Annotated in this window: 217 protein-coding genes, 1 tRNA gene, 2 rRNA genes, 2 pseudogenes and 1 riboswitch (2 of these 223 running past the window's edge); of the genes and pseudogenes, 132 read left to right on the top strand and 90 right to left on the bottom strand. The window is 63.3% G+C overall.

The features are described 5' to 3' along the window. From ACSQ3O_RS08655 to ntrC, 12 genes are all read left to right on the top strand, one after another. Positions 1-2,624 (top strand): 23S ribosomal RNA (locus tag ACSQ3O_RS08655); it begins 255 nt to the left of the window's first position. 145 nt (positions 2,625-2,769) lie between these two features. Continuing rightward, a 5S ribosomal RNA gene (gene rrf, locus ACSQ3O_RS08660) occupies positions 2,770-2,882 on the top strand. 114 nt (positions 2,883-2,996) lie between these two features. Further along, entirely contained in the window at positions 2,997-3,755 is a 759-nt protein-coding gene (locus ACSQ3O_RS08665; RefSeq protein WP_436138538.1) for a 16S rRNA pseudouridine(516) synthase, read from the top strand. A 335-nt stretch (positions 3,756-4,090) separates the two neighbouring features. Continuing rightward, the gene (locus ACSQ3O_RS08670; RefSeq protein WP_436138539.1) at positions 4,091-5,074 is read left to right on the top strand and encodes a beta-propeller fold lactonase family protein; all 984 of its coding nucleotides are present in this window, start codon (positions 4,091-4,093) and stop codon (positions 5,072-5,074) included. Between the two features lie 38 nt (positions 5,075-5,112). After that, on the top strand, positions 5,113-5,901 hold the full coding sequence (locus ACSQ3O_RS08675; RefSeq protein WP_436138540.1) for a polysaccharide deacetylase family protein: 789 nt from the start codon (positions 5,113-5,115) through the stop codon (positions 5,899-5,901). 87 nt (positions 5,902-5,988) lie between these two features. After that, on the top strand, positions 5,989-6,987 hold the full coding sequence (locus ACSQ3O_RS08680) for a sterol desaturase family protein (protein WP_436141098.1): 999 nt from the start codon (positions 5,989-5,991) through the stop codon (positions 6,985-6,987). A gap of 41 nt (positions 6,988-7,028) precedes the next feature. Then, the gene (locus tag ACSQ3O_RS08685; protein WP_436138541.1) at positions 7,029-7,973 is read left to right on the top strand and encodes an EI24 domain-containing protein; all 945 of its coding nucleotides are present in this window, start codon (positions 7,029-7,031) and stop codon (positions 7,971-7,973) included. Then, complete coding sequence (locus tag ACSQ3O_RS08690) at positions 7,970-8,791, top strand: competence/damage-inducible protein A (protein WP_436138542.1); 822 nt, start codon at positions 7,970-7,972, stop codon at positions 8,789-8,791. The genes ACSQ3O_RS08685 and ACSQ3O_RS08690 overlap by 4 nt, the downstream gene beginning before the upstream one ends. 172 nt (positions 8,792-8,963) lie before the next feature. Next, on the top strand, positions 8,964-10,379 hold the full coding sequence (glnA, locus tag ACSQ3O_RS08695; protein WP_063459400.1) for a type I glutamate--ammonia ligase: 1,416 nt from the start codon (positions 8,964-8,966) through the stop codon (positions 10,377-10,379). 212 nt (positions 10,380-10,591) lie between these two features. Continuing rightward, positions 10,592-11,101, top strand: a complete 510-nt coding sequence (locus tag ACSQ3O_RS08700; RefSeq protein WP_137745193.1) for a hypothetical protein — start codon at positions 10,592-10,594, stop codon at positions 11,099-11,101. Between the two features lie 85 nt (positions 11,102-11,186). Further along, positions 11,187-12,209: a nitrogen regulation protein NR(II) gene (gene glnL, locus ACSQ3O_RS08705; protein WP_137745198.1), complete on the top strand. Its 1,023-nt coding sequence runs from the start codon at positions 11,187-11,189 to the stop codon at positions 12,207-12,209. A 51-nt stretch (positions 12,210-12,260) separates the two neighbouring features. Further along, the gene (gene ntrC / locus ACSQ3O_RS08710) at positions 12,261-13,907 is read left to right on the top strand and encodes a nitrogen regulation protein NR(I) (protein ID WP_436138543.1); all 1,647 of its coding nucleotides are present in this window, start codon (positions 12,261-12,263) and stop codon (positions 13,905-13,907) included. Positions 13,908-14,055: 148 nt separating this feature from the next. Here the strand turns inward: ntrC and xth are convergent, their stop codons facing one another. The 4 genes from xth to ACSQ3O_RS08730 form a co-directional block, all read right to left on the bottom strand. Next, positions 14,056-14,832 (bottom strand): exodeoxyribonuclease III, encoded by a 777-nt coding sequence (xth, locus tag ACSQ3O_RS08715; RefSeq protein WP_137745191.1) that lies wholly within the window; start codon positions 14,830-14,832, stop codon positions 14,056-14,058. Between the two features lie 75 nt (positions 14,833-14,907). Then, complete coding sequence (locus ACSQ3O_RS08720; protein ID WP_436138544.1) at positions 14,908-15,396, bottom strand: dihydrofolate reductase; 489 nt, start codon at positions 15,394-15,396, stop codon at positions 14,908-14,910. Between the two features lie 31 nt (positions 15,397-15,427). Continuing rightward, positions 15,428-16,042, bottom strand: coding sequence for a DUF4337 domain-containing protein (locus tag ACSQ3O_RS08725; RefSeq protein ID WP_436138545.1), 615 nt, complete (start codon positions 16,040-16,042; stop codon positions 15,428-15,430). A 115-nt stretch (positions 16,043-16,157) separates the two neighbouring features. After that, complete coding sequence (locus tag ACSQ3O_RS08730; RefSeq protein WP_137745188.1) at positions 16,158-17,027, bottom strand: thymidylate synthase; 870 nt, start codon at positions 17,025-17,027, stop codon at positions 16,158-16,160. 112 nt (positions 17,028-17,139) lie between these two features. Here ACSQ3O_RS08730 and ACSQ3O_RS08735 point away from each other — a divergent pair, with 112 nt between their 5' ends. Then, positions 17,140-17,652, top strand: coding sequence for an N-acetyltransferase family protein (locus ACSQ3O_RS08735; protein ID WP_436138546.1), 513 nt, complete (start codon positions 17,140-17,142; stop codon positions 17,650-17,652). A gap of 136 nt (positions 17,653-17,788) precedes the next feature. Here ACSQ3O_RS08735 and ACSQ3O_RS08740 read toward each other — a convergent pair whose 3' ends face one another. Both ACSQ3O_RS08740 and ACSQ3O_RS08745 read right to left on the bottom strand, forming a co-directional pair. Beyond that, positions 17,789-18,082: a DUF4148 domain-containing protein gene (locus ACSQ3O_RS08740; protein ID WP_137745186.1), complete on the bottom strand. Its 294-nt coding sequence runs from the start codon at positions 18,080-18,082 to the stop codon at positions 17,789-17,791. Positions 18,083-18,174: 92 nt separating this feature from the next. After that, positions 18,175-18,462 carry a DUF4148 domain-containing protein gene (locus tag ACSQ3O_RS08745; RefSeq protein ID WP_298450385.1) on the bottom strand — a complete coding sequence of 96 codons (288 nt, stop codon included), beginning with the start codon at positions 18,460-18,462 and terminating at the stop codon, positions 18,175-18,177. 438 nt (positions 18,463-18,900) lie between these two features. Here ACSQ3O_RS08745 and ACSQ3O_RS08750 point away from each other — a divergent pair, with 438 nt between their 5' ends. From ACSQ3O_RS08750 to ACSQ3O_RS08800, 11 genes are all read left to right on the top strand, one after another. Continuing rightward, complete coding sequence (locus ACSQ3O_RS08750) at positions 18,901-20,232, top strand: ABC transporter substrate-binding protein (protein ID WP_436138547.1); 1,332 nt, start codon at positions 18,901-18,903, stop codon at positions 20,230-20,232. A gap of 174 nt (positions 20,233-20,406) precedes the next feature. Next, complete coding sequence (locus ACSQ3O_RS08755) at positions 20,407-21,270, top strand: carbohydrate ABC transporter permease (RefSeq protein ID WP_137745771.1); 864 nt, start codon at positions 20,407-20,409, stop codon at positions 21,268-21,270. 18 nt (positions 21,271-21,288) lie between these two features. Further along, positions 21,289-22,134 (top strand): carbohydrate ABC transporter permease, encoded by an 846-nt coding sequence (locus tag ACSQ3O_RS08760; RefSeq protein WP_137745770.1) that lies wholly within the window; start codon positions 21,289-21,291, stop codon positions 22,132-22,134. Between the two features lie 48 nt (positions 22,135-22,182). Beyond that, positions 22,183-23,226, top strand: coding sequence for an ABC transporter ATP-binding protein (locus ACSQ3O_RS08765; RefSeq protein ID WP_436138548.1), 1,044 nt, complete (start codon positions 22,183-22,185; stop codon positions 23,224-23,226). Beyond that, positions 23,223-23,957 carry an SDR family oxidoreductase gene (locus ACSQ3O_RS08770; RefSeq protein ID WP_436138549.1) on the top strand — a complete coding sequence of 245 codons (735 nt, stop codon included), beginning with the start codon at positions 23,223-23,225 and terminating at the stop codon, positions 23,955-23,957. Before ACSQ3O_RS08765 ends, ACSQ3O_RS08770 begins: the two co-directional genes overlap by 4 nt. 22 nt (positions 23,958-23,979) lie before the next feature. Further along, positions 23,980-25,380, top strand: a complete 1,401-nt coding sequence (gene dalD, locus ACSQ3O_RS08775; protein ID WP_436138550.1) for a D-arabinitol 4-dehydrogenase — start codon at positions 23,980-23,982, stop codon at positions 25,378-25,380. 30 nt (positions 25,381-25,410) lie between these two features. Then, complete coding sequence (locus ACSQ3O_RS08780) at positions 25,411-26,343, top strand: AraC family transcriptional regulator (RefSeq protein ID WP_436138551.1); 933 nt, start codon at positions 25,411-25,413, stop codon at positions 26,341-26,343. 160 nt (positions 26,344-26,503) lie between these two features. After that, complete coding sequence (xylB, locus tag ACSQ3O_RS08785) at positions 26,504-27,988, top strand: xylulokinase (RefSeq protein WP_436138552.1); 1,485 nt, start codon at positions 26,504-26,506, stop codon at positions 27,986-27,988. Between the two features lie 28 nt (positions 27,989-28,016). Continuing rightward, positions 28,017-29,051 (top strand): PfkB family carbohydrate kinase, encoded by a 1,035-nt coding sequence (locus tag ACSQ3O_RS08790; RefSeq protein ID WP_436138553.1) that lies wholly within the window; start codon positions 28,017-28,019, stop codon positions 29,049-29,051. A 75-nt stretch (positions 29,052-29,126) separates the two neighbouring features. Further along, positions 29,127-29,402: a hypothetical protein gene (locus ACSQ3O_RS08795; protein ID WP_137745763.1), complete on the top strand. Its 276-nt coding sequence runs from the start codon at positions 29,127-29,129 to the stop codon at positions 29,400-29,402. 14 nt (positions 29,403-29,416) lie between these two features. Then, positions 29,417-29,887 carry a GNAT family N-acetyltransferase gene (locus ACSQ3O_RS08800; protein WP_249367912.1) on the top strand — a complete coding sequence of 157 codons (471 nt, stop codon included), beginning with the start codon at positions 29,417-29,419 and terminating at the stop codon, positions 29,885-29,887. A 141-nt stretch (positions 29,888-30,028) separates the two neighbouring features. On the opposite strand, the gene ACSQ3O_RS08805 is transcribed toward ACSQ3O_RS08800, so the two are convergent. The 4 genes from ACSQ3O_RS08805 to ACSQ3O_RS08820 all read right to left on the bottom strand — a co-directional run bounded on the left by ACSQ3O_RS08805 (position 30,029) and on the right by ACSQ3O_RS08820 (position 33,194). Then, a complete protein-coding gene (locus ACSQ3O_RS08805) occupies positions 30,029-30,649 on the bottom strand; it encodes a hypothetical protein (RefSeq protein WP_436138554.1) in 621 nt (206 codons plus the stop codon). 38 nt (positions 30,650-30,687) lie between these two features. Then, a complete protein-coding gene (locus tag ACSQ3O_RS08810; protein WP_436138555.1) occupies positions 30,688-31,155 on the bottom strand; it encodes an N-acetyltransferase family protein in 468 nt (155 codons plus the stop codon). A gap of 134 nt (positions 31,156-31,289) precedes the next feature. Then, positions 31,290-32,705 carry an FAD-binding oxidoreductase gene (locus tag ACSQ3O_RS08815; RefSeq protein ID WP_436138556.1) on the bottom strand — a complete coding sequence of 472 codons (1,416 nt, stop codon included), beginning with the start codon at positions 32,703-32,705 and terminating at the stop codon, positions 31,290-31,292. A gap of 57 nt (positions 32,706-32,762) precedes the next feature. After that, the gene (locus ACSQ3O_RS08820; protein ID WP_436138557.1) at positions 32,763-33,194 is read right to left on the bottom strand and encodes a DUF2069 domain-containing protein; all 432 of its coding nucleotides are present in this window, start codon (positions 33,192-33,194) and stop codon (positions 32,763-32,765) included. A 283-nt stretch (positions 33,195-33,477) separates the two neighbouring features. Between ACSQ3O_RS08820 and ACSQ3O_RS08825 the strand changes: the two genes are divergently transcribed. Then, positions 33,478-34,740, top strand: coding sequence for a YihY family inner membrane protein (locus ACSQ3O_RS08825; RefSeq protein ID WP_436138558.1), 1,263 nt, complete (start codon positions 33,478-33,480; stop codon positions 34,738-34,740). An 89-nt stretch (positions 34,741-34,829) separates the two neighbouring features. On the opposite strand, the gene ACSQ3O_RS08830 is transcribed toward ACSQ3O_RS08825, so the two are convergent. Then, on the bottom strand, positions 34,830-35,165 hold the full coding sequence (locus tag ACSQ3O_RS08830; RefSeq protein WP_436138559.1) for an Mpo1-like protein: 336 nt from the start codon (positions 35,163-35,165) through the stop codon (positions 34,830-34,832). A gap of 194 nt (positions 35,166-35,359) precedes the next feature. On the opposite strand from ACSQ3O_RS08830, the gene ACSQ3O_RS08835 reads away from it, so the two are divergent. Further along, the gene (locus ACSQ3O_RS08835) at positions 35,360-36,604 is read left to right on the top strand and encodes a DUF418 domain-containing protein (RefSeq protein WP_436138560.1); all 1,245 of its coding nucleotides are present in this window, start codon (positions 35,360-35,362) and stop codon (positions 36,602-36,604) included. A gap of 43 nt (positions 36,605-36,647) precedes the next feature. Here the strand turns inward: ACSQ3O_RS08835 and ACSQ3O_RS08840 are convergent, their stop codons facing one another. Continuing rightward, the gene (locus ACSQ3O_RS08840; protein WP_436138561.1) at positions 36,648-37,466 is read right to left on the bottom strand and encodes an alpha/beta fold hydrolase; all 819 of its coding nucleotides are present in this window, start codon (positions 37,464-37,466) and stop codon (positions 36,648-36,650) included. Between the two features lie 2 nt (positions 37,467-37,468). After that, positions 37,469-38,779, bottom strand: a complete 1,311-nt coding sequence (locus ACSQ3O_RS08845) for an O-acetylhomoserine aminocarboxypropyltransferase (protein ID WP_436138562.1) — start codon at positions 38,777-38,779, stop codon at positions 37,469-37,471. Positions 38,780-38,888: 109 nt separating this feature from the next. Here ACSQ3O_RS08845 and ACSQ3O_RS08850 point away from each other — a divergent pair, with 109 nt between their 5' ends. Beyond that, entirely contained in the window at positions 38,889-39,359 is a 471-nt protein-coding gene (locus ACSQ3O_RS08850) for a CBS domain-containing protein (protein WP_137745752.1), read from the top strand. 69 nt (positions 39,360-39,428) lie between these two features. On the opposite strand, the gene ACSQ3O_RS08855 is transcribed toward ACSQ3O_RS08850, so the two are convergent. Continuing rightward, positions 39,429-41,000 carry a caspase family protein gene (locus ACSQ3O_RS08855; RefSeq protein WP_436138563.1) on the bottom strand — a complete coding sequence of 524 codons (1,572 nt, stop codon included), beginning with the start codon at positions 40,998-41,000 and terminating at the stop codon, positions 39,429-39,431. 118 nt (positions 41,001-41,118) lie between these two features. Here ACSQ3O_RS08855 and aroC point away from each other — a divergent pair, with 118 nt between their 5' ends. Both aroC and ACSQ3O_RS08865 read left to right on the top strand, forming a co-directional pair. Further along, positions 41,119-42,216 carry a chorismate synthase gene (gene aroC / locus ACSQ3O_RS08860; RefSeq protein WP_436138564.1) on the top strand — a complete coding sequence of 366 codons (1,098 nt, stop codon included), beginning with the start codon at positions 41,119-41,121 and terminating at the stop codon, positions 42,214-42,216. Between the two features lie 36 nt (positions 42,217-42,252). Next, on the top strand, positions 42,253-44,049 hold the full coding sequence (locus ACSQ3O_RS08865; protein ID WP_436138565.1) for a bifunctional metallophosphatase/5'-nucleotidase: 1,797 nt from the start codon (positions 42,253-42,255) through the stop codon (positions 44,047-44,049). A 49-nt stretch (positions 44,050-44,098) separates the two neighbouring features. On the opposite strand, the gene ACSQ3O_RS08870 is transcribed toward ACSQ3O_RS08865, so the two are convergent. The 4 genes from ACSQ3O_RS08870 to ACSQ3O_RS08885 form a co-directional block, all read right to left on the bottom strand. Beyond that, positions 44,099-44,998, bottom strand: coding sequence for a DMT family transporter (locus ACSQ3O_RS08870; RefSeq protein ID WP_436141099.1), 900 nt, complete (start codon positions 44,996-44,998; stop codon positions 44,099-44,101). Between the two features lie 274 nt (positions 44,999-45,272). Beyond that, positions 45,273-45,722 carry a transcriptional regulator NrdR gene (gene nrdR / locus ACSQ3O_RS08875; RefSeq protein ID WP_137745747.1) on the bottom strand — a complete coding sequence of 150 codons (450 nt, stop codon included), beginning with the start codon at positions 45,720-45,722 and terminating at the stop codon, positions 45,273-45,275. Positions 45,723-45,743: 21 nt separating this feature from the next. Next, a complete protein-coding gene (glyA, locus tag ACSQ3O_RS08880; RefSeq protein ID WP_137745746.1) occupies positions 45,744-46,988 on the bottom strand; it encodes a serine hydroxymethyltransferase in 1,245 nt (414 codons plus the stop codon). Between the two features lie 36 nt (positions 46,989-47,024). Beyond that, positions 47,025-47,177, bottom strand: a riboswitch (ZMP/ZTP riboswitch). A 27-nt stretch (positions 47,178-47,204) separates the two neighbouring features. After that, complete coding sequence (locus tag ACSQ3O_RS08885; RefSeq protein WP_436138566.1) at positions 47,205-48,044, bottom strand: transglycosylase SLT domain-containing protein; 840 nt, start codon at positions 48,042-48,044, stop codon at positions 47,205-47,207. A gap of 1,101 nt (positions 48,045-49,145) precedes the next feature. On the opposite strand from ACSQ3O_RS08885, the gene ACSQ3O_RS08890 reads away from it, so the two are divergent. Further along, positions 49,146-51,908, top strand: coding sequence for a DUF349 domain-containing protein (locus ACSQ3O_RS08890; RefSeq protein WP_436138567.1), 2,763 nt, complete (start codon positions 49,146-49,148; stop codon positions 51,906-51,908). 375 nt (positions 51,909-52,283) lie between these two features. Next, complete coding sequence (locus ACSQ3O_RS08895; protein ID WP_252661606.1) at positions 52,284-53,495, top strand: tyrosine-type recombinase/integrase; 1,212 nt, start codon at positions 52,284-52,286, stop codon at positions 53,493-53,495. A 369-nt stretch (positions 53,496-53,864) separates the two neighbouring features. Here ACSQ3O_RS08895 and ACSQ3O_RS08900 read toward each other — a convergent pair whose 3' ends face one another. Together ACSQ3O_RS08900 and ACSQ3O_RS08905 are read right to left on the bottom strand one after the other, a co-directional pair. Next, positions 53,865-54,479, bottom strand: coding sequence for a cation transporter (locus tag ACSQ3O_RS08900; protein ID WP_252661608.1), 615 nt, complete (start codon positions 54,477-54,479; stop codon positions 53,865-53,867). A 42-nt stretch (positions 54,480-54,521) separates the two neighbouring features. Then, complete coding sequence (locus ACSQ3O_RS08905; RefSeq protein ID WP_436138568.1) at positions 54,522-54,818, bottom strand: hypothetical protein; 297 nt, start codon at positions 54,816-54,818, stop codon at positions 54,522-54,524. Between the two features lie 266 nt (positions 54,819-55,084). Here ACSQ3O_RS08905 and ACSQ3O_RS08910 point away from each other — a divergent pair, with 266 nt between their 5' ends. After that, positions 55,085-56,335: a sterol desaturase family protein gene (locus ACSQ3O_RS08910; protein ID WP_252662248.1), complete on the top strand. Its 1,251-nt coding sequence runs from the start codon at positions 55,085-55,087 to the stop codon at positions 56,333-56,335. 67 nt (positions 56,336-56,402) lie between these two features. On the opposite strand, the gene cadR is transcribed toward ACSQ3O_RS08910, so the two are convergent. Further along, positions 56,403-56,858 carry a Cd(II)/Pb(II)-responsive transcriptional regulator gene (gene cadR / locus ACSQ3O_RS08915; RefSeq protein WP_252662246.1) on the bottom strand — a complete coding sequence of 152 codons (456 nt, stop codon included), beginning with the start codon at positions 56,856-56,858 and terminating at the stop codon, positions 56,403-56,405. Positions 56,859-56,953: 95 nt separating this feature from the next. Between cadR and ACSQ3O_RS08920 the strand changes: the two genes are divergently transcribed. The 4 genes from ACSQ3O_RS08920 (at position 56,954) to ACSQ3O_RS08935 (ending at position 62,468) form a co-directional block, all read left to right on the top strand. Further along, positions 56,954-59,866, top strand: coding sequence for a heavy metal translocating P-type ATPase (locus ACSQ3O_RS08920; RefSeq protein ID WP_252662244.1), 2,913 nt, complete (start codon positions 56,954-56,956; stop codon positions 59,864-59,866). A gap of 5 nt (positions 59,867-59,871) precedes the next feature. Continuing rightward, on the top strand, positions 59,872-60,495 hold the full coding sequence (locus ACSQ3O_RS08925; protein WP_436138569.1) for a phosphatase PAP2 family protein: 624 nt from the start codon (positions 59,872-59,874) through the stop codon (positions 60,493-60,495). A 181-nt stretch (positions 60,496-60,676) separates the two neighbouring features. Continuing rightward, complete coding sequence (gene lspA / locus ACSQ3O_RS08930; protein WP_252662252.1) at positions 60,677-61,174, top strand: signal peptidase II; 498 nt, start codon at positions 60,677-60,679, stop codon at positions 61,172-61,174. 232 nt (positions 61,175-61,406) lie between these two features. Beyond that, complete coding sequence (locus tag ACSQ3O_RS08935; protein ID WP_436138570.1) at positions 61,407-62,468, top strand: EamA family transporter; 1,062 nt, start codon at positions 61,407-61,409, stop codon at positions 62,466-62,468. Between the two features lie 72 nt (positions 62,469-62,540). Here ACSQ3O_RS08935 and ACSQ3O_RS08940 read toward each other — a convergent pair whose 3' ends face one another. Continuing rightward, on the bottom strand, positions 62,541-64,949 hold the full coding sequence (locus ACSQ3O_RS08940) for a heavy metal translocating P-type ATPase (RefSeq protein ID WP_436138571.1): 2,409 nt from the start codon (positions 64,947-64,949) through the stop codon (positions 62,541-62,543). A gap of 183 nt (positions 64,950-65,132) precedes the next feature. On the opposite strand from ACSQ3O_RS08940, the gene ACSQ3O_RS08945 reads away from it, so the two are divergent. After that, positions 65,133-65,324, top strand: a complete 192-nt coding sequence (locus ACSQ3O_RS08945; protein ID WP_056419638.1) for a heavy-metal-associated domain-containing protein — start codon at positions 65,133-65,135, stop codon at positions 65,322-65,324. A 101-nt stretch (positions 65,325-65,425) separates the two neighbouring features. Further along, the gene (gene cueR / locus ACSQ3O_RS08950; protein WP_436138572.1) at positions 65,426-65,986 is read left to right on the top strand and encodes a Cu(I)-responsive transcriptional regulator; all 561 of its coding nucleotides are present in this window, start codon (positions 65,426-65,428) and stop codon (positions 65,984-65,986) included. Positions 65,987-66,084: 98 nt separating this feature from the next. Here the strand turns inward: cueR and ACSQ3O_RS08955 are convergent, their stop codons facing one another. The 6 genes from ACSQ3O_RS08955 to ACSQ3O_RS08980 form a co-directional block, all read right to left on the bottom strand. Beyond that, complete coding sequence (locus ACSQ3O_RS08955) at positions 66,085-66,378, bottom strand: hypothetical protein (protein WP_436138573.1); 294 nt, start codon at positions 66,376-66,378, stop codon at positions 66,085-66,087. A 79-nt stretch (positions 66,379-66,457) separates the two neighbouring features. Beyond that, on the bottom strand, positions 66,458-66,799 hold the full coding sequence (locus tag ACSQ3O_RS08960; RefSeq protein WP_436138574.1) for a copper-binding protein: 342 nt from the start codon (positions 66,797-66,799) through the stop codon (positions 66,458-66,460). Positions 66,800-66,837: 38 nt separating this feature from the next. Then, the gene (locus tag ACSQ3O_RS08965; RefSeq protein ID WP_252662054.1) at positions 66,838-67,341 is read right to left on the bottom strand and encodes a cupredoxin domain-containing protein; all 504 of its coding nucleotides are present in this window, start codon (positions 67,339-67,341) and stop codon (positions 66,838-66,840) included. A 35-nt stretch (positions 67,342-67,376) separates the two neighbouring features. Further along, positions 67,377-68,789 carry a multicopper oxidase family protein gene (locus tag ACSQ3O_RS08970; protein WP_063459184.1) on the bottom strand — a complete coding sequence of 471 codons (1,413 nt, stop codon included), beginning with the start codon at positions 68,787-68,789 and terminating at the stop codon, positions 67,377-67,379. Positions 68,790-68,808: 19 nt separating this feature from the next. After that, complete coding sequence (locus ACSQ3O_RS08975) at positions 68,809-70,242, bottom strand: TolC family protein (protein ID WP_436138575.1); 1,434 nt, start codon at positions 70,240-70,242, stop codon at positions 68,809-68,811. Continuing rightward, positions 70,239-70,472: a hypothetical protein gene (locus ACSQ3O_RS08980; RefSeq protein WP_436138576.1), complete on the bottom strand. Its 234-nt coding sequence runs from the start codon at positions 70,470-70,472 to the stop codon at positions 70,239-70,241. Before ACSQ3O_RS08980 ends, ACSQ3O_RS08975 begins: the two co-directional genes overlap by 4 nt. A gap of 228 nt (positions 70,473-70,700) precedes the next feature. Here ACSQ3O_RS08980 and ACSQ3O_RS08985 point away from each other — a divergent pair, with 228 nt between their 5' ends. The 4 genes from ACSQ3O_RS08985 to fliE all read left to right on the top strand — a co-directional run bounded on the left by ACSQ3O_RS08985 (position 70,701) and on the right by fliE (position 74,593). Then, entirely contained in the window at positions 70,701-71,387 is a 687-nt protein-coding gene (locus ACSQ3O_RS08985) for a heavy metal response regulator transcription factor (protein ID WP_436138577.1), read from the top strand. Next, complete coding sequence (locus ACSQ3O_RS08990; protein WP_436138578.1) at positions 71,384-72,790, top strand: heavy metal sensor histidine kinase; 1,407 nt, start codon at positions 71,384-71,386, stop codon at positions 72,788-72,790. Before ACSQ3O_RS08985 ends, ACSQ3O_RS08990 begins: the two co-directional genes overlap by 4 nt. Continuing rightward, positions 72,783-74,045, top strand: coding sequence for a type II restriction endonuclease (locus tag ACSQ3O_RS08995; protein ID WP_252662281.1), 1,263 nt, complete (start codon positions 72,783-72,785; stop codon positions 74,043-74,045). Before ACSQ3O_RS08990 ends, ACSQ3O_RS08995 begins: the two co-directional genes overlap by 8 nt. Positions 74,046-74,284: 239 nt before the next feature. Continuing rightward, positions 74,285-74,593: a flagellar hook-basal body complex protein FliE gene (gene fliE, locus ACSQ3O_RS09000; protein ID WP_015012923.1), complete on the top strand. Its 309-nt coding sequence runs from the start codon at positions 74,285-74,287 to the stop codon at positions 74,591-74,593. 142 nt (positions 74,594-74,735) lie between these two features. On the opposite strand, the gene ACSQ3O_RS09005 is transcribed toward fliE, so the two are convergent. The 3 genes from ACSQ3O_RS09005 to merR all read right to left on the bottom strand — a co-directional run bounded on the left by ACSQ3O_RS09005 (position 74,736) and on the right by merR (position 76,353). Beyond that, positions 74,736-75,260: a DUF4148 domain-containing protein gene (locus tag ACSQ3O_RS09005; protein ID WP_436138579.1), complete on the bottom strand. Its 525-nt coding sequence runs from the start codon at positions 75,258-75,260 to the stop codon at positions 74,736-74,738. A 95-nt stretch (positions 75,261-75,355) separates the two neighbouring features. Beyond that, entirely contained in the window at positions 75,356-75,727 is a 372-nt protein-coding gene (locus ACSQ3O_RS09010; protein ID WP_436138580.1) for a hypothetical protein, read from the bottom strand. Positions 75,728-75,924: 197 nt separating this feature from the next. Then, a complete protein-coding gene (merR, locus tag ACSQ3O_RS09015) occupies positions 75,925-76,353 on the bottom strand; it encodes an Hg(II)-responsive transcriptional regulator (RefSeq protein ID WP_015012926.1) in 429 nt (142 codons plus the stop codon). A gap of 70 nt (positions 76,354-76,423) precedes the next feature. Between merR and merT the strand changes: the two genes are divergently transcribed. The 12 genes from merT to ACSQ3O_RS09075 all read left to right on the top strand — a co-directional run bounded on the left by merT (position 76,424) and on the right by ACSQ3O_RS09075 (position 90,777). Further along, a complete protein-coding gene (gene merT, locus ACSQ3O_RS09020) occupies positions 76,424-76,774 on the top strand; it encodes a mercuric ion transporter MerT (RefSeq protein ID WP_108625377.1) in 351 nt (116 codons plus the stop codon). Between the two features lie 15 nt (positions 76,775-76,789). Then, a complete protein-coding gene (merP, locus tag ACSQ3O_RS09025) occupies positions 76,790-77,065 on the top strand; it encodes a mercury resistance system periplasmic binding protein MerP (RefSeq protein WP_008905582.1) in 276 nt (91 codons plus the stop codon). A gap of 71 nt (positions 77,066-77,136) precedes the next feature. After that, positions 77,137-78,819 carry a mercury(II) reductase gene (gene merA, locus ACSQ3O_RS09030; RefSeq protein ID WP_436138581.1) on the top strand — a complete coding sequence of 561 codons (1,683 nt, stop codon included), beginning with the start codon at positions 77,137-77,139 and terminating at the stop codon, positions 78,817-78,819. Between the two features lie 321 nt (positions 78,820-79,140). Next, positions 79,141-79,413, top strand: coding sequence for a hypothetical protein (locus ACSQ3O_RS09035; RefSeq protein ID WP_015012929.1), 273 nt, complete (start codon positions 79,141-79,143; stop codon positions 79,411-79,413). 213 nt (positions 79,414-79,626) lie between these two features. Continuing rightward, positions 79,627-79,866 carry a DUF2933 domain-containing protein gene (locus tag ACSQ3O_RS09040; RefSeq protein ID WP_015012930.1) on the top strand — a complete coding sequence of 80 codons (240 nt, stop codon included), beginning with the start codon at positions 79,627-79,629 and terminating at the stop codon, positions 79,864-79,866. Between the two features lie 119 nt (positions 79,867-79,985). Further along, the gene (locus tag ACSQ3O_RS09045) at positions 79,986-82,274 is read left to right on the top strand and encodes a heavy metal translocating P-type ATPase (RefSeq protein WP_436138582.1); all 2,289 of its coding nucleotides are present in this window, start codon (positions 79,986-79,988) and stop codon (positions 82,272-82,274) included. Between the two features lie 69 nt (positions 82,275-82,343). Then, a complete protein-coding gene (locus tag ACSQ3O_RS09050; protein WP_015012946.1) occupies positions 82,344-82,799 on the top strand; it encodes a hypothetical protein in 456 nt (151 codons plus the stop codon). 75 nt (positions 82,800-82,874) lie between these two features. Beyond that, the gene (locus tag ACSQ3O_RS09055; RefSeq protein WP_436138583.1) at positions 82,875-84,200 is read left to right on the top strand and encodes a TolC family protein; all 1,326 of its coding nucleotides are present in this window, start codon (positions 82,875-82,877) and stop codon (positions 84,198-84,200) included. A gap of 12 nt (positions 84,201-84,212) precedes the next feature. After that, entirely contained in the window at positions 84,213-85,730 is a 1,518-nt protein-coding gene (locus tag ACSQ3O_RS09060) for an efflux RND transporter periplasmic adaptor subunit (RefSeq protein ID WP_436138584.1), read from the top strand. Beyond that, positions 85,727-88,873, top strand: a complete 3,147-nt coding sequence (locus ACSQ3O_RS09065) for an efflux RND transporter permease subunit (RefSeq protein ID WP_436138585.1) — start codon at positions 85,727-85,729, stop codon at positions 88,871-88,873. The genes ACSQ3O_RS09060 and ACSQ3O_RS09065 overlap by 4 nt, the downstream gene beginning before the upstream one ends. Before the next feature lie 8 nt (positions 88,874-88,881). Continuing rightward, a complete protein-coding gene (locus ACSQ3O_RS09070; RefSeq protein WP_436138586.1) occupies positions 88,882-89,826 on the top strand; it encodes an alpha/beta fold hydrolase in 945 nt (314 codons plus the stop codon). Between the two features lie 21 nt (positions 89,827-89,847). After that, complete coding sequence (locus ACSQ3O_RS09075; RefSeq protein ID WP_436138587.1) at positions 89,848-90,777, top strand: sensor domain-containing diguanylate cyclase; 930 nt, start codon at positions 89,848-89,850, stop codon at positions 90,775-90,777. A gap of 76 nt (positions 90,778-90,853) precedes the next feature. On the opposite strand, the gene ACSQ3O_RS09080 is transcribed toward ACSQ3O_RS09075, so the two are convergent. From ACSQ3O_RS09080 to ACSQ3O_RS09090, 3 genes are read right to left on the bottom strand one after another with little or no spacing between them, the layout of a single operon-like run. Further along, entirely contained in the window at positions 90,854-91,360 is a 507-nt protein-coding gene (locus ACSQ3O_RS09080; protein ID WP_436138588.1) for a hypothetical protein, read from the bottom strand. A gap of 18 nt (positions 91,361-91,378) precedes the next feature. Continuing rightward, positions 91,379-91,702, bottom strand: coding sequence for a heavy-metal-associated domain-containing protein (locus ACSQ3O_RS09085; RefSeq protein ID WP_289814564.1), 324 nt, complete (start codon positions 91,700-91,702; stop codon positions 91,379-91,381). Positions 91,703-91,722: 20 nt separating this feature from the next. After that, positions 91,723-91,860 carry a hypothetical protein gene (locus tag ACSQ3O_RS09090; RefSeq protein ID WP_436138589.1) on the bottom strand — a complete coding sequence of 46 codons (138 nt, stop codon included), beginning with the start codon at positions 91,858-91,860 and terminating at the stop codon, positions 91,723-91,725. Positions 91,861-92,428: 568 nt separating this feature from the next. Between ACSQ3O_RS09090 and ACSQ3O_RS09095 the strand changes: the two genes are divergently transcribed. Both ACSQ3O_RS09095 and ACSQ3O_RS09100 read left to right on the top strand, forming a co-directional pair. After that, positions 92,429-93,625, top strand: a complete 1,197-nt coding sequence (locus ACSQ3O_RS09095; RefSeq protein WP_436138590.1) for a hypothetical protein — start codon at positions 92,429-92,431, stop codon at positions 93,623-93,625. Positions 93,626-94,189: 564 nt separating this feature from the next. Continuing rightward, positions 94,190-95,299, top strand: a complete 1,110-nt coding sequence (locus tag ACSQ3O_RS09100) for an IS5 family transposase (RefSeq protein ID WP_436138591.1) — start codon at positions 94,190-94,192, stop codon at positions 95,297-95,299. 411 nt (positions 95,300-95,710) lie between these two features. Here the strand turns inward: ACSQ3O_RS09100 and ACSQ3O_RS09105 are convergent. Next, positions 95,711-95,965, bottom strand: a pseudogene (locus ACSQ3O_RS09105) (DDE-type integrase/transposase/recombinase); the annotation flags it as partial. Between the two features lie 608 nt (positions 95,966-96,573). Between ACSQ3O_RS09105 and ACSQ3O_RS09110 the strand changes: the two are divergent. Together ACSQ3O_RS09110 and ACSQ3O_RS09115 are read left to right on the top strand one after the other, a co-directional pair. Next, positions 96,574-96,807 (top strand): helix-turn-helix transcriptional regulator, encoded by a 234-nt coding sequence (locus ACSQ3O_RS09110; protein WP_436138592.1) that lies wholly within the window; start codon positions 96,574-96,576, stop codon positions 96,805-96,807. Positions 96,808-96,994: 187 nt separating this feature from the next. Further along, positions 96,995-98,188 (top strand): hypothetical protein, encoded by a 1,194-nt coding sequence (locus ACSQ3O_RS09115; RefSeq protein WP_436138593.1) that lies wholly within the window; start codon positions 96,995-96,997, stop codon positions 98,186-98,188. Here the strand turns inward: ACSQ3O_RS09115 and ACSQ3O_RS09120 are convergent. After that, positions 98,162-98,938, bottom strand: a complete 777-nt coding sequence (locus ACSQ3O_RS09120) for a hypothetical protein (protein ID WP_436138594.1) — start codon at positions 98,936-98,938, stop codon at positions 98,162-98,164. The two genes, ACSQ3O_RS09115 and ACSQ3O_RS09120, sit on opposite strands and share 27 nt — an antisense overlap. A 50-nt stretch (positions 98,939-98,988) precedes the next feature. Here ACSQ3O_RS09120 and ACSQ3O_RS09125 point away from each other — a divergent pair, with 50 nt between their 5' ends. From ACSQ3O_RS09125 to ACSQ3O_RS09135, 3 genes are all read left to right on the top strand, one after another. Beyond that, positions 98,989-100,083 carry a hypothetical protein gene (locus tag ACSQ3O_RS09125; RefSeq protein ID WP_436138595.1) on the top strand — a complete coding sequence of 365 codons (1,095 nt, stop codon included), beginning with the start codon at positions 98,989-98,991 and terminating at the stop codon, positions 100,081-100,083. 267 nt (positions 100,084-100,350) lie between these two features. Beyond that, positions 100,351-101,460 carry an IS5 family transposase gene (locus ACSQ3O_RS09130; protein WP_436138591.1) on the top strand — a complete coding sequence of 370 codons (1,110 nt, stop codon included), beginning with the start codon at positions 100,351-100,353 and terminating at the stop codon, positions 101,458-101,460. A 482-nt stretch (positions 101,461-101,942) separates the two neighbouring features. Continuing rightward, entirely contained in the window at positions 101,943-103,004 is a 1,062-nt protein-coding gene (locus tag ACSQ3O_RS09135) for an endonuclease/exonuclease/phosphatase family protein (RefSeq protein WP_436138596.1), read from the top strand. A 276-nt stretch (positions 103,005-103,280) separates the two neighbouring features. Here ACSQ3O_RS09135 and ACSQ3O_RS09140 read toward each other — a convergent pair whose 3' ends face one another. Both ACSQ3O_RS09140 and ACSQ3O_RS09145 read right to left on the bottom strand, forming a co-directional pair. After that, on the bottom strand, positions 103,281-104,054 hold the full coding sequence (locus ACSQ3O_RS09140; RefSeq protein WP_436141100.1) for a DNA/RNA non-specific endonuclease: 774 nt from the start codon (positions 104,052-104,054) through the stop codon (positions 103,281-103,283). A gap of 306 nt (positions 104,055-104,360) precedes the next feature. Further along, entirely contained in the window at positions 104,361-104,654 is a 294-nt protein-coding gene (locus ACSQ3O_RS09145) for a DUF4148 domain-containing protein (RefSeq protein ID WP_137747165.1), read from the bottom strand. Positions 104,655-105,071: 417 nt separating this feature from the next. Here ACSQ3O_RS09145 and ACSQ3O_RS09150 point away from each other — a divergent pair, with 417 nt between their 5' ends. Then, complete coding sequence (locus ACSQ3O_RS09150) at positions 105,072-105,380, top strand: hypothetical protein (RefSeq protein WP_436138597.1); 309 nt, start codon at positions 105,072-105,074, stop codon at positions 105,378-105,380. A 204-nt stretch (positions 105,381-105,584) separates the two neighbouring features. Here the strand turns inward: ACSQ3O_RS09150 and ACSQ3O_RS09155 are convergent, their stop codons facing one another. The 3 genes from ACSQ3O_RS09155 to ACSQ3O_RS09165 form a co-directional block, all read right to left on the bottom strand. After that, positions 105,585-105,920, bottom strand: coding sequence for a hypothetical protein (locus ACSQ3O_RS09155; protein WP_436138598.1), 336 nt, complete (start codon positions 105,918-105,920; stop codon positions 105,585-105,587). Between the two features lie 169 nt (positions 105,921-106,089). Beyond that, positions 106,090-106,506: a hypothetical protein gene (locus ACSQ3O_RS09160; protein WP_436138599.1), complete on the bottom strand. Its 417-nt coding sequence runs from the start codon at positions 106,504-106,506 to the stop codon at positions 106,090-106,092. Positions 106,507-106,598: 92 nt separating this feature from the next. Further along, entirely contained in the window at positions 106,599-107,615 is a 1,017-nt protein-coding gene (locus ACSQ3O_RS09165; protein WP_436138600.1) for a hypothetical protein, read from the bottom strand. Positions 107,616-107,782: 167 nt separating this feature from the next. Between ACSQ3O_RS09165 and ACSQ3O_RS09170 the strand changes: the two genes are divergently transcribed. Next, positions 107,783-108,091: a helix-turn-helix domain-containing protein gene (locus ACSQ3O_RS09170; protein ID WP_436138601.1), complete on the top strand. Its 309-nt coding sequence runs from the start codon at positions 107,783-107,785 to the stop codon at positions 108,089-108,091. Here the strand turns inward: ACSQ3O_RS09170 and ACSQ3O_RS09175 are convergent. Further along, positions 108,071-108,985 (bottom strand): hypothetical protein, encoded by a 915-nt coding sequence (locus tag ACSQ3O_RS09175; RefSeq protein ID WP_436138602.1) that lies wholly within the window; start codon positions 108,983-108,985, stop codon positions 108,071-108,073. The two genes, ACSQ3O_RS09170 and ACSQ3O_RS09175, sit on opposite strands and share 21 nt — an antisense overlap. Positions 108,986-109,726: 741 nt before the next feature. Between ACSQ3O_RS09175 and ACSQ3O_RS09180 the strand changes: the two genes are divergently transcribed. Together ACSQ3O_RS09180 and ACSQ3O_RS09185 are read left to right on the top strand one after the other, a co-directional pair. Next, complete coding sequence (locus tag ACSQ3O_RS09180) at positions 109,727-109,999, top strand: hypothetical protein (protein ID WP_436138603.1); 273 nt, start codon at positions 109,727-109,729, stop codon at positions 109,997-109,999. Positions 110,000-110,243: 244 nt separating this feature from the next. Beyond that, on the top strand, positions 110,244-110,558 hold the full coding sequence (locus tag ACSQ3O_RS09185; RefSeq protein WP_436138604.1) for a hypothetical protein: 315 nt from the start codon (positions 110,244-110,246) through the stop codon (positions 110,556-110,558). Between the two features lie 111 nt (positions 110,559-110,669). Here the strand turns inward: ACSQ3O_RS09185 and ACSQ3O_RS09190 are convergent, their stop codons facing one another. Next, complete coding sequence (locus ACSQ3O_RS09190) at positions 110,670-111,581, bottom strand: LysR family transcriptional regulator (RefSeq protein ID WP_436138605.1); 912 nt, start codon at positions 111,579-111,581, stop codon at positions 110,670-110,672. A 159-nt stretch (positions 111,582-111,740) separates the two neighbouring features. On the opposite strand from ACSQ3O_RS09190, the gene ACSQ3O_RS09195 reads away from it, so the two are divergent. From ACSQ3O_RS09195 to istB, 9 genes are all read left to right on the top strand, one after another. Then, entirely contained in the window at positions 111,741-112,625 is an 885-nt protein-coding gene (locus ACSQ3O_RS09195; RefSeq protein ID WP_436138606.1) for an NmrA/HSCARG family protein, read from the top strand. 14 nt (positions 112,626-112,639) lie between these two features. Beyond that, positions 112,640-113,212 (top strand): flavodoxin family protein, encoded by a 573-nt coding sequence (locus ACSQ3O_RS09200; protein WP_436138607.1) that lies wholly within the window; start codon positions 112,640-112,642, stop codon positions 113,210-113,212. Positions 113,213-113,381: 169 nt separating this feature from the next. Further along, positions 113,382-114,122, top strand: coding sequence for an SDR family NAD(P)-dependent oxidoreductase (locus ACSQ3O_RS09205; protein WP_436138608.1), 741 nt, complete (start codon positions 113,382-113,384; stop codon positions 114,120-114,122). 122 nt (positions 114,123-114,244) lie between these two features. After that, positions 114,245-114,682, top strand: coding sequence for a hypothetical protein (locus ACSQ3O_RS09210; protein ID WP_436138609.1), 438 nt, complete (start codon positions 114,245-114,247; stop codon positions 114,680-114,682). Between the two features lie 171 nt (positions 114,683-114,853). Continuing rightward, entirely contained in the window at positions 114,854-115,204 is a 351-nt protein-coding gene (locus ACSQ3O_RS09215) for a hypothetical protein (RefSeq protein ID WP_436138610.1), read from the top strand. A 386-nt stretch (positions 115,205-115,590) separates the two neighbouring features. Further along, the gene (locus tag ACSQ3O_RS09220; protein WP_436138611.1) at positions 115,591-115,872 is read left to right on the top strand and encodes an H-NS histone family protein; all 282 of its coding nucleotides are present in this window, start codon (positions 115,591-115,593) and stop codon (positions 115,870-115,872) included. A 60-nt stretch (positions 115,873-115,932) separates the two neighbouring features. After that, positions 115,933-116,889, top strand: a complete 957-nt coding sequence (locus tag ACSQ3O_RS09225; RefSeq protein WP_436138612.1) for an OST-HTH/LOTUS domain-containing protein — start codon at positions 115,933-115,935, stop codon at positions 116,887-116,889. A 935-nt stretch (positions 116,890-117,824) separates the two neighbouring features. Continuing rightward, positions 117,825-119,471, top strand: coding sequence for an IS21 family transposase (gene istA, locus ACSQ3O_RS09230; protein WP_374258795.1), 1,647 nt, complete (start codon positions 117,825-117,827; stop codon positions 119,469-119,471). 5 nt (positions 119,472-119,476) lie between these two features. Then, complete coding sequence (gene istB / locus ACSQ3O_RS09235) at positions 119,477-120,241, top strand: IS21-like element helper ATPase IstB (protein ID WP_374258801.1); 765 nt, start codon at positions 119,477-119,479, stop codon at positions 120,239-120,241. Here the strand turns inward: istB and ACSQ3O_RS09240 are convergent. From ACSQ3O_RS09240 to ACSQ3O_RS09250, 3 genes are all read right to left on the bottom strand, one after another. Beyond that, on the bottom strand, positions 120,222-121,235 hold the full coding sequence (locus tag ACSQ3O_RS09240) for a recombination directionality factor (protein WP_436138613.1): 1,014 nt from the start codon (positions 121,233-121,235) through the stop codon (positions 120,222-120,224). The genes istB and ACSQ3O_RS09240 overlap by 20 nt on opposite strands. A 133-nt stretch (positions 121,236-121,368) precedes the next feature. Then, positions 121,369-122,382: a YqaJ viral recombinase family protein gene (locus ACSQ3O_RS09245; protein ID WP_436138614.1), complete on the bottom strand. Its 1,014-nt coding sequence runs from the start codon at positions 122,380-122,382 to the stop codon at positions 121,369-121,371. Positions 122,383-122,506: 124 nt separating this feature from the next. Continuing rightward, complete coding sequence (locus ACSQ3O_RS09250; RefSeq protein WP_436138615.1) at positions 122,507-123,496, bottom strand: DUF932 domain-containing protein; 990 nt, start codon at positions 123,494-123,496, stop codon at positions 122,507-122,509. Between the two features lie 225 nt (positions 123,497-123,721). On the opposite strand from ACSQ3O_RS09250, the gene ACSQ3O_RS09255 reads away from it, so the two are divergent. Continuing rightward, a complete protein-coding gene (locus tag ACSQ3O_RS09255) occupies positions 123,722-123,988 on the top strand; it encodes a hypothetical protein (protein WP_436138616.1) in 267 nt (88 codons plus the stop codon). A 213-nt stretch (positions 123,989-124,201) separates the two neighbouring features. Here ACSQ3O_RS09255 and ACSQ3O_RS09260 read toward each other — a convergent pair whose 3' ends face one another. The 5 genes from ACSQ3O_RS09260 to ACSQ3O_RS09280 all read right to left on the bottom strand — a co-directional run bounded on the left by ACSQ3O_RS09260 (position 124,202) and on the right by ACSQ3O_RS09280 (position 126,599). Further along, positions 124,202-124,369, bottom strand: coding sequence for a hypothetical protein (locus tag ACSQ3O_RS09260; protein WP_436138617.1), 168 nt, complete (start codon positions 124,367-124,369; stop codon positions 124,202-124,204). Between the two features lie 249 nt (positions 124,370-124,618). Next, a complete protein-coding gene (locus ACSQ3O_RS09265; RefSeq protein WP_252658603.1) occupies positions 124,619-124,867 on the bottom strand; it encodes a hypothetical protein in 249 nt (82 codons plus the stop codon). A gap of 163 nt (positions 124,868-125,030) precedes the next feature. Continuing rightward, a tRNA-Ser gene (locus ACSQ3O_RS09270) sits at positions 125,031-125,120 on the bottom strand. An 84-nt stretch (positions 125,121-125,204) separates the two neighbouring features. Beyond that, the gene (locus tag ACSQ3O_RS09275; protein WP_436138618.1) at positions 125,205-126,122 is read right to left on the bottom strand and encodes an SPFH domain-containing protein; all 918 of its coding nucleotides are present in this window, start codon (positions 126,120-126,122) and stop codon (positions 125,205-125,207) included. Between the two features lie 51 nt (positions 126,123-126,173). Further along, complete coding sequence (locus ACSQ3O_RS09280; protein ID WP_298450250.1) at positions 126,174-126,599, bottom strand: NfeD family protein; 426 nt, start codon at positions 126,597-126,599, stop codon at positions 126,174-126,176. 147 nt (positions 126,600-126,746) lie between these two features. Here ACSQ3O_RS09280 and ACSQ3O_RS09285 point away from each other — a divergent pair. Both ACSQ3O_RS09285 and ACSQ3O_RS09290 read left to right on the top strand, forming a co-directional pair. Next, positions 126,747-129,116 (top strand): annotated as a pseudogene (locus ACSQ3O_RS09285) (Orn/Lys/Arg decarboxylase N-terminal domain-containing protein). Between the two features lie 181 nt (positions 129,117-129,297). Continuing rightward, a complete protein-coding gene (locus ACSQ3O_RS09290; protein ID WP_137746364.1) occupies positions 129,298-129,858 on the top strand; it encodes a fasciclin domain-containing protein in 561 nt (186 codons plus the stop codon). A gap of 50 nt (positions 129,859-129,908) precedes the next feature. Here ACSQ3O_RS09290 and ACSQ3O_RS09295 read toward each other — a convergent pair whose 3' ends face one another. Beyond that, positions 129,909-130,736, bottom strand: a complete 828-nt coding sequence (locus ACSQ3O_RS09295) for a DNA ligase (RefSeq protein WP_436138619.1) — start codon at positions 130,734-130,736, stop codon at positions 129,909-129,911. Positions 130,737-130,859: 123 nt separating this feature from the next. Beyond that, entirely contained in the window at positions 130,860-131,660 is an 801-nt protein-coding gene (fabI, locus tag ACSQ3O_RS09300) for an enoyl-ACP reductase FabI (RefSeq protein ID WP_436138620.1), read from the bottom strand. A 104-nt stretch (positions 131,661-131,764) separates the two neighbouring features. Here fabI and ACSQ3O_RS09305 point away from each other — a divergent pair, with 104 nt between their 5' ends. From ACSQ3O_RS09305 to ACSQ3O_RS09325, 5 genes are all read left to right on the top strand, one after another. Next, a complete protein-coding gene (locus tag ACSQ3O_RS09305; RefSeq protein WP_436138621.1) occupies positions 131,765-133,594 on the top strand; it encodes an extracellular solute-binding protein in 1,830 nt (609 codons plus the stop codon). A gap of 11 nt (positions 133,595-133,605) precedes the next feature. Beyond that, positions 133,606-134,649 carry a microcin C ABC transporter permease YejB gene (locus ACSQ3O_RS09310; protein WP_436138622.1) on the top strand — a complete coding sequence of 348 codons (1,044 nt, stop codon included), beginning with the start codon at positions 133,606-133,608 and terminating at the stop codon, positions 134,647-134,649. Positions 134,650-134,662: 13 nt separating this feature from the next. Beyond that, positions 134,663-135,718 carry an ABC transporter permease gene (locus tag ACSQ3O_RS09315; RefSeq protein WP_436138623.1) on the top strand — a complete coding sequence of 352 codons (1,056 nt, stop codon included), beginning with the start codon at positions 134,663-134,665 and terminating at the stop codon, positions 135,716-135,718. Positions 135,719-135,735: 17 nt separating this feature from the next. Next, the gene (locus ACSQ3O_RS09320; protein WP_436138624.1) at positions 135,736-137,361 is read left to right on the top strand and encodes an ABC transporter ATP-binding protein; all 1,626 of its coding nucleotides are present in this window, start codon (positions 135,736-135,738) and stop codon (positions 137,359-137,361) included. 147 nt (positions 137,362-137,508) lie between these two features. Then, complete coding sequence (locus ACSQ3O_RS09325) at positions 137,509-138,102, top strand: hypothetical protein (protein WP_436138625.1); 594 nt, start codon at positions 137,509-137,511, stop codon at positions 138,100-138,102. 74 nt (positions 138,103-138,176) lie between these two features. On the opposite strand, the gene ACSQ3O_RS09330 is transcribed toward ACSQ3O_RS09325, so the two are convergent. Beyond that, entirely contained in the window at positions 138,177-138,539 is a 363-nt protein-coding gene (locus tag ACSQ3O_RS09330) for a FlxA-like family protein (protein WP_436138626.1), read from the bottom strand. 88 nt (positions 138,540-138,627) lie between these two features. Beyond that, the gene (locus ACSQ3O_RS09335; RefSeq protein WP_436138627.1) at positions 138,628-139,527 is read right to left on the bottom strand and encodes a LysR family transcriptional regulator; all 900 of its coding nucleotides are present in this window, start codon (positions 139,525-139,527) and stop codon (positions 138,628-138,630) included. 113 nt (positions 139,528-139,640) lie between these two features. On the opposite strand from ACSQ3O_RS09335, the gene ACSQ3O_RS09340 reads away from it, so the two are divergent. From ACSQ3O_RS09340 to leuD, 4 genes are read left to right on the top strand one after another with little or no spacing between them, the layout of a single operon-like run. Next, positions 139,641-140,648, top strand: a complete 1,008-nt coding sequence (locus ACSQ3O_RS09340; protein WP_436138628.1) for a tripartite tricarboxylate transporter substrate binding protein — start codon at positions 139,641-139,643, stop codon at positions 140,646-140,648. A 17-nt stretch (positions 140,649-140,665) separates the two neighbouring features. Beyond that, the gene (locus tag ACSQ3O_RS09345) at positions 140,666-141,568 is read left to right on the top strand and encodes an alpha/beta fold hydrolase (protein ID WP_436138629.1); all 903 of its coding nucleotides are present in this window, start codon (positions 140,666-140,668) and stop codon (positions 141,566-141,568) included. Between the two features lie 30 nt (positions 141,569-141,598). After that, on the top strand, positions 141,599-143,017 hold the full coding sequence (gene leuC / locus ACSQ3O_RS09350) for a 3-isopropylmalate dehydratase large subunit (RefSeq protein ID WP_436138630.1): 1,419 nt from the start codon (positions 141,599-141,601) through the stop codon (positions 143,015-143,017). Further along, a complete protein-coding gene (gene leuD / locus ACSQ3O_RS09355) occupies positions 143,014-143,679 on the top strand; it encodes a 3-isopropylmalate dehydratase small subunit (RefSeq protein ID WP_436138631.1) in 666 nt (221 codons plus the stop codon). The genes leuC and leuD overlap by 4 nt, the downstream gene beginning before the upstream one ends. A gap of 54 nt (positions 143,680-143,733) precedes the next feature. On the opposite strand, the gene ACSQ3O_RS09360 is transcribed toward leuD, so the two are convergent. Further along, positions 143,734-144,738, bottom strand: coding sequence for a PhnD/SsuA/transferrin family substrate-binding protein (locus ACSQ3O_RS09360; RefSeq protein WP_436138632.1), 1,005 nt, complete (start codon positions 144,736-144,738; stop codon positions 143,734-143,736). A 365-nt stretch (positions 144,739-145,103) separates the two neighbouring features. Between ACSQ3O_RS09360 and ACSQ3O_RS09365 the strand changes: the two genes are divergently transcribed. From ACSQ3O_RS09365 to ACSQ3O_RS09380, 4 genes are all read left to right on the top strand, one after another. Continuing rightward, positions 145,104-145,988, top strand: a complete 885-nt coding sequence (locus ACSQ3O_RS09365; RefSeq protein WP_436138633.1) for a hypothetical protein — start codon at positions 145,104-145,106, stop codon at positions 145,986-145,988. Positions 145,989-146,045: 57 nt separating this feature from the next. Further along, on the top strand, positions 146,046-146,489 hold the full coding sequence (locus ACSQ3O_RS09370) for a hypothetical protein (protein ID WP_436138634.1): 444 nt from the start codon (positions 146,046-146,048) through the stop codon (positions 146,487-146,489). Positions 146,490-146,617: 128 nt separating this feature from the next. Continuing rightward, a complete protein-coding gene (locus tag ACSQ3O_RS09375) occupies positions 146,618-147,862 on the top strand; it encodes a hypothetical protein (protein WP_436138635.1) in 1,245 nt (414 codons plus the stop codon). Then, positions 147,847-150,063, top strand: a complete 2,217-nt coding sequence (locus ACSQ3O_RS09380; RefSeq protein WP_436138636.1) for an ATP-binding protein — start codon at positions 147,847-147,849, stop codon at positions 150,061-150,063. The genes ACSQ3O_RS09375 and ACSQ3O_RS09380 overlap by 16 nt, the downstream gene beginning before the upstream one ends. Positions 150,064-150,142: 79 nt before the next feature. Here ACSQ3O_RS09380 and ACSQ3O_RS09385 read toward each other — a convergent pair whose 3' ends face one another. Beyond that, the gene (locus ACSQ3O_RS09385; protein WP_436138637.1) at positions 150,143-151,135 is read right to left on the bottom strand and encodes an NAD(P)-dependent alcohol dehydrogenase; all 993 of its coding nucleotides are present in this window, start codon (positions 151,133-151,135) and stop codon (positions 150,143-150,145) included. A gap of 165 nt (positions 151,136-151,300) precedes the next feature. Here ACSQ3O_RS09385 and ACSQ3O_RS09390 point away from each other — a divergent pair, with 165 nt between their 5' ends. Continuing rightward, positions 151,301-151,870, top strand: a complete 570-nt coding sequence (locus ACSQ3O_RS09390) for a 2'-5' RNA ligase family protein (RefSeq protein WP_436138638.1) — start codon at positions 151,301-151,303, stop codon at positions 151,868-151,870. A gap of 82 nt (positions 151,871-151,952) precedes the next feature. On the opposite strand, the gene ACSQ3O_RS09395 is transcribed toward ACSQ3O_RS09390, so the two are convergent. Next, complete coding sequence (locus ACSQ3O_RS09395; protein ID WP_436138639.1) at positions 151,953-152,846, bottom strand: LysR family transcriptional regulator; 894 nt, start codon at positions 152,844-152,846, stop codon at positions 151,953-151,955. Positions 152,847-152,951: 105 nt separating this feature from the next. On the opposite strand from ACSQ3O_RS09395, the gene ACSQ3O_RS09400 reads away from it, so the two are divergent. From ACSQ3O_RS09400 to ACSQ3O_RS09410, 3 genes are read left to right on the top strand one after another with little or no spacing between them, the layout of a single operon-like run. After that, a complete protein-coding gene (locus tag ACSQ3O_RS09400; RefSeq protein WP_436138640.1) occupies positions 152,952-154,322 on the top strand; it encodes an acyclic terpene utilization AtuA family protein in 1,371 nt (456 codons plus the stop codon). Positions 154,323-154,333: 11 nt separating this feature from the next. Then, the gene (locus tag ACSQ3O_RS09405) at positions 154,334-154,705 is read left to right on the top strand and encodes an AtuA-related protein (protein WP_436138641.1); all 372 of its coding nucleotides are present in this window, start codon (positions 154,334-154,336) and stop codon (positions 154,703-154,705) included. A gap of 45 nt (positions 154,706-154,750) precedes the next feature. Then, the gene (locus ACSQ3O_RS09410) at positions 154,751-155,743 is read left to right on the top strand and encodes a Bug family tripartite tricarboxylate transporter substrate binding protein (protein WP_436138642.1); all 993 of its coding nucleotides are present in this window, start codon (positions 154,751-154,753) and stop codon (positions 155,741-155,743) included. 270 nt (positions 155,744-156,013) lie between these two features. On the opposite strand, the gene ACSQ3O_RS09415 is transcribed toward ACSQ3O_RS09410, so the two are convergent. Then, entirely contained in the window at positions 156,014-156,907 is an 894-nt protein-coding gene (locus ACSQ3O_RS09415) for a LysR family transcriptional regulator (protein WP_436138643.1), read from the bottom strand. A gap of 125 nt (positions 156,908-157,032) precedes the next feature. Between ACSQ3O_RS09415 and ACSQ3O_RS09420 the strand changes: the two genes are divergently transcribed. From ACSQ3O_RS09420 to ACSQ3O_RS09430, 3 genes are read left to right on the top strand one after another with little or no spacing between them, the layout of a single operon-like run. After that, positions 157,033-157,899 carry an MBL fold metallo-hydrolase gene (locus ACSQ3O_RS09420; RefSeq protein ID WP_436138644.1) on the top strand — a complete coding sequence of 289 codons (867 nt, stop codon included), beginning with the start codon at positions 157,033-157,035 and terminating at the stop codon, positions 157,897-157,899. Positions 157,900-157,941: 42 nt separating this feature from the next. Continuing rightward, on the top strand, positions 157,942-158,208 hold the full coding sequence (locus ACSQ3O_RS09425; protein WP_436138645.1) for a hypothetical protein: 267 nt from the start codon (positions 157,942-157,944) through the stop codon (positions 158,206-158,208). A gap of 3 nt (positions 158,209-158,211) precedes the next feature. Next, positions 158,212-158,874 carry a DsbA family protein gene (locus ACSQ3O_RS09430; RefSeq protein WP_436138646.1) on the top strand — a complete coding sequence of 221 codons (663 nt, stop codon included), beginning with the start codon at positions 158,212-158,214 and terminating at the stop codon, positions 158,872-158,874. A gap of 271 nt (positions 158,875-159,145) precedes the next feature. On the opposite strand, the gene ACSQ3O_RS09435 is transcribed toward ACSQ3O_RS09430, so the two are convergent. Beyond that, a complete protein-coding gene (locus ACSQ3O_RS09435; protein WP_436138647.1) occupies positions 159,146-160,294 on the bottom strand; it encodes a zinc-binding dehydrogenase in 1,149 nt (382 codons plus the stop codon). A 151-nt stretch (positions 160,295-160,445) separates the two neighbouring features. Then, on the bottom strand, positions 160,446-161,312 hold the full coding sequence (locus tag ACSQ3O_RS09440; protein ID WP_436138648.1) for a LysR family transcriptional regulator: 867 nt from the start codon (positions 161,310-161,312) through the stop codon (positions 160,446-160,448). Between the two features lie 89 nt (positions 161,313-161,401). Between ACSQ3O_RS09440 and ACSQ3O_RS09445 the strand changes: the two genes are divergently transcribed. Continuing rightward, positions 161,402-162,373 (top strand): DMT family transporter, encoded by a 972-nt coding sequence (locus tag ACSQ3O_RS09445; RefSeq protein WP_436138649.1) that lies wholly within the window; start codon positions 161,402-161,404, stop codon positions 162,371-162,373. A 15-nt stretch (positions 162,374-162,388) separates the two neighbouring features. Here ACSQ3O_RS09445 and ACSQ3O_RS09450 read toward each other — a convergent pair whose 3' ends face one another. The 5 genes from ACSQ3O_RS09450 to ACSQ3O_RS09470 form a co-directional block, all read right to left on the bottom strand. After that, entirely contained in the window at positions 162,389-162,961 is a 573-nt protein-coding gene (locus ACSQ3O_RS09450; protein WP_436138650.1) for an AAA family ATPase, read from the bottom strand. 207 nt (positions 162,962-163,168) lie between these two features. After that, complete coding sequence (locus tag ACSQ3O_RS09455) at positions 163,169-164,182, bottom strand: alpha/beta hydrolase family protein (protein ID WP_436138651.1); 1,014 nt, start codon at positions 164,180-164,182, stop codon at positions 163,169-163,171. Positions 164,183-164,328: 146 nt separating this feature from the next. Further along, positions 164,329-165,339, bottom strand: coding sequence for an endonuclease/exonuclease/phosphatase family protein (locus tag ACSQ3O_RS09460; protein ID WP_436138652.1), 1,011 nt, complete (start codon positions 165,337-165,339; stop codon positions 164,329-164,331). Between the two features lie 68 nt (positions 165,340-165,407). Then, entirely contained in the window at positions 165,408-166,379 is a 972-nt protein-coding gene (locus tag ACSQ3O_RS09465) for an NAD(P)/FAD-dependent oxidoreductase (protein WP_436138653.1), read from the bottom strand. Then, the gene (locus ACSQ3O_RS09470; protein WP_436138654.1) at positions 166,330-166,830 is read right to left on the bottom strand and encodes an Rrf2 family transcriptional regulator; all 501 of its coding nucleotides are present in this window, start codon (positions 166,828-166,830) and stop codon (positions 166,330-166,332) included. Before ACSQ3O_RS09470 ends, ACSQ3O_RS09465 begins: the two co-directional genes overlap by 50 nt. Positions 166,831-167,084: 254 nt before the next feature. On the opposite strand from ACSQ3O_RS09470, the gene ACSQ3O_RS09475 reads away from it, so the two are divergent. The 8 genes from ACSQ3O_RS09475 (at position 167,085) to ACSQ3O_RS09510 (ending at position 177,340) form a co-directional block, all read left to right on the top strand. Beyond that, the gene (locus ACSQ3O_RS09475) at positions 167,085-167,807 is read left to right on the top strand and encodes a class I SAM-dependent methyltransferase (protein WP_436138655.1); all 723 of its coding nucleotides are present in this window, start codon (positions 167,085-167,087) and stop codon (positions 167,805-167,807) included. Positions 167,808-167,929: 122 nt separating this feature from the next. Beyond that, complete coding sequence (locus ACSQ3O_RS09480) at positions 167,930-169,651, top strand: hypothetical protein (RefSeq protein WP_436138656.1); 1,722 nt, start codon at positions 167,930-167,932, stop codon at positions 169,649-169,651. Between the two features lie 272 nt (positions 169,652-169,923). Beyond that, complete coding sequence (locus ACSQ3O_RS09485) at positions 169,924-171,168, top strand: ROK family protein (protein WP_436138657.1); 1,245 nt, start codon at positions 169,924-169,926, stop codon at positions 171,166-171,168. After that, positions 171,165-172,655 (top strand): sugar ABC transporter ATP-binding protein, encoded by a 1,491-nt coding sequence (locus ACSQ3O_RS09490; protein WP_436138658.1) that lies wholly within the window; start codon positions 171,165-171,167, stop codon positions 172,653-172,655. Before ACSQ3O_RS09485 ends, ACSQ3O_RS09490 begins: the two co-directional genes overlap by 4 nt. Further along, positions 172,636-173,697 carry an ABC transporter permease gene (locus ACSQ3O_RS09495; RefSeq protein WP_171012153.1) on the top strand — a complete coding sequence of 354 codons (1,062 nt, stop codon included), beginning with the start codon at positions 172,636-172,638 and terminating at the stop codon, positions 173,695-173,697. The genes ACSQ3O_RS09490 and ACSQ3O_RS09495 overlap by 20 nt, the downstream gene beginning before the upstream one ends. A gap of 103 nt (positions 173,698-173,800) precedes the next feature. Beyond that, positions 173,801-174,781 carry a substrate-binding domain-containing protein gene (locus ACSQ3O_RS09500; RefSeq protein WP_436138659.1) on the top strand — a complete coding sequence of 327 codons (981 nt, stop codon included), beginning with the start codon at positions 173,801-173,803 and terminating at the stop codon, positions 174,779-174,781. 327 nt (positions 174,782-175,108) lie between these two features. Next, complete coding sequence (locus ACSQ3O_RS09505; RefSeq protein WP_436138660.1) at positions 175,109-176,119, top strand: sugar phosphate isomerase/epimerase family protein; 1,011 nt, start codon at positions 175,109-175,111, stop codon at positions 176,117-176,119. A 57-nt stretch (positions 176,120-176,176) separates the two neighbouring features. Further along, the gene (locus tag ACSQ3O_RS09510; protein WP_436138661.1) at positions 176,177-177,340 is read left to right on the top strand and encodes a Gfo/Idh/MocA family protein; all 1,164 of its coding nucleotides are present in this window, start codon (positions 176,177-176,179) and stop codon (positions 177,338-177,340) included. Between the two features lie 22 nt (positions 177,341-177,362). On the opposite strand, the gene ACSQ3O_RS09515 is transcribed toward ACSQ3O_RS09510, so the two are convergent. Continuing rightward, on the bottom strand, positions 177,363-177,719 hold the full coding sequence (locus ACSQ3O_RS09515; RefSeq protein ID WP_298450177.1) for a hypothetical protein: 357 nt from the start codon (positions 177,717-177,719) through the stop codon (positions 177,363-177,365). A 286-nt stretch (positions 177,720-178,005) separates the two neighbouring features. Next, complete coding sequence (locus ACSQ3O_RS09520) at positions 178,006-179,502, bottom strand: PLP-dependent aminotransferase family protein (protein WP_436138662.1); 1,497 nt, start codon at positions 179,500-179,502, stop codon at positions 178,006-178,008. A 151-nt stretch (positions 179,503-179,653) separates the two neighbouring features. Between ACSQ3O_RS09520 and ACSQ3O_RS09525 the strand changes: the two genes are divergently transcribed. The 12 genes from ACSQ3O_RS09525 (at position 179,654) to ACSQ3O_RS09580 (ending at position 196,347) form a co-directional block, all read left to right on the top strand. Next, positions 179,654-180,406, top strand: coding sequence for a c-type cytochrome (locus tag ACSQ3O_RS09525; protein ID WP_436138663.1), 753 nt, complete (start codon positions 179,654-179,656; stop codon positions 180,404-180,406). Positions 180,407-180,418: 12 nt separating this feature from the next. Beyond that, positions 180,419-181,699 (top strand): c-type cytochrome, encoded by a 1,281-nt coding sequence (locus ACSQ3O_RS09530; protein WP_436138664.1) that lies wholly within the window; start codon positions 180,419-180,421, stop codon positions 181,697-181,699. 68 nt (positions 181,700-181,767) lie between these two features. After that, complete coding sequence (locus ACSQ3O_RS09535; protein WP_436138665.1) at positions 181,768-182,172, top strand: thioredoxin family protein; 405 nt, start codon at positions 181,768-181,770, stop codon at positions 182,170-182,172. A 171-nt stretch (positions 182,173-182,343) separates the two neighbouring features. Then, on the top strand, positions 182,344-185,757 hold the full coding sequence (locus ACSQ3O_RS09540; protein WP_436141101.1) for an SNF2-related protein: 3,414 nt from the start codon (positions 182,344-182,346) through the stop codon (positions 185,755-185,757). Between the two features lie 262 nt (positions 185,758-186,019). Next, positions 186,020-186,613: a ribosome maturation factor RimP gene (gene rimP, locus ACSQ3O_RS09545; RefSeq protein ID WP_436138666.1), complete on the top strand. Its 594-nt coding sequence runs from the start codon at positions 186,020-186,022 to the stop codon at positions 186,611-186,613. Between the two features lie 78 nt (positions 186,614-186,691). Beyond that, positions 186,692-188,179 (top strand): transcription termination factor NusA, encoded by a 1,488-nt coding sequence (gene nusA / locus ACSQ3O_RS09550; RefSeq protein ID WP_137746407.1) that lies wholly within the window; start codon positions 186,692-186,694, stop codon positions 188,177-188,179. Positions 188,180-188,203: 24 nt separating this feature from the next. Continuing rightward, positions 188,204-191,071: a translation initiation factor IF-2 gene (gene infB / locus ACSQ3O_RS09555; RefSeq protein ID WP_137746408.1), complete on the top strand. Its 2,868-nt coding sequence runs from the start codon at positions 188,204-188,206 to the stop codon at positions 191,069-191,071. Positions 191,072-191,103: 32 nt separating this feature from the next. Further along, entirely contained in the window at positions 191,104-191,484 is a 381-nt protein-coding gene (rbfA, locus tag ACSQ3O_RS09560; RefSeq protein WP_137746409.1) for a 30S ribosome-binding factor RbfA, read from the top strand. Continuing rightward, positions 191,481-192,449, top strand: coding sequence for a tRNA pseudouridine(55) synthase TruB (gene truB, locus ACSQ3O_RS09565; RefSeq protein WP_436138667.1), 969 nt, complete (start codon positions 191,481-191,483; stop codon positions 192,447-192,449). Before rbfA ends, truB begins: the two co-directional genes overlap by 4 nt. 27 nt (positions 192,450-192,476) lie before the next feature. Further along, on the top strand, positions 192,477-194,300 hold the full coding sequence (typA, locus tag ACSQ3O_RS09570) for a translational GTPase TypA (RefSeq protein ID WP_436138668.1): 1,824 nt from the start codon (positions 192,477-192,479) through the stop codon (positions 194,298-194,300). A 68-nt stretch (positions 194,301-194,368) separates the two neighbouring features. After that, positions 194,369-195,244 (top strand): DMT family transporter, encoded by an 876-nt coding sequence (locus ACSQ3O_RS09575; RefSeq protein WP_436138669.1) that lies wholly within the window; start codon positions 194,369-194,371, stop codon positions 195,242-195,244. Further along, a complete protein-coding gene (locus tag ACSQ3O_RS09580) occupies positions 195,241-196,347 on the top strand; it encodes an enoyl-CoA hydratase/isomerase family protein (RefSeq protein WP_436138670.1) in 1,107 nt (368 codons plus the stop codon). The genes ACSQ3O_RS09575 and ACSQ3O_RS09580 overlap by 4 nt, the downstream gene beginning before the upstream one ends. A 106-nt stretch (positions 196,348-196,453) precedes the next feature. Here the strand turns inward: ACSQ3O_RS09580 and ACSQ3O_RS09585 are convergent, their stop codons facing one another. From ACSQ3O_RS09585 to smpB, 4 genes are all read right to left on the bottom strand, one after another. Continuing rightward, positions 196,454-197,362, bottom strand: coding sequence for an anti-sigma factor family protein (locus ACSQ3O_RS09585; protein WP_436138671.1), 909 nt, complete (start codon positions 197,360-197,362; stop codon positions 196,454-196,456). Between the two features lie 5 nt (positions 197,363-197,367). Beyond that, entirely contained in the window at positions 197,368-197,898 is a 531-nt protein-coding gene (locus ACSQ3O_RS09590; RefSeq protein ID WP_436138672.1) for an RNA polymerase sigma factor, read from the bottom strand. Positions 197,899-197,976: 78 nt separating this feature from the next. Continuing rightward, positions 197,977-198,342 (bottom strand): COG4315 family predicted lipoprotein, encoded by a 366-nt coding sequence (locus ACSQ3O_RS09595; RefSeq protein WP_436138673.1) that lies wholly within the window; start codon positions 198,340-198,342, stop codon positions 197,977-197,979. A gap of 260 nt (positions 198,343-198,602) precedes the next feature. Next, positions 198,603-199,076 (bottom strand): SsrA-binding protein SmpB, encoded by a 474-nt coding sequence (gene smpB / locus ACSQ3O_RS09600; protein ID WP_298450143.1) that lies wholly within the window; start codon positions 199,074-199,076, stop codon positions 198,603-198,605. 132 nt (positions 199,077-199,208) lie between these two features. Between smpB and ACSQ3O_RS09605 the strand changes: the two genes are divergently transcribed. Both ACSQ3O_RS09605 and ACSQ3O_RS09610 read left to right on the top strand, forming a co-directional pair. Further along, on the top strand, positions 199,209-199,649 hold the full coding sequence (locus ACSQ3O_RS09605; protein WP_137746415.1) for a type II toxin-antitoxin system RatA family toxin: 441 nt from the start codon (positions 199,209-199,211) through the stop codon (positions 199,647-199,649). Positions 199,650-199,668: 19 nt separating this feature from the next. Continuing rightward, a complete protein-coding gene (locus ACSQ3O_RS09610; RefSeq protein ID WP_137746576.1) occupies positions 199,669-200,034 on the top strand; it encodes an RnfH family protein in 366 nt (121 codons plus the stop codon). Between the two features lie 81 nt (positions 200,035-200,115). Here the strand turns inward: ACSQ3O_RS09610 and ACSQ3O_RS09615 are convergent, their stop codons facing one another. Further along, positions 200,116-200,658 (bottom strand): DUF4124 domain-containing protein, encoded by a 543-nt coding sequence (locus ACSQ3O_RS09615; RefSeq protein WP_137746416.1) that lies wholly within the window; start codon positions 200,656-200,658, stop codon positions 200,116-200,118. Between the two features lie 234 nt (positions 200,659-200,892). Between ACSQ3O_RS09615 and guaB the strand changes: the two genes are divergently transcribed. The 5 genes from guaB to ACSQ3O_RS09640 all read left to right on the top strand — a co-directional run bounded on the left by guaB (position 200,893) and on the right by ACSQ3O_RS09640 (position 206,347). After that, positions 200,893-202,368, top strand: a complete 1,476-nt coding sequence (gene guaB / locus ACSQ3O_RS09620) for an IMP dehydrogenase (RefSeq protein WP_094290859.1) — start codon at positions 200,893-200,895, stop codon at positions 202,366-202,368. Between the two features lie 109 nt (positions 202,369-202,477). Next, entirely contained in the window at positions 202,478-202,768 is a 291-nt protein-coding gene (locus ACSQ3O_RS09625; RefSeq protein WP_056645636.1) for a type II toxin-antitoxin system Phd/YefM family antitoxin, read from the top strand. Then, positions 202,765-203,199: a type II toxin-antitoxin system VapC family toxin gene (locus ACSQ3O_RS09630; RefSeq protein WP_436138674.1), complete on the top strand. Its 435-nt coding sequence runs from the start codon at positions 202,765-202,767 to the stop codon at positions 203,197-203,199. Before ACSQ3O_RS09625 ends, ACSQ3O_RS09630 begins: the two co-directional genes overlap by 4 nt. Before the next feature lie 12 nt (positions 203,200-203,211). Then, positions 203,212-204,828 (top strand): glutamine-hydrolyzing GMP synthase, encoded by a 1,617-nt coding sequence (guaA, locus tag ACSQ3O_RS09635; RefSeq protein WP_436138675.1) that lies wholly within the window; start codon positions 203,212-203,214, stop codon positions 204,826-204,828. Positions 204,829-205,135: 307 nt separating this feature from the next. Then, a complete protein-coding gene (locus ACSQ3O_RS09640; RefSeq protein WP_436138676.1) occupies positions 205,136-206,347 on the top strand; it encodes a tyrosine-type recombinase/integrase in 1,212 nt (403 codons plus the stop codon). On the opposite strand, the gene ACSQ3O_RS09645 is transcribed toward ACSQ3O_RS09640, so the two are convergent. The 6 genes from ACSQ3O_RS09645 to ACSQ3O_RS09670 are packed head-to-tail and all read right to left on the bottom strand — an operon-like array spanning position 206,319 to position 209,739. After that, positions 206,319-206,549: a helix-turn-helix transcriptional regulator gene (locus ACSQ3O_RS09645; protein WP_436138677.1), complete on the bottom strand. Its 231-nt coding sequence runs from the start codon at positions 206,547-206,549 to the stop codon at positions 206,319-206,321. The two genes, ACSQ3O_RS09640 and ACSQ3O_RS09645, sit on opposite strands and share 29 nt — an antisense overlap. Further along, entirely contained in the window at positions 206,546-207,061 is a 516-nt protein-coding gene (locus ACSQ3O_RS09650; RefSeq protein ID WP_436138678.1) for a hypothetical protein, read from the bottom strand. Before ACSQ3O_RS09650 ends, ACSQ3O_RS09645 begins: the two co-directional genes overlap by 4 nt. Continuing rightward, positions 207,058-208,089: a hypothetical protein gene (locus ACSQ3O_RS09655; protein WP_436138679.1), complete on the bottom strand. Its 1,032-nt coding sequence runs from the start codon at positions 208,087-208,089 to the stop codon at positions 207,058-207,060. Before ACSQ3O_RS09655 ends, ACSQ3O_RS09650 begins: the two co-directional genes overlap by 4 nt. Beyond that, entirely contained in the window at positions 208,086-208,445 is a 360-nt protein-coding gene (locus tag ACSQ3O_RS09660) for a hypothetical protein (protein WP_436138680.1), read from the bottom strand. The genes ACSQ3O_RS09655 and ACSQ3O_RS09660 overlap by 4 nt, the downstream gene beginning before the upstream one ends. A 56-nt stretch (positions 208,446-208,501) precedes the next feature. Then, complete coding sequence (locus tag ACSQ3O_RS09665; protein WP_436138681.1) at positions 208,502-209,152, bottom strand: hypothetical protein; 651 nt, start codon at positions 209,150-209,152, stop codon at positions 208,502-208,504. A 35-nt stretch (positions 209,153-209,187) separates the two neighbouring features. After that, positions 209,188-209,739: a hypothetical protein gene (locus ACSQ3O_RS09670; RefSeq protein ID WP_436138682.1), complete on the bottom strand. Its 552-nt coding sequence runs from the start codon at positions 209,737-209,739 to the stop codon at positions 209,188-209,190. Positions 209,740-209,943: 204 nt separating this feature from the next. Between ACSQ3O_RS09670 and ACSQ3O_RS09675 the strand changes: the two genes are divergently transcribed. Then, positions 209,944-210,516 (top strand): hypothetical protein, encoded by a 573-nt coding sequence (locus ACSQ3O_RS09675; protein ID WP_436138683.1) that lies wholly within the window; start codon positions 209,944-209,946, stop codon positions 210,514-210,516. Here ACSQ3O_RS09675 and ACSQ3O_RS09680 read toward each other — a convergent pair. From ACSQ3O_RS09680 to ACSQ3O_RS09730, 11 genes are all read right to left on the bottom strand, one after another. Further along, positions 210,513-211,466 carry a recombination-associated protein RdgC gene (locus ACSQ3O_RS09680; RefSeq protein WP_436138684.1) on the bottom strand — a complete coding sequence of 318 codons (954 nt, stop codon included), beginning with the start codon at positions 211,464-211,466 and terminating at the stop codon, positions 210,513-210,515. The two genes, ACSQ3O_RS09675 and ACSQ3O_RS09680, sit on opposite strands and share 4 nt — an antisense overlap. A 54-nt stretch (positions 211,467-211,520) precedes the next feature. Further along, positions 211,521-211,817, bottom strand: coding sequence for a KTSC domain-containing protein (locus ACSQ3O_RS09685; RefSeq protein WP_436138685.1), 297 nt, complete (start codon positions 211,815-211,817; stop codon positions 211,521-211,523). A gap of 72 nt (positions 211,818-211,889) precedes the next feature. Then, the gene (locus tag ACSQ3O_RS09690) at positions 211,890-212,609 is read right to left on the bottom strand and encodes a hypothetical protein (RefSeq protein WP_436138686.1); all 720 of its coding nucleotides are present in this window, start codon (positions 212,607-212,609) and stop codon (positions 211,890-211,892) included. Positions 212,610-212,695: 86 nt separating this feature from the next. After that, positions 212,696-213,139 (bottom strand): hypothetical protein, encoded by a 444-nt coding sequence (locus tag ACSQ3O_RS09695; protein ID WP_436138687.1) that lies wholly within the window; start codon positions 213,137-213,139, stop codon positions 212,696-212,698. Positions 213,140-213,154: 15 nt separating this feature from the next. Further along, positions 213,155-214,831, bottom strand: a complete 1,677-nt coding sequence (locus tag ACSQ3O_RS09700) for a YqaJ viral recombinase family protein (RefSeq protein ID WP_436138688.1) — start codon at positions 214,829-214,831, stop codon at positions 213,155-213,157. Positions 214,832-214,911: 80 nt separating this feature from the next. Further along, positions 214,912-215,886 (bottom strand): recombinase RecT, encoded by a 975-nt coding sequence (locus ACSQ3O_RS09705; RefSeq protein ID WP_436138689.1) that lies wholly within the window; start codon positions 215,884-215,886, stop codon positions 214,912-214,914. Between the two features lie 102 nt (positions 215,887-215,988). Beyond that, complete coding sequence (locus ACSQ3O_RS09710; protein ID WP_436138690.1) at positions 215,989-216,717, bottom strand: hypothetical protein; 729 nt, start codon at positions 216,715-216,717, stop codon at positions 215,989-215,991. Next, positions 216,714-217,049 (bottom strand): hypothetical protein, encoded by a 336-nt coding sequence (locus ACSQ3O_RS09715; RefSeq protein WP_436138691.1) that lies wholly within the window; start codon positions 217,047-217,049, stop codon positions 216,714-216,716. Before ACSQ3O_RS09715 ends, ACSQ3O_RS09710 begins: the two co-directional genes overlap by 4 nt. Further along, the gene (locus tag ACSQ3O_RS09720) at positions 217,046-217,225 is read right to left on the bottom strand and encodes a hypothetical protein (protein WP_436138692.1); all 180 of its coding nucleotides are present in this window, start codon (positions 217,223-217,225) and stop codon (positions 217,046-217,048) included. The genes ACSQ3O_RS09715 and ACSQ3O_RS09720 overlap by 4 nt, the downstream gene beginning before the upstream one ends. 534 nt (positions 217,226-217,759) lie before the next feature. After that, complete coding sequence (locus tag ACSQ3O_RS09725; protein WP_436138693.1) at positions 217,760-217,882, bottom strand: YHYH domain-containing protein; 123 nt, start codon at positions 217,880-217,882, stop codon at positions 217,760-217,762. Between the two features lie 255 nt (positions 217,883-218,137). Continuing rightward, on the bottom strand, positions 218,138-218,863 hold the full coding sequence (locus ACSQ3O_RS09730; protein WP_436138694.1) for a S24 family peptidase: 726 nt from the start codon (positions 218,861-218,863) through the stop codon (positions 218,138-218,140). Positions 218,864-218,933: 70 nt separating this feature from the next. On the opposite strand from ACSQ3O_RS09730, the gene ACSQ3O_RS09735 reads away from it, so the two are divergent. The 6 genes in view from ACSQ3O_RS09735 to ACSQ3O_RS09760 are tightly spaced (at most 56 nt apart) and all read left to right on the top strand, a layout consistent with a single transcriptional unit that may run on beyond the window. Beyond that, positions 218,934-219,188 carry a transcriptional regulator gene (locus ACSQ3O_RS09735; RefSeq protein WP_436138695.1) on the top strand — a complete coding sequence of 85 codons (255 nt, stop codon included), beginning with the start codon at positions 218,934-218,936 and terminating at the stop codon, positions 219,186-219,188. Then, positions 219,185-219,913: a phage antirepressor KilAC domain-containing protein gene (locus ACSQ3O_RS09740; protein ID WP_436138696.1), complete on the top strand. Its 729-nt coding sequence runs from the start codon at positions 219,185-219,187 to the stop codon at positions 219,911-219,913. Before ACSQ3O_RS09735 ends, ACSQ3O_RS09740 begins: the two co-directional genes overlap by 4 nt. Continuing rightward, the gene (locus ACSQ3O_RS09745) at positions 219,906-220,166 is read left to right on the top strand and encodes a hypothetical protein (protein ID WP_436138697.1); all 261 of its coding nucleotides are present in this window, start codon (positions 219,906-219,908) and stop codon (positions 220,164-220,166) included. The genes ACSQ3O_RS09740 and ACSQ3O_RS09745 overlap by 8 nt, the downstream gene beginning before the upstream one ends. 56 nt (positions 220,167-220,222) lie before the next feature. Further along, a complete protein-coding gene (locus ACSQ3O_RS09750) occupies positions 220,223-220,489 on the top strand; it encodes a hypothetical protein (RefSeq protein WP_436138698.1) in 267 nt (88 codons plus the stop codon). A 2-nt stretch (positions 220,490-220,491) separates the two neighbouring features. Next, entirely contained in the window at positions 220,492-221,274 is a 783-nt protein-coding gene (locus ACSQ3O_RS09755; RefSeq protein ID WP_436138699.1) for a YdaU family protein, read from the top strand. Continuing rightward, positions 221,264-221,760, top strand: the 5' portion of a protein-coding gene (locus tag ACSQ3O_RS09760; RefSeq protein ID WP_436138700.1) for a hypothetical protein. The gene runs 70 nt beyond the window's last position; 497 of the gene's 567 nt are visible here — the first part of the coding sequence; its start codon is at positions 221,264-221,266; its stop codon lies beyond the right edge, outside the window. The genes ACSQ3O_RS09755 and ACSQ3O_RS09760 overlap by 11 nt, the downstream gene beginning before the upstream one ends.

Here is a 221,760-nt window from a genome sequence, read left to right on the forward strand (position 1 = left end):
GGAAGAGCCTTCTAGTGATAGCACGACTGTTAGCAAAACGGGATGGAAAGCCCGGCCATAGCAGGTGATAGCCCTGTATGCGAAAACAGACGTGTGGTACTAAGTTAGAGAAAAGTAGGGCGGGACACGAGAAATCCTGTCTGAATATGGGGGGACCATCCTCCAAGGCTAAATACTCGTAATCGACCGATAGTGAACCAGTACCGTGAGGGAAAGGCGAAAAGAACCCCGGGAGGGGAGTGAAATAGATCCTGAAACCGCATGCTTACAAAAAGTAGGAGCCCGCAAGGGTGACTGCGTACCTTTTGTATAATGGGTCAGCGACTTACATTCAGTGGCAAGGTTAACCGAATAGGGAAGCCGTAGAGAAATCGAGTCCGAATAGGGCGAATCAGTCGCTGGGTGTAGACCCGAAACCAAGTGATCTATCCATGGCCAGGATGAAGGTGCCGTAACAGGTACTGGAGGTCCGAACCCACTAGTGTTGCAAAACTAGGGGATGAGCTGTGGATAGGGGTGAAAGGCTAAACAAACTTGGAAATAGCTGGTTCTCTCCGAAAACTATTTAGGTAGTGCCTCAAGTATTACCTGCGGGGGTAGAGCACTGTTTAGGCTAGGGGGTCATGGCGACTTACCAAACCTATGCAAACTCCGAATACCGCAGAGTACAGCTTGGGAGACAGAGCACCGGGTGCTAACGTCCGGACTCAAGAGGGAAACAACCCAGACCGCCAGCTAAGGTCCCTAAAATTGGCTAAGTGGGAAACGAAGTGGGAAGGCTAAAACAGTCAGGATGTTGGCTTAGAAGCAGCCATCATTTAAAGAAAGCGTAATAGCTCACTGATCGAGTCGTCCTGCGCGGAAGATGTAACGGGGCTAAGCCAGTTACCGAAGCTGCGGATTTGCAATTTATTGCAAGTGGTAGGAGAGCGTTCTGTAGGCCTGTGAAGGTGTCTGGTAACGGATGCTGGAGGTATCAGAAGTGCGAATGCTGACATGAGTAGCGTTAAAGGGGGTGAAAAGCCCCCTCGCCGTAAGCGCAAGGTTTTCTACGCAACGTTCATCGGCGTAGAGTGAGTCGGCCCCTAAGGCGAGGCAGAGATGCGTAGCTGATGGGAAACAGGTCAATATTCCTGTACCGATCAATAGTGCGATGTGGGGACGGAGAAGGTTAGCTCAGCCAACTGTTGGATATGTTGGTTCAAGCCTGTAGTCGTGCCTGGTAGGCAAATCCGCCGGGCTTAGATGAGGGGTGATAACGAGTCTGCTTGCAGACGAAGTGAGTGATACCCTGCTTCCAGGAAAAGCCACTAAGCTTCAGCTATTGACGACCGTACCGCAAACCGACACTGGTGCGCGAGATGAGTATTCTAAGGCGCTTGAGAGAACTCAGGAGAAGGAACTCGGCAAATTGATACCGTAACTTCGGGAGAAGGTATGCCCCAAGTAGGTGAACTCGTACAGAGGGAGCCCAACGGGGTTGCAAAAAATCGGTGGCTGCGACTGTTTAATAAAAACACAGCACTCTGCAAACACGAAAGTGGACGTATAGGGTGTGACGCCTGCCCGGTGCTGGAAGATTAAATGATGGGGTGCAAGCTCTTGATTGAAGTCCCAGTAAACGGCGGCCGTAACTATAACGGTCCTAAGGTAGCGAAATTCCTTGTCGGGTAAGTTCCGACCTGCACGAATGGCGTAACGATGGCCACACTGTCTCCTCCTGAGACTCAGCGAAGTTGAAATGTTTGTGATGATGCAATCTCCCCGCGGAAAGACGGAAAGACCCCATGAACCTTTACTGTAGCTTTGTATTGGACTTTGAACAGATCTGTGTAGGATAGGTGGGAGGCTTTGAAGTGAGGTCGCTAGATCTCATGGAGCCAACGTTGAAATACCACCCTGGTGTGTTTGAGGTTCTAACCTAGGTCCATTATCTGGATCGGGGACAGTGCATGGTAGGCAGTTTGACTGGGGCGGTCTCCTCCCAAAGCGTAACGGAGGAGTTCGAAGGTACGCTAGTTACGGTCGGACATCGTGACGATAGTGCAATGGCATAAGCGTGCTTAACTGCGAGACTGACAAGTCGAGCAGATGCGAAAGCAGGACATAGTGATCCGGTGGTTCTGTATGGAAGGGCCATCGCTCAACGGATAAAAGGTACTCTGGGGATAACAGGCTGATACCGCCCAAGAGTTCATATCGACGGCGGTGTTTGGCACCTCGATGTCGGCTCATCTCATCCTGGGGCTGTAGCCGGTCCCAAGGGTATGGCTGTTCGCCATTTAAAGAGGTACGTGAGCTGGGTTTAAAACGTCGTGAGACAGTTTGGTCCCTATCTTCCGTGGGCGCTGCAGATTTGAGGAAGCCTGCTCCTAGTACGAGAGGACCGGAGTGGACACACCTCTGGTGTATCGGTTGTCACGCCAGTGGCATTGCCGAGTAGCTAAGTGTGGAAGAGATAACCGCTGAAAGCATCTAAGCGGGAAACTCGTTTCAAGATGAGATCTGCCGGGGCCTTGAGCCCCCTAAAGAGTCGTTCAAGACCAGGACGTTGATAGGTCAGGTGTGGAAGCGCAGTAATGCGTTAAGCTAACTGATACTAATTGCTCGTGCGGCTTGACCCTATAACTTTGATAGCCAACACGCTCTCCAGCGTGAAGCTCAAAGTCTGTTATGCCAAGTTAGACGCAGTCAAAAGACACAAAATCTGATTCCAGACTCTATGAATTCGCCAGGCTGTTCACACGAACAGCCCAGCACCAAGTTATGCCTGATGACCATAGCAAGTTGGTACCACTCCTTCCCATCCCGAACAGGACAGTGAAACGACTTTGCGCCGATGATAGTGCGGGTTCCCGTGTGAAAGTAGGTCATCGTCAGGCTCTTACAGCCCAAACCGCCCTTCTACTCGACCGAGTAGAAGGGCGGTTTGCTTTGGGGATGCGGAGTTATAGGACTACTTTAATAATGCTCCGCTGATTCACTTTGCTTTTGCCATGCAACTACAAGAGATTTTGTATTCCCAAGGGTTTGGCACACGCCGTGTCTGCGTTGGATTGGTGCAGCAAGGCTGGGTGTCCGTGCGTGAGCCGGCAGTGAATGCGGGCGGTTACGAGTACCGCACCTGCACCGATGCGACGGCCGACTATGACCCCGAAGGGCTGCTCTTGCGGGTCCAGGGCATTGACTGGCCCTACCATGCCAAGGCCTACGTGTTGTTGCACAAGCCAGCTGGTACAGAGTGCTCCCAGAAGCCATCCACCTATCCCAGCATCTACACCTTGTTGCCCGCGCCCTTGCGCCAGCGGCCAACAAAGAGTGCGGTGCAAGGAGTTCAGGCCGTGGGCCGGTTAGACCAGGACACAACGGGCATGTTGTTGCTGAGCGACGACGGGCAGTTCATTCACCGAATGAGTTCGCCCAAGAAGCATGTCCCCAAGGTGTACCAAGTCACAACGAAGCACCCGGTGGATGAGACTCAGGTATCCCGATTGCTCGCAGGGGTCGTGCTGGACGACGACCCCAAGCCGGTTCGCGCGGCGGACTGTGTGGTGGAGGGTAGTCACCGGCTGGATCTGACCTTGACGGAAGGCAAATACCACCAAGTCAAGCGCATGTTGGCTGCGGTGGGCAATCGGGTCGAAGGACTGCACCGTGCCCGAATTGGGGGCATGGATTTGCCTCTTGACCTGGCTCCCGGTGACTGGCGCTGGCTGGATGCAGACGAGCTGCGGTTGCTGACGCAGAGCGACTGAAGGCAGCGTGGCCGACGGTGCTCAAGGTTGAGCCCTTCACGAATCAACTCAGCAAGGACACCAGTGGCTCTGGTTTGCGGTTTCGCAAGCAAATTAATGCTCGTAACAGTCATGGCCATTCGTCACTGAGGCCTATTCAGATTCGCCCCATATTCTCTCGGCTCGGTTCGGAAGATTATTCTCGGCGCTCGGCCGCGTCAGCGCTGCTGCACCTGTCTCCGGGTAGGCGCATGACCTGGATCAATGTTTCTGCCCCATCCACGATGTTCGTTCAGCAATAACCAGGGGCGGGCGGGTAGAGCGCTACACTCAGCGGCTGTGTTGAAAGTGGTTCTGTGAAGATTTTTTCGATTGCACGTACATGTGTTGCCCTTTGCGGGCTATGGCTGTCCATTGGTGCTGCGGGGGCTGCTGAGCCACCCCTGTTTGTTCTGAATTCGCTGGAGGCCAATGTCAGTGTCATTGACCCTGCGACCTGGACGGAAACGACCCGGATTCCTACGGGCAAAGAGCCGCACCATCTGTACCTGACGCCCGACGAAAAATCGGTCATCGTGGCCAATGCGCTGGGCGATACGCTGACGTTCATCGATCCTCGCACGGCGCAGGTACAGCGCACGGTGCGGGGCATTGTGGACCCCTACCACCTGCGCTTCAGTCCCGATATGAAGTGGTTCGTCACCGCTGCCAACCGGCTGAACCACGTGGATTTCTACCGCTGGGATGGCAAGGACTTGACGCTTGTGCAACGTGTTGCTACGTCACGCACGCCCAGCCACCTGTGGATCGACAGCCGCAGCACCACGGTGTATTCCACCATGCAGGACAGTGATGAGCTGGTGGCCATGGACCTTGCCACGCAGACCATCAAATGGCGCATCAAGACAGGCGCCATGCCTGCGGATGTGTATGGCAGCCCAGACGACAAACGCCTGTTTGTGGGGTTGACTGGGAGTGACAGTGTTGAAGTGTTTGACGTCTCGGGGCGCGAGCCGGTGAGCATCAATAAGATCAAAACTGGTAACGGCGCCCATGCATTCCGTGCCGCAGGGGATGGACGCCACCTCTATGTGAGCAATCGGGTGGCCAACTCCATCAGCAAGATCGATATGACGACTTACCAGGTGGTGGAGTCCTATCCTGTGCCGGGCGGGCCGGACTGCATGGACGTGTCCGCCGACGGGCGGTTCATTTATGTCAGTTCGCGCTGGGCCCGCAAGCTGTCCGTGGTCGATACAGAGACCAAGAAGGTCGTGCGGCAGGTGACGGTGGGCAAATCGCCCCACGGCGTCTGGACACTGCACCACGCGCCGCGCTGAAGGGGCGGGTGAGGGCAATGGGCGCCAAGCTGTGTTGCATGCCCAGGCCCTGGCGGCCTATTGCTATACTATTTATAGCTATTTGCGCCCACCCAGCAGGCGCAAACGCCCCAAATGATTGCAAAAAACCCCTCTACCTGACATTCGATACCGGGCACATGGAGGTCGCCCCGCTGGTGGCCGACGTGCTGAACCGGCACCAGGTGCGCGTGACTTTTTTTGCTGCCAACGAGCGGACCAAGGAAGGCGATGGCAGCCTGGGTAAGCACTGGGCTCCCTGGTGGCGTGCCCGTGCGGCAGAAGGCCACGAGTTCGCCTCGCATACCTGGGACCACACCTACTGGCGTGCCGATGTGGGCACTCCGCAGGCCCCCGTGTTCCGTGTGCGTCCTTCTGCAGGTCCCAGGGAAGGGCAGAACTTTCAGCTGTCGGCTGCCGAATACTGCGCAGAGATTCGCCGCTCTGCCGATCGCCTGAAGGTGGTGACGGGTAGGACGCCACTGCCCCTGTTCCGCGCCCCGGGGGGCAAAACATCTCCGCAGCTCCTTGCCAGCGCACAGGCCTGCGGCTTTGCGCATGTTGGCTGGTCGCCTGCAGGTTTCCTCGGCGATGAGTTGCCCAGCGAGAGCGCCAGCAATGTGGCCCTGCTGCGCAAGGCCCTGCGCGACGTACGCAGCGGCGATATTTTGCTGGCTCACTTGGGAATTTGGTCGCGCAAAGACCCCTGGGCACCGGCCGTGCTGGAGCCGTTGATTGTGGGTCTCAAGGAGCAGGGCTTTTGCTTTCGCACCCTGCGGGAGCACCCCGTGTATGGGGTGGGGCGCTGATGGACAAGACGGTGGTTGGCTGCACAGGGGGCGGGGCAGGGTTCTGCCTGGTGGCCCGCCAAGCCGCAGGCAAGGGAGCGTGATGTGATGGGATCGCTGGGCAGTTGGTTCGATGGTGTGCAGCAGTGGCTGTTCGAGAGCGTGCTGCAGCCGCTGATGTTCTGGCTGGGCCTGAGCAGCGTGCTGGAGACGGGCTATGAGGCCGCAGGCTGGCTGCTGGTGGGGCTGCTGCAGCTGCTGGTGATCGTGGCGGTGATCGGCCCCATGCAGCGCCTGTGGCCGGTGGAGCCCGTGACCAACCGTGCCACCATCCGCACCGACATCCTCTACACGCTGATCCACCGGCTGGGTGTGTTTCGTCTGGCGCTGTTCTTCACGGTGGACCCGCTGGCCGATTCCCTGTTTGGCGCCTTGCGCGTGGCTGGGGTGAGTACCTTCCAGCTCGATGGCCTCTGGCCGGGCATCACCGACATCCCCTGGGTGAGCTTGCTGCTGTACCTGGTGGTGTTCGATTTTGTGGACTACTGGATCCACCGGGGCCAGCACCACTTTGAATGGTGGTGGCGCCTGCACTCCCTGCACCACGCGCAGCAGCAGATGACCATGTGGAGCGACAACCGTAACCACCTGCTCGATGACCTGCTACGGGACACGATTCTGGTGGTCGTTGCCCAGGCGATCGGTGTGGCCCCCGGGCAGTTCATTGCCATCGTGGCCATCACGCAGCTCAGCGAGAGTTTTCAGCACGCCAATGTGCGCCTGTGGTTTGGTCGCTGGGGGGAGCGCCTGTGGATCAGCCCGCGTTTTCACCGCCTGCACCACAGCATTGGCATTGGCCATGAGACGATCAAACCCGCCGATGCCTCCGCTGGGACGCACCGCGTGGTGCTGGGTGGGCACAACTTCGGCGTGTTGCTGCCCTGGTGGGACATGCTGATGCGCACGGCCAACTTCGAGTGGCGCTTTGACCCTACCGGTGTGCGAGACCAGGTCGAACCCGATGCCCAGGGTCAGCTGCGCGACTACGGCCAGGGATTCTGGTCCCAGCAGTGGCGGGGCGTGCTGAGGTTGTTCGGCAAAGCCTGATTCGTCTTCCTGTCATAGGCACCCAAGGTATGCTTGCCGACATGGGACTTCTGCTTGATTCTTTCTGGCGCGCGGCCGCCTACTGCCTGCGGCCACGTGTGGTGGCCCTGTCGGTTCTGCCCCTGCTGCTGATGGTGGCCCTGGCACTGGGGTTGGGCTATTTCTATTGGGATGCAGCAGTTCAGGGTATGCGCGCGATGCTGGATGCCTCCACGCTGCTGGCCAGCGTCTGGAGCTGGCTGCAGGGCTGGGGGTTGGGGGATGTCACCGCCGTGATGGCCCCTCTGATGGTAGTGCTGGCCGTGGCGCCCGTGCTGGTGGTGGTGTCGCTGCTCGCCGTGGCGGTGCTCATGACGCCTGCCTTGGTGGCCTTGGTGGCAGAGCGGCGGTTCCCCGATCTGGAGCGCAAGAAGGGCGGCTCCTTCATCGCCAGCGTGGCTTGGTCGGTGGGCTCGACCCTGCTGGCGCTGGTTGCCTTGGTGGTGTCTGTTCCGCTGTGGCTTGTGCCGCCGCTGGTGCTCATCCTGCCGCCTCTGATCTGGGGCTGGCTGACCTACCGGGTGATGGTGTTTGACGCGCTGGCCGACCACGCCAGTAAGGAAGAGCGGCAGGAGATCTTCCGCCGCCACCGCAGCAGCCTGCTGGGCATTGGCATCGTCACGGGCTACCTGGGAGCGGCGCCCAGCATTGTGTGGGCCTCCGGGGTGGTGTTTGCGGCTGCGTTTTTCATCCTGGTGCCACTGGCCATCTGGATCTACACCCTGGTGTTCGCGTTTTCGTCGCTCTGGTTCACCCACTATGGCCTGGCGGCGCTACAGCGCTTGCGGGCCGAATCTGCCGGGCAGGCACCGGTCTCCGCCCCCGCCGGGGTGGTGGATGCCGCCGGGCCTCCCGCTGCGGCGGCAGCACCGGCCCTGCCAGCAGCGCCCGCTGCAGCGTCCTTGCCTGCTCCATCTTCCCCGTCCAACGAAAACCCAGCACCATGACACCCACCTTCGGCCTCATCATCGTGGGCGACGAAATCCTCTCGGGCAAGCGCGCCGACAAGCACATGCCCAAGGTGATCGAGCTTTTGTCGGCGCGGGGCCTGTCGCTGGCCTATGCGGACTATGTGGGCGACAGCCCCGACCGCATCACGGCGACTCTGCAGCGCGCCTTTGCATCGGGCGACGTGGTGTTCTCGTGTGGCGGCATTGGCGCCACGCCCGACGACCACACACGCCAGTGTGCCGCCCGCGCCCTGGAGCGTGAACTGGTGCTGCGCCCCGAGGCCGAGGCACTGATTCGCGAACGCATGCAGGACGTTGCACGCGAGCAAGGCGTGCCCTACGAGGCTGACCGGCCCGACAACATCCACAGGCTCAACATGGGGGTGTTTCCGGCAGGGGCCCGCATCATTTCCAACCCCTACAACAAGATTCCGGGCTTCAGCTGCGATGGGGCCGGGGGCGGGGCGGTGCATTTTGTGCCGGGCTTTCCCGTCATGGCCTGGCCCATGATCGAAGGGGTGCTGGACCAGCACTATGCGGCGCACTTCAATCGCACCCCCCAGACCGAGCAGTCAGTCGTGGTGTATGGCGCCATGGAGGCTGCGTTGACGCCTCTCATGGAACGCATCGAAAAAATGCACCCGCAGGTGCGGGTGTTCAGTCTGCCCAGTGTGGATCATCCACAATACGGGCGGCACATCGAGCTGGGCGTCAAAGGGCCCGCACCATTGGTTCCTGCCGCATGGCAGGAGCTGAAAAAAGGTTTGCACGATTTTGGTGCAAATTGCGGCCCCGAATTGGTGCGCAACCTGTGACGCTCAGGCTTGATCTATGGATTGCACTGTTTTGGTGCTTTTTGGCGGATGCCGTGCCAACCCGTAGTCTGCGGCGCTCCTTCATAGTGCGGTAGTGCACTCGGCTGGCACGCAAACTGCTTTTATTTCGGCAAAATCTTTTTTCAACAAGCGCTTTACCCAGGAGAACCTGATGGCCAAGACCGTTGCAGACGTGATGAAGATGGTGAAGGAAAACGAAGTCAAGTTCATTGACTTTCGTTTCACCGACACCCGTGGCAAACAACAGCACACCACGGTGCCCGTCTCTCACTTCGACGAAGACAAGTTCATTTCGGGCCACGCCTTCGACGGTTCGTCGATTGCCGGCTGGAAGGGCATTGAAGCCTCCGACATGCAGCTGATCCCCGATCCCAGCACGGCCAACATCGATCCTTTCTTTGAAGAAACGACGCTGATCCTGACCTGCGACGTGATCGAGCCCACCGACGGCAAGGCCTATGACCGCGACCCCCGCTCCATCGCCAAGCGCGCTGAAGCCTACCTGAAGGCCTCCGGCCTGGGCGACACCGCCTACTTCGGTCCCGAGCCAGAATTCTTCATCTTCGACGGCGTGCGCTGGAGCACCGAACCCAACCACACCTTCTACGAAATCGAAGAGTACGAAGCTCCCTGGAACACGGGCGCCAAGCTCGAAGGTGGCAACCGTGGCCACCGCCCCACCGTCAAGGGCGGCTACTTCCCCGTGCCTCCGGTTGATAGCACGCAAGACATGCGCGCCGAGATGTCCCTGATCCTCGAATCTCTGGGCATCCCTGTCGAAGTGTTCCACCACGAAGTGGCGGGCGCTGGCCAGAACGAAATCGGCACCCGTTTCAGCACGCTGGTCGAGCGCGCTGACTGGACCATCCTGCAAAAGTACGTGATCCACAACGTGGCCAACGCCTACGGCAAGACCGCCACGTTCATGCCCAAGCCTTACCATGGCGACAACGGCTCCGGCATGCACGTGCACCAGTCCGTCTGGAAGGACGGCAAGAACCTGTTCGCAGGCGACGGCTATGCCGGTCTGTCGGACTTCGCGCTGTACTACATCGGCGGCATCATCAAGCACGCCCGTGCTCTGAATGCCATCACCAACCCCGGTACCAACAGCTACAAGCGCCTGGTGCCTCACTTCGAAGCCCCGGTGAAGCTGGCCTACTCGGCCAAGAACCGTTCTGCATCGATCCGCATCCCCTACGTGGCCAACCCCAAGGGCCGTCGCGTGGAAGCCCGCTTCCCCGATCCACTGATGAACCCCTACCTGGGCTTTGCTGCCCTGCTGATGGCGGGTCTGGACGGCGTGGAAAACAAGATCCATCCCGGCGAAGCCGCCACGAAGGACCTGTACCACCTGCCCCCAGAAGAAGACAAGCTGGTGCCTACCGTGTGCCACAGCCTGGACCAGGCCCTGGAGCACTTGGACAAGGACCGCGCGTTCCTGACCAAGGGTGGCGTGTTCACCGACAGCATGATCGACGCCTACATCGATCTGAAGATGAACGAAGTGACCCGCTTCCGCATGGCCGTGCACCCTGTCGAGTACGACATGTACTACTCGCTGTAATCGTCTGCCTGCAGACCATTGCTCAGAAAAAGGCGGCGCAAGCCGCCTTTTTTCATGGGCGGAAGGCATGTTTACATGCCGTGATGGAACCCCGTGTGCATGTGTTGCATCTTTAGTCAAAGCCCTTCCCAGGTCTGCCCTTGCTCGATTGGCGATGTGTGGCGATTGGTGGATACTCCTTTCTCTCCTGCATGTCCGTGCGAGGATCCTGAATGAAAAAAACGCTCTTCACCCTGCTCCTCATTGCCTCCACGCCTTTTGCCGCCTGGGCCCAAGACCGCATCTACCGCTGCGGCAACGAATACACGAACAACGCCACCCAGGCCAAGGAGCGCGGCTGCAGGCTGGTAGAAGGGGGCAATGTCACCGTGGTGCAGGGCAGCCGGCCTGCGGCAGGGCCAGCGCCAGCGTCTTCTTCCTCTGGCGGCGGGGCGGCCACGTCGCCCCCATCGGCCCCCAAGGTCAGCAGCAACGACCAGAAGGCCCGTGATTCCGACGCCCGCGCCATCCTGGAGTCCGAGCTGCGCAAGGCCGAAACACGCCACGCCGACCTCGTCAAGGAATACAACAACGGGGCCCCCGAGCGCAACGCGCTCGACCTGCGCAACCCCCAGCGCTACACGGAGCGCACGGCCGAACTCAAGGCCAGCGTGGCCCGCAGCGAAAGTGACATCGCAGGCATCAAGCGCGAGATCGCCCGCCTGCCAGCGCCCGCCAACTAACCAACAACCACCCCTGCGTGTGAGTGTCCCTTCATCCCCTGAACTGCCCGGCACCGACACCGGGCGTTTTCATTCGCTGGACCTGATGTCCACCCTGGTGGCGGTGCTGCGTGCCGATGGCGCCGTGCAGTTTGCCAACGCCGCCCTCGAAAACACCCTGGGCCTGTCGCGCCGCACCCTGGAGGGCGCGGACTTCTCCACCTTCTTCACCGACCCTGCCTTGCTGCAGACCGCCCTGGCAGGCGCCCGGGGCAAGGACTTTGCCGCGCTGCGCTACGAGGCCAGCCTGAAGCGCCTGCACCAGGAGCCCGTGCCTGTGCATGTCAACGTGGCCGATGCCGAGCAGGTGGGCGAAATCCTGGTAGAGCTGTGGCCGCTGGAGCAGCAGGCCCGCCAGGACCGCGAAGAGCGCCTGCGCGACCAGGCCCAGGCCAACAAGGAACTGATCCGCAACCTGGCCCACGAGATCAAGAACCCGCTGGGCGGCATCCGAGGCGCGGCGCAGCTGCTGGAGATGGAGCTGGACAACCGCGAACTGACGGAATACACCCAGGTCATCATCCACGAGGCCGACCGCCTGCAGAGCCTGGTGGACCGGCTGCTGGCGCCGCACCGCCACCCGCACTTGGTGGGCGACGTGAACATCCACGAGGTGTGCGAGCGTGTGCGTTCGCTCGTGCTGGTTGAATACCCGCAGGGCCTCAAGGTCCAGCGCGACTACGACACCTCCATCCCCGAGTTCCGGGGCGACCGCGCGCAGCTTATCCAGGCGCTGCTGAACATCGTGCAAAACGGCGCCCAGGCGCTCACCGACCGCATTGCGGCGGGCGATGCGGTGATCACGCTGCGCACCCGTGTGGCCCGCCAGGTCACGTTCGGTCGCCAGCGCTACCGGCTGGCACTGGAATTGCATGTCATCGACAACGGACCGGGCGTACCCGACGCCATCAAGGAACGGATTTTTTATCCACTGGTGTCGGGGCGGGACGGCGGATCAGGGCTGGGGCTGACGTTGGCGCAAACCTTCGTGCAGCGCCACCACGGGTTGATCGAATGCGACAGCGTACCGGGTCGCACCGACTTCCGCATCCTGATCCCCTTGCCTTGACAGCGCACGACGGTCCCTGACACGCAACCACAGGGAAGGTTAGAAAAACATATGAAGCCGATCTGGATAGTAGATGACGACCCCTCGATCCGCTTCGTCCTGGAAAAGGCGCTGGCCCGCGAGAACCTGCCCACGCGCAGCTTCACGCACCCCCGCGAAGTGCTGGACGCGCTGGCCGACATCACGGCAGGCGACCCCGCCCGCCAGGGCCCCCAGGTCCTGGTGAGCGACATCCGCATGCCCGGGGGCTCGGGCCTGCAACTGCTGGAGAAGGTGCGCGAGCTGCAGCCCGGCCTGCCCGTCATCATCATGACGGCGTACTCCGACCTCGACAGCGCGGTGTCGGCCTTTCAGCGCGGCGCGTTCGAATACCTGCCCAAGCCGTTTGACCTGCCCAAGGCGGTGGAGCTGATCCGCCGGGCGGTCGAAGAAAGCCAGCGCGAAGAAGTCACCGAAGAGCGCCAGACGGCAACCCCCGAAATGCTGGGCCAGGCGCCCGCCATGCAGGACGTGTTCCGCGCCATCGGGCGGCTGTCGCAAAGCCAGGTCACGGTGCTCATCACCGGCGAGTCGGGCTCGGGCAAGGAGCTGGTGGCGCGCGCGCTGCACAAGCACTCGCCCGTGGCAGACGGCCCCTTTGTGGCCATCAACACCGCAGCCATCCCCAAGGACCTGCTGGAGAGCGAACTCTTTGGGCACGAGCGCGGGGCCTTCACCGGCGCACAGACCCAGCGGCGCGGCCGTTTCGAGCAGGCCGAGGGCGGCACGCTGTTCCTCGACGAAATTGGCGATATGCCGTTTGACCTGCAGACGCGCCTGCTGCGCGTGCTGTCGGACGGCCAGTTCTACCGCGTGGGCGGTCACGCGGCCGTCAAGGCCCATGTGCGCGTGATTGCCGCCACGCACCAGAACCTGGAGCAGCGCGTCAAGGAAGGCGGTTTCCGCGAGGACTTGTTCCACCGCCTCAATGTGATCCGCCTGCGCCTGCCCGCGCTGCGCGAGCGGCACGAGGACGTGCCCATGCTCACGCGCCACTTCCTGCAGCAAAGCGCGCGGCAGCTGGGCGTGGAGCCCAAGCGCATTGCCGACTCGGCGCTGGCGCGGCTGGAGCAGTTCGCCTTCCCTGGCAACGTGCGCCAGCTGGAGAACATCTGCCACTGGCTCACGGTGATGGCGCCTGCACAGGTGATCTCGCTGCAAGACCTGCCGCCCGAGGTGCTGGAAGCCCCGGTCTACCAGCCGCCCGTGCGTGCCACGCCGGGCGCAGAACCTGCGGCGGCCACGGTCACCTCCATGCCCGTGGCGCCGCTGGCCGCTGTGGTGCCTGTGGCGCAGGCCCCCGCCGCGCCGCAGCCCCCGGCCGACATGGTGGGAGGGCTGCACCCCGCGGCCCCCGTGCCGGCGCCAATGCCTGCCGCCGTGCCGTCCTGGTCCGCCGACACCGCTGCGGCGGCTCCGGTTGCCACTGCCTTCAGCTGGGAACAGGCCCTGGAAACTGAGGCGCAAAAACTGCTCGCAGGCGGCCAGCCCGAAGTGTGGGATGCGCTCACCCGGCGCTTTGAGTCGCGTCTGATCCGCACCGCCTTGGTGGCCACCCACGGGCGCCGCATGGAGGCCGCGCAGCGCCTGGGCATCGGGCGCAACACCATCACGCGCAAGATCCAGGAGCTGGGGCTGGACGCACCCGACGAGGCCTGAGCGTGTAGCCTAGCAGCTAGATACGAAAGGGCCCCTGGCAGCGGCAAGCTGCCAGGGGCCCTTGGGCTTTGGTACTACAAAAAATCAAGGAAAAAAGGCCGTTTGCGCGCGACCCTATTGCCTTATTTGCTATTGATTCAGTAGCAAATCAACCCAGGGTCACGACCACGGGGGTGTGGTCGCTGGGCTGCGGGTTCTTGCGCGGGGCGCGGTCCACCACGCAGGCGGTCACCGTGGGCTTGAGGGCATCGCTGACCAGGATGTGGTCGATGCGCAGGCCCCGGTTCTTCTGGAAGCCCAGCATGCGGTAGTCCCACCATGAGAAGCTCTTTTCGGGCTGGTCGAACATACGGAACGCATCCGTCAGCCCCAGCGCCAGCAGGGCCTGGAAATGGTTGCGCTCTTCGGTGGTGTGGTGGATGGTTTCGCGCAGGCCGTCAGGGTCGTAAGAGTCGCGATCTTCCGGCGCCACGTTGAAGTCGCCTACCAGCACCAGGCGCGGGTGCGCGGCCATCTCGGCGCGCACCATGTCCTGCAGCGCCTGCAGCCAGCGCATCTTGTAGGCAAACTTTTCTGAGCCCGGCTCCTGGCCGTTGACGAAATAGCCATTGAGCAGGCGCAGCGGGCCCGCAGGCGTGTCCAGCGTGGCCGCGATGACGCGGGCCTGCTCGTCGCCAAACCCGGGGATGTTGCGCACCACGTCGCGCAGCGGGTGGCGGCTCAGGATGGCCACGCCGTTGTAGGTCTTCTGGCCAAAGGCGGCGGCTTCGTAGCCCGCCTCTTTCAGCGCCTCGTGCGGAAACTTGTCGTCGGTGAGCTTGAGCTCCTGCAGGCACAGCGCATCGACCGGGTTGGCGGCCAGCCAGGCCAGCACCTGGGGCAGGCGCACCGACAGGGAGTTCACGTTCCAAGTGGCTATTTGCATGGGTTTTTTGGCCTTCTGCGCCCGTCCATCAAGCGCTATCAGCTATCAATAAGTGAGTAAAAAGGGTGGCAGCGCTCAGGCCGCACGCACGTAGGTCACAAAGCTGAAGGGCAAGCCGTTGCTGCCCACATGGCGGCTGCGGGCCGATTCTGCCCACTCCGGGCCCAGCGTGGGGGCATAGGCATCGCCATCGAACGGCTGCTCGATCTCGGTCACTTCCAGGCGGTCAGCCAGGGGCAGGGCTTCGGCGTAGATCTGTGCGCCGCCAATCACCCACACCGTCTGGCCTGCGTCGCACTGTGCCAGGGCCTCGGCCAGGCTGCCCGCGCGGTGCGCGCCCTCGGCCTGCCAGCCCGCCTGGCGCGTCACCACGATGTTGGTGCGGCCGGGCAGGGGGCGAAAACGCGGGGGCAGCGAGTCCCAGGTCTTGCGGCCCATGACTACCGGGCAGCCCTGGGTGAGCTGCTTGAAATGCGCCATGTCTTCGGCCAGGTGCCAGGGGAGCTGGTTGTCCCGGCCGATGACGCCATTGGCGGCGCGGGCGTAGATGAGGTGCAGGGGCATGGGGCGCAGTGCTTTGGGGGGGGTGATCCGGTCAGATGTGCAGGGCGGCGAGTGCACCCACGCCCAGGCCCACGGCGGCCACGCCGTACATGCCGTATTCCAGCCACTTCTTCTTGGTCAGCAGCGCAATCGCGGCCAGCGCAATCGCCACCTGCAGCGCGGTGGTGGCCTGGGCCCAACGGTGGTGCTGGTGCATCTGGGCTTCGCTTTTCTGGTCGAAGGCGTGGGCATCGGCCTCCAGCTTTTCGGCTACGGCCTTGATCTCGTTCTTTTCTTTTTCGTAGCGGTCGATCTTGCCCTGGTACTTGGCCTTTTCGGTCTCGGCCGGGGTCAGGTCACGCGCCAGCTCGGCCAGGCTTTGTTTGGTGCTCTTGGACTGGAAGTAATTCCACTGGTTGGAGGCCTCGGTCTTCTTGATGGCCGCGTCGTTCTTCATCAGGCCTGCATTGGCCTGCGTGGCGCCGCCCATGTAGGAAAAGATGGCGCCCACCGTGGCCACGATGGCCGTGAACATCGCGATCTTGTTCATGGACGAGCCATTGCTCTCCTGGCCGTGGCTGCTGGAGTGGTCGTCATGTTGGCCATGGGTGGCATGCTCGACTGCGTGGTCGTGGGGGCCGTGTACGTGAAATCCGCCGGAAGACATGGGTAAGCGTGGGGTGGTTGTGGTGGATGGATGGACGCCGGGCCAGCGCTCTGGCGCGGGCCTGCGGCAACAGGTTGTTGCCAGTGGCTGCGGTTGGGGCGGGTGCGGGTCGAGGCTACACCGCCACGGGGGCCTTGATGGCGGGGTGGCACTGGTAGTCCACCACTTCAAAGTCTTCGAACTGGTAGTCGAAGATGCTGTCTGGCTTGCGCTTGATGTTCAGCACAGGGTAGGGATAGGGCGTGCGCGCCAGCTGCGTCTGCACCTGTTCGTGGTGGTTGCTGTAAATATGACAATCGCCGCCGGTCCAGATGAAGTCGCCCACATCCAAGTCGCACTGCTGCGCCACCATGTGGGTCAGCAGCGCGTAGCTGGCGATGTTGAAGGGCACACCCAGGAAGATGTCGGCGCTGCGCTGGTACAGCTGGCAGCTCAGCGTGCCGCGTCCGCCAGGCTCTTGCGCTGGGGCCACGTAGAACTGAAAAAACGCGTGGCAGGGCATCAGCGCCATCTTGTGCAGCTCGGCCACGTTCCAGGCGCTCACGATGATGCGGCGCGAGTCGGGGTTGGTCTTGAGGGTTTGGATGACGTCGCTGATCTGGTCGATGTGCCCGCCATCCGGCGTGGGCCAGCTGCGCCACTGCACGCCATACACGGGGCCCAGGTCGCCGTCCTCGCGCGCCCATTCGTCCCAGATGGTCACACCGCGCTCTTTCAGCCAGTTGTTGTTGCTGGAGCCAGTCAGGAACCACAGCAGCTCCTGGATGATGGATTTGAGGTGCACCTTCTTGGTCGTGACCAGCGGAAAACCTTCCTTCAGGTCAAACCGCATCTGGTGGCCGAACACGCTCTTGGTGCCGGTGCCGGTGCGGTCTGACTTGTCCACGCCGTGGGTGAACACATGGCGCATGAAGTCTTCGTACTGGGAGCGCACGGGGCGGGCGGGCAGGGCAGAGGCTGCCGGGGCGGCAGAAGGCTGGGTCATGGGATGGATCACTCAGAGTGGGGCGCCGCCATCAAGGGGTGGCCGTTGCCGACGGCGGATTTTATGCGGAGCGGGAGAATGCGGGACCTGCCTTCCCTCTCTTGCACCTGCCATGACAACTTCTGCTACTCCCTTCACCATCCGGCCTTTCGAAGCCGCCGACTGGCCCGCCGTATGGCCCATCCTGCGCACCACCTTCCAGGCGGGCGACACGTATGCCTTTGCCCCTGACAGCAGCGAGGCCGAGATCCACAAAACTTGGGTAGAGCTGCCTGCGGCTACCTTTGTCGCCGTGGGCGCAGGTGAGGAAATTTTTGGCACGTACTTCATCAAGCCCAACCAGGTGGGGCTGGGCGCCCATGTGTGCAACTGTGGCTATGTGGTGGCGCCGGCCGCGCAGGGGCAGGGCGTGGCCTCGTTGATGTGCAATCACTCCCAGCAACAGGCCGTGGCCATGGGCTTTCGGGCCATGCAATTCAACCTGGTGGTGGCCAGCAACGTGCGCGCCGTGCGGCTGTGGCAGCACCTGGGCTTTGCGGTCGTGGGCACGCTGCCCGGGGCTTTCAGGCACCACACACTGGGCTATGTCGATGCCCACGTGATGTTCAAGACGCTGGTGGCCTGAGCTTTTTCAAATGTGAAAAGGGCTCCCACACAGGAGCCCTTTCAGGGAGTCAGGGGAAAAACACTCCCCATGGCAGCAACACCCCGCCAACGCGGCGTGCCACCACCATGGGAAGGCCCGCAACTGCGTCAACCGATTACATGGCGCTGAATTCGCCCGAAGGGATCTGACCCGTGCGCAGGGCTTCAGCAGCCTGGGCACGCACCGCAGCGCGGTCGGCCGTGGACTTGTAGGTCACCACACGCGAACCTGCGGGTTCGATGGAGCGGGTCTGGGCCACAGTAGCGGCTTCAGCAGCCACTTCAGCACGGGTGCGGTTGGTGTCGAACTTCAGAGCGAACTGCGAGCCATCGGCTTCGTCAGCGTGGGCGCCGAAAGCAGAGAAAGCAGCCACAGCAGCGATGGAGATGATGCGAGCGGTCTTGTTCATGGTGAAACTCCGATGAAATTCAAAAAAGAGGGATGTACTAGGCAATACGAAACAGGAAGAGCGGTGGATTCAGCGAATCAAGCGCTGATCAATCAACCACGCTCGCCGTAAGAGATCTGGCCAGTGCGCACAGCTTCAGCAGCCTGGGCACGCACAGCAGCGCGATCAGCGGTGCTCTTGTAGGTCACGACGCGGGAACCAGCAGGCTCAATGCTGCGGGTCTGGGCCACAGTGGCGGCTTCGGCAGCCACTTCAGCGCGGGTGCGGTTCGTTTCGAACTTGGTGGCGAATTGCGAAGCATCGGCTTCGTCAGCGTGGGCGCCGAAAGAGGCGAAAGCAGCGACAGCGGCAATGGAGAGGAAACGTGCGGTGTTGTTCATGATGAAAATCCTTGAAGTTAAAAAGCGTCTCAAAAAAGCCGGGCCAAAAAACCATTCCTGAACCGGGTTCGGTGAGTCGCCTTGCGGGTTCGGCTCATCGATGGGTTGAACTGTACGCCGATGGTGTTCAGGGAAAAACCACCGGGTCGCGAACTGACTGTTCCAGTATTGGAAACAGTTGGCGCACATGGGGCGCGCACCTGTGCCGAAATTTGCGAGCGCACCGCCGGGCCATGGCAGGCATCCCAGGCACACAATGCACATACCCAGTTGATGTATCTAGGTATAAATCCTGAGATTCTGGCGAAAATTAGTATGTGTAAGGCTTTTCAAAGTATCAACTGAGCATCAGAGCATCGGTATCGTTCAGGCCATCAATGCCGCGATCCGACCGGCGTTGAATGGCAGATCCATACCAACTACGCAGGAGACGTTCCGATGCCCCGTTCCACCCGTCCACACACCCGCCTGGCCCTGGGCGTTGCCGCCCTGGCGGCATCGCTGTGCGGCGCCGCTGCGCACGCGCAGACCGAACTCGTGATTGCCACCGTGAACAACGGCCACATGATCGAGATGCAAAAGCTCAGCAAGAACTTCGAGCAGGCCAATCCCGACATCAAGCTCAAGTGGGTCACGCTCGAAGAAGGCGTGCTGCGCCAGCGCGTCACGACCGATATCGCCACCAAGGGCGGCCAGTTCGACGTGATGACCATCGGCATGTACGAAGCGCCCATCTGGGGCAAGAAGGGCTGGCTGCAGGAGTTGAAGACTGACGCCGCCTACGACGTGGACGACCTGCTGCCCGCCGTGCGCAACGGCCTGTCCATCGACGGCAAGCTGTTTGCCGCGCCGTTCTACGGCGAAAGCTCGATGCTCATGTACCGCAAGGACCTGGCCGACAAGGCCGGCGTGCAGGTGCCCGAGCGCCCCACCTGGCCGCAGATCAAGGACCTGGCCGCCAAGATCCACGACCCCAAGAACGGCGTGTACGGCATCTGCCTGCGCGGCAAGCCGGGCTGGGGCGACAACATGGCCTTCCTGTCCACGCTGGTCAACACCTTCGGCGGCCAGTGGTTCGACATGCAGTGGAAGCCGCAGCTCGAATCCAAGCCCTGGAAGGACGCGATCACCTTCTACGTGGACCTGCTCAAGAACTACGGCCCTCCCGGTTCGTCGGCCAACAGCTTCAACGAGATCCTGGCGCTGACCAACTCCGGCAAGTGCGGCATGTGGATCGATGCGACCATCGCCGCATCGTTCGTGAGCGATCCCAAGCAGTCCAAGGTCGCCGACCAGATGGCCTTTGCCCAGGCACCCACCATGAACACCCCCAAGGGCGCCAACTGGCTGTGGTCCTGGAACCTGGCCATCCCCGCCGGCTCGAAGAAGGTGGATGCCGCGCAGAAGTTCATCACCTGGTCCACCAGCAAGGAGTACGTGCAGCTCGTGGCCAAGACCAACGGCTGGGCCAACGTGCCCACCGGCACGCGCAAGAGCACTTACGCATCGCCCGAGTTCCAGAAGGCCGCGCGCTTTGCCGCCGCCGAGAAGGTCGCCATCGACTCGGCCAACCCGACCGATTCGACCCTGCCCAAGAGCCCGTACGTGGGCGTGCAGTTCGCGGCCATCCCTGAGTTCCAGGCCATCGGCATCGCCGTGGGGCAGCAGATGAGCGCTGCGCTGGCGGGCAAGACGACGGTGGATGCGGCGCTGAAGGCATCGCAGGTGTCGGCCGACCGCGAAATGAAGAAGGCCGGCTACTACAAGTAATAGGCATTCATTCGGCTACTGCGCGGGCCGATCCGGGGCCGGTGTTCCTCGCCGTACAGACGTACGGCTGCGGTACAGCGACCCCGCCTCAGCCCGCTCGCTACGCCGACTGAACGCCTATTGCGCCGCTGGTTTTAACTTCCTCTGGCACAGCCGGATTCCCCGAGACTCTCCATGAACCGCCGCCTGCTCCCCCGCTTGCTGCTCACGCCAGCCATGGCCACGCTCTTCCTGTGGATGATCGTGCCGCTGGTGATGACGATCTATTTCTCGCTCATCCGCTACAACCTGATGCAGCCCGACCAGTCGGGTTTTGCGGGTCTGGAGAATTTCGAATTCTTCGTCACCGACCCATCGTTCGGTACGGCGGTGGTCAACACCATCTTGCTGCTCGGCAGTGTGATCCTCATCACCGTGGTGCTGGGCGTGGCGATAGCGCTGCTCATCAACGAGCCGTTTCCGGGCCGGGGCATCGTGCGGGTGCTGCTGATCTCGCCGTTCTTCGTCATGCCCACGGTGAATGCACTGATGTGGAAGAACATGATGATGAACCCCATCTACGGCGTGCTCGCGCAGGTGTGGATGTTCTTCGGCGCGGCGCCGGTGGACTGGCTCACCGACCACCCGCTGTTCTCGGTCATCGTCATGGTGTCGTGGCAGTGGCTGCCCTTCGCCACGCTGATCTTCATGACCGCGCTGCAGAGCATGAACCACGAGCAGCTGGAAGCGTCGCGCATGGACGGCGCCAACTACCTGCAGCAGCTGCGCTACCTGTACGTGCCCCACCTGGGCCGCTCGGTGGCCGTGGTGGTCATGATCGAACTCATCTTCCTGCTCAGCATCTTTGCCGAGATCTACACGACCACCGCCGGTGGCCCCGGCGATGCGAGCACCAACGTCACCTTCCTGATCTTCAAGCAGGCGCTGCTCAACTTCGACGCAGGCGTGGCCTCGGCCGGAGCGCTGTTCGCGGTGGTGCTGGCCAACATCGCGGCCGTGTTCCTGATCCGCATGGTCGGCAAGAACCTCGACAAGTAAGACCCAGGGGCAACGATCATGACAACCACAACTCGACGCCGATCCAACTTTCCGCTCGGTCTGCTCGCGCTGCGCACCGCAGCCGCCTGGGGCGTGGCCCTGCTGCTGTTCTTCCCGCTGGGGTGGCTGTTCCTCACGGCCTTCAAGACCGAGCTGCAGGCCATTGCCGTGCCGCCGCTGTTCGTCTTCACGCCCACGCTGGAGAATTTCCATGAGGTGCAGGAGCGCAGCGACTACCTGCTGTACGCCAAGAACTCGGTCATCACCAGCGTGCTGTCCACCGTGCTGGGCCTGATGCTGGCCGCCCCTGCGGCCTACGCCATGGCCTTCTTCAAGGGCAAGTACACCAAGGACATCCTCATGTGGATGCTCTCGACCAAGATGATGCCCGCCGTGGGCGCGCTGGTGCCCATTTACGTGCTGGCGCAAAAGAGCCACCTGCTCGACACGCAGCTCGCGCTGATCATCGTGTTCGCGCTGTCCAACCTGCCCATCATGGTCTGGATGCTGTATTCGCACTTCAAGGACATCCCGCACGAGATCCTGGAGGCTGCGCGCATGGACGGCGCCACGCTGTGGCAGGAGGTGCGCCTGGTGCTGCTGCCCCTGGGCATGGGGGGCCTCGCATCCACCGGGCTCCTGTGCCTGGTGCTTTCGTGGAACGAGGCCTTCTGGAGCCTGAACCTGAGCGCCGCCAAGGCCGGCACGCTGGCCACGCTGATCGCCTCGTACTCCAGCCCTGAAGGTTTGTTCTGGGCCAAGTTGTCGGCAGCCTCGCTGATGGCGATTGCGCCCATCGTGGTGTTCGGCTGGTTTAGCCAGAAGCAGCTCGTTCAAGGTCTCACGTTCGGCGCGGTCAAGTAAAGCGCAGCGCTCATCTCCCAGTTTTCAAGATTTCAGGAACCCGATTCCATGGCCTACCTTCAACTGCGCGGCATCGAAAAATTCTTCGGCGAGCACCGCGCCATCAAGGGCATCGACCTCACCATCCAGCAGGGCGAGTTCATCGTCTTCGTCGGCCCCTCGGGCTGCGGCAAATCCACGCTGCTGCGGCTGATCGCGGGGCTCGAAGGCATCGACGGCGGCTCGCTCATGCTCGACGGCCGCGACATCACCGACCAGCCGTCGAGCAAGCGCGACCTGGCCATGGTGTTCCAGAGCTACGCGCTGTACCCACACATGAGCGTGTACGAGAACATGAGCTTCGCACTCAAGCTCGCCAAGGTGGACAAAGAGGTGATCGATGAGAAGGTGCAGAACGCCGCGCGCATCCTCAACCTCACGCAGTACCTGCAGCGCACGCCCAAGGAGCTGTCGGGCGGGCAGCGCCAGCGCGTGGCCATCGGCCGCGCCATCGTGCGTGCACCCAAGGTGTTCCTGTTCGACGAGCCGCTGTCCAACCTCGACGCGGCGCTGCGCGGCCAGACGCGGGTGGAGATCGCCAAGCTGCACCGCGACCTGGGCGCCACCACCATCTACGTGACGCACGACCAGGTGGAGGCCATGACCCTGGCCGACCGCGTGGTGGTGCTGCGCGACGGCATCATCGAGCAGGTGGGCACGCCCCTGGAGCTGTACGACCAGCCCGCCAACCAGTTCGTGGCCCAGTTCATCGGCACGCCGCAGATGAACGTGGTGCCCCTGCAGAAGCTGCCGCAACCCGTGCAGCAGCAAGCCCCGGCGGGCGCGGCGGGCGGGGCCATCGGCCTGCGGCCCGAGAACATCGCTGTGCGCGGTACGGGCGCGACACCGGTCACGGGCCAGGTGGACTTGATCGAGGCGCTGGGCGCCGAAACGCTGATCTACGTGACCACGTCCGGCGGCGCGCAGTTCGTCTCGCGCCAGAACGACCGCACGGGGCTGCGCGCGGGCGACGCGGTGAGCCTGGACATCGATGCCTCCGAGGCCCACTGGTTCGATACCGCCGGCCGCGTCGTGGCGGGCCACGCAGCATGAGCGCGGCACAAGATCTGCAAGGGCATGTGGCGGCCGTCACCGGCGCAGCTTCGGGCATCGGGTTCGCCAGCGCCAAGGCCATGGCCGATGCGGGCGCGCGCGTGGTGCTGATCGACCGCGACGAGGCCGCGCTGGGCAAAGCCTGCGCAGCCATCGGCGCGAACGCCTCGCCGCTGGTGCTGGATCTGCTCGATGCCAGGCAGTGCGCCAGCTTGCTGCAGCGTACGCTGGCGCTCGCTGGGCAGCTCGACATCTTCCACGCCAATGCGGGGCTGTACGTGGGCGGAGACCTGGTGGATGCCGACCCCGACGCCATCGACCGCATGCTCAACCTGAACGTCAACGTGGTGATGAAGAACGTGCACAGCGTGCTGCCCCACATGATCGAGCGCGGCCGGGGCGACATCATCGTCACCAGCTCGCTGGCCGCGCACTTCCCCACGCCGTGGGAACCGGTCTACGCCTCGTCCAAGTGGGCGGTCAACTGCTTCGTGCAGACCGTGCGCCGCCAGGTGTTCAAGCACGGCATCCGCGTGGGCTCCATCTCGCCCGGGCCCGTCATCACCTCGCTGCTGGCCGACTGGCCTGCGGAAAAGCTCGCCGAGGCCAAGGCCAGCGGCAGCCTCATCGAGGCGTCCGAAGTGGCCGACGTGGTGCTCTTCATGCTCACCCGCCCACGCGGCATGACCATCCGCGACGTCGTGATGATGCCGACGAATTTCGACCTCTAGAACCCTGTTGTCTTCACGCACCATGAATTTCATCCTGCACCTGGGCCTGGGCTCGTTTCATCGCGCGCACCAGGCCGTCTATGTCCACGCAATGCGCCAACAGGGCACCACCGATGACCGCGACTGGGCCATCGCGGGCGGCAACCTGCGCCCCGACATGGCCGAGACCATCGCCGCACTGCAAGCGCAGGGTGGGCGCTACACGCTGGAGACGGTCACGCCCCAGGGCGAGCGCAGCTACACCGTCATCGAGTCCATTCAGCGCGTGATTCCCTATCAGGATGACCTGGCCCCGCTCATCGCCATGGGTTCAGATCCGGCCACGCGCATCATCTCGTTCACGGTCACTGAAGCGGGCTACTACCTGGACGCGCGCAACGAGCTCGACTGGGCCACCTTCGCCGACCTGCGCGCCGACCTTGCAGCCGTGAAGGCCGGCCAGGCGGGCCACACCATCTACGGCGGCCTGGTGAGCATCCTGCGCGCACGCATGCGCTCGGGCGCAGGCCCCGTCACGCTGATGAACTGCGACAACCTGCGCCATAACGGCGAGCGGTCGCGTGGCGGCCTGCTGCAGTTCATCGACGCCCTGGGCGACCAGGAGTTGAGGGCCTGGGTGGTGGAGCACACCCGCAGCCCCAATGCCATGGTGGACCGCATCACCCCGCGCCCCACACCCGATGTAGCCGAGCGCGTGCGCGCCGCCACCGGCTGGGACGACAAGGCAGCGCTCATGGGCGAGAGCTTCATCCAGTGGGTCATCGAAGACGACTTCATCGCCGGCCGCCCCGCGTGGGAGACGGTGGGCGTGGAGATGGTGCAATCGGTGCAGGCGCACGAAGAGGCCAAGATCCGCCTGCTCAACGCCACTCACAGCTGCATTGCCTGGGCGGGCACGCTGGCGGGCTACCAGTACATCCACGAAGGCACGCACGATGCGGCCATCCGCCAGATGGCCTACGACTACGTGACCGACGATGCGATCCCCGTGCTGCTGCCGTGCCCCATCGATCTGGAACGTTACCGCGACGTGGTGCTGGACCGCTTCGGCAACCCCGCCATCGCAGACACCAACCAGCGTGTGGCCATGGACGCGTTCTCCAAGATCCCCGGCATGATCGCACCCACCATCCGTGACAAGCTGGCGCGCAATGCATCGTTTGACAGCGTGGCCATGCTGCCTGCGCTGTTCCTGGCCTACCTGCAACGCTGGCACGCAGGGCAGATTCCCTACACCTACCAGGACCAGGCCATGGACCCGGCCATGGCCCATGCCATCTGCGACGCGCCTGACCCGGTGGCGGCCTATGCGGCAGACACGACCCTGTGGGGCGAAATGGCAAGCCACCCCCAGCTGGTGAACGCCCTGCGCAAAGCCTACGCCCGCGTGGTGGCCTTTGTGGCGCAGCGGACGAGCGCCTGATGCTGGTGTAACTTCGACCCACGCACAGCCATGACCGTGAAAACGCCCACCGCCCCGCGCCAGACCAAGCCTGAGCTGGAGCACGACTATGTGCGCTCGCCCGAGCTGGGCTACGAGTCGCCGGACACGGCGGGCTTCATCCGCTGCCTCTCGCATGGCTTTCCCACGCCGCTGGCGCGCTGGCATTACCACGACGAGTACGAGTTGCATCTCATCACGGCCACCTCGGGCAAGGTGTTCGTGGGCGACTGGATCGGGCAGTTCCAGCCCGGCCACCTGGTGCTGACCGGCCCGCGCCTGCCGCACAACTGGATCAGCATGGACCTGCCCGAAGGCGGCGTGCCGCTGCGCGACCTGGTGATCCAGTTCTCGCACGCGCCGCTGGTGGCCAGCAGCGAGAGCATCCCCGAGCTGCGCGAGGTGCTGCCCCTGCTGGAGCGCGCGCGCCACGGCATCGAGTTCTTCGGCATGGAATCGCAGGCGCAGGAGCACTGGCACCGCATCAAGGCGCGCCAGGGCCTGGCCCGGTTCGGCGCGTTCTGCGAATTCCTGAGCGACCTGGCGGGCTGCACCGACTTTCGCCTGCTATCGAGCACGCAGCTGCAAAGCGAGGACAACGATGCGCAACTGGACCAGATCAACGCCATCGTGAGCCGCATCACCGACCACCTGGCCGAGCCGCTGGCCGCCGCCGACCTGGCCCAGGAGCTGGGCATGACGGAAAGCCGCTTCTCGCGCTTCTTCCGGCGCGCCACCGGCAATACCTTCACCGACTTCGTGAACCTGGTGCGCGTGAACCGTGCCTGCCAGCTGCTCATGGAGTCCGACCGCTACATCACCCACATCGCGTACGACGTGGGTTTCAACAACATGGCCAACTTCAACCGCCGCTTTCTGGACATCAAGGGCATGACGCCCAGCGAGTTCCGCAAGCAGGGTGCGGGGAGGTTTGGCAAGGTGTGAGGCCCCGCAGCGCCTTGTGTGGTGGTGAGGGCCAGTGAGTGTGCGGGCGGCCCCGCCCCACATCCCATCACCGGCTCAACGCTGCAAGCCGCCCATCACCTAACCACCTTTCGGGCTGGGCCTGTCGAAGCCAGGGCCAGCCATCGACCCTTCATTCACCATGTACCTCGGAATCGATTTGGGCACCTCGGGTGTCAAGCTCCTGCTGATGGACGACGCGCACGCCGTGGTCGCCACGGCCGATGCTGCCGTGCCCCAGCACCGCCCCCAGCCCACGTGGAGTGAACAGCACCCGGCTGACTGGTGGGCGGCCGTGGAAGCCGCCGTGGCGCAAATGCGCGCACAGGTGCCCGCTGCGTGGGCGCAGGTGCGGGGCATCGGCCTCTCGGGCCACATGCATGGCGCCGTGGTGTTGGGCGCGCAGGGCCAGGTGCTGCGCCCGGCCATCTTGTGGAACGACGGCCGCGCCAGCGCCGAATGTGCGCAGTTGGAGGCCGCAGTGCCCACCTCACGCAAGATCACCGGCAACCTCGCCATGCCCGGCTTTACCGCGCCCAAGCTGCTGTGGCTGCGCACGCAAGAGCCTGCCGTGTTTGCGCAGATCCGCACCGTGCTGCTGCCCAAGGACTGGCTGCGCCTGCAGCTCACCGGTGATGCGGTGAGCGACATGTCCGACGCATCGGGCACCCTGTGGCTGGACGTGCAGGCCCGCGCCTGGAGCCCGGCCATGCTGCAGGCCTGCGGGCTCGATACATCGCACATGCCCGCGCTGGCCGAGGGCAGTGCGCCCACGGGCACGCTGCGTAGCGATGTGGCCCGGCGCTGGGGGCTCCGTGGCAGCGTCGTTGTGGCTGCAGGCGCGGGCGACAACGCCGCCAGCGCCGTGGGCGTGGGCGCCCGCACTGCGGGCCAGGGTTTTGTGTCGCTGGGCACCTCGGGCGTGGTCTTTCGTGTGACGGATGCCTTTGCGCCCGCCACCGAACGTGCCGTGCATGCCTTCGCCCACGCGCTGCCGCAGCGCTGGCACCACATGTCGGTCATGCTCAGCGCGGCCAGTGCCTTCGGCTGGGTCACGCGGCTCACAGGGCGCGGCGACGAGGCGCAACTGTCGGACGCAGTGGGCACCCTCAGCACCACCCGCCAGGCGCAGGCCCCGCTGTTTTTGCCCTACCTGAGTGGCGAGCGCACCCCGCACAACAACGCGGCTGCCACCGGCGTCTTCATGGGCCTGCGCGCTGAGCACGAAGCGGCCGACCTGGCCTATGCCGTGATGGAAGGCGTGGGCTTTGGCCTGCTGGATGGCCTCAACGCGATGCGCGCTGCAGGGGCTGGGCAGGGAGCTGCTGCCAGTGGGAGTGAAGCGGCCCTCGCCCTCGTCGGCGGCGGTGCCCGCAGCAACCCCTGGGCGCAGCTGCTGGCCAGTGCGCTGTGCACAGCACTGCAACGCCCGCAGGGCGCACACGCCGCAGCGGCTCTGGGCGCCGCGCGGCTGGCCGCCATGGCCTGCGGTGGCGACGAAGCCCGCTGGTGCCAACCCCTGCCCGCTGACACCACCTTCCTGCCGCAGCCTGCGCAACAAGCCCTGCTGGCCGAACGCTATGCCCGCTTTGTGGCGCTGTACCCCGCGCTGCAATCGCAGTTCTGACGTGCTGCCTTCTAAATCCCAAGCCACCATGACTTCTGCACCCGACACCTCTACCGCTACGACGCCCGTCCAAGCCGCCATCGCCGGGGAGGCCCTCATCGACCTCATCCGCCGCCCCGATGGCAGCTACCTGCCGTGCCTGGGCGGCGCGCTCTACAACCTGTGTCGTGCGCTGGCCCGGCAGGGTGTGGGCACGCAGTACCTCAACCCCTTGTCGCGAGACCGCTTTGGCTGCGAGCTGGCGGCGCAGTTGGTGGCCGACGGCGTGGTGCTGGCCCGGCCTGAGCCTGTGCAGCAAGTCACGTCCCTGGCCGTGGTCAACCTCGATGCGCAAGGCCACCCCGATTACGCCTTCTACCGCGAAGGCGTCGCAGACCGTGCCGTGACTGCAGAGGGCTTGCAGAACAGCTGCGCCGCCTTGCCCGCGCTGCAGCTGGTCTGCACTGGCGCACTGGCACTCGACGCGCGTGACACCGCCATCTACCTGCCTTGGCTGGCCGCCCAGCGCGCCGCTGGCCGCTGCGTGGTGGTCGATGCCAACCTGCGCCCCTCCGTCATGCCCGACCTGGTGGTCTACCGCACCACGGTGTACGCCGCGCTGGCCCACGCCCACATCATCAAGGCGAGCGACGAAGACCTGGAGCACTTGGCCGTGCCGGGTGCCGATGCGTTGGCCCGCGCGAAGCATTTGCTGGCCGCTAACCCGCAGGCCCACCTGATGGCGCTGACGCTGGGCGCGGAAGGCGCCTGGCTGCTGCATCGCAATGGCGCGCAGTGTTTTGCCAAAGAGACCCAGCCGCTGCAGGTGGTGGACACCGTGGGCGCGGGCGACAGCTTTCTGGCCGGGTTGCTGGCGCATCTGCTGCGGCAGTCAGAGGCCGCCGGGGTTGCCCGTTTTGTGCAGTGCGTTGATGGGCTGACGGCTGATGCCTGCCAGCAGGCGCTGCGCCATGCGCTGGCCAGCGCCAGCCTGTGTGTGATGGAGCAGGGCTGCGTGCCGCCGGGCTGGGAGGCCGCCCTCGCGTGGAGCGAGCAGCACCCCGCAGCCCAAGACCCGCGTTGACGTCGGGGCAAGGGCATCGCCCTCGTCAAGGCTGGCCGTCTATCATTTCCCGTCGCAGATTCGCGGAGGATGCCGATGACGGAGTTTCTGGTTGCGATGCTGTGGTCAGTCGTCGAAGTGCTGATCGTCTTCACCGGTGCGCAGGTGGTCCGGGTGGTCAGCCTGGGCCGCTGGCGCTCTGAGCGCAGGGGCAGCAACGAAGCGCGCACCTTGAGTGCCGCTGGTGCACTGTCGTTCCGGCATGAAGGGCAACGTGTGGTGACGACCAACGGCCTGATATTTGTGGGACTGTTGTTCTATGCGCTGCTTGCTGTGTTGGCGGTCGCGCTTTCCAGGCTGGTTTCGGTGTGATTGCGGATAGCGCAGTGCCTCAGGGCACAGAGATCGTTCCCGTCGGCCCTGGTACCGCAGAAACCGCCTGTGCCGTCGTCCGCCAGTCCATCACCCACTGCTGCGTGCTCGACCATGCCAATGACGCCACCATCCTGACAGCTTGGCTGGCCAACAAGACACCCGAGAACCTGGCCGCGTGGATCGCCGCGCCGGGTGCAGTGGCGTGGGGCGCATACCGGGGCGAAACGATGGTGGGCTTTGCGCTGCGGGCGCAGGCCGTGCTGGCGCTGTGCTACGTGGTGCCGGATGCCTTGCACCAGGGGGTGGGGCGGGCCCTGCTGCAGCACGTCGAGGCCCATGCCCGCGAGGTGGGGCTTGCAGCTGTGGGGTTGGAGAGCACGCGTACTGCCGAGGCCTTTTACCGTCGCAATGGTTATGCGCCGCATGGAGCGGCGCAAACGTGGGCAGGGTTGCAGGCACAGCCGATGCGCAAGGTGTTGTGACGTCACCTCTGCTGCTGCGTTGCCTATCGAGCCGTAGGCGAGCGCGTGAGATTTTTAGTTGAAATGGCTTCTGGCGCCTGATCTGTATGCGCTTGCAGCTCTCACTTTTATAGCGATAGGTGCTTTCACCCCCGCCGTACCTCACACATCGGTACGCACCCGCTGTCCCCGGTTGTCGTTCATTTCCAGAATCCACCACTGGGCTCCGTTGTTCTTGTCGATGAAGCGCATGTGGGAGGCGAAGTTGGCCAGCGTTTCGCTGCTGAGGTGGAGCATGCCCTCCACATACGCCACCAGGTCGTTGGCACCGTGGGTGAACTCGTAGCCATCGTGATCGAACTCGAACACTTGTCCGGCACATTCGCCCTCGGTGGCCATCAGGATGTAGTTGCCCGAGTGGGGTGTTTCGCCGATCACCAGGCAGTGATCGATCCAGTCGGGCAGGATGTCCTCACGTTCTTCGTCGCCCAGGTGTTCGATCCAGCCGCTGAAGGCCTCGTGCAGCTCGGCCCATTCGGCGGGCGGGGCGATGTAGCGGGCCGCATCGCCGCTGAGTGCGTCGTGGTACAGCAAGACACCGCCCAACGTGGCGTAGAACGCGGGTAGGCGGCCTACATCGGGCAGCGGCGCATCCAGCACTGCGGGCGGCTGGATGTGGTGCTGGAAGTTCACCGTTTTGGTTTCCTGCGGCTTGTTGATGCGCTCGCAGGAGAACGTGCCGGTGTGTTCGGCAATGGCGCGGTGCAGGTCGGGCAGTGTCATGGGTGGTCCTGTCGTGGACTGCGGCTTGTGCGCAGCGCTCAGAGTTCTTGTGCGTAAACGATGAAGCCGTGGTGCTTGGCCAGCTTGTCATACAGCTGGCGCCCGGCGGCATTGGTCTCGTGGGTTTGCCAGTACACGCGCGTAGATTGGGCGGCGCGCGCTGCGCCATACACCGCATCGATAAGTGCGCGTCCCACACCCCGGCCGCGTGCGGCCTCGCGGGTGAAAAGGTCGCTCAGGTAGCACACGGGTTCGATGCGCGTCATGCTGCGGTGAAACACGTAGTGCGTGAGTCCCAGCAGCTCGCCGCTGGCATCGTCCTGTGCCACCAGGCAGAACATGGGCTCGGCCGCATCGTGAAAGCGCTGCCAGGTGGTTTGCGTGATGTGCTCCGGCAGGGCGGTAGCGCCAAAGCGGCCGTAGAACGCGTTGTAGCCGTCCCAGAGCGGGCGCCAGGCAGTGTAGTCTTCGGGTTGAACCGGGCGCACGGTGATGGCAGCGGTCATGGGGCAGCTTTCTGTGGGTTTAGAGCGGCTAACAAAACTCTTCTGGCGTCGTTGCTGTGTCTTGTCGTACTGCTCGTACTGCCTGCGACACAGCGCCTAGCCAGAACCGCTTCGCTGAGTGTTTTTAGCCGCTCTTATTGCAGTACGCGCTTCGGGTTCATGATGCCCTGCGGGTCCAGCGCCTGCTTGATGGCGCGCATCATGCCGAGTGCCACGGGCGACTGGTACTTGGCGAGCTTGTCGGCCTTGAGCTCGCCGATGCCGTGCTCGGCCGAGAAAGACCCGCCGAACTCGGCCACGGCCTCGTACACGAGGTGGTTCACATGCTCCTCATGCTCGCGCAGGAAGGCCTTGGGGTCGCCCTCTGCCGGTGCCTGCACGTTGTAGTGCAGGTTGCCGTCGCCCAGGTGCCCGAAGTTGACCAGGCGCACGCCGGGGATCTCACGCTGCAGCATCGCGTCGGTGTGGGCCACAAAGGCGGGGATGCGCGAGATCTGCACCGAGATGTCGTGCTTGATGTTCAGGCCTTCTTCGGCTTGGGCCAGCGGAATGCTCTCGCGGATGTGCCACAGCTGGTGGGCCTGCGTGAGGTTCTCGGCCACCACGGCGTCGGTCACGCAGCCCATTTCAAACGCGGTTTCCAGCAGCGATTCAAACCGTGCGCGGGCGTGCTCTTCGGATTCGCTGTCGGAGTTTTCGAGCAGCACGCACCAAGGTGCGTTATCGTCGCCGAGGAAAGGTACGCGCAGCTGGGGCATGTGTTTGCCCACCAGGCTCAGCGCAAACTGGCCCATCACTTCAAAGCCCGTGAGGCCCGCGCCCAACTGCTTGTGCGTCAGGCCCAGCAAGGCCACTGCGTGTTCCATCGACGGCACTGCCGCCCACGCGGTAAGGATGGCGGCGGGCTGGGGGTAGAGCTTCATCGTCGCGGCGGTGATGATGCCCAGCGTGCCTTCGCTGCCGATGAACAGGTCGCGCAGGTCGTAGCCGGTGTTGTCCTTGCGCAGGCCCTTGAGGCCGTCCCACACCTCGCCCTGGGGCGTGACCACTTCCAGGCCCAGGCACAGGTCGCGTGCGTTGCCGTAGCGCACCACCTGCGTGCCGCCTGCGTTGGTGCCCAGGTTGCCGCCAATGGTGCAGCTGCCCTCGGCCGCGAGGCTCAGAGGGAAGAGCACGCCTGCGTTCTGCGCCACGTCCTGCAGGTTCTGCAGGATGCAGCCCGCTTCCACGGTCATGGTCAGGTTGTCGGTGTCCACGCTGCGCACCGTGTTCATGCGCGTGAGGCTCAGCACGATCTGCGTGCGGCTGTCGTCGGGCGTCGAGCCCACAGCCAGGCCGGTGTTGCCGCCCTGCGGAACGATGGCGGTGCCCGCTGCCGCGCAGGCTTTGACCACAGCGGCCACCTCTTGCGTATTGGCAGGGCGTACCACGGCCAGGGCCTTGCCGCGCACGCGGCGGCGCCAGTCCTGTTCCCAGGCGGTCAGGTCGCCATCAGCGAGCACATGGGTGGGGCCAACGATGGCGCGCAGGGTGTCAAGCAAAGTGGTCATGGGCAAACGGGTGTGCAGTGCGTTGAAAAGTGCAGGGCGATGGATGTGCGGGGCTTGTCAGGGAGCGGGGGCTGCCGCGCTGGCCTCGGCAGCGGCTGCGGCCGCCTTGGCATTGCGCTGGCGCAGCCGCACATGCAGCGTGCAGGCGGTGAACAGCACCAGGCACAGGGCCACTTCTGCCCAGGCCAGCCACTGTGACGGGGGCTTGTCGCTCCAGCCGCGCACCACGCCTTCGGTGAAATACAGCCAGATCACCAGGCTGACCCAGCGGTAGGTGTACATGCGGTTCTTGAGGATGCCCGCCAGCGGGATGCACAGTGGCAGGGCCTTGATGGCCAGCCAGGTGCCACCGGGGCGCAAGGGCGCCAGCACCAGCTCCCAGGCCAGGCAAAGAACAATCAGGGCCAGCAGGCTGCCGGTGGCCAGCCAGCGGGTGGCGGCGACGCCGCTGTCAGGCGGCGCGAGGGGGATGGCGGGGGATGCAGTCATTGGGGTGGCATCATATCGGCCATGTCCTTTCTAGAGCGTGCTATGCACTTTTACGTACCCACGTTGGGCCACAAGGCCCGTGATCGCAAGGCGCAAGCCGCCGCCAAGGCTGGGGCCTTGGCAAGGGTTGCAACGCAGCGAGCGCTGGCCTTGTGGCCCAACCCTTCGGGAAAGCCGGGGAAAGGACCGGCCACGTTGTTGCAGAACGCTTGCGGTATCCATACCGCGGCGCGTCCTGTGCCTAGTTGCCGGGCCTTTCCCCGGCTTTCGTGGGCACGTAAAAGTGCATAGCACGCTCCAGACAGTCGCATCACGCACCGAAGCGTTGATCAATGAACTGTCGCACTTCCCGTGGAAGACCACGGCCCAGACGCTGCGTGAACGCTTTCGCGAGGACCACCTGGGGCTCACGGCCAGCAGCCTGACCTTCACCACCATCCTGGCGCTGGTGCCCTTTTTTACCGTGGCGCTGGCGGTGTTCACCGCGTTCCCCATCTTCGGCAAGCTGCAGGATGCGCTGCAGGGCTGGCTGGTGAGCAGCCTGGTGCCCGACAGCATCTCGCGCCAGGTGATTGGCTACCTGAATCAGTTTGCCTCCAAGGCCAGCGGCCTGGGTGTGGCGGGCTTCAGCATCCTGCTGGCCACGGCGTTGGCGCTGATCCTGACCATCGACCGCACGCTCAACGACATCTGGCGCGTGCAGCGCCTGCGCCCGTTGGGGCAGCGGGTGCTGATCTACTGGGCGGCCATCACGCTGGGCCCGTTGCTGATGGGGGCGAGCCTGGCGCTCACCTCGTATGTGATGTCGGCCTCGGGCGGGCTGGTCAAGCGCCTGCCCGATGGGGTGCAGCTGCTGTTCGATTCGATCCAGTTTGTGGTGCTGGCGGGCGGCATGGCCTCGCTGTACCACTACGTGCCCAACACGCCGGTCAAGTGGCGCCATGCCTGGACGGGCGGGCTGTTTGTGGCCGTGTGCATCGAGCTGGCCAAGAAGGTGCTGGCGCTGTACCTGGGCAAGGTGCCCACCTATTCGGTGGTGTACGGTGCGTTTGCCACGCTGCCCATCCTGCTGGTGTGGATCTATGTGGCCTGGGTCATCGTGCTGCTGGGGGCGGTGGTCACGGCTTACTTGCCCAGCCTGCTGGCGGGCGTGGCGCGGCGTGGCACCGTGGCGGGCTGGACGTTTCAGTTGGCGGTGGAGGTGTTGCAGGAGCTGCACCGCGCGCGCAGCCAGCCCATGAAGGGCCTGCGCCCCAGCCAGCTGGCGCAACTGCTGCGCGTGGACGTTCTGCAGCTCGAACCCGTGCTGGAAGCGCTGACCGCACTCGACTGGGCGGGCGAGGTGGCCGATGCGGCGGTGAGTGCCTCCGACGTGCCCGAGCCGCGCTATGTGCTGCTGGCCGACCCGGCCCACACCCCGTTGGCGCCCCTGGTGCAAAAGCTGCTGCTGGAGCGTGCACCAAGCCTCGGCCCGCTGTGGGAGCGCACGGGCCTGGAGACCCTGCATATGGCTGATGTGCTGGAAGTCACTGCGCAGGCCAGATGATCTGTTACTGTGCTTATTTGCTATTAAATATATAGCTTAAATCGCATGATGGACGCGCGGTAGCGCCCATTTTTCTTTGAATTTGTCTGTCAGAACGACACCTTGCCCGTCCAGATGTCCTTGTACATCACCCAGTCGCCCATGAAGCTGTAGAGCGGGCGCTTGAAGCTGGCGGGCTTGTTCTTCTCGAAGCCGAAGTGCCCCACCCAGGCAAAGCCATAGCCACAGAGCAGGCCATACAGCAGGTACTGCGGCTTGCCCGTGGTCACCAGCATGGCCAGGCAGACCAGGGTAAGCGTCGAGCCCACAAAGTGCAGGCGCCGGCAGGTGCGGTTGCTGTGCTCGGTGAGGTAGAAAGGGTAGAACTCCGCAAAGCTCTTGAAGCTGCGTGGGTCGGTGGGCGTGTGGGGGGCGCTGATGTCCATCGTTGTCTCCTGGTGGGCGGTCTGCTTGTGATCTATGGGTGATCCTTGAGCCATCTGTGTGTGGCTTTGCTTGCGCGCAGACTCCCCGGGGGGCTGCGCCGCTGCCAAACGATTTATACGCTCAAGCTCGGGACAATGCTGTGCCGTGATGGACAGGGGTTGCTGAGGCTTGTGCATGAACAGGTTCTGCCACCATGGCCATGATGACTTCTGCTGAATCCACCACCCACACATCTTCCCCCGCCGTGGACCGCGAGCGCGCCATCGACGCGCTGCGCGGCTTTGCGCTGCTGGGCATCCTCATGGTCAACGCGGGCAGTTTTGCATCCACCTACTTTGGTGTGGGCGTGGCAGACCCGGCCTTCTCCCGGCCTGTGGACCACGCCGTGCGCTGGCTGGTGAGCCTGGTGTTTGAAACCAAGTTCTACCTGCTGTTCTCGCTGCTGTTTGGCTACAGCTTTGCGCTGCAGATGGATTCGGCGGAGCGCTCCGGCAGTGCCTTCGTGCCGCGTTTCCTGCGCCGCCTGCTGGGGCTCTTGCTGCTGGGGCTTGCGCATGCCTGGCTGCTGTTTGCGGGCGACATCCTGGTCACCTACGCGCTGCTGGGCGTGCTGCTGTTGGCCTGGCGCGGGCTGAAGCCCGCCGCTGCCACCGTGCTGGCCCTGGCCCTGCTGGGCATGGTGGCCGGAGGCTGGGGCCTGCTGGCCTGGCTGGTGGCGCATGTGCCGCCCGTGGAGGTACCGCTGGCCGAGCTGCATGCCAAGGCCGAGCAGGCCGCACAGGCTTACCGTGCCAGCGCCCTGGACACGATCGCCCAGCGTGGGCGCGACATGGCCGAAGGCGTCTGGTTTGTGCTGGTGTTTGTGCAAGGGCCCTGTGCGCTGGCCATGTTCCTGCTGGGGCTCGCAGCGCACCGCTCGGGCTACCTGGCCCGGATGGCGCAGCAGCCTGCGCACCTGCGCCGGTGGATGCTGTGCTGCCTGCCGGTGGGCGTGGCCGGGGCCTTGTTCTACGCCACGGCGCAGGTCGGCGTCAGCAGCGTGCAGCAACCTGAATACGTGGGGCTGGCCGCACTGGCAGTGGGCCTGGCCACGGCGCCGCTGATGGCCTTTGGCTACGTGGCGCTGCTGCTGTGGTTGTTGCAGCGCAACCCCTTGGGCCAGCGCCTGGGCGCTGTGCTGGAGCCTGCCGGGCGCATGGCGCTGTCCAACTACCTGCTGCAGTCGCTGGTGGGGGCGCTGGTTTTCACGGCCTATGGCTTGGCACTGGTGGGCCGGGTGGCGCCCTGGTTGGTGGTGCTGGGTGTGTTCATGCTGTACGCGGCCCAACTGGTGTGGAGCCGCCGCTGGATGGTCACACACGCCTATGGCCCGGTGGAGTGGCTGCTGCGGGCCTTCACGCTCTGGCAATGGCCCGCTTGGCGGCGGGCTGCGCGCTGACCTGCGGTGCGGCAGGCCAGCGACAGGGTGGGCCTGGCGAGAGTCAGCGGGCCAGAAAGTCGCGCAGCGCGAACAGCGTTTCTTCCGGCGCCTCGGTCATCTGGTTGTGGCCCACGGGCAGGTGGGTTATCTGCACCTGCTTGCCAGCCGCTTGGGCAGCCTTGACGAGGCCCTGTGCCGCCTTGGGCGCCGTCATCTGGTCCTGGCTGCCCAGCGCAAACAGCACAGGGCAGGTGAGCGCCGCCATGGCCGCCTCGCCACCCGCATAGCTGTCACAGGCAACGAAACCCCGGTGAAACACGTTGACGGCCGGGTTGCTGCGCAGCACCTTGCGGCCCAGTGCCATGCCTGCGCCAAACACCCAGGTGCCCGGGCCCAGGGCCGACGGGGGCGCTGACAAGGTGCTGCGTGAGAACACATTGACCATGCGCATCGCTTTCTCCGGGTCGGTCTGCGAGGCCTCGATGAGTGCGGGCGACACCTTCATCGGAAACGCCGTGCCCACCAACACCAGGTGGCTGATGCGGTCCTTGAGCCGCGCGGTGGCTTCCATCGCAATCAGCGAACCCCAGCTGTGGCCCACCAGCGCCGCGCGCTGCACGCCCGCAGCATCCAGCAGCGCGCCGATGAAGTCCGCGCCTTGTTCCACCGTGGCGGGCGCATCGCCGCCACTGCGGCAGTGGCCGGGCAGGTCAATGGCCAGCACGTTCCAGCCGTGGTTGGCCATGTAGCGGCTTTGCAGGGCCCACACGCTGTGGTCGTTAAGCACGCCGTGGATGAACACCACGGTAGGCTTGGCGGCATCGAAGGCCTTGCCGCCGGTGTAGCAGTAGATGGCGGCGCCGTTGACTTGGATGTGCATGGTCAGGCCCCCGCCTTTTCTGCGGCTTTGAGCGCGCGTTTCAGGTCGTCAATTAGGTCGTCGGCGTCTTCGAGGCCAATGGACAGGCGGATCGTGCCCTGGCTGATGCCCGCGCCCGCCAGCGCGTCGTCGCTCATGCGGAAATGCGTGGTGCTGGCCGGGTGGATCACCAGGCTGCGGCAGTCGCCCACGTTGGCCAGGTGGCTGAAAACCTTGAGGGTTTCGATGAACTTCTTGCCCTGCTCGCGGTTGCCCTTGAGGTCAAAGCTGAACACCGAGCCCGCGCCGCGTGGCAGCAGCTTTTGCGCCAAGGCATGACTGGGGTGAGACTCCAGCAACGGGTGGCCCACGCGCGACACAAACGGCTGCGCGGCCAGAAATTCGACCACCTTCTCGGTGTTGCGCATGTGCTGCGCCATGCGCAGCGGCAGGGTTTCAATGCCTTGCAGGATCAGCCAGGCGGTGTGCGGGCTCATGCAGGCGCCAAAGTCGCGCAGGCCCTCGCGCCGCGCGCGCAGCAGAAAGGCGCCCACAGTGCTTTCTTCAGTGAACACCATGTTGTGAAAGCCATCGTAGGGCTGCGTGAGCTCGGCAAACTTGCCGGCCGACTTCGGACCGTCCCAGTCAAAGCTGCCGCCATCCACCACGATGCCGCCTACGACGGTGCCGTGGCCCGAGAGAAACTTGGTGGCCGAGTGGTAGACCAGATCTGCACCGTGTTCAAAAGGCTTGATGAGCCAGGGCGAGGTGAGGGTGGAGTCCACCAGTAGCGGCACGCCCGCCTCGTGCGCTATGGATGACACGGTGGGGATGTCCAGCACATCCAAGCCGGGGTTGCCCACGGTCTCGCCAAAGAACAGCTTGGTGTTGGGGCGCACCGCAGCGCGCCATCCGTCGATGTCGCCGGGCTTCACGAACGTGGTCTCGATGCCGAAGCGCGAGAGTGTGTAGTGCAGCAGGTTCTGCGATCCGCCATACAGCGCCGTGCTGGCCACGATGTGGCTGCCCGCGCCCATCAGCGTGGCAATCGCCAGGTGCAGCGCGGCCTGGCCGCTGGCGGTGGCAATGGCGCCCACACCGCCTTCCAGGGCGGCCACGCGCTGCTCCAGCACCGCGTTGGTCGGGTTGCTGATTCGGCTGTACACATGGCCGCCGCGTTCCAGGTTGAAGAGGGAGGCTGCGTGGTCGCTCGATTCGAAGACGAACGAGGTGGTCAGGTGGATGGGGGTGGCGCGTGCGCCGGTGGCAGGGTCGGGGCTCGCGCCTGCGTGCAGGGCCAGCGTGTCAAAGCCAGGGTCTGAATAACCGGGCATCGGGTGTCTCCCATGTTGTCAATGCAGGCGGGCATTGTGGGCTATATTTGGTAGCAAATTGTCTATAGCGCCTGCCGCGCTCCTCTCGCCCTCTCGGAGACCCAGCACCATGAAAGTCAGCGACATCCTTCGCGTCAAAGGCAACACCCTCTACACCGCCTCGCCCGACGAGCCGCTGGCGGGTGCCGTGGGCCTGATGGCCGAGCGCGACATCGGCTCGCTGGTGGTGATGGAGCATGGCGACCTGGTGGGCATGCTCACCTTCCGCGAAGTGATCCAGGCGCTGGTCAAAAACGGTGGCAACGTGGGCACGATGCTGGTGCGCACGGCCATGGACGATGCGCCCCTGACCTGCACGCTCGAAACCGACATGGACGAAGTGCGCCGCATGATGCTGGACCGCCACGCCCGCTACATGCCCGTGATGGACAAGCGCATGCTCATGGGCGTGATCAGCTTCTACGACGTGGCCAAAGCCGTGGTGGACAGCCAGAACTTCGAGAACAAGATGCTCAAGGCGTATATCCGCGACTGGCCTGCGGAAGAGGAAACCTTCAAGGGCGATGCGAACACGCCCTGAAGTGCCTTTCGCCCCCACGACTGCTCGCTTGCGAGCTGTTGCGTGGAGATAAAAACGGGCAGCTTTTGATCACCGTGGCTTGTGGATGCGCGCGACTTCGCGTGTCCAGCTGCTGTCCCGGGTTACTCCGTTGGGCAGGCTGAGCTTTGCTTGGCGGACATACTTCAGGATGGTTCCTCTGTGGTCCACCCAATAAGTCAGCTTGCCGGACAGGCCGCTGAACGTCTGCAAACTGGCTTCGACGCGGTACGCGTACATGGTGCCAGCAGGCACGGTCACTTGTTCGTACGCAGTCACTTTCATGTCCTGCTCCACCCATCCTGTATTGCCCAGCAGCGTAGGCGTGTTTCTTGGCAGAGTTTGCTGTGAACGGCTGACCCATCTTTTGCCAATCTGAAACTCATCTGCAGGTAGCGCCTGAAGAGGGGGGTCGAATTCGATACCCATGTCATTTCGTACGGTGCCACCAGCAAGGGTCACGACCTGTTGACCGCCGTTGACTTCGACAAAACCGTCCTTGATTGCGGTGACTCGGATGGTTTCCCGGCGTGTTTCCAGTTTGGTGAGGTAGTCGCGGTACACGTACTCGACTTCGTCTCCGACCTGAACGTCTCTTTGCGCAGAGTGGCGTCCCTGCACAGGAGTGGGGGTGATCTGGGGTTTGGATAGCTGGTCCAATCGACTTTGAGCGGCTTCACTCACCATCCCGTTGGGATAGGTCTGCAAAAACGCATAAAAATCGTCTGGGTTGCGCGATTGCTTGATGCGATCCCACTCCGTTTTCTCGCGGAGGAACAATTGATCGCGCTCTTCAGGCTTGGGTTTAGGGAGCGGTGCAATCGGCGTGGTAGCACCTGGGCCTCTGCCATCGTTGAAGACAAAGTCTTCTTCGAGGCTGGTGCTCTCCCACGGAATCTGTTGCCCCCGGCTTTTTTGCCGCACCTGCAGGCGCACGCGCTTGAAGACATCCTCGATGCGGGAAACCGGCTTGGCCAGTTCCTGCAGCAGGTAGCCGGTGTACAGGCCATTGCTGCCTTCGCCGTCGTCTGCGGTGTTGCCCGGTGCCGTCGCGTAGGCGAGAAAAGTCCCGGGCACGGCGTCGATTTGCGCCAACCCCTTGGCTGACGCGGTGCCGTCGTAGGGGTTGTTCCGGCAGGCATCAAGCACCAGGATGTTGACCCGGTTGCCCGCCTGCTTGAAGGCGTTGATCACCGCATCCACATCCACGGCCTGTGCGACCACATCGTTCTGTGTCTTGGGCTGTGCATCCACAGGCACCATGTAGTTGCGCCAGTTGATCTGCAGCCCGTGGCCTGCGTAGTACAGCATGCCGACCCCGTTCTTGCCCTGCAGCCGCTTGCGGGCGTCGTCAATGGCTTCGGTCATCTGGCCCCGCGATCCGTCGCGCAACTCCAGTACCTGAAAGCCCAGCTTGCGCAGCTGCTCGGACATCGCCTTTGCATCATTGGCAGGGTTGGACAGCGCGGCGGTGCCTGGGTAAGCCGAGTTGCCGATGACCAGTGCGATCCGTATGTCCACGGGGGCATTGGCCTGCGCCGAGGCCGCCAGCGCGCCCAGGGCCACCAGCCCACGCGCAAAAAACCGTTGTGCATGCCGCGATACTGCGAAGACCTGGATCACTGGCCGCTCCTCCAAACTTGTTTTGCGGGCCCACTATATCGGCATAGGTGCCGTCCGCCAATCAGAAAAGGGCGTGGCCAGCGCCTCTGCAATCCGTGCGTCTGGAATAATCCAGCCTATGAGCGGCAACACCATCGGTACCCTATTCGCAGTCACCAACTTTGGTGAATCCCACGGCCCAGCCATTGGCTGTGTGATCGACGGCTGCCCGCCCGGCATGCTCCTTTCTGAAGCCGACATCCAGGCCGACCTGGACCGGCGCCGCCCCGGCACCAGCCGCCACGTCACGCAGCGCAATGAGCCGGACGCGGTGGAGATCCTGTCGGGTGTGTACGAGGGCAAGACCACGGGCACCCCTATTGCTTTGCTGATCCGCAACACCGACCAGCGCAGCAAGGACTACAGCAACATCGCCGAAAGCTTCCGCCCGGGCCATGCCGACTACACCTATTGGCACAAATACGGCATCCGCGACCCGCGGGGCGGCGGCCGCTCTTCGGCCCGCCTCACGGCGCCCACGGTGGCTGCAGGTGCCGTGGCCAAGAAGTGGCTGGCGCAGCAATACGGCGCCGAGTTCCGCGCCTGCATGACTCAGCTGGGCGAGCTGCCCATCCCTTTCGAGAGCTGGGACCACGTTCGCAACAACCCTTTCTTTGCCCCCGTGGCCGATGTGCAGCAGTTCGAGGATTACATGGACGCGCTGCGCAAGGCGGGTGATTCGTGCGGCGCGCGCATCCGCGTGCAGGCCACCGGCGTGCCGGTGGGCCTGGGCGAGCCGCTGTATGACAAGCTCGACGCCGACATTGCCCATGCCATGATGGGCCTGAACGCGGTGAAGGGCGTGGAGATTGGCGCAGGCTTTGCCAGTGTGGCCCACCGGGGCACCATGCACGGCGACTCGATGACGCCGCAGGGCTTTCGCACCAACAACGCGGGTGGTGTGCTGGGCGGCATCAGCACGGGGCAGGACCTGGAGGTGAGCATTGCCATCAAGCCCACCAGCTCCATCATCAGCCCGCGCGAATCGATCGATGTGCATGGCAAGAGCACCGAGGTGATTACCAAGGGTCGTCACGACCCCTGCGTGGGCATTCGCGCCGCTCCGATTGCCGAGGCGCTGCTGGCGCTGGTGGTGATGGAGCATGCCCTGCGCCACCGCGCCCAGTGTGGCGACGTGGTGCCGCCCGTGCCGCCCATCCAGGCCTCGTTTCTGTAACACCAACTCTTACCGTCCCAGGGGCGGTCCCTCTGTATGAGCAACCGCTTGTTCCGGGCCTTCCGCCGCCGGGCGCTGGCCGCATTGGCCGTCCCGCTGTGGCTGGCGGGCTGCGGCAGCATGGCGCCCACCGCACCCGTGGCGGGCAGCGCGCCGTCCCACATCGATATCACCCTCATCGGCTTCAACGACCTGCACGGTAACCTGGAGCCGCCCCACATGGCGCACCGGGTGCAAGGGCCTGCGGGCCCGGTGCTGGCGCCTGCCGGGGGCATGGCCTACTTCGCCAGCGCCATGGCGGCCCTCAAGGCACAGTCCCGCCACCACGCGGTGGTGTCGGCGGGCGACATGGTGGGCGCCTCGCCGCTAGTGTCGTCGCTGTTCCTGGACGAGCCCACGATTGAAGCGGTCAATCGCATGCAGATCGACTTCAGTGCGGTCGGCAACCACGAATTCGACCGGGGCTGGCGCGAGCTGCTGCGGCTGCAGAACGGTGGCTGCGAGAAATTCACCTCGCGCGAGCCCTGCCGCATCAGCAAGCCTTTTCAGGGAGCCCAATTTGGCCTGCTGGCGGCCAACACGGTGCGCGAGGATGGACGCACCCTGCTGCCCGCCACGGGGCTCAAGCGGTTTACTGAAGGCGGCGTCACCATCACCATGGGGTTTATTGGCCTCACGCTGCAGGCCACGCCGACCATGGTCAGCCCTTCAGGCGTGGCAGGGCTGCGGTTTGAAGACGAGGCTGCCACGGCCAATGCGCTGATCCCGAAACTCAAGGCCCAGGGCGCCGATGTGATCGTGGTGGCCATCCATGAAGGTGGCGGCACCACCGCCGGCGTGCAGGAGACCAGCTGCGCAGGCCTGTCGGGTGACATCGTGCCCATCCTGGAGCGTCTGGACCCGGCAGTGGATGTGGTGGTGTCCGGCCACACGCACCAGGCTTATGTTTGCGACTACAGCCGTGTGAACCCGGCCAAGCCGTTCTTGCTGACCAGTGCAGGCCAGTACGGCACGCTGCTCACCGACATCCAGCTGCGCGTGGATACGCAGACCCGCCGCGTGATCCGCAAGGCGGCGCGCAATGTGGTGGTGCAGGGCGAGGCCTTCACGGGCGCCCAGGGCCTGGTGCCCCTCACGAGCGCCGTGCCGACCTTTCCCGCCGATCCCGGGGTGCAGAAAATCATCGACACCTACCGCGCCGCTGCCGTGCCGCTGGCCCAGCGGCCCGTGGGGCAGGCGAGGGGCCCCATGCGCCGCCAGCCCAACGCGGCGCTGGAGAGCGTCTTGGGCAATCTGGTGGCCGACGCCCAGCTGCTGGCCACGCGCTCGCCCGAAGACGGTAGTGCGCAGTTGTCGTTCATGAACCCCGGCGGCCTGCGTGCCGACCTGGTGCCGGATGAACAAGGGCTGGTGCGTTATGGCCAGCTGTATGCGGTGCAGCCCTTTGGCAACCAACTGGTGGTCAAGACCTTCACGGGTGCGCAGATCCGCGCAGTGCTGGAGCAGCAGTTCGCCAGCGCGGGCAATACGGTGCAGCGGCCCCGGGTGCTGTCGGTGTCCAGCGGCTTCAGCTACCGCTACGACCTGAGCCAGCCCGCCGGGGCGCGCATCAGCCACATGGCGTTGAACGGTGCGCCGATGACAGACACGCAGTCAGTGCGTGTGGTGATGAGCAGCTTTCTGGACAGCGGCGGGGACAACTTCACGGTGCTGACGCAAGGCCAGGACCGGCGCGTGGGCGAGCTGGACCTGGATGCGCTGGAGGCGTACTTCCGCCAGCAGAGCCCGGTGGCGCCACCCGCGACGGACCGCATCATGCGCGTGGGCCGCTGAGGCGGGGCCGCACTGCGGTCGTGGCTTAGGTCATTCGCTGAGGCATGGGTCAGCTGCGGCGGCGCAGCGCACCCAGCCATTGCAGCGGGTTGAAGCCGGTGACCAGCCCGGTCGCCACCAGCACCAGCGCGCCGCCCCAGAGCATGCCTGGCCCCAGGGCCTCGCCCAGAAAAATATGGCCCCAGGCCACGCCAAACAGCGGGATCATGAAGGCCGAACTCATGGCGGCCACCGGCGAGACATGCTTGAGCACCCGCAGGTTCAGCCAATATGCCAGGCCCGAGGTCACGATGCCCATCACCGCCACGGCGGCCAATGCCCCAGGCGTGAAACGCGCTTCAGGCAGGCTCCAGGCCGCGCCCGGCAGCAGCAGCACCAGGGCCGCGGCGTGGATGCCCGCCGCAATCGACAGCGGCGACATGCGCTGGGTGGCACGTTTCATCCAGGTGGTCGAGATGCCGTAGCAGGCCGATGCCGTCACGCAGGCCACCGCCGCCAGCAGCAGGGCGGGGGTTGGCTCCACCGGCCCCAGCTGTACGATGAGCGCCACCCCGGCGAAACCGCTGATGCAGCCCAGCCATTTGCGTGCACTCAGCGTGTCTTCCTTCATCCAGGCGGCGGCGATCACGCCAAATGGCACGGCCATGGTGTTGAGCAGCGAGCTGTAGCCAGCAGGCAAATGCAGGGCCGCCCAGGCGTACATCGAAAAGGGCAGGGCGACGGTGAGCGTGCCCAGACCGAACAGCTCGCGCCAGTGGCGCCAGGGCCAGGACTCGTTGGCAATGCGCATGATGCCAATCAGCGTGAGCGTGGCCAGGCCAATGCGCAGCGCAGCCATCACATTGGGGCCCAGCACGGGGCTGGCGACGCGGATGAAGAGGAACGAGGCGCCCCACAGGGCAGACAGCAGCACCAGCTGCAGGAAGTGGCGGGTTTTCACCGCAGGGATTGTCGGGCACGGGCGCAGGGCGTGCTGCTGGCTCGAACGAAAAATATCGAGCCAAAATGGCTTTCTGAGCGCGCCCAGTAAGCCTTGGTAGCTATATTTTCAGGAGTGAATGGCCTTGTAGCTTCGGGGGCAGCGCTGCGTGTTGTCCAGGCAGGGCAGGTGGGTGGCTTGTTTTTGCTATGCTATTGATAGCTATCGGTGCTTGATGGGCGCGCGGTGGTGGCCAAAAAAGCTTGAACTCATGCCTGCTGGGCAACTGGGGCGCGGTGCGCGGCTACTTGCGCACTTCATCGACCATGGCGCGGAAGTCGTCGATGTCTTCAAAGCTGCGGTACACGCTGGCAAAGCGAATGTAGGCCACCTTGTCGAGCTTCTTGAGTTCGCGCATCACCAGCTCGCCAATGCGGCTGGAGATCACCTCGCGCTGGCCCAGGTTGAGCAGCTTTTCTTCAATGCGCTCAATGGCCGTGTCGATCTGGTCGGTGCTCACGGGGCGCTTGCGCAACGCCAGGTTGAACGAGCCGAGCAGCTTGCTGCGGTCGTATTCAATGCGCCGACCGTCTTTCTTGACGATGGCCGGGAAGTTCACTTCCGGCCGCTCGTAGGTGGTGAAGCGCTTGTCGCACGCGCCGCACTGGCGGCGGCGGCGGATGAAGACCCCATCCTCAGACACCCGCGTTTCAACGACTTGCGTTTCGAGGTGGCTGCAGAAGGGGCACTTCATGGACGCTGAGAACCGGCTTGCTTAGCGGTAGACCGGGAAACGTGCGGTCAGGGCGTTGACCTTGGCGCGCACGGCGGCGATGTTGGCTTCGTCGCGGGGGTTGTCCAGCACGTCGGCAATCAGGTTGGCCGTGATGCGGGCTTCTTCTTCCTTGAAGCCGCGCGTGGTCATGGCGGGGGTGCCAATGCGCACGCCGCTGGTCACCATCGGCTTTTCAGGGTCGTTGGGGATCGCGTTCTTGTTGATGGTCATGTGGGCAGCACCGAGCACGGCCTCGGCTTCCTTGCCGGTGATGCCCTTGGCGCGCAGGTCCACCAGCATCACGTGGCTTTGCGTGCCGCCGGACACGATGCGCAGGCCGCGTGCGGTCAGCGTCTCGGCCACGACCTTCGCGTTCTTGGCCACTTGCTCTTGATAAGCCTTGAACTCGGGCTGCATCGCTTCCTTGAAGGCCACGGCCTTGGCTGCGATCACGTGCATCAGCGGGCCGCCTTGCAGGCCGGGGAAGATGGCGCTGTTGATGGCCTTTTCGTGCTCAGCCTTCATCAGGATGATGCCGCCACGGGGGCCGCGCAGGCTCTTGTGCGTGGTCGATGTCACCACGTCGGCGTGGGGCACGGGGTTGGGGTACACGCCCGCAGCGATCAGGCCGGCGTAGTGGGCCATGTCCACCATGAAGATCGCGCCGATTTCCTTGGCGATCTTGGCGAAGCGCTCGAAATCGATGTGCAGGCTGTAGGCGGATGCACCAGCCACGATCAGCTTGGGCTTGTGCTCGCGGGCCTTGGCTTCCATCGCGTCGTAGTCAATGGCTTCGTTCTTGTCCAGGCCGTAGCTGACCACGTTGAACCACTTGCCCGACATGTTCAGCGGCATGCCGTGGGTCAGGTGGCCGCCTTCGGCCAGGCTCATGCCCATGATGGTGTCGCCGGGCTTGAGGAAGGCCAGGAACACGGCTTCGTTGGCAGATGCGCCGCAGTGGGGCTGCACGTTGGCGGCATCGGCGCCGAAGATCTTCTTGACGCGGTCGATGGCCAGCTGCTCGGCCACGTCCACATGCTCGCAGCCACCGTAGTAGCGCTTGCCGGGGTAGCCTTCGGCGTACTTGTTGGTCAGCTGGGTGCCTTGCGCCCACATCACGGCGGGGGAGGCGTAGTTCTCGCTGGCGATCAGCTCGATGTGGTGCTCTTGCCGGGCGTTTTCAGCCTGGATGGCGGCAAAGAGTTCGGGATCGGTTTGCTCGACAAGAATATTGCGGTCGTACATGGTTTGGCAGTCCTAAGAACTTGTGTCCCTTGAAACAAGGGCTGCCCAGGCGAACGGCTGAACGCAGCGGGTGGCCCCGTGCGGCACGCTTCCCAGTGGTTCACAAGGGGCGGGCCCTTGCCGGTTTCCACGTCAGCGGCAGCACCCTGGTGTGGGATGCAGCGCCTATCGCCAGTCGCGTACCTTGCTAGTGTAGCCGACGCGGTAGCGCATTCCTCAAAGGCCCGACAGCAGGGCCACCTTGTCGGTGGCCGCCGAGGGCACCACTGCAGGGGCAGCAGCCGGGATGCTCTGCGCGGGCGCCTGGGTGGACAGCGATGGTGGGGGATTGAAAGGCATGGCCCGGCCGTTGGCCACCTGGCGCAGCCGGAAATGCTCCGCCATCACCTTCGCCGCGTAGCCACCATCGTCGGCCATGTTGGCCGCGCCCACGTAGTAGCGCAGGCCGCCCTCGACAGAGCCAGCACGCGCAATGCACTCCTGCAGCACCTTGACGCCCACGCGCAGGTTGCTCACCGGGTCAAAGGCGGCAAAGTGGCCGCCGAAGCTCTGGTACTTGTCGGTGTGCACGCGGGTCATGACTTGCATGAGGCCCTGGGCGCCCACGGCGCTCTCGGCGAACGGATTGAAGCTCGACTCGATGGCCATGATGGCCAGGATCAGCGTGGGGTCGATCTTGGCACGTGTGCCAATGTCGTAGGCCTCGGCCACCAGCACGCTGAGCGGCTCGGGGGCCACGCGGTACTTCTTGCTGAGCCAGAAGGCCACCGCTGCCTGCTCTTTGGGCAGGTCCTTGGGGTTGGCGGCCGTGGCGCGCTCGCTGGCTTCGGGCTCGATGGGCATGCCCAGCATTTCCACCTGGCGGGCTTGCAGCCAGCCCATGAGGCGCTCTTCGCCTGCCTGGCGCAGATCGGGCCGGGCCGTGAGGGCAATGATTATGAAAGCAACGGCAAGGCCGATGAGGGCAAAGCTGTTGTGGGTGATTTCAAGAAAACCTTCGGTCACATCGGCCGCGAAGGTTCGCACGCCGGAGACTATTTTTCCTGACGCTGTCATAGCTCTTCCTTTCTGAGACGCAGCGGGAAGAGGGGCAGTCGCGAGGACTGCACCTACCCGGCAATTCGCCTGGATTGGTACGCCATCAAGTCCGGGCTGCACGTCTGTGGAGTGCTTGTTGCCTGGTTTGACTTAGCCGGGGTCGGCAGCGGGTTGGGGTTTTTACTAGCCCGTTTTCGGGGCTGGCGGATTCTAGGAGGTCACTAAATGCATAGTCAATACTAACGTTTAATTTTTTTAGACACTTGAGTTATGAAAAGTATGTAAAAAATCACAGTCTCGGCAGTCTTTTGGGGGTGTGGAGTCGCCTGGCGTGGGTGGCCGTTGTGACGCCTTCATGTCAAATTCAATCGGCCGTTTGGCCGCCATTGAGAATCCGATTTGAGCCCGGCGAGCGACTTTGGTAAGGTGGAGGCGCCTGTAGATTTCAGGCATCGCCAGACGAAGCGAAGTCTCCCTCCGAGGGCATTCAGTGCCAAGGTGCAGCAGATGCCGCTTCTAAGGCACCCCCTGGAGGCAATCCCTTGCCTCCTCGCCATGTGGACCTTCATCTCCACATCGCGACCGATGGCAAAGACCGTTGTGTCAGCCGTCAAGCCCGGCGGGCAGGCCACGAGGCCCTGTCCGCCGGGCTTTCTTATTTGCTGCCGTGTTTTTGTGCTTTGTGGGGGGGAAGCTTCGCCATGCGCAAGGTTGCGATGCGTGGGGCGGGGGGCATGCGTGGTCAAGGGGTTGTTGGGGGCGCTAGATGTTCGTGGACGGCGCTCTTTCAAGGCACCCGTTGGAGGCTGTGCGGCCGCACGATTCCTGGAAAGTCCTGGGGTAGGCTCTTATATATAGATAATGGGGGTTGTTCCCTTGAGCCATGGTGGCGCGCTCGCAGTGGTGGAGTCCGCCGCCGAGAGGGGTGCTCAGCCTGCCGCCTTGCCTGGCCGTGCCTTGTGCCAGATCAGTCCGGCGGTGTGACCCCGCGCTACCCAGAGGCCCGTGGGCCGAACCCGGTGAAAATAGCTCTTTTGTGGCCTTGGCGCGCGTCTGGCACGTGGCCCTGGCCAGCCTTCAGGCTTTGCCTTCGAAGGCGCTTTGTTATCCATTGGATCCATGTTTCCATTTTTTTCCCGCAGCAAAATGTCCGACGCACCTGAAGTGAATCCGGCCCCGGCCAAAACCCAAGAGCTGCATCCGCTCGATGCGCTGACCGGCGGCGCCTTTTCTGCCGCCACCTCTGGCGAGCGCGCCTCCCGCATCCGTGACTGGCTGGCCACCCAGCCTGCGCCCGAACAGCTGCAGGAAGTCTTCAAGGAGCTGAGCGGCCGCGATAAGGGCGCTGCCCGTGCCGTGCGCGAGCGCCTCGATGAAATCCGCCGCGCCAAGGGGCAGGAAGCCATCGCTGCAGAGTGGGCCGAGAAGGCCCAGGCGCTGCTGGCAGCCCCCAAGCTCAATATTGCCGATGCCCTGGCCTGGCAGCGCGATGCCGCCAAGGCGGGTGCCCCTTTGTCGCGCGAACCGCTGTCGTTGCTCAAGGTGCAGATGGCTGACCGCGTCAAGGTCATTGAAGATCTGCAGCACCGCGTGCAGGTGCAACGCGAGGCGGCCGTGTTGCTGGCCCAGCGCATCGAAGTGCTCTCAACCAAGCCTTGGCGCGACGCCCATGCTGCGCTGGAGTTGCTGCGCGCCGATGTGGCTCGCTGGCAGGAGCAGGCCCAGGAACTGACGGGCGACGCCAGCTGGGTGAGCGTGGAAGCGCGCTTCCCTCCGCTTCTGGATGCCTCCCGCACCCAGCTGCTGGTGGTGTGGGAAGCTTTCCAGCCCGCCGTGGCCCAGGCCGCCGCTGCTGCTGAAGACGCCGCAGCCCCCCTGCCACCCGTGCCCGTGTGGGCCGATGAGCTGCGCGCTGCCCGTGGCCTGCCGACCGAAGCATCGGCCGCCGCTGCAGCTGCGGTCAAGCCAGCGCGTGCTGTAAGGCCCAAGGTAGCCCCTGAAGTGGTGGAAAAAGCCGCACAGGTGGTGCGCGAGGCCTTGGCCACGCTCGAAAAAGAAACGGCCGAAGGCCATGGCAAGGCCAGCGCCGGTGCTGCAGCCGCCCTGCGTGCGGTGCTCAAGGTGCACGGCAAGCACATTGACAACGCCCTGGAGCAGCAGGTGCACACGGCACTGGTCGCCGCTGGCGAGCTGGAAGGCTGGCAGCGCTGGAGTGCCGACCAGGTGCGTGAAGACCTGGTTGCCAAGGCAGAAGCCTTGCTCAACCGCCCCGAGGGTCAGGCCCTCGGCGGCCGCAAGATGCAGGAAACCCTGCGCAACCTGCGCGACCAATGGAAGCAGGCAGACCAAGGCGGCGCGCCCAACCATGCGTTGTGGAAGAAGTTCGACGAGGCCTGCAACGCTGCGCACAAGGTCGTCGAGGCATGGCTGGACAAGATCCGTACCGAGGCAGCTGAGCACAAGGCACAGCGCCTGGCGCTGATCGAGGAGGTCAAGGCCTGGGCGCAGGCCCATGCCACGTCCACCGACTGGAAGGGCATCAACCGTGCGCTGTACCAGTTTGGCGACCGCTGGCGCGAAGGTGGCCACGTGGGTGAAAAGCTGTTCGCCGAACTGCAGCCGCTGTGGAAACAGGCCATTGCCCTGGCTGCAGCGCCCCTGGAGGCTGCGCAAAAAGACAGCCTTGCCCGCCGCCACGCCATGATCGAAGAAGCAACGGCGCTGGGCGCGGCGCCCATGCTGCGCATTGACGCCGTCAAGGCCTTGCAGCAGCGCTGGCAGGGCGAGGCGCAGTCGGTGCCGCTCGATCGCAAGCACGAGCAAAAGCTGTGGGATGCCTTCCGCAAGCCCATTGACGAGGCCTTCAACCGCAAGTCGGCTGACCGTGAAAAGGCCGCCACCGAGCTGAGCGCACGCGACCGCGTGGTGCTGGAGGCCTCCAAGGCCCTGGAGGCGGCCAATGCCACGGGCGATGCGCAGCAGATCCGTGCTGCCGTGCAAGCGCTCGAAGCGGCATTGCGCGGCCAGGCCCAGGCGGCCGAAGCAGTCGCCTCTGCGCAGAAGGCGGAGCAAAGCGCAGCAGCACCGGCAGAGCAGGCTGTGGGTGGCGATGCCCCTGCGGGCGATGCAGCCACGGAGGGAGATGGTGCTGCTGCCGATGGCGAAGCGGCAGCTCCTGCAGCGGCGCCCGTGGCACCGCCCAAGCCCGCCCGCCCTGTGGTGGCGGTGCGTGGTGACGATCGCCCCGGCATGAAAAAGGACGCCCCAGCAGCCCCTGGGCGTGGTGCACGCCCAGGTGACCGCCGCGATGGCCGTCCTGGTGACCGTGATGCCGGGCGTGGTCCACGTACCGAAGGCCGATTTGGCGACCGCAACGACCGTGGTGGCCGCATGGGAGAGCGTCCTGCCTACGAAGACCGCGGCCCCCGCCTGGGTGACGTAGCGTTTCGCGCACAACGCGATGCCATGGAGCACGCGCAGCTGGCGCTGAAAAAGCTGGCGGCCCAGGCCCATGGCGAAACCCTGACCCAGTTGCTTGCCGCCTGGGACAAGCGTGACCCGGCCCAGGTCCCCAGTGCCCAGGACCTCGGTGGCCGCGTGACGGCCTCCGTGCGCACCGCGTGGGCCCAGGCGCTGTCTGCGGCACCCCAGGGCGATGCCTCCGAAGCCCTGCTGCGCCTGGAAATGGCGGCAGAGGCCCCCACGCCTGCAGAACACATCGCCGCACGGCGCATGCTGCAACTGCAACTGCTGACGCGCCGCAACGATCCGGACCCTGCTCAGACCTGGGGCCAGGATGCCGCGCGGGTGCTGGCAAGCGCCAGCGACGCGGCCAGTGCGCGGCGTCTGCAGAATGTACTGAAAACGCTGCTGCGCAAGTAAAAGAGGGTGCTCCTCGGGTGGCCGGAAGGCTGCCCGAGGATGTGCCATGCATCCAGGCATCTGCCCATGTGGGCGGATGTACTTCTGGGCTGTGTGGTGTAGTGTTGGACTGCGGTCTGGTGTGTGCCGCAGAAATGAAAAATCCCCGACATGCGGGGATTTTTTGTTGGCTTTTTCAGCGCGTTGGAGCGCTCTGAAATTTAATAATGGCGGAGAGGGCGTCTGCCAGAGTGTTATTCAATGAGGTTCCATGGTGTCCAAATTTTAGCTGTAAGTTGTTGTTTTGTATGAAGATGGTCCCAGTGTGATGCAATGGTGTCCAATGAGATGGAAGTGATGGTGGCATACTGATTGGCATACCCATTCAGGCAATCAATGGCTACCATCACTGACACCAAAGCCCGGAGCATCAAGCCAACTGATCCGGCAATTCCCCACGGCAGCATCACCGGCCTGGCCTTGCATCCCTCCAGTACGAAGGGCCACGGTAAGTGGGTCCTGCGATACGTCAGCCCCGTATCGGGTAAACGCCGAAATGCTGGCCTGGGCTCTTACCCTGAGATTGGCATCGCGGAAGTCGGTAAGCGGGCCACTGCCATGCGCATCGAACTAGCGGAGGGCAAGGACCCGCTGGAAGAGAAGGCCAAGATCGAAGACAAGCCCAAGGCTCCCACCTTCAAAGAGGCCGCTCAAATGCTTCATGGAGACCTCCTTCTTGGTTGGAAGAACCCCAAGCATGGCCAGCAATGGATCAACACCCTGCAGGAGTACGTCTTCCCAAAGCTCGGGAGCAAACTTCTGCACGAGATTCAACCGGGTGACGTTGCCGAGGTACTGAGGCCCATCTGGCTGACGAAGGCAGAAACAGCCAGCCGGGTCAAACAGCGAATCCATGCCGTGATTGCCTGGGGCTGGGCTCATGGTTACTGCCATTCGAACCCTGTGGATGTAGTGGGACACCTGCTCGCGCAGCAGCCAGGCAAAACCGTGCGGACTCAACATCACCCCGCCATGCCCTGGCGAGACATCCCAAAATTCGTGCAAAAGCACCTCAGGCCGGGAAACCGGCCTGAGGTGACACGCACGTTGCTTGAATTTGTGATTCTGACCGCCTGCCGCTCAGGTGAGGCGCGAGGGATGACCTGGAACGAGGCCGACTTCAAGAACAAGATCTGGACGATCCCTGCCGAGCGCATGAAGGCAAAGTTTCCCCATCGCGTCCCGCTGTCTCCACGGGTGATGGCGATCCTTGAAGAGCAGAAGGGCCTACACGAAACCCTCGTGTTCCCTTCGGTTCGAGACCGCGTTGAACTTTCCGACATGGCCCTCACTTCACTTCTCCGCAGGCTGAAGGCCCAGAGCGACACCCCAGGGAGGGTTGCAACCGCGCACGGTTTTCGATCTAGCTTTCGAGATTGGTGCAGCGAGAATGGGCACTCGCGTGATCTGGCTGAGCGGTCCCTAGCTCACGTCATCAAGGACAAGGTGGAGGCTGCATACCATCGCACTGACTTGCTGGAGCAGCGACGAGGCCTTATGAATGCTTGGGAGGCGTTGGTCACTGGCAAGGGGTGTGAGCAAAACTGAGCGGGTTCAGCTCATCGATGGGTTGGGGCTCGCGGGTATCGTCACGTTCGGCGGCTTCGATGTTATTGGTTCAGACGATTCATCTATGGGGTATCAGCTATCAGTCAGGCCGGTTTCGGCTCCAATCACTGTGATCCAACGCGGCAGCCACTTAGTCCGCAGCACTCGACGCGGTTTCTGCTTTTCTGGCACTGTTGGGATGGTCGGTGGTTTGAAACAATGTTGTTGACGTCGGCCTGTGCAGCGGCGCCTTCAATAAGGCGCCCCACGTTGAGAGAGTGTGCAGCCTGGGCTCTGGTTGACCCTGGTCGCGGAAAAGACCAGGCTGAGCGCACTTGTCGTCAGCGTCATGCTGCATGTAAGCCAAAGTCAGTCCGGCACGGCTTCCGATGCTTCCCTCAGTATTTCGCGACCACCATTAGCGGCAATTGCAGCTACGACAACGCCAAGCAGTAAGTCCGGGATGTTCGATCCCAGCCACATGACCAGCGCCCCGGACAGCACAATAGCACCGTTGACGATGGAGTCGTTATTGGTGAAGATTGCCGATGCCTTGAAGTTCACATCCTCACCGCGATGACGGCGCAGCAGCCTCAAGCACACTAGGTTCAAAGCCGCGTTCGCAGCAGCTATCGTCATCATAGCTGGACCCACAGGCTCCTCACCCCCGGCGAAGCGGCGTAGAACCTCCACCAACAGCAGAACGGCAAGGCCTACGAGCAGGTAGCCCGAAAGACGCGCTGCGCGCACCTTGACCATCGCCGCACGCCCGACGGCATACAAGCTGACGGCATAGACCGATGCATCGGCGAGGTTGTCCAACCCGGCGCCCATCAGCGCAGTGGAAGCGGCCCATATGCCAAGGCCTATTCCAGCAGCGGACTGTCCCAGGTTGATCAGCAACACGGTCCGCAAGATTTTTCGATCAGCCGCGTTGCTCGCGTCCAACCCACCGAGTTCGTCGTCTTCGTCGTGTTCAGCCATGTGTGTTCCTTTGAGGTCCACACATCTTTAAACCTAAAGTAGCTAGAGAGTCAAGTGTTGGCACCAAAGAGATATTGCACCTTGATCGCAAGCACCGGAAAGAGGCAAGGCATCAGGTTCAAAAGCGGTGGCGTTGTTTGCCAGCGGCTTGGGCTGTTCCGCGAAGCTCGCCCGAAAGACGAGGATATGCAGGGCTACTGCACTCTTGGCGGGGATCGTCAGTGGAAACTCGCCTTTCTTGGAGACGCACTCTTTGCGGCACACCAACCACTGCGCCTTGAGCTTGATTTCCAGCGCGCTACCCAGGAGTGAGGGCTTGAAATCAGATGAGATGTTCAAGGGGACGGCGACAGCACGGTGCGCTCTTTGCCGTAGTTGATCACCACTACGCTCTTGCAGCGAAAGCTGCGCCGCCCCACAAAAGAAGGAGCAGCAGAAAGTGCACTTGTGGGGCACTCGATGCGCGCCACCGGACGGGACCATAGGTGTACTGCGGGTGCGAAGCATCGGCAGCGCAAGTCTGGCAATGGTCGCTGATCAAGCTGCTTGACTCTACCGTGACTATAGGGTTTCCAATTCGTAATAGACCTTTGTGAGGAGAGATGATGAGTACGAAATATCCCCCCTTCCTGGAGGCTGTCATCCGGTACGGCAGCTATCCGTTAGTCATTGGAGTCACTGCGTTGGTTCTCTTTGGCGGGCTCGCTGGCGGCTGGCCGTACGTCCCTACGGTGCCACTCACGGTAGCCGCCGCCCTCGCTTGCGTCGCCCTGTTGGAGCGGCGACTGCCTTTTCATGCTGCCTGGGCCCACGACCACCGGGATAGCACTTGCGACGCGATCCACGCAGCGGTCAACCTCGTTGTGCTCCTCACTGTCCACGGCGTTGTTGCTGCACTGACACCGCTGTGGTCAGCCGGGATATTGTGGCCGGTCCAGTGGCCGTTGTGGGCGCAAGCTCTCGCCGTCGGTGTGGTTCTCGACCTCAGCCTCTATGGCATTCATCGGCTGAGCCACCGTGTCGCCTGGCTCTGGCGGTTCCACGCAATCCACCACAGCTCGGAACGCCTGTATTGGCTCAACGGAGAGCGCCGACACCCCCTGCATGCGGGGGTAATGGCTGCGCCCGGTTTGCTCGCCTTGATGCTGATGGGAGCACCGGCCATCGCCGTCGGGGCATGGCTCGGCCTGCTGGCCGTGCACCTGGCTTTCCAACACTCCAACCTGGACTACCGGATCGGGCCGCTGCGTTTTGTGATCGGTGCAGCCGAAGTGCACCGCTGGCATCACAAGCGCGAGTACGAGGATGCCCAGGTCAACTACGGTGAGTTCTGGATGGTTTGGGACCACCTCTTCGGCACCTTCCGGCTGCCAAAGCACCGGCTTGGCGCCAGCGAAGTGGGACTGAAGGAAGCGGACTTTCCGATGGACTACGGCACTCAACTGGTCTACCCCTTCCGGCGTCAGCCTGCGGCGAAAGCTGTTCGCGTTGAGGACTATGGGCGCGCCAGAGCCGCATTCCTGCGTGAGAAGGAACTTGCAGCTTCTCGCGAAGCGGCCGGCGACCGGCTCGCTGCATGGCGCGCACTTGAGCTGGCCCATATCGTGTCCCAGCCGCATCTTGACCTGCATCTGCGCAGTCACCTGGCAATGCTCGGTCTCGCATGGAGGACCTACTTCTATTCGGAGTGTTTGGCGCAGCTCATCCGTCTCACACTGTCTCCCGTGGGCCATGCCCTTGGGCGTACGCCGCCCCAGAACGTTGGCACCGGGCGCTTCGGTGTGATGGAGCGCGGGACATGGCCCTCGGAGTTGGACCCAGTCACCTTCCAGCGCCGCTGGGACGTCTGGCTATGACAGAAGAACAGAATCGCGTTGTTGGCCAAGCTGAGCGTCAATCCAAACTTCGATGCACCTGCATAGACTATTCAGTGCGCGCGATCCGTCGTCCCGGCTTTGCAGAGCGCTGTTTGAGCGAAGTCAGACGGGGTTCGGCCAAGCCATTAAGAATGCCGCACTCGCGCGTCGTGCGGGCACTGTCACAGGATCGACGCAGATCCGTCAACTCACGCTCAAGCTCTCGCAATTCCTTTATCTTGGCGCGTACCTGCGCAATATGGGAGTCCACCAGCGAGCTCACCTCGCCGCAGTCCAGCTCAGGCCGATCACGGAAACTCAGCAATTGCCGGATTTCACCGAGAGTCATGTCCTTGGCCCGGCAGCGGCGGATGAACAGCAGGCGCTGCAGGTGGGTGCTGTCATAGAGCCTGAAATTACCCTCGCTGCGCGCCGGCTCGAGCAGCAAGCCCTCGGATTCGTAAAAGCGCACCGTCTGCACCAGACAGTCCGCCCTCTTGGCCAGTTCACCGATCCGCAGCATGGTTGTTCTCCGTAAAAGCTTGACTCTATATCAACTAGAGGTTGTTCAATCATGGTATTTGGGGGAAACCCCTGCCAACGAAGAGTGAGCGATTTATGAACAAAGACCCTTTCAATTCATGCGGCTGCTCGGGCGCAAAAGAGCAAGGGGCAAACTGTGCCCAGGACCAAGCCAGCTCGGAAACAACCATCTTTTACATCGGCAACATGGACTGCCGCCGCGAGGAAGGACTGGTGCGGTACACCTTGGAGGAGGTACCCGGCGTCGAGCGGCTGCAATTCGATCTTCCACAGCGCAAACTGACCGTTTCACACAGCCTGGTCACGGTCGATGCACTGGAGCAGGCTCTGAATGCGGTGGGCATGAAGGCGCAGGCCGTCCGGGATGGGGCGGTGTTGACCACCTACTGTATCGAGAACATGGGCTGCCCGAGCGAGGAGAAACTCATTCGCGCGCACCTGGGCGCAGTCCAGGGAGTGCAGAACCTGGAATTTGACCTGGCCGAGCGCACCTTGTCGGTGAAGCACCGCGCCGAGGCGCGCGCGCAGATGGAGCAGGTTCTGGCGTCCATTGGCATGCGTGCCAAGGAACAGACCGTAAGCCTCGGTGCGCCGGCCGCAACCGCGCCACTGTTCGAGTCTGCGACCTCTCAGCCCCAGCCAACCGACCCAGCTTCCGCAATGCCCGCCGGAGAGCGCGTGACGTACCGGATCGAGAACATGGATTGCCCAACGGAGGAAGCGCTGATCCGCAACTGCCTGGGCAAGGAGCCAGGCGTCACTGCCTTGGACTTTAACCTGATGCAACGGGTGCTGGGCGTCCAGCACACCCTCCCTTCGACGACACCGATCGAGAAGGCGCTCGTTTCCATCGGCATGCGGGCCGAGCGGCAGGACCTGCAAACGGTCACCACCCTGCTGCGCATCGCAAAAATGGATTGCCCGACCGAGGAAAGCCTGATCCGCGGCAAGCTGCGAGGCATGCCCGGCGTGCAGGGATTGGACTTCAACCTGATGCAGCGCACGCTCACAGTCCGGCACGCGCCTGACGCGATCAAGCCGGCAATCGAGGCCATCGAGTCGCTGGGAATGCAAACCGAGGTGCACAAGACCAATGAACCGCGCGATTCACGGCCTCCCGAACAGAAGACCAGTTGGGTGCCAATGGCTGCGTCCGGCATCGCGGCAGTGCTTGCCGAAGGTGTCTACTGGGTCAACGATGGGAACCACTGGACGGTGATAGTGCTGGCCCTGGTTTCCATCTTCACTGGTGGCCTGAGCACTTACAAGAAGGGCTGGATCGCCCTGAAAAACCGCAACTTGAACATGAACGCCCTGATGTCCATCGCGGTCACGGGCGGTATGGCAATCGGCCACTGGCCCGAAGCAGCCATGGTCATGTTCCTCTTTGCGCTGGCCGAAGTGATCGAGGCGAAGTCGTTGGACCGCGCCCGCAATGCGATTCGCGGGCTGATGGACCTGGCACCAGAGACCGCGACCATACGGCAGGCCGACGGCTCGTGGAAGGAAATGCCGGCCAAGGAGATCGCCAAGGGAGCGGTGGTCCGGGTGCGTCCGGGCGAGCGCATTGCACTTGACGGCTTCATCACCGCAGGCCGTTCAGCCATCAACCAGGCCCCCATCACTGGCGAGAGCCTTCCCGTGGAGAAGGCGGAAGGCGACCAAGTTTTCGCGGGCACCATCAACGAGACCGGCTCCTTTGAGTACAAGGTGACCGCTGGCGCAAGCGACTCGACGCTCGCGCGCATCATCTACGCGGTGGAGTCCGCGCAGGGCAACCGAGCGCCCACGCAGCGCTTCGTTGACCAGTTCGCGCGGGTCTATACCCCGGCTGTATTCGTGGTGGCTGTGCTGGTCGCGGTCGTTCCGCCGCTCGCCTTCGGTGGCGCCTGGTTCGACTGGATCTACAAGGCGCTGGTGCTGCTGGTGATCGCATGCCCCTGCGCCCTGGTCATTTCCACGCCCGTCACTATCGTCAGCGGTCTGGCCGCCGCCGCCAGGCGCGGTATCCTGATCAAGGGCGGCGTCTACCTGGAGGGCGGGCGCAAACTCAAGGCCTTGGCCCTGGACAAGACTGGCACGCTCACGCACGGCAAGCCAGAGCAGACCGACTTCCTGCCGCTGATCGGCGACGCCCAGGAGGTGACCGCATGGGCTGCGAGCCTTGCTGCGCGCTCGGACCATCCGGTTTCTCAAGCCATTGCCCGCAAGGCAAAACGTGACGGCGTCTCTCTGCACGAAGTCGATGACTTCGCAGCGTTGCCGGGGCGTGGCGTACGCGGCCGCATTGCCGGCCGGACGCTGCGGATGGGCAATCACCGTCTTGCAAAAGAGCTGGGCCTTAGCGAGGTCGCGTTGCAGTCGCAACTGGAAGCCCTTGAGCGCCAAGGCAAGACAGCCATCCTGCTGATGAGCGAGACCACCGTGCTCGGCGTCTTCGCTGTCGCTGACACGGTGAAGGAAACCAGCCGTGAAGCCGTGGCCGACCTGCAGGCGCTTGGGGTTCGCACGCTGATGCTCACCGGGGACAACCAGTACACGGCTGACGCTATCGCGGCCCAGGTCGGGATCTCCGAAGCCCGTGGCGACCAGTTGCCCGAGGACAAGCTCAAGACTATTGAAAGCCTCATCAGCGCAGACGGCCAGGTCGGCATGGTGGGCGACGGCATCAACGACTCGCCCGCCCTTGCGCGTTCCGACATTGGTTTCGCCATGGGCGCGGCTGGCACCGACACCGCCATCGAGACGGCCGACGTCGCGCTGATGGACGACGACCTGCGCAAGATTCCGACGTTCATCCGCTTGTCGCGCACCACCGCCTCGATCCTGACGCAGAACATCGTGCTGGCTTTGGGCATCAAGGCAGTTTTTCTGGCGCTGACGTTCACGGGTCATGCCACGATGTGGATGGCAGTGTTCGCAGACATGGGGGCCAGCATGCTCGTCGTCTTCAATGGCTTGCGCCTGCTCAAGCTCAAGACGGCCTGACGGACATGCAAGTGCCTGATACCGTGACGCAGTGGACTAGACGCTGGCTGTATGACTGGGGCGGCGCCAACGTGGACCTTTTCTTGGGCATCCAGCGCGCACTGCCTGACGGCTGGATCTGGCTGCCCGAAATCCTGAGCGTGCTCGGCAGCTACTGGGGAGCGCCGGCCGTCGTGGTTCTGATGCTGGTTTGGCGGCGAATGCAGGTCAGTGAAAGGTCAACTCCGCTCGACCTGACCTTATGCAGATTTGTGCTCGGGCTGGCGCTTGCATTCGCCGGTGCAGCGACCTTCAAGGCGATGTTTGCGCTGCCGCGTCCGTCCGTGGTCTTGGGAGATCCTGTCTACCGAGCCCACGCTGCACCTGACAGCCGCTACACCATGCCCAGTGGTCACTCGGTCTACGTTGGGGTCCTGGCGACAGCGCTTTGGCCTACACTGGGCCGGGCGGGCAGGATAGGCTTGCTGGTGTTTGCCGCCGCAGTGGGCTGGTCGCGCATCGTGCTGGGTGCGCATTTTCCGATGGACGTGATCACCGGATTGGCACTTGGGAGTGCATGCACGACGGTTACGGGCTATTGGACTCAACGCATGGCGCGAGGTGTGCCGACGGCAGGGCCGGGATGGTGAATGCCGCTTTCAAGCCGTGCAGGATGCCGTCGGAGTCTGGCTGTACTGCCAGAATACAGACGATCTGGTTCGGTTCGGACTTGAGCTCCTTGTGGCTCTACCCGCGCCAGCGAAGACAACATCATCGTCCTCCCGCTATTGCCGGAGGCGCGCGGGAAGCCTCCACCCCAACTTAACTGATATGAATAACCTCTCGAAGAGAATCCAGTGGTATGCACTCGCGATCACTGTGTTTCTAGCCGATCAGACTGCCAAGAGCTACATCGACGCGACTACCCCTTTGGGATGGTCGCATGAAGTCACGTCATTTTTTAACCTGGTCCATGCGCTCAATCCCGGTGCGGCATTCAGCTTCCTCGCTGACGCTGGTGGTTGGCAGCGGTGGTTCTTCCTCGCGATTGCCCTCGCGGTTTCAGTCTGGTTGGTACGGCAGCTGTACAGCCGATTGCGGAAACTGGAAAGCCTTTCATATTGCCTCATTCTGGGCGGCGCATTGGGTAACGCATTTGACCGGGCCATGCGCGGTCAAGTCATTGACTACCTCGACTTTCACCTGCGCGGACGGCACTGGCCTGCCTTCAACATTGCCGACATGGCCATTGTGGGGGGAGCGATCGTACTGGTGCTTGCATCGCTGATGAGCGGGGACTGTCCTAACGCAGCGAAAGAGCCGCGGTGAACCAAGGGCGCAACGGAAATTCCAATCAGATATGCCTTGGGTTCTCACCCACCAAAACAAGTGAATTAGCAGCTCAGCGCGTCGGCCGAAAGGGAGCAAAAACATGAGCCATCAAGTTGTCACCGTTCTCGCGGCTTAAAGTCAGCTGGGCGAGGCCACGCTGGCACAGCTACAGGGGGCACCTCCGACATCACATCACTACAGCGTACCGTGGAGGGATAAGGTGTGCACCATGATCAACTCTTTGCACCTTCCTGCATTGCGCGGCAGCCTGTTAGCACTGCTGGCTGCAGCCTTGTTCGGCATCAGCACCCCCATGGTCCAGAGGCTGGGTGCTGGGCTGGGTGCGTTCACGACGGCCGCGCTTCTGTACGCTGGAGCAGCTGTAGTCGGAGCTTTGTCCCTGCGAACCCCAACCCACGAGGCAAGGTTGCAGAGATCTGACGCCTGGCGCCTCATAGCTATGGCGGGGTTCGGTGCCGCTCTGGGCCCTGTCGCCCTGGCCTGGGGCCTTCAACACACCAGTGGTGCCAGTGCCTCGCTCATGCTCACTCTGGAAGCCCTGTTCACTGCCACACTGGCGTGGTGGCTGTACAGCGAGACCATGGACCGCCGTGTGTGGGCTGCCATGCTTCTTTTGCTGGCGGGGGGCATGGCTTTGGTGATGGACCAGGGCCTGCAGGGCGGCACGCAGCTGCTCGGTCTGCTTGCGGTGCTGCTGGCAACCGTGGCTTGGGGCGTGGACAACACCCTGTCCCGGGGACTGGCCGAACGCGATCCCAGCCAGGTTGTGATGGCGAAGGCATCGCTGGGTGCTGCTGCGACAGCATGTCTTGCCATGTTGTGGGGAGAGCCTTTGCCCCCCCTGGCGGCAGCTCTAGGGCTCTTTGCCGTGGGGGCCACAGGGTATGGCTTGAGTCTTCGGTTCTACCTTCTGGCACAGCGGGCTTTTGGTGCGGCGCGGACTGGCTCCGTGTTCGCCTTTGCCCCTTTCATAGGTGCGGCTGTAGCGTTCGGCTTCGGTGAACGGTCTGCGGGGTGGCTGATGCTGCTCGGTGGTCTTCTGATGCTTGCGGGTGTGCTGCTGCATTTGGCCGAGAGCCACGGGCATGAACATACGCATGAACCGATGGAGCATGAGCATGCCCACCGCCATGACGACGGGCACCATTCACATGTGCACGATGTGATGCCAAAGGGCAGTCACAGTCACAAGCACACCCATGAACCTGTGATCCACGCCCATCCCCACGCACCAGATGTGCACCATCAGCATGTTCACAGAACCTCTTGAGTTCGACCGGATAGCGATGGACATACGCGGTCTGCATCTGACAGGATCTGTTGTCGGATCTGGCGCTAGTCCTTACCTCTTCCAAGAACGCAGCAGCAACGCATTGGTCACCACGCTCACGCTGCTGAGGGCCATAGCTGCTCCCGCCACCATGGGATTCAACAGGCCAAATGCAGCCAAGGGGATCCCGACCACGTTGTACGCGAATGCCCAGAAAAGGTTCTGACGGATCTTTGCGTACGTGCGCCGAGAGATGTCGATGGCATCTGCGATCAACGCGGGGTCACCATGCATCAGCGTGATCCCCGCAGCATGCATGGCCACGTCGGTGCCCGTGGACATGGCAATTCCCACATTCGCCGCAGCCAGAGCGGGCGCGTCGTTGATGCCGTCACCCACCATCGCAACGTGCCTGCCACCTGACTTGAGCTGCGCCACGATATCCGCCTTGCCTTCCGGCAGCACATCAGCACGAACCTGATCGATGCCCAACGCGCTGGCTACTGCGCTTGCGCTTCCCTTGTTGTCCCCGGTGACCAAGACGGTCTGGATGCCGAGAGCATGCAGTTGGGCAATGGCCTGTTGCGAGCTGGGCTTCACTGTGTCTCCAAATGCCAATAAACCCATCACTTCTGGCGCATCGGTCACGTCAGCCAACCAGGATACTGTGCGGCCCTCTTGTTGCATCTGTGCTGCAGCCCCGGTCAGACCGGCCATGTTGACACCCAACTCCTCCATATAACGTGTACTCCCGAGGCGGATCTGGCGTCCTTTGATGACAGCAGACATGCCTCTGCCAGCGACCGCTGTGACCTCAGTGGCGCGAGGAACGGTCACTCCCTGGGTGCGTGCAGCGTCCATCACGGCCTTTGCCAGTGGATGCTCGCTGCCGTTCTGAATGGCCGCAGCAAACGGCAGTAACTGATCCTGGAGGCCTTCGGCAGGCATCGCAGCCGTCAAAGTGGGCTTCCCCTCGGTCAGGGTGCCGGTCTTGTCGAACGCCACGGTGTCGATGCGGTGGGCAACCTCCAGTGCTTCTGCATCCTTGATCAGAATACCGTGGCGTGCTGCAACGCCGGTGCCCGCCATGATCGCGGTGGGAGTAGCCAAACCCAGCGCACAAGGGCATGCAATGACAAGTACCGCGACAGCATTGAGGATCGCCTGTTCCCAGTTGCCAGTGGCGAAGCCCCAGCCCATCAGTGTGATGGCAGCAAGGCCGAGCACCACGGGCACAAAGACCGCACTCACTTCATCAACAATCCGCTGGATGGGAGCCTTCTTCGCCTGCGCCGACTCAACCATCCGCACGATGCGCGACAGAGTTGACTCTGCGCCAATCGCAGTCGTCCGTACCAACAACAAGCCCTCCGCGTTCACGGAGCCTCCCGTCACCTTGTCGCCGACGTGCTTCGCAACGGGCAGGCTCTCCCCGGTGATCAATGACTCATCCACCTGGCTTGCGCCTTCGATCACCGAGCCGTCTACCGGGACTCTCTCCCCTGGGCGGACAACCACCGTATCACCTACTTTCACGCGTGAGAGTGGTAGATCCATGTCACCGGCATCGGTGCGCACACGCGCAATTTCTGGGCGCAGCGCATGCAGCGCCCGGATCGCTTCCGTGGTTTGCCGCTTGGCTCGGGCTTCCAGCCACTTCCCGAGAAGGACTAGCGTGACGATGACAGCGGAGGCTTCAAAGTACAGGTGGGGCGTCCCGTGCTCAGCGTGCTTGAACAGCAGGTACAAGCTCAAGCCGTACCCGGCCGACGTACCCAATGCGACCAGCAGATCCATGTTGCCTGCGCCTGCACGAAGAGCCTTCCAGCCAGCGCGGTAGAACCTCGCGCCCAGCCAGAACTGCACAGGGGTGGCCAGGACCAGTTGAATCCAGCCGTTGAGTGTCCAGTCTTGACCGAACAGCATGCCAAGCATGGGCAGTACCAGGGGGAAGGACAGACCAGCGGCTAGAGCGACAGGCCACCAGGGCGCCGACTGCTTGTCGTGTTCAGTGGAAGTGCTCGTATCCGCAACCTGTGCCTCATAGCCCGCCTTAACAACGGCGGCGACCAGGCGTTCGGGAGGCAATCCTGCATCGAAACGAACCTGCGCACGCTCCGTGGCTAGATTGACTTCCGCGTGCTGGACGCCTGGTACACCCTTCAGCGCTTTTTCGACACGTCCCACGCACGACGCGCAGGTCATCCCACCGATCAACAGCTCCACGGACTCTTCCGCCACTGCGTATCCAGCCTTTTCGACAGCCGCAGCCAAGGCCGGGACCGGTACCGTGGAGGCGGCAACCACGGAGGCGCGCTCAGTAGCAATATTCACAGTCACCTCACGGACCCCAGGGACGGCTTTGAGGGCCTTTTCAACCCGTCCAACGCAAGAGCCGCAGGTCATGCCAAGTATGGGAATATTCAGGTGTGCGATAGATAGTGAGGCGGACGGCCCCGCTTCATGGGCAGAGGTGTTCATAGCAATCTCCATGTGGTGTTCAACTACGGCGTTAACCGGCAGAGTTCGAACTTTCAGGGTTGACACGATGGGAGACGCAAGCGAGCCGGCGCTCCTTGTTTGAATATCTGTCTGGCCACTTGACCTTGCCCCAGTGGCAAACCGGAGACTGAAAGCCTCTTAACTTTTTCCAAGAGGTGAAAAATGCATGAATTCCAACTCCCCGACATGACCTGCGGACACTGCGCTGGTATGGTGAGCCAGACGCTTCAGATGACAGACCCTGAATGCAAAGTGCAGGTGGATATGTCCAAACGCATGGTCACTGTGCAAAGTGCGGAAGATCGCAAGACACTGGTCGAGGCATTGACCGAAGCTGGATATCCGCCCGCCTGATCTAGGTTTTACAGAACGTAATACTCAGAGCGCTTGACATTGACACGGTGGTAAGGACGAAAGTCCTTGCTACCGTGTTATTCCATTGCACAGGAGCATCCATGACCACACTCATGAACATCGGCGATGCAGCCAAGGCGGCAGGTGTATCGGCCAAGATGATCCGCCACTACGAGCAAACAGGGTTGTTGCCAGAAGCTGAGCGCAGTGAGTCTGGCTATCGAAAGTACGGTGAGCGCGAAGTTTCGGTACTGCGCTTCATCCGCCAGTCGCGCCGCCTCGGGTTCTCAATGCCCCAGATTGCGGAGTTGATCGGCCAATGGGGTGACACGCACCGCACCAGTCGGCAGGTAAAGGCGATTGCGAAGCGCCATCTGGCGGATCTGGAGGAGAAGCTGCGGGAGATTATCGAGATGAAATCAGCCTTGGAGCAGTTGGTTTCTGTGTGCGCTGGCGACGACCACTCGAACTGCGCAATTCTTGACAACCTGGCGGCGGACAGTCCCTCGAAGCCCAACCACAACGCAAGTTTCGTCAAGCCGACTCGGCGCGGAGCCAAGGTTTCCAAAGCGCACTCTGGTGTGACCGACACGCCGACGAACAGCCATCTAGACCTTATGACGTGGATGCGCGGAGTCCACGTACATCGGAGCGGGCACTGAACTAGGCCCTGAGGGGGGCTTGCGAAGCCATCACCTTGCACCACGATTGCGGCCCGCCCGTACTTGGGTGGGCCACGCTTGTGGCCCACCCGTTTGCATTACTTAGGCGTGGAGCCCGGAGTGGCTTCCTTGTGCGGCATGGCTTCACGCGCATTGGCCTTTTCCTGACCACGGGCTTCGGCCTTGCTGGTGTCCGTAAGGCCAGAGCCTTCACCTCGCGCCGTACCGCCATCCTTGGTCCGCTTCACACCGGTTGCAGGACGGGCTTTCTTGTGGTCTTCGCCATGCGCTTGCGCCTTGGAGTTGGTATAGGGCGTGGCTTCCTGTGTGTCGCCAGCGGCGAATGCGGACGATGCTGCTGTCATGGCCAGGGCAATAAGGAGCGTTTTCATGATTTTTCCTTGGTAGGTTGACGTGCGAACAGAAGAACGCCCCCCTTTTCTTGAGGGCGTAGCGAGACACTTTTTGCGCTTACTTGGCAGGCTCGATGGCAGTGACGACCATCTTTCCGCCCTCGTTGATCACCATGAAGCGGATCTTGTCGCCGGCCTGGGCCTTGTCGAGCAAGGCCTTGTCCTTGGCTGTGAACACCATGGTCATCCCCGGCATCTCCAAGTGCTTGATGTCGCCATGCTTGATGGTGATTTTTCCGGCGTCCTTGTCGATCTTGCGCACCTCTCCATCGGTCATGGAGGCTGCGGTCGTGGTTGCGGCTTTTCCGGCGTCTCCAGCGGCCTGCGCCACGGCCGACAGCGGCATGAGAGTGGCCAGCGACAACATGGCGCCGATCAACAGAGTGTTTGCGTTTTTCATACGAGCTCCTTGTTCAATTGCGTGCAGGGATTCCCCGATTACTTCTTGACCACCGTGACCTGACCCTTCATGCCAGCGTCGTAGTGGCCTGGGTACAGGCAGGCGAACTTCACTTCACCAGCCTTGGTGAACTGCCAGATGATTTCGCCTTGCTTGCCGGGGGCCAGCGACACCTTGCTGGGTTCGTCATGCTCCATGTCCGGGAACTTCTTCATCGTCTCGTAGTGTTCCTTGAGTTCGGCATCGGTGCCCATGCTGAACTCGTGTTTGACCTGGCCACTGTTCTTGATCACGAACCTGACGGTTTCGCCCTGCTTGACGGAGATCGCAGCGGGCGTGAAGCGCATGTTGTCCGTCATGTCCACGTTGATCGTGCGGCTAACACGGGAAGCCTTGCCGGGCTGACCAATGGCCGATTCAGCGCTGCCGTGGCCGTGGGCGCCACCGCCGTCATGGCCACCGCCGTGGTTGCCACCGGCGAAGCTGTTGAAGGACAGGGCCACCAGGGCGGAGGCGGCGATCAGGGAAAGAGTGCGTTTCATAGTTACCTTGGGTTGTGGATGAGGAAAGGAGGCGATCAGTGGCCGCTGTGCGAAGACGGCTTTTTGACCTTGACGACAGTGTCCGAACTGGACTTCTCTTTGCGGGGCATGGACTGGCCGCCCTCGGCTTTGAAGCGGGCAGGCTCCGCCATCGGACCGGTGTACTCATACGCCACCGTGCCCTCCGGGTTTTTGTACCAACCCGGGTTCTTGTAGTCGCCTGGCTTCTGGTCGCGGCGCACCTTCAGGACACTGAACATGCCACCCATCTCCACCGAGCCGAAGGGGCCTTCCCCGGTCATCATGGGGACGGTGTTGTCCGGAATGGGCATCTCCATCTCGGTCATGTCCGCCATGCCCCGTTCGCCCATGACCATGTAGTCGGGAATCAGGTTGTTGATCTTCTTGGCCACGCCCCGGTGGTCTACGCCAATCATGGTGGGAATGTCGTGACCCATTGCGTTCATGGTGTGGTGGCTCTTGTGGCAGTGGAATGCCCAGTCACCTTCTTCGTCCGCGAGGAACTCGATCTGGCGCATCTGGCCCACGGCCACGTCGGTGGTCACTTCATAGAGACGGGTGCTCTTGGGTGTAGGACCACCATCCGTGCCGGTGACCAAAAACTCGTGACCGTGCAAGTGCATCGGGTGGTTGGTCATGGTGAGGTTGCCGATGCGAATACGCACCTTGTCGTTGAGCCGGACGTTCAAGGAGTCGATGCCAGGAAAGATGCGGCTGTTCCATGTCCACAGATTGAAGTTCGTCATCTCTGCAACCTTGGGCGTCGCGGCCCCTGGCTCAATGTCATAAGCACTGAGCAGGAAGCAGAAATCACGGTGCACTTCGTCGATCAGCGGATGCTTGGCCTTGGGGTGCGTGATCCAGAAGCCCATCATGCCCATGGCCATCTGGGTCATTTCATCGGCATGCGGGTGGTACATGAAGGTGCCCGGGCGGCGCGCCACGAACTCGTAGACGAAGGTCTTGCCCGACTGGATTGCGGGCTGGTTCAAGCCCGCGACGCCGTCCATGCCATTGGGCAAACGCTGTCCATGCCAGTGGATGCTGGTGTGCTCGGGCAGCTTGTTGGTCACAAAAATGCGAACGCGATCGCCTTCCACCACTTCGATGGTGGGCCCGGGACTCTGGCCGTTGTATCCCCACAGGTGGGCCTTGAAGCCAGGGGCCATTTCGCGCACGACGGGTTCTGCCACCAGGTGGAACTCTTTGACCCCCTGGTTCATGCGCCAGGGCAGCGTCCAGCCGTTGAGCGTGACTACCGGGTTGTAGGGGCGCCCGGAGTTGGGAACCAGGGGCGCCATGGTGTCGGCGCTGCCCTGGAAAATGGGCTCTGGCAAAGCCGCCATCGCGACTCGGCTTACGCTTGCGGCAGCGACAGCTCCTCCGGCGATGCCTGCAAAGCGGAAAAAATCTCTTCTTGAATTCATGTTGGTTTCCTTGAGGGGATCAGTGGCCTGCACCAGCTTCGGCAGCGGCTGCGCCGCCGCCCGAGACGCCAGCGCTGGTGGGCTTGCCGATGAGAGAGGCCTGAAGGGCCGCATCCGCCTGCCAGAACTGCTGTTCGGCGTTCAGGGCCGCCATCACCGAGTTCACCTGGTCGCGAGAATCGGCGAGCAACTCGAAAACGCTGATCAGCATCCCGTTGTAGCGAAGCTGGTTTTCTTCGGAGATGGTTTTTCGCAGGGGAATCACCTCGTCGCGGTGGTGACGCGCGATGTCATATGCAGTGCGGTACGCAGAGTAGCTCTCCCTAAGGTTCGAACCCGCCGCGCGTGCAGTTGCTTCCAGGCGGTTGGCCGCAGCCAGGGTCTGCGCATTCATGGCGTCGCGCCGCATGCCCCCCCAGTCGAAGATCGGCAGCTGCAGGCTGATCTCGAAGCCGCGCCGCGTGGAGTGGGTGTTCTCTGCTGCATCGAAGACAGAGTCGCGCCGCACGCCCAACTCGATGTCTGTGAAGGTCGTGATCCTGTTCCAGCCTTGCGCGCGTGCAGCTGCGTCGTAGTCGGCTTTCGCGATCTGCAGATCCAGCCGCCCCTTGGATGCCTGGCGGCCAGCGTCCGATGCAGACAGCGGCTCCTTGGGCAGTGTGGGCAGGCGTTCAGGCAATTTGAGCTGTTGGGCTTGGCTGTCGTCCAGACCCAGCAGCCGCACCAGCTCCTCACGGGCTGCCGCGACCTGGTGCTGCGCACTGGCCAGCTGGGTCGCTGTGTCGGCATAGAACGCTTGCTGGCGTGCACGGTCAAGCTTGTTGAAATTGCCCACCGATTGCATGCGCTTGGCCAGTTCGGCACTGGCTTGGGCGCTGGCGACGACCTGTTGGGTGTAGGCCAGCGTCTGTTGCGCGGCAACGGCGCGTACCCAGGCCTGACGTACCTGCGTGACTTGGTCCACTACATCGCTGCTCAGGCGCAACTGGGTCTGCTTGATGCGCTGCTCGGCGATGCCTTTGCGCGTAGGCAAGGTCAGCAGGTCCAGCAGCCCGAAGGACAGGAGGCGGCCGATCTCCGTCTCGCTGCCCAGGCGAACGCGCTCCAGGCTCAGGATGGGGTTGGCGATGCGGCCGGACTGGGCTGCCGTGGAAGCGTCCGCCCAGTTTTGGGCCACGATGGCCTGCAGGGATGGGCTATTGACGAGTGCGAGTTGAACGGCATCCTTCTGACTGAGCGGCTTGGCCAGCAGATCCGAAGCGCGCTGGCGCAAGGTATCGCGCTCGTTCTGGTCCCGGGCCAAGGTGAGCTGGCCGTCCGTGAAACCGCTTGCGGCTGCGTTGGCGCTGGAGATGTTTTGCTCCAGATTCACACTGGCGCAGCCAGACAACACCGCCACTGCGGCCACGGCGATCACGAGTTGGGCGCGGGGCATGCGCAAGCGGCGGTTCATTGTTTGCCCCCGTGGTGTGCATCATGGCCCTGCACGGGTTGTTCCTGCCCGGTTGCCGGTGCCGTCTGGCGCATTTCCTTGGCATAGGTGCGCCAGCCTCCGATCTCGCCCACCTTGTCATTGGCCGCTTTCCAGGGCTGGACGGATTGCTCTTTGTAGGCTTCGTAGCCCGAGAGGGCTGATCGGTACGAAAGCTGATAGTCCACCTTGGCGGATTCGCCCTCTGGCATCTGAGCCAGAGCCAGGGACGGCGCTATTAGCGCGGCGGCCAGCCAGGGGGTTGATATAGGTCGTGAAAGCCAGGAAATTTTCATAGGTTCACCATGCGTTCTTGATGCAACGCATTGTGTGATCCCAAGGCTTCCGCCGACATAACGGCTTAATTACATCTTTGTCATCTGAAAGAAAGCCCGCGATCTGCAGGCACACTTGCCGTCATTCGCAGACAGGGAGATCCCGTGAAGATATTGATCGTCGAGGATGAAATCAAAACCGGCGAATACCTGCGCCAAGGCTTGCGTGAGGCAGGGTTCAACGCCGATCTGGTTCACAACGGAGTCGATGGCCTGCATCTGGCCCAGGAAGGTGACTACGACCTGGTGATCCTGGATGTGATGCTTCCTGGGATGGATGGCTGGCAGGTGCTCACCAATCTGCGTCGCCGGGGCCTGGAGATGCCCGTACTGTTTCTCACGGCCAAGGATCAGGTGCAAGACCGGATCAAAGGGTTGGAACTGGGGGCGGACGACTACCTGGTCAAACCGTTTTCCTTTGCCGAGCTATTGGCGCGAGCGCGCACCATCCTCAGGCGTGGTCGCAATCGCACCGAGGTGACGGTCCTCCAGGTGGCCGATCTAGAACTAGACCTCTTGCGGCGGCGAGTCAGCAGATCTGGCAAACGCATCGACCTCACGGCCAAGGAGTTCGGACTCCTGGAGCTGCTGATGCGCCGCCAAGGGGAAGTTCTGCCGCGCTCTCTGATCGCGTCGCAGGTGTGGGATATGAATTTCGACAGCGATTCCAACGTGATTGAGGTGGCGATGCGCAGGCTTCGGGCCAAGATTGACGATGCCTATGACGCCAAGCTGATCCAGACGGTCCGAGGCATGGGGTATGTGCTTGAGGCGCCCGAGGAGAGTGCGTGAAGGCAAGGTACTCGCTCACCACGCGGCTGACGGTCTTTTTTACTTTGGCGTCCGCCCTGGTGCTGATCGGCCTGGGGTCTCTCGTGGCGATTTCCATCGACCGGCATTTTGTGGAGCTTGACCGCGATGCACTGCGTGACAAGGTTCACCTGACGCGTGAAGTCATCGGCAAATCGAAGTCGCCGCAGGATCTGAAGACGCGGCTGGATGACGTTTTGCACAGCCATGAGGGCCTCTTCGTCACCGTGCTTCGCAATGGTCAATCGCTGTACTCGACGGAGGACTTTGAGTTTCCTGCGGACTTGAGCGTGCGGACCCAGCATTCCCGCTTGGGGGTTGCCTCGTGGCGAATGAAGGAGCGTGAGTACCGGGGGATGACCGAAGCCGTGACGCTGCCAGGTTCCGCAGAGCCTCCGCTGCAGGTCTGGGTGGCGGTGGACATTGCCCACCACAAGCACTTCATGTACGAATTGATTTGGGTGCTTGTGGGCTACGTGGCATTGGCAACACTGGTGGCTGGGGTCCTGGGCTGGTGGGCCGCAAAGAATGGATTGGCCCCCCTTCGCGCCATGCGGTCCCGCGCTATGGCCATCACGGCACAGCGACTGGATGAGCGGATGCCAACCCAGGAGTTTCCGGTGGAGATGGCCGACCTGGCGACCACCCTCAACGAGATGCTCCGGCGCCTGAAGGAGGAGTTCGACCGCCTGTCCGAGTTTTCTTCGGACCTGGCCCACGAGCTGCGTACGCCCATCAACAATCTGATGACACAGACCCAGGTCACGCTCAGCCAGGCTCGTTCTTCCGAGGAGTACCAGGACATACTGGCTTCCAACGCCGAGGAGTACCAGCGCCTGGCCCGCATGGTGGCTGACATGTTGTTCCTGGCCAAGGCTGACCACGGTCTCATTCTTCCCAGCACGGAGAAGATCGCTGTTCACGATGAAGCACAGGCCCTGTTTGATTTCTACGAGGCCCTTGCAGAAGAAAAGCAGGTCCGACTGCAATTGGTCGGGGCGGCGGAGATCGTTGGCGACCGGTTGATGCTGCGCCGGGCGCTCAGCAACCTCCTGTCCAACGCCATTCGCTACACCCCACCTGGCGAGCAGGTGGTCGTGGACATCCAAGGGGACCTGCACGGAACCACCGTGGATGTCGTCAACACCGGACCTTCCATCGATGCTCAGATGATCCCCCGCCTGTTCGACCGCTTCTTTCGGGCGGACAAGTCGCGCAAGCAGCTGGACTCGGACGGCGCGGGCCTGGGCTTGTCCATTACCCAGGCGATTGTTCATGCGCACCGGGGGCGGATTTCCGTGAGTTCGGCCGATGGCAGGACTTGTTTTTCGATGTATTTCCCCAGAGCACAAAGCATTGGCAAGCACCTCACGACAGATGCATGACCCCCTGGCAACCCTCATAGACTGCTGGAAGGCAGATCCAAGCAGCACCTACAACACCTGGTTCCTGTGGGATCAGCGGATCAAGAACTTCCGCTCCATTCGCCGAGGCATCGCGCAGGTGGTGGAGGACATCCGGGGCGGAACGTTTGGCAACGCTTACCGAGGCTCCTCGCTGGAGACGATCGTGGGTTCCGTGGCAGAGCAGCGCCAGATTTTCAAGGGAGCGGACCACGCGTTCCTCTGGAAGCCCAAGCTGCGGATTCCGGACATCTACGAGAACACGAGCAACCAGCGCGCCTTTGCGGACCTCCTGCACACCTGCGATCACTGTGACTGCGCAGAAGACGTAGTGGCCGCCATACAGCGCATTGATGCGATTGGCATCAAAGGCTTGGGCCCAGCGGTCGCCAACTTGCTGTATTTCATCCACCCAACGCTGGTCTCTCCCTTCAACACGGCCATCGTCAATGGTTTCAACGCGGTGACCGGGGGGCGCGTGAAGCTTGGGCGCTGGGACCACTATCTCTCCATGCGGGAGGGCTTGCTGCGCTTGAACGCGCGGTACCGGCTAAAACTGTCGAACGATCTGGGCGCGATTGCAGGACTCATGTTTGACATTGGCAGTGGCCGATATGAAGCGCCGCCACAAGCAATGGATGTAGCGGCGACAGCTCTCTGGCAAGAAGACCTTGAACGTGTGCGGCAGGAATCCACCGCATTGCAACGAGAACTGTCCCAAGCGACCGAGAGCGATGCGACCCACACGGGTATCCAGGCTTCGCTGCGCGACCTGGGTAAGGCGCTCGGATTTGAGGTCTGGATAGCGTCCAACGACCGGGGCCGCGCCTATGGCGGGGGGCTGCTGGGAGATGGATGCATGGCGCAGTTGCCCGCCAGCCTGGACCGAGGACTGGAGTCCGTGCGACTGATCGATGTCGTATGGGTTGATCCCCAGACCTCGCAATTCGCCGCCGCATTCGAAGTCGAACACACCACGTCCATCTATTCGGGCATCGTACGCATGCTCGATCTGGCCCTGGGCACGCCGGTTGCAGGCAACTGCGCCCTGTTTCTGGTGGCTCCAGACAATCGCAGAGACAAGGTCGCTGAGCAACTTCAAAGGCCCGCCTTCTCCAGGGTGTCGGAGCTGGGAATCCGGTACCTGCCCTACAGCCAGCTGGAGCAGAACCATGCCTCCATGAGCCGCTTTGGGTCCAGCATCAAGCCGCTGCTGGAGATTTCGCAGCGGCTGTGAGCCACGGCTATTTCGTGCGGCGCGCTTCGCTGCGCTCGGCTCTTTGGGCCCCAGGGATGCGGCGACCCACGGCGATGTCGGCAAGATGAAGTTTCTGTTATCCCGAACGGCGGGATTGACGGGTGGCGCCTTGCGTTGCGAAAGCTACAGATCGAACTCCAATCTCTACGATTGGGCGTTGCCTCGGTACAGATTTCGAGGCAGAACTTCGCAAACTCTTCGCCCCAGAAAGCCTCGGCATGAACGTCACGACAAAGCCATTGGATGCACTATTGCCTGTCAGTTCGCTGGGAAACTCTGTGCCCAAAGCACCGAGCATCCAGGGAGGCGGTTTTCTGGACGCGATGAAGCAGGCGCTTTCAACCACAAGCCAGTTGCAGAGTGAGTCTGGTCGCCTAAGCCGCGAGGTCACATTCGGCAATCCCACGGTCAGTCTTGAAGAAACGATGCTCGCTGGAGTCAAGTCGAACATCGCGTTTCAGGCCACTCTTCAGAGCCGCAACCGCATTGTCCAGGCCTACACCGATGTGATGAACATGCAAGTCTGATGCTCGGAGGCCAGAGCAATGCAAAAGTAGATGTCGCACGCACTTGCTGCTAGCGCCGCAGACATGCATGGCGAGCCAATTGGAGGAGGCCCTGTTTCGAAAGACCCCTCCAGATCAGCAGCCGACCGCCCGGAGAACCCGTTTAGAACCGAGGGGCCTGGGTGACTTCGTCCGAGGTGGTGGCCACGGCAGCATGGTGCGCAGCGTGGTAGCGGTCAGGATAGATTTCGTTGAGCTTGCGGCCGTCTTCGCCCACAGCGACGATTTCGCCTTCGCGGATGGCGCGTGCCAACTCACTCTTGACTTGTTCCCGCGTCTTCAACGACTTGCCTGCCACGATCGGATAGCGACCAGACATCAACTCATTGCGTTTGACTCCGAATTCACCGGCCACCATGATGTCACCCGTACGGATAGCCTGCTCCAATTCTTCCCGCACTTGCTCGCGGGATTTGCTAGCCTGAGTAGAAGTAGCCGAGCGATAGGCTCCGGGATTGATTTGCTTGAGAGTCATCCCCGAGTCGCCAGCAGCAAGCATCTCGCCGCTTTGCTGAGCCTGCGCCAATTCAGCCAGCACTTGTTCGCGCGTCTTGCTGACAGCTTGGTCCGACGCAAAAGCGGGGGCGGCGATGAGGGAAAGGACGATGAGGGTGGACTTCAGTTTCATGATGGGGTTTCCTTTTTGGGTAGATGGCAATGGTTCAGGTGCAACCGCAGGCCGGTTTGGGAGGGCACGCGGTTGCCGGTGATCGTTGAGAGGGTTCAGGGCAGTTGGCGGGCATCGACCCAGCCAGCTTCGCCGCCCATATCCCGTACACCGTCACGACTGACGGGGTTGCGCTTGGCTGACTGCAACTCATCGAGGACTTGCTGGCGGGTCTTGGTCAGTTTGGGGCCCGGAACGAGTGGATAAGTGGCAGGGTAGCCACGGCTGATCCAGTACAGCGAACCGTCCTTCTGAGCGGCCAGCACGGTGCTTTCGACCGCTTGGCGGCTCACCGCATTGCCCAAATGGTCGGCGGCCAGGCTCACGCCTTCCTCCTGGCTTGGGCTTGCGTGGTAAACGGAAGTTGCGAAAGAGGCGGTGGCGGATGCAGCAAGGCTGGCGACGAGGATTGCGGTACGAACTTTCATGATGGTCTCCTGTGGCGCCGGATGCCCGATATGGTTCATCCAGGTGGCGTTTTCTGCACCACGGAGAGAAGTCTAAAAATTGCCGCCCCACATGGAGGTGACCTCCTGATTACGCTTTCGACAGCAATCTGCAATCCACTAAAACCCGAGTGCATCCCCCGCGTCGGTTCTGGGCGTCATACGACACTGCGGCCACCTCATTGCGGCAACGAGAGTCTCCCGCCGTCCTGCAGCGACGCAATCAGCGGGCAGGAGACATTCCCTTTTCTCGCATGGCATGCGCATACCAGTTCAGACAGCACCGACTCCATGCGTGCCAAATCGGCTATCTTCTCGCGCACATCCTTGAGCTTGGACTCAGCCAGTGCGCTGGCTTCTTCACAATGAGTTCCATCGTCTAGCCGCAGCAGCTCGGCTATTGCATCCAGGCTGAAGCCCAGGCGCTGAGCCGCTTTGACGAAGCGCACCCGCGTCACATCTGCATCTCCATAGCGGCGGATGCTGCCGTGAGGCTTGGCCGGCTCGGGCAACAATCCCTTGCGCTGATAGAACCGGATGGTCTCTACATTGACCCCGGCCGCCTCGGCAAAAGCGCCGATCGTAAAACTCTCCAAATTGGCTTTCATACCGCTTGACTCCGTACATGACTACGGAAGTAAGGTTACGGGATTCAACCAATTTTGAAAGGTCAAGCGCATGTCGGAGCCAAACAACGGGCGCACAGCGCTCTTCGCCGGAGGGCTGGCGGCCATCCTTGCCTCGACTTGCTGCCTCGGACCGCTGGTCCTGATCACCCTGGGATTCAGCGGGGCATGGATTGGCAACCTGACCGCGCTGGAGCCCTACCGCCCGATCTTCATCGGGGTCGCGCTGGTGGCGCTGTTCTTCGCCTGGCGGCGCATTTACCGCCCGGTGCAAGCCTGTAAACCGGGGGAGATCTGCGCGATTCCCCAGGTGCGAGCTGCCTACAAGCTTATTTTCTGGAGCGTGGCCGCACTGATTGTGGTCGCGCTCGGGTTCCCCTATGTCATGCCATTTTTCTATTGATCACAGGAGTTCTTCATGAAACAACTACTTGCCTCCCTGGCGCTCACCCTGGCCGTTGTCCCCGTGTGGGCCGCCACCCAGACCGTCATGCTGGCCATTCCCGGCATGACTTGCTCCACCTGCCCGATCATCGTCAAAAAAGCGCTTTCCAAGATCGAAGGCGTTAGCGAAGTTGAGGTGACCTTTGAGACGCGCGACGCAGCTGTCACCTTCGATGACGCAAAGACCAGCGTGCAGAAGCTGACCAAGGCAACCGCAGAGGTGGGGTTTCCATCCAGTGTCAAGCGGTGAAGCATTGACAACTGCACTGCAGCGCATGTGATGCCGTTACCTGGCGCGCACAAGCAAAAAGGATCTGTCGCATGACCCATCTGACAATCACCGGCATGACCTGCGGTTCGTGTGCGGCACACGTCAAAAAAGCCTTGGAAGACGTGCCCGGCGTACAGTCGGCATTTGTCTCCCACCCCGAAGGCACTGCCCAACTTGTCACCCTGCCGGGCACATTGCCCGATGCTCTGACTGCCGCTGTGGCCAGACTGGGCTACAAAGCAATGCTCGCCGATGTCCCCCCCAAACACAACCACGCTGGATCGCTCGATCAGGTGCGTCAGTGGACAGGGGGCGCTGACAAGCGCCGTGGCAACGAGCGTCCGCTGCAAATAGCCGTGATCGGAAGTGGTGGAGCCGCTATGGCGGCAGCACTGAAGGCCGTCGAGCAAGGCGCGCACGTCACGCTGGTGGAGCGAGGCACCATCGGCGGAACTTGTGTGAACATTGGCTGTGTGCCGTCCAAAATCATGATCCGCGCCGCGCATATCGCGCATCTGCGCCGAGAAAGCCCGTTCGATGGGGGCATGTCACCCACACCGCCGACGATCCTGCGCGAGCGGTTGCTAGCGCAGCAGCAGGCACGTGTCGAAGAACTCCGCCATGCCAAGTACGAAGGCATCCTGGACGGCAACCCAGGCATCACGGTGTTGCACGGTGAAGCGCGTTTCAAGGACGATCGGAGCCTTGTCGTCCGTTTGAGCGAGGGGGACGAGCAGATCGTGGTGTTCGACCGCTGTTTGGTCGCGACAGGAGCCAGCCCGGCCCTACCGCCGATTCCGGGTTTGAAAGAGTCACCCTACTGGACTTCGACGGAGGCGCTCGCCAGTGCCACCGTTCCCGAACGGCTGGCTGTGATTGGCTCGTCGGTGGTGGCGCTGGAGCTGGCCCAGGCTTTTGCCCGGCTAGGCAGCAAAGTAGTGATTCTGGCGCGCACCACCTTGTTTTTCCGGGAGGACCCGGCCATCGGAGAGGCCATGACTGCTGCTTTTCGTGCCGAAGGCATCGAGGTGCTGGAGCACAGGGAAGCCAGCCAGGTCGCGCATGTTGACGGTGAATTTGTGCTGACGACGGGGCACGGAGATATCCGCGCTGACAGGCTGCTGGTCGCAACGGGGCGGACACCGAACACGCACAGCCTCGCGCTGGACGCGGCGGGGGTCACAGTCAATGCGCAGGGGGGCATCGTCGTTGACAAGGGCATGCGCACCAGTGGCCGGAACATTTACGCGGCAGGCGATTGCACCGACCAGCCTCAATTCGTCTATGTGGCCGCAACCGCAGGCACGCGCGCGGCCATCAACATGACCGGTGGGGAAGCGGCACTCGACCTGACCGCGATGCCCGCCGTGGTGTTCACCGATCCACAAGTAGCAACCGTGGGCTACACCGAAGCAGGAGCGCGCAATGGCGGCATTGAGACCGACAGCCGGCTGTTGACGCTGGACAACGTGCCACGTGCGCTCGCCAACTTCGACACGCGTGGTTTTATCAAGCTGGTGACCGATACCACCGGGCACTTGATTGGCGTGCAGGCGGTCGCGCCGGAAGCTGGCGAACTGATCCAGACGGCGGCCCTGGCAATTCGGCACCGCATGACAGTGCAGGAGCTGGCCGACCAGTTGTTCCCCTATTTGACGATGGTCGAGGGACTCAAGCTCGCGGCGCAGACCTTCAGCAAGGACGTCAAGCAGCTTTCTTGCTGTGCAGGATGAGAAGCGGGCGAGATGATGAGAGTGCCCGCACAGTAGCTCAAATCGCTATTGATTGGCGCCGACTTGCCAAGCAACAGCCAACGCCGAGCGAACTTGGTGCAGGGACACTTTTCTGAGTGAAATTTCTCAGCATCCGAAACGCTTCACGGCGCGCCCAAAGCGGCGCCTGCCAGCATTACAGAAATATCATCGACCCATCATCTTCTGGTGTGTTGCTGTATTCCAAACTTCCCCTCGTCACGACGCGCACCGAGCCCATCGGACCGCGTGGGGCCGTCAGCCTGGCTGACGTTTCAATGACTCATGATGAGGGTTAAGACCATGTTCAAAAAGATCTTTGCACCCGCCGTTGTCGCGGCGCTGTCGATGGCTTGTGCAGTTGCTTTCGCAGCTTCCGCTGGCAACGAGGCACGCGACCAGGCATCGCCGGTCAAGATGCAGGTCGGGGAAGAAACGGCACGCTACTGGAGTCATCCGAGGCTGGGAATGGTCAAGGTGGACGCCGCTGGCCGCATGCTCACGGGTGACTCTGCCAAGGATGATGCTGCGCGATCTGCAGCTCCTTCCGGCAATCCCTCGACCCGCACACGTTGACGCACCCCGGCGAGGCGGTGCAACACCCGTAGCGTCCAGGGAAGGCGGCAAGGGAGCATTGCTGCGATCAAAGTTGAACGCCTGGACATACCGCCATTCATGTGACGCAAGTCAAGGATTGATGATGATCATGCTTGACATTGCCACCATGTAAACCCTTATCGTTCCCCCAAGGTCCATCACCATCTCGATGACCACTTCTTGGAGATCGCCATGAACCACGACCACACCACAGGGCATTCAGAAGCTGCCAACGCCAGCGGAGGCAGCCGCAAATTGATCGGCGCGGTGATCATGCTTGCGCTCATCGGGGCATTCTTCTTGCTCAGGGAGCATTGGTCGCACATCGCGGGCTACTGGCCGTATCTGCTCTTGCTGGCTTGCCCGTTGATGCACCTCTTCCATGGGCACGGGGGGCACGGCTCTCACGAAGGCGATTCGAGCAAAAAGTAATCTTGCAGGCACACAACACATTTGCAGGGAGGCCATTCATGTCCAACGCGGAACCGCACGATCACACCCACCATGGCCATCAGCATCATGAGGGGGTCCACGGGGATACACCGCCGCCCATGACGAAACTGAAAGATCCAGTCTGCGGTATGGACGTGACGGAACAATCGCATCACTCGGCGGAGCATGAGGGGCGGCACTACTACTTCTGTAGCGCCAAGTGCCAAACGAAGTTTGTTGAGGACCCGGACAAGTACGCTGTCACGCCTCCCGGTACCGACAAGGTTGCGCGAGAGCCAGAAGCCACTCAGCCCGGCACCATCTACACCTGCCCCATGCACCCTGAGGTGCAGCAGGACCACCCCGGGAACTGCCCTAAATGCGGCATGACGCTGGAGCCCATGCTCCCCACGCTGGATGAGGGAGAAAACGCCGAACTCGTGGATTTCCGGCATCGCTTCTGGTGGACGTTGCCACTGACCGTGGTGGTCACTGTTCTGGCCATGGTGGGGCACAGGCTGCAGTGGTTCGAAATGGCCACACAGAGCTGGATTGAGCTCGTGCTGACGGTTCCCATCGTGCTGTGGGCTGGCTGGCCCTTCTTTGTGCGTGGTGCCCAATCCATCGCGAACCGCAGTCCCAACATGTGGACGCTGATCGGTCTGGGCACGGGTGCCGCATTTGTCTACAGCGTGGTCGCCACCGTGGCGCCTGGGGTATTTCCGGCCTCGTTCCAGGCCATGGGCCGCGTGGCGGTTTACTTCGAAGCAGCAGCCGTCATCATCTCGCTTACGCTGCTCGGCCAGATGCTGGAGCTGAAGGCACGCTCGCAGACCTCGGCCGCCATCAAATCGCTGCTGGGCCTGGCCCCCAAGACCGCACGGCGTATCGACGCCAACGGTCAGGAGAGTGATGTCCCGTTGTCCCATGTCCATGTGGGAGACCTCTTGCGCGTACGTCCCGGTGAGAAGGTGCCGGTGGATGGCGTGGTGGTCGAGGGGAGCAGCGCGGTGGACGAAGCCATGCTCACTGGCGAGCCTGTGCCCATCGTCAAAGGACCTGGGGACGCCGTCATCGGAGCCACGCTCAATACCAACGGCGCTCTGGTGATCCGGTCCGAGCGGGTGGGCTCGGCCACCATGCTGTCGCAGATCGTTCAAATGGTGGCCCAGGCGCAGCGCTCACGGGCCCCCATGCAGCGCATGGCGGACCAGGTGGCGGGGTACTTTGTCATGGCCGTGGTGGGCATCGCGTTGCTCACGCTGTTCGCGTGGGGCCTGTTCGGCCCGGAGCCACGTTGGGTCTATGGCCTGGTCAATGCCGTGGCCGTGCTGATCATCGCGTGTCCCTGCGCGTTGGGATTGGCAACCCCCATGTCCATCATGGTGGCCACGGGCCGGGGCGCGACCAGCGGCGTGCTGTTCCGGGACGCCGCTGCCATCGAAAACCTACGCAAAGTGGACACGCTGATCGTGGACAAGACGGGAACGCTCACCGAAGGCAAGCCCTCGTTCGAGCGCGTGGTGGCCATGCCCGGTTTGTCCGAGGACGAGGTTCTTCGCCTGGCGGCCAGCCTGGACCAGGGCAGCGAGCATCCGCTGGCCGATGCCATTGTCGAGGCGGCCCGCGCCAAAGGGCTGGCCCTGGACAAACCCGAGGACTTCGAGTCCGGGTCGGGTATCGGTGTGCGCGGACAGGTCGCTGGACGCCAGCTCGCCTTGGGAAACACGGTCCTCATGGAGCAGGTGGGCGTTTCGGCAAATCCGCTGCTTGCGCAGGCAGAGTCCTTGCGCGCCACAGGTGCGAGCGTCATGTACTTAGCAGCCGATGGGCAACTGCAAGGCCTACTGGCGGTCTCGGATGCCGTCAAGGCGAGCACGCCGGAGGCCCTTGCGAATCTGCATGCGGCGGGACTGCGCATCGTCATGGCCACGGGCGACGGCATGACCACCGCCAAGGCGGTAGGTGCAAAGCTGGGGATTGATGAGGTCCATGGGGAGGTCAAGCCTGCCGACAAGCTGGCGCTGGTGTCGCGGCTGCAGGCCGAAGGCCGGGTTGTTGCCATGGCAGGGGATGGGATCAACGACGCGCCCGCCCTTGCCAAGGCAGATGTAGGGATCGCGATGGGTACCGGAACCGATGTGGCGATGAACAGCGCCCAGGTTACCCTGGTCAAGGGTGATCTGCGGGGTATTTCCACTGCGCGGGAGCTGTCTGAGGCGACGGTGGGCAACATGAAGCAGAATCTGATGTTTGCCTTCCTCTACAACGCGCTGGGCATACCGATTGCGGCGGGGCTGCTGTATCCCTTCACCGGTTGGCTGCTATCGCCGATGATCGCGGCCTTGGCGATGAGCCTGAGTTCGGCGTCCGTGATCGCCAACGCCTTGCGGCTTCGCAAGGGCTGAGTTGGCTCGGCAGGCTCGGATTTGATCTAGGTTAAGTCTGTGGCCGCCGCTGGGGATACCATTCGCACCATGATCTTCGCCAGAAGCACCGTATCGCGCCAAGGACGCTGGATAACCAGCTTCCTGGTCGCGGCGTTGCTTCTGATGCAGTTCGCGTTGGCCGCCTATGCCTGTCCCAAGCTGGACTCCGCAGCCCATGCGGCATCGATGCAAAAAGCGGGCATGGCCATGGGAGATGCCGTCGGCATGCCCTCCATGCCCGATTGCCACGCGATGGCGGGCACCATGGATGAGCAGGATCCTCAGCTGTGCCGAGCCCATTGTGACGGCGACAGCTTGTCCTCCCCCTCGCTCCAAGGTCTCGATCTGCAGGCGATCGCGGCGCACGCTATCTGGGTCGCCTATGTGCTGCCTGTGATCCTGGACTCCGAGCGCCATATTGACCCTCGGGCTGTCTACGCGGAGCTGGACAGTCGAGCGGGCGCTCCCCCCATCTATCTAACCCATCAGGTCTTTCGGAATTGATCGTGCACGTCTTGCGCGCTGCCTTGCAGCGTTTGCGCAAGTCTGACTTCGTGCCCCTTCATTTCGAGGACCATCATGCCCAACATCTCCTTCGGCGTTCCCTGCGAGCGCCTGTCTGCGCACCAGCGCATTCGTCCCATCTCGCAGCGCATCCAGGTGCGCAACCTCCACCATCTGCGCCTGGGCGCTCTCGGGTTCCTGCTGGCCGGCACCGGCTTGGCTGGGAACCCGGCGCACGCCCTGGGCTTTGCCGAGGCATTGGACTTGGCGGAACAGCAAAGTCCCCGCATCGCGGCGCAGCGACTGCAGATTGACGCAGCCAGCAGCACCCAGAAGGCCGCAGGGACGTTGCCGGATCCCAAGCTGTCAGTCGGCATCGAGAACTTTCCCGTCAGCGGCATGGACCGGTTCAGCCTCACACGCGAGTCCATGACCATGCAGCGCCTTGCGCTGATGCAGGAGGTGCCCAACCGGGCCAAGCGCGATGCCCAGATCGCCAGTGCCCAGGCCAAAGTGGAACGCGAGCGCGCCGCCCTGGGCGTCCAGCGCCTGCAGATCCGCCAGGAGCTGAGCCAAGCCTGGATCATGGCCCAGGCCATTGAACAGCGCGACCAGGTGCTTGCCGGTCTACTGAGTGAGAACCAGCGCCTGCAGGACAGTCTGCCCGCCCGCATCGCGGGAGGGACGGCCCAGGCGGGCGAACTCTTGATGGCCAGGCAGGAGGCTCTTGCGCTGTCGGACCGCAGGGACGATCTGCAGCGGGACCGATCCAAGGCCAGGGCGATGTTGCGGCGCTGGGTTGGCGCCCGCGCCGACGAGGCGCTGCAGGGAGTTCCCGGGCCGCTGAGCCGCCCTTTGGACCAGCTTCGGTCAGAGGTACACCGCCACGCGGAACTCGCGCAGTACCCGGCCATGCAAGCCATGGCCTTGGCGGAAACGCGCGAAGCCCAGGCAGAAACCAAGGGTGATTGGTCCTGGGAAGTCGCCTACAGCCGCCGCGACCGCCGCTGGGGCGACATGGTGTCTTTCCAGGTGACCTTTGATCTTCCCTGGCAACAGGAGCGGCGTCAGGGACCCCAGATCAAGGCCAAGCAGCTGGAGCTGCAGCGCCTGGAAGCCGAGCAGGAGGACGTGACCCGCAGGCACCTACAGGAGCTGGAGGACAGCGCCTCAGAGCTGGCGGCACTGAACAGTCAGATCGAGCGGCTGCAATCGGCTGGCATCGGCTTGGCACAAGGGCGCGCCGAACTCGCGTTGGCCAACTACCAGTCTGCCAAGGGCGACTTGAGCGCCGTGCTGGCTACAAGGGCCCAGGTGCGGGAGGCGCACTGGCGACTCATTGAGCTGCAGGCACAGCGGGACACCGTGATTGCCCGCCTGAACAGCCTGATCGCGGACTGAAGGGAGAACCACATGACCAATACCGTTTTCAAGAAGACCGCCGTGGCCGTGGCACTGGTGGCTGCTGGCATCGCCCTCGGCTGGGGCGTCTCCCAATGGCGCATGGCGAGCAGTCATCCGTCTGGCGCTACCCCTCCATCGGCAGAAGCGGCGAAGGCCGACCGCAAGGTACTGTACTGGTACGACCCCATGGTGCCGACGCAGAAGTTCGACAAGCCCGGCAAGTCGCCCTACATGGACATGGCCCTGGTCCCCAAGTATGCCGATGAGGACACACAACAAGGCTCCGGTTTGAATGTCTCTGCCCAGGCGGTGCAAGCCCTCGGCCTGCGCACCGCCACGGTGGAGCAGCGCGACATTGGGTCCGATGTGGATGTGCTGGGCACGGTCCAGCTGAATGACCGGGATGTGAGCATCGTTCAGGCGCGCTCAGCCGGGTTTGTGGAACGGGTCTACGCCCGCGCCCCGGGCGACGTGGTGGCCGCAGGCGCGCCATTGGCCGACCTGCTGCTGCCCGAATGGTTGGCGGCGCAGCGCGAGTTTCTCGCGGTCCGGGCGCTCAAGGACGAATCGTTGACGGCAGCGGCGCGCCAGCGGTTGTTGCTGCTGGGTATGCCGGCCTCGCTGGTGGCCCAGGTGGAGCGCACGGGCGAACCTCAAGGCCGCTACACGGTGACCTTCCCGCAGGCTGGGATGGTGGCCGAACTGATGGTGCGCCAAGGCATGACGGTCTCTGCGGGGGCCAACCTGGTGCGCGTGAACGGTTTGGCCAGTGTCTGGATCGAGGCAGCCGTTCCCGAAGCGCAAAGCGGTCCCTTGCAACTGGGGCAGGATGCCCAGGTCCGCCTGGCCGCGTTTCCAGGCGAAACCCTCAAAGCCCGGATTGTGAGCATCCTCCCAGAAGCCAATCGGGACACCCGCACGGTGCGTGTGCGGCTGGAGCTACCCAACCCCGCCCAGCGGCTGAAGGCGGGCATGTCCGGACAGATCGTTCTGGCCGGACGGACACAACCAGCGCTGCTGGTGCCCAGCGAAGCGGTGATCCGCACCGGCAAGCGGGCGCTGGTCTACGTGGTGGATGGCCCCGGCAAGTACCACCCCGTCCAGGTCCAACTCGGCGCGGAAATCGATGACCGCCTCGTCATTCAAAGCGGCCTCACCGCAGGGCAACAGGTGGTCGCCTCGGCACAGTTCCTGATCGACTCGGAAGCCAGCCTGCGAGGCATCATGCCCACACAGCCTCCAAGCAGCGGCGTACAGCCGATCAACGAACAGGGGTCTTCAAAGTCTGCTGCTCCGGCATCGAAGAGCTTTACGGTGCGAGGGGTGGTCGATGAGGTCACCCCCACCGAGCTGACCCTGACCCATGAGGCGGTCCCTGAACTGAAGTGGCCCGGCATGACCATGCCATTCAAGCTGGCAAACCCGGAGCTGGCAAAGGCCCTCAAACCCGAGCAGCAGGTCAAGTTCACCTTCCAGCAGCAAGGCAAGGACTTTGTGATCACCGCCGTGGAAAGGATCAAGCCATGATCGCGCGTCTGATCCGCTGGTCGGTGGCGAACCGATTTCTGGTTCTGCTGGCGACCGTGATGCTGACCGCTTGGGGCGTGTGGGGCGTGCGCAGTACCCCCGTGGACGCTCTTCCCGACTTGTCCGATGTCCAGGTCATCATCCGCACATCCTATCCCGGCCAGGCGCCTCAGATTGTGGAGAACCAGGTCACCTACCCACTGTCCACCACCATGCTGTCCGTCCCGGGCGCCAAGACGGTGCGAGGTTTCTCGTTCTTCGGCGACTCATTCGTCTACATCCTGTTCGAGGATGGCACGGACCTGTACTGGGCGCGTTCGCGGGTACTGGAGTACATGAACCAGGTGCAGGGACGACTACCCGCTACGGCCAAGTCATCGTTGGGCCCAGATGCCACCGGGGTGGGCTGGATCTTCCAGTACGCCCTGGTAGATCGCACCGGCAAAAACGACTTGGCCCAGCTGCGCGCTCTGCAGGACTGGTTCCTGAAGTTCGAACTCAAGAGCCTGCCCAACGTCGCAGAAGTGGCGTCGGTGGGCGGCATGGTCAAGCAGTACCAGGTGGTGCTCGACCCCATCAAGCTCGCAGCCCAAGGGCTGACCCAGACGCAGGTCCGCGAAGCCATCATGGGAGCCAACCAGGAAACGGGGGGATCGGTGCTGGAGTTGTCCGGGGCCGAGTACATGGTGCGCGCCAGCGGCTACCTCAAGACGCTGGACGATTTCCGGGCCATCCCCCTGGTGTCCCGCGCCGGAATTCCTATTCGCCTGGGCGATGTCGCGACGCTACAAATCGGGCCGGAGATGCGGCGCGGCATCGCCGAACTCGACGGCGAGGGGGAAGTGGCCGGGGGCGTGGTGGTCCTGCGCTCGGGCAAAAATGCCCAGGAAACCATCAAAGCCGTCAAGGCCAAGCTCAGTGAGCTGCAAAGCAGCCTGCCCAAGGGCGTGGAGATCGTCACCACCTACGACCGCAGTGCACTCATTGAGCGTGCGATCCAAAACCTCACCACCAAACTCGTAGAGGAGTTCATCGTGGTGGCCCTGGTCTGTGTTTTGTTTCTCTGGCACCTGCGCTCTGCGCTGGTCGCCATCATTTCTCTGCCTCTGGGGATCATGGCGGCGTTTCTGGTGATGCGCTACCAGGGCATCAACGCCAACATCATGTCCCTGGGCGGGATCGCAATCGCCGTGGGCGCCATGGTCGATGCGGCAGTGGTCATGATTGAGAACGCTCACAAGAAGCTGGAGGCCTGGCAGCGCAAGCATCCCGACCGCCAGCTGGTGGGGGAAGAACGCTGGAAGGTGATCACCGAAGCTGCCGAGGAGGTCGGCCCCGCGCTGTTCTTCTCGCTGCTCATCATCACCTTGTCCTTCGTGCCGGTCTTCACGCTGGAAGCGCAGGAAGGTCGGTTGTTCGGCCCCCTGGCGTTCACCAAGACCTATGCGATGGCCGCAGCAGCGGCTCTCTCGGTCACGCTCATCCCCGTCCTCATGGGCTACTGGATCCGAGGGCGTATCCCTGACGAGCAGAAAAACCCCATCACCCGCGCGCTGATTGCCGTGTACCGACCTTGCCTGGAGTGGGTCTTGCATCGTCCCAAATCCACCCTGGTCATCGCCGTGCTGGCGCTGACGACCACGATCTGGCCCCTGTCGCGGTTGGGGGGCGAGTTCCTGCCCAGGCTGGATGAAGGCGATCTGCTGTACATGCCGTCAGCCCTGCCGGGCCTGTCGGCACAGCGAGCCACGGAGCTTCTGCAATTGAGCAACCGGATGATCAAGACGGTGCCCGAGGTCGAGCGCGTCTTCGGCAAGGCGGGCCGAGCAGAGACCGCCACCGATCCGGCGCCGCTGGAAATGTTCGAGACCACGGTGAAGCTCAAGCCCAGAGACCAGTGGCGTCCAGGAATGACGCCCGAGGGCCTGATCGAAGAGCTGGACAAGGCCGTCAAGATCCCCGGCCTGTCCAACATCTGGATTCCGCCCATCCGTAACCGCATCGACATGCTGGCCACCGGCATCAAGAGCCCCATCGGTGTCAAGGTGACGGGCAACGACCTGCAGGTGATCGATGGGATCGCGGCACAGGTCGAGCAGGTCGCCAAGGGCATTCCGGGAGTGAGCTCGTCACTGGCCGAGCGCCTGACGGGGGGCCGCTACGTCGATGTCCGCATCGATCGCACGGCCGCGGGGCGCTACGGGCTGAATGTGTCCGATATCCAGGCCGTGGTCTCCGGGGCCATCGGTGGAGAAAACGTCTCGGAAACGGTCGAGGGCCTGGCGCGCTTCCCCATCAACCTGCGCTACCCGCGTGAGTGGAGAGACTCGCCCGAACGGCTGGCCCAGTTGCCCATCTCCACCCCCATGGGGCAGCAAATCACGCTGGCAACGGTGGCCAGCGTTTCTATCACCGATGGACCACCCATGCTCAAGAGCGAGAACGCCCGCCCATCGGGCTGGGTGTATGTCGATGTGCGGGGCCGCGATCTGGCGTCCGTGGCCAGTGACCTGCGCGATGCGGTGAGCCGCCAGATCAAGCTGGAGCCCGGGGTCAGCATCACGTACTCAGGCCAGTTCGAGTACCTGGAGCGGGCCAATGCCCGCCTCAAGGTGGTGGTGCCTGCCACCTTGTTGATCATCTTCGTGCTGTTGTACCTGACCTTCTCGCGCATGGGTGAGGCGGGACTGATCATGGCGACGCTGCCATTTGCGCTCACCGGGGGCATCTGGTTCCTGTACCTCATGAACTACAACCTTTCGATCGCCACCGGTGTGGGCTTCATCGCCCTGGCGGGGGTCGCGGCTGAGTTCGGGGTGGTCATGCTCATCTACCTCAAGCAGGCACTCGCAGAGAGGTGTCCAGACGGCAGGCAGCCCACGCTGGAAGAGCTGCTGGATGCGATCCGGGAAGGTGCTGTGCTGCGCGTGCGACCCAAGGCCATGACCGTGGCTGTCATCCTTGCGGGCCTGGTGCCCATCGTGTGGAGCAGCGGGACAGGCTCGGAGGTCATGAGCCGCATCGCGGCCCCTATGCTGGGCGGCATGGTGACAGCGCCGCTGCTGTCCTTGTTCGTGATTCCTGCGGCCTATGTGCTGATGCGTAAGCCTAGGAGAGTAAAAACAGAAGCATCCGGAGGCTGAACGCTGCGTTGCGCAAGCTGGTGCTAGCGATAAACCAGTTGTTTCTCACTCCCAATCGCGCACGCTTGCATGCTATTTTGCGCACGGTGCAAGCGTCAGGCGTGCAAAATCTGCGGACTGACCGCCCGGAAAGAACAACAGTGGAAATTCGTAAGCGCAACAACGTGCATGTGATCGATGCAATTCGCCCGGACGTCCCCGTGCTCGTCTATGCGCACGGCTTTGGGTGTAGCCAGCATATGTGGCGACACATCACTCCGGCCTTTGAAGGTAAGTGCCACCAGGTCTTGTTCGACTACGTCGGCTGCGGCCAATCAGACTTGGCCGCCTTTGACCCCGTGAAGTACGCAAGTCTGAAAGGCTACGTGCAAGATCTGCTGGATGTATGCGACGCATTGGGCATCGAGCGCGGAGTGCATTTTGTTGGACATTCGGTCAGCGCCAGCATCGGCCTGCTGGCCTCCATCGAGCGACCTACGCTTTTTGACCGCCTGATTCTGGTTGGCCCGTCGCCTTGCTACCTCAATCACGCACCGGATTATTTTGGAGGATTCGAGCGCAAGGATTTGGATGGCCTATTGGACCTCATGGACCAGAACTTCATGGGCTGGTCCAGCTATCTCGCACCTATTGTGGCAGGAGCGCCGCAGGCAGACAGTCTGGGCGGAGAGTTGTCCGAGAGCTTCTGCTCAACCGATCCTACGATGGCTCGTATCTTTGCGCAGGCAACCTTCTTTGCAGATAGCAGAGAGGATCTACCGCGCGTGACCCGGCCAAGTCTGATCCTGCAGCATGGCAAAGATGCATTGGCGCCCCTTTCTGTCGGGGAGTACATGCACAAGAAGCTCAGGGGCAGCACGTTGGAAGTGCTGGACGTGACCGGACACTGCGCTCACATGAGTCACCCACATCTGGTGACGGCCGCCATGCAACGATATCTCTCACTCACCTGAGCGAGACCGAGAGGGCTGGATATGCTGGCGGTTGATGACATCCCTTGCGCGATGATGATTACGGACCCGGAGGGGCACATCGTGCGGATAAACAGGGAGTTCCTTGTACTGATCGGGGGCACAGAGGCTTTTTGGCTCGGCCACTCCATGGATGAGCTGTTGACACCAGCTTCTCGAATTTTCAGTCAGACCCACCTGTTCCCCACGCTGCATCACGCAAAGAGTGCGCGCGAAGTTTTTCTCCACCTGCGCGGTTTCGATGGCGAAACTGTTCCTGTCATGATCAATGCAGTAAACAAGCGACTGGAGATGGGTGACAACATCGTATGGGCTTTCTTTGTGGCCCGCGAACGCAGCCGTTTCGAGGGCGAGTTGATCAAGGCGCGTGCAGAGGCACAGGCCCTTGCCCAGCGCTTGGCGGCCAGCAATGAACAGGTTGAACTGCAGAATCGCCAGCTTTCGGAACTGAGTCTTTCTGATCCACTCACAGGTCTCAAAAACCGCCGTGCGCTAGAGTTGACCGTGCAAGATTGGCAGCGGTCTGCCTCTCCAAACAGCTCGGCGTCGTTGTTGATGGTGGATGTGGATTACTTCAAACGTATCAACGACGCACATGGCCATCCCGAGGACGACCGGGTGCTGGTCAATTTAGCGCGCCAGTTACAGGCAGGCGCCCGAGGTTCGGACTTGGTCGCGCGATACGGCGGGGAAGAGTTCGTTGTATGGTTGCCCGATGCGGAGGTGGAAGCAGCAGCCCGCGTCGCCGAGCGGGTACACAAATGCGCCAGACGGGTGCGCTCAGCGGCGGGGCCAGTAACGGTCAGTGTTGGGCTGGCATGTGCTGTACACGAAACCGGAGCGGACTTCCTTGCCCGACTGTTAAAGCGCTCTGATGAAGCTGTTTACAGTGCAAAGGCGCTCGGGCGCAACTGCACAGTGGTTCGTGACTGAGTCGTCAAGCCTCGCGCGGCTCACCAGCACTTGGAATAGTGATAGCTTGCCGCCGCAAAGATCGTTCGCCAGGAGGCTACTTGGATGGCATGGTCGCTTGGCGGTCCACCATCATTTGCATCATCTGTTCCATCATGGCCATACGGCGCTCCATTTGAGCATGCATACCCATCATGCCTCCCATGCCTGCGTTCCCAGGGGCTGAGGGTACGGCAGGTTTGCCCTGCGCCCCCTGCTGCATCATCCCCATGCCCATACCACCAGAATTACCGGCCCCCATCATGGCCATGCCTGACTGCATGAGCCTCATGTGCTCATCCATCAGGGCAGAACGTTCGGCGGGAGTCTTGGCCGCCTGCATTTTTTTGTGCATTTCCTGCATCGCCTTCATTTGATGATCGAAGGCGTCCGGTGCAGGCGCAGCAGTAGCGGCCGGGGCCGGTTGGGTGACCGCGCCACCGCTCTGCACGCCACCGGCAGGGTGGTGGCCTGCGTGTTCGTCCGCAGGTTTCGGAGATTGCGCGATGGCACAGCCTGCCACGAAAAGGGTTGTCAATAGCCCAGCGACGATGTTCAGACGCATGATGGTCTCCTTGGTAGTTCAACTACAGCATGACGACGTCTGCCTTGCATCGTCATGATCCACGTCAACCGAGATTGCGGGCCGAGACGCGCAGCAGCAGCCACCGGTTGCTCGGCGCGATGAAGTCCCCATCACGGCGTCTGCTTTGTATCCGGCACGCTCAATTGCGGAGCGTACAAGCTCCACAATGCCGTCTTCGGCTTGCCCAGGAACGCTGACCTGCCGCGCGGCCAAATCGATTTCTACGTCGATGCCCGCCAGCATTTGAGCCTGAGCTATTGCTCGACGAATGCGCTGAACACAACCGCCGCACGTCATATCAGGAACATTGAAATGGACCATGTGAGCCTCCTTCGGTTGATTCACGGTTTGACTATGAGCCTTGTCATGATGAGAAGGTCAAGCCCATGCGCAAAGATCAGCCGGGCATCAAGATCGAGAGCGGCAGTCGCCAAGGCATATAAGGCTATGCCGATGCAATCATGCTTGGCGAGTTGCATACTGGAAGGCACTTAACGTTTTATCGAGCCGCCTATGGACCTCGAGGACCTGCTTAAGCTGGCTTGAAAGCGCAAGCCATGTCAGGAGCTAATAGCTTGGTGTTCTTCACCTCCATCCAAAAATATGGCCCACAGCTCCGAACGACTGATGAGAGATCGTCAGCGGACCTCCATGGCGGCAGCACGAGCGACCGCAACCGCTGCAGAACAGACCTCTGGCGCGGCATCTTCAGGCTGACTCCTGCCGGTCAGGTTTGCTGTCAAATGATATTCATCGTTGGAACATGCCATCCGTCATCCCGCGAGGCGTTCTGCCGCTACACCATCAGTAGCGGCCACCAAGAGTCAGTTTGCTGTACGTTGTACCCAACGTGCTTCTACCAAAAATTGTTCCGTCAAAGCTCCAAGTCTGCACACCGCTCCACCCCCCCCAATGGTTGGGCTGCCATACTCGAAGCCCGGCCTAGGCTTTACTCTGCTACGAGGGAACTGCTTCGCAGATTGTTTGCAAATCATCCCTGCCATCTACGGGCAGCGCATCCCACCAACCGGGTATCGACACCATTTCATGCCATTACGTGTATATCTTGATAGCAGCGACTACTCGACGCTGTCGGACCCTGGAAAAGCCTCAAGGGAGGTACCAGGAGTTCTTGAGGAACTCCTTAGTTTTAAAGATTCGGGGAAAGTGAATTTCTACTTTTCAGCCGCACATCTGACCGAAATGGCCCCCGTACAGTCAACCTACACAAGTGCTGCGGTACAGCGTACCAACATGCTTGCGGATCTGTGTGGGGGGAACTGCATGATTCACCTCCAAACTCTTTTCAAAGAGGAGGTCAGGGCCGCGCTGGGGCTTTCATCAGGTTGCGTCAATCCCTTTGACCATAACGGCAGATGGTTTCCAGAGGGAGCATGTGAAATGCTGCCGATCACAGAAACGGATCATCTACAGTCAATTCAAAGCACCATTGAAGCAGTTCTTCCAAACGCGACTCGCGCACAGAAGAGGCAGGCAAAACGATTGATGACTAAGGGGAGAAAGGTTCGCCCCACCTTACGAAGTACGCTCTTGCGAAATGTTGAAAGGCAAGACCTTGATGAGATCCTCGCAGTCTTTCCCATGCGACAAGACGCTGCTCGTACGCTTGCACTGTACGTCGCAGGAGGCGCAACTGCGGCAGAAGCAACAGGCGCGTATGAAGCGAGTCTCAGAGATCCCCGCTGGATGATGCAGTGGTTTGAGAAGCATCACGGTGATTTAACGCCCTTTGTGTCTTGGGCCAGAGGGCCGGCTGCGGATATCACAGGCAAGATGCGCGAGTTATCCCGACTGGTTGAGTCTTTGCGTGCGAATCCCATGCTCAACTCCGAGTTCCTCACGTCCATATATGGATCATCTAAATGGGAGGAATGGCAGGAGAACATGCTGATCGGGATTGGGAATCGCTTTGCGGAGGAGCTTAAGCCGGGAGCCAAGTTAAAGACCGCAGAGATTGACACACACTGTCCAGGACTCTCTACTGGAATTCGTACGTTGCACACATCTTGGCGCTCGATCACTTTTGCGAAACCACGCAAGCCGAAAGATAGCGATTTTGTGGATGCTTTGCACGCTGTGTACGCACCATATGTGGATGTGTTTAGGGCTGACGGTTTTATGGCGGACTACGTTTCAAAGCAGGTCATTCGGTTTCCCACCCTGGTCGTGCCGAAGCTTTCCGAGCTTCCAGAGGCTCTCCGACGTCGATTGGCAACCACTTGACTTCATAGCGATAATGATGGACTGCTGACCGCAGAACTCTATGCAGCCGTCACACAGGTCGGCACGCCTCTCCAAGTCGAACGACCGCTCGGGGTAAAGATCATTTGGCCTGATTATGTCCATTGTCAGCTTTCGCTGCTCAGCAGTCGTCCCTCACTCCCTATCGTCAGGCCGCAAATTTTCCCTATCCGAAAAATAGACTTGGTTCCCGGGTATTCCTCGAAGCCGACTCCGCCTCATTTGCGGCTGTTGTCTGATTGCGGATACCAACCATCTGGGGAAAAACTCAACAGTGGGGACGCGGAAGGGGCCGTTGGCGTTGGGGCAGGGTAACGCTACGACTTGGGTCTTGACGTCATTTCTTCGGCAGCGTTGATGCAATCCGCAGGCAGTAATTTAAGAGAGTTGCAGCGGGAGACCGCGCCTGCGCTTTTGGGAAAATAATGGAAATCCTAATACTGTCTAGCAGGCTGCTGAAATACTCCCCAACGTCACTGCCCAGCTGCCGCCTTGCCAGGACAATCGAGGCACACCCCACCGATGAGATAGAAGAAAGAGCCATCCATGCGCGGAGCCGACACCTTCACCGAGAGCCTGTTCACCATGCGCCACCTCGATGACTTCGTGCCCCTTGATCACCCCCTGCGCATGATCCGCGTGATGGTCAACAAGGCCCTGGCGAACATGGACAACCTGTTTGGTCAGATGTACGCGGCCGACATCAAAGGCGGGCGTCCCAGCATTGCCCCCGAGAAGCTGCTGCGGGCCATGCTCATTCAAGTGCTCTACAGCGTGCGCTCAGAACGCCAACTCATGGAGCAGACCCAATACAACCTGCTGTTTCGCTGGTTCATCGGCCTGGCCATGGACGACGCAGTCTGGGTTCCTACCGTGTTCAGCAAGAACCGGGAGCGCCTGATCGAGCACGATGCCGTCATCGAGTTCTTCAACCAGATCGTGCAACAAGCCCAGGAGCAGGAACTGCTCTCGGGCGAGCACTTCAGCGTGGATGGCACCCTGATCCAGGCCTGGGCGGGCCACAAGAGCTTCGTGCGCAAAGACCGCACGGACGATGACGGCAACGCCAACGCGGGCAACTTCAAAGACCAAAAGCGCAGCAACGACACCCATGAATCCACTACGGATGGGGATGCAAGGCTGTACCGCAAGGGCAAGACGGCCAGCGAGTTGCGCTTCATGGGCCACACACTCACCGACAACCGCCACGGCCTGGTGGTCAGTGCCGTGGTCACCCAGGCTGACGGGTATGCAGAACGTGAAGCGGCCAAGGCCATGATCAACGATGCCCGCCAGGCGCTGCCCGGCGATGAACCCATCACCATCACCCTGGGGGCAGACAAAGGCTACGACGCCAAGGAATTCATCGAAGCCCTGCAGGAGATGAACGTGCTGCCCCATGTAGCGCAGAACAAGTCGGGGCGCCAGTCGGCAGTTACTGACGCGATTGCAGACAGCGAAGGCTACGCCATCTCGCAGCAAAAGAGAAAGCTGATCGAACAAGGCTTTGGCTGGGCCAAGACGGTGGGGCACATGCGTCAGGTGCTGGTGCGCGGGATCAAAAAAGTGGACCAGATGTTTGTGCTGACGATGGCGGGCTACAACCTCACGCGATTGCGCAGCCTGGGGCAAATCCGCCTGCAGGGGCAGGCATGAGGGCAAAAGGGCAAAAAATCGGGCGTGCGAGGGTAAAAAGCGCCAGTATGGAGCGCTGAATTTCAAGATACGGAAAACTGGCGCGAGAAATGCGCGAGGGTCGAGGAAGATACTCGTGGGCAAGGGGAGTATTTCAGCAGCCTGCTAGTGCTCCCACGATTGGTGGTTTTTTCAGGCCCTGCGCTGTATCACGCAGGCCGTGTCTTCTGCCAGAAATCAGAGCGACACTATCAGTCCTATGCAGCAGGGTTATCAAACGGATCGCTGATTTACACGCCATTACGTTTGTCGGTGGCTGCAGTTGCTTGGCGGTGAAAATTCTCCGCAAGATTGGAAAGCCGTAGCCCGGAGATTTACGCCAGGTGCAATGCTGCAGGCGCTACATGGATCGGACTTGCGCCAACGGATGCCCATGGACCACCCGACTACTTGGCGCGAGAACAGATCGACCACAACCGCTAGGTACAGCCAGCCTTCGTGGGTTCGGGTGTCGGTGACGTTGGTGACCCAGGACTGATTGGGCTGGGCCACCTTGAGCTCACTCTCGAGGTGATTTGGCGCGACCACCACGGGCTTGCCACCTCGCATTCCAGGCCTCCGGCCCTAGCCGATCTGTCAGCGCGCGCCTTCGAGCCTGAGCAACCGCGCCACGCGATGCATGCCGCAGAGCTTGTGCCTGTTCGCCACCCGCTATCCCTCTTGGAAGAACTAATTTTTCGAGGTAGGGAACTAATTTTTTTGGCGTGGTGGGGGCACTTTTTCTGGCGAAGTTGCCTGGGTTTGCCCAGACCGGGAGGCATGAGAGAGGCCGCGAGAAGGATGCACCCACGGACTGCAAGCTGTTTCTGCCGTGCGCGGCGCCAGTGCCCCAAGTCTGCCAAGCCTAGCTGCGCACCGTGGCGTCTCCATGCTCGCCTCGGGCGACTGCGGACCTGGCTCCAGTGAGCGGATGTCATCGGCGAAGACGTCAGGCTCATGGATGAGCAGCCATTGAGCACCGAACCGCTCTTCCTATTGGCTTGCATCGGCCCGGGGGTACTGGGCATCCCCTCTCAGGCCATGCCGCATCAGCCAGCCGTCGGAGCCCCTCGAGAAAGTGCACACAAGTGGCACGCACGGGCGGTGGACGCTAGCCGCACAAAGGCTTAGTCAGCTCGAAATTTGCCATTTTTACCTCATTTTTTCGGGTGAAAAAATACAGTGCGCATGGGATTTTTCCATATTGAGGTGATCGAGAACAATTCACTCATCAACCAAACGAAAGGAAAAAAGCCATGGAATCCCTCCCTTCTTCCCCTTCCACCCGGGTGCTGCGCATGCCTGAGCTTCGCGAACGATTGGGTATTTCACGCTCGTCGATCTATCTCAAGCTGAACCCGCGTTCCAAGTACTTCGACCCCCAGTTCCCCGATCCCATCCCATTGGGCTTGGCGTCAGTGGGGTGGCGCGATGGCGATGTACAGCGTTGGATCGACTTGCAAACGGCCCGTGCGCGTCACTCGAAGTAGGCCAATTAGGAACACTAATTTCTGTTGGCGCGGGATTTCGATTTCACGAGATACCCGCATGCCGCGGCAATCGTAAACACTAGGTTTTCAGATTGAGTGGTTTGAATCTATTTCTGCTACTTATTTTATTAAGTAAAAGTATCAAGTAACAGTCAATGATGCTTATTGAGGAAGATAGGAAAGTCTTATGAAGAAGAAACTTGATTTACCCATCACACTGAGTCCAGCAGATGCGCTGCGTAAAGCGGTAATGCATTTGGAGGAGGTTGATGGGAAGTTGAAGATCACTGTGGATAAGCAACTCGATGATGTTGAGCTGCTCATGATGATCGTTGACTTGGTTAGGAAGATGATCCGCAGTCCACGTCGCTTTGATTTTCAGTGTGAGGACTTTGATTTGGGAAAGAAGGAGTCTGTAAGTATTGAACGTCGTCTATTGCTGAAGGCTCTTGTGAGTCCTAATGTAAATCTCATTGCACTCAATAAGTATCATAAATTTCATCCGTTACTTCTGATTTTTGTTGAGGCTTTTCAGGCGCATGGGTTGCTTGGCCTGGATGTGGATTCTTATATGTATGCGAGGCCGCGCGATCGTCGTTTTGTGCTTCCGGCGAGCGTCTTTGAGGCTGCTGGCGAGCTAGTGAATCGCTTGAATTGCGCGGTTGCTGATGTCTGCCAAAAGGCTGTCGATTGCGGCTGGAAAAAGCTTGAAAAAGACTTTCGGCGCAATGCCAATAAGAACGCTCGTGGCTTGATTTTGGATCTGAAAACACAGTTGGATGCACATGCGCGCGTGTTAGTGATCCGCCTTGACCTGAGCTTTGCCAATGGTGCGGGTGTAGAGCTTGAACCGCATGAGCCGAACGAAAATTCTATTGGTGATAACGGTAGGCTGGGACCTGTATATGAAAAAGTCAGAAATCTACGAGTGAATTTTTGGAAGGAGGTTGAGAAGACTTATGGGGATGGTTTGCTGGGGCGTGCTAGTAAGCTCGAGTATGGCTACAGCCGGGGTTATCACTTTCACGCTCTTGTATTTCTTGATGGCTCAAAGCATCAAAAGGATATTCAGAATGGAATTCGAATAGGTGGAATTTGGAAGCGATTGGTTCCGGATGGCGCTGGAACATTTTATCTGTGCAATGCCCACAAGGAGAGCTATATGTATGTGGGTGTGGGTATGGCAACTTATGCGGACGATGAGTTTTTTACTGGTTATGTGATGGCGGTAGCTTATTTGACCAAGCCGGACTTCCATATGCAGCTTGTTTTGCCGGGGTGCCACCGAGCATTTCATGCCAGCTTTTCACCAAAACCCCCGTTGAAAAAGTCGGGGCGTAAGCGCCAGAAAGAGTCAGCCATGGATGGGGCGCGAAAATAACTGTAGAGCAGCCTGAAGACTCTCTTGCTCTGAGCCTGCTGGCTTGCGAGGCATTCTGATGGATTCGCGTAGTTTTCTCGAAGTTTTTACAAATTGATTGGATTCCTTTTTGAATTCTGGATCGTTGTGTCGCCATTTATAGAAGAGGTCGATGACAGTGTCTGCGTTGCGCTGATCTTTCTTGCCTGCATGGATTTCAGTGATCCCCAATTCGATGATGGCTAACTCGATTTCGCTTTTGATGGTGTGCATGGCAGTCTTGAAGTTGCGCCAACCACCCTCGGGTTTGTGCTCGGAGAGGATCAGTAAGACTTTGGTTTTCAGTGCTATGGTATTTTTGTGACGTGCTAGGGCTGCATGCCTCGCACTTTTTGACCTCTCACTCAATCGCTCTTCCAGATAGTTGTACTGATCGATTTGTGTGAGTATTCCTCGGGACTTGTTAGCGGTGAATAGCCAGAACCATGCATGATCAGGACGTCCTGCGGAGTGGTGCATGGCCGCGAATTTGATCGCTATGGAGAGAACGGCGATGTTCTGTTCATACGCGTATTGCAGGTTCTCGGCTTCGCTTACAAATGATTTGATATGTGTGCTTGTGATGCCAAGTCGAAAATTTTCTTCGGATATTTCCTGAAGGTCAATTGATGCGAAGTATTGTTCAAAATCGCTCTGGTAAAAGCGAAGATGAACTCCCTCAATATATTTTTTTAGCAGGTGGATCTCTGTCTCGATGTCGGGCCTTGACATGGGGGGATCATTTTTATGCTCGTAAGTTCTCATTTTGTAAAGGGGTAAGAATGCGTTTTTTTCAAGCCGAGATTATTCGATGTGCTGTCCAGGAGCGTACGGTAGCCCTGCATCCTTATCAAGGCGGTGTGATGCCTGTTCAAACGCCAGAGTGGAATCTGGTCCATTTTCTGATGGAGGCGCGCGAGTTGACTGCCAGTGTCACGCGCTCTCAGGCCGAGCTTTTTCGGATAGCGTCACGTTCTGGGGAGGCGGCCCTACGGCCAACCGATTTGGGCAAGCGGTTCTTGAGTACTGTCGTCGAATCGGTCCACGCCCGTAGCCTGCTGCGCCCTGGTCACAAGGTGGACCCGTTGGTGGCACTGCTGTTTGAAGAATGTGATCGGCGCGGTATTGGTATGGCCTGGGTTGGCGGAGGACCTCGCAGTGCGGACATGATGATGTCGGCTGCAGACAGTTTGAACGGCTGCGTGAATGCCATTCGCAGAAAGGCGAAGCGCATGGACTTCAAGGCCAAGTCCAACCGTTGGAGCGAAGCAGTGAAAAACCGCTTCAGCGAGTTGACGTCCTACTTTGAAGCGCTTGCCGATGCATACCCCGCATCTCGCGTGGTGCGCATTGACTTCAGTTTTTGGCCTGCACAGTGGGGGCTGCTCCCGTCTGATCAAGGGATTGACGATGCCATCGCGGCGCAGTGGCGTGCACTGCAGTCTCATATTGCAGAAAGGATTGGACCATCCATGGTGGGGCATGCCTGGAAACGCGACTACGGGGTGACGCGAGGCACGGTGTTCCATCTGGTGCTCGTGGTTGATGGACCACGTGAGCACGAACTCGATGTCATGGTGCAGGGACTTATGTGGGAGTGGCAAGCTCGAATCACTGGAGGGCAGGGCATTTGTTTCAACTGTCTATCTGCAGCCGGTAGTCCTTTTTCTGTCCGGGGTGGTTTGCCTATTTTGGAGTTCCATCCGGGGGGACTTGCAAATGTGTTGTACAACGCTGCGGCTTATTTGAGCTTGGGCGACTACGTGCTGTCCTACGACGGAGCGGGAAGAAGCCCGCACCAGGGGCAAGGTGTGCTGCCTTTTTCAGAACAAGCATCCGGTCGTGAGCGGGGGCCGTGGCCTTTTCTTGCGAGTTGAGCAGGCAGTGTTAGTCGCTCTGGGTTGCTTGGGGGGACTCAACACTTTCAGCATATTGAAGACTGAGAAAGTACGAATAAGTAACGCTACCCGTACCAGTAGTTGCTGGTGTGCTCGGGCAGCTTGTTGGTCACAAAAAAGCTGACGCGATTGCCTTCCATTGCTTTAACAGGCTGCTGAAATACTCCCCAACGTCACTGCCCAGCTGCCGCCTTGCCAGGACAATCGAGGCACACCCCACCGATGAGATAGAAGAAAGAGCCATCCATGCGCGGAGCCGACACCTTCACCGAGAGCCTGTTCACCATGCGCCACCTCGATGACTTCGTGCCCCTTGATCACCCCCTGCGCATGATCCGCGTGATGGTCAACAAGGCCCTGGCGAACATGGACAACCTGTTTGGTCAGATGTACGCGGCCGACATCAAAGGCGGGCGTCCCAGCATTGCCCCCGAGAAGCTGCTGCGGGCCATGCTCATTCAAGTGCTCTACAGCGTGCGCTCAGAACGCCAACTCATGGAGCAGACCCAATACAACCTGCTGTTTCGCTGGTTCATCGGCCTGGCCATGGACGACGCAGTCTGGGTTCCTACCGTGTTCAGCAAGAACCGGGAGCGCCTGATCGAGCACGATGCCGTCATCGAGTTCTTCAACCAGATCGTGCAACAAGCCCAGGAGCAGGAACTGCTCTCGGGCGAGCACTTCAGCGTGGATGGCACCCTGATCCAGGCCTGGGCGGGCCACAAGAGCTTCGTGCGCAAAGACCGCACGGACGATGACGGCAACGCCAACGCGGGCAACTTCAAAGACCAAAAGCGCAGCAACGACACCCATGAATCCACTACGGATGGGGATGCAAGGCTGTACCGCAAGGGCAAGACGGCCAGCGAGTTGCGCTTCATGGGCCACACACTCACCGACAACCGCCACGGCCTGGTGGTCAGTGCCGTGGTCACCCAGGCTGACGGGTATGCAGAACGTGAAGCGGCCAAGGCCATGATCAACGATGCCCGCCAGGCGCTGCCCGGCGATGAACCCATCACCATCACCCTGGGGGCAGACAAAGGCTACGACGCCAAGGAATTCATCGAAGCCCTGCAGGAGATGAACGTGCTGCCCCATGTAGCGCAGAACAAGTCGGGGCGCCAGTCGGCAGTTACTGACGCGATTGCAGACAGCGAAGGCTACGCCATCTCGCAGCAAAAGAGAAAGCTGATCGAACAAGGCTTTGGCTGGGCCAAGACGGTGGGGCACATGCGTCAGGTGCTGGTGCGCGGGATCAAAAAAGTGGACCAGATGTTTGTGCTGACGATGGCGGGCTACAACCTCACGCGATTGCGCAGCCTGGGGCAAATCCGCCTGCAGGGGCAGGCATGAGGGCAAAAGGGCAAAAAATCGGGCGTGCGAGGGTAAAAAGCGCCAGTATGGAGCGCTGAATTTCAAGATACGGAAAACTGGCGCGAGAAATGCGCGAGGGTCGAGGAAGATACTCGTGGGCAAGGGGAGTATTTCAGCAGCCTGTTAATGGTTGGGTTGGGATTCTGGCCGCTGTTTCCCCAAGGGGAGCTTGAAATCAGGAGGCATTTCCCGCACGGATGGTTTCCGCTATCAGGTGAAAAAAACTCGACCTCCTGGGGCACTCGCCAGGGCCGCTTCCAGCCGTTGGACGTGACCACCCGGTTGTGGTTGTAGGTGCGCCTGTATTTGTGCGCGAGAGCGGCGCCACGGTGTCTGGACTTGTCTGGTACACGGGTTCTGGTAACGCGGCCATTGTGCAAGCTCTTGAATCTGTCACACAGACTGAATAGTCTGAACCGTGGTCTCGCACTTGGGAGACCCATTCACCCACAGGAGAACACATGAAGCACAGACGGATGAGAAGTTGGGTACTGGCAGTAGTCGCAAGCACAGGAGCAGTGACTGCAGGTGCTGACCAGATCAAGGTCGCCACCTGGAATCTGGCATGGCTGGCCAACGATCCGATCTCCAGCATGGACCTGGTGAAAGACTGTCAGAAGCAGGACGAAGCCAAGGTGGACTTCGACAAGCGTACGCCCGAAGGGTGTCGCAAGGGGAGCCCATTTCGGATGGCTGGCGCCTATGCCGGACTGGCCCATCACGTGAAGTGGCTGGATTTTGACCTGATAGGTATGCAGGAGGTGCAAAGTGCCGACGCGGCGAAGCTGATCCTGGGGGACAGGCCCATTGCATCGGGTGATCCCAAATCGATGGTCGCGCCAGGCACATACAAGGTGGTCGTGAACCCAGACGGTGGATGGCAAAAGGTGGGGCTGGCGGTGAAAACGTCTCTGCTGGCTCCCGGCCAGGACCTGATCGCAGAGCCGTTCACCGAAATTGGCGTTCCCGTGAAAAGAGACCACCGCTCGGCACTGGATGTGAAAGTACCGCTGAAAACCGGCACTCTGCGGGTGCTGGTGGTGCACTTGAAGTCAGCCTGCCACCGCGTGCCGCTGGACGCGGCCTCGGATGACTGCCAGCAACTGTCCGCCCAAGCCCCCATTCTTCAAGGCTGGATCCGACAACGCCAGGATGAGGGCAAGCCTTTCCTCGTGCTGGGCGACTTCAACCGCGTTCTGGCGTCGTCCGCTCAGCATGAACAGTGTGGAACCGGCGTGGTCTGTACCAAGGTTTCGCTGCGGGCATCGCTGGACGGCAATGCCGTAGACCAGTTGCCCATTCTGATCCCCACAGCAGATGCGAAGCACGTTCCCGAGTGCGGTTTCAAGGGCGACCTGAACCTCATCGATCACATCTTGCTGGGGGGCGGTGCAGAGTCAGCTTACATTGCCAACTCGGTCCGCAGCCATGCTTACATTGACAAGGATGGCAAGCCCATTGCAAAAGACAAGGTACGCCATCTCAGTGACCATTGCCCGGTATCGATTGGTGTGAACCTCTGAGCAAGGCCTGCCCGGTGCTGGGGGGCGAAGAGCGGACTCAGCGCCTGCTCGATTTTGACGGCACGAAAGGCCTCGCAGCCAGTCAAGCCGCAGAGTCTCCCGCTACCGGCGCCATTTCGGAATGAGCACCGATGCGTATTGGTTGCGGTCTTGGACAGGTCATTCATGGAAGCCAGGATTTCAACAAGTTCTGCGCGGTTCATGGATGCTCACTGTCAAAAAGAGGCAGAGAAGGCCGATTTACGGCGCTACCGCAGCCACAGGCCTTGTCGCCACTCAGTGCTGCAGTGCACTTTTTGGCAGAAACTCCACGCCCGTGCGCTTCACCAACTCCTGGTAGCTGATCGGCCGACCCACTGTCTCCCCCTCCCGGTTCTCCTGCCAATGCGCCCAGGCCTTGTTGGTCGTGGCGTCGTACACCAGCTTGTACAGATAGGTCGGAACCTTCACCCCATTGGCTCCAATGCGTGGCCCCGCATCCGTGAACACCGGCCCGGTGATCACGAACACATCCCCCTTGGCCCGCTTCACATAGTGCCGTGTGTCCTGCTCAATCTTGTTCCAGGCGCCCCCGTTGTGTTGGGCAATCTGGGGAACCATGTTCGCGAGGCTGAAGCTCTGCGCCATGGCCGTCGGCGTCGGCATATCTCCCGCAGGCGCCATGTGACCCCGGCTGTAGCCTGAGTTCTTGTAGTCCTCCAGCTCCGCCCGTTCGCCACTGGGCAAGCGCGCATCCGCAAAGAACCGCTTGGCCCGCTTCTCGTCCGCATCCTCGATGAGCCTGCGGTTCAAGCGCTGGGCTACGAACACCGGTGTCTTGGTGGTACCGGAGTGCAGCACCGCAAACGCTTCATAGCAAAGCTCGCGCAACTGCGGCCGGGGCGTGATGGCCGGTGGCGCGCCATTCGCAAAGAACTGCGGGCACTGGGCAAAGGAGGTGGGCTCGGGCGTGAGCAGCGCCGCACTATCGAACTGCGGAGAACGTGCCCAGGAAGGATTCAGGAGAGCAACGCTGGCGAGAGACAGAACCAGCACTGCTGCCAGGCGCACACGGCCTGGCCAAGAGAACAAACGATTCACAGAAGAGACGAGCAAGTGGAACAAAAAGGTGCTAGATTGGAGCACCGTTCATCTCTCACTTTGGGCCCGAATGCTCGGATCCCGCAGGGTTTTACAGCTGCTTGCAGAGATGGGGCCACAAACAGAAAGGGCTCCCCAAAGGGAGCCCGATCTGCCTGCCCGCCCCTGCGGCTCAGTTAACACTCCCCATGGCAGCAACACCCGCAAATGCAAAGTGCCACCACCATGGGAAGTCCCGCAACTGCTTCAATCCAACTCAAGCAGTTGGTCTACCCATTACATGGCGCTGAATTCGCCGTGGGGGATCTGGCCGGTGCGCACGGCTTCGGCAGCCTGGGCGCGCACGGCAGCGCGGTCAGCGTTGGACTTGTAGGTCACGACGCGCGAGCCTGCGGGTTCCATGCTGTGGGTCTTGGCTTCCACTACGGCTTCGGCTTGCACTTCAGCGCGGGTGCGGTTCGTGTCGAACTTCAGGGCGAATTGCGAGCCATCGGCTTCGTCAGCATGGGCGCCAAACGAGGCGAAAGCGGCAACAGCGGCGACGGAGAGGAAACGGGCGGTCTTGTTCATGATGAAAATCCTTAAAAGCTAAAAAAGCGTCTCAAAAAAGCCGGATCAAAAACCATTCCTGAACCGGGTTCGGTGAGTCGCCTTGCGGGTTCGGCTCATCGATGGGTTGAACTGTACGCCGATGGTGTTTACAGAAAAACTACTCAGTCGCAAACTAACTGTTCCAGTATTAAAAACAATCTTTCGGAACCTTTCTACGCTGTACCTCCGCGTCTTCGCTTCTCATTCACCCGGCCTTCAAGGCTGCCAGAAACTCCCGCGCATTGAGCTGGCTCTTGTCTGACCAGGGGGCTGAAGCCAGGAATGTGGGGGTAAAGGAGTGCTCTATGGGGAGGCCTCCTTGGGTTCATCCTGCATGCACATTTGCGTCAAAAGCTGTATATTTATCCAGTATTCAGCCACAGGAGAAGCAGCGCCATGCAAGTCATCGAATCCACCTATGTCGTCACCCTGCGCGACTACCCCGAAGAGATCCCTGCCAAGGAGCGCATTGCCGCAGAAGCCCGGTACGCCCAAGCTCTGGAAAAGCAACTCGGCGGTCCCGAACAGGTGGCCGCCGCCCTGGACACCATGCACAGTCTGGAAGAGTCGCCGCCCGAGGTGGTGTCTCCTGGTGATCTCACTTTGCTCAAGGCTTGGGGCAAGGCCAGTGCTGCTGCCAAGCAGGCGGGGTTCCGGGATCTGGGGGAAGGGGAGGGGGCCTACTTTGACGTGCGGCTGGTGTGACGCTGGAGAACCGCTACCGTCGGCCAGTGACGTCCCGCATGGGGTGGTGATTCCGCATTCAGCATGCGGGCTACCAAAAAGCCTGCAGCTAGCCGCTTCCTGTTGACGCGGCAGCATGGAACAGCGACGGATGTTTGCAGGTGGGTGCCGTAGCCACCGGTGGAAGTCGCCGTGGTTCTTTCTCGCCAACGTCGCTGCAATGCCTTAGGCGCCGGGCGATGGGGTGGAAGACACCGGTGGCACCACAGCACACTCGCGCACGGCCCGCATGATCGACACGCGGCACATGGTGCCTTCATTCCCCCGCACTTCAAAGCCCCTGCGACCGTAGCTGACCTTGACCACATGAACCTGGGAGTCTGCAGGGCAGGGCGCTCCCAGAGCGGCGGCCTTCACCAACGCCATCACTTCCATCCTGTCCGCTTCAACCACAGGACGGTTCGGCTCGCTGCGGTGCAGTACATCGCGATAGTGCAACCGGGCCTGGTTCATGCTGCGAAACTCCCGTTGTCCAATCTGCACAGAAATAGGGGACGGCATAAGAAACTCCTCGAAGAAAGACGACAAAAATCCATCGACATTGACAGGAGCAGTCCACCGAATGTGAACCGCCCATACCATTGCCTGAATGACGCCTGTCTTAGCTCTCCGGTCTCTATGGCCCACCGCCCCAGGTGCCACGCACATGCCGACACCATCCGTTGCGCAGCTACTTCACCCGCAGTGATTTCTCGATCAGCCCCTGGCAGTACGAAGACTGCTGCCATTTGCGCAGCAGCTTCAGAGAATGGTCCACCGGCGTGGATCTTCCCTGTGGAAAAATCTCATGGTTGAGTTGCTCATTGATGGGCGCAAAGTAGTGCATCGTCGCCGAGACCGTGCTCCCCTTGAACGCATCGCGCTTTTGCGCCAGCAGCCGTTCCATCTCTGCACCGGCCGCCAGGCGCAGCGTTTCATCCTGCAGATGATTGCCCGCCTTGTAGCAGCGCCCCACCTCCAGCAATGCGCTGTCCAGTGACTGGCCGCACGCGCTGAGTAAGCAGACCACCAGTAGGATTCCCGTTGCTGCAAAAAACCTGCCTCTTGTTGTCCCGTTGACCGCCTGTTCTGGCTTCTCTCGATTCATTTGCGCTCTCCAAAAAAAGAACCCCCAACGCCCCCCGCAGACGCCTTCAATTGATGGCGCCTGCGAGGAGGAGTGGGGTTAAGAGGTTTCTCTCACTGCTTTTTGCCGTACAACGACCAGGTTTGATCCAGGACGATCTGGTAAATCGCATGGAGGTCCGCAGAATCCCGGGAGGCGTGGGTGAACACGAAGTCCGCCTCCACAGGCTGCTCCAAGACCCCGTCGCTAAAGACAAGGTCCACGCGCGAGCCCAGATACACCGGTCCCTGCTCTTGAACAGCCCATTGCGACACTTCTCGGACCTTCTCAAAGTTCGTTCCACGTCGCTCCAGCCGAGCCATGCGTGCCTCATGCTCTGCCTGGCGTTGAGGGGCTAACCGCTCACGGCTGGCCTTGTTCTTCTCGGCATACTCGGTCAACTGCTGGACTTCACGCATGGCGCTTTCCAGCCCCGTTGTCTCCTGGCGTGCCAGGCCTGACTCCAGGCTCGGAAGCGTTTGCCGCGCCCAACTGATCGCCCGGACCTTGGTGAGCTCGACAGACCGCCCAAAATCCGGATCTCGAGATGCGGAGCCGTCGTCGCAAGCCTTGGTCAGCTCTTGCAGAAAGCGGACCACCTGGGGGTGGTTGAACTGGTTCTTGTCCAGGTCCCGACAGGTAGAGTTTTTGCTCAGTTGCTGAAGGCGCTGAACATCGACCTTCAGACCCTCGAGCTGACCCTCCAGCTCCGCAGAGCCTTCCAGCTGGCCACGCACTTTGGCCTGTGCCAGTGCAATTCGCTCCTGGTCGTACTCGGCGGACTTCACCAGATCGGCCAAGCTGGCCTCGCGGTGCTTGCGCGCCTCCTCCATATCTTCTACGTGCTTGGCCTTCAGATAGGCCGTACCCGGAGCGTAGTCACAGCTGTACTCCACCACCTTGCGATCCCGCGTATCCGTGAAACTCTTCCACTCTGTACTGGAACAAGCCTTGCGCGTGCCCAGCAACTGCCCCACCGTGAAATCCGGCCACCCCTTCATCCGCGACTCCTTGACGCGCGAAACATCGCCGCCCAAGCACCCCGATAACAAGGCCGCACAGGCCACAAAAACCACTGACAACCGACGCATAGATCAACCCTCCTGTATGGAAATAGAAAAAGAAAACAAACCCATCAACCCAAAATCCCAAAACACACCCACCTCCACCTCAAAACAACCCGATACCGATCTCTCCCTCCTTCAAGTGAAAAGCAAACTCCGTAGATGCAAACAAACCAAAAAAGCATCCTCTCGGGGTGCCAGCCAAACCCTCCGGACCTACCCGCCTGCCAGCAAGCGATAACCTGCGTGACGTGCTCGCGTACCAGATCCGTTTGTTGCGCGTAGAAAAAGGCTGGTCCCAGGAACGCCTGGCCCATGAGACCGGGTTGGACCGCACCTATGTCTCAGGCGTTGAGCGCTCCACCTGGAACGTCGCGCTGGAGAACATCGGGCGCTTTGCCCAGGCCCTGGGCGTTGAGCCCTGGACCCTGCTGCGCCCACCGCCAGAATCCAAACCCACACCCCGCCCGAAAACCTCCCGGTCATCGAAGTCCACTGGCTGAGCGTGTGGTTGAGCCCGTGGCTGGCGAATGCCGGTGGCTCGGATGGGCGTCCAACGGCGCATCCCCCCGCGCTGTCCCCGGGCCGCTCTGCGTGAGCTGCCCCCCGCTGAACACGAACTCCACCCGGGTGCGTCCCGCCTTGCGCCGCAGCGCCTCTGCCCCCAACGGCCCCACGTGCTCCACCATCCGCACCACAGCCCGGGGTTGGCCCTGGGGGCTCTCTTCCACAAAGGGGTAGGCCAGATCGGAACAAGTCCCGAACTCGGGTGATGCACGGACACCCCGCTGCGACACCTCTATCCATCGGTACAGGGCAGGGCAAGCAGAGCCACCGGTGTTTTGCACCAGCAGCAACTCTCCTTGCCCCCAGGAAGAGACATGGCGCACCACAGAAAAGCTTCCCGACCCCGCAGGCCACAAAGGCTTGCCGCGCCACAGCAAGGTCAGGTTCTCCTGGTCTGCAGCGACCACTCCATAGCGGGTCACGACCTCGCTGCGGTAGTCCTCAATGGCCGAACCCACCCGAGCCCCTTCGGCTGCGGTGATCTCCCGCCACCCCGCAGGCTGGTCCGAAAACCCCAGCCCAAATCCCGCAGCACTGTCGAACGCCCTGGTGCGCACGCTGTCCAGGACACAAGGCATGCCCACAAGACAGCCCTCCATGATCCGACGACCCACCATCGAGTCCGTCCGAAACACATGGCCCACCAGGTCGCCAGACTCTGGGCTCACCCGAAAAAGGGCGGAGTAGGGCCCCTGGGTCTCCAGGATTGCGCTGAACTCCGCGCTGGATGCTGGGCTTGCCACAACAGGACCAGCGACGAGCGCGCTGGCCAAGAACCAGGCCAGCCTGTGAAAGACCAGACGCACACGGTGCGTTTGAAGCGACAGCATGGTCAGGCCTCCCCTCTCTGTGCCGGAATGGCGTGAATGATATGTGATGCAAACTCATCATATGAACGCGCCAGAAGGCCACACGTTGACGCTGGCCTACAAGCATGGCCAGAACTTCGGTGCTCTGGTGCCCCGGTACCCCACCATCCCAACTCCCCATATCCGTTGCCCCCGGGCAGGGACCATGAATGTCGCCATGTCGTTGTTTCCGTGGTGGACCCCTCAGACGTGTCGCTGTTTCCGCGCGAGAGGTGCTATCCCTGCCCGGGTTGGAGCCGCGAGAGGCGGCGTTTGCTGCGGAACCCCCATGAAAACAAAGCCAGGTTGCCGAGGGGCGACCTGGCTCGTATGCCGTGTGGATTGCTACCATCTGTCTGACAGCTGACCCGACCCGTGCCGTACCCGTACCCGTACCCGTATTTCTTGCAGAGCCATGCAGACAAACCCACCTACTTCTCCCAACTGCTGCGGCTTGTGTGGTGCGACCAGCTACCACAGGGTGGTGGCGCGGGATGAGTCGGGGGCGATGAAGTACACCGAGAGGCTGCAGTGCTCGGGATGTGGGCGGGAGTGTGCGGATGTGCGGGATTGGCGGCAGGGTGGGGGAGATGGGGTTCTGATGCTGCGGCTGCGTTGTGATGGGCCCGGGAGTTGTTGATGGGGCGGGTTTGCAGCGATTGCAGTCAACCGTGTTTTGAGGTCGAGCGCGTACTATCGGCCTGAAGGAGACATTGGAGGAGCATGGCTATAACACAGATCAATGACTTTATCGTTCGTCTGATGACCGGCCAGCGAACGACGTTGCGGCGACTGCATCCGTTGTTCAAACCGTTTGAGCCGTACCGCCGCCCAAGCCCAGGTACCGGCGGGGAAGTGCCAGTTCCTGAGAGCGCCGAGGCGTTCCTTACCGCGACCGGCTACGGCGATATCGCTGAAGTACTGAGCTTCCGCGCAGAGTGGATGCACCTGATTGATCGTGGAAAGTTGGCTGGGTGTGTCATTTGCTCAGGATGACGGTGGCAACCAATATGCTTGTCCAACGTCTGATAATAAAATCTATTTTATTCGCGCTGCTCACCTGAATACGTGCTCAAGGCTGCTTCAATCGGTGATTTTCTCGAGGGGCTTGAACGTCGCCGCTTCGATCTCGAATGATGGAAAAACGGGCTTGAGTTGAAGCCGTGCAGCTGAGAGTACATAACTGTAAGTTTTGGAACCGCCTTCAGGGAAAGCTCACCATATACAAATGAGGGAAATAATGTCCAGCCATCTTCAAGAAATAGAGGAGCTAACCGATTTAATGAGGAATGAGTGGCTTGATGTCAGGCTATGCATTGAGCTGCTTGGCTATGATCCGGCGGAAACACTGCTTGTCGCATTTGCGGAAAGCGAAGATGAAATGGAGTATTCAATAATTGTCACAAGAGATTGGCGAATATTTGAATGCTCCCGTAGTACAAATCAAATTGCCGAAATAAAATTCAGCAAAGTAGAAGAGCTTCCGAATTCGGTAGAAACTTTCAAGTTGACTCCAACGATTAAATTGGCGCTGAGCATTCAGGAGAATTTATAACAAACTGCTCTCAGCCATCTGCTGACCTTGATGAACGACTGATTTGAGGCAGGCAGCTCTCCCAAAACCCGATCTCGGCAGCTAAAAAGTGTCTAGTCACCCCGAGGCAAATCAGATCGACAGTGTCTTCAACCTTTTGGGGATCTGTTCAGCGAGAAACGCCATCAGTGCCCGAACTGTTGGCGATTGATGGCGTTGCATGGGGTAGACAAGCTGGACTTTCAGCGCGGACATTTGCCAGCCCTCCAGCACTCTGACCAATTGACCTGATGCGACCAGCGGCGCTGCCTGGAACTCGGGCAGTACGGCGATTCCCAGTCCGTCCAATGTCGGCGCCAGCAAGGCGTCGGAAGGGCCGATGATCAAACGTGAGCGCAAAAGTCCTTTTGCGGTTCTGCTTCGCGAATGCAGCTTGATTTCTGCGGCTTCCCTCGACTGCAGCAGGCCAGCGTGAGCACTGAGTTCACCGGGATGCGCCGGCAACCCATGTTGGTTCGCATAAGCGGGGCTTGCAAATAGGGCTGGACGTACGGTGCCGATGGCACGGGCCTTCAGGCTGGAATCGGCAAGTTCGCCAATGCGCACCGCCAGATCAATGCCTTCTTCGACGATGTTGACGTGGCGGTTGCTGAGCTTGACATCCAGTTCCAAATGTTCGTGTTTGAACAGGTACTCAGTCACCAGCGGAAGCAGCACAACTTTGCCAAATGTCGCTGACGCAGCTAGGCGAACTCGACCACTTGGCGTTTGATCCTGAGAAAGAAGGTCATGGGTGACGGCGTTCAGTTTATGGATCAGCGGACTTGTTCCGTCCAGCAGGCGTTGGCCAGCGTCGGTCAATGCGAAGGCTCGGGTATTGCGCTTGACGAGGCTGACCCCTGCTGCCGTTTCCATGCGCGCCAGGCGGCGGGACAAGGTTGATTTGGGAGCCTCCAATTGGCGAGAGGCCCCTGAGAGGCTCCCTGCCTCCGCGATCTTGATGAACCACTGGAGATCGTCGATCGAGTAGGTTTCATTGTTCATATTTCGGTACGCCGGTGTCTACACAACGAGTCTATTTGTGCAAGGTTAAACCATAAACAATTCAGCTTGTTGCCGGGTCGAACGAGCACACACGGATCGCTTCCTTGCCTGCCCGCAGACCCGCTTCACGAAACCATTGCACACTCTCAAGGAACTTAAATGACCATACTCGTTACGGGCAGCACGGGGCTTATCGGCTCACATGTGGTAGCGCTGCTAGCCGCGCAAGGCGCAGACGTTCATGCCCTCACCAGAACACCAGAAAAGAGGCGGTTTCCACCCGGCGTCACGGCCGTCAAGGGAGACTTTCAGGATGTGGATTCGATACGCGCTGCCATGGCCGGCACAAGAACACTTTTCTTGCTCAACACCGTGGCCGCAGACGAAGTCACCCAGGCACTGATTGCACTCAACCTGGCGCGCGAAGCGGGTATCGAGCGCATCGTTTACCTGTCAGTCATGCACAGCGACCTTTTCACCGACGTTCCGCATTTCACTGGAAAGCACACAGTGGAACGCATGATCGAACAGCTTGGCATGCATGCGACCATCCTGCGCCCCGCCTACTTCATGCAGAACGACGATGCCTTGATTCAGTCCGACGTTCTGGAGCGTGGCGTGTATCCCATGCCTATCGGCAGTGCAGGCGTCTCCATGGTGGACGCGCGTGACGTGGCAGAGGTTGCCACACGACATCTGCTGCTTCGAGACGCTGCCAGCACACCCTTGCCAACGGAGGTGCTGGATGTCGTGGGTCCAACAGCGTTGTCGGGTCAAACCGCCGCCGCGGTGTGGAGCGACGTGCTGGGCAAGGCAGTCCGGTATGCCGGTGACGACATCGGACCTTTTGAAACGCGGTTCCAGAGCTTTGCACCCGGGTGGATGGCGTATGACATGCGGCTCATGATGGCGCGAATGCAGATGGATGGCGAGCTGGGCTGCGCTGCCGCAGTCGAGCGCATGCAGCAAGAACTGGGCGCCCCGTTGCGGAGCTACCGCGACTATGCGCTGGAAACGTCTGCGCGCTGGAGGGCTGCCCAATGAGGGCGGGGCACAACATGCCATCCATTGTCGTTGTCTACCATTCCGGTTACGGCCACACACGTCGATTGGCGCAGGCGGTTGCACAGGGTGCGGAGGCCGCATTGCTGGAGATTGATGCGCAAGGTACTCTGCCTGAGTCCGCCTGGATGGAGCTGGCTGCCGCGGATTTGATTGTGCTGGGCTCACCCACTTACATGGGCAGCGCGAGTTGGCAGTTCAAGCGATTTGCCGATGACTCTTCCGCGGCTTGGATGGCCCAGAAATGGAAAGACAAACTCTTCGCAGGCTTCACCAACAGCGGAAGCATGAACGGCGACAAGCTGTCCACCTTGCAGTACTTCATGACATTTGCCATGCAACACAGCGGCCTGTGGGTAGGCACCGGCATGATGCCCTCCAATACCAAGGCAGCTCTGCGCAACGACCTGAACTATGTGGGCTCTTCCTCCGGCGCGATGGCCACAACCCCGGTCGATGCGTCGGTTGACGAAATGCTGGAAGGTGATATCGAGACGGGCAGATGTTTTGGTGAACGGCTTCGGGACGTTGCGAAGCGCTACTCGAATGCGTCGCCTCACGAGGCGTAAGAGGCAACTCTTTTCAGCACCCTAGGCTTCAGCCGCAGGGCCAGCCCCCTTCGGGAATCTCGGCATCCAGTTCCGGCCAGTTGGTCGGGACAGGTTGCGTCTGTGCGCGGCCCAACTCGGCTGCTCGCCAACATTCAGCACCGTTCGATACATAAATGGACTTGCAATCATGAACACACTTCTTGGAAAACGCGCTTTTGTCACTGGCGCAAGCCGCGGAATCGGAGCTGCGGTCGCGCGTCGCCTTGCGTCCGAAGGTGCCGATGTCGCAATTGGCTACGAGAAGTCTGCCGCGGCAGCGGATGCGATTGCCAAGGCGATTCGCAGCACCGGACGCAATGCCGTCACGGTCCCGATGAGCGCAGCCGACCCCACTTCAGTGAAAGCAGCAGTCGATCGCGCAGCGGCAGAACTCGGCGGGCTCGACATCCTGGTCAACAACGCCGGGATCTTCCGCACGGGCTCCATCGAATCCGCCAGCCTCGCGGATATTGACGAGACCCTTTCAGTCAACCTGCGCGCGGTAGTCGTCGCCACGCAAGCGGTGCTCGCCTACATGAGCGATGGCGGCCGAATCATCAATACAGGCAGCAACCTCGCGACTCGTGTGCCGGGAGGCGGAATGACCTTGTATGCGGCAAGCAAAGCCGCATTGATCGGCCTCACCAAGGGCCTGGCACGCGACCTCGGCTCCCGCAGCATCACCGTCAACGTCATCCACCCGGACTCAACCGACACGGACATGAATCCTGCGGACGGCGAGCATGCGCAGTTCCAGTTGCAGCGCATGGCGATTCCGCGTTACGCGGACCCCGACGAGTTGGCCGCTCTGTATGCCTTTGTTGCCAGTCCGCAGGCTAGGTCGATCAACGGAGCGGAACTTACGGTGGACGGCGCAGCCAACGCATAAATTTGCCTCATCACGTTGTTGCAGCGAGCGATCTTCTCGTTCGGGACGGCGTAGTAGCGATGTACGTGCGCCACCTCTGGACTTTGCCATCGCCAACTTATGAGAATATTAGAGGTTATTATATGATTAAGAATATATCAGCAATTATTTTATTGGCGGTCATTGTTTTTGGAGCCTATAGAGGTATTGCGACACTCAATACAAGTGCAAAAGAGATTGAAAAAATTAATGCCGAAGACATTGTTGATGCTTTGGTTGCCGAGTCAAGTGGCAAAACACCAAAAATGATAAATGATGAAATGAGATTGGAAAACGTTAAAAAGAATGGACGGCAAATCACTTTCTTGAATACAGTAGTCTCTGCATCCTCTAATGAAGTGGACCCAGAAGAAGTAAAATCAATCTATTTTCCAGTTATGTCAAAAAGCCTGTGTGGAAACGAAAACATGTTGATCGCTTTATCTAAAGGTGTCGTGTTTAGATATGTATATCAAGGTAATGATGGAAAAAATATTACTGAATACACCATAGATCGTACATCATGTGGTGGAAATTCATAACAAGGCGCTCCAGCACCGCACACTTCTTGTGCTCGACAGTTTGTAAGTTGGCTTTTTTTTGGAAGCATTTTGCGCAGCAAAGCCACAAAAACCAACTTACAAATGCGGCTGAGCTCGGCAATGTTTCCCGGCGGATCATCAAGCTGCTTTTGGTCACGGCGTGGAGCGGTTGTGAAAGCAGCCGTCTTCGATCCCGGTCTTTTCTGGCAATGGCTGGTTGCCAAGCTTGGTATCGCCTCCCGTCTTCTTGAAGGGGTTCTAGTGTCTTCCTTGTCCAGTGGCTCAACCTGCTCGGGCAACCCCGTGCAATCGCCTTCCAAGCCAGCTGCAGACACTTCATACTGGCCCGCCATCGCATCACTGACGCTGGGCGTGTTCGGCCTAGTGATGGCCGAATTCCTGTCGATCAGCCTGCTGACGGCGATGGCCACCGACCTGGGCATCAGCGACGGCGCCGCCGGCCAAGCGATCACGGTCACAGCGCTGGTCGGAGCTGTCGGGGCGCCGTCATTGCACTGCTGACGAGGCGCCTGGGCTGCCGCGTCGTCATGCCGACGTTCACGGCGGTGCTGCTGTGTAACGCCATCGCCAAGCACGGCTCCCCTTGGGATCCAAATCACCATTGCGCTTGACTTCCAAGACGATTGCTCAGGGCACACGACGGCTTGTGGCAACAGCAGTCACTGCAGCCTCGATCGACGAATGACTGAGATCAGCCTTAACCAGTCCCTTGCGAGAGTAGATGGGACGTTGGCAGCGCCGTATACCTGCCAGTCTGTTCATTCCCCAATTCGAGGATTGAGGGGTCTGGATGGAACGCCCGGCGTCAGATTTCTCCTGTTTTGGTGCTACAAAGCCAAAACACTTTTCCACAATCTTGATCGACGCTTTTCCGAAGCCCCTTCTCCATGACCACCTACGCCGAACTCCTGGCCCAAAAAACACTCCTCGACGAACAAATCGCCAACGCCAAGAAGGCCGAGTCCGCCCAGGCCCTGCAAACTGTCCTGCAACTCGTTCAGGAATTCGGCTTCACGGCCCAGCAGGTCTTCCCCTGGAAGCCGAGCAAACCCAAGAAGAAGGTAGAAGCCAAGTACCGAGATCCCGCGACCGGTGCCACCTGGTCCGGCCGAGGCAAGCCGCCCCAGTGGATTGCGGGCAAGGACCGCACGCACTTTGTGATCGGCTAAATCGATTGGGTCAGGTCTTGGGCAGGTGAAGCCAGAAGAGCATACGGCAGAGCCAAACCGATGACGACCGACTTGTTGCCACCAGAGAAGCTTGGCCCAGAAATCCAGCTGGAAGTCCAGCGCCTGCTGGGACGCTGCATGGTGCGCATCCAGCAGTATGAAAAATCCCTGAAGGTCCTGCTCGCACACCACGAGCTCGCGGGCCCCGCAGAGACACTGGAAGTCCAGCAGACTTTGCGCGCACAGAAGCTGTCCAACCAGACACTCGGACAGCTGGCGGGCCTCCTCTTCGAAACCTTCGTAGTCCCAGAGGGATTCGAGCGTGAGCTCCTGCCCGAAGACAAGACACCGACCGACCGCATCTCATTCGCTCACAGCTTCCGAATAACCCAGGCTCCAGAGCAATGGGAGCAGACCAAGGCCGCCATCCAGGAGCTTGTGTCCCTGCGCAACGAGCTGGTGCATCACTTCCTGTACCGTTTCGATCTCTGGGATGAACAAGGGTGCATAAATGCCATGGCCTACCTGCAGGAGGCCTTCCAGCGGATCGACACCCATTACCAGGAACTGAGAGCATGGTTGATGACCTTGCACCAAGGGAGAGTGGCTCTGGCCTCCTTCGTGCAGTCTGACGCCTATCTCAATCTGTTGATCAACGGCATCAACCCCGACGGTAGCTTCGAATGGCGAGATACCGGCATCGTGCGAGCGCTGCGCGAGGAGGTGCAGGCCCTCGCAAGTGACGACGGGGTTCCCCTCAAAACCCTCCAGGCGCAGATGCACGCGCGCCATCCCACCCAGACCCCGCAAAAATACCGCTGCAGCAGCTGGCAACAGGTACTCACCGAATCCTGCGAGTTCGATCTCACGTACCGCCGCGATTCCCAAACGGGCCCCAAAACCGCCTGGGTACGCCTGCGCCCCCCGAGCCCACCACGCAGCGGGACCAAGGAACGCAAGCGCCCCGGGCGTGGCGCAGTAACACCCCCGACGGATCCAGCCCCAGAGCCAGCTTGAGCAAGAGGCAGGACTGCCGTCACAAAGACGTCGAGGGCAGAAGGACCACAGCCGCAATCACCAACCCACAGTCCAACCCGCCGTCCAAAGTGCGTGCCGTCCACACCGGCCGAAACAACCCCGCCCGCCGTGCTCCCGCATGGTCCGGATGGACCCCAGGCTTGAGATGCTGGTTGTGCCCACACCCCCAGACCGGCGGCACCGTGGCATCCAGCACGAGCAAGGCCGAAGCCGAAGCCCCAGTCTCTGCCTGCACCAGATCGCCCACCCCGCCTGAATGCCAAGGCCCTTCCACCCCGACCACGAGCATCCAGCGCGAAGGCGGGGCGTGTGTGCGCAGAGAGTGGTGCGGGTTCTGAGACAAAGACTGCCACTGCAGCAACACCAGACCACCAGCCGACACCGCACCCAGGCACTGCGCCAGCAAGGCCGAAGATTCCTGCTCCCAGGCCAGCTCCACACGAAACCTTCCCAGATGCCGCCTGGCATGGCGCCACATCGCTGCCGCAGTGACCACCGAAGGAACCGCAACGCGCTTCCCGGCGAGCAAGGCCACCGCTTGCTGAAGTGCCACAGCTCCCGTGCGGTGGGGCGGCACCGGAGAGCGAACCTGGGTTCCAGGCAATGCCACGGGGCCTGCTTCTGGATCCGTGCTGCGCCGATAGCTGGGAGCTGTCTCCATCACCAACCCCAAGGCATACCGACGGACCACGCCCTCAGGCGACGGCATGGGCCGCCCCAGGATCACCGGTGGCCGCTGTAAGCGCCGCCACAGCTTCCCCCGGCGGCCACCCAAACTGCCCCACTTATGGCCACCCAAACTGCTCCACCTGGCCGGGGTGAGTTGACCCATTGATTTCGGTGAGTCAGGCGCCTCAGCTCTGACGTGCAGGACGTAACTTCCACCCCCTTGATCACAAGGGGGGATTCACGAGGTGAACGTCTTGAAGCCACATCTACAAACCACGATCTGGACGCTCCTGCGCGCGGGTAACACCCAGCGCGAGATTGAGCGCCGCACCGGCATCTCCCGCCACACCATCCGCGCCTGGGCTAAGCGCTTTGAGGCCCAGGGCGATCCGCCGCCCCCGTCGCCTGACGATTCAAACTGCCCCGGGGTGGCCACCGACCTGGTTGTGCCCCTGGCCAGCCAAACTGCTCCACCCCGGCCACCGGCTTTACTGCTGGCGCCTGCGCCGGCGGCCACCTCGCTGTGTGAGCCCCACCGCGCCTTCATCGAAGCTCAGTTGCGCTTGGGCCGCAATGCCACGGCCATCTACCAGGACCTGGTCGATGCCCACGGCTTTGCTGCACGCTACAACTCCGTCAAACGCTTCGTGGCGCGCATCCGGGTGCGTGAGCCTGAGCAGTTCGACCGCCTGAGCTTCCTGCCCGGCGAGGAGATGCAGGTGGACTTCGGCGAAGGCGCGCCCACCCGCGTGCCCGGCACCGACCGCTGGCGCAAGCCACGCCTGTTCGTGGCCACGCTTCGGTATTCGCGCCGCAGTTTCCGCCGCGTGGTCTGGAATTCTGGCCAACAGGTCTGGGCCGAACTGCACGAACAAGCCTGGCGCTACTTTGGCGGCTCGTGCCGATACGTGGTCCTGGACAACCTCAAGGAAGGCGTGCTCAAGCCCGACCTGTACGAGCCCGAGCTCAACCCCGTGTACGCCGCCACCCTGGCACACTACGAGGTCGTGGCCGACCCGGCGCGGGTACGTGACCCCAACCGCAAGGGCAGTGTCGAGAATGCCATTGGTCACACTCAGGCCACGGCACTCAAGGGCAAGCGCTTCGAGACCATTGAAGAACAGAACACCTACCTGGAGCACTGGGAGACCAAGTGGGCGGCCTCTCGCATCCACGGCTCAGAGCGCCGCCAGGTACAGGCCATGTTCGAAGAAGAGCGGCCCCACCTGCAGCCCTTGCCCACGCTGCCCATGGCGTACTTCCGTGACGAGCAGCGCACCGTGTGCGACGACGGCTGCGTGCGCGTGGCCCATTGCAGCTACGCCGCGCGGCCGGCGCACATTGGCACCAAGGTGCTGGTGCGCATCTTCGAGCGCCGCCTGGAGATTCGCGACCTACAGACCCAGGCCCTGCTGCGCACGCACACCTTGGCCGAGCGGCCAGGCACCGTGGTGCTGCCCATGGACGAGCGCGTCTTCAACCCCTCCCGCGAGACCCTCCACATCCTCAAGCAGGCCGATGCCATCGGCGTGGACGCCGCCCGGCTGTGCCAGATGCTGTTTGCCATCGAAGGCCGTGTGGGCCAGCGCAAGCTGTGGGGCATCGTGCACCTGGCCGACCGCTATCCACGCCAGATGGTCAACACCGCCTGTGCCCAGGCCATCGACGACGGTGTGCACAGCTACCGCCACGTCAAGGCCATCACCGAACGCCTGGTGGCGCAGGCTCTGGCCCAACTCGATGCCGCCCCGACAGCGACGCAGGCCGCACCCGCGAGCACCACGCAAACGCACGACCTCATCCGCAACCCACAGGAGTACGGCGAACTCTTCGCCATGGCCACAGCGGCCACGACACCCGCCATCACACCTCAAGGAGATTTCTTCGCATGACCGCCATGACCCCCCACGACATCGAGGCCACCCTGCGCAAGCTGCGCCTGTCAGGCATGGCTGAGACCCTGCAGACGCGCCTGATGCAGGCCCAGGCCGCTCAGGAGCCCTTTCTGGATACGCTCTCAGCCTTGCTGCAAGACGAACTCGACCGACGCCACAGCAGGCTGATGGCACGTCGCTTCAAGCTCTCCGGCCTGGATGAGAAGCCCTCCCTGGCCGACTTCGACTGGCGCTTCAACCCAAAGCTGCCGCGCGCAGCCTGCTTCGAGTTGCACACCTTGAAGTTCCTCAGCGAAGGCGCCAACGCCCTGATCGTAGGCAAGCCCGGCACCGGCAAGAGCCACATCGCCAAGGCCGTGGCCTACCAAGCCACCTTGCTCGGTCATGACGTGTCCTACATCGAAGCTGACAGCGAGTTCGCTCGCTATGCGCTGGCCGACGCCGACGAGCGCGCCAGTCTGCTCAAGGGCTGGGTGGCGGCCGACTTGCTGGTGCTCGATGACCTGTTCCTGGCAAGGCGCATCAGCGAGCATGCCGCCGAGTTGCTGCAGGCCCTGGTCCACCAGCGTTACAAGCTGCGCCGCTCCATCGTCATCACCTCCAACCGCGTCGTGCAGGACTGGGGTCGCTACCTGGGCGACGCGACCATGGCCACCACCATCCTCGATCGCCTCATGCACCGCTGCGCCATGCTGGAGTTCGAGGGCAAGAGCTACAGGCTCAAAGAGGCTGCTGCACGCCTGATCATCACCTCAGACCCCGCATAATCACCCCGTCCTGCCTGGAGCAGTTTGACTGGCCAACAGTGGAGCAGTTTGGGGTGGCCATCGGGGCAGCTTCATGCCGCCGGTTCAGCTTGCTGCGCAGGGAGACGGGGCCGGGGGCGTCTTTGGCTGCTTGTGGAGAGGCTCCGGCGCAATCGCCGTCCGTATCGGATTCCGTATAGAACTCCTCCACAACGTCTATCCCTTCCTCCACCGACTCCTCAAACTCCCCCAGCGCCAAACCCTGCCGCGCCGCGTCATCCAGCGCCGCCTGATCCAGCCCCAGCGCAGCCTGCTGATCCCGTTCCTGCCGCGCCAACGCCACGACCTGGGCCAGTGAGGCACCAGAGCGCAGCGTCAGATCCACGTAGTAGATCGGCGTGCGGTGCGACAGCGTGGTGGACTTGCCCCGCAGCCGAAGCTCCAAAGGCAACCCGGCAAGCAACCCACCCGACACTGCAAACAGGTATCGCAGCCGGGCCGAGAGCGTCCGAATGCTGTTGAACCCTGTCGTTCGGAACACAAAGCTGCCCAGTTCATCGCCAGCCAAGCATGCTTCGGTACCGCCTTCAGCCTCCACCCGCACATGCAGCCGCCCATACGGCTTGCAGTTCCCGTCCTGGGCGAGTGGACACACCGCAGGTGAAGGGCAGGGCAGGGACTGCATCCCCGACAGGGTCACCCGCTTGCAACTCTCCCCATCTCCGACACACAGCGGCCTTCCCGTGGCCCGGTCAAACATCGTGTAGTTCGCCCGCAGGCTCAGATCCGGATCATCAAACAGCAAACGCACCGGAATGCTGCGCAGCTTGGCCCCCGGCTCCTTGCGCAACTGCGCATCCACCGGATGTGGAACCCACCCTTCCTTGTTCTGTACCTGGCTGGTCAGGGTGAACTCATCGTCCTTCTCAGGAAGACGACGCCCAGCCTTCTCCACCACCCGCCCAATCGCAATGCGCCCGATCACGGGCGGTGTCAAAGCCAAACCTTTGAGCATGTGAATCTCCTTGTTGAATGTCAAAACACCCCCAAAGCACAACGGGCCTCACCGTCACCGATGAAGCCCGTCTGGGGATGCGTGTACGAAAAATGAACTGAATGAACCTGGACTCCGATGTCCCCAGCCCACCTCAGGTCTGCACCAGAAACCTCCGACTCCCCGGCTTAGTCACCGTGTACGCCCGCGCGACCTCTGGCTGCTCCTTGGCCAGCCGCGCTGTATCGAGCTGCGTCCCATCCCGACTGCGTTTGAAACTCACCTCGCCGTTCTCGAACACCGCCCGGCTCGAATCCCCCATGCGCTGCTGAATGGTTTGCTTGAGCTGGGCTTCCAGCGCCGTGTTGGTCGCCAACACCTCCCGCACTGCCAGCAGGTCAGAAAACACCGCCCCCATCACCAAGTCATGCTTAAGGTTCAGTGTGAAACCCGTGTCCCGGGGATACAGCGCCCGCAAAGCCCGGTCTGCCGAATCCGACCCATCGGCTGGCGGCGCCTGGCCCCGCTCCACATAGCCCCAGAACTCCCGCTCCAGGGTGATGAGCTGAGCGATCAACTCCTCATCCCGCTCGATCCGAAAAATCTGCAGCTCCTGGCCTCCCAGCAGTAAGGCCACATCCGCCGCCTGCTTGCCCGTCACGGCCAACTGGTGCTGGACCTGCAACTGCACATACTCCGGCACCCCATCCCGCCAAAGCCAGGCCCCCTGAATGCCAGCGGTCTTGCACTCCAGCAACTGGACATCCGGGGCTCCCATGACCTCCCGGTCAATATTGGCCAGCATCCAGGGGTGCTCGGGATGCTGCAGCACCGCGTTGATACGCCGCACCCGGTTGCCGGTTCGGCGGGTGTAATGCGCCGCCACGATGGGTTCCAAGAGGGATCCCCAGTACATCGGACTCTGATCATCCGCACCCCCATCGCCCGGTGGGGCGACAGGGGCACGACCGGTCTTCACCATCCACAACTCCAGCTGCGACTGGTAGGGATTGAGCCCCACCGCCGCCGCAGCATCCGAACTGCCAATGCCTCCTTGACGTACCTGCAACCACTGATCGCGATCCAGGTCCTGGGTCTTGACCAGCCTGAGAGCTGGGCGGGCTCGCGCCCTGCCGTCAGCCCCGGGCGAAACAACGGAATGAACCATGCTGACTCCTTGAACATGAATAGAAGAAATGCCACGCCACCCCATAACCAAAAAAGCCCCGGTTCCCATGAAGGGGCCGGGGCTTATGTCGCGTAGGGGGCAGGGGTTGAAGAGCAAGCCCCTCTCAAGATGCCAACTGCAAGGCTTGATCCAGTGCCCGCTGTTTGAGCGCTGCCCCCTGGCCAAACCAGGCACTGTCCAGGCGGTACTCCTGACTGCGCGCCCGGCGCTCGTGGTCCACGAACTCCGTGACAGCGCACAGCAGACCCCAGGCCGTGCCCTTGGCTGCTGCCAACTCCGCACCCCGGCCCTTGCCCTCGTACATGGCCTGCACCTTCTTGAGAGCACGTTCGTTGGTGAGACCTGCAGACGCATCCGCATGCCCATCCGTCTGGCAGAGCACCTTGAGGAAGTAGTTCATGGACTCGTGGCTCTTGACCTTGCGCTCGGATAGGGTCTTCATGCGGTACATGAAGCCGTCCCATTGCGAGACGGCAATGCCCAACTGCTTCTTGACCGCCTGCGCATCAAAGCTGGTGCTGTGGGGCACCTTGATCGCACTCGATGTTCCAGACAGGGCAATCGAGAGGGTGTTGTTGCAGACCACCCGAACGGTCGTCGGGGTGGCCGTGGTTGCCAGCGTCCCATCGCAGGAAGTGGCCAGCAGCAGATAGCCATTGACCACATCGTTGCCCTTGAGCGCCGAGGACTTGCCCGTGCGGGCCAAAGCCCAGAACTTGCGCCCGGCCTTCAGAACCCCGGCGGTCTCCAGCTCATACCCAGAGACTTCCGTCAGATCGCGGTAGAACTCCAGCACCTGCTTGGGCTGCACCACCTGGTAGCGCGCACTGACCACTGACAGGGGGGCCTTGGTATCGCTGCGGTACAGCACCTTCTGGTCGGGGAACTCCATGGGTTCGCCATAGAGGTCCGAGACAGAAGACGTGGTACCGGACTCCGCGGCCATGTAGCGCACGGGGGTCTCACGGATGGTCCAGTCCATGCCTGCTTCACGGGCCCAGACATCGATGGGTTGTTTGGCGGGCAGTTGCTGACCCAGGTTGTGCCAGGGGGTCTCGCCGACATAGGCCATGGTTTGAACGAGATGTGCCATTGAAAAAACTCCAGTGAAAAAACAAGGAACGAACAGAAAAACAAACCAACGCCCATGGCTGCGCCACCACGAAGCCGTGGTCAGCCATGTGCGTTGTGTAGAAAAGGCAGGAAGGCGTTGAAGCCCCGTGCCAGAGATGCCGAAGCCAGCCCCTGCGGTCAGAGCCGCAAGGCCTTACGTCGTCTCGACGCTGAACCCCCGCCCGCAGTGGCGACAGTGGCGGTTGTGCAGGATCTTGGCGTCGATGGCTTCACCCAGAGCGGCGCCGACAGCGCAGCCTGCAGCAGCGCCGACCATGGCGCCAAGGACGGCGCCAGCGATCGCGCCCAGAGTGGTACCGGCAGGGCCAGCGGAGGAGCCCACCACAGCACCCCATTGCGCTCCCAACTGAGCGCCCCCTGCCGTGCGAGCCGTTGCCGTGGCAGCACCGGCGAGGGTGCCGACGGCGCTGCCGATGCGACGGCCCAGATGGCTGGGGGTGGTGCGGGCTGAGCCGCAGTGGGGACAACAGATTCCAATGAGTCCGTGCGGAGGTGCCGTCTGGTAGCGCCCCTGGTGGTGAACAGGCCCAGAGCCCGACCCAAAAAGTGCCGGTTGAGGCGGGGCACCGCCTGGATGGTCTTCAAGATCGACGTCGTCGTCAGGATCGTCCGGGTAGGTCGATTGCCTTGGGTGACTGCCCGGGGACATCCCAGTCAGCATGCGTCAGCCCTCCAGCGGGGAGGGCGCGGGTGACGCGGTGCGGCGGCTGCGGCCTTCGCTGGCCAAGGCTGCGTCGATGTAACTGATGAGGACGAGCGTGAAAAGTATGCCTGCCAAGTAGGCGGCGGCGCAGGCGGCGAGGTTCTCCAGGGGAGAGGGGGTTTCTGACATGGTGGCTCCTTGGTTGCTTGAGTGATGTCTGTGCCCCGACGAAAAGAGGGGGCGCAGACGGCAAAAAGCCCATGCAAGCGCGGGGCTTGCACAGGCTCAAGGAGGGGATATATCGCTGAGATTTTTTAGGATCAACTTTGCTGTCGATCGTGGCTTCGGCTCTCAGCGTCGGTACAAAACCGCCTGATGCTGATTGCTGTCAGCGGTGCCACCAGGGACGGTATGCCTATCGGAGTACCTTGTTGAACATCACGGTTTTTGTTTGAGGTGTGCCAAAAACGCGGTGCCGTGCTGAACGCATTTTTTCCGGACGATGTAGGGGGTGGCTTCCTTGCCACGCATCAAGGCGCGGACAACGGAGCGACTCGTCTGTTTTCCTGGACATGAAGTGGAATGGCCGTGGATGACAAGAAGAGACTCCTTGCCCTCGTCGTATGCGGCGATCAGCGCCTCCAAGGTCTTGGCATGCAAGGCATCCATCACCTGGTGGTAGGACATTTCGCGAGGGCCGTACTTGCGTCCAGGCGATGGGGCGGACCACGCTGCATAGTTGTCCAAAGACGTTTATCGAAAGCCAACATGCCATGGCATACCAAATGGCATGCCAATCGACTCGGAAAACAAAAAACCCCAAGTGAATCAATCACTTGGGGTTGTGTGTTGGCGGAGAGGGCGGGATTCGAACCCGCGGTGGGGATTAGCCCACACACGCTTTCCAGGCGTGCGACTTAAACCGCTCATCCACCTCTCCGAAGCCCTCGATTATAGCCACAGGTTCCCACCGATCTGAGAGAACGGTGGCATCGAAGGCAAAAAAACTGGTGCTTGTCCGTCTTCAGCCTGTTTTCTGCGACGCCTGCACCATTTTCATGGCCGAGCCGATCAACGCCGACACCTCGGTCATGTTGCTGGGCACGATGAGGGTGGTGGTGGCGTCGGATGCCACCTGGCTGTAGGCGTCCACGGCCTTCTCTGCGACCTTGAGCTGCACGGCCTGTTCGCCGCCAGGCTGGCGAATGGCGGTGGCCACGCGTTCGATGGCCTCTGCGGTGGCCTGGGCCACAGCACGGATGGATTCGGCCTCGCCGATGGCCTTGTTGATGACGGCCTGCTTTTCACCTTCGGAGCGGGCAATGAAGGCCTCGCGCTCACCGGTGGCGATGTTGATCTGTTCCTGGCGGCGGCCTTCGGAGGCTGCGATCAGCGCGCGCTTTTCGCGCTCGGCGGTGATCTGGGCCTGCATGGCGTGCAGGATTTCCTTCGGCGGCGTGAGGTCCTTGATCTCGTAGCGCAGCACCTTGACGCCCCAGTTCAGCGCGGCTTCGTCGATGGCCTGCACGACCTGCGCGTTGATGATGTCGCGCTCTTCAAAGGTCTTGTCCAGCTCCAGCTTGCCGATCACCGAGCGCAGCGAAGTTTGCGCCAGTTGCGTGACAGCCATGATGTAGTTGCTGGAGCCGTAGCTCGCGCGCATGGGGTCGGTTACCTGGAAGTACAGGATGCCGTCCACCTGCAGCTGCGTGTTGTCGCGCGTGATGCAGACTTGGCTGGGCACGTCGAGCGGGATTTCCTTGAGGCTGTGTTTGTAGGCCACCTTGTCCACAAACGGCACCAGAAAGTTCAGGCCCGGTGTGAGTGTGCCGGCGTACTTGCCCAGCCGTTCCTTGACCCAGGCATTTTGCTGGGGCACTACCTTGACGGCGCGTGCTATGAAGATCACGGCAATGATGAGAATGACGATGGCGACTTCCATGAGAAACCTCTCTTACTTGGTGGGCTGCGACGCTAAAGCGGTGGTCAATTTTTAGAGTGGATCTACCAGAAGGCGATTGCCTACCAGTTCCGCCACGCGGTGCATGCCGGTGGAGGGCGTAACGCCAGGGCGGTGGATGGCGATCCAGGCGGCGCCCCGGTACTTCACGGTGGCGGTGCCGTCGGGGTTCCAGCCTTCGACGAGGATGGTTTCACCGACATCCAGGTTCACGCTCCGGTCGGCGCGGGCGGAGGGGTCTCCGGGGCGCTTTTTCTTGAGGTAGTACCAGCCCACCACGGCGCCGCCACCTACCACGGCCGCAGCTACGATCTGTGCGGTAGTTGGTACCCCCAGATGCGCCGCTATCGCCGCCGCCACCAGCCCCAGGGCCACCATGAGCAGATAAAACGTGCCGGTAAGCAGCTCCGCAACGACCACGGCCCCCGCTGCCAGCCACCAGATGGTGGATGCCTCCATGCTGATCCTCCTTGGGTCGGTTGTGTTTAGTGCACCACATTCTGGGTCAAAAGAATGGCAGTTCAAAGGCGCGTCAACGTTATTCCTTACACTTCGCGCCTATTTCGTTTTTTGGCCGGGCAGGGCACGTTTGCACGGAGGCTGCGTATGAAGTTTCGCTTTCCCATCATCATCATCGATGAAGACTATCGTTCCGAGAACACCTCGGGTCTGGGTATCCGCGCCCTGGCGCATGCCATCGAGGCCGAGGGTTTCGAGGTGGTTGGGGTCACCAGCTATGGGGATTTGTCCCAATTTGCGCAGCAGCAAAGCCGCGCCAGTGCGTTCATCTTGTCCATCGACGATGAAGAGTTCACCGTGGGCGAGGGGCTGGACCCCATCGTTCTGAGCCTGCGCAACTTCATCGGCGAGGTGCGCCGCAAGAACGCCGATGTGCCGATTTATGTGCACGGCGAGACCAAGACCAGCCGCCACCTGCCCAACGACATCCTGCGCGAGCTGCACGGCTTCATCCACATGTTCGAGGACACCCCCGAATTCGTGGCGCGCCACATCATCCGCGAGGCCAAGAGCTACTTGGAAAGTGTGCAGCCGCCGTTCTTCAAGGCGCTGCTGGACTACGCCGAAGACGGCTCCTACAGCTGGCACTGCCCCGGCCACTCGGGCGGCGTGGCTTTCTTGAAGAGCCCCGTGGGCCAGATGTACCACCAGTTCTACGGCGAGAACATGCTGCGCGCCGACGTGTGCAACGCGGTGGAAGAACTGGGCCAGCTGCTGGACCACAACGGCGCCATCGGCGAATCGGAGCGGAACGCCGCACGCATCTTCAACGCCGACCACTGTTTCTTCGTGACCAACGGCACGTCCACGTCCAACAAGATGGTGTGGCACCACACGGTGGCACCGGGCGACGTGGTGGTGGTGGACCGCAACTGCCACAAGTCCATCCTGCACAGCATCATCATGACCGGCGCGATTCCCGTGTTCATGAAGCCCACGCGCAACCACTTCGGCATCATCGGGCCCATCCCGCAAAGCGAGTTCGAGCCCTCTGCCATCCAGGCCAAGATCAAGGCCAACCCGCTGCTCAAGGGCGTGGACGCCAAGAAGGTCAAGCCGCGCGTGCTCACGCTCACGCAGAGCACCTACGACGGCGTGCTCTACAACACCGAGACCATCAAGGGCATGCTCGATGGCTACGTGGACAACCTGCACTTCGACGAGGCCTGGCTGCCGCACGCGGCTTTCCACCCGTTCTACGGCAGCTACCACGCCATGGGCAAGAAGCGCACGCGCCCCAAGTATTCGGTGACGTATGCCACGCAGTCCATCCACAAGCTCCTGGCCGGTATCAGCCAGGCCAGCCATGTGCTGGTGCAGGACTCGCAGACTGCCAAGCTCGACAGGCACCTCTTCAACGAGGCCTACCTGATGCACACGTCCACGTCGCCTCAATACAGCATCATCGCCAGCTGCGACGTGGCCGCAGCGATGATGGAGCCGCCCGGCGGCACCGCGCTGGTGGAGGAAAGCCTGCTCGAAGCCCTGGACTTCCGCCGCGCCATGCGCCAGGTGGAGGAAGACTTCGGCAAGAACGACTGGTGGTTCAAGGTCTGGGGCCCCGACAAGCTCGTGGACGAGGGCCTGGGCCGTGCCGAGGACTGGATCATCCGCAGCGATGGCAAGGGCAAGAAGAGCGGCAGCAAGTGGCACGGCTTTGGCCAGCTGGCCGATGGCTTCAACATGCTGGACCCGATCAAGTCCACCATCGTCACGCCGGGCCTCAACCTCGACGGCAAGTTCGACAAGACAGGCATCCCCGCGTCCATCGTGACCAAGTACCTCGCCGAGCACGGTGTGGTGGTGGAGAAGACGGGCCTGTACAGCTTCTTCATCATGTTCACCATCGGCATCACCAAGGGCCGCTGGAACACGCTGCTCACGGCGCTGCAGCAGTTCAAGGACGACTACGAGAAGAACCAGCCCATGTGGCGCATCCTTCCGGAGTTCTGCCAGCAGCACAAGCGCTATGAGCGCATGGGCCTGCGCGACCTGTGCCAGCATGTGCACGAGATGTACGCCAAGTACGACATCGCCCGCCTGACGACCGAGATGTACCTGTCGGACCTCACGCCCGCCATGAAGCCCTCGGACGCCTATGCACACATTGCGCACCGCACGACCGAGCGGGTCGAGATCGACCACCTCGAAGGCCGCATCACCGTGGGCCTGGTCACGCCGTACCCGCCGGGCATTCCGCTGCTAATCCCCGGCGAGGTGTTCAACAAGAAGATCGTGGACTACCTCAAGTTCGCCCGTGAGTTCGCCAAGCTGTGCCCGGGTTTCGAGACCGACATCCACGGCCTGGTGGAGGTGGAGGACGAGAATGGCCAAGTGCGCTTCTACGCCGACTGCGTGGCGTAGCCAACCATGCCAGACAAGGAGCCTGGGCCTTTGGCTCCTGTCAAGAATCTGGCGAAAGTAAACGAAGACGGGTGTTACGGGCGCAACCTGTAGTCACTGTCTTTGCGCGGGTGCATATACACCTGCCTCCCAAAAATCGCTCCCCCGGCATGGCTGGCGGAGCGATTTTTTTTTGTGCACTTGAATCCGCTGAGGTGGCGCTGCCGTATTGACTCTTAGCCGCGTGGTTCGCATGCGGTGACGACTGTCTTCACCTACCTTTCAGGAGATTCTCATGACCTTCCGATTCAACGCCCGCCTCGCCACCATTGCCCTGGCTGCTGCAGTGACCGCTGCTGCAGTGCCCGCGATGGCACAGGTCATGGTGGGCGGTGCGCCCATGCTGGCCAGCAAGGACATCATCGACAACGCCGTGAATTCCAAGGACCACACCACGCTGGTGGCGGCAGTCAAGGCGGCTGGTCTGGTGGATACGCTCAAGGGCCCTGGTCCGTTCACCGTGTTTGCGCCCACCAATGCAGCATTTGCCGCATTGCCCGCAGGCACGGTGGACACGCTGCTCAAGCCCGAGAGCAAGCCCACTTTGACCAAGGTGCTCACCTACCACGTGGTGGCTGGCAAATACGACGCAGCAGCCTTGTCCAAGCTGATTGCCGATGGCAAAGGCATGGCCAGCCTCAAGACCGTGGCGGGCGGCGCACTCACTGCCAAAGCCAGCGGCAACGCCATCATGGTGATGGACGAAAAGGGCGGTACGGCCACGGTGTCGATTGCCGATGTGTACCAGTCCAACGGCGTGATCCACGTGGTGGACAAGGTGTTGTTGCCCAACTGATGGGTGATGATGGGCGAAAGGTAGGGTCGCCCGCAGCCTCCGCGCAGCCTTTAGCGAGGTGGCTGCATATCGCTCCGCACCCGCACAAAACTCGCAAAACGCGGCAGGCCGCCGTCGTGTGTGCCGCGAAAGCGGTAGGTCACCCAGCTGCCAATGGGCGGCGGATCGGCGCGGTCGGCATCGGTCAGCCCTGCGCCCAGCTTAAAGCGCTGGCCGGTGGGCATTTCCACCAGCAGTGCGCCCAAACGCCCGGCGTGTTTGCCCTTGCCGGGCAGGTGGCCCACCACCAGGGCCTCGGTGTCTTCGTGGGTTTTGAGTTTGATGAGATCGTCGCTGCGGCCTGAGCGGTACAGCGAACTGCCCTTGTGCAGCATCAGCCCCTCGCCGCCAGCGCGCACCGTGCGCTGCAGCAGGGCCTGCAGGGCAGCATCGGTGGCCACACGCTGCTGCGGCACAGCCTGCACCCAAGGCTGGTGGATTTCCGCCACCAGGGCTTTCAAGGCAGTGAGGCGTTCGTCAAACGGGCCGCTCTGGGCGGGCAGGTCAAACACCATGAAGCGCATCTGCCGCCAGGCCGCATCGTCAGGCTGTTGCTGGCGGGTGGTGGATTGGGCATGCGCAAAGCGCCCGCGCCCGGCCCACAGCTCGCCATCCATGGGGGTGGCAGGCCAGCCTGCGGTGAACCACGCGGGCGCCGCCACGGTTTCACCGCCGCGCGTACGCAGCGTGTGGCCGTCCCAATAGCCGCGCACGCCGTCGTACTTCTCGCTCACCCAATAGTCGGCCAGCGGCATGCCGGGGCGGTACACGTTGGCCAGCAGCAGGGCAGGGGGCTCTGTCGCATGCACTGCCGTCGCCGTGGGCAGCAGGCCCAGCATCGCCAGGCTCAGGCAGTGTCTGCGGGTTAGATTGCTATCAAAAATGTAGCTGCTTGCGCTTGATGGACGCGCGGTAGCAGCCATTTTTCTTCAGCTTTTAATGTGATCCGACGCGTGGTGTGCTCAGACTTGGTCGGCCGACAGGCCCGCCGTCTGGCTGAAGCCGCCGTCCACGTAGGTGATCTCGGCCGTCATGCCGCTGGCCAGGTCCGACAGCAGGAAGGCTGCTACGTTGCCCACGTCTTCAATCGTCACATTGCGGCGCAGGGGCGAGGCATCGGCCACGCGGCTGAGCAGCTTGCCGAAGTCCTTGATGCCGCTGGCGGCCAGGGTCTTGATGGGGCCCGCGCTGATGCCGTTGGCGCGGATGCTGCGGCCGTCTTCGGTGCGGCCCACGGCTTCGGCCAGGTAGCGCACCGAGGCTTCGAGGCTGGCCTTGGCCAGGCCCATGGTGTTGTAGTTGGGGATGGAGCGCAGCGCGCCCAGGTAGCTCAGGGTGATCAGCGACGACTTGTCATTCAGGTAGGGCAGGGCCGCCTTGGCCATGGCCGGGAAGCTGTAGGCGCTGATATCGTGCGCGATGCGGAAACCTTCGCGGCTCAGGCCTTCGAGGAAGTTGCCCGCAATCGCCTCGCGCGGCGCAAAGCCGATGCTGTGCACAAAGCCGTCGAATTGGGGCCAGGTCTGCGACAGCTCGGCGAACATGCGCTCGATCTGCTCGTCGCTGGCCACGTCGCAGTCAAACACCAGCTTGGAGTTGAACTCGGCTGCGAAGTCGGTGATGCGGTCCTTGAAGCGCTCGCCCACGTAGCTGAACGCCAGCTCGGCACCTTGCTCGTGGCAGGCCTTGGCAATGCCATAGGCAATGGAGCGGTTGGACAGAACGCCCGTGATGAGCAGCTTCTTGCCGGTCAGAAAACCCATGTTCAATCTCCTTTTGGAATAGCGGAATGTGGGCCGGCGGGCAGGGGCATAGGGGTATGCGCTAGGTGCCACGGGGGCCGGCGAACGTAGTGCAGAATTGTCGCATGCGCCTTGTAGCAGTCTGTTCTCGCTGGGCCCGCGCGGCGTTGTGTGCTGTGTGTGGCATGGTTTTGGGTCCTACCTCCTGGGCCGCACATGCCTATGCCCAGTTCGGCGACGTGAAGTACCCGCCTGGTTTCACGCATTTTGACTATGTCAATCCGAGTGCTCCGAAAGGCGGGGAGATCCGCCTGGTTCCGCCGATTGCAGTCACCAATTTCGACAAATTCAATCCGTTCACGCTGAAGGGAACACCGCCTGCGGGGATGCTGGAGTTGGTTTTCGAGTCCTTGTTGACCGGTAATTCAGAGGAGCCGTCCACAGGGTATGGCTTGCTCGCAGAAGACGTGGAGGTGGCGCCGGATGGTTTGTCGGCCACCTTTCGCATTCGCAAGGAAGCGCGATTCAGCGATGGGTCTGCAGTGATGGCCGCCGATGTGGTCCATTCTTTCAACACCTTGATGAGCAAGCAGGCATCGCCGCAGTTCAAGACGATCTTTGGGGATATCAAGGCGGTCCGGGCCTTGGCTGAGCGCTTGGTCAAATTTGAATTTGCCAGTTCCAATCGAGAACTGCCGCTTGTGGCTGGGAGTGTCCCGGTCTTCAGCCGGAAATGGGGGGCTGGAAAGCCCTTCGATGCAGTCATCACCGATGTGCCTATTGCCTCGGGGCCCTACCGGCCCTCCAGTGGGCAACTGGGGCGCGACATCACCTACGTTCGCGACAAGAACTACTGGGGGGCTTCCTTGCCGGTGCGCAAGGGGCTCTATAACTTCGATCGCATCACCTACAAACTCTACCTCGATGACACCAGCCGATTTGAGGGACTCAAAGCGGGTGAATATGACCTGAAGCGGGAGTTCGTTTCCAAAAACTGGGCGCGCCAATACAAGGGCAAGGCATTTGACTCCGGTGCCGTCAAGAAGCAGGTGTTCGAGCACCGCAATCCTGGTGATTTCCAGGGCTACACATTCAACCTGCGCAATCCCAAGTTCAAGGACATTCGCGTTCGCAAGGCCATTGCGCTGACGATGGACTTCGAGTGGCTCAATCGCCAGATGTTTTATGGCTTGTACAAGCGGGTGGAGGGGTATTTCCCGAACAGTGACTTCCATGCTTCGGGGCTGCCAGGGCCTGCAGAAATGGCTTTGCTGGAGCCGCTGCGTGACAAGCTGAGCCCCGACGTGTTTGGCCCGGCCTTGCGGTCACCCAGCACGCTGCCTCCATCCAGTTTTCGGGACAACCTGCGCCAGGCGAAACAGTTGCTGGCGGAGGCAGGCTGGGTCTACCGTGACGGAGCCCTGAGAAATGTCCAGGGCGATGCGTTCGAGATGGAGTACCTGAACGCACAGCCGTCCTCGGTGCGGCTGGTCAGCCCCATGCAGATTGCTTTGAAAAAGCTGGGGATCAATCTGAAGATACGCAATGTGGACGGAGCCCTCTACCAGCAGCGGATGGATGAGTTCGAGTTTGAGCTGGGCAGCCTTCGCATTCCAGGACGCACTTCTCCAGGCAGCGAGCTCTTTGAATACTTTGGCTCCAAGGCCGCCGCGACGTCCGGCTCGGCCAACATGTGGGGCATCGCCGATCCGGCGGTGGACAGCCTGATCCGTTCGGTGCTCAGTGCACAGACCAAGGCGGATGTCTCTGCGGCGATGCGTGCGCTGGACCGTGTTTTGTCGCACGGCTACTACTCGATTCCGCAGTGGTACAGCGATGAGTTTTTTGTAGGCTATCGGCCCGCAGGTTTTGTCTTGCCCTCGACCATTCCGCCCTATTACCAGCCGGATTCTTGGGCTGCCGCCACGTGGTGGGCTGCGCCAACCAACCGCTAGGGTCACACTGCATGCTCAGCTACATACTCAAACGCATCTTGTTGATGGTGCCCACGCTGCTGGGGGTGCTGCTGCTGACCTTTGTGGTCATCCAGTTTGTGCCTGGCGGGCCGGTGGAGCAACTGGTGTCGCAGTTGCAGGGGCGCTCTTCTGGTGGGGAGGGCGCTTCGCCGAGTGCAGGAGCGGGAGGGGACTACCGTGGCCGCCAAGGGTTGAGCCCGAAGCAACTGGAGGAAATCAAGGCGCTGTACGGGTTCGACAAGCCTGCGCATGAGCGCTTCGCGCAAATGCTTTGGTCGTTTGCACGGTTTGACCTGGGGCAGAGTTTCTATCAACGAAAAGCCGTCTCTGACCTTGTGCGTGAAAAGCTCCCGGTTTCCATCAGCCTGGGCCTGTGGACTTTTTTCATCAGCTATCTGGTGGCTGTGCCTCTGGGCGTTGCCAAGGCGGTGCGGGCCGGGTCGCGGTTTGATCTGGTCACCACCTTGCTCATCCTGGTCGGCTACGCCATCCCTGGCTTCGTGCTGGGCGTGGCGCTCTTGGTGATCTTTGGCGGGCAGTTGCAGTGGTTTCCGCTGCGGGGGCTCACCTCGGCCAACTGGGAGCAGCTGTCCTGGGGTGCGCGCATCGTGGACTACCTGTGGCACATCGCGCTGCCGGTCACGGCCATGGTGCTGGGCAGTTTTGCCGTCACCGCCATGCTGACCAAGAATGCATTCCTCGAAGAGATCCGCAAACAGTATGTGCTCACGGCGCGCGCCAAAGGCTTGAGCGAGCGGCAGGTGCTGTGGAAGCATGTGTTCCGCAACGCGCTCATCCCCATCGTTACCGGGTTCCCGGCGGCGTTCATCGGTGCATTTTTTGCGGGCTCGCTGCTGATCGAAACCTTGTTTTCGCTCGACGGCCTGGGCCTGCTCAGCTACGAGAGCGTGATCCGCCGTGATTACCCGGTGGTGCTGGGCACGCTGTATTTGTTCACGCTGATCGGGCTGGTCACCAAGCTCGTCAGCGACCTCTGTTATGTGTGGGTGGACCCGCGCGTGAAGTTTGACTAGCCCGAACGCACCGATGGCCCTGATGAGTCTTGCCGCTACACCGCTTTCGCTCTCTCCGTCCCGCCGCGCCTGGCTGCGCTTCAAGCGCAACCGCCTGGGGTACTGGAGCCTGCTTATTTTCTGCGCCCTGGTGCTGATCAGCCTGGGGGCTGAACTGGTCAGCAACGACAAGCCGCTCATCGTGCGCTACGAAGGGCAGACCTATTTCCCCATGCTCAAGGACTACCCCGAAAAGACTTTCGGGGGGGACTTCGAGACCCCCACGGATTACCTTGACCCTTTCATCAAGGAGCGGCTGAACATGGGTAGCAACTGGGCGCTGTACACCCTGAACCCCTACGGCCCCAACACGCTCAACTACTTTGCCAAGGCGCCCAACCCCTCGGCCCCCACGGCCGACAACTGGCTGGGCACGGACGACCGGGGGCGTGACCTGCTCGCGCAGCTGCTGTACGGCTTTCGGGTGAGCGTGCTGTTTGGTCTGGCGCTCACCGTGACGGGCGTGCTGCTGGGGGTGGTCACGGGCGCCATCCAGGGCTTTTTTGGTGGCAAGACGGACCTGGCCTTTCAGCGGTTTATCGAGATCTGGGGCTCCATGCCGGAGCTGTACCTGCTCATCATCTTCAGCGCAGTGTTTGCGCCCAGCGTGGCGCTGCTGCTCATTTTGCTGAGCCTGTTTGGCTGGATGGGGCTGTCGGACTATGTGCGCGCCGAGTTCCTGCGCAACCGCCAGCTCGACTACGTGAAGGCGGCCCGCGCGCTGGGGGTGAGCAACACGCAAATCATCTGGCGCCACATCCTGCCCAACAGCCTCACGCCCGTGGTCACCTTCTTGCCGTTCCGCATGAGTGCGGCCATCCTGGCACTCACGTCGCTCGACTTTCTGGGCCTGGGGGTGCCGCCTGGCACGCCGTCGCTGGGCGAGTTGCTGAGCCAGGGCAAGAACAGCATTGATGCGTGGTGGATCTCGCTGTCTACCTTTGCCGTGCTGGTCACGACCCTGTTGCTGCTGACGTTCATGGGCGATGCGCTGCGCGATGCGCTCGACCCCAGAAAGGCCGACCTGTGACAGCGACCTCATCGGCCATGAATCTCCCCTTGCTGCAGGTACAGGACCTGCATGTGCGCTTTGGCGCCAAAGAAGTGGTGCGTGGCGTCAACCTCCACATTGCCGCAGGCGAAAAGCTTGCCCTCGTGGGCGAGTCCGGCTCGGGCAAGACCATCACTGCCTTGAGCCTGCTGCGCCTGGTGGGCGATGCCACCATCACCGGTCAGGCCCACCTGCAAGGGCGTGGCGACCTGCTGGCGCTGAGCGAGCGCGAGATGCGCGGTGTGCGCGGCGACGACATTGCCATGGTGTTCCAGGAGCCCATGACCGCGCTCAACCCGCTGATGACGATTGGCGCGCAGATTGCCGAAATCCTTTTGCTCAAGCGCGGCCTCACGGGCCCCCAGTGCGCGCAGGCCACCATCGATTTGTTGGCACAAACAGGTATCCCCGAGCCCGCGCGCCGTGCGGGCAGCTTTCCGCACCAGCTCAGCGGCGGCCAGCGCCAGCGCGCCATGATCGCCATGGCCCTGGCCAGCGCGCCCAAGCTGCTGCTGGCCGACGAGCCCACCACGGCGCTGGACGTGAGCTTGCGCTGCCAGATCCTGGACCTGCTGAGTGATCTGCAACGCCAGACCGGCATGGCCGTGCTGCTCATCACGCACGACCTGAACCTGGTGCGCCGCTTTGCCGACCGCGTGGCCGTGATGGAGCAGGGCGTGCTGGTGGAGCAGGGCACCGTGGCCGATGTGTTTGGCGCCCCGCAGCATGCCTACACCCGCCGCCTGATCGCCAGCCAGCCCCGCCGCGATGTGGTCGAGGCCGACCCGCCTGCTGACACCGCGCCCGTGGTGCAGACGCAGGATCTGCGCGTGGCCTACCCCACGCCGCTGCCGGGCCTGAAGGGCTGGTTCCAAAAGGGCGAGTTTGTGGCGGTGCAGGGTGCCGCGCTGCAATTGCTGCCCGGCCAGACGCTGGGCGTGGTGGGCGAGTCGGGCTCGGGCAAGTCCACGCTGGCCCAGGCCATCCTGGGGCTGTTGCCTGCCAAGGGGCAGTTGCAGGTGGGCGGCCAGGCGTGGCAGCAGCCCGCCATGCGCAACACGCCCACCAACCAGCAGTTGCGCCGCCGGGTGCAGGTGGTGTTTCAAGATCCGTTCTCGTCCCTGTCGCCGCGCCTCACGGTCGAGGAGATCGTGGGCGAAGGCCTGAAGGTGCACGAACCAACGTTGACCGTGGCCGAGCGCCGCAGCCGTGTCGAAGCGATGCTGGCCGAGGTGGGCCTGACCGAAGCGCAGTTCCCGCGCCTGCTGGCGCGCTATCCGCACGAATTCTCGGGCGGCCAGCGCCAGCGCCTGGCCATTGCGCGTGCCCTCATCGTGCAGCCGCAGGTGCTGGTGCTGGACGAACCCACCAGCGCCCTCGACGTGACCATCCAGCAGCAGGTGCTGGGCCTGTTGCAGCGCCTGCAAAAAGAAAAAGGCCTGAGCTACCTGCTCATCACCCACGACGTGGATGTGATCCGCGCCATGGCGCACGATGTGCTGGTGATGAAGGATGGCGCGGTACTGGAAAGCGGCCCTGTGAATGCGGTGCTGGATGCGCCGCAACACCCCTACACGCAGCGCTTGGTGGCGGCTGCCAGCGTACCGGGCGTGGCGGGCTGATGGACGGACGGGCTGGGCCCGCCAGCGTGCTTGCCCGGATGCACGCGGTTGCGCATGCCTCCCGGCCGTGGAAAGATGCCCGCATTTCCCGCAACCCGCCAGCACACATCCGCCGCAGCCACCATGCCCCCAACCACCCCTGACACCATGCCCGACCAGCCCCTCACCTTGCCTGGCGGCGACGACGCAGCGCCCCGGGTAGACTTGGACGTGGTGTACCGCCAGGCCCGCGCCCTGGTGGCTCCCGGTTCATGTGTGACCGCGCTGCACTTGGGCTCCGAGGACAGTGAGCTTGCAACGGGGCAGGAGCCCACGAAGCCTTCGGCCACGCTGACGCTGGCCCTGGGCCAGCAGAAAACGGTGCGTGATTTTTTTCGCAGTGCTGTGCCGACACCGCTGGAGCTGGAAACCGCCATCGCCTGGGTCGAAGACGAGGTCTATGCGGCCCATGTGCGCCACCGCCAATGGGTGCCCGAGGGGCACGCAGCCTTGCTGTTTTCCGCCGATCCGATGCTGCATGAGATCGCCACCTTGGCGGGCGTTGCGCCGGGGCCCGAGCGGGTGCTGACGCTGGAGGCCATGGAGCGGCTTTTCAACCGGCTCGCCGCAGTGGCGCAAGGCCGCGCCGTCGCGCACGAGGGGCTGCCCGCCAGCCCCGCCTTTGCGGCCAGCCTGCTGATCTTGCGCGAGCTGATGCACCACATGCCTTTTGCGCACGTTACCTTGCTGGACAACCGGTAGGTGCTGCTAGCAGGGGCGGCAGGCATGCGTCGCTGAAGTGCCTGCCGGAGTCACCTCCGTGGGCTGTGGGCCCTTCAGGCAAAGGTATCGACGGACTCCCCCAGCCCTGGCGCGGGGCGGGGGCGGTGTGTGCTACTGCTGGGCGCCTGCTGGTCTGCCCGGGCCCGTTGTTGAGCCTGTTGCTGCGCCTGCATTCTGTCCACCTGCTCCTGCTGCGTCTGGCGCTGGATGGCGGCGATCTGCTGCTGCACCATCTGGATCTGCGCCTGCAGCAGCTTCGCCTTCGCCTGCTTCGCCTTGGTCTCCATGTTCTGCCCGGCCAAGCTGCGCAGTTCGTTGGTCAGCTCGCGCAGCTGTTTTTGCAGTTTGTTGATGTCGCTGGCGGCGCTGGCGCTGGACGCGGCGCCCGAAGACGAGGTGGCATTGGATATCTGCATGCTGCTTTATCGGCAATTCGGCGGCAATCTCAAGGGTTGCGCTGGCGCATGGTGTTGGTCCTGGTGCCTACCGCGTGCCCTGGGCGCGTCATGCCCGTCGCGGTGCCGCAAACCAGTCCCGCAGGAAGTCTGCCAGCGCCCGCGTCTTGGCCGACAGGTCGCTGCGCGTGGGGTACACCAGCGTCACGTCGGCTGCGGGCGGGGCCCACGCGGGCAGCACGCGCACGAGGCGGCCTGCGGCCAGGTGGGCCGCCACGTCCCATTCGGAGCGCATGAGCACGCCGTGGCCTTCCAGGGCCCAGGTGGTGGCGGCTGCGCCGTCGTTGGTGCTGAGCATGCCGCGCACCTTCACGGTCTCCTGCCGTGCGCCCTGGTGCAGGTGCCAGGTGCCGTAGGTCTCGTCGCTCTCGCGGATCACGATGCACTGGTGGGCCAGCAGGTCGGCCGGCTGCACGGGCTCGCCGGCCTGGGCCAGATAGGTGGGCGATGCGCACAGCAGCCGCTGGTTGGCCATCAGCCGCCGGGCCGTGAGGCGCGAGTCCGGCAGGTCGCCAAAGCGCACGGCGGCGTCCAGGCCTTGCTCCACCAGGTTCACGGGCCGGTCCGTGAGGTGCAGCTGGACCTCCACCTCGGGGTAGGCGCGGGCGAACGCCGACAGCGCAGGCGCGATGTGCACGCGGCCAAAGCCCAGCGTGGCGGCCAGCTTGATCAGCCCCCGGGGCGAGCTGCGAGCGCCGGCCACTGTGCGCTCCAGTGCCTCCAGGTCGCCAAGGATGCGGGCGCCGTCGAGCAGGTAGGTCTCACCCTCGGGCGTGAGGCGGATGCGCCGGGTCGTGCGGTGCAGCAGGCGCACGCCCAGGCGGTGCTCCAGCTGCGCCAGGCGCCGGCTCACCGCCGGCGGGGTGATGCCCATCTGCTGCGCAGCCGCCGCCAGGCTGCCTTCCTTCATGAGCAGCGCAAAAAAGCGCAGGTCCGAAAAGCCGTCCATGGTGCTTGATTCGTGCGTTGAATTTATGAATGAAGTAATTGTGACGGTATTTATGGCTTTGGACATCACTCCTAAGATCCCAACCACAACACATACCGCAGGAGACAAGCCCCATGACGACACTTCCGATTCCCCGCCGCCGCCTGGCCCATGCCACTGTGGCGGCCGTGGCCGCCGCCACGCTCGCCCTGCTGGCGGCCCCCGCCGCCCTGGCCCAAGGCGCGGCCTACCCCGGCAAGGCCATCAAGCTGGTCGTGCCATACGCCCCGGGCGGCAGCGCGGACATCGCCGCGCGCATGGTGACGGACGAATGGGGCAAGGCCCTGGGCGGCTCGCTGTTCATCGAGAACAAGGGCGGTGCGGGCGGCAACATCGGCGTGGACATGGTCGCCAAGGCGCAGCCCGACGGCTACACCATCGGCCTGCAGACTGTGTCGCTGGCCATCAACCCCGCCCTCACGGCCCGGATGCCCTACGACACCCTGAAGGACCTCGCGCCCATCGGCATGGTGGCCAGCTCTCAGCACGTGCTGGTGGTCAACAACGCGGTGCCGGCCAAGAACCTCAAGGAGCTGCTTGCGCTGCTCAAGGCCAAGCCGGGCCACTACTCCTACGGCTCGGCCGGCCCGGGCAGCACCTTCCACATGTCGGCCGAGCTGTTCAAGGCCGTGGCGGGCACGCCCATCGTCCATATTCCGTACCGTGGCGGCGGCCCGGCCATGATCGACACCATGTCGGGCCAGGTGGCGATGAGCTTCCCCGTGCTGTCGGCCGCGCAGCCGCATGTGCAGGCCGGCAAGTTGCGGGCCCTGGGCGTTACCGGCACGAAGCGCTCGGCGCTGATGCCCGATGTGCCCACCATTGCCGAGGCGGGCCTGCCGGGCTATGCGTTTGAAACCTGGTTCATCGTGTTCGCGCCGGCCGGCACGCCCAAGCCCATCATCGACAAGCTCAACGCCACGCTGAACCAGGCACTGGGCACCCCCGCGCTCAAGGAGCGCATGGCCAAGGACGGCTTCGACCCCATTCCCTCCACCCCCGAGCAGGCCCGCGCCCGGCTGGAGACAGAGATGCCGCAATGGGCCAAGCTCATCAAGGAGCGTGGCATCACGGCCGAATAGACCACTGCGACGACACCATGACCACGACCCCGCTTTTCCCCGGCTTCACCCCCGCCCTGGTGCCCACGCCCGACGGCCAGCACATCCATGCACTGGTCGGCGGCACGGGCCCGGCCTTGCTGCTGCTGCACGGCCACCCGCAGACATCGGCCATCTGGCACAAGGTGGCGCCCGTGCTGGCCCAGCACTTCACGCTGGTGCTGGCGGATTTGCGCGGGTATGGCGACTCGGCCAAGCCCGCCGGCGATGCCGAACATCTGCTCTACAGCAAGCGCACCATGGCCGCCGACATGCTGGCCGTGATGGCGCACCTGGGCCATGCGCGCTTTGCCGTGCTGGCCCATGACCGGGGCGCCCGCGTGGCGCACCGCCTGGCGGCCGACCACCCCGAGGCCGTGCAGCGCATGGTGCTGCTGGACATTGCGCCCACGCTGGCTATGTACGAGCAGACCAGCCAGGCATTCGCGCGCGCCTATTGGCACTGGTTCTTTTTGATCCAGCCCGCGCCGCTGCCCGAGCGCCTGATCGAGGCCGACCCCGCCGCCTACGTGCGCGACGTGATGGGCCGGCGCAGCGCCGGCCTGGCGCCGTTCGACCCACGGGCGCTGGCCGAGTACGTGCGCTGCCTGGCCCTGCCGGGCGCGGCCCACGGCGTGTGCGAGGACTACCGCGCCGCCGCCGGCATTGACCTGGTGCACGACAGGGCCGACCGCGATGCGGGCCGCCAGCTCGCCATGCCGCTCCTGGCCCTGTGGGGCGAGCAGGGCGTGGTGCACCAGTGCTTCAAGCCGCTTGCAGAGTGGCAGCGCGTGGCGGCCGACGTGCGCGGCCACCCGCTGCCCTGCGGCCACTACATCGCCGAAGAGGCGCCCGACGCGCTGCTCGGTGCCGCCTTGCCGTTCCTTCTCGCTGGCCAGTAGCAGCACACAAAAACACACACCACGATGACCATGACCACCCCCACCACGCTCTACCAGAAGCTGGTCGCATCGCACACCGTCGCCGTTCTCGATGAACAGAACGTGCTGCTCTTTTGCGACCTGCACCTGATGAACGAATACACCAGCCCCCAGGCCTTCGCCGGCCTGCACGAGGCCGGGCGCGGCGTGCCCGTGCCGGGGCAGAACGTGGCGGTGGTGAGTCACATCATCCCCACCCAGCCCGTGCGCTGGCGCACCATCCAGGACCCGCCCTCGGCCCTGCAGGCCAGCAACCTCAAGGCCAACTGCGACCGCCACCACATCCCGCTGTTCGACACCAACGACCCGCTGCAGGGCATCGAGCACGTGATCGCGCCCGAGCACGGCATGGTGCGCCCGGGCATGGTCATCATCTGCGGCGACAGCCACACCACCACCTACGGCGCGCTGGGGGCGCTGGGCTTCGGCATCGGCACGTCCGAGGTGGAGCATGTGCTGGCCACCCAGACCCTCGTCTACCGCCTCGCCAAGGACATGCGCATCCGCGTGGACGGCGTGCTGCCTGCGGGCACCACCGCCAAGGACCTGATCCTCCTCATCATCAGCCGCATCGGCGCGCAGGGCGCGCGCGGCTTTGTCGTCGAATTCAGCGGCAGCGCCATCAGCGCCCTGTCGGTGGAGGCGCGCTTCACGCTGTGCAACATGGCAGTGGAAGCGGGTGCACGCGGCGCGCTGATCGCGCCCGACACCACCGCCATCGACTACGTGCTGGCCAAGGCCCCCGACATCACCGGCGGCGTGCGCGCGCAGGCCCTGGCCCACTGGGCCACGCTGCACAGCGACGAAGATGCCGTGTTCGACGTGGAGCATGTTTTCCACGCGGCCGAGGTGGCCCCCTTCGTCACCTGGGGCACCAGCCCCGACCAGGCCATCGCCGTCAACGCCACTGTGCCCCGGCCCGAGGACATCACCGACGACGTGCAGCGCGGCAGCGCCGAGCAGGCCCTGCGCTACACGGCCCTGTCCGCCGGCCAGCCGCTGGCGGGCGTGCCGGTTCAGCACGTGTTCATCGGCTCGTGCACCAACGCCCGCATCGAAGACCTGCGCGAGGTGGACCGCATCGTCGGCAGCCGCCGCGTGGCCCCGGGCGTGCGCGCGATGGTCGTGCCCGGCTCGGGCGCGGTGAAGGCCCAGGCCGAGGCCGAAGGCATCGCCGCGCGCCTGGTGGCGGCCGGCTTCGAATGGCGCCAGCCCGGCTGCTCCATGTGCCTGGCCATGAACGACGATGTGCTGGCCCCGGGCCAGCGCTGCGCATCCACCACCAACCGCAATTTCGAAGGCCGCCAGGGCAGGGGGGCGATCACGCACCTGATGAGCCCGGCCATGGCCGCCGCCGCGGCCGTCACCGGCTGCATCACCGACGTCAGAACCCTGGAGGTGACAGCATGAGCGCCGACCACAACACCAGCTTGCGCGGCAGGGCCGCACTGCTCGACATCGCCAACCTGGACACCGACCAGATCATGCCCAAGCAGTTCCTGCGCGGCATCGACAAATCGGGCCTGGCGCCGGGCCTGCTGTACGACTTGCGCTTTGACGGCGCCGGGCAGCCGCGCGAAGACTTCGTGCTCAACCAGCCAGCGTTTGCCGGCACCGATGTGTTGCTGGCGGGCAGCAACTATGGCTGCGGCTCCAGCCGCGAGCATGCGGTGTGGGGCATGCAGCAGTACGGCTTCCAGGCCGTGGTGGCGTCAAGCTTTGGCGAGATCTTCTACTCCAACGCCATGAACAACCGCCTGCTGCTGGCCATGGTGAGCGAGGACGATGCCCAGGCCTTCATGCGCGAGGCCCGTGCCACCCGGGGGCCGCTGGCGATGGAGATCGATGTGGAGCAGCGCCAGGTGCGCACGGCAGGGCACAGCGCACCGTTCACCATCTCCGAGCGGCACCGGCGCATGTTCATCGACGGCCTGGATGTGATCGGCGCCTCGTTGACCTACCGGGACCAGATCACGGCATTTGCCCAGCGCCACTGGGAGGCCCAGCCCTGGGTGAAGGATGTCGCGCGGCGCACGCGCGAGCGCCTTGCTGCGGCGGCCGGCCCGGCTTGAGCGGCCCAGGTGCCCGGGCCGGGCTACCTGGCGGCAGGCTTGGCCGCCTGCTGGCTACTTGGCGGCAGGCTTGGCCGCCTGCGCCGCCTTCTGGGTCTTGTTGTAGACCTCCATCACGGTGGAGAAGTCACGCTCGAAGTTGATGGGCAAGAAGGTGTCGTTGCCCGGCAGCAGCTGGCGCAGCTTGGGCGAGAAGCTGTAGCTGTACGAGCACTTCTTCACGCGCGCCTGCAGCTCGGGCGACACGTCCTTGCCCAGGGTCCAGGTCTCGGTCATGAAGGGCGGGCTCTCCCACAGCGTGCGGATGCTCGATCCCTTCACGTCGCCCTTGACCACCATGCGCTGATACAGGTCGCTCGCTACGGCAGCGGCGGGGTAGAAGCCGTGCATCACGCCGGTCACCGAGCGCTCGTGGCCGTTGGAGAACACCACCTCGTAGTTCTGGTCCGGCACCAGGCCAATGGCCGGGAACAGCGCGCGCGGCGCCAGGTTGCCCGAGTTGGAGGTGGGCGTGGTGTGCGCGATCTTCTTGCCCACCAGGTCCTGCGGCTTGGTGAACGGGCTGTCCACCCGCGCGATCAGGATCAGCTTGTACGAATTGCGCTGCCCGCTGGCCTTGTTGCCCGGCACGCCGAACGGCGCGGGCTGTCCTGCAGCCACCAGCTGCGGCACCAGGCCCGGGTTGACCTGCGCCAGCTGGGCCTTGCCAGCCAGCAGGTTGTCGATGAGGTCTTTTTCGGCTAGCACATCGATGTTGGTGCTGCGCTCCAGCGATTCGCCCTGCAGGTTCTGCAGGTCGATGTTGCCGCAGCGCGCCAGGTGGTTGAAGTAGTCGCCCCACAGCAGCATGGTCTCGCTCTTGGCGTAGGTCTTGGGCATGGCGACCACCAGCTTTTCGCGCTGCCCGCTGAAGGCGGGTGCCGGGGCTGCCGCAGCGCGGGCGGTAGCGGCGCGGGCCTGGGGCGTCGTGCCCGCATCCGTCTGTGCCTGCGCGGCCACGGGGCCGAGCGTGAGCGTGGTGCAGATCAAAAGTGCGCCGGAGCGGGCGTGGCAACGCATGGTGAATGTCCCTCGGTGTTGTGTGATGTGTCGGCTGCGCAGCGCCTGATTCGGTTCGCGCAAGCCATGCCTGTGGCCGGGCCCACGCGGTGGCTGCTGGCGGGCGACTGAGCGCCGGGCGGCTGGCTGCGGTGGGCGGCTGTTGAGTATGCATGAAGCATTGGCAGGCCCCGCTGCCATGTGGCCAGAGCGGGTAACCCACGCGACTGGCACGGCATCACCGCTTGCCGGCCTGCAGGGCAGGGGCGCTTGACAGCACGTCAACCGTTCGGGTCGCTCAATGGACAAGGTCGAGAGGGGCGGGGCCCGCTGATCCGGTAACAATTCGTGCAACTCAACGCGAACCCTTTGTCTTTCATCCCGCCATGTCGCAAAACGCCCATACCCTGCACCTGCTCTTCGACGACGCCATCAAGCTCAAGACCGCCCAGCTGGTCTACCAGTACCTGGTGGCTGACAACACCGAGCAGGCGCAGCGATGGGCTGGTGAGCTGGGCGTGGCGAACCTGGATGACCTGTGGGACGGAGAGTGGTTCAACCAGCAGGTGGCCGCCAAGCCCACCCACCTGCTGCTGTGTTTTGACACGGGCACCCATGATGGCCTGCCGCTGCGCGCCTTGGAGACGCTGTTTGCCCACGGCCTGCGGGCGGCGGTGCTGGAGGTCTTCTATGACCAGGTGGGCGAGACCGAGCGCATGCACTTCGACCAGGGCCAGTGGGTGGCGCGCAAGGCCTTTTGGGGCGCCCACCCCGAGTGGCGCGCTGTGGTGGAGCCAGCGCATGAACCCGGCGCAGCAGGCGCCGATGAGGACGCCGACGCGCAGCACGACCCCTATGCCTGTTCCCGCGACCCGGCCAAGCCCATGAGCGTGGCCAGGCTGCGCAAGGACGAGGCCGACCGCAAAAAGCAGGGCGAAGAAGCCGCGCAGGCCTTCATCGACCTGGCACGCACCATGGGCAAAAGTGGCCAGTCGCCCGTGCAGGGCCTGATTGCGGTACTGCTGCTGCGCGCAGGGTTCAAGGGGTTGCTGCACGCCATCGTGTTCACGGTGGCCACGGTGCTGCTGTTCAAGGGGTTCTGGCTGTGGATGGGCCTGGGGTTGGTGCTGGCCATTGCGCTGCCCCTGTTCTACATGGTGCGCGAGTACAAGGACCTGCGCGGCGATGGGGACGATGATGACGACGCTGCCGGTGGCAGCGATGATGGCGATCCTGCGGGCCCGGTCACGGTCCAGCCGGCAGCGGGTTGATCCGGCGCAGGTCTGCAAAGACCAACAAACAGACACACAACAAAGAGGGATGGGACGATGCTGACAGAGATCGAATGGTGGGGTGGGCTGATTTTTGTACTGGGGGCCATTACCCACCGGCTGGTGCTGGGGGCGCTCGATAAAAAGGAAGAGGGCATCGACTGGCACCGGTGGCAGATGCACGGTTTTTTTGCGCTGCCCGCCGTGGTGCTGGCCGGGTACTTCTACCCCCTGGTGGGCGCCGGTTGGCAGTACGCCTACATGGGCGTGCTGGGCGCCGCGCTGCTGCTCGTGGCCGTGATGCTGGTGCAGGAGGTGACCGGCGATGCAGGCGACGCTGGTGAGGGTGACGCTGGTGCAGCAGACGCCGCTGCAGCGGACGACGGGTCGCCAGGGTGGCTGATGACGCTGCTGGGGGTGGTTGTGCTCTACAGCCCGGTGCTGGTGGCCTGCGGCCTGGGCTGCGCCAAGGCCTGGCCCATGGTGCAGGTGCTGGTGTAGCGGGGCCTGGGTTGGGGTGCTGGCGGGGCTGCCGCTGGCCTGCCCCGCACGCTTCCCGCCCGCCCACCGGGCCCGTCTTTTAATCTTCCCTTGCACCGCAGAGTGCTGCACACCGCTTCTTCCCCTTCATGGCCACAGACTCTTTTCCTGACCTGCTCTCGCTCTACATGCGCCGCATTCGCGCCAGCGCCTCCGGCGTGGCCACCGAAATCGGCCTGAGCCGCGAGGCGGTGAACAACTGGCGCAACGGCATCTCGGTGCCCAACCCCCGCTCGCGCGACAAGCTGGTGGCCTGCACCCGCTACCTGCGCCTGACAGAAAACGAGGCCAACCGCCTGCTCAGCGCCGCAGGGTTTGCGCCCGAGTTTCCGCTGCAGGCCGAGGCCAAGGCCGTGGGTGCGGCGCAGCCGTTTGCGGCCTTTCAGGACCGGGTGTTTGCCCAGCTTGCGCAGGCCGTGCCATACCCCATCTCGCTGCTGCTGTCGCCCGCGCACTGGGGGCAGCCGCCGTTTCGGCACGAGCTGCTGCAGCGCGCCCGCGCGCAGTATGGCGAGGGCTCGGTGCTGCACATCCAGCCGCCCTACAGCGTGAGCACCGTGCCCGCCGAATACTTCGCCGCCATCGGCCGCCAATGCGGGCTGGGCGATGTGGCGTCGGACTACGAATTTGAGTCCGCTCTGGAGCGCCGCCTGCTGGCGGGTGAGCGCATCTTCTGCCTGGTCAGCCGCTTTGAGCAGGGCACGCCCGCGCTGCGCGAAACCCTGGCGGGCATTTTGCGCAGCCTGAGCGAGATGCACAGCGGCCGCCTGCACCTGCTGCTGTGCGGCGGCGAGGCGCTGGCCGACCTCAAGTACCGCAGCGGCGACCTGTCGCTGCTCAACATCGCACAGGTCAACCACTGGCCCGACCCGACGCTGGACGACCTACTGCAACTGGCCCACCACCGCTGGCCCGAGCACCGCTGGAGCGTCCCCGTGGTGGCTGCGCTGCAGGCGCTCAGCGGCGGCCACCCCGCGCTGTTTGAAGAAGGCCTGCAGTGGCTGGTGGACCACCCGGATGCGGGCGAGGGCGTGAGCGAAGAGGCCGCATCGTCCAGCGCACTGCGCACCCACCTGGCCAGCAGCCCGCGCCTGTGGCAAACATTTCTGCCGCTGGCGCAGGTGCCTGCCAGCCGAGCGCGCCTGCAGCAACTGCTGCAGGCCGACGACCTGGGCCGCGCCCGGCCCTACCTGCAGGACGACGAACTGCGCAGCCTGTTCTGGGGCAACCTCATCCACGCGCGCGGCACGGGCGATGCGGCGCGGTTGCACTGGCGCTGCGCCACCATCCGCGATGCAGGCTTCATGGTGCTCGAATCATGCGCGACGGATTGAAGCCCCTGGTGTCCAAGCCCGTGGTGCGCGCCGTGGTGATCGCACTGGTCACGCTGTTTGTGGCCAGCGCCGTGTTCACACCCCAGCACAACCCGGTCATGCGCGGCAAGTTCATGGCGGCGATGAACGTGGGGCCGCTGTGGGGCGAGCTGGTGCAGTGGCGTGTAGCCATGGTCAACGCCCGCAACGAGCTGGATGGCTGGCCCACCGACATTCAGAAGTACGCGCCCCCCATCGCCAACCCGCAGTTGCGCGTCACCTCCCCGCGCTCCAACGTACTGCAGGCCGACATTGCCCACAACCCCGAATTCGGCAAGCTGGCGGGCACCCAGGTGGTGGTGGAGCTGCAGCCCGGCACCCACACCTGGACCTGCCGCCCCGGCAACCCGCCCATCCCGCAGGGCTACCTGCCCATCAACTGCCAGCAAGGCAGCACCGACGATTTCGAGCCCGCCAAGCCGGTGCCGGACGCAGACCCCTTTGGCTGGATGCGCTCGCTCATCGCGTGGTGTGCGGTGATCTTTGGCGTGGGTGCCGTGCTGTGGGTGGTGCGTCACCCACTCATCGGTGCGGGCCAGCTGCGCCCTGCGCGCCTACGCCGCACGCCGTTGGCGCGACTGCCGCACATCGACCGGCTGCTGCGCTGGCTGCGGCGGCTGGAGCCCACACTGCAGGCTGCCGACATCCGCATGGTGGACTGGCGCCGCGCCGTGGCCTGCGCCCAGGCCACCGGCAGCGAGCGCGCCCCGGCCCTGGCCCGTGCGCTGGCCGAACGTGTGTCGGCCCGCTGCCAGCCCAGCACCGATTGGGCACTGCCCGGTGCGGTGTTTGAATGGTCGTTCCCGCCCGACCTGCCCGTGTCGCTGGACCGCTGCCTGGTCTTTGTGCCCACGCCCGGCATCGACGAAGCCACCGTGCTGCGCCAGCTGCGCGCCGTGCAGACCGGCAGCGACGTGCTGCTGATCCTGAGCGAACACAGCGTGGACACGCCCTGGCCCCTGCTCAGCGCCCACACCCAAGACCGCGCCAACCTGCATGTGATGGCCGACAGTGCCAGCCAGACCGAATGGCTGATCGGCGGCGATGCCCTGCAAGTGCTGCTGCGCCTGCTGGCCGCGCAACTGCGCATCACCCGCATATCGCCCTACCAGACGCGCGGCGGCGTCACGCGCGAAGGCGCCTTCTTTGGCCGCGCGCAACTGCTGGCCCGCGTCATCAACCGCGAGCCCGCCAACTACCTGGTGGTGGGCGGGCGCCAGCTGGGCAAGAGCAGCCTGCTCAAGGCCGTGCAGCGCCGCATGGTGGGGCACCCGCACACCGTGTGCCACTACGTCTCGCTGCGCGACCACCGGCTGGCACCGCGCATGGCGCTGCAGTTTGGCCTGGCGGCCGACACACCGCTCGAAGCCATCGTGGACCACCTGCAGGCGCAGTACCAGGGCAAACGCCTGGTGCTGCTCATCGACGAGGCCGACCTGTTCTTCCGTGATGAATCGGCCAACGGCTACGTGCAGCTGTCCACCCTGCGCGCACTGAGTGAGGAGGGCCGCTGCTGGTTCATGCTGGCAGGCTTCTGGGACCTGTACGCCACCGCCGTGCTGGACTACCAAAGCCCGCTGCGCAACTTTGGCGAGGTGCTGGCCATTGGCGGCCTGGAGCGCGATGCCTGCCGCGAGCTGGCCACCGAACCGCTGCGCAAATTGCGCCTGGGCTTTGACAACGAGCGCCTGGTGGACCGCCTGGTGGACGCCAGCGGCCAGCGCGCCAACCTGGTCGCCATCCTGTGCCAGGAATGCCTGGAGGCGCTGGCGCCCGGTGAGCGCGTTATCGAAAAGCGCCACCTCGACCAGGCCCTGGCCTCGCAGGCCGTGCAAGACGCCCTGGCCGGATGGGGCCGCCTGAGCCACGACGACGCCGCCTGCCGCCTCGACCGCATCGTGGTTTACCACACGGCCCAGGCGGGGCAGTCCAGCCTGGTCACGCTGGCCCAGCTGCTGCAAAGCCACGGCATCGCGGGCGACGCGCAGGCGCTGCGCCAGTCGCTGGCGCGCCTGCAACTGGCCTATGTGCTGCGCAAACACGAGGCGGGCGAATACCGCTTTGCCATCCCGCTGCTGCAGGACCAGTTCGAGCCGACCGAGGTGGAACTGCTGCTGCACCAGGAGCTGGCCGTGCTGGCGCGCAGTGACGCCAAAGTATGAGCAAAAAAGGCCGTTTCCGCGCTATGGATAAGCGCTTTTAGCTATTTATTTGATAGTAATCCGCTGCGCGCCTTGAGGCTCACGGCAGCGCCACCACCACGGCCCCGCGCTTGCGCCCGGTCTCCACATACGCGTGTGCAGCGGGCAGGTCGGTAAACGGATAGGCGCAGTCCAGCACTGGCCGCAGTGCGCCCGCCTGGGCCAGGTCCATCAAGGTGTGCAGGTCTTCGGGCCGCTCGGCTGCGGGGCCGCCGATGCTGCGGCGTGTGCCGCTCGGGCGGGCCAGCACCTGGGCCAGGCTGCCTGCCACGGCCAGGTAGCGGCCATGTTCCTTCAGGCGCGGCAGGCAGGCGGCAAAGCTGCTGGCGCCGACGGTGTCGGCCACCACGTCCCACTGCTGCGGGGCCTGGGTGAAGTCCTGCTCGGTGTAGTCGATCACCGCCTGCGCGCCCAGCGTTCGGGCCAGCGCGGCGTTGCCACCGCTGCACACCGCCGTCACCTGCGCGCCCCGGTGCCGTGCCAGCTGCACCATGGCGCTGCCCACGGCGCCCGCCGCGCCAATCACCAGCACCGACTCGCCCGCGCGCAGGTTCGCCTTGTTCAAGAAGTGCAGCGCCGCCAAGCCGCCAAATGGCAGGCAGGCCGCGTCCACAAACGACAGGCGGCCGGGCTTGTGCACCAGGGGCTTGTGGCCGGGCAGCACGCAGTATTCGGCATGGCCGCCCATGGTTACGCCAGTTGCGCCCACCACGGCGTCGCCGGGCGCAAAGCCGGTCACGTCGCGGCCCACGGCCTCCACCACGCCCGCCACATCGGTGCCCAGCACCGGCTGGCGTGGCCGCGTGATGCCAAACGCCAGCCGCCCCAGCAGGCCAAAGCCGCGCGGCAGTTTCTGCGTGCGCACGCGCACGTCGGCCGACGACACACTGGCCGCCAGCACCCGCACCAGCACATCGCGCGGGCCGGGCACCGGGCGGGGCAGGGTGCGCAGCCGCAGCACATCGGTGCCGCCATACTGGGTGCAGACCCAGGCGAACATGGTGGTGGAGGTGGGCGGCATGAGTGTGTGCATGGGCGGCAGGGTAGGGCGCCCGGTGGCGCAATCGGTGGGGGTGAGGGGCGCTAGGGGCCTGTGGGCAGCTTAGGCGGCCGGGCAGGGCGCGCACAACCCGACCTTGGGTGGGGCGGCCGGTGAAGGCCATGCCCTGCCTGCGCGCTACCCTTGTGGGGTTGTTGAATGGATCGACTGATCGATTGCTCCAAAGGCCCCACCGTGCACCCCACGCTCTACACCGTTGCCTACCCCTCTTGTGCGCCCCAGGACATGTTGGCCATCGACACTTGGCGCGCCGCCAACGACCCCACCGGCCACGCGCTGGTGCGCCCGCATTTCACGCTGGTGTTTGCCAGCAACGCGGTGGACGAAGCCACCTACCTTGCCCATGTGGCTAGGGTGGCGGCGCGCACGGCGCCCATCACACTTCACTGCCGCTACGCCATGCTGGGGGCCGGTGCCCACAGCCCGCGCGCCCATGCCTACCTGGTGCCCGACGAAGGCTATGCCGCGTTGTCGCTGCTCCACGACGCGCTCTACACGGGCCCGCTGGCGGATGCGCTGCGGCTGGATTTGCCCTACACGCCACACATCACCGTGGGCACCTTCGAGTCAGCGCCCATGGCGCGCGCATGGTGCGCCGAGCGCAACCAGGCGGGCGTGTCGGTGCCCGGCCAGGTGGCTGCGCTGTGGGTGGGGCAGGTGGTGGACGGGCGGTTTGAACACCGGGGCCAGTTCGATCTGATGGGCTAGTTTTCTGAAGCAAAAACGGCCTTCACCGCGCGTCCATCAAGCGCTTTATGCTATCAAATATGTAGCATCTCTGCTAGGCCCCTCAGGGCCGCTGCGCCATCACCAGCGCATACAGCGCCTGCGCCGCCACCGACAGGCTTTCGTCCCGCCGCCGCACCAGGTAGATCTGCCGCGTGAGGCCGGGCAGTGACAACGGCCGCGTGACCAGCCCTGGCTGGTCAAAGTGGAACAGCGTGAGCGCGGGCACCACGCTGATACCCAGCCCCGCGCGCACCATGCCCATCACGGTGGCGAGCTGCTCCACCTCCATCAGCGTGTGCATGGCCTGCGGGTGCAGGGCGGCCTCCAGGTACTGGCGCACGCTGCTGGTGCGCGCCAGGTGCACAAAGGGCCAGGCCGCCAGGTCCTGCGCGGTGATGGCCTTGCGGCGGCGCGCCAGCGGGTGGTCGGCCGGGCACACCAGGTAAAAGTCGTCGCTGCAAAACGGCTCGGCCTGCAGCATGGGCGTGTCGGCGCGAATGGCGGCCAGCGCAAAGTCGGCATGGCCGCTGGCCACACGGTCGATGCAGGGTTCTGACAGCACATCGGCAATGTCGATCTCGATGCCCGGGTGGGCCGCGCTGTACTGCGCCAGCACGCCCGGCAGCCAGCCTGCCGCGAGTGACGGCAGCAGCGCCACGGCCACGCGCCCGCGCTGCAGCGTGGCGGCACTGCGCATGGCAGCCAGGGCGCTGGTGATTTCGGTGCGGATGCGGCGGGCCGACTCCAGAAAGTTCTGCCCCTCGGGTGTGAGGTCCACATGCCGCGTGCTGCGGTCAAACAGGCGGAGGCCCAGGTCGTCCTCCAGCGCGCGGATGAGGGCGCTGAACGCGGGCTGCGACAGGTGGCACAAGGTAGCGGCCCGCGTAAAGCTGCGCTGCTCGGCCAGCGCGAGGAAGGCGTCGAGCTGACGGCTGGAGAGGTGGTGGGCGCTCATGCGGGGTGGGGGTGATTCATCTGGATTTCAGATGGATTGATCGTAACAATCGATTTCACAGAATACCGCAGCCTGCCTACAGTGGGCGCAGGAGACAACGATTCCATGGCGAACAACGCTGACAAAAAACTGCTGGTGGGCTGCGCCGCCGGCTTCTCGGGCGACCGCACCGACGCGGCCCTGCCCGTGGTGCAGGCGCTCATCGCCAGCGGCCAGCCTGCGGTGCTCATCTTCGAGACGCTGGCCGAGCGCACGCTGGCCCTGGCCCAGCTGGCGCGCCGCACCGACCCCGACGCTGGGTATGAGCCGCTGCTGGTGGACCTGCTGCGCCTCGTGCTGGCGCAGTGCCTGGCCCACGGCGTGCGCATCGTCAGCAACTTTGGCGCGGCCAACCCGCACGGCGCCGCGCGCCGCATCCACGCCCTGGCGGCCGAGCTGGGCCTGGCCCGCCCGCGCATTGCCGTGCTGCAGGGCGACGACCTGAGCGGCCCCGAACACCGCGCGCTGCTGCAAGATGCGCTGGGCAGCGCGATGCCCACCGAGCCCATCGTCAGCGCCAACGCCTACATCGGCGCGCAGGCCATTGCCGATGCGCTGTGCGCAGGCGCCGACATCGTGGTGTGCGGCCGCGTGGCCGACCCTTCGCTGGTGCTGGGCCCCGCACTCGCGCACTACGGCTGGGCGCTGGACGACTGGGACCGGCTGGCCCGCGCCACCATGGCCGGGCACTTGCTGGAATGCGGCGCGCAGGTGTCGGGCGGCTACTTTGCCGACCCCGGCTACAAAGATGTGGCGGGCCTCGCCCAGCTGGGCTACCCGATTGCTGAGATCGACGCCGACGGCCACTGCACCATCACCAAGCCCCCGGGCACGGGCGGCTGCATCACCGAACGCACGGTGAAGGAACAGCTGCTGTACGAGCTGCACGACCCGGCGGCCTACCTCACGCCCGACGTGGTGGCCGACATCACCACCGCCCGCGTGACCACCGTGGGCCCCGACGCAGTGCGTCTGGAAGGCGTGCAGGGCCACGCGCGGCCCGCCACGCTCAAGGTCAACGTGTGTTTTGAATCCGGCTGGTTTGCCGAGGGCGAAATCTCCTACGCCGGCCCGCGCGCCGAAGCCCGCGCCCGCCTGGCGGGCGAGGTGCTGCGCGAGCGCCTGCAGGGCCTGGGCCCGCTGCGCATCGACCTGATTGGTGTGACCAGCATCTTTGGCGACGACACCAGCCGCTGGCTGGACGACCCCGCAGCAGGTGATGCTCGCAATGACCCCCGTGACGTGCGCCTGCGCGTGGCCCTGCAGCACCGCGACCACGCCAACGCCCAGCGCCTGGTGCGCGAAGTGACCGCGCTCTACACCTGCGGCCCCGCAGGGGGCGGCGGCGTGCGCACCGCCATGCGTCCGCGCCTGGGCACGGTGTCGTGCCTGGTGCCGCGCGAGGCCGTGTCCGTTTACTTCGAGATGGTGGATTGAGGACTCAAGCCATGACCACTACAAACCGTACCGTCACTGTTCCCTTGTATCGCCTGGCCCACAGCCGCACCGGCGACAAAGGCAACCGCTCCAACATCAGCGTCATCGCCTGGCACCCCGCGCTGTGGGATGTGCTGGTCGATCAGGTCACCGAAGCCGCCGTGGCGCAGCAGTTTGCCCAGCGCCGCCCCCGCCAGGTCACGCGCTATCTGCTGCCGCAACTCCAGGCCATGAACATCGTGCTGGACGACGTGCTCGACGGCGGCGTGAACGATTCGCTCAACCTCGACAGCCACGGCAAGGCACTGAGCTACCTGCTGCTTGATATGCCTGTCACTGTGCCCGCACACCTGGCTGCGCACTTTGGCGGCCCCACGGCCTAGACCTTTGATTTCGCTTTTCCATCCATACCAACACCAGGAGACAACATGACCCATTCATCCCCCCGCCGCGCTCTGCTCGCCACTGTGGCCGTGCTGGCGCTCGGCACACTGCACGCCCCCGCTGCGCTGGCCCAGGCGGCCGGTGGCTACCCCGTCAAGGCCATCACCTTCGTCGTGCCCTTTGCCGCAGGCAGCGCCACCGACCAGCTGGCGCGCGCGCTGGGCCAGTCCATCACCAACGACACCAAGCAGCCCGTGGTCATCGACAACAAGGCGGGCGCCAGCGGCATGATCGCCGCGTCGGCCGTGGCCAAGTCGGCGGCCGATGGCTACAGCGTGCTCATCACCACCAACACCACGCACGCCGCCAACGAGCACTTGTACAAAAAGCTCTCGTACGACCCCGTGAAGGACTTTGCCCCCGTCACCGGCTTGGGCAAAGGCGGTCAGGTGCTGGTGGTCAACGCCAGTGCGCCGTACAAGAACGTGGGCGAGCTGCTGGCCTTTGCCAAGAAGAACCCCGGCAAGCTCAGCTTTGGCAGCGGCAGCTCATCGAGCCGCATGGCGGGCGAAATGCTCAAACAGCTGGCCAGCGTGGATATCCTGCATGTGCCCTACAAGAGCAACCCGCTGGCCATCACCGACCTGCTGGGCGGGCAGATCGATTTGATGATCACCGACACCTCCACCGGCGTGCCGCAGGTCAAGGCGGGCAAGCTGCGCGCGCTGGGCTATTCAACGCAAAAGCGCAGTACCCAGCTGCCTGATGTGCCCACCATCGACGAGGCGGGTGTGAAGGGCTACGACATGGGTTACTGGTTTGCGGCCTACGTGCCCGCCAACACACCCGCGCCGGTGGTGGCGCGTCTCAACGAGCTGCTCACAGCCGCCACCAAGAGCGCCGCGGCCAAGAGCTTCTACGACAACGCAGGCTCCGAAGCCTGGACCACCACGCCCGATGAGCTCGCCAAGTTCCAGGCCGCCGAAACCCAGAAGTGGGGCAAGGTGATCAAGGCGGCCGGTATCGAGGCCGAGTAAATCGAAGGCCTGGTAGCGGCGGCGGGTAACACGCGCTGCTCCGGGTTCACTCCCTCTCCCCTCGCGGGAGAGGGCGGGGGAGAGGGGGCTCTTCTTCCGAGCGCCGCGCCCATGCTTCCCCCTCTCCCCAACCCTCTCCCACCAGGGGAGAGGGAGTTTCAGCGCGCTTTCAAAGGGGTGTGAATATCAAGCCAAATAGGCCTCTACCGCCTGATGGGTAAGCGCTATTAGCTATCAATTTGGTAGTAATTCAGCCTTGGCGACCATCCCTCACCACGGCACCCCCGCAAACCGCTCCACCAAAAAGTCCAGCAACGCCCGTACCGCAGGCGACAAGTGCCTGCGCGACGGGTACAGCGCATAGATCGTCATCACCGGCAAGTCCCACTGTGGCAACACCGCCTGCAGCTCGCCGCTGTGCAAATACGGGTTGACCAGATACGTCGGCTGCATCGCAATGCCACCGCCCGCCAGCGCGGCGCGCATCAGCGTGGTGGCCTCGTTGGCGCTGAAATGGCCGCTCACGCCCACACGCTCCACCACATCGCCGCGCGTCAGCTGCCACACGCTTTTGCCAAAGTTGGCATAGCTCAGGCAGCGGTGCTGCGCCAGGTCGGCAGGTTGCTGCGGCACGCCGTGCGCGGCCAGGTAGGCGGGCGATGCCACCAGCGCCGAATCGCACCGCGCCAGCGGCCGGCCGATGAGCAACGGGTCGGGCTCGGCGCTGATGCGGATCGCCAGGTCGATGCGCTTTTCCACCAGGTTCAATGATCCTTCGCTCGCGTCCAGGTCGATCTTGAGTTGGGGGTGCTGCGCCAGAAAGTCCGCAATCGCTGCGCCCATCTGCGCGAAAGCAAACGACACGCTGCAGGTGATGCGCAACTGCCCGCGCAGCGCGCCCTCCGTGGTGCTGGCGGTTTCTTCCTCCAGGTCTTGCGAGAGCGCCAGCATCTGCTGGCAGCGGCGCAGCGCGTGTTCGCCCGCGTCGGTCAGCGTCACGCTGCGGGTGGTGCGCTGGAGCAGCCGCGCCTGCAGCCACTGCTCCATCTCGCCCACATAGCGCGTGACCATGGCACGCGACATATCGAGCTTGTCGGCCGTGGCGCTGAAGCTGCCGCTGGTGGCGACTTCGGCAAACACATGCATGGCGGTCAGGCGGTCCATAGGTGGGTTATTTGATCGATTGGTGAAACAAATATGCGCGAATTATCGGGTTTATTGGATCGATTGGTGCAAATAAACTTCATTCCGTCCTCTGCACAACCTCTCAAAACACTGGAGAAACCACCATGTTCCGCACCACCCTTATCGCCGCCACCCTTGCTGTTGCCTTCACCGGTGCCCAGGCCGCCCAGCCTCTGCAGGTCAAGGTCTACAACGCCGACGGCAACAGCTTCAACGTCAACTCCACGCTGGTCTATGGCGAGAAAGAGGCCATGGTCATCGACGCCGGCTTCACCCGTGCAGACGCGCTGCGCATTGCCGCCAACGTGCTCGACAGCGGCAAAGAGCTGAAAACCATCTACGTGAGCCAGGCCGACCCCGACTACTACTTCGGCGTCGAGACGCTGAAAGAAATCTTCCCCAAGGCTGACGTGGTGACCACGCCCGCCGTGCTGGAGAAGATCAATGCCAAGCTCGCTACCAAGCTCTCGTTCTGGGGCCCCAAGATGGGCCCCAACGCCCCCCGCACGCCCGTGCTGCCCAAGGCCATCGGCGGCAACACGCTGAGCGTGGACGGCCAGGCGGTGGAGATCCGTGGCACCACCGGCCTGCTGGCGCACCGCCCTTATGCGTGGATTCCGTCCATCAAGGCCGTGGTCGGCACCATCGGCGTGTTTGGCACCAACACCCATGTGTGGACGGCCGACACGCAGACCGTGGCCGAGCGCAGCGCCTGGGTGGCCCAGCTCGACGAAATGGCCGCCCTGCAGCCCACCGTGGTGGTGCCCGGCCACATGCCCGCTGGCGGCGCGCTGGATGCTGCCAACATCAGCTACACCAAGGGCTACCTGCAAGCGTTCGAGAAGAACGCCGCCGCCACCAAGACCAGCGCCGAACTCATCGATGCGATGAAGAAGGCCTACCCCGCTGCGCCCATGGGCCTGTCGCTGGACATCGGCGCCAAGGTCAACAAGGGCGAGATGAAGTGGTAAGGGTTATCAAACCAAGTTGTTGAACGGAACCAGATCGTGACCATGCACCCGCTCCATCCAGTCCTGCAGCACCTGCACGCCGGGCGCTGGAACGCGGCGCACGATCTGGTGCAGCACGACGGCTCCATGCTCGCAGCCTGGCTGCACGGCATCCTGCACCTGCAAGAGGGCGACCTGGAAGACGCCGAAAACTGGTACGACCGCGCCGCCCGCCACTTCCGAAGCCGAGGCACGCTGGCCGAAGAAATTGTGGCGTTTGAAGCCGCACTGGCCGCGTCCGAAAGCCCAGCCTCCCAAGAAAGACCTTGATCCATGCCCTCCACGCAAACCGTCACCGTGACCTACCTGTTCGACCCCCTGTGCGGCTGGTGCTATGCCGCAGCACCCGCGCTCCAGCACCTGCAGGGCGTGGCGGGGATTGATGTGGCCCTCGCGCCCACCGGCCTGTTCGCAGGCGCAGGCGCGCGGCCCATGGACGCGCAATTTGCCACCTACGCCTGGGCCAACGACCAGCGCATCCAGCAGCTCACCGGCCAGCCCTTCACACAGGCCTACCGCGACCACATCCTGGGTGCTGAGGGCGGCCGTTTTGACTCCGGCCCCGCCACGCTGGCCCTCACTGCTGTGGCGCAGACTGCGCCTGAGCGCGAGCTGGATGCATTGCACGCCCTGCAGCACGCCCGCTATGTGGAGGGCCGCGACAACGCAGATCCTGCTGTGATCGCTGAAGTGCTGCGCGCCCTGGGCCTGCCAGAAGCCGCCGCCCTGGCCTTGGCGCCAGACACCGCCTTGCTGCGCGCCACCGCCGAACGCACCGCCACCGCCCAGGCCACGCTGCGCGCCGTGGGTGCGCGTGGCGTGCCGCAGCTGGTGGTCACGGGGCAGGGTGGGGCGCTGCGGCTGCTGGGTGGCGATGCGCTGCTGGGGCCGCGTGAGCAACTGGTGGCGCTGGTGCGCGCTGCGGCTGCGGCCTGACTGAGACCCGCTGCCTTCGATCAAAAGCCGCCCAATGTTCACGCTAAGTTGGAGCCAGCGCGGCGCGAGGCTTCGACAGGCTCAGCCGGAACGGTATGGGACGAAGGGCGGTGAATTCAAAAAATGCCGTTCACGCTTATTGAGTCGGCTTAAATCAACTTGAACCGTTCACGCTGAGCCTGTCGAAGCGCCGCGCAGGGCATCGACAAGCTCAGTCCCAAAAGGTGAGAGTGATGGAGAGCGGTGCGGCGTGAAGGTGCGCGCTTTCGCCTCACTCCATCGACGGATCAATCAGCACCTTGGCCCCGGTGTTGCGGGGGCCATAGAAGGCAATCGACTCGGCGCTCAGCGCCCCTGCCAGCGATACGGTGCGCGCATAGTGGCTGGCGAACGTGGTCTTCAGCTCGGCCACTACGCGCTGGCGCAGCGCCTGTGCGGCCTCGTCGCCAATCTTCTGCAGAAACGGAAACAGCAGCCACCCGCCCATGCCCCAGGCCATGCCAAAGGTGCGGTGCACTTCGGTCGGGCGCGTGTCCAGGTGGCCGTACAGGTACACCTGTTTGTGCACGGCCGAACCGTAGCGGCTGTACTCCTTGGCGGTGCGGTTGATGGCGGCCTCCATGCACTGCAGGATCTGCCCGGCCAGCGTGCCGCCGCCCGTGGCATCAAACGCAATGGTGGCGCCCGTGGCGGCCAGTGCGTCCGTCAGGTCGGCCATGAACGTGGGCGCACTGCTGTCGCACACATGCTGCGCGCCCAGCCCGCGCAGCAGCGCCGCCTGCTCGGGCTTACGCACGATGTTGACCAGGCCAATGCCGTCCTTCTGGCAAATCTTGAGCAGCATCTGACCCAGGTTGCTGGCCGCAGCGGTGTGCACCAGCGCGGTGTGGCCTTCGCGCTTCATGGTCTCCACCATGCTCAGCGCCGTCAGCGGGTTCACAAAACACGAAGCGCCCTCGGCCGCCGTCGTGCCCTCGGGCAGCGGCAGGCACTGCGCCGCAGGCATGGCGCGGTATTGCGAGTACATGGCACCGCCAATCACTGCCACCGTGCGCCCCAGCAGCGCCTGCGCGGCGGGCGATGCACCAGCGGCCACCACCAGGCCCGCGCCCTCGTTGCCCACCGGCATGCTCTGGCCCAGGCGTGCTGCCATGCCCGGCATGGCGCGCTCCGGGATGCGCGCCGTGGCCACCGGCCGGTCGGCCGTGCCAGACACCTGCACGGTAGACAAATCGGCCGGGCCCAGCAGCAGGCCGATGTCCGACGGGTTGATGGGCGCAGCCTGCACCTGGATCAGCACCTCGTCGGGCCCCGGCGTGGGCACGGGCGTGGGCTCCAGGCTGATCTGCAGCGTGCCGTCTGCGGTGACGATGGAGCGCAGTTGCAATGCGGTGGTGGGGATGGTGGCGGTGTTGGTCATGAATGCCTTTCGAGAGGAAAGAGGGCGCGCCTGGCGTTCCACAGCGGTTCCACAGCGCGGCCCGGTGTCACGCATTAGAACGTGACCGCGCCGCAAACACCGTCGCGCAAGTGCCTTGCGGCAGCAGGTCGGCCTGTATGCGCCTGCGCCCTCAACCCCCCAGCGTCCGCACCACCTGCTCATACATCGCATTCACTGCTGGCGAGCGTTGCGACACCTTGCTGCGCAGCACCGCCACATGCATGGCATCCAGCGGCGGCAGGTCAAACTCGGCAGGCAGGTTCTGCAAGATCTGCAGGTGGGGCGGCACACTGCAGCGCGTAAGCACCGCCACCGCCAAGCCACTTTCCACTGCGGCCAGTTGGCCCGCCAGGCTGGGGCTGTGGTACACGAGGTGGTAGCCGCGCCGGCGCGTGCCCAGCGCGGCCAGGGTGGCCTGGCGCGCCATGCTGGTGGATTCGTACACCGCAATCGGCAGCGGGTCGCGCCGCCACACCTCGAACTGCGGCGAACCCACCCACACCAGCGGTTCGTCAAACAGAAAGCGCCCGCGCTGCGGCTTGTCTTGCGAGACCAGCGCCAGGTCCAGCTCGCCCCGCGTGATGCGCGGGATCAGCGATGTGGACTGCTCACAGGTCAGCTCAATCTCCACCCCCTGGTAGCGGTGCGCAAAGCTGCGCAGCACCGGCGTGAGGTAGGCGCTGGCGTAGTCGTCTGGCACGCCCAGCCGCACCCGGCCCGCCAGCCGGGGGCCAAACAGCGCAGCATGCGCCTCGGCCTGCAGGTCCAGCACACGGCGCGCATACGACAGCAGCTCGGCGCCCGCTGGCGTCACCTCCAGGTGGCGCGGCCCGCGCAGCAGCACCGGGCGGCCCAGCGCGGTCTCCAGCTTCTTGATCTGCATGCTCACCGCCGACTGCGAGCGGTGCACCAGCGGCGCGGCGCCCGAGAGCGAGCCCGCATCTACCACCGCCACAAAGGCGCGCAGCCAGTCGATCTGAAAATCCGGGTAGTTCATAGGCGATTCGCTTTGAATTCGTTTATCGAATGGTAGCCGTTCGATTTATCCGTTTTACAGAGTTTCCTGAAAACCGGAGCATCGGCCGCATGAACCACTCCCCATCCCGCACCGCCACATCGCCATCGCTTGCCAGCACACCGCAACCCGCCAATGCCCCCACCCGCGAGCGCGACGGCCAGTGGCTGCTGATTGCCGGTGGCGTGCTGCTGGGCACCATCGGTGTGTTTGTGGAAGAGGCGGGCCAGCACCCGCTGGTCACCGTGTGGTTCCGCTGCGCCTTTGGCGCCATGGCGCTGCTGGCGTGGTGCCTGGCCACCGGCCGGGGGCGTGAACTGGTACTGAACGGCCGCGCCCGCTGGGTGGCCTGCGCCTCGGGCGTGCTCATGGTGCTGAACTGGGCGCTGTTCTTTGCGGCCATCCCGCGCACCTCCATCGCTGTGGCCACGGTCATCTTTCACATCCAGCCCATCTGGGTCATTGTGTTTGGCGCGGTGTTTCTGCGTGCGGCCATCTCGCCCATCCAGTGGCTGGCCACCCTGGCTGCGCTGGCGGGCCTGGTGCTGACCACCGGGCTGCTCGACGGCGCAGCCGCCGCTGCCGCCGCCGCAAGCAACAGCAGCCAAGGCTACCTGGCCGGTGTGCTGATGTGCCTGGGCGGCTCGCTCTGCTATGCGGGCGTCACGCTGCTCGCCAACACACAAAAAGCCATCAGCCCCTACGCCATGGCGCTGTGGCAGTGCCTGGTGGGCGCGGTGGCGCTGGCGTGGGCCCCCTGGGCGCTGGGCTGGCCGCCGCTGGGCGCCGCCTGGGGCTGGCTGCTGGGCCTGGGCGTGCTGCACACCGGGCTGGCCTATGTGGTGCTGTTTGCCGGCATGGCGCGCCTGGGGCTGGGGCGCATTGCGGTGCTGCAGTTTGTGTACCCGCTCACCGCCGTGCTGGTGGACTGGGCCGTGTACGGCCGCACGCTCACCCCCGTGCAGTTGGCGGGCGTGGGGCTGATGGCGGCTGCGCTGTGGACGCTGCGGCGGCCGGGCAAGGCTGCCGCCAGCGCGGGCTGATCTGCCCGGCTTCCGTCACAGCGGCTGATCTGCCTGCGGCACAAACACCACCGTGTGCGCCTCGCACTCAGCCTGGCCCGGTGGTTGCCACAGGTCGCTGGCCAGCTCAAAAATGTGAGGCGGCACCACCATGGAAAACGTCTCGCCCCTTTCGGCGTTGCGCTGGTTCACGCGCGCACGGCGCAGCTCACGCGGGGCGTCCAGCACGTACACCGTCATGGCCTCGGCCCAATGCCCCATGCGGGTATAGAACGCATCCCGCTCCAGTTGCTGGATGAGGCCAATCTCCAGCACGACATCGGTGCCAGCGTGCAAAACGGCTTCGGCAGTTTTCCAGATCTGCGAGAGGCAGCGCTGAGTGCGCGCGATGTACCAGGCCATCACATCGGCGCCAGGCAGGTCCGGCCGGTCGGGCGAGAACAGCGTGGCCATCCAGTCGTCCAGGTTCAGCGGCACGGCGCTGTGCTGCTGTACCAATTGGCGGACAAAGGTGGACTTGCCTGCGCCCACGGGGCCGATGACCAGGTGAATGCGAGGGGCGGTGCGCGCATCGGCTGCGGGGGCTGTGTGGTTTGACGTGGTGTGCATGAGAAAGGGCTCCAGAAAAGCAAAAAGCCCTCCCTGCAAGCAGAGAGAGCTTTCCATACGGCGGACGAAAAAAAGCCCTCGACGGTGGTGGAGGGCTTTGCGGTTCACGCCGACCCAAAAGGTCAAGCGCGATGAGGGCAGTGTAGGTGCCTGCTGCGGGCTGCGTCAAGCCATCGGTCGTGCGGTGCGGCGAATGCCGAACTGCGCTCAGAGCGCCTTGCCCGCCGCCAGATGTTGCTGGAAGAACCCCACCACCTTCGCATTGAACCCCTGGTGAAACGCCACCCGGTCAAACCCCGGCGCATCGCGGCAAATCTCTGGCGCCGCCGCGGCCAGCGCGGGCGGGCAGGGCGCCAGAAAGGCATAGTGCTCTGCGTTGGCGGCCACATGCCAGTCGGGTGCGCGGGGCAGGCTCTGGCGCAGCGTCTCCACGCTTGGCAGCGTCACGCCACTGCCACCCAGTGCCGAGGCCCATAGCTGCACCGGCACACCGACCTGCCCCAGCCCCTTGGCGTCGAACACGCTCAGCGGGTCCACGATGACCGCCGCCTTGATGCGCGCATCTGGCGCTGGCGTGGCGGGAATCTCATTGCGCCGTATATCGCCACACAGGGGCCGCATGGACAGTGGCGGGCACAGGTCTGGGCGCAGCGTCCAGTCTGGCTTGGCACCGATGGCCACCAGCCCCGTGTAGCCGCCGCGCGAATAGCCAAAAAAGCCCACCTTGCCCGCGTCCAGCTGCGCGCGCTGGGGCCAGGCGCCCAGCATGTAGTCCGTCAGCCGCCGCATGTCCACTGGCCGCGTGGCAAAGGCAGACAGGTGGCCCTGGCGGCTCATGTCCTGAAAGTTGTCGCCAGGGTGGTTGATGGCGGCCACCACATAGCCTGCATCGGCCAGCGCCGCCGCCGTGTCGTGGTGCCCCAGGGCCGACCCACCCGCGCCGTGCGACACCACCACCAGCGGCAAGCCCTGGCCAGCCACGGGGCAGTCGCGCGTGCCTTGCAGCACCAACGGCGCGAGGTCGATGCGGCCCGCTGGCGTGCTGCAGGGCGACCACACGGCGCCGCGCAGCGCGGGCCCGTCCTTGTCGGCAGGCACCTCGATGAAAGTAAAGCCCGCCGCCTGGGCCAAGGTGGCGGCGCCGCAGAGCGCAGCGGCCGACAGCCAACGAATGTCTGGGCGTGAACGAGGGCGGTAACGAAGCAGGGACGAAATGGGCATGGCGATGTGTTGGCGCGGATGGGGATTAGTGACGCACTGTCCGCCGAGTGTGCCGCAGCTTGCGGGATGCGACTTTGCTGATCTTGCGACCTTGCCGGCAGCGCAGGGCCGAGGCTGGAAAGCCGATGGCTGCGTGCCCCTTGCGGCTACTGCGCCACCAGCCGCACCACCATCGGCCGATGGTCCGAACCCAGGTCAGGCCCCGTGTGTGCATCCACCAGCTGCCACCCCGGCGAGGCCAGCACATGGTCCAGCGGCAGCACCGACAGCCCGCCCCAGGCGTTGGGCCAGGTCGGCACGGCAAGGCCTGCGCGGCGCATCTGCGCTTGCTCGGCGCCCCACAAGCCGCGCGCCCAGGGCGTGGTGTTCAGGTCACCCGCCATTACGCTCAGACCACTGGTCTGTGCCAGATGTTGGGTCTCGTCTTGCAGTGCACGGTCACGTGCCTGGGCAAAGGCGCTGCTGATCGGGGGCATGGGGTGCAGCGCGCTCAGTTGTACGGGCCGGCCGCTCCACGTCATCGTCGCGCGCAGGCGCAGGGTGTCATGGTCGGTGCGGGGCTGCATCACTTGTGTATCAGCCAGCGGGTGGCGCGACAGAATCGCCAGGCCAAACGGATCGGGCTGCGGCACGGCCAGGCGGTGCGGGTAGCGCGCGGCAAGGGCGGGGTCATCGGCCAGCGCGCGCTGGGCCAGCTCGGTGAACTCTTGCAAGAACACCACATCGGGCGCATCGACAGACGCCAGCCACTGCTGCAGCGGTGCGAAGTCGGTGGTGGCCAGGTTCAGGTTGGCGGTGCCCACCTTCAGCACATGCGCGTGGGTGGTGCCGGGTGCCGCCGCAGCCGCTGTGGGCAGGGGGCCGGGCTGCCATATTAAGGAGCCCGCAATCATCGACGCAGGCAGGGGCAGCCACGATGCGCTTTGCCGCAGCACTAGTGCCATCACCACGATGGGCGCTGAGGCCACCGCGCCCACCGTGGCATAGGCCCACTGCCAATGCGCGGCCAGCTCCACCAACCATTGCAGCCAGGGCGAATGGCTGGTGGGCAGCACGCGCGACAGCGGCGCTGTGAGCGCGCCCAGGGCGCACAGCCACACCAGCCATTGCGCTCTGATGCAGAAGAATTGAAAGGCGGGGGAGCGGCTTGCTGGCATGGCGGCTGGTTGGGGAAACAGCCGCGCATTGTGCGCGCGCTGCTACAAGTCTCAGTGCACCACCCTACTCACGCCCCAAACACCAGCGCCTGATGCGCCCCCACACCCGCCAGCACGCCTTCGGCCGACGCCAGCGTGGCGTTGTGCCGCATCAGCGTCAGGTCGCCAGCGGCATACACGCCGGGCACGGTGGTCATCTTGTTGGCATCGGTGCGGATGTAGGGCCCCATGGGCCCATCGTCGAACGCGCAGCCCAGTTGCTCGGCCAGCGGGCTGGCAGGGTGGGTGCTGGCGGCCACATACAGCGCATCCAGCGGCACCACACACGCATCGCCGCCGCCGGTAGTTTGCAGCCGCACACCCTGCAGTACCTGGCCAGGGCCTTCCAGCGCGGCAATGGGTGCGGGCTCGATGGTGATGCCCAGCGCCAACAGCCGCTCGCGCTCGGCGCTCTCCAGCGTGGTGTCGCCGTTCAGGAACAGGGTGGTCGGGCCCCAGTCGGCAATCAGCTGCGCGTGCATGGCCGAGCCTGCCGAGTGGTACAGCACGCCCAGCCGCTGGCCTGCAAATTCGTAGCCGTGGCAATACGGGCAGTGCAGCACCGATGCGCCCCAGCGCTCGCGCAGGCCTGCAATCTCGGGCAAACCATCCTGCACGCCAAAGGCCAGCACCAGCTTGTGCGCCTCCATGGTGGTGCCATCGTCCAGCACCACTTCAAACCCGTTCTCGGGTGACCCCGCGATGTGCTGCGGCGTGGCAGACACGGCGGTGCCCTGCCGCAACGTCACCGTGGGGTAGGCCGCCAGCTTGCGCCGCGCCTGTTCGATCATCGCCAGCGGCGGCTCGCCGTCTTGCCCGAAGAAACCGTGCGACGCCGCCGCAAACCGGTTGCGCGGCTGGCCTGCGTCCACCACACACACCCGCCGCCGGGCGCGCGCCAACTGCATCGCGGCCGACAGGCCCGCAAAGCTGCCGCCCACCACGATCACGTCAAACGCCTGGGTGGTTGTCGTCGTCATCACTGCTGCTTTCGTCGCCATGCTCAATCTCCTTGTGCCCGTGGCACCCGGCCACCATGCGTTCATGAAACTCGGCCGACAACAGCGCCAGCGTCACTTCGCCCAGCCGCGCCAGCAGCGCCTCTTCGGCCGCCTGGTAGGCGTCGGTCAGCGCGCGGTTCACCGCTTGTTCGACGATGCAGCCGGGGCTCTCCACCCTGTTGCCCACCGCCAGCAGCGTGGGCGCGCCCAGCGCCTCGTAGATGTCGCGCAGCGTGATGTCGGTGAGCGGGCACGACAGCACCCACCCGCCGCCATGCCCCTTGGCCGATGTGACAAAGCCCGCGTAGCGCAGCCCCGCCATCAGGCGGCGCACCACCACCGGGTTGGTCTGCATGGCCTGCGCCATCGCCTCAGACGTGGCGGGCCCCTCCATCTCTGCCATGTGCAGCAGCGCGTGGAGAACGTTGGAAAGTCGGCTATCTCGTTTCATGCAACATTCAAAGTTGCGTGATGGTAGCATGGCGCTGCCAAGCGTGCCTGTGGCGTCTGCTGCGTAGGTAGTTTGCTATTGAATAGATAGCTATAAAGACAGTATGGACAGGCGGTAGCGGCCAATTTGATGCCAAAAATGCAAGGTCAACACCCCTGCCATCCCCAACCCCGCATTGGCACCCCGCCACCGCCCGGCGCATCAGCCCAACCCCGCCCGGCAACACCGCCGGCCCGCCCACCAGCCACCACCCCATGACCCAACCCCACACCCCATCCCCCTTCACCGACCCCGCCGCTGTCGCCCGCTACGCCGAAGGCCCGCGCCGCAACGTGCCCGGTTACGACAGCCTGCTGCCCATGGTCCGCATCCTGCTGGCCGAGCGCGTGCCCGCCAACGGCCGTGTGCTGGTGGTGGGCGCAGGCGGCGGGCTGGAGCTGGAAGACATGGCGCTGGTGCACTCCGGCTGGCGTTTTGACGGCGTGGACCCCAGCCAGCCCATGCTGGACCTAGCGGCGCAGCGGCTGCAAAGCGCGGGTGTGCCCGGTGACCGCGTGGCGCTGCATCACGGCTATGCGCAGAGCGCACCGGCCGGGCCGTTTGACGGCGCTACGTGCCTGCTGACTTTTCACTTTGTGCCGCGCGAGGAGCGCGTGCCCATGGCCTCGGAGATCCGGCGGCGGTTGAAGCCCGGAGCGCCGTTCGTCGCGGTGCATCTGAGCGTGGCGGATGGTGCAGGCGCTGGCGGAGAGGGCGGGCCAGGGGAGCGCGATCTGTGGCTGTCGCGCTATGCCGCGTTTCAAGTGGCGTCCGGCGTGGCGCCGGAGCATGCGGCCCGGGCGCGGGACAAGGTGGCTGCGGAGCTGGCGGTGCTGACGCCGGAGGAGGATGAGTCGGTTTTGCGCGAGGCGGGGTTTGGCGATGTACGGATGTTTTATATGGGGTTTGCGTTCAGGGGGTGGGTCGCATGTGATTGAGCGGCTATCTTCAGTATTTGCCAGCAACGGCCCTCTGAGGGGCTGTTGCCGGGACGGCTTCAGTTTAGACCGTAGTTTTTGCCCGTCGGATTTAAGATGGCTCTATCAAAAGGGAGAAAACCTTGACGCTAGAAATTGTTCAAAATCGTCTTGACAAGCTACTCGCCGTGCAAACGCCGAAAGTCGCATTGCTCACGGGTGATTGGGGCTCTGGTAAGACACACCAGTGGAAGCAAGCGCTCGACAGAGCGAGCAAAAAGGGAGTAAGCCCTCGATATGCCTACGTCTCGCTCTTCGGTCTCACGTCGCTGGCGGAAGTGAGGAAGCGTATTGCGGAGGAAGTTATTTCTGCTGTAAAGCTTCCGGGTCGCGGTTCGGTGGCAGATGAGCTTGAAGGCGGAGCCATTGGTTTGAAACCGATGCAGATAATAAAAATATTGCCAGTGATTCCTTATCTCGGAAAACTTGAGGGGTTGGCTCAAGAGCTCTCGTTTGCGATGGTGCGAAAAGCTGTCATTTGTATTGATGATATTGAACGCGCTCCCTGCACTTTGCGCATTGCCGACGTATTGGGTCTTGCTTCGTTTCTAAAGGAGGAAAGAGATTGTCGAGTTCTCCTGATCTCAAATCAGCAAAAACTGAACGTTGATGCCAAGGGCGAGTTGGCCACTTACCTTGAAAAAGTTGTTGAAGAAGTAGTAAATTTCGCCCCGACGCCCGAGGAAGCATGCACCGTTGCACTCGGCTCGACACCTAGCCAAGCGGGCAAATTTCTTTCGGAGAATCTCATCCGTCTTGGCGTATCAAACATTCGCGTGATCGGTCGCCTAGGCGCGCTTGCAGAAGATTTGGAAAAAATGGTGGTTGGCCTTCACCCGAAGGTACTTGCCGACGTTATTAATACACTGGCAATCTTTGGAGTTGCTCACCTCATTCCTCGGAAAGAATTTCCTACGATAGAATATCTTCTCGGATATGGTGATGCCGACTGGTCAAAGTATCTCAATAAGAAAAATGAAGACGAGCAGAGTGAGCGGGAAAAACAAGAGTCAGATTGGGATAATTTGATTGAAGGTTATGGATACGGACATACAAGTCAACTCGATAGGGAAGTACATGCGGGCATAACGTCTGGGTTTTTTCAGGAAACGGCGATTCGAAGTCTCTCCGAAGAACTATCTCGTCAAATTGAAGCCGGCGGCCTTAAAGAAACATTTAACGATGCGTTGCGGGAATTTTGGTGGGGTGTCGATGATAGTCATGCAGCGCTTGAAAAATTATTGAGAGCAACCGATGCTTCGCTGAAATTTATTAATGCAACCGAGATTTATTATGTGTACGAAGTGTTGCGGGATCTTGGAAGGATAGACGCGGCTGAGGAACTTTTGAATCAGTTTATTGCCGCGAATCAAGGTCGCCCATCATCTCTGACCCCGAGCGAGCACTTCGGCGAAAAGTACGACGCAACCTTCAAATCCGCGCTTGAGGCGGAGGTTGCCCGCCTCAAAGCACCGATCGACCTTGAGAAAACGCTTGATGCAATCGATTTTCACAGCGGTTGGAGTCCAAAGGATCTCACGCATATTGCTGAAGCAAACTTCGACGCTATTGCGCTGCTGCTTACCGGTGCTAAAGACAACAGGCTGTTCGTGCGCAGGCTTACCACACTCCTCAAGTTTGGAGAAAGAGGTGAAAGTGTGGAGGAAAGGAAGGTGCACGAGAAAACTGTCGCGTGGTTGGCTGCATTCGCTGCGACCGATCCCATTGCGGCACTGCGCGTCAGGCGCTTCCTTCCAACTGATGTATCGCCAACTTCACCTTCTGGTGATTCAACTGGTACTTGATTTTTCGCGCTCAAAATGAGGCGACTCACGTTCAATATTTTTGCGCACCATACGCATCGCTGAGCGTGCAAAAGTAGCAACTCGCTAGGCCAACGCCGTGTGTTGAAACACATCATTAAAGCGCACTCGAAAATCTGAGTAAATCCGCACAATCTGTTTGGACTGAATTAGGTCAAAGTTCAGTCTTGCCCGGCCAAAGTAGACCGCATAGCATCCCTGTCAAGCACCCACCCCCATGAGGTGCCGCACAAAAACATGACAGGAGACAAGCCTTGCCATCCACCCGCTGGAGTCACTGCGGCGCCGAAGACCTGAGCGTCTTGCAGACCATCTTCTGGTCCGCCGGCGCGTCGCGCAATGCGCTGGCGCAGCGCCTGGCCTATTCCAAGAGCAAGGCCAACGCCATGGTGGCGGCGTTGCTGGATGAAGGCCTGCTCGACGAGGTGGGCCTGCAGGAATCCTCTGGCGGCCGGCGGGCCGAAACCCTTCGCCTCAGCGAAACCCTGGGCGTGGTGATTGGCGCCGACCTGGGCGCCACCAGCATGCAGATTGCGGTGATGCGCCCCGACATGACGGTGCTGGCGCGGCACCGCGAGCCCATCGATGTGCGCCAGGGGCCGGGCGTGATCCTGGCGCGGGTGCGGGGGCTGATGCGCGAGCTGCTGGCGCGCTGTGGGCTGGCCCCCAACCAGGTGATTGCTATCGGCATGGGCGTGCCGGGGCCGGTGGATTTTGAAAGCGGGCAACTCGTCAACCCGCCGCTGATGCCCGACTGGGACGGCTTTTCGATCCGCGACTACCTGCGCGAGGCATTTGCCGCACCGGTGTTTGTGGACAACGACGTGAACCTGATGGCGCTGGGCGAGATGTACCGGCTGCAGCGCAATCTGCCCAACTTCTTGGTCATCAAGGTGGGCACGGGCATTGGCTGCGGCATCGTGTGCCACGGGCAGGTGTACCGGGGCGCCAATGGCTCGGCGGGCGATGTGGGCCACATCTGTGTGGACCAGCACGGGCCGCGTTGCCACTGCGGCAACCAGGGCTGTGTCGAGGCGATGGCGGCGGCGCCCGCCATGGCGCGCATGGCCACTGAGGCCGCGCAGCGTGGCGAAAGTGCGCTGCTGGCCGAGCGGCTGCAAAGCACGGGCACGCTGACGATTGAAGACGTGGCCCAGGCCAGCCGCACGGGCGATGTGGCGGCCAACGCCATCATCCAGCGCGCGGGCAGCCTGGTGGGGCAGATGCTGGCGTCCATCGTCAACTTCTTTAACCCGTCGCATGTGTTCATTGCGGGGCGGGTGACGGACATGGGGCCGCTGTTCCTCGCGTCGGTGCGGCAGAGTGTGTACCACCGCTCGTTGGCGCTTTCTACGCGGCATTTGGAGATTCAATATGCGCCGCTGGCCGACGATGCGGGTGTGGTGGGCGCGGGCGTGCTGGCGATGCAGGAGAGCCTGTCGCGCGCGGGCTCGGTGGCGGGTGTGGGCATAGGCGCTGGTGCGGGGGCTGTGCGATGAGCGTTGCCGTCGCCTTCCGCAACGTCACCAAAGAGTTTGGCCCGGTCCGCGTGTTGCACGGGGTGGACTTTGCGCTGCAGCCGGGCCGCGTCTATGGCCTGCTGGGCGAGAACGGCGCGGGCAAGTCCACGCTGATGAAGATTCTGGCGGGGTACGAGAGCCCCACCACCGGAGAGGTGGTGGTGGACGGTGCCGTGCGCGCCCCGGGTGGCGGATCGCGCGCGGCCGAGGCGCAGGGCATTGTGCTGATCCACCAGGAGTTCAACCTGGCGGACGACCTGACGATTGCGCAGAACATCTTTTTGGGCCATGAGATCAAGCGTGGGCTCTTTCTGGATGACACGGCGATGCGCGAGAAGACGCGCGAGGCGCTTGCCAAAGTGGGCCTGCCGCTGGACCCGGACACGCGGGTGCGCAAGCTCATCGTGGCCGAAAAGCAGCTGGTGGAGATTGCCCGCGCGCTGGCCCGCAATGCGCGCCTGCTCATCATGGACGAGCCCACCGCCACGCTGACGCCCGGCGAGACGGAGCGCCTGTTTGCGCTGATGGCCGGGCTGAAGGCGGCGGGCGTGACCATCATCTACATATCGCACAAGCTCGATGAAGTGGAGCGCACCACCGACGAGGTGGTGGTGATGCGCGACGGCCTGTTGGTGGCGCGCGAGCCCACGGCCAGCGTGACGCGGCGGCAGATGGCCAACCTGATGGTGGGGCGCGAGCTGGCGGATTTGTTCCCGCCCAAGCTGCCTGCGCCGGAGGGTGGAGCACCGGCCATCCAGGTGCGCGGCCTCACGGTGCCGGGCTGGGCCGAGGACATTGGCTTTGAAGTGCGGCGCGGCGAGATTCTGGGCTTTGCCGGGCTGGTGGGCGCCGGGCGCACCGAGCTGTTTGAAGGCCTGCTGGGCCTGCGCCCGCGCACGGCGGGCACGGTGGAGGTTGCAGGCCAACCCGTGCAGCTCAAAAGCCCGCGAGATGCGGCGCGCCATGGCCTGACGTATCTGAGCGAAGACCGCAAAGGCAAAGGCCTGCATGTGCACTTTGGCCTGCGGCCCAATCTGACGCTGATGGCGCTGGAGCGTTATGCCAAGCCCTGGCTTAACCCGGCGGCCGAACAGGCCGCGCTGCGCGATGCGGTGCAGGAGTTCGGCATTCGCACCGGCTCACTCGATGTGCGCGCGTCGTCGCTGTCGGGGGGCAACCAGCAAAAACTCGCGCTGGCCAAGGTGCTGCACCCCGGCCCCAGCGTGGTCGTGCTGGACGAGCCCACGCGCGGCGTGGACGTGGGCGCCAAGCGCGAGATTTACCACCTGGTGCAGCGCCTGGCAGAGCAGGGCCTGGCGGTGGTGGTGATTTCTTCCGAACTGATGGAGCTGATTGGCCTGTGCCACCGCGTGGCGGTGATGCGCGCCGGGCGGCTGCAGACCACGCTCCAAGAACCACATTTGACCGAAGAGGAGTTGATCGCACATGCCACAGGCACCCGTTAACGTACCGGCCGAAAACGCCGCAGCCCCGCAGGCTGGTGGCAGCCGCCATGCCGCAGCCACTGCGGCGGGAGCCACCGGCGTCAGCGCCTGGTGGGGCAAGCTGCATGGCCTGGGCCCGGTCATCGGCCTGGTGCTGTTGTGCATTGCGGGCACGCTGCTCAACAGCAACTTCGCCACCTACGACAACGTGATGAACGTGCTCACGCGCACGGCCTTCATCGGCATCATCGCGGTGGGCATGTGCTTCGTCATCATCTCGGGCGGCATCGACCTGTCGGTGGGGTCGATGGCGGCGCTGATCGCGGGCTCGGTCATCCTGTTCATGAACGCGATGGCGCCCGTTCTGGGCTCCCCCATGGCGGCCGTGGTGGTGGGCATGCTGCTGGCGGTGGTGCTGGGCGCGGTGTTCGGGCTGGTGCATGGGCTGCTCATCACCAAGGGGCGCATCGAGCCTTTCATCGTCACGCTGGGTACGCTGGGCATCTTCCGCGCGTACCTCACGTACTTCTCCAACGGCGGCGCGATCACGCTGGAGAACGATCTGTCGGACATCTACAGCCCGGTGTACTACGCCAACCTGCTGGGTGTGCCCATCCCTGTGTGGATCTTTCTGCTGGTGGCGGTTGTCGGCGGCGTCATCCTGAACCGCACGGCCTATGGCCGCTATGTGCAGGCCATCGGCTCCAACGAGCAGGTGGCGCAGTACGCCGCGGTGGACGTGCACAAGATCAAGATCCTCACCTACATGCTGCTCGGGGTGTGCGTGGGCATTGCCACGCTGCTGTATGTGCCGCGCCTGGGCTCCGCATCGCCCACCACGGGCCTGCTGTGGGAGCTGGAGGCGATTGCCGCGGTCATCGTGGGCGGCACCGTGTTGAAGGGCGGGGCGGGCAGCATCACCGGCACGGTGGTGGGCGCCATCCTGCTGTCGGTCATCAGCAACATCCTCAACCTCACCAGCATCATCAGCGTGTACCTGAATGCGGCGGTGCAGGGCTTCGTGATCATCGCGGTGGCGTTCATGCAGCGCGGAAAGCGGTGATGAGGGTTTCGGTTTCTCGGTAGGTCGTTTGACTTTCGTGTTCCCCAGCCGGCCAGCTTCCATGGCCATTTTTCAGCAAAGCAACAGCAACAGGAGACAACGCATGAACAGCCAACTTTCTTCCTTCACCCGCCGCCTGGCCCTGTCGGCCGTGGGCGCAGCCGCGCTCGCATTGGCCGCCCCCGCGATGGCGCAGGCCAACAAGACGGTGGTGGGCGTGGCCATCCCCTCGGCCACGCACGGCTTCACGGGCGGCATCGTGTACTGGGCCAACCAGGCCAAGAAGGATCTGGAGAAGGCCCACCCCGGCCTGCAGGTGATCGTGAAGACCGCAGGCGGCGCGCCCGAGCAGGCCAACCAGCTGCAAGACTTGGTGACGGTGAACAAGATCAACGCGTTGGTCATCTTCCCGTTTGAATCGGCCGCGCTGACCAAGCCCGTGGCGCAGGTCAAGGCCAAGGGCGTGTACGTGACGGTGGTGGACCGGGGCCTCACCGACACCAGCGCGCAGGACGCGTATGTGGCGGGTGACAACACCGCGTTCGGCAAGATTCCTGGCGAGTACATCGCCAAGGCGCTGGGCGGCAAGGGCAACGTGGTGGCCATGCGCGGCATTGCAACCACGCTGGACAACGAGCGCATGGACGCGTTCAACAGCGTGCTGAAGAACCACCCCGGCATCAAGCTGCTGGACGCCAAATACGCCAACTGGAACCGCGACGATGCCTTCAAGGTGATGCAGGACTACCTGACCCGCTTCCCGCAGATCGACGCCGTGTGGGCCGCCGACGATGACATGGCCGTGGGCGTGCTCAAGGCCATCGAGCAGGCCAAGCGCAAGGACATCAAGCTGGTGTTTGGCGGCGCGGGTGCCAAGGGCATGATCAAGACGCTGATGGACGGCAGCAACCCGCTGATCCAGGCCAACGTGTCGTACAGCCCCAAGTTCATCTACGACTCGATCAAGCTCACGGCCGAGGCGCGCATCAAGGGCGAGAAGCTGCCCGCCAACACCATCATTCCGTCGGTGCTGATCACCAAGGAAACGGCAAAGGACTTCTACTTCCCTGACTCGCCTTTCTGATGGCGGAAACAGTAGCCTGATTTGCCTGATGGGGAACACTGCTCGGATGAGGACATCAGCCCGTGCACCCGCAGCGGCGCCGGGGATTGACTCCCTCTCCCCTCGCGGGAGAGGGTGGGGGAGAGGGGGCTGCACCCGCGCCGCGCCTGTTTCCCCCCCTCTCCCCGGCCCTCTCCCACCAGGTGAGAGGGAGCGGGGGGCGATCTGAGATGTGTGAAAAATCAAGCCAAATTGGCCTATAGCGCTTATCCAGTAATCGCTAGTAGCTATTGAAAATATAGCTGATAGTCGCTTTGAACCTGCAATCCCACGCCACTTGGAGCCACCATGCCAAGACCAGTCACCCTCTTCACCGGCCAGTGGGCCGACCTGCCTTTGGCCGAACTCGCGCCGCTGGCCAAAAGCATGGGCTATGACGGCCTGGAGCTGGCCTGCTGGGGCGACCATTTCAACGTGCAGGGGGCGCTGTCTTCGCCACAGTACGTCAAAGACAAACATGCACTGCTGGCCCAGCACGGCCTGCAGTGTTTTGCCATCGGCAACCACCTGGTCGGCCAGGCCGTGTGCGACCTGATCGACGAGCGCCACCAGTCCATCCTGCCGCCGCATGTGTGGGGCGATGGCGAACCCGAGGGCGTGCGCCAGCGCGCAGCCGCCGAGCTGGCCGACACCGCGCGTGCCGCCGCGCAATTTGGCGTGAAGACGGTGACGGGCTTCACGGGCTCGTCGGTGTGGCATTCGATCTATGCCTTCCCGCCCACCACGCAGGCATATTGGGACAAGGGCTTTGCCGACTTCGCCCAGCGCTTCGGCCCCATCCTCGATGTGTTCGAGCAGCACGACATCAACTTTGCGCTGGAGGTGCACCCCACCGAGATCGCGTTCGACATCGCATCGGCCGAGCGCGCGATTGCGGCGGTGGGCGGCAACAAGCGCTTTGGCTTCAACTACGACCCGAGCCACCTGGCCTACCAGGGCGTGGACTACATCAAATTCATCCGCCAGTTTGGCAATCGCATCTACAACGCCCACATGAAAGACGTGTGGTGGGGCAAGGGCGATGGCACGGTGGGCGTGTTTGGCGGGCACACCAGCTTTGGCGATGCGCGGCGGAACTGGGACTTTCGCAGCGTGGGGCGCGGGATGATCGACTTTGAATCCATCATCGTCGCGCTGAACGACATCGGCTACCAGGGCCCGCTCTCGGTGGAGTGGGAAGACAGCCGCATGGACCGCGTGCACGGCGCCACGGAGAGCGCGGCGTTCTGCAAACGGCTGGATTTCAAGCCGGCAGCTGGCGCATTCGACGCCGTGTTTGCGCGCGACAAGCAGGCCTAACCGCAATCCGTCCATAAAACCGATAACAACAACACACAGCGAGCAAAGGCGTTTCGTATGTCCAGTCCTAGAAAGCTCCGCTACGCCATGGTCGGCGGCGGCCACGGCGCGTTCATCGGTGCGGTGCATCGCAAGGCGATGGCGCTCGACGGCCAGTTTGAACTGGTGGCGGGCGCGCTGTCGTCATCGCCCGAGCGGGCCCGCGCATCCGGCGCCGAACTGGGCCTGGCGGACGCCCGCAACCACGGCAGCTGGCAGGACCTGCTGGCCGACGAACTGCGCCGCCCGGCGCATGAGCGCATCGACCTGGTGAGCATCGTCACCCCCAACCATGTGCATCACCCGGTGGCGCTGGCGTTTGTGCAGGCGGGCTTCCATGTGGTGTGCGACAAGCCGCTGGTGCACACCCGCGCACAGGCCGATGAACTGGTGGCTGCCGTGAAGAAGGCAGGCACCGTGTTCGGCGTGACCTACAACTACACCGGCTACCCCATGGTGCGCGAGGCGCGGCACCTGGTGCAAAGCGGTGCTTTAGGCACGCTGCGCAAGATCACCGTCGAATACAACCAAGGCTGGCTGGCCACCGCAGTGGAAGAGGGCGGCGCCAACAAGCAGGCCGACTGGCGGCTGGACCCGGCGCGCAGCGGCAGCGCAGGCACGCTGGGCGACATCGGGTCACACGCCGAGAACCTGGCCGCCACTGTCACCGGCCAGCACCCCGCCTGGGTCTGCGCCGACCTCACCACCTTCGGCGCCGGGCGCAGGCTGGACGACGACGCCCAGCTGCTGCTGCGCTACGACAGCGGCGCACGCGGCTTCATCGTGGCATCGCAAGTGGCGGCGGGGCTGGAGAACGACCTGCGCCTGCAGGTATCCGGCACGCTGGGCACCATCACCTGGCGGCAGGAAGAACCCAACCAGCTCATCCACTCCCCCGTGGACGGCCCGCGCCGCATCCTCACGCGCGGCTCACCCTGGCTCAGCCCGGCCGCGCTGCGTGCCGGGCGCATCCCGGCGGGCCACCCCGAGGCGTTCATCGAAGCCTTTGCCAACGTCTACCTGGGCGTGGCGGCGGACATCCGCGCACGGCAGGCAGGCACGGCGGCCGACCCACTGCACGCCGACTACCCACGCGTGGAAGACGGCGCACGCGGCGTGCGCTTCATCGAGCGAGTGGTTTCCTCTGCGGCCAGCGAGCAGAAGTGGACGGCGCTGGGGTGATCCGGCCCCAAGCGACCTGGGCTCAGGGGTAGCCGTCGGCCAGCTGAAACCGCTGATCAAAGTTCATCTTGCCCAGCAGACGCAGTGCGGCGTTGCGGGTGGTGTTGTCTACCTTGCTGATGTCCAGGCTGTAGCGTTTGGCGGTAGAGACCACGTCCACACATTTGTGCCCCCACTGCACCGCTACCAGCAGGGCCGGGCGCTGGCCTGCATCGGCGCCGACTGATACGCCGCGCTGTTCGGGGCGCAGCATGAATTCGAGGTGGGGGGTGCGCACCAGCGTCAGGCGGTCGGCGCCCCGGGGGCCCAGCGCGAACGAGACGACCCAGTCGTCTTCATCTTCCACCATCACAAACGGAACATGCTGGGGTGCGGCCATGGGTGCTGGGCGTTGGGATTGAAGGGCGGGCGGGTGGGCCGCCTGGCGTTGCGCTGCCCGGGGTGCGGGCGGGCGTCAGTATGCCGCTGCAAGCGCCGTGCCTGGGGCGGGAGAACCCGAGGTTGGGCCTTTCCAACGCGGGGCTTGGGTGTCAGCCTGGTGCAAGGCTGGCGCGGTGGGCGGCGATGCCGTGCGTGGGTGGTGCGGATGAGGCTGTACGGTGGGCTCAGGCGGAAAAAGTTTGACAAAAAATCGGCCTCTGCGCGCGACCAGTATGCCTTTCTAGCTATTGTTTTGGTAGTTTTCGCGGTGGTGGCTGGTGATCTGCCACGGCCGTGGCTGACCCTGTGGCCAATCCGGTCGCCAGCTGGCCCACGGTGGCCAGCGCGGCCTGCAGCCGGTGGTGGGCAGGGTGGCCGTAGTTGATGCGCACGCAGTGCGCAAACCGCTGGTCGGCCGAGAAGATTTGACCCGGCGCCAGGCTGATGCCTTGCTGCAGTGCGAGGCGGTGCAGATCCAGCGCATTGACCGCAGGCGGCAGCTCCACCCACAAAAAGTACCCGCCCTCGGGCCGCGACACGCGCGTGCCGGGCGGGAAGTGCTGGGCCACCGCTGCCAGCGCAATCGCCTGTTGTTGTTCCAGGCTGCGGCGCAGGGCGCGCAGGTGCCTGTCGTACCCGCCCTGGGCCAGGTATTCGGACAGCGCCTGCTGCGATGGCGTGGCGGCCGAGAGCGTGGTCATGAGCTTGAGCCGCTGCACCGCCGTGGCCTGGCGGCCCGCCGCCACCCAGCCCACGCGGTAGCCGGGCGCCAGGCTTTTGCTGAACGAGCTGCAGTGCATCACCAGCCCCGCGCCGTCAAACGCCTTGGCCGGGGGCGGGCGCTGGGGGCCAAAGTGCAGTTCGCCATACACATCGTCTTCGATCAGCGGCACGCCGTGGCGGGCGAGCAGGGCGACCAGTTCGCGTTTTTTGCCCTCGGGCATCAGGCTGCCCAGCGGGTTCTGAAAGCTGGGCATGAGCCAGCAGGCCTTGATGGGCTGGTGGGGGGGCTGGCGCTGCAGCGCCTCGGCCAGCGCGGCCAGATCGATGCCGTCGCGCGGGTGGGTGGCGATTTCCAGCGCCTGCAGGTTAAGCCGCTCCAGCGCCTGCAGCGCGGCATAGAAGGTGGGCGATTCGACCACCACCACGTCGCCGGGCTGGGTGACGGCCTCCAGGCAGAGGTTGAGCGCCTCCATCGCACCGTTGGTGATGATGATTTCTTCCACATCCACCGCCGTGCCATGCACGCCGTAGCGCAGCGCGATCTGCTGGCGCAGGCGTTCGTCGCCGGGCGGCAGGCTTTGCACGATGTTCCACGGATCGAGCTTGCGCATGCCGCTGGCCAGGCACCGCGCCAGGCGATCGAGCGGAAACAGCTCCAGCCCGGGGAAGGCCGAGCCCAGCGGCACCAGATCGCGGTCGCGCGCCAGGCCCAGTACCTCAAACACCAGGTCGCTGATCGCCACGTCGGTGGAGGTGGCGGCGGGCTGCGAGGGCAGTGGCTCGGCCGGGCGGGCCTCGGCCGTGCCCGGCAGCCGGGCGCTGACGTAGTAGCCCGAGCGCGGGCGGGCGTGGATCAGGCCCTGGGCCTCCAGCAGGTAATAGGCCTCGAACACGGTGGACGGGCTGATGCCCCGCGTGCGGCTGGCCTCGCGCACCGAGGGCACGCGGTCGCCGGGGCGCAGGGCGCCGCTGTGGATGAGCTGGGCGATGGCGTCGGCGTGGCGTTCGTAGCGTTTCATGGGCGAAAAACCGGGTGCGGGCGTTGATGCAGGGCAAACTGATCTGTATTTTTAACCTGAAACTGAATCTGTACTGTTTTTGGGTGAGCGCTTAGAGTGGCGGTGGAATCTCTTCGTGCTCTCCTCGTGCTCTGTTTGCCGCCACATCCCCATGATTGATCGCTTGCGCCACCTGCTGCGTCCCCTTGCCGTTGTGTTCTTTCTGTCTGCGGGCCTGGCTGCCGGGGTGGCGGCCCAGCAGCCCGCCCCTGCCACTGCGGCACCCGCCGCCGCCATGGCGCCGCGCGTGCTGGCCTGCACGGTGTGCCACGGCAAGGAGGGGCGTGCCACGCCGGACGGCTACTTCCCCCGCATTGCGGGCAAACCGGCGGGCTATTTGGCCAACCAGCTGCTCAACTTTCGGGACGGGCGGCGCAGCTACCCGCAGATGACCTACCTCATCGAGCACCTGACGGACGGCTACCTGCGCGAGATGGCGGAGCACTTTGCCGCGCTGGACTTGCCCTATCCACCGCCCCCGCCACCCCAGGCGCCGCCCGCCGCGCTGGAGCAGGGCCGCAAGCTGGTGCAGCAGGGCGATGCGGCCCGCAACATCCCCGCCTGCGTGGCCTGCCACGGCGCGGCCATGACGGGCGTGGCGCCGTCCATCCCCGGCCTGCTGGGCCTGCCGCGCGACTACCTCAACAGCCAGTTGGGCGCCTGGAAAACCGGCCAGCGCCGCGCCCACGCGCCGGATTGCATGGCCGACATCGCGCGCCAGCTCACGCCCGACGAGGTGAGCGCCGTGTCAGCCTGGCTGGCCGCCCAGCCCGTGGCGGCGGGCGGTAAACCTGCGCGCACCCTGCCGGCCGCCATGCCCGCCCGGTGCGGCGGCGTGGCCGATGTGCCGGTAGCGGCACACTGAGGAGGCGCAACGATGAAACGCATCCTCTGGACGATCTCTTGTGCACTCGCGGCCGTGGGCATTGCCGCTGCCGTGGTGGTCACCTTGAACCTGCGGGGCGAGGAGCCTCTGCCCACCACCGAAACCCTGCAATCCACGCCCGCGCTGGTGCAGCGTGGCGAATACCTGGCCCGGGTGGGCAACTGCATGGCCTGCCACACCACGCAGGGCGGGGCGCCGTTTGCGGGCGGGCGCGGCATCGAGACGCCGTTTGGCGTGGTGCACAGCTCCAACCTCACGCCCGACAAGGCGCATGGCATTGGCAGCTGGACGTCTGCCGAGTTCTGGCGCGCCATGCACCATGGCCGCAGCAAGGATGGGCGGCTGCTGTATCCCGCCTTTCCGTACCCCAACTACACGCAGGTCACGCGCGAGGATGCGGATGCGATCTTTGCCTACCTGCAAAGCCAACCCGCCGTGGCCGAGCCCAACCGGGCGCATGCGCTGCGTTTTCCGTACAACACGCAGGCGGCGCTGGGCGTGTGGCGGGCGCTGTTCTTCGCACCGGGGGCGCCGCAGCCTGAAGCCAAGCAAACCGCTGAGTACAACCGGGGCGCTTACCTGGTCAACGGCCTGGGCCACTGCACCGCCTGCCACACGCCGCGCAATGCGCTGGGCGCCACGTCGGACGCCAAGGCCTTCACGGGCGGGCTGATCCCGGTGCAAAACTGGTATGCCCCCGCGCTGAATGCGGCGCACGAGGCGGGCGTCAAAGAATGGAAAACCGACGATGTGGTGGCCTTGCTGAAAACCGGCGTGGCCCCGCAAGGCTCGGTGCTGGGGCCCATGGCCGAGGTGGTGTTCCGCAGCACGCAGTACCTGACCGACGCCGATGCGCGCGCCATGGCTGTGTACCTGCAAGCCCTGCCGCAGCAGGAGCACAAGGCGCTTGCTGCCGGGGCCGCGCCCCCGGCCAGCGCCCTGGCGCGCGGCGCGAAGGTGTATGAACAGCAATGCGCCCAGTGCCATGGCGACCAGGGCCAGGGCGAGCCGGGCGCCTTCCCGCCGCTGGCGGGCAACCGCGCCGTCATGCTGGCCGACCCCACCAACCTGGTGCGCGTAGTGCTGCAAGGTGGCTACCTGCCCGCCGCCCAAGGCAACCCGCGCCCGCATGGCATGCCGCCGTTCCAGCAGTTTCTGTCTGACGAAGATGTGGCGGCCGTGACCACCTTTGTGCGCAACAGCTGGGGCAACCAGGCGCCGGGTGTGGGTACCATCGAGGTTTACCGCGCCCGCGAACGGCGCGGCTTGTAGCGCGGGGTCCGGTGCCGCCTGTGCAACACTGCACTAGCCCCGCCGCGCCAGCCCCAGGAGCCTGTTTGATGTCCAGCCCCGCCGCACTGCCCCCGTCCGCCCCCCCAAGCCCAGCGGCCACCACGCCCGGCGGCTGGTGGGCCGTGTGCCTGTGTGCGGCCTGGTGCGGCACCTGCGGCATCTACCGCCCCCTGTTTGACGAGCTGGCCCGTGCGCACCCGGACGTGCGCTTTGAATGGGTGGACATCGAGGACGAATCCGATCTGGCGGGCGACCTGGATGTGGAAACCTTCCCCACGCTGCTGATTGCCGATGGCCAGCGCGCGCTGTTTTTGGGCCCGCTGCTGCCGCAGGCGCCAGTGCTGGCGCGATTGCTGACCAGCCTGCAGGCGGCCGCCCCCGGCAGCGGTGCCGGGGCAGGGCAGGAGGCCCAGGGCGTGTTCGAGCGCGTGCGTGCTGCGCGCAGCCGATAGGGTGCCGTGGCGCCGCGTGGAATGAATGCTCCTTTTTTGATAGCTATTTGGGCTTGATGGTCGCGCGCAGGGGCCGTTTTTTTCTTGGAATTTGTGTCTTCCTCCTCTGATCCCTGGTTTTCCACCAACTCGCTGCAGGCCCAGTGCGACCCCGGCGCGTGGTCGCGGGGCATGGACCTTTTTCGCCAGGCGGCGGTGGTCCACATCGACATTGAGGAGCGCGGCGACAGCGCCTTCACCCTCCGGGGCGAGGTGCTGGGCACCCAGCCCGAACCATATGGGCTGTCGGTGGAAATGCAGCTGGCGCCCAACGGCCAGGTCAGCGCCTGGTCGGGCGAATGCAGCTGCCCGGTAGGGGAAGACTGCAAACACGCTGTGGCACTGACGTTGAAGGCGGCGCAGCTGCGCTCGGGCCCGGCCCCCACGCCTTCATCCGCACCTTCACCCGTGCCTGCGCCCCTGTCGGCCCAGGCCGTGCAGGCGCTCCAGGCCATGCAGGACCGTGTGGCCGCCCAGGCCCGTGCCGAGGCCGAGGCGCGCCTGGTGCGCTGGCTCAGCGACTGGGACCTGGCCGCCGGCAACGCCGCACAGCCCCCACCCGACGCGCGGGCCGACCGGCCCGAGTGTTATCTCTATCTGCTCTCCACCGTGGGGCGCCTGCGCTCCGGCGCGCCGCAGCTGCAGATCGAGGCCGTGGTCTCCTACGCCAAGCTCACCGGCGGCTGGGCCAAGCCCAAGACCATCCGCACCCAGCCCGGCCCCGGCCAGGCGGTGTATGACCGCGCCACGGATGCCGACCGCCAGCTGTTGCAACTGCTGCGTGCCATGCCGCGCAGCACCGGTTATTACTCGGCCTACAGCGGCGCGCCGTCGGGTGTGCTGGAGGGCACGGTGGGCCTGCTGGCACTGCAGCAGGCCGCTGCCACGGGCCGCCTGTTTGCCGACGCTGGGGGCTCCACCGTGGGGGCGCCGCTGCGCTGGGGCGAGCCGCTGCCCATTGCCTGGGCCTGGAACGCGACCCCGGCCCCCCAGGCGGGTGGTGACAGTGCCTGGCGCCTGCAGGCCCGCCTGCCCAGCGGCAGCGCCATGCTGTGCGCCAACGACCCGCCGCTGTACCTGGACACCGATCAGGGCCTGTGTGGCCCCGTGCTGGCCGAAGGCCTGAGCGCCGCACAACTGCAGCTGCTGCTGCAGGCCCCCCCGCTGGGCACCGCCGCGCTGCAAAAACACCATGCCGATGTGGCCAGCCGCCTGGGCGGCACGCTACCGCTGCCGCCCGTGCTCAGCCCCCTCACGCGGGTGCAGGGCGTGAAGCCCGTGGCGCGCCTGCATCTGGCGCCCGTGCCCGAGGCCGATGTGCCGGGCCTGGGCCTCATCACCGCCCAGCTGCGCTTTGACTACCAGGGCCATGTGGGCTGGTGGGCCGGGCAGGACCTGGGTGTGCTGGTGCCAGGCGCCGACGGCGGCCAGGTGCTGCTGCAGCGCGACGCAGCCGCCGAGCTGGACGCCGTCGAGCGCCTGATGGACCTGGGCCTGCTGGCCACCGACGACGGCCTGTTTGGCATCCCCGGCGAGGAATCGCAGGACGACTGGATGCACTGGTGTGACAACGACTTTGTGGTGCTGCGCGAGGCCGGTTTTGTGCTGACCCTGGATGCCGCCTTGAACGGCTGGATCACCCATGCCGAGACGCTGAGCGTGGCATTGCAACCCAGCGGTGAGGACGAAGCCACATCGCCCTGGTTTGCGCTCTCGCTGGGCATCGAAATCAATGGTGTGCGCCACAACATCCTGCCGCTGCTGCCCATGCTGATTGCGGCCGCCGCCCAGCAGCCGCCCGACCCTGCCACGGGCCAGCCGCAGCTGCCGCCGTTTGCCTACCTGCGGGGCGTGGGTGTATCGGGTTTTGTGCGGGTGCCGACCGACGCACTGCGTCCCTGGATGGCGGCCCTGCTCGACTTGGTGGGCGACCGCGCGCACGACTTCCGCGGCGACAGCCTGAAGCTCTCGCGCTTGGACGCGTTGCGCACCAGCGCTGCGCTGAGTGAGGGGGAGTTGGGCGCGCTGGACGAGGGCGCGGTGTGGAAGGGGGCCGACGCGTTGCAGGCCCTGGTGGCGCAGCTGCGCGGCGCCAGTGCGCTGCCCACGGTGCCCGTGCCTGCGGGTGTGCAAGCCACTTTGCGGCCGTACCAGCAGCAGGGGCTGAACTGGCTGCAGTTCTTGCGCGCGCATGGCCTGGCCGGGGTGCTGGCCGATGACATGGGCCTGGGCAAGACGCTGCAGACGCTGGCCCACATCCAGGTCGAAAAAGACGCGGGCCGCCTGAGCGACCCCGCCCTCATCATTGCGCCCGTGAGCCTGATGGGCAACTGGCAGCGCGAGGCCGCGCGTTTTTGTCCTGGCCTGCGTTGCCTGGTGCTGCACGGCGCGGGCCGCCACGCCGTGGCGGATGCGGTGACCGAACACGACATCGTCATCGCCCCGTACTCGCTGCTGCAGCGCGACCGCGAACGCTGGCTGGCGCAGCCCTGGCACCTGGTGGTGCTGGACGAAGCCCAGAACATCAAGAACGCCAGCACCCACGCCGCGCAGGTGGTGGGCGAGCTGCAAACGCGCCACCGCTTGTGCCTGTCGGGCACGCCCATGGAAAACCACCTGGGCGAAATCTGGAGCCTGTTCCACTTCCTGATGCCCGGGTTTCTGGGCAGCCAGCAGCGCTTCAAGGAACTCTTCCGCAACCCCATCGAAAAGCAGGGCGACACCGCCCGCCTGGCGCAGCTGCGCGCCCGCGTCACGCCGTTCATGCTGCGGCGCACCAAGGCGCTGGTGGCGGCCGAACTGCCGCCCAAGGTGGAGTCGGTGATGCCAGTGGAGCTGACCGGCCCGCAGGCCGATCTGTATGAAACCATCCGCCTGGGGATGGAGAAAACCGTGCGCGAGGCGCTGCAGACCAAGGGCCTGGCCAAGTCGCAGATCACCATCCTCGATGCGCTGCTCAAGCTGCGCCAGGTGTGCTGCCACCCGGCGCTGGTGCCGCTGGATGCCGCCAGGCAGGTCCCAACCTCGGCCAAACTGGAGCAGCTCATGGCGCTGCTGCCCGAAATGCTGGCCGAGGGGCGGCGCATCCTGCTGTTCTCGCAATTCACCAGCATGCTCACGCTGATCGAGGCCGAGCTGAAGAAGCAGGGCCTGCCCTGGGTCAAGCTCACGGGGCAGAGCCAAAAGCGCGACGCGATCATCGAGCGGTTCACCAGCGGACAGGTGCCGCTGTTTCTCATCAGCCTGAAGGCGGGCGGGGTGGGGCTCAACCTGCCGCAGGCTGACACCGTGATCCATTTCGACCCCTGGTGGAACCCGGCCGTGGAAAACCAGGCCACCGACCGCGCCCACCGCATTGGCCAGGCGCAGAGCGTGTGGGTGGTCAAGCTGGTGGCGCAGGGCACGATCGAGGAGCGCATCCTGGCGCTGCAGGAGCGCAAGGCGCAGCTCGCAGGTAGCCTCTACAGCGACGCGGCCGCGCGCGAGCAACCGTTATTTACCGAGAGCGATCTCGCAGAGCTGCTGCAGCCGCTATCGTCGTTGTAGCTGTTTGCGCTTGCTGGGCAAGGCTTCAAGTCTTTTCGGGCCGTGTGTGCCGCGCTGGCGGGTTAACAACAGCCATCGGGGTGCGCCACTGGTGCTGTCTTGGCAAAAGCATGCTTTACGCGTTACAATAAGAGCCTCACGACCAAACGGGCGGGTACCAACCGCCCGTTTTTTTTGGTCGATTGCTTTTCGAGCTCGAAGCTGCCGGAGAAGTCTCCGGGGGTTATCGGGTTTTTTGTTTTTCCGGGATTGAACTGAACACGTGGCGCTACAGCAAGTCGTTGAACAAATTGTGACGGGCCTGGACTATGACCTGGTGGAGATTGAACGCTCCGCCGGTGGTTTGCTGCGCGTCACCATCGACTTGCCCTGGGTGCAGCCGGCCGCCGATGTGCCCGCCCCCGTGGTCGAGCAGTTCGTCACCGTCGAGGATTGCGAGAAGGTCACCCGCCAGCTGCAGTTTGCGCTGGAGGTCGATGGCGTCGAGTACAAGCGCCTCGAAGTGTCTTCCCCCGGCATCGACCGCCCCCTGCGCCATGAACAAGACTTTGTGCGCTTCGAGGGCTCGGTCATCGATATCACCTTGAGGGCGCCCATTGGCGCTGCAGGCGGGGGGCAGGTCAACGCCACCCGCAAGAAATTTCGCGGCACGCTGGAGCGCGCCGAGGCAGGTGGCTGGCAAATCGTCTGGAGCGACGAACCGCCGGTCAAGCCAGGTCAAAAAGTGAGCAAGAAACGTGTGCCCGCCCCCTTGCAGGCGCTGGGCTTCACCCTGGATGAGCTGCGGGATGCGCGCCTGGCGCCCATCGTGGACTTCAAGGGGCGTGCAGGCAAGGCCGGGTCGGCAGCTGCCTGAGTTGCTGAATGGATTGGGGTGGGTGGTCGCTGCGCGCAGCCTTCCATCTTCGGGTGATTGAAACAGGAGAGTCGTCGCATGAATCGCGAATTGTTGATGTTGGTTGAGGCCATTTCGCGCGAGAAGAACGTGGAGCGTGATGTGGTCTTGGGCGCCGTGGAGTCGGCCCTGGCCCAGGCTACCAAGAAGCTGTACCAGGGCGAGGTGGACATCCGCGTGGCGATTGATCGCGACAGCGGCAACTACGAGACTTTCCGCCGCTGGCTGGTGGTGCCCGACGACGCCGGCCTGCAGAACCCCGAAGCCGAAGAGCTGCTGATGGACGCGCAGGAGCGTATCCCCGACATCGAAGTCGGTGAATACATCGAAGAAGGCGTCGAGTCCGTGCCCATCGGCCGCATCGGCGCCATGGCTGCCAAGCAGGTCATCCTGCAGAAGATCCGCGACGCAGAGCGTGAAATGCTGCTCAACGACTTCATGTCGCGCGGCGAAAAGATCTTCACCGGCACCGTCAAGCGCATGGACAAGGGCGACATCATTGTTGAGTCCGGCCGCGTGGAAGGCCGCCTGCGCCGGGGCGAGATGATCCCCAAGGAAAACCTGCGCAGCGGCGACCGCGTGCGGGCCATGATCATGGAAGTGGACCTCACGCTGCGTGGCGCGCCCATCATCCTGTCGCGCTCGGCGCCTGAGTTCATGATCGAACTCTTCCGCAACGAAGTGCCCGAAATCGAGCAAGGCCTGCTGGAGATCAAGTCCTGCGCCCGTGACCCTGGCTCGCGCGCCAAGATCGCTGTGCTGTCGCACGACAAGCGCGTGGACCCTATCGGCACCTGCGTCGGCGTGCGTGGCACCCGCGTGAATGCCGTGACCAACGAACTCGCTGGCGAGCGCGTGGACATCGTGCTGTGGTCCGAAGACCCAGCCCAGTTTGTGATTGGTGCGCTGGCCCCGGCCAACGTGTCCTCCATCGTGGTCGATGAAGAAAAACACGCCATGGACGTGGTGGTGGACGAGGAAAACCTCGCCATCGCGATTGGCCGCGGCGGCCAGAACGTGCGCCTGGCGTCCGATCTGACCGGCTGGAAGATCAACATCATGGACGCCGCCGAAAGCGCGCAGAAGCAGGCTAACGAGACCGACACGGCCCGCAAGCTGTTCATGGAAAAGCTGGATGTGGACGAGGAAATCGCCGACATCCTGATCTCCGAAGGCTTCAACAGCCTGGAAGAAGTGGCCTATGTGCCGCTGCAGGAAATGCTGGAGATCGAAAGCTTCGACGAAGACACCGTCAACGAGCTGCGCGCCCGCGCCAAGGATGCGCTGCTCACGATGGAAATCGCCCGCGAGGAAAGCGTGGAAGAGGTCTCCCAGGACCTGCGCGACCTCGAAGGCCTCACCCCCGAACTGATTGCCAAGCTGGCTGACGGTGGTGTGCACACACGTGATGACCTGGCCGACCTGGCCATCGATGAGCTGACCGACCTGACCGGACAGTCTGCGGAAGACGCCAAAGCCTTGATCATGAAGGCGCGCGAACATTGGTTCGCGGGGCAACAAGAGTAAGGGTCAGGGAGGCACGAACCACATATGTCCAGTAACACTGTCGCCGAGTTCGCAACCGAACTCAAAAAATCGCCTGAAACCCTGCTCGACCAGCTCAAAGCTGCGGGCGTGGGCAAGGCTGCCCCTTCCGACGCACTGACCGAGTCGGACAAGCAAAAGTTGCTCGCCTATCTGCAGGCCAGCCACGGCACGGCATCTGCCGATCGCAAGAAGATCACGCTGACCAAGAAGTCCACCAGCGAGATCAAGCAGGCCGACGCCACGGGCAAGGCCCGCACCATCCAGGTGGAAGTGCGCAAGAAGCGCACGTTCATCCAGCGTGATGAAGGCACCGAGGCGGCCGCCGAGGCCACGGCTTCGGTCATGGAAGAGGCTGCCGTGTCGAGCGAAGACCTGGAGCTGGCGCGCCGTGAGGAAGAAGCCCGCCGCCAGGCCGAGCTGATCCGCCGCCAGGAAACCGAGCTGGCCGAGAAGCGCGCCGAACGCGAAGCCCGCGAAAAGCGCGAGCGCGAAGCCGAAGAGCGCGCTGCTGCCTACGCCGCCCAGGAAGCCGAAAAGAAGGCCCAGGCCTCGGCCGTCAAGCAAGAAGCCACGCGTGAGCAGGCTGCCGAAGCTGCTGCACGTGCCGCCGCCCAGACGGAAGCCCGTGAAAAGGCCCAGGCAGAAGCCAAGGCCCGTGCGGATGAAGAGTCTGCACGCGCCCGTGATCTGGAAGAGCGCCGCCGCAAGGCCCTGGCCGAGGCGGAAGCCATTCGCGCCATGATGGCCACGCCCAAGAAGGCGGTCATGGTCGCCAAGAAGCCCGAAGAACCCAAGCCAGTGGCCAAGCCTGCTGCTGTGGGCGATGCCAAGAAGGGCACGCTGCACAAGCCTGCCGTTGGCACAGGCGGCCCGCGTGCGGGTGCCGCAGCTCCGGCCGGTGCTGGTGCTGCCCCGGGTGCGGGCAAGGAAGTCAAGTCGGCCAAGCTGTCGTCCAGCTGGGCCAACGACACGGCCAAGAAGAAGGAAATCAAGACCCGTGGCGACAGCAGCGGTGGTGTGGGCCGCAACAACTGGCGTGGTGGCCCCCGTGGCCGCCGTGGCGATGGCCGCGACCAGCGCGACGATCACCAGCAGTCTGCCCCGGTCGAGGCACGCATCATTGAAGTGCATGTGCCCGAAACCATCACGGTGGCAGAGCTGGCGCACAAGATGTCTATCAAGGCATCCGAAGTCATCAAGGCGCTGATGAAGATGGGCCAGATGGTCACCATCAACCAGCCGCTGGACCAGGACACCGCCATGATCGTGGTGGAAGAGCTGGGCCACAAGGCTGTGGTGGCGGCGCTGGACGATCCCGAGGCGTTCACCGACGACGATTCGCAGCAGCAGAACGCTGAACTGCTGCCCCGCGCACCAGTTGTCACCGTCATGGGCCACGTGGACCACGGCAAGACCTCGCTGCTGGACTACATCCGCCGCGCCAAGGTCGCAGCGGGCGAAGCGGGCGGTATTACGCAGCACATCGGCGCCTACCACGTGGAAACGCCACGCGGCATGGTGTCGTTCCTCGATACCCCGGGTCACGAGGCCTTCACGGCCATGCGTGCCCGTGGCGCACAGGCCACCGACATCGTGATCCTGGTGGTGGCAGCCGACGACGGCGTGATGCCCCAGACCAAGGAAGCCATCAAGCACGCCAAGGCGGCTGGTGTTCCTATCGTTGTGGCCATCACCAAGGCCGACAAGCCCGATGCCAACCCAGACCGCGTCAAGCAGGAGCTGGTGGTGGAAGAGGTGGTGCCGGAAGAATACGGCGGTGATTCGCCGTTCGTGCCGGTGTCTTCCAAGACCGGTATGGGCATCGACACGCTGCTGGAGCAGGTTCTGCTGCAGGCCGAAGTGCTGGAACTGAAGGCGCCTGTCGAATCGCTGGCCAAGGGCCTGGTGATCGAAGCCCAGCTGGACAAGGGCCGTGGCCCGGTGGCCACGGTGCTGGTGCAGTCCGGCACGCTCAAGGTGGGCGATGTGGTGCTGGCTGGCCAGACCTTTGGCCGCGTGCGCGCCATGCTGGACGAAAACGGCCGCGTGGCCAAGACGGCCGGTCCTTCGATCCCCGTGGAAATCCAGGGTCTGACCGAAGTGCCGCAGGCGGGTGACGAGTTCATGGTGCTCACCGACGAGCGCCGTGCACGCGAAATCGCTACCTACCGCGCTGGCAAGTTCCGCAACACCAAGCTGGCCAAGCAGCAGGCTGCGAAGCTGGAGAACATGTTCGCCGACATGACGGCGGGCGAGGTCAAGACCCTGCCCATCATCGTCAAGGCCGACGTGCAGGGTTCGCAGGAAGCGCTGTCGCAGTCGCTGCTCAAGCTCTCGACCGACGAGATCAAGGTCCAGCTGGTGTATGCCGGCGTGGGCGGTATCAGCGAGTCCGACATCAACCTGGCGATCGCCTCCAAGGCCATCGTGATCGGCTTCAACGTGCGTGCCGATGCCGGTGCGCGCAAGACGGCCGAGAGCAATGGCGTGGACCTGCACTACTACAGCATCATTTACGACGCTGTGGATGAGCTGAAGGTGGCGATGTCCGGCATGCTGGCTCCCGAACAACGCGAGGAAGTCATCGGCACGGCCGAGATCCGCACGGTGTTCGTCGCCACCAAGATCGGCACGATTGCCGGTTCGTACATCACGTCGGGCATGGTCCATCGCAACGCACGCTTCCGCCTGCTGCGCGACAACGTCGTGGTCTACACGGGCGAAGTCGATTCGGTCAAGCGCCTCAAGGACGATGTCAAGGAAGTCAAGGAAGGCTTCGAGTGCGGTATCAAGCTCAAGAACTACAACGACATCAAGGAAGGCGATCAACTCGAATTCTTTGACATCAAGGAAATCGCACGCACGCTGTAAGGCGAGGCGACGACGAGAGCAACGACAACGACATGGCTGCGAAGAAATCCGCCACTCCCAACCGCGCCTTCAAGGTGGCCGATCAGATCCAGCGTGATCTGACGGAACTGATCGCGCGCGAGTTGAAAGACCCGCGCGTGGGCATGGTGACGCTGCAGGGCGTGGAGGTGACCCCCGACTACGCCCACGCCAAGGTGTTCTTCAGCCTGCTGACAGGTGACCCTGTGGAAACCCAGGCGGCGCTCAACCAGGCGGCGGGCTTCCTGCGCAATGGCCTGTTCAAGCGCTTGCACATCCACACGGTGCCCACACTGCACTTCGTGTTCGACCGCACCTCCGAGCGTGCGGCCGACATGAATGCGCTGATTGCGCGCGCTGTGGCTTCCCGTTCCAAAGACGACGAGGCAACATGACCGAGCGCGCTCCCCGCATCCGGGTGCAGCGGCGCCCGGTGCACGGAGTGCTGCTGCTCGACAAACCCCTGGGCCTGTCCAGCAATGACGCCTTGCAAAAGGCGAAATGGCTGCTGCGCGCCGAAAAAGCGGGCCACACCGGCACGCTGGACCCGCTCGCCTCGGGTGTGCTGCCCTTGTGTTTTGGCGCGGCCACCAAGTTCAGCCAGCTGCAGCTCGAAGCCCCCAAGACCTACGAAGCCATCGCGCTACTGGGCACCACCACCACCACCGGCGATGCCGAGGGCGAGGTGCTGCAGCGCTGCGATGTGGACGCCGCCCAGCTCACGCCCGAGCGCCTGGCCGCTGTGCAACAGCAGTTCACCGGCCCCATCCGCCAGGTGCCGCCCATGCACAGCGCGCTCAAGAAGGACGGCAAGGCGCTGTACGAATACGCACGTGCAGGGGTCACGGTGGAGCGTGAGCCGCGCGATGTGGTCATTCATGCATTAAAACTGACACTTACGCGCACTGATCAAGCACTGTTTGCTATCAAAATGGTAGTAAACTGCAGCAAAGGCACCTACATCCGTACCCTGGGTGAGGACATCGGTGCTGCGCTGGGCTGTGGGGCGCACCTCAGCTTCCTGCGGCGCATCGACACCGGTGGCATTGGTGTGGAGCGCTGCGTCACGCTGGCGCAGCTGGAGGCCATGCCCGAGGCCGAACGCCTCGCCAGCCTGGAAGCCCCCGAATCGTTGCTGGCCGGGCACACGCGTGTCACGCTGGACAGCGACAATGCCGCTCGTTTCCTGTCGGGCGTGCGCCGCCGTGGCGCCTGGCCCGATGCTGGCGCGGTGGCGGTGTTTGGAGAAAGCCCCCCGGCGTTGCTGGGGGTGGGCCACATTGCTGGCGGGGAGCTGGTGCCGGGCAGGCTCCTGAGTCCGCTGGAAATTCAACAAATCTTGGAAGCACGCCGCGCCTGATACAGCCAGCGGCACATTGGAAAAACTATGACTAAACAAATCCGCAATATCGCCATCATTGCCCACGTTGACCATGGCAAAACCACCATGGTGGACCAGCTGCTGCGCCAGTCCGGCACCTTCGCCGACCACGAAAAGGTCGTCGATACCGTGATGGACAACAACGCGATCGAAAAGGAACGCGGCATCACCATCCTGGCCAAGAACTGCGCCGTGAGCTGGAAGGGCACGCACATCAACATCGTGGACACCCCCGGCCACGCGGACTTCGGTGGCGAAGTGGAACGTGCGCTGTCCATGGTGGACAGCGTGGTGCTGCTGATCGATGCGCAAGAAGGCCCCATGCCCCAGACGCGTTTCGTGACCAAGAAGGCCCTGGCGCTGGGCCTGCGCCCCATCCTGGTGGTGAACAAGGTGGACAAGCCCGGTGCCAACCCTGACAAGGTGGTGAACGCCGCGTTCGACCTGTTCGACAAGCTCGGTGCTACCGATGAACAGCTCGACTTCCCCGTGGTATACGCCTCGGGCATCAACGGCTGGTCATCGCTGGAAGAAGGCGCGCCCGGTGAGCAGTGGGGCCCCGACATGTCAGCCCTGTTCGACACCATCCTCTCGCACGTTCCGCCCAACACGGGCGATGCCAATGCGCCGCTGCAGCTGCAGATCTCTGCGCTGGACTTCTCCAGCTTCGTGGGCCGCATCGGCGTGGGCCGCATCAGCCAGGGTACCCTGAAGCCCATGCAGGACGTGATCGTCATGGAAGGCCCCGATGGCAAGGCCGTGAAGGGCCGTGTGAACCAGGTGCTGACATTCCAGGGCCTCGATCGCATGCAGACCCCCTTGGCGGGCCCTGGCGACATCGTGCTGATCAACGGCATTGAAGACATCGGTATCGGCGTGACCGTGACCGACCCCGCCAACCCCGCGCCGCTGCCCATGCTGAAGGTGGATGAGCCCACGCTGACCATGAACTTCTGCGTGAACACCAGCCCGCTGGCCGGCCGCGAAGGCAAGTTCGTGACCAGCCGCCAGATCTGGGACCGCCTGCAAAAGGAACTGCAGCACAACGTGGCCCTGCGCGTGAACGAAACCGACGAAGAAGGCATCTTCGAAGTGATGGGCCGTGGTGAACTGCACCTGACCATCCTCTTGGAAAACATGCGCCGCGAAGGTTACGAGCTGGCCGTGTCCAAGCCCCGCGTGGTGTTCAAGGACATCGACGGTGTCAAGCACGAGCCTATCGAGCTGGTGACGGCCGACATCGAAGAAGGCCACCAGGGCGGCGTGATGCAGGCACTGGGCGAGCGCAAGGGCGAGCTGGTGAACATGGAGTCCGACGGCCGTGGCCGCGTTCGCCTGGAGTACCGCATCCCGGCCCGTGGCCTGATCGGTTTCACCAACGAATTCCTGAACCTGACGCGCGGCTCCGGCCTCATCAGCAACATCTTCGACAGCTACGAGCCGCACAAGGGCGACATCGGTGGCCGCAAGAACGGCGTGCTGATCTCCATGGACGACGGTGAAATCTTCACCTACGCCCTGGGCAAGCTGGACGACCGTGGTCGCATGTTCGTGAAGGCCAACGACCCTGTGTACGAAGGCATGATCGTTGGCATTCACAGCCGCGACAACGACCTGGTGGTGAACGCCACGCGCACCAAGCAGCTGACCAACTTCCGCGTATCCGGCAAGGAAGATGCGATCAAGATCACGCCTCCGATCGACCTCACGCTCGAATACGGCGTGGAATTCATCGAAGACGACGAACTGGTCGAAATCACGCCCAAGTCCGTGCGCCTGCGCAAGCGCCACCTGACCGAAAACGAGCGCAAGCGCGCTTCCCGGTCCTGATGGGCTGAGCGTTCCCGGAAGGGCCACTGCTGCGCAGTGGCCTTTTTTCCGTCTGCAACCCGAAATCCATGTTGAAACTCACGCATTCCCGCGCTGTGCTGCTGATGGTGGCGGTCACCCTGATGTGGTCGATCGCCGGGGTGGTCACGCGCCATCTGGAGCACGCAGCGAGTTTCGAGGTGACCTTCTGGCGCAGCTTTTTTACGCTGGTGTCGCTGCTGGTCATCCTGCCGCTGCTGCAGGGGCGGGCGGTGTTTGTGGCCATGCGCCGGGGTGGCAGCGCGTTGTGGATCTCCGGCATCTGCTGGAGCGTGATGTTCACGGCCTTCATGGTGGCCCTGGTGCTCATGCCCGTGGCCAATGTGCTCGTGACCATGGCGGTGGGGCCGCTGCTCACGGCCTTGTTTGCACGCATCTTCATTGGCCACCATATTGCCGCGCGCACCTGGGGCGCGATTGCGGTGGCGGGCCTGGGCATTGGCTGGATGTACGGCTCGCAGATGGCGGGCCTGCCGCTGGCGGGCACGCTGGTGGCCCTGTGTGTGCCGGTGGCGGCGGCCGTCAACTGGACGGTGGTGCAGCATTCACAGCGCCATGGCCATGCGGTGGACCTGGTACCCGCCGTGATCGTGGGTGCGGTGATCTCGTCTCTGGCGACACTGCCGCTGGCCTTGCCGTTTCAGGCCTCGGGACACGACCTGGCCTTGCTGGCGCTGCTGGGCGTGGTGCAATTGGCGATTCCCTGCGTGCTGGCCGTGCGCTGCGGCCGCGTGCTCAAGGCGCCCGAGTTGGCACTGCTGGGCCTGCTGGAAGTGATTTTTGGCATTTTGCTGGCATGGCTGGGGGCGGGCGAAAAGCCCGCTGCAGCGGTGCTGACGGGGGGCGCATTGGTGATCGGTGCGCTGGTGTTCAATGAACTCTTAGGTTGGAAGGAACAAAAATGACGGAGACGGTTGTGTCGGCAGTTGCAAGCGAAGTGTTGAGTGAAGTGCGGGGCCAGGTAGGCTTCATTACGCTGAACCGCCCCCGGGCGCTCAATGCGCTGTCGCTGTCCATGGTGCGCGACCTCATGGGCATCCTGCTGGCCTGGCAGAACGATGCACGCGTGCTGGCGGTGGCGATCCGGGGCAGCAACAAGGAAGGCCCGTTTGGCGCCTTCTGCGCGGGTGGCGACATCCGCTTTCTGCACCAGGCGGGCAGCCAGGGCAATCCGCAACTCGAAGACTTCTTCACCGAGGAATACGCGCTCAACCACCTCATCCACAACTACGCCAAGCCCTACATCGCTTTCATGGATGGCATCGTGATGGGTGGCGGCATGGGCATCAGCCAGGGCGCTGCGCTGCGTGTGGTGACCGAGCGCACCAAGATGGCCATGCCCGAGACCGCGATTGGCCTGTTCCCCGATGTTGGGGGCGGCTACTTCCTGAGCCGCTGCCCCGGCCGCGTGGGCGAGTGGCTGGCACTGACGGGCGACACCATCGGCGCTGGTGATGCCATCGACAGCGAGCTGGCCGACGGCTGCCTGCCTTCGGACCAGCAGGCCGCCGTGTGGGAGGCCCTGGCCACGCAGACCTTTGCCAGTGGCGCTGCAGTGAAAGACTTTGTTGCTTCTAAATTTGTAGCTACAAAGGCAATGCAGTCAGGCGACAGGGGCCAAATTGACCAGTATTTTGCGCTGCCCACGGTGGGGGAGATCGTGCTGGCCCTGGAGTCCGCCGACAGCGACTGGGCGCGCGCCACTGCCGCCACCTTGCGCAAGCGTTCGCCGTTGATGCTGAACGTGGTGCTGGAGCAGATCCGCCGCGCCCGCAGCATGGGCCTGGCCGACGACCTGCGCATGGAGCGCGACATGGTGCGCCATTGTTTCTACCTGCGCCCCGGCCAGAGCGAGACGGTGGAAGGCATCCGCGCCCTGGCGGTGGACAAGGACCACGCCCCGAAGTGGAACCCCGCGCGCATCGAAGACGTGGCGCCCGAGATGGTGGCTCCCTTCTTTGCCAGCCCCTGGCCTGCCCACGCGCACCCGCTCGCCATGCTGGCCTGAGGGCGTTGAAAAGGGAGACGGGAGGCTCTCTGTGCCTGAGCCTGCGGACGCTGCAGGCCGATGACGCGCTGACCGCCGTGGCCGGAACAATTTGGCTAGGCCGCTCTCAGGGCTGTAACTGCTGGTAGACCGCAGTGGCCAGTTCCAGCAGTTCGGCACGGGGCATCTGCCCACTCAGCGCGTAGCCAAAACCGCCGTCCGTCCAATAGAACCCGGCGACGCGGCCTTCCTGGCTGAACTGGAACCCTGTGTCTGCGGCCATGGGCTGAGGCGCCTTCGCTGCAGAAGTTGATGACTTGGAGGCCGCTGGTGTTGTGGTCGGCACCAGCCCGCCCAGGTACAGCGTCACGCGCTGGCCCGCTCCGTTCTGGTACATGAATTGCGCGCGTGCGCCCGTGTCGCCCGGCAGCAGGCGGCCGCCCACCAGCTCGTAGCCCAGCGGGCCCAGGCTGGGCACTTTCAGCGCCCGGTCCAAGCGCTTGGAAAGCCACTGCACGAGGTGATCCTGCTGCGCCGCGGTCACTTCAACCGGGTGGCGCACTTCTGGTTGGTACACCGCGTGCGCTATTGCTGCCTGCTGCACAAAACGGTGGGCCACAGTCACCGGTTGGCTGGCGCTGTTCGGCATCAATGCGATGGTGCTGCCCGCCGGAGCCTGCCACTGCGCTCGGCCGGTCCAGCCCAGCACAAAGGCGAGCAGCACGGAAGCAGCCATGCCGCCCCAGCGCCACCATTGCGCCTGCGCGGCGCGGCTGTCTGCCAGGCGCAGTGCGGCTGCATTCAGCGCATCGGGCGCCGGTGCATGCAGCAGGTCGCGGTGCAAGGCCTTCAGTTGTTCGCGCTGCCACTGCCAATGCGCCAACATGTCCGCCTTGGTCGCATCCTCCGTCAGTTGGCTGCGTAGCGCCGCTGCCTCATCGGGCGGCAACTGGCCATCTACCAAGGCATGCCAGCGCAGGCTGTCTTCGCTGTCTGAGTCCCGGCCGGCGGTGGGGGAGGGGGTGTTCTTCGTCATCGTCATCACTTGAGGCGGCGCAGCGTGGGCGGCTGGCCGGCGGGGGCTGCCACCTGCGGTACTGCTGGAGCGGTGTGGTCCATGAGCGCACGCAGGCGCGTACGGGCGCGCGACAGGCGTGACATTACCGTACCCACCGGTATGGACAGGATGCGCGCCGTGTCCTCGTAGCTCATGTCCTCCATGGCCACCAGCAGCAGCACGGCGCGCTGGTCGGCGGGCAGGCGCTGCAGGCAGCGCTCAAGGTCCAGGGCATCGTCAGAAGGGCTACTTCGGGCATGGAGCTGATCCTGCACCTCCTCGATGTCGAGAGGCGCCAGGGCGGGCAAGGCTCGGCGCTGGTTGAGGTACAGGTTGTGCATCAGCGTGAACAGCCAGGCGCGCAGGTCGGTGCCAGTGCGCCACAGCAGCCATTTGCTGCAGGCGCGCTCCAGTGTGTCCTGTACGAGGTCGTCTGCGGCCCAGGCGTCGCCTGTCAGCACCCGGGCATAACGCCGCAGGCCGGGCAACTGCTCAATGACTTGGGCGCGGTTCATGCGGAGTGTGGCGTCACGGTTTGTATTGCCTCTGTCACGCAGTGAGACGTGGGGCGTGACAGGGGCGTTCCCACAGACTTACGGGCGCGCAGTGCGCCATACCTGGTTGACGCCTTCCCCGGTCTTGTCGCCGGGCTTGGTGTCCTTGGCCCAGTAGTACAGGGGCTTGCCTTTGTAGGCCAGCTGGGTCTTGCCGTCGTCGCGCGTGACGATGCCGTAGTCGCCGCCAGGGGCCTTGGTGGCCAGCAGTGGAGGCCAGTTGGTGGCGCAGGGGCCGTTGCACACCGACTTGCCGCTGCCAGCCGTGTCGCGGTCGAACGTGTAAAGCGTCATGCCGCCCGCGCCAACGAGCACGCCGTCGATGGTTTTGACAGGGCCATCGGTCGCCATGGTGGAGCAGCCGGCAATGGCCAGGAACGCAGCGATGGACAGGATTTTTTTCATGGTTTCTCCAGGTGCAAGAAGAGGGGTTGCAGGCAACGGCACATGCCGCCTTGCACCTCCACAAACACATGGACATGACGGTTTATTCCACCACGCACACAAAAAAATCCGCAAAGATCAGGCCTGCTCAGGCAGGTCTCCGCTTTCCACCGCGCCTCCAAGAGGCGCGGCGCCAGCCCAGCGCTCCCGTGCAAGGACTTCCCCGCCGCACCAGGGGCGTTCCTCCCCCACGGGAGGAAGGTGCGCGGCACCTCAGGGGGTTATCGGTTCCTGCTCTTCATCGCGCGCTCCACCTCGCGCTTGCCTTCGCGGTCCTTGATGGTGTCGCGCTTGTCATGTTCGGCCTTGCCCTTGGCCAGTGCGATCTCGCACTTCACAAAGCCGTTCTTCCAGTGCAGATTCAGGGGCACCAGCGTGTAGCCCTTTTGCTCGACCTTGCCGATCAGGCGCTTGATGTCGTCCTTCTTGAGCAGCAGCTTCTTGGTGCGCGCCGACTCAGGGTTGACGTGGGTGGACGCCGTCTTGAGCGGGTTGATCAGGCAGCCCAGCAGGTACAGCTCGCCTTCGCGTATCAGCACATAGCCGTCGGTCAGCTGCACCTTGCCCTCGCGCAGCGCCTTGACTTCCCAACCGTGCAGCACCATGCCTGCTTCGTGGCGCTCTTCGAAGAAGTAGTTGAATGCTGCCTTTTTGTTTTCGGCGATGCGGGAAGGGGAATCGGGTTTCTTGGCCATGAAGTTCAGATGCGGCGCTCTGCGGGAGATAAAAGATCTCCGTACATACAATTGTGGCCGTTCAAAGACCCGCGATTCTAGTTCCCTGGCCCATCTTCCCCTTACACAGAAAGTCTGGCGCCAGCCGTCTGCATGAAAACCGTTCAAAAGTCCGTCCTCATCTGGTACAGCCCCGAAGAAATGTTTGCCCTGGTCACCGGGGTGGAGCACTACCCGCAGTTCTTGCCCTGGTGCGATCGTTCTGCAGTGCTGGAGCGGACCGAGGACGGCATGACCGCCGAGGTGGGCATAGCCTTGGGGGGCATTCGCCAGACCTTTGTGACGCGCAACACCCACGAGGCAGGTCGGCGTGTACAGATGCACCTGGTCAAGGGCCCGTTCTCGCGCCTGGATGGGGACTGGCATTTCCACCCCGTGGGCGATGGGCAGCAGCGCGCCTGCAAGGTGGAACTGCTCCTCAACTACGGTTTTGACAGTGCCGCGCTGGCTGCTCTGGTGGGGCCTGTGTTTGACCGCATCGCGGGCAGCATGGTGGACGCGTTTGTGAAGCGCGCAGAGCAGGTGTATGGCTGAGGCGTGCGCAGAGGGCACTATGGGGCCCGGTGGAGGTGGCGCCACGGTGCAGGTCACCGTGGTGATCTGCCTGGCGCCGCGCGAGACCCGGGAGTGGATTCTGGATCTGCCCCAGGGCGCTTTGGTGGCCGATGCCCTGCGGGCCTGCGGTGCCCTGCCGCCATCGTCTTCAGCGTTGGCCAGCGAGACCGTTGCGCCGCTGGTGGGGGTGTGGGGGCGGGCTGTGGCGCTGGAGGCGCGATTGCAGCACCTGGACCGTGTGGAGGTCTACCGGCCCCTCAAGGTGGACCCCAAGGTGGCCCGCCGGGAGCGGTTTGCCCGCCAGGGGGCACGTTCCACGGGCCTGTTCGCTCGTCAGCGCCCCGGGGGCAAGTCAGGGTACTGAAGGCCCTGTCGGGCACTACGGGCTCGCGCCGCCAGCCCTGTGCCCCATCACAAGGGCAAGGGCATCAGGGACGTGCCGTGGTCAGCGCGCGCAGTCGGAGGCAACGATGCCGTCGATGCGTTTGGCTTCCGCTGCGCGGGCGGTGCCGTCCAGGAAGATGCGCTCGCCCTGGGCGTTGGTCTGGGTGATGGGTTTTCCTGCATCGAATGCGGCTTTGGCGGCACGGGCGCGGGTGCAGTTCTCGGCCTTGGTTTTGGCGATTTTCTCGTCTTCGGCCTTCTTCTTGGCTGCTTCGGCTGCTTCGGCCTGGGCCTTCTTCTCTTCCAGCTCCTTGTCCTTGCCACTGCCTGCGGCACTGGCTGCGAGCTTGGGGGCTGGTGCCGCCGCAGGTGCGGCGGCGGTGGCGGGCGCATCGCCCGTGGCCGCTGCTGCGGGCGCTGGCGCCGGGCGCGCTGGGAGGGCGCCTCCGGGCTGCTTCAGGATATTTTTTTCCTGAACATCAGCCGGTGGCGGGCGGTCGCTGAAGACCTTGCGCCCGTCCTTGTCGATCCACTGCCACTGCGCTGCCGCGCCCATGGCCCAGGTGCAGGCCACGGCCAGCAGAAGAATCTTGTGCATTTTCATGCGAGGAAGTTTAGCCGTGTGGCCCGCCACCCGCCAGTGCGGCGGATAGGCGGCCACTTTGGGTTGGCGTGTTGCACGGGCGCTTGGCGTGTGGCCATGCTGCTTGCGCGGCCCGCAGTGGAGGGCTGCGCTGGTATTTGCTACGGCAGAGTAGGTGCGCAGCGCGGGGGAAATGGGCGTGTCGGCGGTGCACCACACGCGGCACGGGTACAATCCGTTTTTTGGAGCTTTCTCATGCGCCTTCTTGGAAAAGCGCTCACCTTCGACGATGTGTTGCTGGTGCCAGCGTACTCCCAGGTCCTGCCCAAGGACACGTCCCTCGCGACGAAACTCTCCCGCAATATCCAACTGAACCTGCCGCTTGTGTCCGCCGCCATGGACACCGTGACCGAGGCACGCTTGGCCATCGCTATCGCCCAGGAGGGCGGCATCGGCATCGTGCATAAGAACCTCACCGCGCAGGAGCAGGCTGCCCACGTGGCCAAGGTCAAGCGCTACGAATCCGGCGTGCTGCGCGACCCCGTGGTCATCACCCCCGAGCACACCGTGCTGCAGGTGCTGCAGCTGTCCGAGCAGCTGGGCATCTCGGGCTTCCCGGTGTGCGACGGTGGCAAGGTGGTCGGCATCGTCACTGGCCGTGACTTGCGCTTCGAGACCCGCTACGACGTCAAGGTCCACCAGATCATGACCCCGCGTGAGAAGCTCATCACGGTCAATGAAAAAGAGGGCACCACGCCTGCACAGGCCAAGGCGCTGCTCAACAAGCACAAGCTCGAACGCATCCTGGTCGTGAACGACGCCTTTGAACTCAAGGGCCTGATCACGGTGAAGGACATCACCAAGCAAACCAGCTTCCCCAACGCCGCGCGCGATGCTGCTGGCCGCCTGCGCGTGGGCGCAGCGGTGGGTGTGGGCGAGGGCACCGAAGAGCGCGTCGAGGCGCTGGTCAAGGCCGGTGTGGACGCCATCGTGGTGGACACCGCGCACGGCCACAGCAAGGGCGTGATCGACCGCGTGCGCTGGGTCAAGCAGAACTACCCCCAGATCGACGTGATCGGCGGCAACATCGCCACTGGCGCGGCGGCACTGGCGCTGGTCGAGGCGGGCGCGGACGCCGTCAAGGTCGGTATCGGCCCCGGCTCCATTTGCACCACCCGCATTGTGGCCGGTGTGGGCGTGCCCCAGATCATGGCCATCGACAACGTGGCCACGGCGCTCAAGGGCACCGGCGTGCCGCTGATTGCCGACGGCGGCATCCGCTACAGCGGCGACATCGCCAAGGCCCTGGCAGCTGGCGCAGGCACGGTGATGATGGGCGGCATGTTTGCGGGCACTGAAGAAGCCCCTGGTGAAGTCATCCTGTTCCAGGGCCGCAGCTACAAGAGCTACCGCGGCATGGGCAGCATCGGCGCCATGCAGCAGGGCAGTGCCGACCGCTACTTCCAGGAGTCGAGCACGGGCAACCCCAACGCCGACAAGCTCGTGCCCGAAGGCATCGAGGGCCGCGTGCCCTACAAGGGCTCCATGGTCAGCATCGTCTACCAGATGGCGGGCGGCGTGCGTGCCTCCATGGGCTACTGCGGTTGCGCCACCATCGAAGAGATGAACAACAAGGCCGAGTTCGTCGAGATCACGACCGCCGGTATCCGCGAAAGCCACGTGCACGACGTGCAGATCACCAAGGAAGCGCCTAACTATCGCGCTGACTGATCGTTGTTGATCTAATCTGGCCTGATTGAAAAAATCTGGTCAGACTGATATAGTCTGGTCTGAATTCATTGTTCAGGCCAGACTTTTCTTTTTTGGGGTCCGCGTTTCCATGCAGTCCGTTGGTATCTACGAAGCCAAGAGCCGGTTCTCCGCCCTGATCGAGCTGGTCGAGCAGGGTGAGGAAGTGCGCATCACGCGCCACGGCAAAGAGGTGGTGCGCATGCTGCCCGTGCGTCGCAGGCCCGTGATCACCGACGAGCAGATCGCCCGCGAGCTGGGGCAGATTGACGCGCTGCATGCCACGGTTCGCCCCGCAGTCGGGGCGAACCCTACCGATACTTTGCGCTCCGCAGGCGAGGCCTTGGATGCCTTGCGCCGCAAGGGCCGGAGCACTGCATGACCGCCTTTGTCCTCGACGCCTCCGTCACCGCCGCCTGGCTGCTGCCCGATGCGGCCAGCGAACACACCCGCCGCCTGTACACCCTGATCCGCCGCGACGAGGTCGAACCGCAGGCGCCCAACCTCTGGCAGTGGGAGTGCAGCAACCTCATCAGCAGCGGCGTGCACAGCGGCCGCATCCCGGCCGCCTCGGTTGAAGGCCTGTGGAGCGTGCTGGAGGCGATTCGCCACCGCGTAGAGCTGCACGACCTGGCCCCCGCCCAGCACAAGGCCGTGATGGACGTGGCGCTCGACACCGGCCTGCCCACCTTCGATGCCGCCTACCTGTGGCTCGCGCGCTCGTTGCGCCTGCCGCTGGCCACTTTCGACCCCCAGCAGATCGCTGCTGCCCAGCGCAGCGGCGTCCCGCTTCTTGATCTCTCCAGCCTCTGACGGACCACCACCATGCAACACCAGAAAATCCTCATCCTCGATTTCGGCTCGCAAGTCACCCAGCTCATCGCTCGCCGCGTGCGCGAGGCCAACGTCTACTGCGAAGTGCACCCTTGCGATGTGACCGACGAATGGGTCCGTGACTACGCCAAGGACGGCTCGCTCAAAGGCGTGATCCTGTCTGGCAGCCACGCCAGCGTGTACGAGGTGGACGACAAGGCGCCAGATGCGGTGTTTGAGCTGGGCATCCCCGTGCTGGGTATCTGCTACGGCATGCAGACCATGGCCCAGCAGCTGGGCGGCAAGGTCGAAGGCTCCAACACCCGTGAGTTTGGCTATGCCGAAGTGCGCGCCCATGGCCACACCGAGCTGCTCAAGGGCATCGAAGACTTCGCGACACCCGAAGGCCACGGCATGCTCAAGGTGTGGATGAGCCACGGCGATAAGGTCACCGCCTTGCCCCCGGGCTTCAAGGTGATGTGTTCCACACCCTCGTGCCCCATCGCTGGCATGGCCGACGAAAGCCGCCGCTACTACGCCGTGCAGTTCCACCCCGAAGTCACGCATACGGTGCAGGGCAAGGCGCTGCTGGAGCGCTTTGTGCTGGGCATCTGCGGCACCCGTGCCGACTGGATCATGGGCGACTACATCGAAGAAGCCGTCCAGAAAATCCGTGAGCAGGTCGGTGACGAAGAAGTGATTCTGGGCCTGTCGGGTGGTGTGGATTCGTCCGTGGCTGCCGCGCTCATCCACCGCGCCATTGGCGACCAACTCACCTGCGTGTTTGTGGACCACGGCCTGCTGCGGCTGAACGAGGGCGACATGGTCATGGACATGTTCGAGGGCAAGCTCCACGCCAAGGTCATCCGCGTGGACGCCAGCGATTTGTTCCTGGGTAAGCTGGCGGGTGTGAGTGAACCCGAGCAAAAGCGCAAGATCATCGGTGGCCTGTTTGTGGACGTGTTCAAGGCCGAAGCTGCCAAGCTCAAGGCAGGTACCGGTGGCCACAAGGGCGCGACCTTTTTGGCCCAAGGCACGATCTATCCCGACGTCATCGAATCCGGCGGCGCCAAGAGCAAAAAGGCTGTCACCATCAAGAGTCACCACAACGTGGGTGGCCTGCCTGAGCAGCTAGGCCTCAAGCTGCTGGAACCGCTGCGCGATTTGTTCAAGGACGAAGTGCGCGAACTGGGCGTGGCCCTGGGCCTGCCGCCCGACATGGTCTACCGCCACCCCTTCCCAGGCCCTGGACTGGGCGTGCGCATCCTGGGCGAGGTGAAGAAGGAGTACGCGGATCTGCTGCGCCGCGCCGACGCGATCTTCATCGAAGAGCTGCGCAACTTTAAGGACGACGCCACAGGCAAGACCTGGTACGACCTGACAAGCCAAGCTTTCACGGTCTTCCTGCCCGTCAAGAGCGTGGGCGTGATGGGCGATGGGCGCACTTATGACTACGTGGTCGCCCTGCGCGCCGTGCAGACCAGCGACTTCATGACCGCTGACTGGGCTGAGCTGCCGTACGCGCTGCTCAAAAAGGTGTCGGGCCGCATCATCAACGAAGTGCGCGGCATCAACCGCGTGACGTACGACGTGAGCAGCAAGCCGCCAGCGACGATTGAGTGGGAATGATCCGGCGTTAGGCAACCACCGGCAGATACTGGCACAAAATCACCCCGAGAGCCCGCATTTACGCGGGCTTTTGTTTTGCTGGCTCGCAACGTCTGGCAATGATGAGCATCGGTAAGCACGTCATTTTTGCTGGCATAACCCATGGTATCGAGCCGTTGATGCACAATTCGGCGCGGCAATACCATTCCGGGTTAATCCCGGTTTGCATGGTACTGAATCCGGCTAAGTGATTGATATCAAACAGGAAAGGAGTTCCTGATATGCGTTTCAAAATCATGGTATTCGCAGCCCGTGGGTGGGTCGGAAAATGCTGACCGATACCAAACTGCGCACCCTCAAGCCGCAGGACAAGCTGTACAAGGTGCCCGACCGCGACGGGCTGTATGTCGCCGTGACGCCGGCCGGCGCCGTCTCCTTCCGCTACAACTACTCGATCAACGGACGCCAGGAAACGGTGACGTTCGGGCGGCATGGCCGCGGGGGGATCACCCTGGCTGAGGCGCGCGAGCGTTTGCACGAGGCCAAGCGCCTCATTGCGGCAGGGAAATCGCCGGCCAAGGAAAAGGCAAAGGCCAAGACCAAGGAAAAGGACGCGGAAACGTTCGGGGGGTGGGCCGAGAAGTGGCTGCGTGGCCACCAGATGGCGGAATCCACGCGGGACATGCGGCGGTCGGTGTACGAGCGCGAGCTCAAGCCGAAGTTTGCCAACCGCAAGATGAAGGAAATCACGGATGACGACCTGCGCCGGCTGACCGATACCATCGTGGCGCGCGGGGCCCCGGCCACGGCGGTGCATGTGCGGGAAGTGGTGATGTGGGTGTATAGATGGGCGAACGAACGCGGCGAGCGCGTCGAGAACCCGGCAGATCTGGTGCGTCCAAGCGCCATTGCCAAGTTCAGCCCCAAGGACCGATCCCTCTCACCCGAGGAAATCGGCCTGATGTATGAATACCTGGACCGCGTGGGCACGGGTCCATCGTTTCGGGTCGCGTGCAAGCTGCTGCTGCTGACCCTCGTGAGAAAAAGCGAGTTGACGGAGGCCACCTGGGACGAGGTGAACTTCACAGAGGCGGTGTGGACCATCCCCAAGGAGCGCATGAAGCGCGCCAGGCCGCACAACGTCTACCTGTCCCAGCAGGCTTTGGATTACTTCATCGCCCTGAAAACCTTTGCGGGCGGCTCGCGCTACGTGCTGCCCGGGCGGTACGACAGTGATTTGCCCATGTCCAAGGCCACGCTGAATCAGGTGCTGACGCTGACCTACACGCACGCTCAGAAAGACGGCAAGCCGCTGGGCAAGTTCGGGCCCCACGACCTGCGGCGCACGGCTAGCACCCTGCTGCACGAGGCCAACTACAACACCGATTGGATCGAGAAGTGTCTGGCCCACGAGCAGAAGGGGGTGCGCGCCGTGTACAACAAGGCGGAGTACGCTGAACAGCGGCGCGCAATGCTCCAGGACTGGGCTGACATGGTGGATGGGTGGACCATCAAGCGGCCTGGCGCTCATCCTGGTTGAGGCAAGGTGGGCGCATGGGTTTGTTCGCCGACTCGCGGCGCGTGCGCATCCATGCCTCCACTTCGTTCAGGTCCCAGGCCACGTTGCGTGCGGTCAGCGTGATGCGCTTGGGGAAGGCGCCGCGCTTTTCCAGGTTATAGATTGTCCGGTCGCTGAGCGGCACCTTTGCCAGCAGCTGCTTGCGGTTGATGTAGGTGGTCATGGTGTGTCTTCCTGTTGTGCGGCTGGCTTGATCGACGCGGCAACCCAGTCGCGCATGCGCTGCCAGCGGCGGCGGCCAACCACTGCAGGGTCAATGTCTACGCGCACGTTTCGTCGGTGGCTTTCCCAGCGTCGCATGGGGCCGCAGATTTCAATCCATGCCCAGTTATAGGTGTCGATCATTTCGTCGTTCTCGTAGACTATTTCGCGCACCATGGCTGGGGCAAGGTCGAACATCCCGGCGACCGCATCCCAATCCTCTGGATCGACGGCTGCCATGTCCAGGCCACGCGCCGCGCCCAACACGCCCAGAGTGCAGAACTCGCCATCGGCAGTGACCAGAGACTCGCCGATCAATACCTTCTCTGGCATGGCGTCTAGCGCTGCCAGCGTCTCGCGCAATGCAGCCTGACCGCGCTTTCCGTTGATCGCGCTGTTGACGGCTGCGCGCCACCGCCCCATGGCCAGCGGATCGTCGTCGCCGTAGTCGTCGGTGTATCCGCTGCGGCTCATGCTGCACCCCCTGTCCGCGCAGCATCCTCCTGTACGCCGCTGTCCACCTGGGCAGCTGGATCGGCATGACGCACAAACCGATTCACCATTTCGCCCAGCGATGCACGGAAATGCTCCATTCCGCCTTCTGGGAAAGAAATGCCGTGCTTGACCATGGCGCGCTGGAGCGCCTTGCAGTCGATCACGTCGGCCTGCTCCGCAAGATGCTCGCGCCACGGGTCAGGCGCCGCCCCGGCTGGTGCTTGCTGTGCCGCCTGGGGCGAGTGTGTCAAGCCAGTGCCGTCACATTCTCGACATGGGCCATCTAGCGTATCGCCGTCAGGGCCGCGTGACTTATCAAAGTAACCTTCGGGGTCTTCACCACTCCCGCTGCAACGCTTGCATTCGTCAGCCACCTCGGGCTGGGCTGGTGCTTGCCCATGGGATGCGCGCAGGGCGTCGGCGCGTCCATCATTCACGCCTGCGGCATAGCCAGCTACCCAGTCATCCGACCTTTCAGACAATGTGGGCGTCGCAGCGCAAGGTCCATCGTGGCCGTGTGCGCGTGTGCAAAGCCATCCAGACGGGGCCTTGTCGCAAGGACCGCCGAACGCTTGCCCATGGGATGCGACGAAAGGGCTGGTGATGTAGCCGTGGGTGACGCCGTAGGTTAGGGCGTCGAAGACGAACTGGATGGCTTTCCGCGCGCCGCCGCAGGGTAGTCCGCTACCCGGACAAACGCCGTTCTCGTCGGCGCAGTCGCGGCACTTGCCGCCGTAGCGAGCAACGTAGTCGATATGCGCCTTGGTGAGGTTCAGCGCAGGCACGGCGGCGGGCGCTGCCGTGAGTGCTGCGCCCATCAGCGGCCCCCCCACCCCACCCGCGCCGATTGCTGCCAGCTGGGCATCCATGTCGACGATGTGGGCGTGCTGGCTGCGAAGTAGGGCCGCAGCGGCCTTGTAGGGCGCGCGCGGGTACGCTGGGAAGTCGGCAGCAGCCTCAATTTCATCGGCGATGAGCAGTGCGTCGTGTTTTGTCGTGTTCGTCATGGTTGTTCTTCCTCATCAGGTGGTGAGAATTCCCATTTGCAGGGAGTCACTGGGCGATCTGCTGCACCCCACTGGCTGGCCAGCCATCCGGCGCACAGCTTCGGGATGCCGTCTGGGCAGCGGTGGACGTGACAGGAGAAGGGCGTTTGCTCCAGCACTGCCTTGGTGACGTCTGCCATGGTTTGCAGGCAGCCGTTGGGCACCGTCCCGGGGCGGAAGGCGCAGGACTTGCAGCGCTCATCGGGCTCGCCCTGGGCAGCGAGATGCGCAATGACGGGCTCTACAAAGCGCACCCACTGCGCACCGATGGCTCGGCCTTCGGGCGTCACACGGCAGTGGTCTTTTGTGTGGTCCATATCTTCCAATCAAAAGTGGCGCCCGCGCTTAATAGGCAAGCGCTAGTAGCTATAAATTAGATAGCACAAAACCGCAGCGCTTCGTCGCGCGCCTGGTTCAACTCAGCCATCTTGGCGGGGTCGCCACCGCGGTCCGGGTGGTGCACGGCCGCCAGCCTGCGGTAGGCCTTGCGCACGTCATCAGCGGTGGGCTCTGGCATATCCATCAGGTCGAGCACAACCTGCCAGTCGCGGCCCGTGGCGGGCGCCGGCAGGGCGGCGAACCCGGTGAATGCCCGCTCCATCACCACCGCGCCGCCGTGGCGCTCAATGGCACGCATGGCCTCGATGGTGGCTGCCAGGGCGGCGATGTTTTGCTCGACCCGGGTGTACTGGTCGATTGCCATGCTGCGCGGCTGGCCGTTGTATGGGTCGCGCCAGTACACCGCGGCGCCCGGGTCGCTTGGGGCTGCTTGCCCGGAGCGCGGCAGGCCGTCAAGGCGCAGCACCAGGTTCGTGCTCAGGATGATGTCGGCGTGCGGGGCGCCCATGCGCGCCAGCTCATTGAGCAGCCTCGTCGTCGCCTGTGAAACAGGCAGTTCGCTGCTGTGGCTCTTCCATCCGCCCGGCGTGGTCTTGGCCACACCGAATCGGCCGTGCGTGCGCTGGCCCTGAGGCGTGCGCTTCCAGCCCGTGGGCCAGGTCAAGGGGTAGGCTGTGATAGTCATAAATTTCCCTGGAATGAGCCTCCAGCGCTTATCGGTTAAGCGCTGGCGGCTATAAATTTGGGAGCGATATCAATCCCAAGCGCGCGGTGCACATCAGCCGTGCTCATGCCAGCCGTGGTGGCCAGCAGGTTGTCGAGCTCCAGCGCCCCAGCCGCAAGGCTCAGGGTGTGCAGCTGCGGCATCAACCGGTCGATGGCCTGGAGCCCGGCGATGACCGCGCCGCGTTGGCGCTCCAGCTCTGCGGGCGTCCCGGCTATGTCGGCCAGCGCGTTCGCTGTGCCGGCCAGGATGCGTCCCTCTGGTGTCTCGCCCAGGCCATGCACCCCGGCCGCGTGGCACACGATGTAAACCAGCCGGCCGGCCATGCTGGCGATGCGCGCGGCGTCATCGCCCAGGTAGGCCTGCAGGCCGGTGTCCGTGCGCAGGCGCTGGATGTCTGCCTCGATGCGCGAGCGGATCACCGCCTCGGTCACTGGGTTGATGACCTCGTGGCGGTCACTGGGTGGCTTGATGCCGCGGCGCTCGTTGCGCCCTTGCAGGCGGCGCAGTTCGCGGGCGGAGGGGAGGGATGGAAACGGTGATGCCATTTGAGGCCCTTAATTTCCGCAGGGGAGGGCGCCGCCAACGGGCGTACCGTCCGGGTTGATGGGGTGCAAGCGGCCGCAGCCGATGCAACGCTTCGGTTCTGGCTTGGGCTGTTGTGGTGTGGGCTGTTGGGTCATGGGAAAAAAAAAGCCCGCTGTTTGCGGGCTTTGTGAGAGATACCATCGGTCCAAACAAGGAGGGAATCGATGGATGTGAATCAGACGGTTGGGACACTTGCTGATGCTGCGAGTGCAGCGCAGCCGCCGCAGGAATACTGTTTTCTCTGGATCGACTGGTGGGCCACCTGCATGAGTAAGGCTGAGTGGTCGGGATGGATGCAAGCGGTGTTCAGCGTCGTCGCCATTCTGGCGTCAGCGCTGATCGTCAGATATCAGATGAGGCATCAAGAACTAATGGTCAAGCGGTCGGCAATAAGCAGAATCCGCACCTTCATTGCATTTTTGTCGAGCTACGCAGACAGATTCGTGAATGTCCAAGATTTCAACGAAATCGAAATGAAGCGACAGGCAGCTTTGCTGAATGAGCAAATCACTTTGGCAGCCACTATCCCCGCTGAACTCTTGAAAATCGAGTGGATTGGCGCGTTTGAAGGCGCACGCGCAATCGCTGTTCAATTTAAAGTGTTAGCTGATGCGGTAGCGGCGAATCCATCGTTCGGTCCGCAATCCAGAGCTGTTGCGCAACAATTGGCTGAAAAACTTAAGGGAGCGGAGGCTACGGTGACGAAAGATCACCCTGGCGTACGGGTAAAGCGTTAGAGCGCGCCCGCCGTCACGTTCCCAGCCGCGTCGACCGCCAGGCTCCTCGGGCAGAGCACGCCGGGCTCCTGCTCGCCGCCCAGTGCTTCAATCAGATCGGGGATCAGCTTGCACAGCTCGCCGGTGGCGATGGCCACGTCAGCGTCAAACCCGCCTTCGTCGGCCTTGGCGTCCTCGAAAACCGTGTCCAGGAACTGCAGCTTGCGCAGCTGCAGGCCCTCGGTCAGCACGAACGAAACCCGGTCATCCCAGGTCAGCGCCAGGCGCGTGGGCAGCTTGCCGGCATCGATGTGCGCCTGTACTTCCTCGATGTCGAGCGGGTGGCGGGCGTAGCGCACCACGGCCTTTTCCTCGCTGGCGCTGCGCAGCTCGCACTCGCGGTCGGTGGTGAACCCCACGGGCGGCTCCTGCTCTTTCAGCCAGTGCGCCATGCAAGCCTGCGGGCTCGTCTGGGTGTTGAGCAGCGACACCGACAGACCGGGCAGGCTCTCCACCAGCAGCGTCACGATTTCATCGGCACGGCCCTGGCTGCTGGCGTCGATCACCAGCGTGCGCGCGGTTGGGTCGATCCACACCCAGGTGCTGGCCTGCTTGGTGAAGGCCATGGGCAGCAGGTCCAGTTTGGCCTCGTCCTTGAGCTCCTTCGTCTCTTTGCGCCCGGGCTTGCGGCCTGTTTCCTGCTCAATGCGGGCAGCCTTTTCGGCCACCTTGCGCGCCAACACGGTGGCCGGGATGGTCTTGGACTCGGTCATGAATCGCAAGATCCACTGGCCGCCGACGGACTCGGCCAGGGCGCCATGGTCTTCACCGCGAGGGGGCACCCAGCCGCAGGACTTCTCCTGCGTGGCGCCGCACTCGGTGAATGGGGCCGCGGCCAGGGCCTGCTCGATGGCGGCCAGGTCGGCGGGCCACAAGGGAGAAATGCGGTAGGTGATGAGGTTCTTGAACATGCTCACTCCAGAGAGCCCGCGCGCGCTGGCGGGCGGTGGATATAGGGATTAGGCTTACTTGCCGGGTGCGTCTGCGCTTGGGGTGAACTTCTCAAACGGCAGTGGCCTGATGCGCTGGCCGAAGAAAATCCCCTTGGAGTCAGCGGCCATGAACTCGGCATGCAGCTCGGGCGAAACACCGGGGTAGTGATAGATCGCGCCGGCGCCGCGGGCGAAGCAAACGGCCAGCGTCTGGGTGGCGGCGTCGTAGCCGATCGCGCCAATCTGGTTGGACTGCACGGGCGTCAGCGGGATAGGGGTGTAGGGCTTTGCTTTGGGCGCCGCCGCCGTTGCTGTGTTGGTTGTGTCCATGGGGAGTTCTTTGAGATGGTCGGGGAAAAAGCCAGCGTGATGCGGGCTGAGGATGTGAAGCAGGGCGGGCACTCAGTCGTACTGCGCTTCAGCTACGCTGCTCACGTCGTCGTCGTCGCAGTCGATTTCGAGCCGGGTGCGGCCCACGTACATCGCCATCAGCGTTGCCTTGAAGCTGCCGACCACATCGGGGCGTGACTTCGGGGTCACGTCCTTGCCGTCCAGGCGCAGGGCGTACACCTCGCCGTCCTTGTTCACGGCAATGCGGTAGTCGGCGCTGTACTTCATGTCCTCGCGGTCGCGGGTCTTGGACCCATAGCTGCTGCGCTCCGGGTGCTCGTCCTCATCCAAGTACAGGTGGCCGCCCCCGTAGGGCGATGGCTCCCAGTAGGCATAGAACGCTTCGTGCTGTTCCTTGTGGAGGCCTTCGCGAGCATCCTTGATGAAGTCGGACAGCTTCACCACTGCGGGCACGTCCGGCATCACGTCGCGCACTATCTTGTCGATCGCTGTTTGAACCGTGGCCGCGTTGGCGTCGTGCACATGCCTGGTGACAGCCAGGTTCAGCACCTGCTGGAACTTGGCCACATCGTCGGCGCTCAGGCCGTGGGGCAGGGCCTCGGTCAGCTGCGCGGCCACGGTCTTGCGAAACTCGCTGTTGTAGCCGGTGGCATCGCCAATGGCTGATTTCAGGGCTTCGCCAATCGCCTTGTCGATGAGTGGCTGCAGGCGCTCGGCGGCGCAGGCCTGCGCAATGATTCCGGGCAGGTCGAGGGTGATGCTGATATTCATGATGTGTCCACAAAAAAGCCACCTCGGCGGGTGGCTGTTGAAAGGGGGGCGTGCACAGCGCGCACGCGCGGGTGTAGGGCTTGTTGTCAGTGATTCACGTTCTGCGCAATAGCATCGGCCCACGGGGTGCCGGACTCCACCAGCTCTGCGACGCGCCAGCGTCCCAGTGCCGTCATAGTCGGGTGCGTATGCAGGCAGCAGTCCGCAGCGATCTCAAATGATTCGGCTCCCCGCATGCAAACGGGGCATTGCATGGGCTGATAGTCGGAAGCGGCAGACACCAACTCAGGACAGCAGCTCTCCGCGTCATCCTCATCGAAATGCACCTGATTGCAGGCGCCGCACTTCCATTTCTCCAGTGGCGGGCAGCACTCAGCGGCGTCGTCTTCAAAGTCGTGCGTCGCGTAACAGCCCTGGCACTCGTACGCCTTCGAAACGGCTCCGGACCCACCTGGTGTGCTGGGTTGGATCTTGTTTGGCCCCACAGCATTCAATGCCACAAGGCGCGTGAAAAAGTCGGCCGATGCCATAGGAGCCTCCTCAAATCACGCTGCGGCCTTGGCCTGCACGCCCTCGATGTGCCGCACCAGCGCGGCCAGGATCAAGGGAAAGTCAGCCTCGTGGAACAAGCAGGACCGGCGCTCGGTGGCGGCTGGCTCGAAGCCCAGGCCCTTCAAGAACTCGGCCGTCAGCGCGAACCCAAGGCGATCAGCGATGGTGCCCAGCTTGAGCGTCGGCGTTCCGGTGCGCTCTGCTGCCGCTGCCGGTGGCGCTGTGCGCATGGGCACCACGTTGGCGACCGGGGTTGCTACGTATTCAATAGCTACTTGCGCTTGCTGGGTAAGCGCTGGAGCCTGGTTTTGCTGCAAACCTGGGGCCGGTGCTGCTGCCTGCGCCTCGCGCTGGAGCTTCGCCGCTTCCTCTGCCCGGATGGCTGCGAGGCGCGTGTTCTCGGCGGCCTGGCGCTGGGCGATCACTGCAGCCAGGTCGTCGGGCGCCTTGAGCACCAGCGCTGTCGTATCCGGCACCACCAGCCCGCTGGCGTCAAGGGCCTTGAGGTTTGCATGGATGCGCGTGGCGATCTCGTTGGCGGCGATCTTGGCCCGGGCCAGCTCGTCGTTCACGGCGCCGCGCAGGCTGTCCACGGTGCGCTTGTTCTTCAAAGCGCTGGCGAAGTCCGCGGGCACGGCCGGCATGTAGTTCACCGGCATGGCCGCATTTAGCTGGGCGATGTGCTCAGCCAACTCGCGTTGACCGCGGTGCACCTCGGCGAGCTTGATGCTGTCCTTTTGCGCCTTCACCAGCTTTTCCAGGGCCAGGCCCTTGGCATCGAACGCGGCGGCAATGTCGCGCACGGTGTTCAGGGCGGTGTTGATGTCGCCCATGTGGCCCATGGCCTGCTCGATGGCCAGCTCCAGCTTGTCGGCAGAGTCCCGGCAAAACTTCGCGTCGGCATCTGCGTCGGCAAAGTCCTGGTCGGTGGCCAGCTCGGTGTTGATGGCGGCAATGTAGGCCAGCGCGGCTGGTTTGTATTCGTCCAGGTTGCAAGCCACCAGCTTGCCCTCTACGCGCATGTCGAACACCACTGGCAGGCTGCCTACTGTCTTTGGCACCACGGGGGCGGGCTGGGCCTCGGGCGGCACCCATGCGGCCACGTCCGCAGCAAACTGCTTCCACCCGGCGATCAGCTGCGCGCGGCGCTCGGGCTTCGACTCGTACCACAGCGGGTGCGTGCCTTCTGGCGTGCCGTCGCTGGTGGTGAACAGGGCGCGCGATGCGCCACTGACCAGAAGCTGGTGCTCCAGCTGCAGCCAGTAGTGCGGCTCCAGGTCGCCTGCCTGCACCTGTTGCAGCAGGGACTGATTCAGCAGCTTGTTTTCCCAGATCAGGTCGTCCAGCACGTCGATGCCGTCAAAGCTAGCCAGCAGCGCCATGCCCTCGACCTCGCGTGTGGCCACCACGGGGTAAAACTCAGTGCCTGCAATACCCTCAGCAATCGGGCGGGCCAGCGCCTCGGCGTCGTGGCCAGCGTCAAAGATGCGCTGCTTGGCTGCGCCGACTTCCTCGGTGATGCCGGTTGCCTTCTGGCGCAGCAGCTCGTCGCGGGTCGTGTACTTGGACAGGCCAAGGGCTGCGGCTGCTTCCGAGGCGCAAAAATGTTTGGCCCGTGCTGCGTGCCAGGGTGCGCTACCCTGCGGAGCGTTTTCTAGAGGGGTGTACATGGAAAATCCTATGAAAATTGGCTGCCAGCGCTTATCGGTAAAGCGCTGCTAGCTATCAATTGAGTAGCGGAATTCGCTGGCTATTCGGCTTCGAGTGCGAACTTGCGTTCTTCAAAGTACTGGGCCAGCCGGGCGCGGGCCTCTGGGTCTGCAACCTCTCCGATCAGGTCGGCCGCCTCGTACAGCGCATCGAGGGTGGTGGCGTTGTGCATCCGATCGCCCAGCGTCTTTTCGGCCATGGGCTCGGGCTCGCCCTTGGGCTGCACATCGGTGACGGGATCGGCCTGTGGCGCTGGCTGCTCGATGGGTGCGCGAATGGCAGCCTCCTGCTCGGGCGTTATCGTCCCCTTCGTTTTGATCTTCTTGATCACGCTGTCAGGTGTCGCCTTCCGGTCCGCGATGGCCGCGCGCCAGGTGGGCAGCAGCTGGGCGAACTGCTCAGGGGTGTAGGCGGGCTGCTGCTCTTGAGCCTGGGCCTCCACGCGCACCGCGTCGCCCATATGGATTTCCGAGGGTGTGTCCTGCACTTCCTCAGCCACCGGCATACCGCGCAGCACGTCGGGGAAAACGTCACGCAGGGCGAAGGCCCGGGCGCGCATCTGGCGCATGCGCTTGGGGTACTGCGACCAGGGCCCTTGCTTGCCAGCCAACCCGGCCTGCTTGGCGTCGTCCATGCTGAACGTCACCACCTGCTCGGGCTCTCCCCGGCGCTTGGCGCGGCAGGTGGCCGTGTGGCCGTCGTCGGACTCCTGCACGTATTCGCACAAGGGGCTGCTGCGCACCAGGGCGATCACAGCGTCGCCCCACAGGGCAGCGCGGCCATTCACCACTGCGATGTTGGACAGGGCCTGCAGTGGCTTGAGACCCAGCTCGGAACCCCACTGCATGGCGATCAGGCAGTTGCCGGGCTTGCCCTTGAAGTCCTTGGGTACCAGGTCGGACTCGGCCAGCATGTGGCTGAATTTCATCGCCTGCTCGAAGGTCTGCGGGCTGAGGTCGAAGCCCATGCCGCGCGGGGCCAGGGCGTTGTTTTCAGTGGTCGTGATTGCGGTCATGTGGTCCTCGGTGTCAGATGAAGGGTTGAGCGACCCAAGCCATGTAGAAGGCGAGGGCGGCGGAAGTGGCCAGGAGCCAGGCGGTGAAGGCGAGGGCGGCTTTCATGGGAGCCTCCGGAAGGAAACGACCCACACCCAGGGGTTGGCGGCCCAGGACTCCGCACCGTTGATCGCGCCCCACAAGGAGTGGTAGGAGTTCTGCGGGATGGCTACGCTTGGTGTCCAGCCGTTGCTTGGGTCGTAGTTACGCCAGAGGCGCGTGTCTGGTACGGCGCACGGCATCTGCTCAATGCCTTCTGCAATCGCATCGGCTTCGCTGATGGCCTGCAGGCGCTCAACGCGCACGCTGGTGATTTCCAGCGTGATGCGGCTGGCCGCTCGTGGCATGAAGATCGCGGGGCGCTTCCAGTACATCGGCTTTGGGTCCGAGCGGCGCTTGATGAATGCTTGTGTGTCACTCACGCCGTCGGCGGCGTAGAGGTAGCTGTTGCCAGATTCGGCGGTCATATCCACAAAGTGCCACTCATCGCGTTTTTTCGTTGCGCTGAAACGCTTCTCCCAACGACCCCAGGCAAAGAAGGTTTCGCGGACCACGAGGCGGTTGCCGGGTGCCCCGTACGGGCAGCGTGCATCAGGGTTCCCGTTCAAGCCGGGATCGGCGATCACTGCGGCGGCAGGCTGCCAACCCATGAACCCAGTCCAGAGTTCTGGGCCGTCTGCCCCAGCCCGCACAACAGTTTGATCACGCATCGCCCGTCGCGTCATGGTCTTCGGACCAGGCGGTAGCGCGCGCACCATGGGCGCCGTGAACAGGATTCCGGTTTCTTTCATGGCTGCACCCCACGCGCCACCAGCCCAGCAGCTGCATCGGCGCGCGCACGGCGCTCTGCAGTCCACTGCTCAGGGCTCTCTTGCTGGGCCTGGGCCAGCGCATCGCGCAAGCTGGCGGCCGTGGCTTCTTCGGCCTGGGTGTCGTCGCAACCCGTGAGCACCGCAGCGGCCAGCGCCAGCACGACAAGCATCCAGCCGGTGCGGATGAGGGCATAAAAAAACCGCCGGTGAAGGGGCGGTTTGTATTTGTGGATCGCCACCGCCTGGGTGGCATCACACCCGAAGGCCTCAACCAGGGTGCGTTTGTAGCGGTAGGTGAGGGGGTCATTCATGACAGTTCCCCGATGTTGGCAAGGTGCTGCTGCTGGTCCTGCAGCGCGCGGTGCTCGCGTCGCTCGTTCTCCGCCTTCAGGCGAGCCTGCGAGGCGGCCATGGCCTCCCGCTCGGCACGGGTGAGCGGGCGAAATGGCTGCAGCGCCTGCTGCAGGTTCGGGTCTACGGCATCCATGTGGCTCTCCTTGTGGTGGAATAAAAAAAGCCCCAGCGAGTGGGGCGAACCCTGCGCGGGCAGGGGAGGGAGGAATCCGCAGCGCACTGAGGCAATGCGCTCTGGATTCGCCCGTTGCTTTCCGAGCTGTCAGCCTTGCGGCGGGGATTTGCTTTTCTTGGCAACCCTGTTCGCCTCACCCTGTTAGCCCGTGTACCGCGCTTCGGCGGACTGGGACCGGCTGGGATGCCGCGCAGAGCTTCGGCCCATGCCCGAAGGTGCTCATGTGCCGGACGAAGGCTCCGCAGGCGGGGCCAGCAACATCGGCAGTTGACGGTTTTAAGGATCGGGCCCAGCGTCTCCGCCTGGCGCTGACCGGTCATTGCCTGTCAGTGCCTGTAGTTTAGCGATGCTAAATTAGCAAGTCAACAGCATTGCTAAATTTTTTCGAGTGCAGAGTTTTAGCAGACGAAAAAAAACCGCCCAGATGGCGGTCTTGGTTGAGGTAGCTCTTCAAGAGCAAGGGCTTGAATTCACTGGGTGGACTGCCTCGCCTCAATGGCAGTGGTAACCGCCAGTTTTGTGATCCCTGTGGCAGCCGGATTTATCGGTGCCGCCTGAATGCGCCTGCGCGAGGCCTGCCGCCAGCATGATGGCGATGGCGAAGATGGTTTTCATGGAACTCCCTCTCGATGGACGACGTAGGGCCAGGCCGTCCTGCTGGCTTTCAATCTTCCGACTTCCCGGGCCGGATCACCTGACTTACCACTCGCGCAGCCACCCATGCAGGAAGAAGCATCCCTGCACCGAGGAGATAAGCAAATGACATTGCCTCCCACCCGCAGGCTTGCTGACGAACGCAGGTCGTGCCTGACACTATGGTCACGAGGCTGATGAGCCAAAAGCAAACGCCGACCCAGACACCAGCTTTGCTCATATGCGCATGCTCTGTTTGTGCACCACTTCCCCGATCAGGCGACTGTGCTCATCGCACAACTTCCTTGGGTAGCGCTGCTGGTTTGGGTTATCTGAGGAAAGCCACCACTGGCCGCCGTCGCGGATCAGCCGTTTGATGACCATCTCACCTTCATAGTTGACCGCGAAAACGATCCCATCCTTGGGCTGGGTGCTCTTGGTGTTCACTACGACCGTGTCACCGTCATAGAGACCGGGCTCCATGGATCCATTCGCCACGCGCACGGCGAATAGGTGGCCCGGCTCGAAGCCGTTGTCGGTGTACCACTTGCGCTGAAACACCATGGGTGCGCCATCGCTGTCCCGGTATTCGACTCCGAACCCTGACGCTCCAGCGGAGAGCTTGAACTCGACGCGGCGTATCGCCGGGTACTCGGGGTTGTTCTCAAGGTCGATCGGAGCGGGGGTGGTGCCGTCGTCGATATATGAACCCTCGGGGATGGGTAGAACCGAGTTGATTTGGAGCGCGAGTCGTGGGCTGAAGGCCTCGACTGGTACGCCCAGACCGCGAGCGTAGGCGACAGCTGCTTTGAGGCTGATTGGCCGATGCCCGCTCAAGTGCTGCGACACCATGGACGGCCCGCCCGGGACGCCGAAATCTCGGGCGAACTGGGCCTTGCTGCGAGCACCAAGCAGGAGTGCAAGACGTGCGCCTTCTTCTTGAGCTATTTGGTCAGTGGACATGTAGCGATGCTATAGATTTGCTTATTTAGCATGGCTTGCGTTTTGTCGTTAGCAATGCTAAAGTTTTGGCATGACCTATCAACATGCCATCAAGCTGGCCTGCGACAAAGTCGGTAGCCAGGCAGTGCTTGCAAAAGCTATCGACGTTGCCCCCGCCATCGTTCATCAGTGGCGCGGGGGACTCCGTCCTGTTCCGGTTCAGCATTGCCTTGCGATTGAACGCGCGACGGAGGGTGCTGTCACACGGCGCGACCTGCGCCCCGACGACTGGCATTTGATCTGGCCCGAGCTGGGCGCGGCGGCCGAAGCCAAGGAGGCCGCATGAACCTCGTCGCGTGCATCACGATGACCAGCCGCGAGATCGCGGAGCTGACCGGAAAAGAGCATTTCCATGTCATGCGCGACGTGCGCATGCTCCAGGCACAACTCGGCGACCTGTTCGGGGGGGCAATCCAAAACTGGAGACACCCCCAAAACGGGCAGAGCTACGAGGAGTTTGCCCTTGAAAAGGACACCTGCCTGACGCTGCTGCTGGGCTACGACGCTGTAGCACGCATGAAAGTGGTCAAGCGTTGGCAGCAGTTGGAAGCTGCCGCAGCCCCTTCGCTCAATATGCGTGATCCCCGCCAGATGGCCATGGCTGCCCTGCAGTTGATTGAGGTCAATCAGGAACTGCAGGCCACGATTGAGCAGCAGCAGGCGGCTCTGGTGCAAGCCGCCCCCAAGGTTGAATTCGTCGATCGCTACGTGCACGCAGAAGGCCTGAAAGGCTTTCGCGAGGTCTGCAAGCTGCTCAAGGCCAATGAAGCTCGGTTTCGCGAGTTCGTGTTGTGCCGAAAGATCATGTACCGGCTCGGGGGCACGCTCACCGCGCATCAGCAGCACATAGATGCCGGGCGTTTCGAGGTTCGCACAGGCATCGCCGAAGTGAACGAGCACGCCTACACCACAACCAAATTCACCCCGAAGGGGATTGACTGGATCGCGGGTGAATGGGCTCGTCATCAGCTGCGCCAGGACTCCAACGTTCAGGAGGTCGCTCATGCATGACGCAGACTCGATGATGTCACGCAGCGGGCGCACGGATGCAGGTGGCAAGCTCACGGCCCGCTTTGACATCCCGGTGACTGAGGAATTGAACGAGGCGGCCATTGCCATGGCGACGCTGCGCGGCGTCCCGAAGGCGGAGTTCCTGCGCCTGGTGATTGAACGTGCGATGTTTGGTGAGCTGGCCATGTTGCGAAGGATGGCAGGGACTGACGTTCAAAGCCATCGGACGAATCACGGGGGAAGTGCCGAATGACCTCTGCGGCATGGATGGCTGACCAGCTGCAGCGCGCAGCTGACGGGCGCCGGGCCATGGCACTTACGGTCCCCCGCTACAACCCCAGGCCGGCCGGCGTGATCCGTGAAGGGTCAGCGACCGACGCCGTGCTCCAGGCGCTTAACCAGCGCTCAGGCTCATGGTTGACCCATGCCCAGCTGCTGGTGCTCACGCAGCGCAGCACCAAGGCGGTGTGCTGGGCCCTGCTGTATTTGAGAGCCCAGGGCATGGTGGAGTCCGCGCCTGACGACAGCCGCAACGCACGGTACCAGCGGTATCGGCTGGCGAAGGATGGGGCGTGACCATGGACAAGAAAACGGACGCTTGGATGCCGCTGTGGATCGGCGCTTACCTTGCGGACACGCAGCGACTTACTCGCGACCAGCACGGCGGCTACCTGCTGCTGCTGATGGCGTACTGGCGAGAGGGTGGGCCCCTTGCGGATGACGACGAAGAACTTGCAGCCATCGTCAAGGCAACCCCCAAGGAGTGGGCCCAGCTGCGCCCGCGCATGGCCAAGTTCTTCACCGTGGCGGATGGCGTATGGACGCAAAAGCGCATGCAGCAGGAATTGGCGGGCGCCAAGGAACGGTCCGAGAAGTCTTCGAGCAAGGCGCAAAAGGCTGCGCAAGCACGCTGGGGGCAAGCCGCAAAGAATGCTCCAAGCATTCCCCCTGGCAATGCTCCCGGCAATGCTCCAAGCATTCCACAAGCAGTGCACGAGGATTGCCCTACACCATCACCTTCTTCACTACGTTCAGAAACACCCTCTATCGAGGGTGTGGCGCGTACACGCGAAGCCGAGGCCTGCATCGCGATGCGGCAAGCAGGGATGCAGGCGGTTAACCCCTCAAGCCCGAAGCTTCGAGCTCTGCTGGACGCAGGCATCACGGTCGCTGAGCTCGTCGAGGCCACTGCCGATGCGGTGGCCAAGGGGAAACCGTTTGCCTATGCCCTTGCATCCGCCGAGGGACGCCGCAGGGATGCTGCGACAGCGCCCATGCCACCTGCCCGCGCGGCCACCAACCAGCACAAGCACGCCGCTGCTGCGGCAACGATCTACGAGGGGGTGTGGAATGCTGCATGACGTTGGATCGATGGTGGACGGCGCCCTGGAACGGGCGCTCTCCGCTGCTCAACCCACCCCAGCCCAGGCCAATCCGCTGCAGGTGAGCCCCACGGTGCGCAAGCTGTTCATGCTGCTGCACGGGTCGTACGGCAGCCTGTTCCTGACCAAGTTTTCGACGGGCGAGAGGGATGCCGAGGGGCGCGACAAGGGCATCCGAGCAGCGATGAAGGTGTGGGACGCGAAGTTGTCCAATTTCGCCCCCGAGGTGGTGGAAACCGCTGCCGATCGGCTGGCTGCTGCACACCCCGAGTTCCCGCCGAACCTGCCGCAGTTTGAGGCGCTCTGCGTGTCCGTGGCGCCGCGCAAGACCTACGCCCAAGAAGCCGGGTTGCCGCGCTTGCCAGCTCCGGCGCCAGCTGCTCCCATCGAGGTGAGTTTCGAGTTGCGCGGCGATGGAAAGGACTGGGCTCGCCGCATCCTGGCGCGTGAGAAGGCAGGCGACAA

Origin of the sequence: Acidovorax sp. LjRoot74 (genome assembly GCF_964254355.1) — a bacterium.
GTDB lineage: Bacteria > Pseudomonadota > Gammaproteobacteria > Burkholderiales > Burkholderiaceae_C > Acidovorax.

Coding starts and splice junctions, on each gene's coding strand:
- ntrC (WP_436138543.1), top strand. CDS start 12,261: ATGAAGCCGATCTGGATAGTAGATGACGACCCCTCGATCCGCTTCGTC.
- ACSQ3O_RS09050 (WP_015012946.1), top strand. CDS start 82,344: ATGATCTTCGCCAGAAGCACCGTATCGCGCCAAGGACGCTGGATAACC.
- ACSQ3O_RS09490 (WP_436138658.1), top strand. CDS start 171,165: ATGAGCGTTGCCGTCGCCTTCCGCAACGTCACCAAAGAGTTTGGCCCG.
- ACSQ3O_RS09615 (WP_137746416.1), bottom strand. CDS start 200,658: ATGAAAATGCACAAGATTCTTCTGCTGGCCGTGGCCTGCACCTGGGCC.
- ACSQ3O_RS09470 (WP_436138654.1), bottom strand. CDS start 166,830: ATGAAACGAGATAGCCGACTTTCCAACGTTCTCCACGCGCTGCTGCAC.
- ACSQ3O_RS08960 (WP_436138574.1), bottom strand. CDS start 66,799: ATGAAAAACGCAAACACTCTGTTGATCGGCGCCATGTTGTCGCTGGCC.
- ACSQ3O_RS09005 (WP_436138579.1), bottom strand. CDS start 75,260: ATGAAACTGAAGTCCACCCTCATCGTCCTTTCCCTCATCGCCGCCCCC.
- ACSQ3O_RS09605 (WP_137746415.1), top strand. CDS start 199,209: ATGAAAACCGTTCAAAAGTCCGTCCTCATCTGGTACAGCCCCGAAGAA.
- ACSQ3O_RS08730 (WP_137745188.1), bottom strand. CDS start 17,027: ATGACCCAGCCTTCTGCCGCCCCGGCAGCCTCTGCCCTGCCCGCCCGC.
- ACSQ3O_RS09715 (WP_436138691.1), bottom strand. CDS start 217,049: ATGAATGACCCCCTCACCTACCGCTACAAACGCACCCTGGTTGAGGCC.
- ACSQ3O_RS08815 (WP_436138556.1), bottom strand. CDS start 32,705: ATGACCACTTTGCTTGACACCCTGCGCGCCATCGTTGGCCCCACCCAT.
- ACSQ3O_RS09260 (WP_436138617.1), bottom strand. CDS start 124,369: ATGTCAGAAACCCCCTCTCCCCTGGAGAACCTCGCCGCCTGCGCCGCC.
- ACSQ3O_RS09075 (WP_436138587.1), top strand. CDS start 89,848: ATGCTGGCGGTTGATGACATCCCTTGCGCGATGATGATTACGGACCCG.
- merR (WP_015012926.1), bottom strand. CDS start 76,353: ATGAAAGCCAATTTGGAGAGTTTTACGATCGGCGCTTTTGCCGAGGCG.
- ACSQ3O_RS08690 (WP_436138542.1), top strand. CDS start 7,970: ATGACACCCACCTTCGGCCTCATCATCGTGGGCGACGAAATCCTCTCG.
- ACSQ3O_RS09680 (WP_436138684.1), bottom strand. CDS start 211,466: ATGTTCAAGAACCTCATCACCTACCGCATTTCTCCCTTGTGGCCCGCC.
- ACSQ3O_RS09710 (WP_436138690.1), bottom strand. CDS start 216,717: ATGAAAGAAACCGGAATCCTGTTCACGGCGCCCATGGTGCGCGCGCTA.
- fliE (WP_015012923.1), top strand. CDS start 74,285: ATGAACGTCACGACAAAGCCATTGGATGCACTATTGCCTGTCAGTTCG.
- ACSQ3O_RS09475 (WP_436138655.1), top strand. CDS start 167,085: ATGACCCAACCCCACACCCCATCCCCCTTCACCGACCCCGCCGCTGTC.
- ACSQ3O_RS09145 (WP_137747165.1), bottom strand. CDS start 104,654: ATGAACAAGACCGCCCGTTTCCTCTCCGTCGCCGCTGTTGCCGCTTTC.
- ACSQ3O_RS08995 (WP_252662281.1), top strand. CDS start 72,783: ATGCATGACCCCCTGGCAACCCTCATAGACTGCTGGAAGGCAGATCCA.
- ACSQ3O_RS08720 (WP_436138544.1), bottom strand. CDS start 15,396: ATGCCCCTGCACCTCATCTACGCCCGCGCCGCCAATGGCGTCATCGGC.
- ACSQ3O_RS09435 (WP_436138647.1), bottom strand. CDS start 160,294: ATGACCAACACCGCCACCATCCCCACCACCGCATTGCAACTGCGCTCC.
- cueR (WP_436138572.1), top strand. CDS start 65,426: ATGACCACACTCATGAACATCGGCGATGCAGCCAAGGCGGCAGGTGTA.
- ACSQ3O_RS09415 (WP_436138643.1), bottom strand. CDS start 156,907: ATGGACCGCCTGACCGCCATGCATGTGTTTGCCGAAGTCGCCACCAGC.
- ACSQ3O_RS09425 (WP_436138645.1), top strand. CDS start 157,942: ATGCACCCGCTCCATCCAGTCCTGCAGCACCTGCACGCCGGGCGCTGG.
- ACSQ3O_RS09295 (WP_436138619.1), bottom strand. CDS start 130,736: ATGCTGGGCCTGCTGCCCACGGCGACGGCAGTGCATGCGACAGAGCCC.
- ACSQ3O_RS08755 (WP_137745771.1), top strand. CDS start 20,407: ATGAACCGCCGCCTGCTCCCCCGCTTGCTGCTCACGCCAGCCATGGCC.
- xth (WP_137745191.1), bottom strand. CDS start 14,832: ATGCAAATAGCCACTTGGAACGTGAACTCCCTGTCGGTGCGCCTGCCC.
- leuD (WP_436138631.1), top strand. CDS start 143,014: ATGAGCGCCGACCACAACACCAGCTTGCGCGGCAGGGCCGCACTGCTC.
- ACSQ3O_RS09225 (WP_436138612.1), top strand. CDS start 115,933: ATGACGACCGACTTGTTGCCACCAGAGAAGCTTGGCCCAGAAATCCAG.
- ACSQ3O_RS09240 (WP_436138613.1), bottom strand. CDS start 121,235: ATGCTCAAAGGTTTGGCTTTGACACCGCCCGTGATCGGGCGCATTGCG.
- ACSQ3O_RS09265 (WP_252658603.1), bottom strand. CDS start 124,867: ATGTCCTACCACCAGGTGATGGATGCCTTGCATGCCAAGACCTTGGAG.
- ACSQ3O_RS09525 (WP_436138663.1), top strand. CDS start 179,654: ATGATTGATCGCTTGCGCCACCTGCTGCGTCCCCTTGCCGTTGTGTTC.
- ACSQ3O_RS09175 (WP_436138602.1), bottom strand. CDS start 108,985: ATGCTGTCGCTTCAAACGCACCGTGTGCGTCTGGTCTTTCACAGGCTG.
- ACSQ3O_RS09100 (WP_436138591.1), top strand. CDS start 94,190: ATGCGCGGAGCCGACACCTTCACCGAGAGCCTGTTCACCATGCGCCAC.
- ACSQ3O_RS09690 (WP_436138686.1), bottom strand. CDS start 212,609: ATGAATATCAGCATCACCCTCGACCTGCCCGGAATCATTGCGCAGGCC.
- ACSQ3O_RS08840 (WP_436138561.1), bottom strand. CDS start 37,466: ATGCACATCCAAGTCAACGGCGCCGCCATCTACTGCTACACCGGCGGC.
- glnL (WP_137745198.1), top strand. CDS start 11,187: ATGTCCACCCTGGTGGCGGTGCTGCGTGCCGATGGCGCCGTGCAGTTT.
- ACSQ3O_RS09740 (WP_436138696.1), top strand. CDS start 219,185: ATGAACCTCGTCGCGTGCATCACGATGACCAGCCGCGAGATCGCGGAG.
- ACSQ3O_RS09655 (WP_436138679.1), bottom strand. CDS start 208,089: ATGACGAACACGACAAAACACGACGCACTGCTCATCGCCGATGAAATT.
- ACSQ3O_RS09650 (WP_436138678.1), bottom strand. CDS start 207,061: ATGAGCCGCAGCGGATACACCGACGACTACGGCGACGACGATCCGCTG.
- ACSQ3O_RS08675 (WP_436138540.1), top strand. CDS start 5,113: ATGCCCAGGCCCTGGCGGCCTATTGCTATACTATTTATAGCTATTTGC.
- ACSQ3O_RS09505 (WP_436138660.1), top strand. CDS start 175,109: ATGCCAAGACCAGTCACCCTCTTCACCGGCCAGTGGGCCGACCTGCCT.
- istB (WP_374258801.1), top strand. CDS start 119,477: ATGACCCCCCACGACATCGAGGCCACCCTGCGCAAGCTGCGCCTGTCA.
- ACSQ3O_RS09430 (WP_436138646.1), top strand. CDS start 158,212: ATGCCCTCCACGCAAACCGTCACCGTGACCTACCTGTTCGACCCCCTG.
- ACSQ3O_RS09640 (WP_436138676.1), top strand. CDS start 205,136: ATGCTGACCGATACCAAACTGCGCACCCTCAAGCCGCAGGACAAGCTG.
- ACSQ3O_RS09750 (WP_436138698.1), top strand. CDS start 220,223: ATGGCACTTACGGTCCCCCGCTACAACCCCAGGCCGGCCGGCGTGATC.
- ACSQ3O_RS09595 (WP_436138673.1), bottom strand. CDS start 198,342: ATGAAAAAAATCCTGTCCATCGCTGCGTTCCTGGCCATTGCCGGCTGC.
- ACSQ3O_RS09420 (WP_436138644.1), top strand. CDS start 157,033: ATGTTCCGCACCACCCTTATCGCCGCCACCCTTGCTGTTGCCTTCACC.
- ACSQ3O_RS09645 (WP_436138677.1), bottom strand. CDS start 206,549: ATGACCACCTACATCAACCGCAAGCAGCTGCTGGCAAAGGTGCCGCTC.
- ACSQ3O_RS08920 (WP_252662244.1), top strand. CDS start 56,954: ATGAACAAAGACCCTTTCAATTCATGCGGCTGCTCGGGCGCAAAAGAG.
- ACSQ3O_RS09155 (WP_436138598.1), bottom strand. CDS start 105,920: ATGCCGTCCCCTATTTCTGTGCAGATTGGACAACGGGAGTTTCGCAGC.
- ACSQ3O_RS09375 (WP_436138635.1), top strand. CDS start 146,618: ATGGCCACAGACTCTTTTCCTGACCTGCTCTCGCTCTACATGCGCCGC.
- ACSQ3O_RS08780 (WP_436138551.1), top strand. CDS start 25,411: ATGACCGTGAAAACGCCCACCGCCCCGCGCCAGACCAAGCCTGAGCTG.
- ACSQ3O_RS09335 (WP_436138627.1), bottom strand. CDS start 139,527: ATGGACGGCTTTTCGGACCTGCGCTTTTTTGCGCTGCTCATGAAGGAA.
- ACSQ3O_RS09150 (WP_436138597.1), top strand. CDS start 105,072: ATGCAAGTCATCGAATCCACCTATGTCGTCACCCTGCGCGACTACCCC.
- ACSQ3O_RS09060 (WP_436138584.1), top strand. CDS start 84,213: ATGACCAATACCGTTTTCAAGAAGACCGCCGTGGCCGTGGCACTGGTG.
- ACSQ3O_RS09135 (WP_436138596.1), top strand. CDS start 101,943: ATGAAGCACAGACGGATGAGAAGTTGGGTACTGGCAGTAGTCGCAAGC.
- ACSQ3O_RS09440 (WP_436138648.1), bottom strand. CDS start 161,312: ATGAACTACCCGGATTTTCAGATCGACTGGCTGCGCGCCTTTGTGGCG.
- ACSQ3O_RS09700 (WP_436138688.1), bottom strand. CDS start 214,831: ATGTACACCCCTCTAGAAAACGCTCCGCAGGGTAGCGCACCCTGGCAC.
- ACSQ3O_RS08760 (WP_137745770.1), top strand. CDS start 21,289: ATGACAACCACAACTCGACGCCGATCCAACTTTCCGCTCGGTCTGCTC.
- ACSQ3O_RS09395 (WP_436138639.1), bottom strand. CDS start 152,846: ATGAGCGCCCACCACCTCTCCAGCCGTCAGCTCGACGCCTTCCTCGCG.
- ACSQ3O_RS08685 (WP_436138541.1), top strand. CDS start 7,029: ATGGGACTTCTGCTTGATTCTTTCTGGCGCGCGGCCGCCTACTGCCTG.
- ACSQ3O_RS09465 (WP_436138653.1), bottom strand. CDS start 166,379: ATGGCGACGAAAGCAGCAGTGATGACGACGACAACCACCCAGGCGTTT.
- ACSQ3O_RS09370 (WP_436138634.1), top strand. CDS start 146,046: ATGCTGACAGAGATCGAATGGTGGGGTGGGCTGATTTTTGTACTGGGG.
- ACSQ3O_RS09500 (WP_436138659.1), top strand. CDS start 173,801: ATGAACAGCCAACTTTCTTCCTTCACCCGCCGCCTGGCCCTGTCGGCC.
- ACSQ3O_RS08945 (WP_056419638.1), top strand. CDS start 65,133: ATGCATGAATTCCAACTCCCCGACATGACCTGCGGACACTGCGCTGGT.
- ACSQ3O_RS08810 (WP_436138555.1), bottom strand. CDS start 31,155: ATGACCGCTGCCATCACCGTGCGCCCGGTTCAACCCGAAGACTACACT.
- leuC (WP_436138630.1), top strand. CDS start 141,599: ATGACCACCCCCACCACGCTCTACCAGAAGCTGGTCGCATCGCACACC.
- ACSQ3O_RS09330 (WP_436138626.1), bottom strand. CDS start 138,539: ATGCAGATATCCAATGCCACCTCGTCTTCGGGCGCCGCGTCCAGCGCC.
- ACSQ3O_RS09670 (WP_436138682.1), bottom strand. CDS start 209,739: ATGGCATCACCGTTTCCATCCCTCCCCTCCGCCCGCGAACTGCGCCGC.
- ACSQ3O_RS09195 (WP_436138606.1), top strand. CDS start 111,741: ATGACCATACTCGTTACGGGCAGCACGGGGCTTATCGGCTCACATGTG.
- lspA (WP_252662252.1), top strand. CDS start 60,677: ATGAATAACCTCTCGAAGAGAATCCAGTGGTATGCACTCGCGATCACT.
- ACSQ3O_RS09540 (WP_436141101.1), top strand. CDS start 182,344: ATGGACCTTTTTCGCCAGGCGGCGGTGGTCCACATCGACATTGAGGAG.
- ACSQ3O_RS09120 (WP_436138594.1), bottom strand. CDS start 98,938: ATGTCAAGGCCCGACATCGAGACAGAGATCCACCTGCTAAAAAAATAT.
- ACSQ3O_RS09495 (WP_171012153.1), top strand. CDS start 172,636: ATGCCACAGGCACCCGTTAACGTACCGGCCGAAAACGCCGCAGCCCCG.
- ACSQ3O_RS09315 (WP_436138623.1), top strand. CDS start 134,663: ATGGCCCTGATGAGTCTTGCCGCTACACCGCTTTCGCTCTCTCCGTCC.
- ACSQ3O_RS08740 (WP_137745186.1), bottom strand. CDS start 18,082: ATGAACAAGACCGCTCGCATCATCTCCATCGCTGCTGTGGCTGCTTTC.
- ACSQ3O_RS09055 (WP_436138583.1), top strand. CDS start 82,875: ATGCCCAACATCTCCTTCGGCGTTCCCTGCGAGCGCCTGTCTGCGCAC.
- ACSQ3O_RS09245 (WP_436138614.1), bottom strand. CDS start 122,382: ATGGTTCATTCCGTTGTTTCGCCCGGGGCTGACGGCAGGGCGCGAGCC.
- ACSQ3O_RS09405 (WP_436138641.1), top strand. CDS start 154,334: ATGACCACTACAAACCGTACCGTCACTGTTCCCTTGTATCGCCTGGCC.
- ACSQ3O_RS09585 (WP_436138671.1), bottom strand. CDS start 197,362: ATGACGAAGAACACCCCCTCCCCCACCGCCGGCCGGGACTCAGACAGC.
- ACSQ3O_RS09520 (WP_436138662.1), bottom strand. CDS start 179,502: ATGAAACGCTACGAACGCCACGCCGACGCCATCGCCCAGCTCATCCAC.
- ACSQ3O_RS09720 (WP_436138692.1), bottom strand. CDS start 217,225: ATGGATGCCGTAGACCCGAACCTGCAGCAGGCGCTGCAGCCATTTCGC.
- ACSQ3O_RS08820 (WP_436138557.1), bottom strand. CDS start 33,194: ATGACTGCATCCCCCGCCATCCCCCTCGCGCCGCCTGACAGCGGCGTC.
- ACSQ3O_RS09200 (WP_436138607.1), top strand. CDS start 112,640: ATGCCATCCATTGTCGTTGTCTACCATTCCGGTTACGGCCACACACGT.
- ACSQ3O_RS09530 (WP_436138664.1), top strand. CDS start 180,419: ATGAAACGCATCCTCTGGACGATCTCTTGTGCACTCGCGGCCGTGGGC.
- smpB (WP_298450143.1), bottom strand. CDS start 199,076: ATGGCCAAGAAACCCGATTCCCCTTCCCGCATCGCCGAAAACAAAAAG.
- ACSQ3O_RS09360 (WP_436138632.1), bottom strand. CDS start 144,738: ATGCGTTGCCACGCCCGCTCCGGCGCACTTTTGATCTGCACCACGCTC.
- ACSQ3O_RS09390 (WP_436138638.1), top strand. CDS start 151,301: ATGGATCGACTGATCGATTGCTCCAAAGGCCCCACCGTGCACCCCACG.
- ACSQ3O_RS08850 (WP_137745752.1), top strand. CDS start 38,889: ATGAAAGTCAGCGACATCCTTCGCGTCAAAGGCAACACCCTCTACACC.
- ACSQ3O_RS09630 (WP_436138674.1), top strand. CDS start 202,765: ATGACCGCCTTTGTCCTCGACGCCTCCGTCACCGCCGCCTGGCTGCTG.
- ACSQ3O_RS09755 (WP_436138699.1), top strand. CDS start 220,492: ATGGACAAGAAAACGGACGCTTGGATGCCGCTGTGGATCGGCGCTTAC.
- ACSQ3O_RS08745 (WP_298450385.1), bottom strand. CDS start 18,462: ATGAACAACACCGCACGTTTCCTCTCCATTGCCGCTGTCGCTGCTTTC.
- ACSQ3O_RS08935 (WP_436138570.1), top strand. CDS start 61,407: ATGATCAACTCTTTGCACCTTCCTGCATTGCGCGGCAGCCTGTTAGCA.
- rbfA (WP_137746409.1), top strand. CDS start 191,104: ATGGCTGCGAAGAAATCCGCCACTCCCAACCGCGCCTTCAAGGTGGCC.
- ACSQ3O_RS08965 (WP_252662054.1), bottom strand. CDS start 67,341: ATGAAACGCACTCTTTCCCTGATCGCCGCCTCCGCCCTGGTGGCCCTG.
- ACSQ3O_RS08925 (WP_436138569.1), top strand. CDS start 59,872: ATGCAAGTGCCTGATACCGTGACGCAGTGGACTAGACGCTGGCTGTAT.
- guaB (WP_094290859.1), top strand. CDS start 200,893: ATGCGCCTTCTTGGAAAAGCGCTCACCTTCGACGATGTGTTGCTGGTG.
- ACSQ3O_RS08910 (WP_252662248.1), top strand. CDS start 55,085: ATGAGTACGAAATATCCCCCCTTCCTGGAGGCTGTCATCCGGTACGGC.
- ACSQ3O_RS09305 (WP_436138621.1), top strand. CDS start 131,765: ATGCGCCTTGTAGCAGTCTGTTCTCGCTGGGCCCGCGCGGCGTTGTGT.
- ACSQ3O_RS09340 (WP_436138628.1), top strand. CDS start 139,641: ATGACGACACTTCCGATTCCCCGCCGCCGCCTGGCCCATGCCACTGTG.
- ACSQ3O_RS09385 (WP_436138637.1), bottom strand. CDS start 151,135: ATGCACACACTCATGCCGCCCACCTCCACCACCATGTTCGCCTGGGTC.
- ACSQ3O_RS09365 (WP_436138633.1), top strand. CDS start 145,104: ATGTCGCAAAACGCCCATACCCTGCACCTGCTCTTCGACGACGCCATC.
- ACSQ3O_RS09010 (WP_436138580.1), bottom strand. CDS start 75,727: ATGAAAGTTCGTACCGCAATCCTCGTCGCCAGCCTTGCTGCATCCGCC.
- dalD (WP_436138550.1), top strand. CDS start 23,980: ATGAATTTCATCCTGCACCTGGGCCTGGGCTCGTTTCATCGCGCGCAC.
- ACSQ3O_RS08955 (WP_436138573.1), bottom strand. CDS start 66,378: ATGAAAACGCTCCTTATTGCCCTGGCCATGACAGCAGCATCGTCCGCA.
- ACSQ3O_RS09660 (WP_436138680.1), bottom strand. CDS start 208,445: ATGGACCACACAAAAGACCACTGCCGTGTGACGCCCGAAGGCCGAGCC.
- ACSQ3O_RS09345 (WP_436138629.1), top strand. CDS start 140,666: ATGACCACGACCCCGCTTTTCCCCGGCTTCACCCCCGCCCTGGTGCCC.
- ACSQ3O_RS09580 (WP_436138670.1), top strand. CDS start 195,241: ATGACGGAGACGGTTGTGTCGGCAGTTGCAAGCGAAGTGTTGAGTGAA.
- ACSQ3O_RS08895 (WP_252661606.1), top strand. CDS start 52,284: ATGGCTACCATCACTGACACCAAAGCCCGGAGCATCAAGCCAACTGAT.
- aroC (WP_436138564.1), top strand. CDS start 41,119: ATGAGCGGCAACACCATCGGTACCCTATTCGCAGTCACCAACTTTGGT.
- ACSQ3O_RS08790 (WP_436138553.1), top strand. CDS start 28,017: ATGACTTCTGCACCCGACACCTCTACCGCTACGACGCCCGTCCAAGCC.
- ACSQ3O_RS09610 (WP_137746576.1), top strand. CDS start 199,669: ATGGGGCCCGGTGGAGGTGGCGCCACGGTGCAGGTCACCGTGGTGATC.
- ACSQ3O_RS09450 (WP_436138650.1), bottom strand. CDS start 162,961: ATGCACACCACGTCAAACCACACAGCCCCCGCAGCCGATGCGCGCACC.
- ACSQ3O_RS09115 (WP_436138593.1), top strand. CDS start 96,995: ATGAAGAAGAAACTTGATTTACCCATCACACTGAGTCCAGCAGATGCG.
- ACSQ3O_RS08940 (WP_436138571.1), bottom strand. CDS start 64,949: ATGAACACCTCTGCCCATGAAGCGGGGCCGTCCGCCTCACTATCTATC.
- ACSQ3O_RS09515 (WP_298450177.1), bottom strand. CDS start 177,719: ATGGCCGCACCCCAGCATGTTCCGTTTGTGATGGTGGAAGATGAAGAC.
- ACSQ3O_RS09705 (WP_436138689.1), bottom strand. CDS start 215,886: ATGACCGCAATCACGACCACTGAAAACAACGCCCTGGCCCCGCGCGGC.
- ACSQ3O_RS09725 (WP_436138693.1), bottom strand. CDS start 217,882: ATGAAAACCATCTTCGCCATCGCCATCATGCTGGCGGCAGGCCTCGCG.
- ACSQ3O_RS09535 (WP_436138665.1), top strand. CDS start 181,768: ATGTCCAGCCCCGCCGCACTGCCCCCGTCCGCCCCCCCAAGCCCAGCG.
- ACSQ3O_RS09095 (WP_436138590.1), top strand. CDS start 92,429: ATGCCATTACGTGTATATCTTGATAGCAGCGACTACTCGACGCTGTCG.
- cadR (WP_252662246.1), bottom strand. CDS start 56,858: ATGCTGCGGATCGGTGAACTGGCCAAGAGGGCGGACTGTCTGGTGCAG.
- ACSQ3O_RS08885 (WP_436138566.1), bottom strand. CDS start 48,044: ATGACAGCGTCAGGAAAAATAGTCTCCGGCGTGCGAACCTTCGCGGCC.
- ACSQ3O_RS08680 (WP_436141098.1), top strand. CDS start 5,989: ATGGGATCGCTGGGCAGTTGGTTCGATGGTGTGCAGCAGTGGCTGTTC.
- ACSQ3O_RS09675 (WP_436138683.1), top strand. CDS start 209,944: ATGGATGTGAATCAGACGGTTGGGACACTTGCTGATGCTGCGAGTGCA.
- nrdR (WP_137745747.1), bottom strand. CDS start 45,722: ATGAAGTGCCCCTTCTGCAGCCACCTCGAAACGCAAGTCGTTGAAACG.
- ACSQ3O_RS09110 (WP_436138592.1), top strand. CDS start 96,574: ATGGAATCCCTCCCTTCTTCCCCTTCCACCCGGGTGCTGCGCATGCCT.
- guaA (WP_436138675.1), top strand. CDS start 203,212: ATGCAACACCAGAAAATCCTCATCCTCGATTTCGGCTCGCAAGTCACC.
- ACSQ3O_RS09455 (WP_436138651.1), bottom strand. CDS start 164,182: ATGCCCATTTCGTCCCTGCTTCGTTACCGCCCTCGTTCACGCCCAGAC.
- ACSQ3O_RS09280 (WP_298450250.1), bottom strand. CDS start 126,599: ATGGAGGCATCCACCATCTGGTGGCTGGCAGCGGGGGCCGTGGTCGTT.
- ACSQ3O_RS09735 (WP_436138695.1), top strand. CDS start 218,934: ATGACCTATCAACATGCCATCAAGCTGGCCTGCGACAAAGTCGGTAGC.
- ACSQ3O_RS08735 (WP_436138546.1), top strand. CDS start 17,140: ATGACAACTTCTGCTACTCCCTTCACCATCCGGCCTTTCGAAGCCGCC.
- ACSQ3O_RS09400 (WP_436138640.1), top strand. CDS start 152,952: ATGGCGAACAACGCTGACAAAAAACTGCTGGTGGGCTGCGCCGCCGGC.
- ACSQ3O_RS09320 (WP_436138624.1), top strand. CDS start 135,736: ATGAATCTCCCCTTGCTGCAGGTACAGGACCTGCATGTGCGCTTTGGC.
- ACSQ3O_RS09310 (WP_436138622.1), top strand. CDS start 133,606: ATGCTCAGCTACATACTCAAACGCATCTTGTTGATGGTGCCCACGCTG.
- ACSQ3O_RS09080 (WP_436138588.1), bottom strand. CDS start 91,360: ATGCGTCTGAACATCGTCGCTGGGCTATTGACAACCCTTTTCGTGGCA.
- nusA (WP_137746407.1), top strand. CDS start 186,692: ATGAATCGCGAATTGTTGATGTTGGTTGAGGCCATTTCGCGCGAGAAG.
- ACSQ3O_RS09210 (WP_436138609.1), top strand. CDS start 114,245: ATGATTAAGAATATATCAGCAATTATTTTATTGGCGGTCATTGTTTTT.
- ACSQ3O_RS09275 (WP_436138618.1), bottom strand. CDS start 126,122: ATGGAAGTCGCCATCGTCATTCTCATCATTGCCGTGATCTTCATAGCA.
- ACSQ3O_RS09165 (WP_436138600.1), bottom strand. CDS start 107,615: ATGCGTCGGTTGTCAGTGGTTTTTGTGGCCTGTGCGGCCTTGTTATCG.
- ACSQ3O_RS08845 (WP_436138562.1), bottom strand. CDS start 38,779: ATGCCCGGTTATTCAGACCCTGGCTTTGACACGCTGGCCCTGCACGCA.
- ACSQ3O_RS08750 (WP_436138547.1), top strand. CDS start 18,901: ATGCCCCGTTCCACCCGTCCACACACCCGCCTGGCCCTGGGCGTTGCC.
- ACSQ3O_RS09190 (WP_436138605.1), bottom strand. CDS start 111,581: ATGAACAATGAAACCTACTCGATCGACGATCTCCAGTGGTTCATCAAG.
- ACSQ3O_RS09160 (WP_436138599.1), bottom strand. CDS start 106,506: ATGAATCGAGAGAAGCCAGAACAGGCGGTCAACGGGACAACAAGAGGC.
- ACSQ3O_RS09130 (WP_436138591.1), top strand. CDS start 100,351: ATGCGCGGAGCCGACACCTTCACCGAGAGCCTGTTCACCATGCGCCAC.
- ACSQ3O_RS08970 (WP_063459184.1), bottom strand. CDS start 68,789: ATGAATTCAAGAAGAGATTTTTTCCGCTTTGCAGGCATCGCCGGAGGA.
- ACSQ3O_RS08770 (WP_436138549.1), top strand. CDS start 23,223: ATGAGCGCGGCACAAGATCTGCAAGGGCATGTGGCGGCCGTCACCGGC.
- ACSQ3O_RS09205 (WP_436138608.1), top strand. CDS start 113,382: ATGAACACACTTCTTGGAAAACGCGCTTTTGTCACTGGCGCAAGCCGC.
- merA (WP_436138581.1), top strand. CDS start 77,137: ATGACCCATCTGACAATCACCGGCATGACCTGCGGTTCGTGTGCGGCA.
- ACSQ3O_RS09290 (WP_137746364.1), top strand. CDS start 129,298: ATGACCTTCCGATTCAACGCCCGCCTCGCCACCATTGCCCTGGCTGCT.
- ACSQ3O_RS09085 (WP_289814564.1), bottom strand. CDS start 91,702: ATGGTCCATTTCAATGTTCCTGATATGACGTGCGGCGGTTGTGTTCAG.
- ACSQ3O_RS08700 (WP_137745193.1), top strand. CDS start 10,592: ATGAAAAAAACGCTCTTCACCCTGCTCCTCATTGCCTCCACGCCTTTT.
- ACSQ3O_RS08805 (WP_436138554.1), bottom strand. CDS start 30,649: ATGACACTGCCCGACCTGCACCGCGCCATTGCCGAACACACCGGCACG.
- ACSQ3O_RS09065 (WP_436138585.1), top strand. CDS start 85,727: ATGATCGCGCGTCTGATCCGCTGGTCGGTGGCGAACCGATTTCTGGTT.
- glnA (WP_063459400.1), top strand. CDS start 8,964: ATGGCCAAGACCGTTGCAGACGTGATGAAGATGGTGAAGGAAAACGAA.
- ACSQ3O_RS08835 (WP_436138560.1), top strand. CDS start 35,360: ATGGCCATGATGACTTCTGCTGAATCCACCACCCACACATCTTCCCCC.
- ACSQ3O_RS09040 (WP_015012930.1), top strand. CDS start 79,627: ATGAACCACGACCACACCACAGGGCATTCAGAAGCTGCCAACGCCAGC.
- ACSQ3O_RS09625 (WP_056645636.1), top strand. CDS start 202,478: ATGCAGTCCGTTGGTATCTACGAAGCCAAGAGCCGGTTCTCCGCCCTG.
- xylB (WP_436138552.1), top strand. CDS start 26,504: ATGTACCTCGGAATCGATTTGGGCACCTCGGGTGTCAAGCTCCTGCTG.
- ACSQ3O_RS08865 (WP_436138565.1), top strand. CDS start 42,253: ATGAGCAACCGCTTGTTCCGGGCCTTCCGCCGCCGGGCGCTGGCCGCA.
- ACSQ3O_RS08725 (WP_436138545.1), bottom strand. CDS start 16,042: ATGTCTTCCGGCGGATTTCACGTACACGGCCCCCACGACCACGCAGTC.
- merP (WP_008905582.1), top strand. CDS start 76,790: ATGAAACAACTACTTGCCTCCCTGGCGCTCACCCTGGCCGTTGTCCCC.
- ACSQ3O_RS09045 (WP_436138582.1), top strand. CDS start 79,986: ATGACGAAACTGAAAGATCCAGTCTGCGGTATGGACGTGACGGAACAA.
- ACSQ3O_RS09445 (WP_436138649.1), top strand. CDS start 161,402: ATGAACCACTCCCCATCCCGCACCGCCACATCGCCATCGCTTGCCAGC.
- ACSQ3O_RS09090 (WP_436138589.1), bottom strand. CDS start 91,860: ATGCAACTCGCCAAGCATGATTGCATCGGCATAGCCTTATATGCCTTG.
- ACSQ3O_RS09410 (WP_436138642.1), top strand. CDS start 154,751: ATGACCCATTCATCCCCCCGCCGCGCTCTGCTCGCCACTGTGGCCGTG.
- ACSQ3O_RS09685 (WP_436138685.1), bottom strand. CDS start 211,817: ATGGACACAACCAACACAGCAACGGCGGCGGCGCCCAAAGCAAAGCCC.
- ACSQ3O_RS08890 (WP_436138567.1), top strand. CDS start 49,146: ATGTTTCCATTTTTTTCCCGCAGCAAAATGTCCGACGCACCTGAAGTG.
- truB (WP_436138667.1), top strand. CDS start 191,481: ATGACCGAGCGCGCTCCCCGCATCCGGGTGCAGCGGCGCCCGGTGCAC.
- ACSQ3O_RS08795 (WP_137745763.1), top strand. CDS start 29,127: ATGACGGAGTTTCTGGTTGCGATGCTGTGGTCAGTCGTCGAAGTGCTG.
- infB (WP_137746408.1), top strand. CDS start 188,204: ATGTCCAGTAACACTGTCGCCGAGTTCGCAACCGAACTCAAAAAATCG.
- ACSQ3O_RS08665 (WP_436138538.1), top strand. CDS start 2,997: ATGCAACTACAAGAGATTTTGTATTCCCAAGGGTTTGGCACACGCCGT.
- ACSQ3O_RS09745 (WP_436138697.1), top strand. CDS start 219,906: ATGCATGACGCAGACTCGATGATGTCACGCAGCGGGCGCACGGATGCA.
- ACSQ3O_RS09125 (WP_436138595.1), top strand. CDS start 98,989: ATGCGTTTTTTTCAAGCCGAGATTATTCGATGTGCTGTCCAGGAGCGT.
- ACSQ3O_RS09460 (WP_436138652.1), bottom strand. CDS start 165,339: ATGCCAGCAAGCCGCTCCCCCGCCTTTCAATTCTTCTGCATCAGAGCG.
- fabI (WP_436138620.1), bottom strand. CDS start 131,660: ATGGGTTTTCTGACCGGCAAGAAGCTGCTCATCACGGGCGTTCTGTCC.
- ACSQ3O_RS08980 (WP_436138576.1), bottom strand. CDS start 70,472: ATGCCAGAGGGCGAATCCGCCAAGGTGGACTATCAGCTTTCGTACCGA.
- ACSQ3O_RS09325 (WP_436138625.1), top strand. CDS start 137,509: ATGCCCGACCAGCCCCTCACCTTGCCTGGCGGCGACGACGCAGCGCCC.
- ACSQ3O_RS09695 (WP_436138687.1), bottom strand. CDS start 213,139: ATGGCATCGGCCGACTTTTTCACGCGCCTTGTGGCATTGAATGCTGTG.
- ACSQ3O_RS09590 (WP_436138672.1), bottom strand. CDS start 197,898: ATGAACCGCGCCCAAGTCATTGAGCAGTTGCCCGGCCTGCGGCGTTAT.
- ACSQ3O_RS09220 (WP_436138611.1), top strand. CDS start 115,591: ATGACCACCTACGCCGAACTCCTGGCCCAAAAAACACTCCTCGACGAA.
- ACSQ3O_RS09185 (WP_436138604.1), top strand. CDS start 110,244: ATGTCCAGCCATCTTCAAGAAATAGAGGAGCTAACCGATTTAATGAGG.
- ACSQ3O_RS09575 (WP_436138669.1), top strand. CDS start 194,369: ATGTTGAAACTCACGCATTCCCGCGCTGTGCTGCTGATGGTGGCGGTC.
- ACSQ3O_RS09035 (WP_015012929.1), top strand. CDS start 79,141: ATGTTCAAAAAGATCTTTGCACCCGCCGTTGTCGCGGCGCTGTCGATG.
- ACSQ3O_RS09250 (WP_436138615.1), bottom strand. CDS start 123,496: ATGGCACATCTCGTTCAAACCATGGCCTATGTCGGCGAGACCCCCTGG.
- ACSQ3O_RS09380 (WP_436138636.1), top strand. CDS start 147,847: ATGCGCGACGGATTGAAGCCCCTGGTGTCCAAGCCCGTGGTGCGCGCC.
- ACSQ3O_RS09730 (WP_436138694.1), bottom strand. CDS start 218,863: ATGTCCACTGACCAAATAGCTCAAGAAGAAGGCGCACGTCTTGCACTC.
- ACSQ3O_RS09180 (WP_436138603.1), top strand. CDS start 109,727: ATGGCTATAACACAGATCAATGACTTTATCGTTCGTCTGATGACCGGC.
- ACSQ3O_RS09665 (WP_436138681.1), bottom strand. CDS start 209,152: ATGACTATCACAGCCTACCCCTTGACCTGGCCCACGGGCTGGAAGCGC.
- merT (WP_108625377.1), top strand. CDS start 76,424: ATGTCGGAGCCAAACAACGGGCGCACAGCGCTCTTCGCCGGAGGGCTG.
- glyA (WP_137745746.1), bottom strand. CDS start 46,988: ATGTACGACCGCAATATTCTTGTCGAGCAAACCGATCCCGAACTCTTT.
- typA (WP_436138668.1), top strand. CDS start 192,477: ATGACTAAACAAATCCGCAATATCGCCATCATTGCCCACGTTGACCAT.
- ACSQ3O_RS08830 (WP_436138559.1), bottom strand. CDS start 35,165: ATGGACATCAGCGCCCCCCACACGCCCACCGACCCACGCAGCTTCAAG.
- ACSQ3O_RS08765 (WP_436138548.1), top strand. CDS start 22,183: ATGGCCTACCTTCAACTGCGCGGCATCGAAAAATTCTTCGGCGAGCAC.
- ACSQ3O_RS09510 (WP_436138661.1), top strand. CDS start 176,177: ATGTCCAGTCCTAGAAAGCTCCGCTACGCCATGGTCGGCGGCGGCCAC.
- ACSQ3O_RS08975 (WP_436138575.1), bottom strand. CDS start 70,242: ATGAACCGCCGCTTGCGCATGCCCCGCGCCCAACTCGTGATCGCCGTG.
- ACSQ3O_RS08900 (WP_252661608.1), bottom strand. CDS start 54,479: ATGGCTGAACACGACGAAGACGACGAACTCGGTGGGTTGGACGCGAGC.